General features: G+C 62.5%; 162 protein-coding genes and 2 pseudogenes (1 of these 164 cut by a window edge). 126 read left to right on the plus strand and 38 right to left on the minus strand.

Going from position 1 to position 176212, the window contains the following annotated elements:
* The 4 genes from AC1RMG_RS11445 to rluB form a co-directional block, all read left to right on the plus strand.
* On the plus strand, positions 1 to 275 hold the 3' end of the coding sequence (locus AC1RMG_RS11445; RefSeq protein WP_011059936.1) for a segregation and condensation protein A. 544 nt of this gene lie to the left of the window's left edge; 275 of the gene's 819 nt are visible here — the last part of the coding sequence; its start codon lies beyond the left edge, outside the window; it ends in the stop codon at positions 273 to 275.
* Positions 276 to 287: 12 nt separating this feature from the next.
* Positions 288 to 1301: an SMC-Scp complex subunit ScpB gene (gene scpB, locus AC1RMG_RS11450; protein WP_174395878.1), complete on the plus strand. Its 1014-nt coding sequence runs from the start codon at positions 288 to 290 to the stop codon at positions 1299 to 1301.
* A 77-nt stretch (positions 1302 to 1378) separates the two neighbouring features.
* Positions 1379 to 1570 (plus strand): DUF1289 domain-containing protein, encoded by a 192-nt coding sequence (locus AC1RMG_RS11455; RefSeq protein WP_053149705.1) that lies wholly within the window; start codon positions 1379 to 1381, stop codon positions 1568 to 1570.
* 145 nt (positions 1571 to 1715) lie between these two features.
* The gene (gene rluB / locus AC1RMG_RS11460; protein ID WP_041116636.1) at positions 1716 to 2906 is read left to right on the plus strand and encodes a 23S rRNA pseudouridine(2605) synthase RluB; all 1191 of its coding nucleotides are present in this window, start codon (positions 1716 to 1718) and stop codon (positions 2904 to 2906) included.
* A gap of 140 nt (positions 2907 to 3046) precedes the next feature.
* Here rluB and AC1RMG_RS11465 read toward each other — a convergent pair whose 3' ends face one another.
* Together AC1RMG_RS11465 and AC1RMG_RS11470 are read right to left on the minus strand one after the other, a co-directional pair.
* On the minus strand, positions 3047 to 4012 hold the full coding sequence (locus AC1RMG_RS11465; protein WP_015634612.1) for a CgnE/CgnB domain-containing protein: 966 nt from the start codon (positions 4010 to 4012) through the stop codon (positions 3047 to 3049).
* Positions 4013 to 4075: 63 nt separating this feature from the next.
* A complete protein-coding gene (locus AC1RMG_RS11470) occupies positions 4076 to 4213 on the minus strand; it encodes a hypothetical protein (protein ID WP_011059941.1) in 138 nt (45 codons plus the stop codon).
* A gap of 49 nt (positions 4214 to 4262) precedes the next feature.
* Here AC1RMG_RS11470 and AC1RMG_RS11475 point away from each other — a divergent pair, with 49 nt between their 5' ends.
* From AC1RMG_RS11475 to arfB, 3 genes are all read left to right on the plus strand, one after another.
* Positions 4263 to 4583 (plus strand): hypothetical protein, encoded by a 321-nt coding sequence (locus AC1RMG_RS11475; RefSeq protein WP_125062206.1) that lies wholly within the window; start codon positions 4263 to 4265, stop codon positions 4581 to 4583.
* Between the two features lie 651 nt (positions 4584 to 5234).
* Complete coding sequence (locus tag AC1RMG_RS11480) at positions 5235 to 6656, plus strand: amino acid permease (protein ID WP_011059942.1); 1422 nt, start codon at positions 5235 to 5237, stop codon at positions 6654 to 6656.
* Positions 6657 to 6860: 204 nt separating this feature from the next.
* Positions 6861 to 7274 carry an alternative ribosome rescue aminoacyl-tRNA hydrolase ArfB gene (gene arfB / locus AC1RMG_RS11485; protein ID WP_212806052.1) on the plus strand — a complete coding sequence of 138 codons (414 nt, stop codon included), beginning with the start codon at positions 6861 to 6863 and terminating at the stop codon, positions 7272 to 7274.
* Here the strand turns inward: arfB and AC1RMG_RS11490 are convergent.
* The 6 genes from AC1RMG_RS11490 to phhA all read right to left on the minus strand — a co-directional run bounded on the left by AC1RMG_RS11490 (position 7271) and on the right by phhA (position 11587).
* The gene (locus AC1RMG_RS11490) at positions 7271 to 8470 is read right to left on the minus strand and encodes an MFS transporter (RefSeq protein WP_011059944.1); all 1200 of its coding nucleotides are present in this window, start codon (positions 8468 to 8470) and stop codon (positions 7271 to 7273) included. The genes arfB and AC1RMG_RS11490 overlap by 4 nt on opposite strands.
* Before the next feature lie 116 nt (positions 8471 to 8586).
* Positions 8587 to 8769: a hypothetical protein gene (locus AC1RMG_RS11495; protein ID WP_011059945.1), complete on the minus strand. Its 183-nt coding sequence runs from the start codon at positions 8767 to 8769 to the stop codon at positions 8587 to 8589.
* Positions 8770 to 8852: 83 nt separating this feature from the next.
* Entirely contained in the window at positions 8853 to 8984 is a 132-nt protein-coding gene (locus tag AC1RMG_RS11500) for a hypothetical protein (RefSeq protein WP_015634613.1), read from the minus strand.
* A 194-nt stretch (positions 8985 to 9178) separates the two neighbouring features.
* The gene (locus AC1RMG_RS11505; protein ID WP_493169237.1) at positions 9179 to 10369 is read right to left on the minus strand and encodes an amino acid aminotransferase; all 1191 of its coding nucleotides are present in this window, start codon (positions 10367 to 10369) and stop codon (positions 9179 to 9181) included.
* Positions 10369 to 10725 (minus strand): 4a-hydroxytetrahydrobiopterin dehydratase, encoded by a 357-nt coding sequence (locus tag AC1RMG_RS11510; protein WP_007930096.1) that lies wholly within the window; start codon positions 10723 to 10725, stop codon positions 10369 to 10371. Before AC1RMG_RS11510 ends, AC1RMG_RS11505 begins: the two co-directional genes overlap by 1 nt.
* A 70-nt stretch (positions 10726 to 10795) precedes the next feature.
* A complete protein-coding gene (gene phhA, locus AC1RMG_RS11515; RefSeq protein ID WP_011059947.1) occupies positions 10796 to 11587 on the minus strand; it encodes a phenylalanine 4-monooxygenase in 792 nt (263 codons plus the stop codon).
* 307 nt (positions 11588 to 11894) lie between these two features.
* Between phhA and AC1RMG_RS11520 the strand changes: the two genes are divergently transcribed.
* From AC1RMG_RS11520 to AC1RMG_RS11825, 62 genes are all read left to right on the plus strand, one after another.
* Complete coding sequence (locus AC1RMG_RS11520) at positions 11895 to 13463, plus strand: sigma-54-dependent phenylalanine hydroxylase transcriptional regulator PhhR (protein ID WP_019092865.1); 1569 nt, start codon at positions 11895 to 11897, stop codon at positions 13461 to 13463.
* A 205-nt stretch (positions 13464 to 13668) separates the two neighbouring features.
* Positions 13669 to 14409 carry a flagellar basal-body rod protein FlgF gene (gene flgF, locus AC1RMG_RS11525; protein ID WP_011059949.1) on the plus strand — a complete coding sequence of 247 codons (741 nt, stop codon included), beginning with the start codon at positions 13669 to 13671 and terminating at the stop codon, positions 14407 to 14409.
* Positions 14410 to 14454: 45 nt separating this feature from the next.
* Complete coding sequence (gene flgG, locus AC1RMG_RS11530) at positions 14455 to 15240, plus strand: flagellar basal-body rod protein FlgG (RefSeq protein WP_125062204.1); 786 nt, start codon at positions 14455 to 14457, stop codon at positions 15238 to 15240.
* A gap of 61 nt (positions 15241 to 15301) precedes the next feature.
* Positions 15302 to 15997 (plus strand): flagellar basal body L-ring protein FlgH, encoded by a 696-nt coding sequence (gene flgH, locus AC1RMG_RS11535; RefSeq protein WP_011059951.1) that lies wholly within the window; start codon positions 15302 to 15304, stop codon positions 15995 to 15997.
* A 15-nt stretch (positions 15998 to 16012) separates the two neighbouring features.
* Positions 16013 to 17122, plus strand: coding sequence for a flagellar basal body P-ring protein FlgI (locus AC1RMG_RS11540; protein WP_011059952.1), 1110 nt, complete (start codon positions 16013 to 16015; stop codon positions 17120 to 17122).
* A gap of 10 nt (positions 17123 to 17132) precedes the next feature.
* Positions 17133 to 18395, plus strand: coding sequence for a flagellar assembly peptidoglycan hydrolase FlgJ (flgJ, locus tag AC1RMG_RS11545; RefSeq protein WP_011059953.1), 1263 nt, complete (start codon positions 17133 to 17135; stop codon positions 18393 to 18395).
* A gap of 10 nt (positions 18396 to 18405) precedes the next feature.
* Positions 18406 to 20457 (plus strand): flagellar hook-associated protein FlgK, encoded by a 2052-nt coding sequence (flgK, locus tag AC1RMG_RS11550; protein WP_041116648.1) that lies wholly within the window; start codon positions 18406 to 18408, stop codon positions 20455 to 20457.
* A gap of 13 nt (positions 20458 to 20470) precedes the next feature.
* Positions 20471 to 22039: a flagellar hook-associated protein 3 gene (locus tag AC1RMG_RS11555; protein ID WP_011059955.1), complete on the plus strand. Its 1569-nt coding sequence runs from the start codon at positions 20471 to 20473 to the stop codon at positions 22037 to 22039.
* A 121-nt stretch (positions 22040 to 22160) separates the two neighbouring features.
* Entirely contained in the window at positions 22161 to 25733 is a 3573-nt protein-coding gene (locus tag AC1RMG_RS11560; protein WP_493169240.1) for a glycosyltransferase, read from the plus strand.
* A 416-nt stretch (positions 25734 to 26149) separates the two neighbouring features.
* Positions 26150 to 29086, plus strand: a complete 2937-nt coding sequence (locus AC1RMG_RS11565) for a TIGR00180 family glycosyltransferase (protein ID WP_410036340.1) — start codon at positions 26150 to 26152, stop codon at positions 29084 to 29086.
* 489 nt (positions 29087 to 29575) lie between these two features.
* Entirely contained in the window at positions 29576 to 30502 is a 927-nt protein-coding gene (locus AC1RMG_RS11570) for a ketoacyl-ACP synthase III (protein WP_011059962.1), read from the plus strand.
* Between the two features lie 157 nt (positions 30503 to 30659).
* On the plus strand, positions 30660 to 31949 hold the full coding sequence (locus tag AC1RMG_RS11575) for a motility associated factor glycosyltransferase family protein (protein ID WP_125062201.1): 1290 nt from the start codon (positions 30660 to 30662) through the stop codon (positions 31947 to 31949).
* Positions 31946 to 32215 carry a hypothetical protein gene (locus AC1RMG_RS11580; protein ID WP_125062200.1) on the plus strand — a complete coding sequence of 90 codons (270 nt, stop codon included), beginning with the start codon at positions 31946 to 31948 and terminating at the stop codon, positions 32213 to 32215. Before AC1RMG_RS11575 ends, AC1RMG_RS11580 begins: the two co-directional genes overlap by 4 nt.
* A 236-nt stretch (positions 32216 to 32451) precedes the next feature.
* On the plus strand, positions 32452 to 33303 hold the full coding sequence (locus tag AC1RMG_RS11585) for a flagellin domain-containing protein (protein WP_011059965.1): 852 nt from the start codon (positions 32452 to 32454) through the stop codon (positions 33301 to 33303).
* A 73-nt stretch (positions 33304 to 33376) separates the two neighbouring features.
* Complete coding sequence (locus AC1RMG_RS11590) at positions 33377 to 33748, plus strand: flagellar protein FlaG (protein ID WP_015634628.1); 372 nt, start codon at positions 33377 to 33379, stop codon at positions 33746 to 33748.
* An 82-nt stretch (positions 33749 to 33830) separates the two neighbouring features.
* Complete coding sequence (gene fliD / locus AC1RMG_RS11595) at positions 33831 to 35285, plus strand: flagellar filament capping protein FliD (protein WP_401155417.1); 1455 nt, start codon at positions 33831 to 33833, stop codon at positions 35283 to 35285.
* Between the two features lie 128 nt (positions 35286 to 35413).
* The gene (fliS, locus tag AC1RMG_RS11600) at positions 35414 to 35809 is read left to right on the plus strand and encodes a flagellar export chaperone FliS (RefSeq protein ID WP_011059968.1); all 396 of its coding nucleotides are present in this window, start codon (positions 35414 to 35416) and stop codon (positions 35807 to 35809) included.
* An 11-nt stretch (positions 35810 to 35820) separates the two neighbouring features.
* Complete coding sequence (gene fliT / locus AC1RMG_RS11605) at positions 35821 to 36117, plus strand: flagellar protein FliT (RefSeq protein ID WP_011059969.1); 297 nt, start codon at positions 35821 to 35823, stop codon at positions 36115 to 36117.
* A 171-nt stretch (positions 36118 to 36288) separates the two neighbouring features.
* Positions 36289 to 37764 (plus strand): sigma-54 dependent transcriptional regulator, encoded by a 1476-nt coding sequence (locus AC1RMG_RS11610; protein WP_011059970.1) that lies wholly within the window; start codon positions 36289 to 36291, stop codon positions 37762 to 37764.
* Between the two features lie 128 nt (positions 37765 to 37892).
* Positions 37893 to 39086: a sensor histidine kinase gene (locus AC1RMG_RS11615; RefSeq protein WP_161467054.1), complete on the plus strand. Its 1194-nt coding sequence runs from the start codon at positions 37893 to 37895 to the stop codon at positions 39084 to 39086.
* Positions 39087 to 39091: 5 nt separating this feature from the next.
* The gene (locus AC1RMG_RS11620) at positions 39092 to 40498 is read left to right on the plus strand and encodes a sigma-54-dependent transcriptional regulator (protein ID WP_019095439.1); all 1407 of its coding nucleotides are present in this window, start codon (positions 39092 to 39094) and stop codon (positions 40496 to 40498) included.
* Between the two features lie 128 nt (positions 40499 to 40626).
* A complete protein-coding gene (gene fliE, locus AC1RMG_RS11625; protein WP_011059973.1) occupies positions 40627 to 40953 on the plus strand; it encodes a flagellar hook-basal body complex protein FliE in 327 nt (108 codons plus the stop codon).
* Between the two features lie 15 nt (positions 40954 to 40968).
* Complete coding sequence (fliF, locus tag AC1RMG_RS11630; protein ID WP_011059974.1) at positions 40969 to 42756, plus strand: flagellar basal-body MS-ring/collar protein FliF; 1788 nt, start codon at positions 40969 to 40971, stop codon at positions 42754 to 42756.
* The gene (gene fliG / locus AC1RMG_RS11635; protein WP_011059975.1) at positions 42749 to 43768 is read left to right on the plus strand and encodes a flagellar motor switch protein FliG; all 1020 of its coding nucleotides are present in this window, start codon (positions 42749 to 42751) and stop codon (positions 43766 to 43768) included. The genes fliF and fliG overlap by 8 nt, the downstream gene beginning before the upstream one ends.
* A gap of 9 nt (positions 43769 to 43777) precedes the next feature.
* The gene (gene fliH, locus AC1RMG_RS11640) at positions 43778 to 44623 is read left to right on the plus strand and encodes a flagellar assembly protein FliH (RefSeq protein WP_065363379.1); all 846 of its coding nucleotides are present in this window, start codon (positions 43778 to 43780) and stop codon (positions 44621 to 44623) included.
* Positions 44613 to 45971: a flagellar protein export ATPase FliI gene (gene fliI, locus AC1RMG_RS11645; RefSeq protein WP_015634633.1), complete on the plus strand. Its 1359-nt coding sequence runs from the start codon at positions 44613 to 44615 to the stop codon at positions 45969 to 45971. The genes fliH and fliI overlap by 11 nt, the downstream gene beginning before the upstream one ends.
* A gap of 6 nt (positions 45972 to 45977) precedes the next feature.
* Positions 45978 to 46427 (plus strand): flagellar export protein FliJ, encoded by a 450-nt coding sequence (gene fliJ / locus AC1RMG_RS11650; RefSeq protein ID WP_011059978.1) that lies wholly within the window; start codon positions 45978 to 45980, stop codon positions 46425 to 46427.
* Positions 46428 to 46514: 87 nt separating this feature from the next.
* Positions 46515 to 46820: an STAS domain-containing protein gene (locus AC1RMG_RS11655; protein ID WP_011059979.1), complete on the plus strand. Its 306-nt coding sequence runs from the start codon at positions 46515 to 46517 to the stop codon at positions 46818 to 46820.
* Positions 46821 to 46825: 5 nt separating this feature from the next.
* A complete protein-coding gene (locus tag AC1RMG_RS11660; RefSeq protein WP_493169245.1) occupies positions 46826 to 48532 on the plus strand; it encodes a SpoIIE family protein phosphatase in 1707 nt (568 codons plus the stop codon).
* 30 nt (positions 48533 to 48562) lie between these two features.
* Entirely contained in the window at positions 48563 to 48907 is a 345-nt protein-coding gene (locus tag AC1RMG_RS11665) for an Hpt domain-containing protein (protein WP_011059981.1), read from the plus strand.
* Positions 48908 to 49005: 98 nt separating this feature from the next.
* Entirely contained in the window at positions 49006 to 50409 is a 1404-nt protein-coding gene (locus AC1RMG_RS11670) for a flagellar hook-length control protein FliK (RefSeq protein ID WP_493169247.1), read from the plus strand.
* A 190-nt stretch (positions 50410 to 50599) separates the two neighbouring features.
* The gene (gene fliL, locus AC1RMG_RS11675; protein ID WP_011059983.1) at positions 50600 to 51100 is read left to right on the plus strand and encodes a flagellar basal body-associated protein FliL; all 501 of its coding nucleotides are present in this window, start codon (positions 50600 to 50602) and stop codon (positions 51098 to 51100) included.
* Between the two features lie 9 nt (positions 51101 to 51109).
* Entirely contained in the window at positions 51110 to 52078 is a 969-nt protein-coding gene (gene fliM, locus AC1RMG_RS11680) for a flagellar motor switch protein FliM (RefSeq protein WP_011059984.1), read from the plus strand.
* Between the two features lie 55 nt (positions 52079 to 52133).
* On the plus strand, positions 52134 to 52595 hold the full coding sequence (gene fliN / locus AC1RMG_RS11685) for a flagellar motor switch protein FliN (protein ID WP_011059985.1): 462 nt from the start codon (positions 52134 to 52136) through the stop codon (positions 52593 to 52595).
* The gene (gene fliO, locus AC1RMG_RS11690) at positions 52596 to 53039 is read left to right on the plus strand and encodes a flagellar biosynthetic protein FliO (protein ID WP_011059986.1); all 444 of its coding nucleotides are present in this window, start codon (positions 52596 to 52598) and stop codon (positions 53037 to 53039) included.
* Positions 53039 to 53788, plus strand: a complete 750-nt coding sequence (gene fliP / locus AC1RMG_RS11695; RefSeq protein WP_011059987.1) for a flagellar type III secretion system pore protein FliP — start codon at positions 53039 to 53041, stop codon at positions 53786 to 53788. Before fliO ends, fliP begins: the two co-directional genes overlap by 1 nt.
* Positions 53789 to 53812: 24 nt before the next feature.
* The gene (fliQ, locus tag AC1RMG_RS11700; RefSeq protein ID WP_011059988.1) at positions 53813 to 54082 is read left to right on the plus strand and encodes a flagellar biosynthesis protein FliQ; all 270 of its coding nucleotides are present in this window, start codon (positions 53813 to 53815) and stop codon (positions 54080 to 54082) included.
* A gap of 4 nt (positions 54083 to 54086) precedes the next feature.
* Entirely contained in the window at positions 54087 to 54869 is a 783-nt protein-coding gene (fliR, locus tag AC1RMG_RS11705; RefSeq protein WP_493169250.1) for a flagellar biosynthetic protein FliR, read from the plus strand.
* A 3-nt stretch (positions 54870 to 54872) separates the two neighbouring features.
* Positions 54873 to 56009, plus strand: coding sequence for a flagellar biosynthesis protein FlhB (gene flhB, locus AC1RMG_RS11710; protein ID WP_015634638.1), 1137 nt, complete (start codon positions 54873 to 54875; stop codon positions 56007 to 56009).
* A gap of 154 nt (positions 56010 to 56163) precedes the next feature.
* Positions 56164 to 57285: a DegT/DnrJ/EryC1/StrS family aminotransferase gene (locus tag AC1RMG_RS11715; protein ID WP_125062195.1), complete on the plus strand. Its 1122-nt coding sequence runs from the start codon at positions 56164 to 56166 to the stop codon at positions 57283 to 57285.
* Positions 57286 to 57367: 82 nt separating this feature from the next.
* Entirely contained in the window at positions 57368 to 57589 is a 222-nt protein-coding gene (locus AC1RMG_RS11720) for an acyl carrier protein (protein WP_072451678.1), read from the plus strand.
* 5 nt (positions 57590 to 57594) lie between these two features.
* Entirely contained in the window at positions 57595 to 58635 is a 1041-nt protein-coding gene (locus tag AC1RMG_RS11725; RefSeq protein WP_072451677.1) for a ketoacyl-ACP synthase III, read from the plus strand.
* A gap of 56 nt (positions 58636 to 58691) precedes the next feature.
* Positions 58692 to 59450, plus strand: a complete 759-nt coding sequence (locus tag AC1RMG_RS11730; protein WP_072451676.1) for an SDR family NAD(P)-dependent oxidoreductase — start codon at positions 58692 to 58694, stop codon at positions 59448 to 59450.
* A 17-nt stretch (positions 59451 to 59467) separates the two neighbouring features.
* Positions 59468 to 60106, plus strand: a complete 639-nt coding sequence (locus tag AC1RMG_RS11735) for an acetyltransferase (protein WP_072451675.1) — start codon at positions 59468 to 59470, stop codon at positions 60104 to 60106.
* A gap of 48 nt (positions 60107 to 60154) precedes the next feature.
* Positions 60155 to 61288: an aromatic ring-hydroxylating oxygenase subunit alpha gene (locus AC1RMG_RS11740; RefSeq protein ID WP_169893791.1), complete on the plus strand. Its 1134-nt coding sequence runs from the start codon at positions 60155 to 60157 to the stop codon at positions 61286 to 61288.
* A gap of 50 nt (positions 61289 to 61338) precedes the next feature.
* Positions 61339 to 61905: an LbetaH domain-containing protein gene (locus AC1RMG_RS11745; RefSeq protein WP_493169253.1), complete on the plus strand. Its 567-nt coding sequence runs from the start codon at positions 61339 to 61341 to the stop codon at positions 61903 to 61905.
* A gap of 58 nt (positions 61906 to 61963) precedes the next feature.
* A complete protein-coding gene (locus AC1RMG_RS11750; RefSeq protein ID WP_011059998.1) occupies positions 61964 to 63199 on the plus strand; it encodes an FkbM family methyltransferase in 1236 nt (411 codons plus the stop codon).
* Between the two features lie 100 nt (positions 63200 to 63299).
* Positions 63300 to 66818 carry a glycosyltransferase gene (locus AC1RMG_RS11755; RefSeq protein ID WP_493169255.1) on the plus strand — a complete coding sequence of 1173 codons (3519 nt, stop codon included), beginning with the start codon at positions 63300 to 63302 and terminating at the stop codon, positions 66816 to 66818.
* 144 nt (positions 66819 to 66962) lie between these two features.
* Positions 66963 to 69092: a flagellar biosynthesis protein FlhA gene (gene flhA, locus AC1RMG_RS11760; RefSeq protein WP_011060000.1), complete on the plus strand. Its 2130-nt coding sequence runs from the start codon at positions 66963 to 66965 to the stop codon at positions 69090 to 69092.
* A gap of 11 nt (positions 69093 to 69103) precedes the next feature.
* The gene (gene flhF, locus AC1RMG_RS11765) at positions 69104 to 70426 is read left to right on the plus strand and encodes a flagellar biosynthesis GTPase FlhF (RefSeq protein WP_011060001.1); all 1323 of its coding nucleotides are present in this window, start codon (positions 69104 to 69106) and stop codon (positions 70424 to 70426) included.
* 118 nt (positions 70427 to 70544) lie between these two features.
* Positions 70545 to 71375 (plus strand): flagellar synthesis regulator FleN, encoded by an 831-nt coding sequence (fleN, locus tag AC1RMG_RS11770; RefSeq protein WP_011060002.1) that lies wholly within the window; start codon positions 70545 to 70547, stop codon positions 71373 to 71375.
* On the plus strand, positions 71372 to 72112 hold the full coding sequence (fliA, locus tag AC1RMG_RS11775; protein ID WP_011060003.1) for an RNA polymerase sigma factor FliA: 741 nt from the start codon (positions 71372 to 71374) through the stop codon (positions 72110 to 72112). The genes fleN and fliA overlap by 4 nt, the downstream gene beginning before the upstream one ends.
* Before the next feature lie 165 nt (positions 72113 to 72277).
* Positions 72278 to 72649 carry a chemotaxis response regulator CheY gene (locus AC1RMG_RS11780; protein ID WP_003183998.1) on the plus strand — a complete coding sequence of 124 codons (372 nt, stop codon included), beginning with the start codon at positions 72278 to 72280 and terminating at the stop codon, positions 72647 to 72649.
* 30 nt (positions 72650 to 72679) lie between these two features.
* Positions 72680 to 73468 carry a protein phosphatase CheZ gene (locus AC1RMG_RS11785; RefSeq protein ID WP_011060004.1) on the plus strand — a complete coding sequence of 263 codons (789 nt, stop codon included), beginning with the start codon at positions 72680 to 72682 and terminating at the stop codon, positions 73466 to 73468.
* A 12-nt stretch (positions 73469 to 73480) separates the two neighbouring features.
* Positions 73481 to 75766, plus strand: a complete 2286-nt coding sequence (locus AC1RMG_RS11790) for a chemotaxis protein CheA (RefSeq protein ID WP_065363385.1) — start codon at positions 73481 to 73483, stop codon at positions 75764 to 75766.
* Between the two features lie 47 nt (positions 75767 to 75813).
* On the plus strand, positions 75814 to 76935 hold the full coding sequence (locus AC1RMG_RS11795; RefSeq protein ID WP_493169257.1) for a protein-glutamate methylesterase/protein-glutamine glutaminase: 1122 nt from the start codon (positions 75814 to 75816) through the stop codon (positions 76933 to 76935).
* Positions 76935 to 77675 (plus strand): flagellar motor protein, encoded by a 741-nt coding sequence (locus tag AC1RMG_RS11800; protein ID WP_011060007.1) that lies wholly within the window; start codon positions 76935 to 76937, stop codon positions 77673 to 77675. The genes AC1RMG_RS11795 and AC1RMG_RS11800 overlap by 1 nt, the downstream gene beginning before the upstream one ends.
* A 2-nt stretch (positions 77676 to 77677) precedes the next feature.
* Complete coding sequence (gene motD / locus AC1RMG_RS11805; RefSeq protein ID WP_011060008.1) at positions 77678 to 78562, plus strand: flagellar motor protein MotD; 885 nt, start codon at positions 77678 to 77680, stop codon at positions 78560 to 78562.
* Positions 78563 to 78612: 50 nt separating this feature from the next.
* Positions 78613 to 79401 (plus strand): ParA family protein, encoded by a 789-nt coding sequence (locus tag AC1RMG_RS11810; protein ID WP_011060009.1) that lies wholly within the window; start codon positions 78613 to 78615, stop codon positions 79399 to 79401.
* Positions 79402 to 79485: 84 nt separating this feature from the next.
* Positions 79486 to 80364, plus strand: a complete 879-nt coding sequence (locus AC1RMG_RS11815) for a chemotaxis protein CheW (RefSeq protein WP_320334658.1) — start codon at positions 79486 to 79488, stop codon at positions 80362 to 80364.
* 79 nt (positions 80365 to 80443) lie between these two features.
* On the plus strand, positions 80444 to 80926 hold the full coding sequence (locus tag AC1RMG_RS11820; protein WP_011060011.1) for a chemotaxis protein CheW: 483 nt from the start codon (positions 80444 to 80446) through the stop codon (positions 80924 to 80926).
* Positions 80927 to 81319, plus strand: a complete 393-nt coding sequence (locus AC1RMG_RS11825; protein ID WP_011060012.1) for a DUF2802 domain-containing protein — start codon at positions 80927 to 80929, stop codon at positions 81317 to 81319.
* 60 nt (positions 81320 to 81379) lie between these two features.
* On the opposite strand, the gene AC1RMG_RS11830 is transcribed toward AC1RMG_RS11825, so the two are convergent.
* On the minus strand, positions 81380 to 81709 hold the full coding sequence (locus tag AC1RMG_RS11830) for an EscU/YscU/HrcU family type III secretion system export apparatus switch protein (RefSeq protein WP_053156958.1): 330 nt from the start codon (positions 81707 to 81709) through the stop codon (positions 81380 to 81382).
* Entirely contained in the window at positions 81706 to 83289 is a 1584-nt protein-coding gene (gene fliK / locus AC1RMG_RS11835) for a flagellar hook-length control protein FliK (RefSeq protein ID WP_053156962.1), read from the minus strand. The genes AC1RMG_RS11830 and fliK overlap by 4 nt, the downstream gene beginning before the upstream one ends.
* 196 nt (positions 83290 to 83485) lie before the next feature.
* Here fliK and ccmA point away from each other — a divergent pair, with 196 nt between their 5' ends.
* From ccmA to AC1RMG_RS11890, 11 genes are all read left to right on the plus strand, one after another.
* Positions 83486 to 84121, plus strand: coding sequence for a cytochrome c biogenesis heme-transporting ATPase CcmA (gene ccmA / locus AC1RMG_RS11840; RefSeq protein ID WP_011060015.1), 636 nt, complete (start codon positions 83486 to 83488; stop codon positions 84119 to 84121).
* On the plus strand, positions 84118 to 84786 hold the full coding sequence (gene ccmB / locus AC1RMG_RS11845) for a heme exporter protein CcmB (protein WP_011060016.1): 669 nt from the start codon (positions 84118 to 84120) through the stop codon (positions 84784 to 84786). The genes ccmA and ccmB overlap by 4 nt, the downstream gene beginning before the upstream one ends.
* A gap of 90 nt (positions 84787 to 84876) precedes the next feature.
* Positions 84877 to 85632, plus strand: a complete 756-nt coding sequence (locus tag AC1RMG_RS11850; protein WP_011060017.1) for a heme ABC transporter permease — start codon at positions 84877 to 84879, stop codon at positions 85630 to 85632.
* Positions 85629 to 85805, plus strand: a complete 177-nt coding sequence (gene ccmD, locus AC1RMG_RS11855; protein ID WP_011060018.1) for a heme exporter protein CcmD — start codon at positions 85629 to 85631, stop codon at positions 85803 to 85805. Before AC1RMG_RS11850 ends, ccmD begins: the two co-directional genes overlap by 4 nt.
* Complete coding sequence (ccmE, locus tag AC1RMG_RS11860) at positions 85802 to 86257, plus strand: cytochrome c maturation protein CcmE (RefSeq protein WP_011060019.1); 456 nt, start codon at positions 85802 to 85804, stop codon at positions 86255 to 86257. Before ccmD ends, ccmE begins: the two co-directional genes overlap by 4 nt.
* 3 nt (positions 86258 to 86260) lie before the next feature.
* The gene (locus AC1RMG_RS11865; protein WP_493169261.1) at positions 86261 to 88249 is read left to right on the plus strand and encodes a heme lyase CcmF/NrfE family subunit; all 1989 of its coding nucleotides are present in this window, start codon (positions 86261 to 86263) and stop codon (positions 88247 to 88249) included.
* Complete coding sequence (locus tag AC1RMG_RS11870; protein ID WP_015634648.1) at positions 88246 to 88782, plus strand: DsbE family thiol:disulfide interchange protein; 537 nt, start codon at positions 88246 to 88248, stop codon at positions 88780 to 88782. The genes AC1RMG_RS11865 and AC1RMG_RS11870 overlap by 4 nt, the downstream gene beginning before the upstream one ends.
* The gene (locus tag AC1RMG_RS11875) at positions 88779 to 89249 is read left to right on the plus strand and encodes a cytochrome c-type biogenesis protein (protein ID WP_011060022.1); all 471 of its coding nucleotides are present in this window, start codon (positions 88779 to 88781) and stop codon (positions 89247 to 89249) included. Before AC1RMG_RS11870 ends, AC1RMG_RS11875 begins: the two co-directional genes overlap by 4 nt.
* Positions 89246 to 90457: a c-type cytochrome biogenesis protein CcmI gene (gene ccmI / locus AC1RMG_RS11880; protein ID WP_015634649.1), complete on the plus strand. Its 1212-nt coding sequence runs from the start codon at positions 89246 to 89248 to the stop codon at positions 90455 to 90457. Before AC1RMG_RS11875 ends, ccmI begins: the two co-directional genes overlap by 4 nt.
* Positions 90458 to 90471: 14 nt before the next feature.
* Positions 90472 to 90873, plus strand: coding sequence for a hypothetical protein (locus AC1RMG_RS11885; protein ID WP_493169263.1), 402 nt, complete (start codon positions 90472 to 90474; stop codon positions 90871 to 90873).
* 119 nt (positions 90874 to 90992) lie between these two features.
* Complete coding sequence (locus AC1RMG_RS11890) at positions 90993 to 92135, plus strand: hypothetical protein (RefSeq protein WP_493169265.1); 1143 nt, start codon at positions 90993 to 90995, stop codon at positions 92133 to 92135.
* Between the two features lie 70 nt (positions 92136 to 92205).
* On the opposite strand, the gene AC1RMG_RS11895 is transcribed toward AC1RMG_RS11890, so the two are convergent.
* On the minus strand, positions 92206 to 93414 hold the full coding sequence (locus AC1RMG_RS11895; protein WP_041116710.1) for an MFS transporter: 1209 nt from the start codon (positions 93412 to 93414) through the stop codon (positions 92206 to 92208).
* A gap of 245 nt (positions 93415 to 93659) precedes the next feature.
* On the opposite strand from AC1RMG_RS11895, the gene AC1RMG_RS11900 reads away from it, so the two are divergent.
* Positions 93660 to 94289 carry a hypothetical protein gene (locus AC1RMG_RS11900; protein ID WP_183000592.1) on the plus strand — a complete coding sequence of 210 codons (630 nt, stop codon included), beginning with the start codon at positions 93660 to 93662 and terminating at the stop codon, positions 94287 to 94289.
* 134 nt (positions 94290 to 94423) lie between these two features.
* Complete coding sequence (locus AC1RMG_RS11905) at positions 94424 to 94873, plus strand: RidA family protein (protein WP_011060027.1); 450 nt, start codon at positions 94424 to 94426, stop codon at positions 94871 to 94873.
* Between the two features lie 65 nt (positions 94874 to 94938).
* On the opposite strand, the gene AC1RMG_RS11910 is transcribed toward AC1RMG_RS11905, so the two are convergent.
* The 8 genes from AC1RMG_RS11910 to gcl all read right to left on the minus strand — a co-directional run bounded on the left by AC1RMG_RS11910 (position 94939) and on the right by gcl (position 104412).
* A complete protein-coding gene (locus tag AC1RMG_RS11910; protein ID WP_011060028.1) occupies positions 94939 to 95940 on the minus strand; it encodes a sulfate ABC transporter substrate-binding protein in 1002 nt (333 codons plus the stop codon).
* Between the two features lie 90 nt (positions 95941 to 96030).
* Complete coding sequence (locus tag AC1RMG_RS11915; RefSeq protein ID WP_015634655.1) at positions 96031 to 96855, minus strand: ion transporter; 825 nt, start codon at positions 96853 to 96855, stop codon at positions 96031 to 96033.
* A 21-nt stretch (positions 96856 to 96876) separates the two neighbouring features.
* Positions 96877 to 97797: an urea transporter gene (locus AC1RMG_RS11920; RefSeq protein ID WP_493169267.1), complete on the minus strand. Its 921-nt coding sequence runs from the start codon at positions 97795 to 97797 to the stop codon at positions 96877 to 96879.
* Between the two features lie 101 nt (positions 97798 to 97898).
* Entirely contained in the window at positions 97899 to 99314 is a 1416-nt protein-coding gene (pyk, locus tag AC1RMG_RS11925; RefSeq protein ID WP_015634657.1) for a pyruvate kinase, read from the minus strand.
* Positions 99304 to 100584 (minus strand): glycerate kinase type-2 family protein, encoded by a 1281-nt coding sequence (locus tag AC1RMG_RS11930; protein WP_011060032.1) that lies wholly within the window; start codon positions 100582 to 100584, stop codon positions 99304 to 99306. Before AC1RMG_RS11930 ends, pyk begins: the two co-directional genes overlap by 11 nt.
* A 153-nt stretch (positions 100585 to 100737) precedes the next feature.
* Complete coding sequence (locus AC1RMG_RS11935; RefSeq protein WP_011060033.1) at positions 100738 to 101631, minus strand: 2-hydroxy-3-oxopropionate reductase; 894 nt, start codon at positions 101629 to 101631, stop codon at positions 100738 to 100740.
* Between the two features lie 105 nt (positions 101632 to 101736).
* Positions 101737 to 102519 (minus strand): hydroxypyruvate isomerase, encoded by a 783-nt coding sequence (hyi, locus tag AC1RMG_RS11940; RefSeq protein ID WP_011060034.1) that lies wholly within the window; start codon positions 102517 to 102519, stop codon positions 101737 to 101739.
* A gap of 117 nt (positions 102520 to 102636) precedes the next feature.
* Positions 102637 to 104412 carry a glyoxylate carboligase gene (gcl, locus tag AC1RMG_RS11945; RefSeq protein WP_015634658.1) on the minus strand — a complete coding sequence of 592 codons (1776 nt, stop codon included), beginning with the start codon at positions 104410 to 104412 and terminating at the stop codon, positions 102637 to 102639.
* Positions 104413 to 104680: 268 nt separating this feature from the next.
* Between gcl and AC1RMG_RS11950 the strand changes: the two genes are divergently transcribed.
* On the plus strand, positions 104681 to 105121 hold the full coding sequence (locus AC1RMG_RS11950; protein ID WP_011060036.1) for a GlcG/HbpS family heme-binding protein: 441 nt from the start codon (positions 104681 to 104683) through the stop codon (positions 105119 to 105121).
* A gap of 131 nt (positions 105122 to 105252) precedes the next feature.
* Here AC1RMG_RS11950 and AC1RMG_RS11955 read toward each other — a convergent pair whose 3' ends face one another.
* Complete coding sequence (locus AC1RMG_RS11955; RefSeq protein ID WP_011060037.1) at positions 105253 to 105861, minus strand: TetR/AcrR family transcriptional regulator; 609 nt, start codon at positions 105859 to 105861, stop codon at positions 105253 to 105255.
* A 274-nt stretch (positions 105862 to 106135) separates the two neighbouring features.
* On the opposite strand from AC1RMG_RS11955, the gene AC1RMG_RS11960 reads away from it, so the two are divergent.
* The 5 genes from AC1RMG_RS11960 to AC1RMG_RS11980 all read left to right on the plus strand — a co-directional run bounded on the left by AC1RMG_RS11960 (position 106136) and on the right by AC1RMG_RS11980 (position 115946).
* Positions 106136 to 107266, plus strand: a complete 1131-nt coding sequence (locus AC1RMG_RS11960; protein ID WP_493169269.1) for an efflux RND transporter periplasmic adaptor subunit — start codon at positions 106136 to 106138, stop codon at positions 107264 to 107266.
* Positions 107267 to 107276: 10 nt separating this feature from the next.
* On the plus strand, positions 107277 to 110378 hold the full coding sequence (locus AC1RMG_RS11965; RefSeq protein WP_493169272.1) for an efflux RND transporter permease subunit: 3102 nt from the start codon (positions 107277 to 107279) through the stop codon (positions 110376 to 110378).
* On the plus strand, positions 110368 to 113493 hold the full coding sequence (locus AC1RMG_RS11970; protein ID WP_493169274.1) for an efflux RND transporter permease subunit: 3126 nt from the start codon (positions 110368 to 110370) through the stop codon (positions 113491 to 113493). Before AC1RMG_RS11965 ends, AC1RMG_RS11970 begins: the two co-directional genes overlap by 11 nt.
* Before the next feature lie 2 nt (positions 113494 to 113495).
* Positions 113496 to 114947 carry an efflux transporter outer membrane subunit gene (locus AC1RMG_RS11975; RefSeq protein ID WP_493169276.1) on the plus strand — a complete coding sequence of 484 codons (1452 nt, stop codon included), beginning with the start codon at positions 113496 to 113498 and terminating at the stop codon, positions 114945 to 114947.
* A gap of 75 nt (positions 114948 to 115022) precedes the next feature.
* Complete coding sequence (locus AC1RMG_RS11980; RefSeq protein WP_125062183.1) at positions 115023 to 115946, plus strand: DUF808 domain-containing protein; 924 nt, start codon at positions 115023 to 115025, stop codon at positions 115944 to 115946.
* A gap of 7 nt (positions 115947 to 115953) precedes the next feature.
* On the opposite strand, the gene AC1RMG_RS11985 is transcribed toward AC1RMG_RS11980, so the two are convergent.
* The 3 genes from AC1RMG_RS11985 to AC1RMG_RS11995 form a co-directional block, all read right to left on the minus strand.
* Positions 115954 to 117987 carry an FUSC family protein gene (locus tag AC1RMG_RS11985; protein WP_011060039.1) on the minus strand — a complete coding sequence of 678 codons (2034 nt, stop codon included), beginning with the start codon at positions 117985 to 117987 and terminating at the stop codon, positions 115954 to 115956.
* A gap of 141 nt (positions 117988 to 118128) precedes the next feature.
* Entirely contained in the window at positions 118129 to 118917 is a 789-nt protein-coding gene (locus tag AC1RMG_RS11990; protein ID WP_011060040.1) for an MlaA family lipoprotein, read from the minus strand.
* Positions 118910 to 120208, minus strand: coding sequence for a serine/threonine protein kinase (locus AC1RMG_RS11995; RefSeq protein ID WP_026020029.1), 1299 nt, complete (start codon positions 120206 to 120208; stop codon positions 118910 to 118912). Before AC1RMG_RS11995 ends, AC1RMG_RS11990 begins: the two co-directional genes overlap by 8 nt.
* 233 nt (positions 120209 to 120441) lie before the next feature.
* Here AC1RMG_RS11995 and AC1RMG_RS12000 point away from each other — a divergent pair, with 233 nt between their 5' ends.
* Entirely contained in the window at positions 120442 to 120807 is a 366-nt protein-coding gene (locus AC1RMG_RS12000) for a hypothetical protein (protein WP_493169279.1), read from the plus strand.
* 27 nt (positions 120808 to 120834) lie between these two features.
* Here the strand turns inward: AC1RMG_RS12000 and AC1RMG_RS12005 are convergent, their stop codons facing one another.
* Positions 120835 to 122388, minus strand: coding sequence for a glycoside hydrolase family 17 protein (locus tag AC1RMG_RS12005; protein WP_493169281.1), 1554 nt, complete (start codon positions 122386 to 122388; stop codon positions 120835 to 120837).
* Between the two features lie 330 nt (positions 122389 to 122718).
* On the opposite strand from AC1RMG_RS12005, the gene AC1RMG_RS12010 reads away from it, so the two are divergent.
* The 3 genes from AC1RMG_RS12010 to AC1RMG_RS12020 all read left to right on the plus strand — a co-directional run bounded on the left by AC1RMG_RS12010 (position 122719) and on the right by AC1RMG_RS12020 (position 125727).
* Positions 122719 to 123570 (plus strand): glycine betaine ABC transporter substrate-binding protein, encoded by an 852-nt coding sequence (locus AC1RMG_RS12010; protein WP_011060044.1) that lies wholly within the window; start codon positions 122719 to 122721, stop codon positions 123568 to 123570.
* A 190-nt stretch (positions 123571 to 123760) separates the two neighbouring features.
* Positions 123761 to 124072, plus strand: a complete 312-nt coding sequence (locus tag AC1RMG_RS12015; protein ID WP_493169283.1) for a DUF485 domain-containing protein — start codon at positions 123761 to 123763, stop codon at positions 124070 to 124072.
* Positions 124069 to 125727, plus strand: coding sequence for a cation acetate symporter (locus AC1RMG_RS12020; RefSeq protein ID WP_011060046.1), 1659 nt, complete (start codon positions 124069 to 124071; stop codon positions 125725 to 125727). Before AC1RMG_RS12015 ends, AC1RMG_RS12020 begins: the two co-directional genes overlap by 4 nt.
* 286 nt (positions 125728 to 126013) lie before the next feature.
* On the opposite strand, the gene gltA is transcribed toward AC1RMG_RS12020, so the two are convergent.
* Positions 126014 to 127303 (minus strand): citrate synthase, encoded by a 1290-nt coding sequence (gltA, locus tag AC1RMG_RS12025; protein WP_011060047.1) that lies wholly within the window; start codon positions 127301 to 127303, stop codon positions 126014 to 126016.
* Between the two features lie 350 nt (positions 127304 to 127653).
* On the opposite strand from gltA, the gene sdhC reads away from it, so the two are divergent.
* From sdhC to AC1RMG_RS12085, 12 genes are all read left to right on the plus strand, one after another.
* The gene (gene sdhC, locus AC1RMG_RS12030; protein ID WP_015634665.1) at positions 127654 to 128040 is read left to right on the plus strand and encodes a succinate dehydrogenase, cytochrome b556 subunit; all 387 of its coding nucleotides are present in this window, start codon (positions 127654 to 127656) and stop codon (positions 128038 to 128040) included.
* Complete coding sequence (sdhD, locus tag AC1RMG_RS12035) at positions 128034 to 128402, plus strand: succinate dehydrogenase, hydrophobic membrane anchor protein (RefSeq protein WP_011060049.1); 369 nt, start codon at positions 128034 to 128036, stop codon at positions 128400 to 128402. Before sdhC ends, sdhD begins: the two co-directional genes overlap by 7 nt.
* Positions 128403 to 128405: 3 nt before the next feature.
* Positions 128406 to 130178 (plus strand): succinate dehydrogenase flavoprotein subunit, encoded by a 1773-nt coding sequence (gene sdhA / locus AC1RMG_RS12040; RefSeq protein WP_011060050.1) that lies wholly within the window; start codon positions 128406 to 128408, stop codon positions 130176 to 130178.
* A 12-nt stretch (positions 130179 to 130190) separates the two neighbouring features.
* Entirely contained in the window at positions 130191 to 130895 is a 705-nt protein-coding gene (locus AC1RMG_RS12045) for a succinate dehydrogenase iron-sulfur subunit (RefSeq protein WP_011060051.1), read from the plus strand.
* Between the two features lie 263 nt (positions 130896 to 131158).
* Entirely contained in the window at positions 131159 to 133990 is a 2832-nt protein-coding gene (locus AC1RMG_RS12050; protein WP_011060052.1) for a 2-oxoglutarate dehydrogenase E1 component, read from the plus strand.
* A gap of 42 nt (positions 133991 to 134032) precedes the next feature.
* On the plus strand, positions 134033 to 135256 hold the full coding sequence (odhB, locus tag AC1RMG_RS12055; RefSeq protein WP_025128636.1) for a 2-oxoglutarate dehydrogenase complex dihydrolipoyllysine-residue succinyltransferase: 1224 nt from the start codon (positions 134033 to 134035) through the stop codon (positions 135254 to 135256).
* 100 nt (positions 135257 to 135356) lie between these two features.
* Positions 135357 to 136793 (plus strand): dihydrolipoyl dehydrogenase, encoded by a 1437-nt coding sequence (gene lpdA / locus AC1RMG_RS12060; RefSeq protein WP_011060054.1) that lies wholly within the window; start codon positions 135357 to 135359, stop codon positions 136791 to 136793.
* 230 nt (positions 136794 to 137023) lie between these two features.
* The gene (gene sucC / locus AC1RMG_RS12065; protein WP_009047768.1) at positions 137024 to 138190 is read left to right on the plus strand and encodes an ADP-forming succinate--CoA ligase subunit beta; all 1167 of its coding nucleotides are present in this window, start codon (positions 137024 to 137026) and stop codon (positions 138188 to 138190) included.
* Positions 138190 to 139071: a succinate--CoA ligase subunit alpha gene (sucD, locus tag AC1RMG_RS12070; protein WP_003223019.1), complete on the plus strand. Its 882-nt coding sequence runs from the start codon at positions 138190 to 138192 to the stop codon at positions 139069 to 139071. Before sucC ends, sucD begins: the two co-directional genes overlap by 1 nt.
* 328 nt (positions 139072 to 139399) lie before the next feature.
* Positions 139400 to 140713, plus strand: coding sequence for a branched-chain amino acid transport system II carrier protein (gene brnQ / locus AC1RMG_RS12075; protein WP_011060055.1), 1314 nt, complete (start codon positions 139400 to 139402; stop codon positions 140711 to 140713).
* Between the two features lie 176 nt (positions 140714 to 140889).
* Entirely contained in the window at positions 140890 to 141627 is a 738-nt protein-coding gene (locus tag AC1RMG_RS12080) for a DUF599 domain-containing protein (protein ID WP_011060056.1), read from the plus strand.
* 43 nt (positions 141628 to 141670) lie between these two features.
* Positions 141671 to 142144, plus strand: coding sequence for a hypothetical protein (locus tag AC1RMG_RS12085; protein WP_493169285.1), 474 nt, complete (start codon positions 141671 to 141673; stop codon positions 142142 to 142144).
* A gap of 117 nt (positions 142145 to 142261) precedes the next feature.
* Here AC1RMG_RS12085 and AC1RMG_RS12090 read toward each other — a convergent pair whose 3' ends face one another.
* The gene (locus AC1RMG_RS12090) at positions 142262 to 142513 is read right to left on the minus strand and encodes a hypothetical protein (protein ID WP_011060058.1); all 252 of its coding nucleotides are present in this window, start codon (positions 142511 to 142513) and stop codon (positions 142262 to 142264) included.
* A gap of 158 nt (positions 142514 to 142671) precedes the next feature.
* Here AC1RMG_RS12090 and AC1RMG_RS12095 point away from each other — a divergent pair, with 158 nt between their 5' ends.
* The 4 genes from AC1RMG_RS12095 to AC1RMG_RS12110 all read left to right on the plus strand — a co-directional run bounded on the left by AC1RMG_RS12095 (position 142672) and on the right by AC1RMG_RS12110 (position 146392).
* The gene (locus tag AC1RMG_RS12095; protein ID WP_015634669.1) at positions 142672 to 143148 is read left to right on the plus strand and encodes a PaaI family thioesterase; all 477 of its coding nucleotides are present in this window, start codon (positions 142672 to 142674) and stop codon (positions 143146 to 143148) included.
* Positions 143145 to 143597 carry a PaaI family thioesterase gene (locus AC1RMG_RS12100; protein WP_015634670.1) on the plus strand — a complete coding sequence of 151 codons (453 nt, stop codon included), beginning with the start codon at positions 143145 to 143147 and terminating at the stop codon, positions 143595 to 143597. Before AC1RMG_RS12095 ends, AC1RMG_RS12100 begins: the two co-directional genes overlap by 4 nt.
* A 90-nt stretch (positions 143598 to 143687) precedes the next feature.
* Positions 143688 to 145592: a molecular chaperone HtpG gene (htpG, locus tag AC1RMG_RS12105; RefSeq protein ID WP_011060059.1), complete on the plus strand. Its 1905-nt coding sequence runs from the start codon at positions 143688 to 143690 to the stop codon at positions 145590 to 145592.
* A 71-nt stretch (positions 145593 to 145663) separates the two neighbouring features.
* Positions 145664 to 146392, plus strand: a complete 729-nt coding sequence (locus AC1RMG_RS12110) for a dienelactone hydrolase family protein (RefSeq protein WP_311167760.1) — start codon at positions 145664 to 145666, stop codon at positions 146390 to 146392.
* Between the two features lie 103 nt (positions 146393 to 146495).
* Here the strand turns inward: AC1RMG_RS12110 and AC1RMG_RS12115 are convergent, their stop codons facing one another.
* A complete protein-coding gene (locus AC1RMG_RS12115; RefSeq protein WP_262213464.1) occupies positions 146496 to 147368 on the minus strand; it encodes a pirin family protein in 873 nt (290 codons plus the stop codon).
* A gap of 62 nt (positions 147369 to 147430) precedes the next feature.
* The gene (locus tag AC1RMG_RS12120; protein ID WP_011060062.1) at positions 147431 to 147847 is read right to left on the minus strand and encodes an OsmC family protein; all 417 of its coding nucleotides are present in this window, start codon (positions 147845 to 147847) and stop codon (positions 147431 to 147433) included.
* A gap of 191 nt (positions 147848 to 148038) precedes the next feature.
* Here AC1RMG_RS12120 and AC1RMG_RS12125 point away from each other — a divergent pair, with 191 nt between their 5' ends.
* From AC1RMG_RS12125 to AC1RMG_RS12140, 4 genes and pseudogenes are all read left to right on the plus strand, one after another.
* On the plus strand, positions 148039 to 149013 hold the full coding sequence (locus AC1RMG_RS12125) for an amidohydrolase family protein (protein WP_492576018.1): 975 nt from the start codon (positions 148039 to 148041) through the stop codon (positions 149011 to 149013).
* 72 nt (positions 149014 to 149085) lie between these two features.
* Positions 149086 to 149550 (plus strand): DUF3859 domain-containing protein, encoded by a 465-nt coding sequence (locus AC1RMG_RS12130; RefSeq protein ID WP_015634675.1) that lies wholly within the window; start codon positions 149086 to 149088, stop codon positions 149548 to 149550.
* A gap of 139 nt (positions 149551 to 149689) precedes the next feature.
* Positions 149690 to 150460: pseudogene (locus tag AC1RMG_RS12135) on the plus strand (MCP four helix bundle domain-containing protein); the annotation flags it as partial.
* A complete protein-coding gene (locus AC1RMG_RS12140) occupies positions 150452 to 151315 on the plus strand; it encodes a methyl-accepting chemotaxis protein (protein ID WP_407047244.1) in 864 nt (287 codons plus the stop codon). The pseudogene AC1RMG_RS12135 and the gene AC1RMG_RS12140, both read left to right, overlap by 9 nt.
* Positions 151316 to 151382: 67 nt before the next feature.
* Here AC1RMG_RS12140 and fabB read toward each other — a convergent pair whose 3' ends face one another.
* From fabB to AC1RMG_RS12165, 5 genes are all read right to left on the minus strand, one after another.
* Complete coding sequence (fabB, locus tag AC1RMG_RS12145) at positions 151383 to 152603, minus strand: beta-ketoacyl-ACP synthase I (protein WP_011060066.1); 1221 nt, start codon at positions 152601 to 152603, stop codon at positions 151383 to 151385.
* An 11-nt stretch (positions 152604 to 152614) separates the two neighbouring features.
* Positions 152615 to 153130: a 3-hydroxyacyl-[acyl-carrier-protein] dehydratase FabA gene (gene fabA / locus AC1RMG_RS12150; protein WP_011060067.1), complete on the minus strand. Its 516-nt coding sequence runs from the start codon at positions 153128 to 153130 to the stop codon at positions 152615 to 152617.
* A gap of 248 nt (positions 153131 to 153378) precedes the next feature.
* On the minus strand, positions 153379 to 155280 hold the full coding sequence (locus AC1RMG_RS12155) for an ATP-binding protein (protein ID WP_015634677.1): 1902 nt from the start codon (positions 155278 to 155280) through the stop codon (positions 153379 to 153381).
* A complete protein-coding gene (locus tag AC1RMG_RS12160; RefSeq protein WP_210692933.1) occupies positions 155277 to 156206 on the minus strand; it encodes an ABC transporter substrate-binding protein in 930 nt (309 codons plus the stop codon). The genes AC1RMG_RS12155 and AC1RMG_RS12160 overlap by 4 nt, the downstream gene beginning before the upstream one ends.
* Before the next feature lies 1 nt (position 156207).
* Entirely contained in the window at positions 156208 to 158331 is a 2124-nt protein-coding gene (locus AC1RMG_RS12165; protein ID WP_493169287.1) for a TonB-dependent receptor plug domain-containing protein, read from the minus strand.
* Positions 158332 to 158526: 195 nt separating this feature from the next.
* Between AC1RMG_RS12165 and AC1RMG_RS12170 the strand changes: the two genes are divergently transcribed.
* The 10 genes from AC1RMG_RS12170 (at position 158527) to AC1RMG_RS12215 (ending at position 167082) form a co-directional block, all read left to right on the plus strand.
* A complete protein-coding gene (locus AC1RMG_RS12170; protein WP_011060071.1) occupies positions 158527 to 159552 on the plus strand; it encodes an NAD(P)H-dependent glycerol-3-phosphate dehydrogenase in 1026 nt (341 codons plus the stop codon).
* Positions 159553 to 159570: 18 nt separating this feature from the next.
* Positions 159571 to 159918: a DUF4389 domain-containing protein gene (locus AC1RMG_RS12175; RefSeq protein ID WP_011060072.1), complete on the plus strand. Its 348-nt coding sequence runs from the start codon at positions 159571 to 159573 to the stop codon at positions 159916 to 159918.
* Positions 159915 to 160364, plus strand: coding sequence for a phosphohistidine phosphatase SixA (gene sixA, locus AC1RMG_RS12180; protein WP_011060073.1), 450 nt, complete (start codon positions 159915 to 159917; stop codon positions 160362 to 160364). Before AC1RMG_RS12175 ends, sixA begins: the two co-directional genes overlap by 4 nt.
* A gap of 171 nt (positions 160365 to 160535) precedes the next feature.
* On the plus strand, positions 160536 to 162203 hold the full coding sequence (locus AC1RMG_RS12185) for an AMP-binding protein (RefSeq protein WP_493169289.1): 1668 nt from the start codon (positions 160536 to 160538) through the stop codon (positions 162201 to 162203).
* 31 nt (positions 162204 to 162234) lie between these two features.
* Complete coding sequence (locus tag AC1RMG_RS12190; RefSeq protein WP_011060075.1) at positions 162235 to 162678, plus strand: hotdog fold thioesterase; 444 nt, start codon at positions 162235 to 162237, stop codon at positions 162676 to 162678.
* Positions 162679 to 162792: 114 nt separating this feature from the next.
* Positions 162793 to 163587 carry an alpha/beta fold hydrolase gene (locus AC1RMG_RS12195; RefSeq protein WP_011060076.1) on the plus strand — a complete coding sequence of 265 codons (795 nt, stop codon included), beginning with the start codon at positions 162793 to 162795 and terminating at the stop codon, positions 163585 to 163587.
* Entirely contained in the window at positions 163584 to 164438 is an 855-nt protein-coding gene (locus tag AC1RMG_RS12200) for an alpha/beta hydrolase (protein ID WP_152686045.1), read from the plus strand. Before AC1RMG_RS12195 ends, AC1RMG_RS12200 begins: the two co-directional genes overlap by 4 nt.
* 50 nt (positions 164439 to 164488) lie before the next feature.
* Positions 164489 to 165148 (plus strand): glutathione S-transferase family protein, encoded by a 660-nt coding sequence (locus AC1RMG_RS12205; RefSeq protein ID WP_194237966.1) that lies wholly within the window; start codon positions 164489 to 164491, stop codon positions 165146 to 165148.
* Between the two features lie 8 nt (positions 165149 to 165156).
* Positions 165157 to 165960 (plus strand): DUF4892 domain-containing protein, encoded by an 804-nt coding sequence (locus tag AC1RMG_RS12210; RefSeq protein WP_172621741.1) that lies wholly within the window; start codon positions 165157 to 165159, stop codon positions 165958 to 165960.
* 69 nt (positions 165961 to 166029) lie between these two features.
* Positions 166030 to 167082 carry an AI-2E family transporter gene (locus AC1RMG_RS12215; RefSeq protein WP_011060080.1) on the plus strand — a complete coding sequence of 351 codons (1053 nt, stop codon included), beginning with the start codon at positions 166030 to 166032 and terminating at the stop codon, positions 167080 to 167082.
* A 39-nt stretch (positions 167083 to 167121) separates the two neighbouring features.
* On the opposite strand, the gene xopAW is transcribed toward AC1RMG_RS12215, so the two are convergent.
* The 3 genes from xopAW to AC1RMG_RS12230 all read right to left on the minus strand — a co-directional run bounded on the left by xopAW (position 167122) and on the right by AC1RMG_RS12230 (position 169666).
* Positions 167122 to 167748, minus strand: a complete 627-nt coding sequence (gene xopAW, locus AC1RMG_RS12220) for a XopAW family type III secretion system calcium-binding effector (protein ID WP_493169292.1) — start codon at positions 167746 to 167748, stop codon at positions 167122 to 167124.
* Positions 167749 to 167861: 113 nt separating this feature from the next.
* Positions 167862 to 168902, minus strand: coding sequence for a sensor histidine kinase (locus AC1RMG_RS12225; RefSeq protein ID WP_019095148.1), 1041 nt, complete (start codon positions 168900 to 168902; stop codon positions 167862 to 167864).
* Positions 168902 to 169666, minus strand: a complete 765-nt coding sequence (locus AC1RMG_RS12230) for a response regulator (RefSeq protein WP_011060083.1) — start codon at positions 169664 to 169666, stop codon at positions 168902 to 168904. Before AC1RMG_RS12230 ends, AC1RMG_RS12225 begins: the two co-directional genes overlap by 1 nt.
* A gap of 317 nt (positions 169667 to 169983) precedes the next feature.
* Between AC1RMG_RS12230 and pyrF the strand changes: the two genes are divergently transcribed.
* A complete protein-coding gene (gene pyrF / locus AC1RMG_RS12235; protein WP_011060084.1) occupies positions 169984 to 170685 on the plus strand; it encodes an orotidine-5'-phosphate decarboxylase in 702 nt (233 codons plus the stop codon).
* Between the two features lie 105 nt (positions 170686 to 170790).
* Here pyrF and AC1RMG_RS12240 read toward each other — a convergent pair whose 3' ends face one another.
* Positions 170791 to 171795 (minus strand): NADP-dependent oxidoreductase, encoded by a 1005-nt coding sequence (locus tag AC1RMG_RS12240; RefSeq protein WP_493169294.1) that lies wholly within the window; start codon positions 171793 to 171795, stop codon positions 170791 to 170793.
* Between the two features lie 237 nt (positions 171796 to 172032).
* Here AC1RMG_RS12240 and AC1RMG_RS12245 point away from each other — a divergent pair, with 237 nt between their 5' ends.
* From AC1RMG_RS12245 to AC1RMG_RS12255, 3 genes and pseudogenes are all read left to right on the plus strand, one after another.
* A complete protein-coding gene (locus AC1RMG_RS12245) occupies positions 172033 to 172794 on the plus strand; it encodes an SDR family oxidoreductase (RefSeq protein ID WP_368994299.1) in 762 nt (253 codons plus the stop codon).
* Between the two features lie 1060 nt (positions 172795 to 173854).
* Positions 173855 to 174079, plus strand: a pseudogene (locus AC1RMG_RS12250) (HAMP domain-containing protein); the annotation flags it as partial.
* The gene (locus AC1RMG_RS12255) at positions 174077 to 174940 is read left to right on the plus strand and encodes a methyl-accepting chemotaxis protein (RefSeq protein ID WP_493169307.1); all 864 of its coding nucleotides are present in this window, start codon (positions 174077 to 174079) and stop codon (positions 174938 to 174940) included. The pseudogene AC1RMG_RS12250 and the gene AC1RMG_RS12255, both read left to right, overlap by 3 nt.
* Positions 174941 to 175003: 63 nt before the next feature.
* On the opposite strand, the gene AC1RMG_RS12260 is transcribed toward AC1RMG_RS12255, so the two are convergent.
* Positions 175004 to 175762 (minus strand): hypothetical protein, encoded by a 759-nt coding sequence (locus AC1RMG_RS12260; RefSeq protein WP_015634689.1) that lies wholly within the window; start codon positions 175760 to 175762, stop codon positions 175004 to 175006.
* Between the last annotated feature and the right edge of the window lie 450 nt (positions 175763 to 176212).

Genomic DNA, 176212 nt, shown 5'->3' on the forward strand with positions numbered 1-176212 from the left:
TGTCCATGGCCGAGGTGCTGCGCCGTGGCGACATGTTCGAGAGCCATCAGGTGAGCCGCGAGGCGCTGTCCACCCGCGAGCGCATGAGCGATGTGCTGGAGCGGCTCAAGGGCGGCGGTTTCGTGCCCTTTGTCGAGCTGTTCACCGCCGAGGAAGGGCGCCTGGGGGTGGTGGTGACCTTCATGGCGATCCTCGAACTGGTCAAGGAATCCCTGGTCGAGCTGGTGCAGAATGAGCCCTTTGCGGCCATCCACGTACGGGCGCGAGCCGAATAACGAGCTTAAATCATGAACCTGAATGAACCCCGCGAGCTGGCGCCCCTGCTCGAAGCCTTTCTGTTGGCCTCGGGAAAACCCCAGTCCCTGGAACGCCTGTTCGAGCTCTTCGAAGAAGCCGAGCGGCCGGACCCGGCGGTCTTCAAGAAAGCCCTGGCCCTGCTCGGCAAGTCCTGCGAAGGGCGGGCCTTCGAGCTCAAGGAAGTGGCCTCCGGCTATCGCCTGCAGATCCGCGAGAAGTTCGCGCCCTGGGTCGGCCGCCTGTGGGAAGAGCGCCCACAGCGTTACTCGCGCGCCATGCTGGAAACCATGGCCCTGATCGCCTATCGCCAACCCATCACCCGGGGCGAGATCGAGGACGTGCGTGGCGTGGCGGTCAACAGCCATATCGTCAAGACCTTGCTGGAACGTGAGTGGATCCGCGTGGTGGGGTATCGCGACGTACCGGGCAAGCCGGCGATGTTCGCCACCACCAAGGCGTTTCTCGATCACTTCAACCTGAAGAACCTCGACGACCTGCCGCCTTTGGCGGAACTGCGGGAGATCGAGGCCGAGCCGGTATTGGAATTCGACGACGCTCCGGTGCCCGAGCACCTGCAACAACTGGCCGATGCCAGCGCCGAGCCGGAGGAACCCAAGGAAGAAACCAGCTTCCATACCCTGCTGCTGGAGCTGGACTCCATGGAGGAGGGGATCAAGACCGACTTTGAAGACTTGCACCGTGATGGTGTGGTGGAACCGGAGCAGGGAGGAGTGCAAGAGCCCTTGCCGGATCTCCCGCAGGAGGAGGCCCGGACCGAATCTGAGTTCCTCGCCGATGAGCCCGATGAATTCCCGGTCGAACCCGAGGACCGGCCGCCGGTCGAAGCAGAGGATGATGTGCTGGGCGTGGCCGAGGCCCGGGCCAAGTTGCTCGCCGCAGTAGCCGCACTGGAGCCTGCTACGCCGCAGTTGAGCGAGGAAGAGGCCGAAGCCCTGGCCCTGGCCGAAGCCATCGAAAACGAACGCCGCCTGCTGGACGATTGACCTTGTAGTCGCTGGCCGGCTCGGCGCATGGCTGGCGGTTTTTTTTGCCGGCAAGCCGGCTCCTACAGAGGTGATGGATGAGTTCTGCCAAGGATCCCTGCATCAGCGTGTGCAAGTTCAGCGATGACATCTGCATCGGCTGCGGGCGCAGCAAGCGTGAGATCAAGACCTGGAAGAAGCTCGACAAGGCCGAGCGCCGTCAAGTGCTGGCTGAAGCCGCCATGCGCCTGCTGCAATTGCGCGCCACCGGCCGGCGGAAAAAGTCCTGAGGGGCGACTTATCAACTAGTCTGTGATGCGCAACCGCCGCCATGAGCGTATGATTCGCGACCCTTTGGCGATCCCTTCGCCACAGACCCTGTTTTCCACCCTTCAGGCCGCTCAAGCCTGAAGCGACACACCGGGAGGTGCCCAGATGAGCGATACCGATCAGAACGACCAGGAAATCCGTCCAGCCGGCGAAAAACTGCAGAAAGTCCTCGCCCGCATCGGCGTCGGCTCGCGCCGCGATGTCGAGTCCTGGATCAGCCAGGGCCGGATCAAGGTCAACGGCAAAGAGGCCACCCTGGGCCTGCGCGTCGACCTGCATGACGCCATTTCCATCGATGGCAAGGTGATCAAGCGCGAAGAGGCCGCCGAATCGGTGCGCCGCGTGATCATGTACAACAAGCCCGACGGCGAGATCTGCACCCGCGACGACCCGGAAGGCCGCCCGACCGTGTTCGACAAGCTGCCGCGTCCGCGCGAAGGCCGCTGGATCAACATTGGCCGCCTGGACATCAACACCACCGGTCTTTTGATGTTCACCACCGACGGTGAGCTGGCCAACCGCCTGATGCACCCTTCCTACGAGATGGACCGTGAGTACGCGGTGCGTGTGCGTGGCGAGGTCGACGACGAGATGATCGAGCGCCTCAAGGCCGGCGTCATGCTCGAAGACGGCCCGGCCAAGTTCACCGACATTCAGCAGGCGCCCGGTGGCGAAGGTTTCAACCACTGGTACCACTGCGTGGTGATGGAAGGTCGCAACCGTGAAGTGCGCCGCTTGTGGGAATCCCAGGGCCTGGTGGTCAGCCGCCTGAAGCGCGTGCGCTTCGGTCCGGTGTTCCTCAACTCCGACCTGCCCATGGGCCGCTGGCGCGAAATGAGCCAGTACGAAGTCGATGTGCTCAGCGCCGAAGTCGGCCTGACGCCGGTGGCCATGCCGCAGCTCAATGCCAAGTCCAAGGACAAGCTGGAGCGCATGCAGCGCAAATCCTCGCGTCCGGTGGGCAAGAGCGAGCGCGTGCGCACCCTGCGTCCGGCCAATGGCAGCGCTGCCACCCCGCGTGTTTCCCGTGAGCCGCAGATCGAAGGCGAGCGTCCTGGCCGCAAGCCGGCTGCCCGTCCGGATGGCGAGCGTGGCTCCCGTGCTCCGCGTCCGGCTACTGGCCGCGGCACTCCGGTGGCCGAACGCCCGGCGGACACCAAGCGTCCGGCCAAGCCGGCGCCCAAGTCCAAGCGCCCAAGCCTGGTGCTGGACAAGGACGCACCGTCCGGCAAGCGCCGTGGCGCCCCGGCCGGTTCCGGCCAGCGTCCCGGTTTTGGTCGCCGTAAGCCGGAGTGATTCCCGGCCTGCCGACAAAAACGTCAACCTCCGGGTTGGCGTTTTTTTTTGCCTGCAACTGCGCAGGAGCCGGCTTGCCGGCGAACCGGGCCGCCCGGCTTGCGCAGGCTGATAGCGGCCTTCGCTTGCCAGCTCCTACGCTAGAAGGCGAACTGGCCGTCGAACACAGGCTTGTTGTCCACCGCCAGCACTCCGGAACTGAAGATCAGGTCCAGGTGATGGCTGCCTTTGGCGCCGCCCCCCAGGCCCAGGTGCAGGCCGCAATGGCGCTCTTCGAAGCCGGAGTTGCGCCCGTAGAGGGACCTGATGCCCTCGTTGGTGCCGATTCCCAGTTCCTCTATGCGCCGGTTGGACGGGTTGGCATCCAGGTACTTGTTGAAGTCATTGGCCAGCCCCGGCACCTCGGTGGCCACCCGGCTGATGCTGGAGTTCTCGATCCACAGTTCCAGCGGTGCTTTCAGCACCCCGTACTTGCGGGCGAAAGGGATGGTGCTGAGGAAGGTGCCGAGAAACTTCACATGGCCGTTGATGGCATCGCTGTGGGTGGCGATTTCCCCCGGTGCCAGGTCGTAGTTGCCGACGCCGTTGATGTCGGTCCATTTCTTCACGCTGTTCAAGGGCGCTTCGAAATATGAGCCCTGAAGGTCGCTGAAGCTCAGGGTGGTGGCCTGGGACAGGCGGCGGATCAGAGTGGCGTTGAGGTCGGCAATGCGTTGCGGCTCGACGCTGAAGGTGTCGTAGAAGTACTCGCCGTAATCCTTGAACAGCAGGGATTTCTTCCAGTGCTCGGCCATCAGCCCATGCAGCGGCCGCAGGAACTCCGGGCCGTCGGGGCGTGGCTGGGGCAGAGTCGAGGAGTCGTAGAAGAAGATGTACAGGTCACAGTCGATGATGGCCTGGGCAAGGGTCGCCGCCGGCTCCTGGTCCAGGCGCAGGGCGCTGACCGTCAGTGGGGTGGCCTGGCGCGACTGTTCGAGGATGGCGCTGACCATGGCCTGGTACTCGGCGGTGTGGCCGATCACCACCCTGGAGGGCTGGGCGCCGCTCAAGGCCGGATGCCGCTCGAGGTAGTACAGGAAATGGCGGATGGCGCGGGTCTGGTCCATAAAACCTCCCTGGAGGACAAAGGTGACCGGCGCAGGCACCAGGCCTGCACCGGTCCGGGCGCCTTACATCGGCCACATGGCAGTGCCGAATGGCACCACCGCGTCAGCCTGCATCATTTCCACTGCTGCTTCATGGGTGGCGGCTTCGAACCAATCGTCCAGTTGCAGTTCGGTTTCCAGGTCTTGTTCCAGTGCTTGCATGGTGTCTCTCCTAGATACAGTGCGTGTAAGCAGTCCATTGGCGGAGCAGTTGAACAGCGGAGAACGGGAAGGTTGCTGGGCCGCTCATCCACTCCCGGAACTTGTCGGCTGGCTGAGCCGGCAAGTGGCTGGAAACCTAGTCCAGGGCATTTTGAAGTGCAAAAAAATAATTAGATTATTTTCTGCTGAACTTTATTTTCTATTTTTAGGTGAAATATTTATTCCCAGAAAACAAAAAGCTAAGGCTTTTCCGCTTGTCGGGCGGCGTGGGTGTCAATTTGCAGTCGGTTCGCCAGTTGATCTGGTTTGGCAATTTATCGTTACGACTCGTAAAGAAAAAATTACGAAATGCGCCGTGATCCGCCTGTAATCCGCGGCGATGGATGTGCTGTAAGGAAAAGCTGCCGGCAGTTGTTCGGGAAAGCCACCGCCGAGGCTCTAGCCCGCTTGTTCCGGGGCGCCAAGGCAGGTGAGATGCACACCTGCCTGCGTACAGGTGCATAACAAGAAGGAGGCGCAATGAACGCCGTAACCGATTTTCACCCACACCCTTCGATGGGCGATGGCCTTCGCTCATTCATCGACGACCCCACTCGGTCCGTCCACTTTCGCGCCGCCGATGCCGAGCATCGGGCTGGCCCCGCAGGATTCCGGTTACCGGCACGCTGAGAAAGCGGTGTCTGGCGGCAGGGAGTCAGGGGTGTACAATGCGCGGCGTTTTAACTGTGACCCAACTGCGTACCCGCGCATTTTGCGCCTGAAACGTGCTTTCCAGACCGCTTGCGAGGCGCTGAAGAGCTCGCTGCAAGGCCAATAAACTCAAGGTTATCCACCTTGTTCACTCCGCCGCGTCACGAGCGTGGTGGGTTCGATTTCGTCACAGATAAAAACAAACAGGTGACGCATGACCGTTAAAAGAACGCTGAACTTCTGGTGCCTGCGCTGGGGTTTGATCCGCGCCGCTTAAGCCTTTACCGGGCGGCAACGTCTGACACACATTACCTTGCGTGAGAGCCTTTTCATGAGTGGACAAAACTCGCATTCGGGCGAGCTGAAACGCGGCCTGAAGAATCGCCATATTCAACTGATCGCCCTGGGCGGCGCGATTGGTACCGGTTTGTTCCTGGGGTCGGCCGGGGTGCTCAAGTCCGCCGGCCCGTCGATGATCCTCGGTTATGCCATCTGCGGTTTCATCGCTTTCATGATCATGCGCCAGCTCGGCGAGATGATCGTCGAGGAGCCGGTGGCCGGCTCTTTCAGCCACTTTGCCCATAAATACTGGGGCGGCTTTGCCGGTTTCCTCTCGGGCTGGAACTGCTGGATCCTCTATATCCTGGTGGGCATGTCGGAGCTGACAGCGGTCGGCAAGTATGTGCACTACTGGTGGCCGGACGTCCCGACCTGGGCCTCGGCAGCCGTGTTCTTCGTCATGATCAACGCCATCAACCTGGCCAACGTCAAGGTCTTCGGCGAGGCCGAGTTCTGGTTCGCCATCATCAAGGTGGTCGCCATCGTCGGCATGATCGCCCTGGGCAGCTACCTGTTGGTCAGCGGCCACGGCGGCCCGCAGGCCTCGGTGAGCAACCTGTGGTCCCACGGAGGCTTCTTCCCCAATGGGGTCAGCGGCCTGGTGATGGCCATGGCAATCATCATGTTCTCCTTCGGCGGCCTGGAAATGCTCGGTTTCACTGCAGCGGAAGCCGACAAGCCGAAGACCGTGATCCCCAAGGCGATCAATCAGGTGATCTATCGCATCCTGATTTTCTACATCGGCGCCCTGGTGGTGCTGCTGTCGCTGACGCCGTGGGACACCCTGCTGGTGACCCTGAACGCTTCCGGCGATGCCTACAGCGGCAGCCCGTTCGTCCAGGTGTTCTCGATGCTGGGCAGCAACACCGCGGCGCACATCCTCAACTTCGTGGTCCTGACCGCGGCGCTGTCGGTGTACAACAGCGGCACCTATTGCAACAGCCGCATGCTCCTGGGCATGGCCGAGCAGGGCGATGCGCCCAAGGCCCTGGCCAAGATCGACAAGCGCGGCGTGCCGGTGATGTCGATCCTCGCTTCGGCGCTGGTGACCTTCGTCGCCGTGGTGCTCAACTACCTGATTCCGCAGCACGCCCTGGAGCTGCTGATGTCCCTGGTGGTGGCGACCCTGGTGATCAACTGGGCGATGATCAGCTACTCGCACTTCAAGTTCCGCCAGCACATGGAGCGTACCGGCCAGACCTCGCTGTTCAAGGCGCTGTGGTACCCCTACGGCAACTACGTCTGCCTGGCGTTCGTGGTGTTCATCCTGGGCATCATGCTGATGATCCCGGGCATCCAGATCTCGGTGTACGCGATCCCGGTGTGGGTGGTGTTCATGTGGGTCTGCTACTGCATCAAGAACAAGCGCAGTGCCCAGCACGCGCTGCAGGCAGCCAGTGCTTCGCTGAAGTAAGCGCGGCCCTGGCAACGACTAACCCGGCTCCGGCCGGGTTTTTCATGGCCGTGATTTTTGTCGGGGGCTGAGATCGCTTTCGCCGGCAAGCCGGCTCCTACGGTGTGCCTGCCCGCTGTAGGGGGCTGGCTTGCCAGCGAAGAGGCCCGCAAGAGCGTGGGGAATGGGGGTATCCTATGCGCCCTGAAGACGGATTCCTGTTCCATGCTGGTGATTTCCAACAACGTGCATCTGCCGGATGCCGAGATCGAGCTGACCGCCATCCGTGCCCAGGGCGCCGGTGGGCAGAACGTCAACAAGGTGTCCAGCGCGGTGCACCTGCGCTTCGACATTCCGGCTTCGTCCCTGCCTCCGTTCTACAAGGAGCGCCTGCTGGCGTTGCGCGACAGCCGCATCACCGGTGACGGCGTGATCATCCTCAAGGCCCAGCAGTACCGCACCCAGGAGCAGAACCGCGCCGATGCCCTGGAGCGCCTCACCGAGCTGATTCTCAGCGCCATCAAGGTGGAGAAGAAGCGCCGCCCGACCAAGCCGACCCTGGGTTCGAAGAAGCGCCGCCTGGAGACCAAGGCCAAGCGCGGCAGCATCAAGGCCGGGCGCGGCAAAGTGGACTTCTAGCGCGCCTCGCGTTCCTGGCGCAGCTTGGGCGCCTGGTGGTACAGGTACAGGCTCAGCACCAGGCCGGTGCAGGCAGCGATGGCGGCGAACAGGAAGATCGAGGCAAAGCCGAAACCGGCAGCAATCGCCCCCGCCAGCGGGCCGGTGATGCCCAGCGACAGGTCGATGAACAGCGAGTAGGCCCCCACTGCCGCGCCGCGGCTGGAGGCTGGCACCAGGTTCACCGCTTCCACCCCCAGGGCCGGGAATACCAGGGAGAAGCCGAAGCCGCTCAGGGCTGCGCCGGCCAGGGCCCAATTGGCATCCGGGGCCAGCCACAGCAGCAACAGGCCGAGGGTTTCCACCGACAGGCAGGCAATCGCCACGCGAAAGCCGCCGAGGCGGTTGATCAGGTTGCCGAACAGCAGTCGCGCGCCGATGAAGCTGGCGCCGAACAGGCTCAGGCACAGTACGGCGTTGTCCCAGTGCCGGGTGGCGTAGTACAGGGTGATGAAGGTGGCGATGGTGCCAAAGCCGATGGAGCCCAGGGCCAGGCCGCAGCCGTGGGGAAACACCTTGCCCAGCACGTGGATGAACGGCAAGCGCTCGCCGGCAACGATCGGCGCGGCGAGTTTCGGCCAGGCCAGCAGCAGGCCGAGCAGCGCCAGCAGGATAATGCTCGCTCCCATGCTCCACAGCCCCAGCCGGCTTACCAGCCACACCCCCAGCGGCGCGCCGATGGCCAGGGCGCCGTAGCTGGCGATGCCGTTCCAGGAAATTACCTTGGCGGTATTCTGCGCCCCGACCCGGCCGATGCCCCAGCCGATGGAGCCCGAGCCCACCAGGCTTTCCGCGCTGCCCAGGACCAGGCGGCCGATCAGCAGGCTGATCAGGCTCAGGGTCGGCAGGTTGTGCAGCCAGGCCGAAAGCAGCATGAACACCCCGCTCAAGCCGCAGCCGGCCAGGCCGTACATCACCGCGCGCTTGCTGCCCAGATTGTCGATGATGCGCCCGGCATAGGGCCGGCTGAGCAGGGTGGCCAGGTATTGCACGCTGATCACCAGGCCGGCGATCACCGCGCCAAAGCCCAGCTCGCTGTGCACGTAGCCCGGCAATACTGCCAGCGGAATGCCGATATTCAGGTAGCCGATAAAGGTGAACAGGACGATGGAGACGACGTGCAGCGTGACCGTCAAGGGGCGCTGGGTATCTGGCATGGGGATCGGACCACTGCGACAGCTCAATAGATAGGCTGCTTATGATACCGATGTGCAGGGAGGGGTTGTGGGGGAAATCGATGTGTTGTTCAGATTTTTACCTGGCCGGAGTCGGTTCAGGCGTCATTGTTGCCCAGCAACCGGGTGGTGACCAGGGCGGCCAGGGCATTTTCCTGGGTGCCGAAGCGGGCCAGCAGAGCGGCCTGTTTTTCTTCGCTGAGGCGATTCCACACGTCGATCATCTGTTCGGCAGTGCCGATCAGCACGCTGGCTTGGGTTTCGCTGAAGGATTCGGTCATGGTGCGGCGGGGCTCGGGAGGAGGGTTTCAGGCGGTGTGGAAAGCGCTTGAGTAGCGCTTTCCACACGGTCTGGTTACAGCTTTCAGTCTTCGCTGTCGGCCTTGCGGCTGTCGGCGGCTTCTTGCACTACAGGCTTGTCGGCACTGGCTTGTGGCGGAGTTGTCTGCTCAGTTTCGTGCAGGCTTGGGAAGGGGAGATTCGGGATCTCATGCATGTCGTTGCTCCTCGCAAAGTCTGTTTTTTAAATCGCTGGGTAGATCCGCGCTTTTAAAAAGCTTGGGCAGGATACAGCACTGGAAATGACAAAAAGATTTTTATCGCGCTTTTTGGGATGAAAGGGATTTCATCGAGTGGTGCGGCTTGCCGTCACAGGCAGCCAGAGGGCTGCCTGTGACGGTGCGCAAGTTGCTATACGACCCGGGCGATGGCTTCAGCCAGCAAGTCCAGGCGGCTGGCGTCGATCCCGGCCACGTTGGCGCGGCCGGAGCTGACCATGTACACGCTGTGGTGGTCACGCAGTTCCTGGACCTGGGCAGGGCTCAGGCCGGTGTAGGAGAACATTCCCCGTTGCACGCCGATATGCGCGAAACGTTCGGCCAGGCCGTAAGGCTGCAAGGCCTCCAGCAGGCCGGCGCGCAGTTGCGCGATCCGCAGGCGCATGGTTTCCACTTCGTCGGCCCAGAGGCTTTTCAGCTCCGGGTCGCCGAGGATGGTGGCGACCACCGCCGCGCCGTGATCCGGTGGCGTGGACCACAGGTTACGGGCGATATGGGCCAGTTGGCTGCGCACATCGAGCAGTTTCTCGGCGTCCTGGGTGCAGACGATCAAAGCGCCGGTCCGGTCGCGGTACAGGCCGAAGTTCTTCGAGCAGGAGCTGGTGATCAGCACTTCCGGCAGTTCGGCGGCGAACAGCCGCACTGCCCAGGCATCCTGCTCCAGGCCATCGCCGAAGCCCTGGTAGGCGAAGTCGATCAGCGGCAGCAGCTTGCGGCTGCGTACCACGTCCAGCACGCGTTGCCAGTCGGCGTGGCCGAGGTCGAAGCCGGTGGGGTTGTGGCAGCAGGCGTGCAGCAGCACCACGTCGCCCTCGGGCACCTGGTCCAGGGTCGCCAGCATGGCCTCGACGTCCAGGCGGTTGTCGCTGCCCACATAGGGGTAGTGACTGACCTTGACCCCGGCCGCGGCAAAGATGGTCTCGTGGATCGGCCAGGTCGGGTTGCTCAGCCACACGCCACGGCCCGGCAGGCAGTGGGCGATGAAGTCGGCACTCAGGCGCAGGGCGCCAGTGCCGCCCGGGGTTTGCGTGGCGCCGGCACGCTGGGTGGCGATCAGTTTCGAATCGCTGCCCAGTACCAGTTCATTGATCACCTTGCCGAAGGCCGTGTCGCCATGGCCGCCGATGTAGATCTTGGTGTCCTGGCTGTCCACCAGGCGCTGTTCGGCCAGCTTCACCGAGCGCGGGATCGGCGTCAGGCCCTGGGAGTCCTTGTAGACCCCCACGCCGAGGTCGAACTTGCGCGGGTTGGGATCGTTGGCGTAGGCCCCCATCAGGCCGAGAATCGGGTCGCCGGGAACCCGGCCGATGGCGTCGAAGTGCATTACTTGCGTCCTTCTGCGGTCTTGGCCACTTCATCGGTGCGGGCTGCCATGATGAAGTCGTTGCGGTGCAGGCCCTTGATCGAGTGGCTCCACCAGGTCACGGTGACCTTGCCCCACTCGGTGAGCAGGCCCGGGTGGTGGCCTTCGGCCTCGGAGATCTCGCCCATGGCGTTGGTGAAGGCCAGGGCAAATTTGAAGTTCTTGAACAGGAAGACTTTTTCCAGCTGCATCACGCCATCGCGAACTTCGATGTTCCAGTCAGGGATCTGCTTGATCAGTACCGGCAGTTCTTCGTCGCTGACTTGAGGAGCATCGGCACGGCAGGCTTCGCAATGGGCTTGGTTCAGAGCGGTCATGGTGGGTTCCCAGGATTCAATTCTTGTTGGAAGTTACTATCTTTCGCAGCGGCTCGCGAGTGCGGGCCGCTCAGGCCGCCTTGGGTTTTGGCGGAAACTTGGGGGCGTGCAGGCCCAGCTGCATGCCTTGGTGGACCAGGGCCATGATGTCTTCGTGGGCCAGGTCGAACAGGCGCTTGAGGTTGGGCAGGGTGAAATAGATCGGCTGCAGGATGTCGATGCGATACGGCGTGCGCATGGCTTCCAGCGGGTCGAAGGCCTGGTGTTCCGGCTCTTCGGACAAGCTGTACACGGTCTCCTTGGGCGAGGACAGGATGCCGCCGCCATAGATGCGCCGCCCGGCCGGGGTGTCCACCAGGCCGAACTCGATGGTCATCCAGTACAGGCGCGCCAGGTACACCCGCTCTTCCTTGGTGGCTTGCAGGCCGAGCTTGCCGTAGGTGTGGGTGAATTCGGCGAACCAGGGGTTGGTCAGCAGCGGGCAGTGGCCAAAGATCTCGTGGAAGATGTCCGGCTCTTGCAGGTAGTCGAGTTCTTCGCGGGTGCGAATGAAGGTCGCCACGGGAAAGCGCTTGCTGGCCAGCAGTTCGAAGAAAGTCTGGAAGGGGATCAGCGCTGGTACCCGGGCCACTTGCCAGCCGGTGGTTTCACCCAGGACCTTGTTGATTTCGCCCAGTTGCGGAATACGGTCGTGGGGCAAGCCGAGCTTGTCGATGCCGTCCAGGTACTCCTGGCACGCACGACCCTCGATCACTTTCAACTGGCGTGTGATCAGGGTGTTCCACACCGCGTGTTCTTCGGGTGGATAGTCGATAAAACCTTGCGCGTCGGGCTCGCGGGCCACGTACTGCGTCTGCTTCATGCTGCTCTCCTGCCAGGGGATGCGTTCTTGTTATGTGTGACCCCAGTGATACCCGAGGGTGCGACGCTTTGCAGCAGGTGGCCGGTGCGGGTAGAGGGCTGTCGTGCACCAATTTGTAAAGTAAACGTTACGAATCTGGCGGGGTCTCCACCCTGTGGTGGGTTTTCAGGTTTGAAAAAGCGGTTTGCTGTCACATAATCTTGACGACTATCTGCGCCATCCTGCAGAAAGTTTGTAAAGCCCGATGCCATAAGCGTCGGTTTTCGGCGCTTATGCCTTTCACTGTCAGTCCCAGGGCCTTCCTTCTATGCGTATCAAAGTTCACTGCCAGAATCGCATCGGCATCCTGCGCGACATTCTCAACCTGCTGGTGGAATACGGGATCAACGTGGCCCGTGGCGAGGTGGGGGGCGAGCATGGCAATGCCATCTATCTGCACTGCCCGAACCTGATCAACCTGCAATTCCAGGCGCTGCGCCCCAAGTTCGAGTCCATCGCCGGGGTGTTTGGCGTCAAGCGAGTCGGGTTGATGCCCAGCGAGCGCCGGCACATGGAGCTCAATGCGCTGTTGGGGGCTCTGGAGTTCCCGGTGCTGTCCATCGACATGGGCGGCTCCATCGTGGCGGCGAACCGGGCCGCAGCGCAGTTGCTGGGAGTGCGGGTGGACGAGGTGCCAGGCATTCCCCTGTCGCGCTACGCCGAAGACTTCGACCTGCCGGAACTGGTGCGGGCCAACCAGTCGCGGATCAACGGGTTGCGGGTCAAGGTCAGGGGCGATGTGTTCCTGGCGGACATCGCGCCGCTGCAATCGGAACATGACGACAGCGAAGCCATGGCCGGCGCGGTATTGACCTTGCACCGGGCGGATCGCGTTGGCGAGCGCATCTACAACGTGCGCAAGCAGGAGCTGCGGGGCTTCGACAGCATCTTCCAGAGTTCGAAAGTCATGGCGGCGGTGGTGCGTGAGGCGCGGCGCATGGCGCCGCTGGATGCGCCGCTTTTGATCGAGGGCGAGACCGGGACCGGCAAGGAGCTGCTGGCCCGTGCCTGTCACCTGGCCAGCCCGCGCGGGCAGTCGCCGCTGATGGCCCTGAACTGCGCCGGGTTGCCGGAGTCCATGGCCGAGACCGAGCTGTTCGGCTACGGCCCCGGCGCCTTCGAGGGGGCTCGGGCAGAGGGCAAGCTGGGGCTGCTGGAGCTGACCGCCGGTGGCACCCTGTTTCTCGACGGGGTAGGGGAGATGAGCCCGCGCTTGCAGGTCAAGCTGCTGCGCTTCCTGCAGGATGGCTGCTTCCGCCGGGTCGGCAGCGATGAAGAGGTGTACCTGGATGTGCGGGTGATCTGCGCGACCCAGGTGGATCTTTCCGAGTTGTGCGCCAGGGGCGAGTTCCGTCAGGACCTCTATCACCGGTTGAATGTGCTGTCCCTGCACATTCCGCCATTGCGCGAATGCCTCGACGGCCTGCCCCCCCTGGTGGAGCACTTTCTCGACCAGGCCAGCCGGCAGATCGGTTGCCCGTTGCCGCGTCTGGCGCCGGCTGCCATGGAACGCCTCAGTCACTACCACTGGCCAGGCAATGTGCGGCAACTGGAGAACGTGCTGTTTCAGGCGGTTTCCCTGTGCGATGGCGGTACGGTCAAGACCGAGCACATCCGGCTGCCGGACTATGGTGCGCGCCAGCCGCTTGGCGATTTCTCCCTGGAGGGTGGCCTGGAACAGATTGTCGGGCGCTTTGAAAAGGCCGTGCTCGAGAGTCTGTACGCCGAGCACCCCAGCAGCCGTCAGCTGGGCAAGCGGCTGGGGGTTTCCCACACCACCATCGCCAACAAACTGCGCGAATACGAGGTCGGCAAGAATGCCGGCGACAATCCCTAGGCTTGTATCCGGGCCGTTACTTGCCGGTAGCGGCATAAGACCGCCGTTTTTCCGTCTTCTGTCAGCGCTGTTTTTTCCTCTGTAATCAGGCAAAGCCTTGCCCCGCCTGGGGATCACCACTGCGTGAAAAAGTTGGTGCGCTTATTGCTTATGGCTTCGCAGTACAGCGGTGGGCGGCAAACGTCCGGCAGACAGAGGAAAGACTGTGGACAAGTACCTTTATGTGGCAATGACCGGCGCCAGCCAGAATGCACTGGCGCAAAAGGCTCATGCCAACAATCTGGCGAACATCTCTACCAATGGTTTTCAGCGCGACCTGGAGCAGGCCCGTGCGATGCCGGTATTTGGTGACAGCTTTCCGGCGCGCGCCTTTGCCATGAGCGAGCGCCCGGCAACGGATTTCAGTGCCGGCTCGATGGTGGAGACCGGTCGTGACCTGGACGTGGCCGTCAGCGGCAACGGCTGGATCGCCGTGCAGAGCCCCGACGGCAGCGAAAGCTATGTGCGTACCGGCAGTTTGAATGTCGACGCCCTGGGTGTGCTGCGCGCTGGCAACGGCATGCCGGTGATGGGCAATGGCGGCCCGATTGCCGTGCCACCCGAGCAGAAGATCGAAGTTGGCCAGGATGGCACCATCAGTATCCGTGCCATGGGCGAGGGCCCGCGGGTCATGGCCGAGGTCGACCGCATCAAGCTGGTCAACCCGGACATCAAGAACCTCACCAAAGGCCTGGACGGCTCGATCAAGACCAAGGACGGCCAGCCGGCACCCGCCGACGCCAACGTCCAGCTGGTCTCGGGTTTCCTTGAGTCGAGCAATGTCAATGCCGTGGAAGAGATGACCGCGGTGCTGGCCCTGTCCCGGCAGTTCGAATTGCACGTGAAAATGATGAACAGCGCCAAAGAAGACGACCAGGCCATGGCTCGGGTCTTGCAGATCAGCTAATTACCAGTATCTAGCGCCGTAAAACAGGCGCGAGAGGAGAAACCAATGCTTCCGGCTCTATGGGTTGCCAAAACCGGTCTGTCCGCCCAGGACACCAACCTGTCTGTCATTTCCAACAACCTGGCGAACGTCTCGACCACGGGCTTCAAACGTGATCGCGCCGAGTTCCAGGACCTGCTGTACCAGATCAAGCGCCAGCCGGGGGCCCAGTCCACCCAGGACAGCGAGCTGCCAACCGGCCTGCAGGTCGGTACCGGTGTGCGCATTGTCGGCACCCAGAAGAACTTCACCGCCGGCAGCCTGCAGACCACCGAGCAGCCTCTGGACCTGGCCATCAACGGCCGCGGTTTCTTCCAGATCCTGCAGCCTGATGGCACCACGGCCTATACCCGTGACGGTACCTTCCACCTGAACTCCGATGGCCAGATCGTCACCGCCAATGGTTTCGCCCTGGAGCCTGCGGTTGTCGTGCCCAACGATGCGCAGACCTTCACCGTAGGCCAGGACGGCACCGTGTCCATCACCATCGCCGGCAACCCGGCGTCCCAGGTGATCGGCAACCTGCAAACCGCCGACTTCATCAACCCGGCAGGCCTGCAGGCCCAGGGCAACAACCTGTTCCTGGAAACCGCCGCCAGTGGCGCGCCGCAGATCGGTACCCCGGGCCTCAACGGTTTCGGCACCACGCTGCAGAACACCCTGGAAGCCTCCAACGTCAGCACCGTTGAGGAGATGGTCAACATGATCACCACTCAGCGCGCTTACGAGATGAACTCCAAGGTGATCTCCACCGCGGACCAGATGCTCTCGTTCATTACGCAGAAGCTGTAATCAAGTCTTGAGGTCGCCACGGGTCTGAAGTGGCGCACCGGCAACATCGTGAGGAAGGGTCATGAATCGGTTTATTTGTGTTCTAGCGCTGAGTGGGAGTGCCGTGCTCGCGGGCTGTGTCGCCCCGCCGCCCAAGCCCAATGACCCTTACTACGCGCCGGTGCTGCCGCGTACGCCGCTGCCTTCCGCGTCCAACAACGGTTCGATCTACCAGGCCGGCTTCGAGCAGAACCTGTACAGCGACCGCAAGGCGTTCCGGGTCGGTGACATCATCACCATCACCCTGAACGAGCGGACCAACGCCAGCAAGGGTGCCAACTCGGCGCTGACCAAGACCAGTTCCAACAGCATTGGCCTGACCTCGCTGTTCGGTGCCGTGCCCAACACCAACAACCCGCTGGGCGACGGCGACCTGACCCTGAATGCCGGCTACAGCGGCAATCGCGCCACCAAGGGCGACAGCAAGGCGGCCCAGAGCAATAGCCTGACCGGTTCGATCACCGTGACCGTGGCCGACGTACTGCCCAACGGCATCATCGCGGTGCGCGGCGAGAAGTGGATGACCCTCAACACCGGCGATGAGCTGGTGCGGATTGCAGGCCTGGTACGGGCGGACGACATCGCCACCGACAACACCGTGTCCTCGACCCGGGTCGCGGATGCACGCATTACCTATTCGGGCACCGGCTCGTTTGCCGATGCCAACCAGCCTGGCTGGTTCGACCGTTTCTTCCTCAGCCCGCTGTTCCCTTTCTAGGTGATGAAAAGACTCATGCTCAATTTCAAGCACCTGATGGCGGCGGCGTTGTTGCTGTCCACTTCCCTTGGCGTCCAGGCCGAGCGGTTGAAGGACATCGCCAGCATTTCCGGCGTGCGTTCCAACCAATTGATCGGCTATGGCCTGGTGGTCGGGCTTAACGGTACCGGCGACCAGACTACCCAGACGCCGTTCACCCTGCAGACCTTCAACAACATGCTGTCGCAGTTCGGCATCAAGGTGCCGGCCGGCTCCGGCAACGTGCAGTTGAAGAACGTCGCGGCGGTGTCGGTGAGTGCCGATCTGCCGGCGTTCGCCAAGCCGGGCCAGCAGGTGGATATCACCGTGTCCTCCATTGGTAACTCAAAGAGCCTGCGCGGCGGCACCTTGCTGCTGACGCCGCTCAAGGGCATCGACGGCAACGTCTACGCCATCGCCCAGGGCAACCTGGTGGTGGGTGGTTTCGATGCCGAAGGACGCGACGGTTCGAAGATCACCGTCAACGTACCGTCGGCCGGACGGATTCCTGGTGGCGCCTCGGTCGAGCGTGCCGTGCCCAGTGGTTTCAACCAGGGCAACAGCCTGACTCTGAACCTCAACCGTTCGGATTTCACCACCGCCAAGCGCATCGTCGACAAGATCAACGACATGCTTGGCCCAGGCGTGGCCCAAGCCATCGACGGTGGCTCGATCCGGGTGACCGCGCCCCTGGACCCAAGCCAGCGTGTGGACTACCTGTCGATCCTGGAGAACCTGGAGATCGATCCGGGGCAGGCGGTGGCCAAGGTCATCATCAACTCCCGTACCGGCACCATCGTCATTGGCCAGAACGTCAAGGTCTCGCCGGCGGCGGTGACCCACGGCAGCCTGACCGTGACCATTACCGAAGACCCGATCGTCAGCCAGCCCGGCCCTCTGTCCAATGGCCAGACCGCGGTGGTGCCCCGCTCGCGGGTCAATGCTCAGCAGGAAGCCAAGCCGATGTTCAAGTTCGGCCCGGGCACCACTCTGGATGAGATCGTCCGGGCGGTGAACCAGGTGGGCGCGGCGCCAGGCGACTTGATGGCCATCCTCGAAGCCTTGAAACAGGCCGGCGCCTTGCAGGCCGACCTGATCGTGATTTGAGGTGAGCGCCATGGATATTCGTAAGAGCGGACTGATTGGCAGCGGCGATTCCGGGTCTTACTCCGACCTCAACCGCCTGCAGCAACTGAAGGTCGGCGACAAGGACGGCGAAGCCAACGTGCGCAAAGTGGCGCAGGAGTTCGAGTCGCTGTTTCTCAATGAAATGCTCAAGTCCATGCGCAAGGCCACTGACGTCATAGGCCAGGACAACCCGCTCAATACCCCGGCCGCCAAGCAGTACCAGGACATGTATGACCAGCAGTTGGCGGTGTCCCTGTCTCGCGAGGGTGGCGGTATCGGCCTGGCCAATGTGCTGATGCGCCAGATGATGAAGAACAAGCCGGCTCATCCGAATGCGGCCACCACGACTTTGCCGGCCGCGGCGCCGGTGGCGACTCCGACGCCGATCGCTGCCGGTACCACGGCCCAGGATGGTCCGTTGAGCCGGGTCAACGGCCAGCGCCCGATGTGGGCTTCGCGGGCCCACGATCCTTTGCGCACGAGCGTGGCGCATAACGACATGGTGCTGCTCAACCAGCGTCGTCTGTCCCTGCCCAGCAAGCTCACCGATCGCCTGTTGACCGGCATCGTGCCGTCGGCTGGTGCCGTCGAGGGCGGCGCACAGAACGCCGCGCCGACCCGCAACAGCCCGGCCGCCGATGCCGTGCTGCGGGGCGAGTGGCGGGTCAATCAGGGCTACGCCGCGTCCCAGGGCAAGATGCGGGTCTATGGCCGGGCCATGGCCCAGCCGCCGCTGGCGCCGGCCAAGCGTGCCTTCAGTTCCGCCGACGACTTCGTCGCCACCATGCTGCCGATGGCGCAGCAGGCGGCCCAGCGTATCGGGATCGATCCGCGCTACCTGGTGGCCCAGGCCGCCCTGGAAACCGGCTGGGGCAAATCGGTGATGCGCCAGCAGGATGGCAGCAGCAGCCACAACCTGTTCGGCATCAAGGCCGGCAGCAGTTGGCAGGGTGCACAGGCCCGGGCGATCACCAGCGAGTTCCGCAACGGGCAGATGGTCAAGGAGACGGCGGCGTTCCGTTCCTACGATTCCTATCAGGACAGCTTCCACGATCTGGTGACCTTGTTGCAGAGCAACAATCGCTATCAAGAAGTGCTGAAGGTGGCCGATAAACCAGAACAGTTTGTTCGCGAGTTGCAAAAAGCCGGGTATGCAACGGACCCGGATTACGCAAGCAAGATTTCGCAGATAGCCAAGCAGATGAAGAATTACCAGAACTACGCTGCGGCTGGCGTTTCCACGAATTTATAAGGTCTGAATCATGAGTTTGCTCAATATCGGGATGTCGGGGCTGGCCGCCAGCCAAACGTCGTTGATGACCACGGGTAACAACATTGCCAACGCCGACACCGCCGGGTACTCGCGTCAGCAGACCGTGCAGGGCACCAAGGCCTCCAGCCAGAATGGCAACGTCTTCATCGGCACCGGCACCACCCTGGCGGACGTGCGCCGGGTCTATAACAGCTTCCTCGATGCCCAGTTGCGCACCGCCACCTCGCTCAACAGCGATGCCGCGGCGTTCCAGGGGCAGATCAGCCCGATCGACCAATTGCTGTCGGACAGCGGCACCGGCATGACCGGCGCCCTGACCAAGTTCTTCGCCTCGGTGCAGAACCTCAACGCCAAGCCTACCGACGAGGCTTCCCGGCAGTTGCTGCTCAGCGACACCCAGGCCCTGAGCAACCGTTTCAACTCCGTATCCAGCCAGCTCAACCAGCAGAACACCAATATCAACGGCAACCTGGCGAACATGGCGGACCAGGTCAACAAGCTGGCCAACACCGTGGCCCAGCTCAACCAGAAGATTTCCGAGCTGTCGACCAACGGCAACGGCATGCCCAACGATCTGCTCGATGCGCGTAATGAAACCGTGCGCCAGCTTTCGACCTTCATCGGCGTGCAGGTCTCGGAGCGTGGCTCCAGCGTCGACCTGTACCTGGGCAGCGGCCAGCCGCTGGTCATGGGTAACTCGGCCAATACCCTGGAAGTGGTGCAGGGCAAGAACGACCCGAGCCGCTCCGCGCTGCAGTTGAACCGGGGCTCGAGCAGCATCGACATCACCAACCTCACCACCGGTGGCGAGATCGGCGGCCTGCTGCGCTACCGCAGCGAAGTGCTGGATCCGGCGATGAACGAGCTGGGCCGCGTAGCCCTCGTGGTCGCCGACCAGATGAACAGCCTGATGGCTCAGGGCATCGACAAGAACGGTGATTTCGGCGGCAACCTGTTCAACGACATCAACAGTGCCCGGATGATCAGCCAGCGCAGCATTGGCAGTGCCAGCAACAGTGCAGGCTCGGGCAACTTCGATGTCACCATCAAGGACACCGGCAAGCTGAGCACCAGCGACTACACCGTGACCTTCAGCAGTGCCACCGACTACAGCGTCAAGCGCTCCGATGGCACCGACATGGGCAGCTTCAGCACCACCACCAGCCCGGCACCGGTGATCGATGGCTTCTCGCTGAAACTCAATGGTACAGTCGGTGCCGGTGACAGCTTCAAGATCACCCCGACCCGCAATGCCGCTACCACCATCCAGACCGAAATGACCGACCCCAAGCGCCTGGCCCTCGCGGCTCCGCTGAAGGCCGAGCTGGCTGCCGGGCTCAAGAGCTCCCTGAGCATTTCCGCGCAGCCTTCCTTGAGCGTGCCGATCGACAACTACGACGCCGCAGCCAAGCTTGAGATGCAGACCGCAATCAAGAATTCGGGTCCGGTCAAAGTGGTGTTCAATGCGCCGGCAGGCGGCAGCCAGAGCTACGACTATTTCGATGCCAAGGGCAACAAGATGGGCAGCGGCTCCATCGTTCCCGGGCAGACCAACACCCTCAACCTGCAGATCAACATGCTGGATGCCAGCGGTGCGCCGATCACCGACGGCGGTACGCCACCGGTGACCAAGACGTTCGGCGTGCAGATGACCGTGGCCGGCGCTCCCGCCGCCGGCGACAGCATGAACATCTCGGTGAACGGCGCCGGCTCTTCGGACAACCGCAACGGCCTGGCGCTGGCCGGTTTGCAGAGCAAGCAGACAGTCGATACAGGTTCTGCCAGCAAAGGCATCACCCTGGTGGATGCCTACGGCAAGCTGATCGAGAACGTCGGCGCCAAGGCCAGTCAGGGCAGCCTCGACAGCGCCGCTACCGGCACCATCCTGGCTAACGCCAAGGGCGCCCGGGACTCGCTGTCCGGGGTCAACCTGGATGATGAGACCGGCAACCTGGTCAAGTTCCAGCAGTACTACACAGCGTCGTCGCAGATCATCAAGGCTGCGCAGGAAACCTTCAGCACGCTGATCAACAGCCTTTAAGGAGTCGTAGCCCATGCGCATTTCCACCTCCCAGTTTTACGAGTCCTCGGCTACCAACTACCAGAAGAACTTTTCCAAAGTGGTCCAGAGCAGCGAAGAGGCCAGCAGCCTGGTTCGCGTCAAGACCGCTGCCGACGATCCGGTAGGTGCCGCGCGCCTGCTGCAACTGGGCCAACAGGCTTCGTTGCTGGACCAGTACAAGACCAACACCAACTCGATCAAGGCCTCCCTGGGCCAGACCGAATCGGTGATGACCAGCATCAACAACGTGCTGGCCCGCGCCAAGGAACTGGCCTCCGGTGCCGGCAACGCCGGTTACACCGACGCCGACCGCCAGGCCAATGCTTCGGAACTGGGGCAGATCGAAGAGCAGTTGCTGAGCCTGATGAACTCCCAGGACGAAAACGGCAAGTACATCTTCGGTGGCTCCAAGGATGATGTTCCGCCGTTCAGCCGCAACTCCGATGGCACCTACAGCTACAACGGTGACCAGAGCAGCCTGCAACTGCCGGTCGGCGACACCATGATGATGGCCGCCAACAGCACCGGTTGGGACGTGTTCCAGCAGGCACTGAACACCAGCCGCAGCCAGGTCACCATGACCGCGCCAGCCGTGGATGACGGGCGGATTTCCCTGTCCAACGGCCAAGTGGCCAACAACGGTGCCTACAACAGCCAATTCCGCAGCGGCGAGCCTTACACCGTGTCCTTCGTGTCGGGCACCCAGCTGAAGATCGTCGACGGCAGTGGCAACGATGTGACGGCCGAGGCCAGCAAAGGCGGTGTTTTCGGCACTGCGCCGAACCAGACCGTGAGCTTTCGTGGGGTCGACCTGAGCCTGAACGTCAACCTCAAGTCCGGTGACGACGCCAACGCCGTGCTGCCGGGGCATACCTTCACCCTGGGCTCCAAGCCGGACACCTTCAACGTGGCGCGCTCTCCGGGCAACCCGAGCATGACTCAGGTCTCGAACACCAGCATTACCGATCCGGTGGCCTACAACTCCACCTTCCCCAGTGGTTCGGCGATCCTCAAGTTCACCAGCGCTACCAATTTCGATCTTTACGCTGCGCCACTGACCGCTGATAGCAAGCCGGTGTCCTCGGGCGTGGTCGGGCCGGGCAACGTCGCCACCGCGGCGGGCGTGAGCTTCACCCTGACCGGCGCGCCTTCTCCGGCGGCCAACGATCAGTTCAGTGTGTCGGTCAACACCCACGAGACCCAGAACATACTGGATACCGTGAGCCAGCTGAAAAACGCCTTGAACACGCCAACCGCCGGCAACACCCTGGCGACCCAGAAGCAACTGGCCGACCTCGCCTCGGGGATGGCCAACCTGGCCAGTGGCATCGACCAGCTGTCCATCGGTATCAGTTCGGTGGGTGGTCGTGGTTCGGCCCTGGACACCCAGACCGAAATCAACGAAAGCCTGGCAGCTGCCAACACCAAGACCCGCTCGGCCATCAGCGACTCCGATCCGGCCGAAGTGATGACCCGCCTGACCCTGCAACAGACCATGCTGCAAGCCTCGCAGCTGGCCTTCAGCAAGATTGCCCAACTGGGTCTGTTCAACAAGGTCTGAGTGCGTGGCGTTCGGGCTGGCGCCCGGACGCCGCGATCTTCGAGCAGCCAGCCGTCTTTTTTAAGCGGTCTTGCAGCCCTGGCATCACTGGCCAGGGCTCGCCGCTCGAGAGTTTCCCGCCGTGAGCCAAGCCCCTCTAGTCAGCATCGTCATTCCCGCCTTCAACCCACGCTTCTTCAGCCAGGCTCTGGAAAGTGCCTTGGCGCAGACCTATCAGCCACTGGAGATCGTTGTTTGCGACGACAGTCCCGGCGATGAAATCCAGCAGGTTGTACAAGGGCTGAGCGAGCCCGCACACCCGGTGCGTTACGTGCGCAACCCGCAGCCTCTGGGGTTGCAGAAAAACCTGTTGCGCTGCGTGAAAGAGGCCCGGGGCGAGCTGATCAAGGTGCTTTGCGACGATGACCGGCTGTTTGCGCCGAGCATCGCCCTGCAGGCGCAAGTGCTGATCGAGCACCCTGAGGTCAATCTGGTGTTCGCACTACGGGTGTTCAACGACGAAGGCAACTCCATTCTTCCGCCGCGGATTGAAAACTGCCGCTTTGCGCCGCTCGACGTGCTGCTCAAAGGCGATGACATGCTGGCGATCTTCGAGGGCACGCGGAAAAACTTCCTCGGCAACTTCAGTGCGGCACTGATGCGTCGAGCCGACGTGCTGGAGGTACTGCCAGCCCTGATCCACAAGGGCGCCGGTTTTGTCGCCTTGCTGGACCTGGCGCTGTTCATCTGCCTGATGCGCCGCGGCAATCTGGCGGCCCTGTCCACCGTGTTGAGTTGCGAGCGCCTGTATCAGGGGCGTTTCAGCCGCACGCCGCAAGTGCTCAAGGCCGTTGCCACCGAATGGGAATGGCTATTGCGGATGCTCTCCGAGCGTTCTGGCGAGTCGGCGCCCGCTGCGGGCTGGGTGCGTTACGTTGAACTGGCGCGAGCCGCCGAGCAGCCACGGCCATGGCGTGAGCTGGGGGTGCTCCATGTGCTCGGCAATCGCAGCGCCGTGGTCAACGGTCGGGTAGGGGGCGAGAGTCAAAGCTACGAGGAGTTCTACCAGCAATGGCTGGCGGCACGCTGCCTGTCGGCGGCGGAACAGCGGTTGCTGCCGCAGCGCATCGAAAGCTGGCCGCGGCGGGTGCGGATCGTGCCGATCGTCATGGACCTGACAGGTGATGGCGCCGCTCTCGAGCGGACCCTGGGCAGCCTGGCCGGCCAGTTGTACCCAGCCGAAACGATCGTGGTGTTGTCCACCGCTGTCGGTACAGCCGGGGAGGCTGTGCTGCGTCAACCCTTGCGGGCCGACTGGGCCGGGCAACTCAACGAACTGATCCCTCGCCTGGATACCTGTGACTGGTTCTATCTGTTGCAGTCGGGTGACCAACTGCGTGACACGGCATTGCTGGTGCTGGCCGAGCGGATCGCCAACACCCCGGCCATGCTCTGCGCCTACAGTGACGAAGGCGCATTGCTTGATGGTCAGTCAACCGAACCGGTGTTCAAGCCCGACTTCAACCTCGATTTGATGCGTGCCTACCCTTATGTCGGGCGCTCGCTGGCCTTTTCCCGAGAGCGTTTCCTGAGCGAGGGAGGCTTCGATTGCGCACGTGGCGAGCTGGCGCCCCAGGATCTGTTGTGGCGGCTGGTGGAAAATGTGGGCCCGCAAACCATCGAGCATATTGCCGATATCCAGATCGAGTCCGAGTTCCCGTTCGCAAAATGGCTGTCCCGGCCCCAGGTCATCGAAGCCAGTGAGGGGCTGGTCGCTGCGCACTTGCAGCGCATCGGCGTGCAGTGCCGGATCCGCCATGATGATTTGCCCTTGCTCAATCGCATCGACTATCAGCACGGTGCGCGGCCGCTGGTGTCGATCATCATCACCTGCGGGGATTCGCTGCCGGCCTTGCAGCGTTGCGTCGAAGGCCTGATTGAGCAGACCGCCTACAACCATTACGAGATCCTGCTGGTGGCTGCCGGCAGTCGCGACCCGGACATGGCTGACTGGCTGGCGGCCATGGGGCAGTTGGGGGGCAACATGCTGCGGGTCTTGCCTTATGCCGGCCCCGCCAACCAGGCGGCCTTGACCAACAGCATTGCGGCCCAGGCTCGCGGCGACTACCTGCTGTTGCTCAGCCACGACACACGGATCTGCACCAGCGACTGGCTGGACGAGCTGCTCAACCAGGCCCAGCGTCCGGAGGTGGCTGTCGTGGGGGCGCGCATCCTTGCTACCGATGGCTCCATCCTGCATGCCGGGCAGGTACTGGGCATGTCTGGGCCCGTGGGCTCGCCGTTCATCGGCGAGGCACTGGGTGCCCGTGGTTATATGCAGCGTCTGCAGGTGGTGCAGAACTGGAGTGCGGTCAGCCGCGACTGCCTGATGATCCGCAAGGACGTGTTCGACAGTCTGGGTGGGCTGGATGAACAGAGTTTCGGCGCTGACCTGGGTGAAGCCGACCTGTGCCTGCGCGTCGATCGCGATGGCTACCTGGTGGTCTGGACCCCCCACGCCACCCTGATGCTGGCCCCGGCGTTGGCGCCACCGCAGGCGCCTGAGCAGCAGCAGATGCAGGAGGCTGAACAGGAGCGCTTCTACCGTCAGTGGCTGCCGAAGATCGCTCGCGATCCAGCCTACAATCCGGCCCTGAGCCTGGGGTTCTCCAGTTTCAGCCTGGAACCCAGCCTGCGCAACAACTGGAACCCGTTCTGCTCACGAGCCTTGCCGCTGGTGCTCGGCTTGCCGGTCAACAGCAGCGCGGTCGGGCATTACCGGGTCACCGGGCCACTGCGCGAGCTGGAAGCTGCAGGCAGGGTCATCGCTCGGGTGGCATACGAATCTCCGACCACCGTGGAAATCGAGCGTTTGTCGCCCGATACCATCGTGCTCCAGGGGCGCTACAGCGACGGCGCGGCCAGCGACATTCTGCGAATGAAGAAGTACTCCAGTGCGTTGCGGGTCTTCGAACTCGATGATTACGTGGTCAGCGCGCCAAAGAAAAACAGCCATGCTCGCAACAAGCCGGCGAACATCGAGCAGATGCTGCGCGACGGCATTGCCCTGTGCGATCGGCTGGTGGTCACCACTCAGCCGCTGGCGGATGTCCTGTCGGACATGCACAGCGATATCAGGGTAGTACCCAATATGCTCGCCCCTGAACCCTGGGCGGGGCTGAGCAGCCGTCGCGGTACTTCCAGCAAGCCGCGGGTCGGCTGGGGTGGGGGCACCAGTCACACCGGGGACCTGGAGGTCATTGCCGATGTCGTGCGTGAACTGGCCTCTGAGGTGGAATGGGTGTTCTTCGGCATGTGCCCCGATGCCTTGCGCCCTTATGTGCACGAGTTCCATCCGGCGATCGGCTTGCAGGCTTACCCCCTCAAGCTCGCCAGCCTGAACCTTGACCTGGCTCTGGCACCTCTGGAGTTCCATATTTTCAATGACTGCAAGAGCAACCTGCGGTTGCTGGAGTACGGAGCCTGCGGCTACCCGGTCATTTGCACCGACACTGAGGCCTATCGTGGCTTCCTGCCGTGCACCAGGGTTCGCAGCAACACGACCGAAGAGTGGCTGCAGGCGATCCGCATGCACCTCGGCGACCCTGTTGCCAGCTACCGCATGGGAGATGAATTGCGCGAGGCGGTGCGGCGCGACTTCATGCTGGGCCCCGACAACCTGCAGCACTGGATGTGGGGCTGGTTGGCAGACTGAAGAAGCCGCTGCAAAAAAAAGCCACGCCTGCCAAGCGTGGCTTTTTTGTTTCTTGCGTGGCCTCTCGCAGTGGCGGGGGCTGCGCTCTACGCACCGATGGAACTGGCGCGTTTCCTGCAGCCTTGCTGGCAATTGTCATAAAACGAACGCTGTCGATGATCGGGTGTGTCTTCCGGCGCTCATGGGTGTAGCGCACGCGTGCGGGTAGCTTCCGGCTCGCCTGTTGTGGCCGGTGCCTGGAGTCAGGCGTAGCGTTGGCCAGGTGTTGAGCAGTTCTCAAGCCAATTCTTTGGCGCATCCAGGGGCGCAGTTGCGCTCGCGGGATGGATGAGCCGAGAGGGACATGCCGGGATCGGGTTCGTACAACATTAATGATTTGAGGTTCCAGGCGATCAGCCGGATGAGGGAATGGACAGATGTGGGTTCAAACAAAAGCAAACGAGGATGCAGCCCCGATGAGTGAGCGTTTCACTCTGGTGCTATTGACCCACGAGGCCAAGGCGCTGGCACAGCGAGCGCTGCGCTACTACAGCAGCTTTGCCTGTTCCATCCTGGTTCTGGATTCCTCGGAAAAGGCGGACGAGTCTCTGGCTCGCCAATTCCCGAAGGTGGATTACCGCCACGTGCCACAGTTTTCCCGGCAGGACCAGCAGGGCAAGCTGACTTACGGTGTGGGCCTGGTCGACACGCCCTACCTGGCGATTGCCAGCGACACCGACTTTTTGATCGCCGATGGGATTAGCGCCGCGCTTGCTTTCCTTGATGCCCACCCCGATTACGCGGTCTGCCATGGCTATGGCCTGATGTATTCGGCGCGGGTCCTGGAAACCAGCTATTACCTGCGCGATCGCAAGGGGCCCGAAGACTTCGCCGCCGCGAACGGGCGTGAGCGGATCATGAGTTTCATGGGGCATTACCTGAGCCCCTTCAATGCCGTGACCCGCACCGATGTGCTGCGCCAGTGGTACAGCCAGTTGCCACCTGCGGTGAGCGCCGAGTGGCTGGATATCGGTTACGCCTTCTTCCTGTTGGCCACTGCCAAGGCGCGGATCCTGCCGGTTCCGTTCATTGTTCGTGAGGCCAATAGGGAGGCCCTGGAGCGCACCGCCCGCATTCAGGCGTTGCTGAGCAGCAAGGATGCCGGCTCGTTGGCCCAGCATCAGCAATTTGCCGAGTTTCTTGCGACCCTGCCGCACAACTGCGAAGGCCCGGATGCGCAGCAGATGAAGCAGCTGGCGCTGGACAGCTTTGCCGCCTTGGCCGAGTGCCTTGAAAGTGGCCGTTCGCTCAAGGGTGTGATGATCTTTCGCTCCATCTGGAGCGAGGTCGGCAAGGACCCGGTGCGTGCTTTCGGCTCGGAGCAGTTTGTCGAAATGCCGTTCTACAACCAGCCGATGTTCGATCTGTTGACGCAGATCGAGTTTCTTGTGCATGCGATGCCTGCGGGGCGCCTGCAGCTCAATGAGCTGGAAGGGGTGCTGCTCAAGCAGGAGGAATTGCTGCGGGTGCACTCGAATGACACGGCGCGAACCCTTCGCAGCCGGCTGTGGGAAGCCATGGCGCTGAACCTGTTCAACTTCACCGTGGTCAAGCGCCTTGCCGAGTCGATGCGCGATACCGACGAAGTGGAGGTGTTCCGCGAACTGCAGGAGTGGGCAGCCCGCCTCAAGGCGCTGCCGGCCACCGATAGCAGCGCGTTGTTTGCCAATACCCAGTCCGGGCAGTTGTTCAGCTGGCTGGAAGGCCGTGGCCCGAAACCGGGTCAGTTCAAGTCGATCGCCCATCTGCTGGGAAGGCGCGCCGGTGGGCCGCAGTTTCAGATTCTGCTGCTCGACCTCGACGCCGACATGATCAAGTTGCAAGCCACTTTCGATTCCCTGATGGCCAACCACTGCAAGGCATTCAAGCTGGTGGTGCTGACCACCGGCGATCTGCCGGCGATGACCACGGCACAGGACACTGTGCACTTCGTCAAGGTCAGCCAGGGCAACTATATCGAGCGCCTGAATCAGCTGGTGGCGCAGTCCACAGCGCACTGGGTACTCCTGATGGAGGCGGGTGACCAGCTCACCGCAAGCGGGCTGCTGCGGGCAAGCCTGGAGTTGCTGGGCGCCGAAGGCATCAGGGCCGTGGCGATGGATGAGGTGCAGCGGCAAGCCGATGGCACCTTGCGTCACGTGTTCCGTCCCGGAGTCAATCTGGACCTGCTGCAAAGCGCCCCCAATCTGATGGCGCGCCATTGGCTGCTGCACCGTGAAGTGCTGGTGCAGGCAGGTGGGTTCAATCGCGAGTTTGCTCGGGCCGTCGAGCTGGATCTGGTTCTGCGCCTGATCGAAGACGGTGGTCTGGCCGGCCTGGCTCATCTCGCCGAGCCGCTGCTGATCTGCCGGGCTGCGCCAGCCGGGGAAAATGCCGAGGAGCGCCAGGTACTGAGCCGTCACCTGGCCAATCGTGGTTATCGGGCCCAGGTCAGTTCTGCCCAGCCAGGGACCTACCAGATCGACTATCAACATGCCGAGCGGCCGCTGGTTTCGATCATTCTGCCGAGCCAGGACAACTTCGCCGAGCTGCAACGCTGTCTGGTGAGTGTGCTGCAACGTACCCGCTACCAGCGTTACGAGGTGCTGATTGCCGAGAACCACAGCCAGAACGTCGAACTCGATAGCTGGCTGGCCAGCCTGGAACGCCAGGGGGAGCGGATCCGGGTGTTGCGCAGCGGCCAGCGGGTGAGCACTTCGGCACTGCACAATGCAGCCTGCGCTGAAGCCAAGGGGGAGTACCTGCTGCTGCTTTCGGCCGATGCCGAAGTGGTCAATGCCAACTGGATCGACAGCCTGCTCAACCAGGTACAGCGTCCGGAGATCGGGATTGTCGGCGCCAGGCTGGTGAATGAGCGCGGCATGACCACCCAGGCGGGCCTGATCCTCGGCCTCAATGGCCAGCTGGGCGCAGCCTTCGCCGGAGAGGCCAAGGATGCTCCGGGCTACATGAACAGCCTCTGGGTGGAGAAGAACTACTCGGCGGTATCCGGCGTCTGCCTGATGATCGCCAAGGCGTTGTTCGAGGCCGTAGGTGGTTTGGACGAGGAGCATTTCGACCAGGCCTTCGCCGATGTCGACCTGTGCCTGAAGGTGGCCGATGCCGGTTATCTCACCGTCCTGACTCCGCAAGCGCAGGTCATGCATCCCGGCACCCTGGCGCAAGATCCACAGGCCTTGGCAGCCCTGAAAGACAAATGGGCGGCGCGCTTTGCGCAGGATACGGCCTACAACCAGAACCTGGCGTTGACTGGCAAGGGCTTTGCCCTGGGGACCGCGAGCCGGGTGGACTGGCAGCAGTTGCTTGGCAACTGATCAATGCCGCAAGGAGTTCCAGCATGCTCAATAGACTATTGATGTTTTGCTGGTACTCCTTGGCGCGGTTATCGGTGAGTCGCTGATCATCTCCACTGGCGTTGCCGAGCAGCATGGAGGTGTTTGGGTTGCACGACAGGTTGGGCGCCTGAATCGGGTGCTGCTCAAAGGCAACGTACCTATCTCGTATTGCAGGCCCCTGGGTTGGGGCAGGCTTCCAAGCACTACAACGCGCTGGAATGGGCATTCGTCGAATAGGCCCTTGACTGGCAAATTCGCCACAATAGCGTGACCTGTGAGTCATAACGTGCATCTTCACTGTATTGTATCGCCCGGGAAGATGGCGCCAGCCCTGTGTGACAGGTCCAGTGATAGCCCTTGGTTCTTCCCGATACCGCCGTGTTTCGGCGCAAGTATCTGTGTTTTTTCGGCAGCCCCTGCTCGGTCATCGCGCGGGGGTATTGAGCTGTTTATTATTGGGAAGCCGTAATGATTGGCATAAAAAGCATTGCGAGCTACGTGCCTGTAGCCGGCGTGGACAATTACGCACAAGGTGCAAAATTCGCCAAGGATGAAGAGTTCATCCTGGGCAAGATCGGTTCGGCCTTCCTGCCGCGCAAAGACGCCGGGCAAGAAACCTCCGATCTGTGTGTCGAAGCAGTCAATGCATTGTTTGCCGCTAACCCGGAACTCAAGCGCGAAGCCATCGATGTGTTGATCGTGGTTACCCAGAACGGTGACGAAGAAGGTTTGCCTCACACCGCGGCGATCGTACAGGACAAGCTGGGCCTGCCCACCACCGTCGCGGCCTTTGATATTTCCCTGGGTTGCTCCGGGTACGTCTACGGCATCTATGCCATCAAGGGGTTCATGGAAGCTGCTGGCCTGAAGAATGGCCTGCTGGTCACCGCTGACCCTTACTCGAAGATTGTCGATCCCGAAGATCGCAATACCACCATGCTGTTCGGTGACGCCGCCACGGCCACCTGGCTGGGCGAGGACGCCACCTGGCAACTGGGCAAGGCCAAGTTCGGTACCGATGGCTCGGGGGCCCCGCACCTGAAGGTCACCGATGGTGTGTTCTTCATGAACGGCCGCCAGGTGTTCAACTTCGCTCTGCTGAAAGTGCCTGCACACCTGCACGAGTTGCTGGATGAGTCGGGGCTGAAGTCTGACGATATCGATGCCTTCTGCATTCACCAGGGCAGCGCGGCGATCGTCGATGCGGTGGCCCGGCGTTTCGAAGGCAACCCCGACAAGTTCATCAAGGACATGGTGGAGACCGGCAATACCGTGTCCTCCAGCATTCCACTGCTGCTGGAAAAGCACATGTTCGATTCCAGCTGGAAGCGCGTTGCCCTCAGTGGCTTCGGCGTTGGCCTGTCCTGGGGGTCGGCCATCATCTACCGCTCCTGACTTCCCCCTTTCGCGGTATGAGGGTGTCGCCAGCCTTTGGGTGGCGGCTGCGGTGCCTCGAAGCGCTGCGTGGCTGGTTCGCAAATGTCAACAGATCTTGGCGCTCAAGGTGTAATCTTGAGCGCTATTTTTTTGTACGAGTGATAAGCGAGGCAGCATGAGCGACAGCTTTGAACACAACGCCCGGGTGATTGGCGAGCGCTGGCCTGCGCTGCTGGCACGGGTGCGGGCTGAAGAGAGTGCTTCGTTGCAGGCCGATCTTCTGGAAGGCCTGGGGGCAACGCTGAGTATTGGTGGGGTCCAGTTGACCAGTCGTCACGACCGCGGCCACGAGGCGCGGGTCCAGGCTGCCAGCCTGCCTGAGGCGCCGGTGTTGCATCTATACGGCTGTGGCCTTGGAGATTTGCAACTGGAGCTGCTCCAGCGTCCGGGGTTGGTGCGCTTGTATGTGCATATCCTCAATGGCGCGCTGTTCAAGCTGGTGCTGCAATTGCTGGAGCAGCAGGCCTGGCTGGCTGATTCGCGTGTCGAGTTGTTGTATGCCGGCGATCTGCCGGAGATTGCGCTGCCATTCTTTGCCTTGCCAGCCGAACTAGTGTTGGCCGATGACTACAACGCAAAGATCCGCGACCGGCTGATCAGCGAGATGCACCTGTCGTTCAATAATCGCCGGTTCGCCCCGGATATTGCATCCATCGCCGAGCGTCTGGCGGCAATCGAGCCTTGGGTCGGGATGGATAAAGATGTCGCGGGCCTCTTCGAGAGTCACCCCGGGAGTGAGGTCTTTGTCATCGCCACGGGGCCAAGCCTCGAACAGCATTACGCAGCATTGCGCGCTGTGGCCGGGCAGCCGCAGCGGCCTTTGCTTATCTGTGTCGATACGGCTTATCAGCCACTGCTCAACGAGGGCATTCGCGTGGATCTGGTGGTAAGCATCGATCAGCGTATCTCTACGCGGCATTTGCCGGCTCAGGGTAGCGAAGGCACCACCCTGGTATATATGCCGCTAGCGGACCCCCAGGTCCTTGAAGGCTGGCTCGGGCCACGGTATGTGGCGTACTCCTCCAGCCCGGTGTTCCAGGCATTGCGCCAGCGCATACCTCGGGCACTGCTGCATGCCGGTGGCAGCGTGATTCACCCGGCTGTGGATCTGGCGGTGAAGATGGGGGGGCGACGAATCACTTTGTTTGGTGCGGATTTCGCGTTCCCCAGGAACCGTACCCATGCCGGCTGGCATGATGGCGATTTAGGGCCTCAGCTCGGTGCCGCCCGGCACTGGGTGCTCGATGGTCATGGTCAGCGAGTCAAGACTCAGCTCAACTTCCGCGGTTACCTGTGCGAACTGGAGCGCTACATCAGCAGTCAGCCTGAAGTGGCGTTTTTTAATACCAGCCGTGATGGCGCGATGATCCTCGGTACCACCTTTCACCCGGATTTTGCTCAATGAATCAGTTAGAGCCTGTGTTTTCCCGAGCCAGAGAAGTCGCCGATCTGTTTCGTCTGGGACGTGATGTCGAGGCGGTGGGTGTCATGGTTGAGCTGTTCGATCCCATCCAGTCGTTGGTGGATGGAGCTGCGCTGCCTGTCCAGCAGGATTGGGCGCAATTGCTGACTCTGATGCTGGCGTGCCAGGAAGGGCAGAACTGGTTGGGGTTGGCCGACTATCTGGAATACGAGCTGCTGGACTGGTTGCAGGCCGAGTTTGGTGGATGAGCGGTGCGGCAGGCTGGGCGAGGGTTTTTGGTGGGTATTTTCTGGCGTCAGTTTTTCGTTCGGTGTCGGCTTAACCCCTTGTTTTCCAAGGGATGGCCGGGTGATGGCAAATATTTTTGAAAAAGCCCTAAAGCAACTTGCATTACCGACGATAACTATTACGAAGGTTCTCTAGGCCATTACCCGGCGGTTGCCAGGGCCGGAAGCCGCAGTACCCAACCAACGAGGAATTCGTCATGGCTTTAACAGTAAACACTAACGTCACGTCGTTGAACGTTCAGAAAAACCTGAACCGCGCTTCCGACGCTCTGTCGACTTCGATGACTCGCCTGTCTTCCGGCCTGAAGATCAACAGCGCAAAAGACGACGCCGCCGGCCTGCAGATCGCTACCCGCATGACTTCGCAGATCCGTGGTCAGACCATGGCGATCAAAAACGCCAACGACGGTATCTCCATCGCCCAGACCGCTGAAGGCGCGATGCAAGAATCCACCAACATCCTGCAGCGTATGCGTGAACTGGCTGTTCAGTCGCGAAACGACTCCAACGGTACCCAAGACCGCGTTGCTCTGAACAAAGAATTTGCTCAGATGTCGGACGAGCTGACTCGTATCGCCAAGTCGACCAACCTGAACGGCAAGAACCTGATCGACGGTTCCGCTGGCACCATGACCTTCCAGGTTGGTTCCAACACCGGTTCCACCAACCAGATCACCATCACCCTGGACAGCGGCTTCGACGCTGCCACCCTGGGCGTTGACTCCGGCACCATCAACATCACCGGTAACGACAGCACCACTGCCGAGACCAACACCAAGGCCGCGATGGACGCCATCGACAAGGCTCTGGCTACCATCAACTCCAGCCGTGCGGACCTCGGTGCTGCCCAGAACCGTCTGACCAGCACCATCTCCAACCTGCAGAACATCAACGAAAACGCCAGTGCTGCACTGGGTCGCGTACAAGATACCGACTTCGCTGCTGAAACTGCCCAGCTGACCAAGCAGCAGACTCTGCAACAAGCTTCGACCGCAGTTCTGGCCCAGGCCAACCAACTGCCATCCGCTGTACTGAAACTGCTTCAGTAATAGCCGGCTAAGCTTTGGCGGGGGAGTGCGCTGGTCGTGCTCTCTCGCTTTTTTACTTTAAGAGGTGATGGACATGGATATGAGCGTGAAGCTGAACTTGTCTTATCCAGCGGCCAAGCCGGTGACGCCTGTCGCTGACAAGCCCGTGGAGAAGCCTCGAGAGGTCGTTCCTGCAGTTGCCAAAACCGCAGCTCAGGACAGTAAGAAAGAAGCTCGGACCGAGCAGGAAAAGTTGAAAATGGCTGTTCAGGAAATTGAAAAATTCGTCCAGTCGGTCAAGCGCAATCTAGAATTCTCGATCGACGAGCCTTCCGGAAAGGTCGTGGTCAAAGTCATTGCCAGTGATTCGGGTGAAGTGGTTCGCCAGATCCCCAATGAAGAAGTGCTGAAACTGGCCAATAGCTTGAATGATGCGAGTAGTCTGTTGTTCAGTGCCAAGGCCTGACAGCTGGCATGAAAATTGTTGCTGGTTACGTTTGAGCGCTGTTGTGGTCAAAAGACTGGCGGCACACTGAAGGGAGAGACACATGGCAAGTCCAATTCTACCGGGTACCGGCTTGGGTTCCGGCCTCGACACCGGTGCTATCGTCAAGGCGTTGGTAGCTGCTGACAAGGCGGCCAAGCAAGGTCAGATCGATCGCGCGACCACCACCAATAGCGCCAGCATTTCTGGTATCGGGACATTGCAGTCATTGTTGTCGACCTTCCAGAGCACGTTGTCGGTTGCTGGGCTGGGAAGCTCTGTGAATCCCGCCTTTGCCGGTTTCGCTGCGACCTCCAGCGACAGCAAGACCGTAGACGCCACCGCAGACAACTATGCGGTTGCCGGCAAATACTCGGTTACCGTCAAAAATCTTGCAACTTCGTCAAAAGTGGCCAGTGCGGCTTTTAGCGGAGGAAATACCAGTGCCATTCCGAGTGGTACGTTAAACATCACTCAAAATGGCATTAACTACCCGTTGACCGTCGGCGCCAATGCGACGCTGCAATCGGTGCGTGACTCGATCAACGCTGATTCGAAGATGAACATGGCCGGGCTCAGCGCGAACATCGTGACCGACTCGTTCGGTTCGCGACTGGTGATCGGCTCCGAAAAGACCGGTGCAGGCACCGATATTTCTGTCAGCGGTATTTCCGGTTTGGAGATCGATGGCACTCAGCCGATGTCGAGTGATACCAATCCGGCTTCCGCCGCCTCATCCGGCAATATCGGTGGGCTGGCCAAGGACGCGGTTTTCAGCGTCGACGGCATGCAACTGACCAGCAAGACCAATACAGTCACGCAGGCCATTTCCGGTCTTAAGCTCAATCTGGTTGCGCCAACCACCACGCCGATCACCGTGACAGTTGCCACAAACACTGAGGGTCTTAAGACCTCGATCCAGAAGTTTGTCGACGCCTATAACGCCGTGGCCAACGGCATTACTACGCTGACCAAGCCTTCCCTGGATGACAGTGGCAACCCGACCATCCCGGCACAGCTCACTGGTGACTCGCTGCCTCGTTCGATTCTGGCGGCTATTCGTGCACCACTGTCCGAAACGGGCGCCGGCGACAAGTTGACAGTGCTGGCGCAGTTGGGGATCACCACCAACCAGAAGACCGGTGCACTGGATTTCGACGACAAGAAATTCACGGCTGCCATGACAGACAAGAAGCTCGGTGGTGAAGTGCAGAAGCTGTTTACCGGTGATGGTACCAACCCGGGTCTGCTGGAACGCATGACTAACGCGATCAAGCCGTTTACCCAGGGTGTAGGTAGCATGACCGAGGGGATCCTGACCACTCGTACCAAGACCCTGGATATCACCAAGAAAAAGCTCAGCGATCAACAGGATGCCCTGGATCGCCGGGTAGCTACCCTGACAGCGGTGCTGACCAAGAAGTACAACGACATGGACACCCTGGTGGGCAAGCTGAAGGCCACCGCCAGTAACATCACGTCGATGTTTGAAGCCTTGACCGCACAGCAAAAAGGCTGATATTCACTCAGCGCCAAAAGCCCGGCAGCGTTTTTCAGCGCTCCGGGCTTTTGTATTTGGCCTAAAGTTTTTTGACGTTGCGTCGATATATTGCTTATACGAACCCTTGAGTTTTGAAGAGGTATTACATGAATCCGATGTTAGCCCTTCGGCAGTACCAGAAGATCGGTGCGCAGGCGCAGACCTCCGAAGCCAGTCCCCACCGTCTGGTGCAGATGCTGATGGAAGGCGGCCTGGATCGTATCGCTCAGGCCAAGGGGGCGATCGAGCGCAAGGATATCGCCAACAAAGGCATATTCATCAGCAAGGCCATCGGCATCATTGGTGGTCTGCGTGAAGGCCTGGACCTGGAAAACTCCCTGGATACCCTGGGGGATCTGGACAGTCTGTATACCTACATGATGAAGCGCCTGGCTGAAGCCAATATCAAGACCGATCCGAAGATTCTCGATGAGGTCGCCGATCTGCTGCGTACGGTCAAGGATGGCTGGGATGCCATTGCCGCACCGGGTCCGCAGTTTTAAGGAGGAACACCATGAGTGCTGTCCTGCAACGCATTGAAGAAACCCGTGAGGCGCTGGTCGGTGCCCTGGCCGAACGCAACTGGCAAGCCATTGGCGAGCTGGACCTGGCGTGCCGTTCATGCATGGAGGACGTGCTCAGCGAGGCTGAGGTCGACGAGGCGGCACTGCGCGACAATCTGGAGGAGTTGTTGGGGGTCTACCGGCAACTGCTTGAGGTGGCAACAGGGGAGCGCCAGGCGATAGTCGACGAGATGTCGCAGATCCAGCAAGCACAGAACGCGGCAAAGGTTTACCATTTGTTCGGTTGATGTTGAGTTAATCCCGAACACTGCGCGCCATAAATTTGACTGTGCACGCTTTTTTGACTTAACTAGTGGCTGTTTTCAGATTTCAGGCGTCTATAAGGCAGAAAATGCCTACAAGCGCGTCTAGCTTGCCCCTTATCTGGGCATTGAGTTGACTAGGGAAGTTGCTATTGCATGTGGCGTGAAACCAAAATTCTGCTGATCGATGACGATAGCGTGCGCCGCCGCGACCTGGCGGTGATTTTAAATTTTCTTGGCGAAGAAAATTTACCCTGCGGTAGCCATGACTGGCAGCAGGCTGTCGGCTCTTTGTCGTCAAGTCGCGAAGTAATTTGCGTCCTCATCGGGACCGTAAATGCTCCTGGTGCACTTCTGGGCCTGTTAAAGACACTCTCAACCTGGGATGAGTTCCTTCCGGTGCTGTTGATGGGCGAAAATTCTTCCATTGATCTGCCTGAAGACCAGCGTCGTCGTGTGCTTTCCACCCTGGAAATGCCTCCCAGCTACAGTAAATTGCTGGACTCCCTGCACCGGGCCCAGGTCTATCGTGAAATGTACGATCAGGCCCGTGAGCGCGGTCGTCACCGTGAACCCAATCTTTTCCGCAGCCTGGTAGGCACCAGTCGCGCCATCCAGCATGTGCGGCAGATGATGCAGCAGGTGGCGGATACCGACGCCAGTGTGCTGATCCTTGGCGAGTCGGGAACAGGCAAGGAAGTGGTAGCGCGCAACCTGCACTATCACTCCAAGCGGCGCGACGCGCCTTTCGTGCCGGTCAATTGCGGCGCCATTCCGGCAGAGCTGCTGGAAAGTGAGCTGTTTGGCCATGAAAAGGGCGCGTTCACCGGTGCTATCACCAGTCGTGCCGGACGTTTCGAGCTGGCTAATGGCGGCACCCTGTTCCTCGACGAAATCGGCGATATGCCACTGCCGATGCAGGTCAAGTTGTTGCGGGTGCTGCAGGAGCGCACGTTCGAGCGCGTGGGCAGCAACAAGACCCAGGGTGTTGATGTGCGAATCATCGCTGCCACCCATAAGAACCTGGAAAGCATGATCGAGGTAGGCAGCTTCCGTGAGGATCTGTACTACCGCCTCAACGTGTTCCCCATTGAAATGGCGCCGCTGCGTGAGCGAGTGGAAGACATTCCGCTGCTGATGAATGAGCTGATTTCGCGAATGGAGCACGAGAAGCGCGGTTCTATCCGCTTCAACTCTGCCGCCATCATGTCGCTGTGCCGGCATGGCTGGCCGGGTAACGTTCGTGAGCTGGCCAACCTGGTGGAACGCATGGCGATCATGCATCCCTATGGTGTGATTGGCGTCGTTGAGTTGCCGAAGAAGTTCCGCTATGTGGATGACGAAGACGAGCAGTTGGTGGACAGCCTGCGCAGCGATCTGGAAGAGCGCGTAGCGATCAACGGTCACGCGCCAGACTTCGCCGCCACGGCCATGCTGCCGCCGGAAGGCCTGGACCTGAAGGACTACCTCGGCAGCCTGGAGCAAGGGCTGATCCAGCAGGCGCTGGACGACGCCAATGGCATCGTGGCGCGGGCTGCAGAGCGTTTGCGCATCCGTCGCACCACCCTGGTGGAGAAGATGCGCAAGTACGGTATGAGCCGTCGTGAGGGTGATGAACAGGCGGATGATTGACGCCGGTTTTTCAAGTCTTTGAAAACTGGGTGGTTTTTTTTAGGCACGGGTATTGCTAAGTCTCTTGCAACGTTCCGTTTAACTGACGGTCAGCCACGCGAGAGTGCACGATGCCCCAAGCCGCCCAGATGTCTCCTGCCCCTGATGCACAGGGGCAATCGTCGTCCGTAGAGCAGGCAAGCCGGCTAGGTCTTGAGCAGGCCTTCGCCTTGTTCAACCAGATGTCGAGCCAACTTACTGACTCCTACAGCATGCTTGAGGCCCGGGTGACCGAGCTCAAGGGCGAGTTGGCGGTGGTCAGCGCCCAGCGCATGCAGGAGCTGGCGGAAAAGGAGCGTCTGGCCAATCGTCTGCAGAACCTGCTGGACCTGTTGCCGGGCGGGGTCATCGTGATTGATGGTCATGGCATCGTCACCGAGGCCAACCCGGCAGCCTGCGAGCTGCTGGGGCTGCCGCTGGAAGGGCAGTTGTGGCGCAACATCATCGCCCGCAGCTTTGCCCCTCGCGAAGACGATGGCCATGAAATTTCCCTGCGCGACGGTCGCCGCCTGTCGATTGCCACGCGCTCGCTGGATGCCGAGCCCGGGCAGTTGGTGCTGCTCAATGACTTGACTGAAACCCGTCATCTGCAAGACCAGTTGGCCCGTCATGAGCGTCTGTCCTCCCTGGGCAAGATGGTTGCCTCCCTGGCTCACCAGATCCGCACGCCGCTGTCGGCGGCCCTGCTGTACGCCAGCCATCTCACGGAGCAGGAACTGCCGGTCGCTACCCATCAGCGCTTTGCCGGGCGGCTCAAGGAGCGTTTGCACGAGCTGGAACATCAAGTGCGCGACATGCTGGTGTTCGCCCGTGGCGAATTGCCCCTGACCGATCGCCTGACGCCCAAGTCGCTGTTGCAGTCGTTGCAGGCCGCGGCCCTGACCCATGTGCAGGACGTTGCCGTGCGCTGGCAGTGCGATAGCCACCACGGTGAGTTGCTGTGCAATCGCGACACTCTGGTGGGCGCCTTGCTCAATCTGATCGAGAACGCGGTGCAGGCCAGTGCCGGCGCGGCGCGACTCAAGGTGCACCTGTACAGCCGCGGCGACACCTTGCGGCTGTGCATCAGTGACAGTGGCAGTGGTATCGACGCCGCGGTCCTGGAGCGCCTGGGAGAGCCGTTCTTCACCACCAAGGCCAATGGAACCGGGCTGGGCCTGACGGTGGTCAAGGCGGTAGCCCGTGCTCATCAGGGAGAATTGTCGCTGCGCTCGCGTCCTGGGCGCGGTACTTGTGCGCTGGTGACACTGCCTCTGTTCTCCAGCGTGCATGGAGTGGAGTGAAGGTAATGGCAATCAAGGTTCTACTGGTTGAAGACGACCGCGCATTGCGCGAGGCCCTGGCGGATACCCTGCTGCTGGCCGGTCATGACTACAAGGCTGTCGGCAGTGCTGAGGAAGCATTGGAAGCGGTGGCCTTCGAGCCCTTCAGCCTGGTGGTCAGCGACGTCAACATGCCGGGCATGGATGGTCATCAATTGCTTGGCCTGCTGCGAGCCCGCCAGCCACAACTGCCGGTGTTGCTGATGACTGCCCATGGCGCCGTCGAGCGTGCCGTGGACGCCATGCGCCAGGGGGCGGCCGATTATCTGGTCAAGCCTTTCGAGCCGCGGGCCCTGCTGGACCTGGTGGCGCGCCATGCCTTGGGCAGCCTGGGTGTTGGCGAGGATGAGGGGCCTGTGGCCTTCGAACCAGCCAGCGCTCAGTTGCTGGAGCTGGCGGCACGGGTGGCCCGCAGTGACTCCACGGTGCTGATTTCCGGTGAATCCGGCACTGGCAAGGAGGTGCTGGCGCGCTATATCCATCAGCATTCCCATCGAGTCAATCAGCCGTTTATCGCCATCAACTGCGCGGCCATCCCGGACAACATGCTCGAAGCCACTTTGTTCGGGCACGAAAAGGGCTCTTTCACAGGGGCCATCGCTGCCCAGCCCGGCAAGTTCGAGCAGGCCGATGGCGGCACCATCCTGCTGGACGAGATTTCCGAAATGCCTCTGGGCTTGCAGGCCAAGCTGCTGCGGGTCTTGCAGGAGCGCGAAGTGGAGCGGGTGGGTGCGCGCAAGCCGATCACCCTGGATATCCGCGTGGTCGCCACCACCAACCGCGATCTGGCGGGGGAGGTGGCGGCCGGCCGTTTCCGCGAGGACTTGTATTACCGTTTGTCGGTATTTCCTCTGGCCTGGAAGCCGTTGCGCGAGCGTACCGCCGATATCCTGCCGCTGGCCGAGCGCCTGCTGGCCAAGCACGTCAATAAAATGAAGCACGCGGCGGCCAGGCTATCGGCCAAGGCCCAGGAGTGCCTGCTGGCCTATCCATGGCCAGGCAACGTTAGAGAACTGGACAACGCATTGCAGCGCGCATTGATCCTGCAGCAGGGGGGCTTGATCCAGCCGGAAGATTTCTGTCTTGCCGGCCCTGTGGCTTGTGCTCCGCTGCCGGCGCTGGCGCCCGTGGTGCAGATGGCAGCGCGTGGCACGGCTGCCGAGGTGGAGGTGCCGGCTCAAGAATCCGGCGGCCTGGGCGATGACCTGCGGCGCCGGGAGTTTCAGATGATCATCGATACCCTGCGCTCCGAGCGCGGGCGACGCAAGGAGGCCGCGGAACGCCTGGGTATCAGCCCGCGGACCTTGCGCTACAAGTTGGCGCAGATGCGCGATGCTGGAATGGACGTCGAGGCCTATCTGTTCGCGACCTGATCTGTGAGAGGCAAGCCCGGGATGGGCTTTTGTCGATAAGGGCCATGGAGCTGGCACCCTTGTTGCTAACACCTCACTAACCGCTGAGTGAGCGTCAAAAAATTGCGGGTCGTCAGAGAGAGTAGACCATGAGCCAAGGTGTTGAATTTAATCGGTTGATGCTGGATATGCGTGCCATGCAGATGGACGCAATGTCGCAGCCTAAATCCGCCGCGGTGGCAGAAGTCAGCGGCAGCAGCTTTGCTGACATGCTTGGCCAGGCCGTGAACAAGGTCAATGACACTCAGCAGGCGTCCAATCAGCTGTCCAGTGCCTTTGAAATTGGCAAGAGCGGTGTCGATCTGACGGACGTGATGATTTCCTCGCAAAAGGCCAGCGTGTCTTTTCAAGCCTTGACCCAGGTTCGCAACAAGCTGGTTCAAGCGTATCAAGACATCATGCAGATGCCGGTTTAAGGACGAGATTGAGTCATGGCAGAAGCAGTCGCCGATAACGTACCGGCCAAGGCCGCCCCGATCGACGGTAAACCGCCGCTGTTCGGTTTGTCCTTCCTGGAAAACCTGTCCCAGATGACCATGCTGCGTCAGGTCGGCCTGTTGGTGGGCCTGGCCGCCAGCGTGGCGATTGGTTTTGCCGTGGTGCTGTGGTCCCAGCAACCCGATTACCGGCCGCTGTACGGCAGCCTGGCGGGTATGGACGCCAAGCAGGTCATGGATACCCTGGCCTCTGCCGACATTCCTTACACCGTAGAGCCCAATTCCGGCGCCTTGCTGGTCAAGGCCGATGACCTGTCCCGAGCCCGCCTGAAGCTGGCCGCGGCTGGCGTAGCGCCGGGTGACGGCAACGTCGGTTTCGAGATCCTCGATAAAGAGCAGGGCCTGGGTACCAGTCAGTTCATGGAAGCGACCCGTTACCGTCGCGGCCTGGAAGGCGAGCTGGCTCGCACCATCTCCAGCCTGAACAACGTCAAGGGCGCCCGGGTGCACCTGGCGATTCCCAAAAGCTCGGTGTTCGTGCGTGATGAACGCAAGCCCAGCGCCTCGGTCCTGGTAGAACTCTACTCCGGCCGTTCCCTGGAGCCCGGCCAGGTCATGGCCATCGTCAACCTGGTGGCGACCAGTGTTCCCGAGCTGAACAAGTCCCAGGTCACCGTGGTCGATCAGAAGGGCAACCTGTTGTCCGACCAGGCGGAAAACTCCGCACTGACCATGGCTGGCAAGCAGTTCGACTACAGCCGCCGCCTGGAAGGCATGCTGACCCAGCGGGTGCACAACATCCTGCAACCGGTGCTGGGCAACGATCGCTACAAGGCTGAAGTCTCGGCGGACGTCGATTTCAGTGCCGTGGAATCCACCTCCGAACAGTTCAACCCCGACCAGCCGGCCCTGCGCAGCGAGCAGTCGGTGAATGAGCAGCGCTCCAGCAGCAACGGCCCGCAAGGCGTGCCGGGTGCTCTGAGCAACCAGCCGCCAGCGCCGGCCTCTGCGCCACAAACCACCGGTGGCGCCACTGCCGCCGCCGGCATGGTGCAACCGGGCCAGCCACTGCTGGACGCCAACGGCCAACAGATCATGGACCCGGCCACCGGCCAGCCGATGCTGGCGCCGTACCCGTCGGACAAGCGTCAACAATCCACCAAGAACTTCGAGCTCGATCGCTCCATCAGCCATACTAAGCAGCAGCAGGGTCGCCTGAATCGTCTGTCGGTAGCGGTAGTGGTGGATGACCAGGTCAAGGTCAACCCGGCCAATGGCGAAACCAGCCGAGCGCCGTGGAGCGCCGACGAATTGGCGCGTTTCACCCGTCTGGTGCAGGACGCCGTGGGTTTCGATGCCAGCCGTGGCGACAGTGTCAGCGTGATCAACGTGCCGTTCTCCGCCGAACGCGGGGAAGTGATCGCCGATATTCCGTTCTACTCGCAGCCCTGGTTCTGGGACATCGTCAAGCAAGTGCTCGGCGTGCTGTTCATCCTGGTGCTGGTGTTCGGCGTGTTGCGTCCGGTGCTCAACAACATTACTGGCGGCGGCAAGAACAAAGAACTGGCAGGCCTGGGCAGTGACGTCGAACTGGGCGGCATGGGCGGCCTGGACGGTGAGTTGGGCAACGACCGCGTGAGCCTCGGCGGCCCGCAGAGCATTCTGCTGCCGAGCCCGAGCGAGGGTTATGACGCTCAGTTGAACGCAATCAAGAGTCTGGTGGCTGAAGACCCGGGTCGAGTGGCTCAGGTCGTGAAAGAGTGGATTAACGCAGATGAGTGATAACCGAGCCGCTACCGCCAAACTGACCCGGGTCGACAAAGCCGCGATCCTGCTGCTGTCCCTGGGTTCTACCGATGCTGCGCAAGTGTTGCGCCACATGGGCCCCAAAGAGGTCCAGCGGGTGGGCGTGGCCATGGCGCAGATGGGTAACGTGCACCGTGAGCAGGTCGAACAGGTGATGAGCGAGTTCGTCGACATTGTCGGCGACCAGACCAGCCTCGGCGTCGGTTCCGATGACTACGTGCGCAAGATGCTCACCCAGGCCCTGGGCGAAGACAAGGCCAACGGCCTGATCGACCGTATTCTGCTGGGTGGCAACACCAGCGGCCTGGACAGCCTGAAGTGGATGGAGCCGCGGGCCGTTGCCGACGTGATCCGCTACGAGCACCCGCAGATCCAGGCCATCGTGGTGGCCTACCTCGATCCTGACCAGGCCGGCGAAGTGCTCGGCAACTTCGACCACAAGGCGCGCCTGGACATCATCTTGCGGGTTTCCTCGCTCAACACCGTGCAACCCGCGGCGCTCAAGGAACTCAACCAGATTCTCGAGAAGCAGTTCTCCGGCAACTCCAACGCATCGCGGACCACCCTGGGTGGTATCAAGCGTGCAGCCGACATCATGAACTTCCTCGACAGCTCGATCGAAGGCCAGCTGATGGATTCGATCCGCGAAGTGGACGAAGACCTGTCGGGCCAGATCGAAGACCTGATGTTCGTCTTCAACAACCTCGCCGATGTCGACGATCGCGGCATCCAGGCGCTGCTGCGCGAAGTCTCTTCCGACGTGCTGGTGCTGGCTCTCAAGGGCTCGGACGAAGGGGTCAAGGAAAAGATCTTCAAGAACATGTCCAAGCGTGCGGCGGAACTGCTGCGCGACGACCTGGAAGCCAAGGGCCCGGTTCGCGTCAGCGATGTGGAAACCGCGCAGAAGGAAATCCTCACCATTGCCCGCCGTATGGCCGAAGCCGGAGAAATCGTTCTCGGCGGGAAGGGCGGCGAAGAAATGATCTAAGGTCGCTTTATGTCGTCCAGCAGTGATGAGTCCCAAAGCGAGCTGATTCGCGCCCGGGACGTCGAGGGTTTTGACGTCTGGGCGCTGCCCAGTTTCGATCCCGAGCCGCCCGAGCCTGAGCCCGAGCCGGAAGAGGTGCAGGAGGAGATCGAGGAAGTGCCGCTGGAGGAAGTCCAGCCGCTGACCCTTGAAGAGCTCGAGAGCATCCGCCAGGAAGCCTATAACGAAGGGTTCGCCACCGGCGAGAAAGAGGGCTTTCACAGCACCACCCTCAAAGTGCGCCAGGAAGCCGAAGTGGCACTGAGCGCCAAGTTGCAGGCGCTCGAGCAACTGATGGCCAACCTGTTCGAGCCCATTGCCGAGCAGGACACCCAGATTGAAAAGACCCTGGTGGAGCTGGTGCGGCATATCACCCGCCAGGTGATCCAGCGCGAGCTGGCGATGGACTCCACGCAGATCGAACATGTCATGCGCGAAGCGCTCAAGCTGCTGCCCCTGGGCGTCGGTAATGTGCGCCTGTACGTCAATCCGCAGGATTTCGAGCAGGTCAAAAGCCTGCGCGAGCGCCATGAGGAAAGCTGGCGCATCGTCGAGGACGAAGCGCTGCTGCCCGGCGGTTGCCGGGTCGAGACCGAGTACAGCCGTATCGACGCCAGCATGGAAACCCGGATCGCCCAGGCCATGGACCAGCTGTCCGACCAGTTGCACGAACAATCGCTGCATCCGGCAGCGGCGGACCTTGGCCTGGACCTGGGGCCGTTGACGCCGTCGGCGCCGCAGAGCGACATCGCCGACCCCGCTATGGACCCTGACGCCGCCGCGCACGAGCCAGCGGACCCTAGCAATGCGCCTTGAACGCACCAGCTTCGGCAAGCGCCTGGGGGGCTATGCCCAGGCCATCAGCCTGCCGGGCCAGCCAATCCTTGAGGGCCGCCTGCTGCGCATGGTCGGCCTGACACTGGAAGCCGAAGGCTTGCGCGCGGCCATGGGCACCCGGTGCATGGTGATCAACGATGACAGCTACCACCCGGTCAAGGTCGAAGCCGAGGTCATGGGGTTCTCCGGGAGCAAGGTATTCCTGATGCCGGTGGGCAGCGTGGCCGGGATTGCTCCGGGCGCGCGCGTGGTGCCCCTGGCCGACACCGGCCGTTTGCCCATGGGCATGAGCATGCTCGGGCGTGTGCTGGACGGCGCCGGCAGGGCGCTGGACGGCAAGGGCGCGATGCGTGCCGAAGACTGGGTGCCGATGGACGGCCCCACCATCAACCCGCTCAAGCGCGACCCCATCAGCCAGCCGCTGGATGTGGGTATTCGCAGCATCAACGGTTTATTGACGGTAGGTCGCGGTCAGCGTCTCGGCCTGTTCGCCGGTACCGGCGTGGGCAAGAGTGTGCTGCTGGGCATGATGACCCGGTTCACCGAGGCCGACATCATTGTGGTCGGGCTGATCGGCGAGCGGGGACGTGAGGTCAAGGAGTTCATCGAGCACATCCTGGGTGAGGAAGGCCTCAAGCGTTCGGTGGTGGTGGCCTCGCCAGCGGATGATGCTCCGCTGATGCGTCTGCGGGCGGCGATGTACTGCACGCGGATCGCCGAATATTTTCGCGACAAGGGCAAGAACGTCCTGTTGCTGATGGATTCCCTGACACGTTTCGCCCAGGCCCAGCGGGAAATCGCCCTGGCCATCGGCGAGCCGCCGGCCACCAAGGGTTATCCGCCTTCGGTGTTCGCCAAGCTGCCCAAACTGGTGGAGCGTGCCGGCAATGCCGAGGCCGGCGGCGGTTCGATCACCGCCTTCTACACGGTCTTGTCCGAAGGCGACGACCAGCAGGACCCGATCGCCGACTCGGCGCGGGGCGTGCTCGACGGGCATATCGTGCTGTCCAGGCGCCTGGCGGAAGAGGGGCACTACCCGGCCATCGACATCGAGGCTTCCATCAGTCGGGTCATGCCGGCGGTGATCAGCCCTGACAACATGGCGCGGGCGCAGTACTTCAAACAGCTGTGGTCGCGTTACCAGCAGGCCCGGGACCTGATCAGCGTCGGTGCCTATGTGGCCGGCGGCGACCGGGATACCGATACGGCCATTTCCCTGCATCCGGCCATGGTTGCGTACCTGCGCCAGGGGCTCAATGACAACATCAGCCTGGGCCATAGCCAGACCCACCTGGAAATGCTTTTCGCTCCGGCAGCGGGCGGGTAACCGGCCATGGCTGATAGCCGTGCCGCGCGCCTGGCGCCGGTGGTGGACATGGCAGAGAGTGCCGAGCGCACGGCCGCCCAGCGCCTGGAGTACTTTCACGGCCAGGTGCGTGTGGCCGAGAGCAAGCTGGGGGACCTGGAGCGTTTTCGTGGCGACTACCAGGAACAGTGGGTCGAGCGCGGCAAGTTGGGGGTCAGTGGCCACTGGCTGATGAACTACCAGTACTTTCTCAGCCAGCTGGATACCGCCGTCGGTCAGCAGCGACAGAGCCTGGCCTGGCACCAGAACAACCTCGATCGCGCCCGGGAAGCCTGGCAGCAGGCCTATGCCCGGGTCGAGGGGCTGCGCAAGCTGGTGCAGCGCTATATCGACGAGGCGCGGGCGCTTGAGGACAAGCGTGAGCAGAAGTTGCTGGATGAACTTTCCCAACGCTTGCCTCGTCAGAGCCCATACTGATGGTGCTCATTTGCCCCGTGCGGGTTGTCCCCCCGGCGAGTGGGTGCTAAACCTTTTAGACGTCGTCAATGACAAGGAAGCAGTCACATGTCGGTCGTTACAGAAATATCCCCGGACGGGCAAAAACTCACGATCTCCATCAGAGGCCGTTTCGATTTCGGACGCCACCAGGAGTTTCGCGAATCCTACGAGCGACTCAACCGGACACCGGAGTCCATCGTGGTGGACCTCAAGGAAGCCACCTATCTCGACAGTTCGGCCCTGGGCATGCTGCTGTTGCTGCGTGACCACGCCGGCGGCGACAACGCCGATGTCCGGGTAATCAACAGCAACTCGGATGTGCGCAAGATCCTCGCCATCTCCAACTTCGACAAGCTTTTCGACATCAGTTGACCGGTATGCGGTCGATGCTCGAGCCCCTGTGTGTGCTGATCGCCGAAGATGGCGCAGCGGACCGCATGCTGCTGTCCAGCATCATCCGGCGCCAGGGGCATCAGGTGCTGGCGGCAAGCAACGGCGCCGAGGCGGTGCAGCTGTTTCAGCAACAGCGCCCGCACATCGTGCTGATGGATGCATTGATGCCGGTGATGGACGGTTTTGAGGCTGCCCGGCGGATCAAGGCCCTGGCTGGCGAGACCCTGGTGCCGATCATCTTTCTCACCTCCTTGAGCGGCGGCGAGGCCCTGGCCCGCTGCCTGGAAGCGGGTGGCGACGACTTTCTAGCCAAGCCTTACAACCCGGTGGTGCTGGGGGCCAAGATCAACGCCATGGACCGCCTGCGCCGTCTGCAAGAGACCGTGCTGCACCAGCGTGACCAGATCACTCGCCACCACGACTACCTGCTCAACGAGCAGCGGGTGGCCAAGGCGGTGTTCGACAAGGTCGCCCATGCCGGCTGCCTGGATGCGCCGAATATCCGTTACCTGCAATCGCCCTATGCCCTGTTCAACGGCGACCTGTTGTTGGCGGCCTACACCCCGGCCGGAGACATGCACGTACTGCTGGGGGATTTCACCGGCCATGGGCTGCCTGCGGCGGTAGGCGCCATGCCGCTGGCAGAGGTGTTCTACGGCATGACCGCCAAGGGCTACGGCCTGCCGGAAACCCTGCGGGAGATGAATGCCAAGCTCAAGCGCATCCTGCCCGTGGACATGTTCTGCTGTGCCACCCTGCTGTGCCTGAGTTCCCAGCGGCGGGCGGTGGAGGTGTGGAACGGCGGCATGCCCGAAGGGTATCTGTATCGGCACGCCAGCGGCGCACGCACGCCGCTGGTGGCTCGCCACTTGCCCTTGGGTGTGTTGAGCGCCGAGGCCTTCGAGGACAGCACCGAAGTGTTTTCCATGGCGCCGGGAGACCGCGTCTTCCTGTTGTCGGATGGGGTGATCGATACCTGTAACACCGAGGAGCAACTGTTTGGCGTCGAGCGATTGCACCAGGTGTTTGCCGCCAATCGCCAGGAAGATCAGCTGTTCGAAGAGATCCGGCAGGCCCTGGAGCGCTTTGGCGGCAGTGCCCGGGATGATGTGAGCATGGTCGAGGTGGGGTTGCCGGAGTTTCCCCGGTTGGCGCCGCCGGCTCTGGTGTACTCCGACAGTGGCCAGTCCTGCCCGCTGGACTGGTCGGTGAGTTTCGAGTTTCGGGCTGCCACCCTCAAGCGTTTCAATCCCTTGCCCTATCTGCTGCAACTGTTGCTTGAGGTGCATGGCCTGCGCTCCCAGAGCGGGGCGCTGTACAGCGTTTTGGCAGAGCTCTACTCCAATGCCCTGGAACATGGCGTGCTCAAGCTCGACTCGCGGCTCAAGCGCGATGCCGAGGGGTTTACCCGCTATTACCGCGAACGCTCGACCCGGCTTGCGCAGTTGCAGGAGGGTTTTGTCCGGGTGCATCTGCAAGTGCAGCCCCTGGAAGCGGGAGGGCGCCTGGTGGTGCGCGTCGAGGACAGTGGCGAGGGCTTCGATGTGGCTGCGGTCCTGGCGCGGCCCAATGATATGGAGCGTCTGTCGGGGCGTGGCGTCAGTCTGATCCGGCAGATGAGCCGGCAGGCCGTGTGGGCGGATGATGGGCGCAGTGTCTGCGTGGAGTTTTCGTGGGAGTCTCTGGCATAATTCCCGGGTTCTTGATCAAGGAGTGAACAAGTGGCTGAGATTCATCTGGACCACACGGTGCTCAATGCTTTGCAAGAGGTCATGGAGGATGAATATCCCGTCCTGCTGGATACCTTCGTCTGCGATTCCGAGGAGCGTGTGCGGCTGCTGCATAAGTCCGAGGATACGATTTTGCTGGTAGCCACCGCCCACAGCCTCAAGGGCAGCAGCAGCAACATGGGCGCCACCCGCCTGGCCGAACTCTGTCATCAGCTGGAACTGCGGGCCGGGCAGTCGGCCGCAGATGGCATTCGACAATTGGTGGGGGAGATCGACGGCGAGTTCGCTATCGTTCGACGCTTGTGCGAGCAGGAGCTGCAGCGCTTTCATTGTTGAGAAACAGCTTTTTATCTGCGGATTGATAAAGCTGGCCCGGCCTTTGCAGTCAAGTCTTCCAACTGTACCTATGATCCCCGTGCAGCGGAGACTGTCCCATGGCTGTTACCCCTAATTCGCTTCTTCAGGCCACTGCCCAGGCCAGCGCTAAGTCCAAGACTCAAGCGGCACCTGTCAGCCCCCTGGCGAGCATTGCCGAGCCTGGGGACAAGGCTTCCAGCTTCGCGCAGCTCTACGCCAAGGAATCCCAGAACCAGCCGCAGGCCAAGCCTCCAAGCTTTGCCGACAACTCGCCCAAGCCGGTGCGCGACAAGGGAGCTGACAGTAGCCCGAAGAAGGATGTCAGCAAGGACTCTTCTGCCGCGCCGCAGCCAGCCGTTGCCGATAGCGGCAAATCCTTGCCTGCCGACAAGCCGGCCAGCAGCGACAGCAGCGACAGCAAAACAGCGCCCACTGATGCTGCGAAGCCGGCTGATACCGCACAAACCGACACCCCGCCCCCCAGCGATCCGATGCTGGATCCAAGCCTGGTACAGGTCGCGCCGCCACAGCCTGTGGTGCCGGCTGAACCGGCCCCGGCGACACCTGCGCCGCCTCAGGTCGAGGCGGCTCCCGTCGCCCCTGCGCCGGCCCTCGTTGCCGCAGTGGTGGCGCCACCCGTCGAGCCGGCCAAGCCTGAATTCGACCCCGAGGCTGATCCTCTGGATGCCTTACCTGCGGTGCGCCTGGCCATGGAGCAGGGCGGCCATGTGTCGGCGTCCAGCCAGAGCCAGCCGAAGGCCGCGCCAGGCAATGCCGGCAATGAAGGGCAGCTGGCCTCGGTGCAGAACTTCGCCAATGGCATGGCCGGCATGCTCGAGCAGCAGGCGGGCAAGAGCGGCACCGAGCAGGGCGGCGAAAAGGCCTTTAGCGGGTTGATCGCCGATGGCTTGAAGGGCCTCAAGGGGGCTTCCAGTGATACCCGGGTGGATGATTTCGCCAATCGCCTGGCGGCCTTGACCCAGGCCGCGACGCCCAAGACGGCCAACGCGGTGCCGGTCAACCAGCCGCTGGCCATGCACCAGAATGGCTGGACCGAAGAGGTGGTCAATCGGGTGATGTACCTGTCCAGCACCAACCTCAAGTCGGCAGACATCCAGTTGCAGCCGGCCGAGCTGGGGCGCCTGGACATTCGCGTGCACATGATTCCGGACCAGCAGACCCAGGTCACCTTCATGAGTGCCCATGCTGGCGTTCGCGAAGCCCTGGAAGGGCAGATGCACCGCATGCGCGACATGTTCAACCAGCAGGGCCTGGGGCAGGTGGACGTCAACGTCTCCGATCAGTCCCGTGGCTGGCAGGGCCAGGAGCAGGCGCAGCAGGAGCAGAATCGCCGCAGCGGTTCCAGCACCAGCGGCGGGCGCCTGGACAATGGCGATGATGAGTCGTCCCCGGCCGTGGCAGAAGTGCAGGCTCCGGTACAGACCGTGATCGGCAGCAGCGCCGTCGACTACTACGCCTGACCTGTGGCGGGGGTCGCTACCGGCCCCTGCACTGATCCTCGCGGTGTAACTGCAACAGCTTGCACCCCAGGTTTCCCTTCGCAGCATTGCCCTTCGCTGTTGATCCCTGCCTTTCTGACAAATCTGGCATAACACTTGCTCTTGCCTTGCCGTGCGACTGTGAACCCCCGATTAGTGACGGATTATTGGCATGGCGAAGAGCGAAGCAGCAGAAAAACCCACCGCAGGGAAAAGCAAACTCAAGCTTATCCTCTTGATTGTCCTGGCGTTGTTGCTGGCCATCGGCCTGTCGGTCGGCGCCACCTGGTACTTCATGCACAGTGCTCAGAGCAAGCCGGCCCCGGCTGCAGAGACCGCCAGCAACGTCAAGCCTGCGGCGATCTACGAGCCCATGGCCCCAGCCTTTGTTGCCAACTTCACGCAGAACGGCCGGCAGCGCTACATGCAGGTGAGCATTACCCTGCTGGCGCGCAATCAGGCCGACCTGGATGCGCTGAAAGTGCACATGCCGGTGATCCGCAACAACCTGGTCATGCTCTTCTCCGGGCAGAGTTTCGACACCCTGGCCACTCCGGTCGGCCAGGAAATGCTCCGCCAGAAGGCCACCGCCAGCGTTCAGGAAGTGGCGCAGAAAGAGGTGGGCAAAGTGGTGGTCGAGCAGTTGCTCTTTACTAACTTCGTACTGCAGTAGGAACACGACATGGCCGTGCAGGACCTGCTGTCCCAGGATGAGATCGATGCGCTGTTGCATGGCGTCGACGACGGTCTGGTACAGACCGAACACGCTGCCGAGCCCGGCAGTGTCAAAAGCTACGACCTGACCAGCCAGGATCGCATCGTCCGTGGACGCATGCCGACCCTGGAAATGATCAACGAGCGTTTCGCTCGCTATACCCGTATCAGCATGTTCAACATGCTGCGCCGTTCGGCTGACGTGGCAGTGGGTGGCGTGCAGGTAATGAAGTTCGGCGAGTATGTGCACTCGCTGTACGTACCCACCAGTCTGAACCTGGTGAAGATCAAGCCGCTGCGCGGCACCGCGCTGTTCATTCTTGACGCCAAGCTGGTGTTCAAGCTGGTGGACAACTTCTTCGGCGGCGATGGCCGCCACGCAAAGATCGAAGGGCGCGAATTCACCCCGACCGAACTGCGGGTGGTGCGCATGGTGCTGGAGCAGGCCTTCGTCGATCTCAAGGAGGCGTGGCAGGCGATCATGCCGGTCAACTTCGAGTACATAAACTCGGAAGTGAACCCGGCCATGGCCAACATCGTCGGTCCCAGCGAAGCCATTGTGGTGTCGACCTTCCACATCGAGCTCGATGGCGGTGGCGGCGATCTGCACGTGACCATGCCGTATTCGATGATCGAGCCGATCCGCGAAATGCTCGACGCCGGCTTTCAGTCCGACCTGGACGACCAGGACGAACGCTGGAGCAAGGCTCTGCGCGAGGACGTGCTGGATGTGGCCGTGCCGCTAAGCGCCACTGTCGCCCGTCGTCAGTTGCGCCTGCGGGACATCCTGCACATGCAGCCTGGCGATGTAATCCCGGTGGAACTGCCCGAAGACATGATCATGCGCGCCAATGGCGTGCCGTCGTTCAAGGTCAAGCTGGGTTCCCACAAGGGCAACCTGGCGCTGCAAGTGATCGAGCCGATCGAGCGCCGTTGAGCGGCGCTCCAACCTGTTTGCTGTTCAATGAATTTTTGCCCGTCGAGGACCCATGATGGCTGACGAAATTAACTCCCAGGACGACCAGGCGCTGGCCGACGAGTGGGCTGCTGCGCTGGAAGAAACCGGTGATGCCGGTCAGGCGGATATCGATGCCCTGCTGGCGGCGGACGCCGGCGCCGCGTCAAGTTCCGGGCGCTTGCAGATGGAAGAGTTCGGCAGCGTGCCGAAGAACCATGAGCCGGTCACCCTGGACGGCCCTAACCTGGACGTGATTCTGGATATCCCGGTATCGATCTCCATGGAAGTGGGCAGTACCGATATCAACATTCGCAACCTGCTGCAGCTCAACCAGGGCTCGGTGATCGAGCTCGATCGCCTGGCCGGCGAGCCGCTGGACGTGCTGGTCAACGGCACCCTGATCGCCCATGGCGAGGTGGTTGTGGTCAACGAAAAGTTCGGCATTCGCCTGACTGACGTGATCAGCCCCAGCGAACGCATCAAGAAGCTGCGCTAAGTGAACAAGCTGCTTGGCATTGCATTCGCGCTGCCCCTGAGCGCCCTGGCCGCGGAGCCGGCGGCCACCGCCGCGGTGGCTGCGGCTGCGCCCGTGACCGGCAGTGTCAGCGGCCAGTTGACCCAGTTGGTACTGGGCCTGCTGCTGGTGATCGGCGTGATCTTCTTCCTGGCCTGGCTGTTGCGCCGGGTGCAGCAGGCCGGTCCTGCCGGCAAGGGGCAGGTGATCGAACTGATCGGCTCCCGGGCTCTGGGCCCGCGCGATCGCCTGGTGCTGGTGCAGGTTGGCAACGAGCAGATCCTGCTGGGCCTGACCCCGGGCACCATCACCCCGTTGCATGTACTCAAGGAGCCGGTGCAGGTGCCCAGTGCCGAGCAGGCGACGCCCGAGTTCGCCCAGCGCCTGATGGAGCTGTTGGGCAAGGATCAGAAGGATAAGAAGTAATGCCGTTGCGCATCATCTTGACGTTGGCACTGATGCTGGCGGCGCCGCTGGCGTTGGCGGCGGACCCGTTGTCGATCCCGGCGATCACCCTTGGCACCAATGCCAGCGGCCAGCAGGAGTATTCGGTCAGCCTGCAGATCCTGCTGATCATGACGGCGCTGAGCTTCATTCCAGCGTTCGTCATGCTGATGACCAGCTTCACCCGGATCATCATCGTCTTCTCGATCCTGCGTCAGGCCCTGGGCCTGCAGCAGACCCCGTCGAACCAGATCCTTACCGGCATGGCGCTGTTTCTTACCATGTTCATCATGGCGCCGGTGTTCGACCGGGTGAACCAGGACGCCTTGCAGCCTTACCTGGCGGAAAAACTCACCGCCCAGGACGCCGTGGCCAAGGCTCAGGTGCCGATCAAGGACTTCATGCTGGCGCAGACCCGCAGCAGCGACCTGGAGCTGTTCATGCGCCTGTCCAAGCGCACCGACATCGCCAGCCCTGACCAGGCGCCGCTGACCATCCTGGTCCCGGCCTTCGTCACCTCCGAGCTCAAGACTGCGTTCCAGATCGGCTTCATGATCTTCATTCCGTTCCTGATCATCGACCTGGTGGTGGCCAGTGTGCTGATGGCCATGGGCATGATGATGCTCTCGCCCCTGATCATTTCCCTGCCGTTCAAGATCATGCTGTTCGTCCTCGTGGACGGTTGGGCGTTGATCATCGGTACCCTGGCGGGCAGTTTCGGTGGTGTTTAAAACCTTGTTTGCGGGTGATCGACAATGACTCCGGAAGTCGCGGTAGACCTGTTTCGTGAAGCGCTCTGGCTGACCACCATGATGGTGGCGGTGCTGGTGGTGCCCAGCTTGTTGGTGGGCCTGATGGTGGCCATGTTCCAGGCCGCCACCCAGATCAACGAACAGACCCTGAGCTTCCTGCCGCGCCTGCTGGTGATGCTGGTGACCCTGATTGTCGCCGGGCCCTGGCTGGTGCAAACCTTCATGGAATACATCCGTCAGTTGTACGGCAGTATTCCGCAGTTGATCGGCTGAGCCCATGTCCCTGCTGGCGTTGACCGACACCCAGATCAGTACCTGGGTGGCGAGCTTCATGTTGCCGCTGTTCCGGGTCACCTTGCTGCTGATGGTGATGCCGGTCTTCGGGACCACCCTGGTGCCGCGGCGGGTACGCTTGTACTTTGCCCTGGCGATCACCGTGGTGATAGCGCCGGGGCTGCCGCCCATGCCCGAAGTGCACGCCCTGGATCTCAGCGGCCTGTTGCTGGTCGCCGAACAGATCCTGATCGGCGCGGTACTGGGGTTTTCCCTGCAGCTGTTCTTCCAGGCTTTCGTGGTTGCCGGACAGATCGTGGCGATCCAGATGGGCATGGGGTTCGCTTCCATGGTCGACCCCACCAACGGTGTGTCAGTGGCGGTGATCGGGCAGTTCTTCACCATGCTGGTAACCCTGTTGTTCCTGGCCATGAACGGCCACCTGGTGGTGTTCGAGGTGCTTACGGAGAGCTTTACCACCCTGCCGGTGGGTGGCGGCCTGATGGTCAACCATTACTGGGAGCTGGCAGGCAAGCTCGGTTGGGTGCTGGGGGCGGCGCTGCTGCTGGTATTGCCGGCAATCACCGCGCTGCTGGTGGTGAACATCGCCTTTGGCGTCATGACTCGCGCGGCGCCGCAATTGAACATCTTCTCCATCGGCTTTCCCCTGACCCTGGTGCTGGGCATGGGCATCGTCTGGATCAGCCTGGCTGACATTCTCAATCAGTATCAACCGCTGGCCTCCGAGGCCCTGCAGTTCTTGCGCGAACTGGCGAGGGCACGCTGAGCCATGGCAGAGAGCGAGAGCGGTCAGGACAAGACAGAAGAGCCCACGGAGAAACGCAAAAAGGACTCCCGGGAAAAGGGCGAGATTGCCCGCTCCAAGGAGCTCAATACCCTGGCCATCATGCTGGCGGGGGCGGGTGGTCTGCTGGTCTATGGTGGTGGCCTGGCCCTGGACCTGCTGGAAATCATGCGCCTGAATTTCTCCCTGCCCCGTGAAGTGCTGCTCAGCCCCGGGGCCATGGGCCTGTACCTGCTGCATTCGGGCAAGATCGCCATCCTGGCGGTGCAGCCGGTACTGCTGACCCTGCTGCTGGCGGCGGTCATCGGCCCCATTTCCCTGGGCGGCTGGTTGTTCGCCGGCAAGAGCCTGGCGCCCAAGTTCAGCCGGATGAACCCGGCCAACGGCCTCAAGCGGATGTTTTCCCCCACGGCGTTGATCGAGCTGCTCAAGGCCCTGGCCAAGTTTGCCCTGGTGCTGTTCGTGGCGCTCTCGGTGCTCTCGGCAGATATCGACGACCTCTTGCGTATCGCCCATGAGCCCCTGGAGAAGGCGATCATCCACAGTATCCAGGTGGTGGGCTGGAGCACCTTGTGGATGGCCTGCGGGCTGATCCTGATTGCCGCAGTGGATGTGCCGGTGCAGCTGTACCAGGCCCACAAGAAGTTGCTGATGACCAAGCAGGAAGTGCGCGACGAGCACAAGGACCAGGAGGGGCGGCCTGAGGTCAAGCAGCGGATTCGCCAGTTGCAGCGCGAGATGTCCCAGCGGCGGATGATGGCGGCGATCCCGGAGGCCGATGTGGTCATCACCAACCCGACCCACTACGCCGTGGCGCTCAAATACGATGCCGAGAAGGGCGGGGCGCCGGTGCTGCTGGCCAAGGGTAGCGATTTCCTGGCCTTGCAGATTCGCGAGATCGCCGTGGCCCACGAAGTCATGTTGCTGGAGTCGCCGGCCCTGGCGCGTTCGATCTTCTATTCCACCGAGCTTGAAGAAGAGATTCCTGCCGGGCTTTACCTGGCGGTGGCCCAGGTACTGGCCTACGTCTATCAGATCCGCCAGCACCGCGCGGGCAAGGGCAAGCGCCCGGATCCGCTCAAGGACCTGCCGATTCCACCGGATCTGCAGCGCGACTCCTGAGGCGAGCGCCGCCAGGTTGTTGGCTGGATTATTGCTTGTGGGTAGCCAGTGTATGGAAATGGTTACTTTTTTGACTAGGCAGAATCAATCTGAAAAAAGCGGGTGGATTGACTTTGTTCTTTGGGATGTTCGAACTGCTCAGAACTGATAAGTCATGGAAAAAATAATTACAGTTACCAGTCCGCTACTGCCGCCGTTAGAGGAATTTGTTCCTTATCTGGAGCAGATCTGGAAAAACAAGCGCCTGACCAATTGCGGTCCCTTCCATCAAGAACTTGAGCAAGCACTGGCTCGTTACTTGGGGGTCGGGCATTTGTCGTTGTTTGCCAATGGAACATTGGCCCTGATTACCGCTTTACAAGCGCTGCATGTGAAGGGTGAAGTGATTACCACGCCTTATTCTTTTGTCGCTACGGCCCATGCCTTGGTGTGGAATCGCTTGACCCCGGTGTTTGTCGATATCGATCCACAGACCTTCAACATCGACCCTAAAAAGATAGAACAGGCCATTACGCCACAGACGACCGCCATCATGCCGGTGCACTGCTATGGCAATCCCTGTGATGTAGAGGCGATTCAGGCCATCGCCGATAAACATGGATTGAAAGTAATTTTTGACGGTGCCCACGCGTTTGGCGTGGAGGATGCCGGTGGCAGTGTACTGCGCCATGGCGACCTCAGTGTCCTGAGTCTGCATGCAACCAAGGTTTTCAATACCTTCGAGGGCGGTGCGATCATCAGCCCGGATGCACAGACAAAGTTGCATATCGATCAATTGAGGAATTTTGGTTTTGTGGATGAGGTCACGGTGGTGACCTGTGGCATCAACGGCAAGATGAGTGAAGTAAATGCTGCGTTCGGGCTCTTGCAGCTGCAGCATATCGACGCGGCCCTGGAACAGCGTAGAGCTATCGATTGTTTCTATCGCTCTGAATTGCGAACCATCAAAGGTATTAACCTGGACCCGGTACCGGCCGCTCTTGTCTCGAACTATGCCTACTTTCCGATTGCCATTGAGCCCGAATATGCGCTGAGCCGCGATCAACTCTATGGGTTGTTGCAGGAGCACAATATATTCGCGCGCCGTTATTTCTATCCCCTGATTACCCAGATGTCGGTGTATGAAGGTATGGAGGGACTTCATCGCCATGCTTTGCCAGTGGCCGAAGCATTGGCTGAAAAGGTTATCTGTCTGCCCATTTATCCAGGGTTGGAGCCAGAGGACCTGCAACGGATCGTTACTGTCATTCGCTCAGGAAACTCGGCGAATATATAACGTACTGGAGAGGGACTTTCGCCAAGAAGGCGAGTGTTTTGCGGAATTTTAAACCGCAGATTCTGATTATTAAGAGGCTGTTATGAGCAAAGAAGCATTTATCGAAAACTTTCTGTCTGCCACCGATTTTCAGGAGCCAGTTGAAGTCACCATGGAGACGGAGTTGCGCAATTTGCCAGAGTGGGATTCGCTCGCGGCATTGGGTGTGATTGTCATGTTTGATATTGAGTACAAGAAAGTGATCTCGGGCGACGACCTTGAAAAGGCTGTTACCGTTGGTGATCTTTACAACTTGGTAGGATAAGCCTCATGCCACTCGTTACGTTGAATTCCGTGCGCTTTGCCGGTATGGCAACTTGCGTTCCTAAACGAGTTGTTTCCAATCTGACTGATTGCAAGCCGCAGATTCGCCCAGAACGCGAAAGGCTGGTGCGCAATATCGGTATCGAGCTGCGAAGGCTGACGCAAGAGTGGCAGTGTTTTTCCGACCTGGCCTTCGATGCAGCCTCCAAGCTCATTGAAAGCCTGGAGTGGAAGCTCGAGGAAATCGACGCGCTGATCGTGGTTACCCAGTCCCCGGACTACCTGGCGCCTGCCACTGCGATCATTCTTCAGGATCGTCTGGGGTTGCCCCATACCACCCTGGCGTTCGACGTCAACCTCGGGTGTTCCGGCTATCCGTTCGGCCTGCATCTGCTCGGATCGCTGATCAGTGCCGGAGGTATCAAGAAAGGCTTGGTGCTGGTTGGGGACAGCGGTGCCCAGCTCAATGACCCGATCTTTTCGGATGCCGGCACCGCTACGGCGATGGAGTTCTGTGCGGATGCCCCGCCCATGTACTTCGACCTGAATAGCGATGGTAGCGGCCACAAAGCGATCATCCTTCCGGTTGGTGGGCATCGTGAGCCGGTAGGCATACAGCATCTGGTGCCATTCCGTGAGAATGAAAATGATCACTGGCATCGAGCTGTCGACTTGCAACTCGACGGTACTGCGGTGCTGAGCTTTTCCACTCAGCGGGTTCCACCGGCGGTAGAAAAATTGCTTGAATATGCCAATGTTTCAAAAGACGAAGTCGATTACTTCATCTTTCACCAGGCCAACCGCATGATCAACGAAACCATTCGTAGAAAGTTGGAACTTCCAGTCGAGAAAGTTCCTTCGACCTTGCGGGATTTTGGCAACACCAGCGGTGCTTCGCTGCCAGTCACCATGACTGCACGAATCAATAAACAGCTTGAAGAAGGAACTAAGCGTTTAGTGCTGTCAGGGTTTGGTATTGGCTTGTCATGGGGAACCTGCTTGGTGGATATCCAAGGGGCGAAGTTTCCTGATTTGATTGAGTCCTGATAGGGCCGGGAGGTCACTCCTCCCACTGACCGCAAATTTCTTCGGAGGGCAGCATAGTGGCTGATAACAGCTTTAATCCATTCAGTCTCAAGGGCAAGCGGGTCTTGGTGACCGGGGCCAGTTCGGGGATTGGACTCACAACGGCTTTGAATTGTGCTCGCATGGGCGCCGAGATTATTGCCACTGGGCGTGATAAGGAGCGCCTGACCAAGACGTTTGAAGAGTTGCAGAGCATTTCGAGTCTGGATCATAAAATGGTTGTAGCGGATCTTACCGTTGCGGCTGAGCGAGATGCTGTAATCGCTGCACTCGATTCGAAGATACACGGTTTGGTACATTCAGCAGGGATCTCCAGGCTGTCTCCAACTCGGATGATGACTGAGTCCCATCTTCAAGTGCTTCACCGAACCAATGTCGAAGCCCCTTTTCTGCTGACTCAAGGTGTTTTGAGACGCAATCTTGTTGCGGCTGATGGGGCTATTTTATTTATTGCATCCATTGCTGCACATAAAGGAGTGGCAGGGGTTGGCGGCTATTCCGGTACCAAGGCAGCATTGATTGCCATGGCGCGATGCCTTGCAACGGAAGTGGCTAAACATAGAATCCGGGTTAATTGTCTCTCGCCAGCATTGGTACATACGCCCTTGGTGGACGATGCTGAAAAGATGGTCTCCATGGATACGCTGGGCCAAGGGCAACTTCTGGGCTTTGGTATGCCGGATGATGTAGCCAATGCATGCATTTTCATGCTCTCCGATGCAAGCCGATGGATAACTGGCTCGACGCTTATCATGGACGGTGGGTTAACCATTTAACGAGCCATGGGGGCAATATGCGGCGAGTGATCATATTGGGGGCTGGCGGACTTGGGCGTCAGGTATTGGCTCGAATGGAGGCTGATGTAGCCTGTGGAGTTGATTGGATCATCGCCGGTTTTCTGGATGAGCGTGGGCCTGAGGTTGTAGCGGAGATTCTTAATTGTCCCTGGTTAGGGTATCCGGAGCATTTTCAACCACAGTCCGACGACTTGTTTATCGTTGCGATCGGAGATCCTGCGAGTAGAGAAAAACAGGTGAAACTGCTGCTCGGCAAAGGCGCGAAGTTCATTGACTATGGAAGACCTGGTTTCCTTGGTGTTAGAACAGCTTGGGGGCCAACGTTTTTCGGCTATGACGTAAGTTGCGGCGTTGATAGTCAGATCGGTAATTACTGCTTTATCGATCAAGACAGCATGATCGGTCACGACGTAGTGATTGGCGACTATGTACATATCGCTCCCCGTTGTTTGTTGGCTGGCTACGTCAAGGTGGGCAACGGTGTGGTGATCAACTCCGGGGCCATGCTGTCCCGCGGGGTCACTGTGGGTGATGGAGCGGTGATCGGCATGGGAGCCGTGGTCTTCAAGGATGTTCCTGCCGGTGCGACGGTGGTGGGCAACCCTGCTCGAGTCATTTTCACCAAGCAGGATTGAAGGCTGGGTATTCATCTCGCTGCTCGGTCTTTTTTGTGGATACGTTTTATGTCGCGTCATGCGTTGGATGCAAGCCATTACACCTCCCAGGAAACTCTTTCTCGCGAGCGTGCCCACTTGTTTGGCGCGTTGTGGACCTTCGTCGGGTTCACGTCGATGGTGCGCGAGCGCAATCAGTTCTTCACTCGCAAGGTGGCGGGTGTGCCGATCCTGGTTCAGAGAACCGAAGCCGGTATCCGGGCCTTTATCAATGAGTGCCCCCATCGGCTGTCGCCTATTCAGACCGAGAGTGCCGGCAAGCGCCCTATGGTCTGCCCTTACCATGCCTGGTCATTTGGTGCCGAGGGCGAGTTGCGTGGCATTCCCAATCATGGGCTTTACCAGTTCAGTGCCGCGGAGCGAGAAAAGATCTGCCTGAAGAAACTTCATCTGGAGGAAGTCGGCCAGTTGTTGTTTGTGAATTTTGCGCAGAGTCCCATTGCACTGAATGAGCAATTTACGGATGAGTTCATCGGGCAGTTGCAGGATGTGTCCTCTCATCTGGATTCGCAGATTATCTACAGTTGCCATCAGGTCCGGTATAACTGGAAGTTGAATATGGAGAACGTGAAAGACTATAACCACGTTCCTTTTATTCATCCGCAAACCTTCATGCCGGCCATGAATCAAATGGTCAAGGAGATCCCTGTAGTTGGCGATGACGGAGGATCGGAAGTTATCAGGCTGATTTCTGCTGCCGAATCTCCTGAACTTGACTCGCTGAGTTACAGCACCAAGGCTCTGATCAAGCCCTACGAGAACTGGTTTGCGCCGTTGTGCGAAAAATATGGCAGTGAACATGCCTACTACAACTGGTTCATTTATCCCAATGTCAACTTCTGTAGTGTCAAGGGTGATCACTTTCTACTTCAGCAGTACGATCCCGTATCCCCTGGGGTTACCGATTATCACCTGTGGATGATGACCGCCACACGCAAGGATGTCCGCACCGACTTTACTGCCTTGCTGGCAACTTTGATTCGTGGCGAGCGCAAGGTCATAGCCGAGGACACGGTTGTGCTCGAGCGTTTGCAGGATGGGTTCGGTGAGCACTCTCGGCGCTTCATGCACGGCGAGTATGAGGCGCATATCGTTCAACAGCATCTCTGGTATAGAACTCATGTTTTGGGAGAGCGCCCATGACTTCCCATATAGTGCTGGGAGAGGGCCTGGCCTTCGAACATGCCTGCCAGATGGCCACTGAGCTGGGCTTGCCCCATGTGCAGCACCGCCTGCATTCGGCTGATCGTTACAACTTTCAGCTGGATGAATTCATCGACCGGTATCCGGCGCAAGACTTCGAAGTGTTTGTGGCGCTGGATGAGCGTGCGGTCAACTATTCGCGATACAAGTTGATTGCCCAGGTTCGGTTGGCGGGGTATCGCCTGTTCAATCTGGTTTCGCCTCGATCCATTGTTGAAGAAAGCGCCGTTCTGCAAGGCAATGCCTATGTGGGTGCGGGCTGCAACCTGGCCTCCGGTGCGGTAGTGGGGCTGGGCTCCTGGCTTGATCGCCAGGTAACTCTGGATTGCTCCGTGCAGCTAGGGGCCTGTGTGACCTTGCAGGCGGGTGTGACCCTGGGGCGCGGTGTGGAAATCGGCAGGGGCACCACGCTCTCCGCTGGCAGCTTTGCGCTGGCGGGCACGAAAGTCGGTCGCCATTGCGAGTGGTTGTTGGGCGGGAAGTTGCCGGAAGTCCTTGCTGACAAGTCCTTTTATGATGCCCTGATGCCAGATGGCGCCAGAATCCTGAAAAACTGAATGTTAATTATCTTGCCGATTCGCTCAGGCAATTGGGCGGGCCGTTTCTGGAGTGGGTATGCCGAGTAATTATGCTGGTGTTAAAGGGCTGGAAGTGGCTGGTAACTATGAAAACCTGGTCACCATCTTTCAGCGGGCGGTCTCTGCGTATCAACATGATCCGCGCTTCTGTATTGCGCCTGAGGCCTGTCATGTCTACGACGCAAATGGGCGTGAAACAAAAGTCGTGCTGTTGGGAACGACCCAGTTCTCTCAACTCTTTATCAATGAAGCTGCCGGCAGAGTGCGGATTGTTGCCGTGGTCGACGACTTCAAGGCCGGCAAGATGGAAAGCTTTCATGGCGTTCCGGTGATCAGTTCGGATGCCTTCCTGAAGTTGGCCCGGGATACTGCGCTGATCAGTGTCAATGGCTGTCGGTATGATCACTCCCGGCGTTATTTCAAAAGCCTGGCGCTGCGCAACAACATCCCCATGCTCAACTTTGAGCAGGGCTTGCGGCTGCTTTCCATCAACCCGGCGAGCGACCATCGGATTGATGACTGGGGCAGCTACATTGTTGCTCACGCCCAGGAGTTGATCGCTCTCGGGCGGCGTCTGGACGATGACTATTCACGCTTCACCCTGTTCAGCGTTTTGCTCGGCCATTTGACGTGCGACCCCGAGTGGATACTCAACGCTGCCAAGCCCTACTTGACCCTGTATTTCCGTTCCGGCTTGTGGCTGCCTGATCAGAATGAGCGCTTCGCTGACTGTGGCGCCTCGATTGCCGAGTCCGCCAAGGCCTTTCTCGATGCGACCGACGGCCGCTTCCAGAAGATCTGGATGATCGAGCCGGATGAAGTCAATCGGGCCACCATTCAATCCTTCATCAGCGGTTACAACGGTACTCTCGCGCCTGCCCAGTCAGGTGCCATCGAGTTGCTGGGTTGTGCGTTGAGCAACGAAGACGGGCAGATGCCGTTCTTGCATGAGGGCGGGCACGGCGGTCACCTGTTATCTGCCGCTACTGCCCAGGCCATCTGCCGGGATGTCGATGTGCGCCGTCTGGATTCATTGCTTGATGACAGCCCGACGCTGATCAAGATGGACATCGAAGGGGCGGAATTGCAGGCCTTGCAAGGGGCCCGTGAGCACATCAGTCGTGGGCGCCCGAAAATGGCCATTTCGGCTTATCACCGGTCTGGCGATTTGCTGGATATCACCCGTTTTGTCGAAAGTGTGCGTGGCGACTACAAGATCGGCCTGCGCCACCACACCGAAGAGCGCTGGGATACCTGCCTGTACTTCTATTGATCTGCGTGCTGGCGCGCTGCATTGGCGCGCCATTTGATTGGGCCTGTGCCACTCGAGCGAAGGTGGCGGGCTATCGGCATTAACTAGCAAGAAGGTTTATATGAGCGCAAAGCCACTGGTCAGTGTGGTCATTCCTGCTTACAAGGCAACTTACTTTGAAGCGGCGCTGGCCAGTGTCTGTGCGCAGAGCTACGAGCATCTGGAGGTGGTGGTATGCGATGACTCGCGTACCGGGACCATCCGTGAGTGCACGGCTCGTTATCAGGAGTCCTGCTCTTTTCCGATTCGCTATGAGTTCAATGAGTCTCTGCGCGGCGAGCTCTTCAATGCCATTGAGTGCATAAAAGTCGCCAGTGGAAAGTACATCAAGTTCCTCCATGACGACGATGTATTGCACCCTGAATGTGTCGCGCAACTGGTGGCTGCGATGGAGTCAGATCCCTCTGTGGCCATGGCGTCTTCGCGTCGCCGCCTGATCGATTCCGACGGGGTCCCGCAACCGGATGCCCTGGCCACATCCCTGCCTTTCGCTACCGATGTGGTTATCGATGGCAAGGAGCTGACCAGCCTGCTGGCCGACCATAGCCTCAACTTCATCGGCGAGCCGAGTTGCGTGCTTTGTCGCCGAGAGGATCTGCTGGCGCTGGGGGATGGCCTTATGTCGCTCAATGGTTGCCTGATCTATTGGGTGGGCGACCTGGCGATGTATGTGAAGCTGCTGCAAAAGGGCAACCTGGCGTTGCTGAAGCAGCCGCTGACCGATTTCCGAGTGTCCCTGCAGCAGGGTAGTCAGCAGGGGCGCGACAAGCCGGGTATCGGTAACCAGGGGCACGCTGATTTCAAACGGACATTGCGCGAACTGGGCTGGCATCGAGGGGGGCTGGATAACCATCTGGTTTCGGTGCGTTCCCTGTATGGCGGCGACAGGTTCGAGCCGGTGGATATCCTGGCCGCTCTGCGACAGAGTTACGCCAAGGGCGTGGCCGACCGGCAGATCAACAGCTGGATCGAGCAGCGGGTGCCAAGCCCGACCCAGTTGCATTTGATGGAAGGCTATCTGCAGTCCGGCGGCGGTGCTCCTTCAATCGGCATCATCGTCCTTGATCTGGCCGCGGATGCCCAGGCGCTGGCGCGCACCCTGCATAGCCTGGCGGCGCAGCCGCAGGGGCTTGTGCAACTGAAAGTGACGGTACTGGGGCATGAGGCGCCGGGCTTGGTTGCCGGCGGCGCCGAGCTGCACTTCACACCGGTTCAGGCGAACTACGCAGAGCAGGTCAATCGTTTGCTGCAAGAAGATGCATGCGAATGGTGTGTGCTGGTCCGCGCTGGTGATGAGTTCACGCCAAGCGGCCTGTTGGTCGCCAGCCTGGAGTTGCTGCCGGATCCCGACTGCCGTGCAGTGTTCTGTGATGGCGTGCTGCGAGAAGCCAATGGCGACACGGGGGTCATGCTGCGCCCGGACTTCAACCTGGATTACCTGCTGAGTTTCCCGGGGGTGCTGGCGCGTCACTGGATCTTCAGGCGTCGGGTGCTGATCGAGGCGGGTGGTTTTGATGGTGCCTACGCGCGGGCCCTGGAGTTCGAGCTGATCCTGCGCCTGATCAATCAAGGTGGCATTGACGGTTTCGGGCATATCCCGGAATTGCTGCTGAGTTGTCCGCCCGTGGCCCTGGGTGAAAATGAAGATGAGCGCCGTGCGCTGGTCGAGCACCTGTCGCAGCGTGGCTATGCCAGCGCGCAGGTCGACAGCTCGCTTGCGGGACACTATCTGATCGACTACGGGCACCAGGCCCGCCCCCTGGTATCGATCGTGGTGGTGGTGAGTGACGACCTGGCGGCGGCGCAGCGCTGTATTTTCAGTGTCCTGGAGCACACCCGTTACCCTTTCTACGAGTTGCTGATCGTCGATAACGCCTGTCAGGCCGCAGAGGCAAGGCAGTGGTTGCAGGCTGTCGCGGAGCTGTCGGCTGAGCGTATCCGGGTAGTCAGCCTGCCTTATGCCGTGGATCGTTCCACCGCCAACAACCTGGGGGCGCAGCAGGCTTCTGGTGAATATCTGGTATTCCTGCGTGCGCTGACGGCGATCTTCGACGGTGGCTGGATTGATGCGCTGTTGAATCACGCGCTGCGCCAGGAGGTGGCGGTAGTGGGGGCCAAAGCGCTCTCCAGTGATGGCGAAGTGAGCCATGGCGGATTGATCCTGGGGCTGGCGGCCGGCGGGGCGGCAGCATTTGCCGGGCAGCAGGCCGACGCTGCCGGGTACATGAATGGCTTGCAGGTGGATCGCAATTGCAGTGCGGTCGCCGACATCTGCCTGATGGTACGTAAAGCCCTGTTTGATGGGGTGGGTGGCTGGGATGCCGAGCTGTTCCCTGAGGCGGGAGCGGATATTGACCTGTGCCTGCGCCTGGCGGGCCATGGTTATCTGACCGTGTGGACGCCGCGTGCGCGGGTCATGCACGGTATGCCGCCGGCCGCGTTTGCGCCGCGGGATGAAGATGCCTTGTCCCAGCGCTGGCTTTCGGTGCTGGCGCGGGACCCGGCCTACAACCTGAATTTTTCCCTGGGGCAGCCAAAGGGCTTCCAACTGGCCGAGCCGTCGTTAAGTTGGCGTCCGCTGATCTGGCGCCCGTTGCCAGTGGTGCTGGTGCATCCTTCGGATCGTTATGGCAGTGGTCACTATCGGGCCATTCGACCGATGGAGGAGCAGAGTTCGGCGGGCCTGATCGACGGGGTGCTGTCGATGGCGCTGTTATCGCCGGCCGAACTGGCGCGAGTGGCCCCGGATTCGATGGTTTTCCAGCGCCACATCGGCGAGGAGTCGCTCAGCGCCATGCGTCGTGCGCAAGCCTTCTCGCGCAGTTTCAAGGTCTTTGAGCTGAACGATCACCTGCCAAGCCTGGCTGTTGGGGAGGCTGCCCAGGGCATGACGCCTGGGGATATTTCCTACTATTTGCGCGAAGCCGTGGCCTGCGTCGATCGCCTGGTGGTGTCCACCGAAGCCCTGGCCGACGCTCTGCATGGCCTGCATCCGGATACCCGGGTCATCCACAGTCGTCTGGACCAGCAGGGCTGGGGGGCGTTGCCAAGCAGCCAGCGGTGTGCCGGCGACAAGCCCCGGGTAGGGTGGGCAGGCGCGGACTGGCAGCTGGCCAATCTTCAAGTGATCGGCGAGGTGGTGAAAGCCCTGGCGACGGAAGTCGACTGGGTGTTCATGGGGGCTTGTCCCGAGGAACTGCTGCCCTATGTCAAGGAAGTGCATCGTGGTGTGGAGATCAGCCTGTATCCGGCGGCGCTGGCCAGGCTGAATCTGGATCTGGCAGTAGCGCCCATGCAGCAGAGTCTGCTCAACGAGTGCAAGAGCAACCTGCGTCTCCTGGAGTATGGCGCCTGTGGTTATCCGGTCATCTGCAGTGATCTGGCGTGTTTCCGCGGTGATTTGCCGGTGACTCGGGTTGCCAATCACTTCCAGGACTGGAGGGCGGCCATCCGCATGCATCTGGATGATCCACAGGCCAATGCCCGGGCCGGGGATGCCCTGCGTGAAGTCGTCCGGCGCGACTGGATGCTGGACGCTAGCGCATTGATGGCGTGGCGTGCTGCCTGGCTGCCGGATTAATCACGGCCACTCTGAGGTTTCCGGCATTTTCGGCTCAATGCCGGCGCCATATTTCCTTTCGGTAAAAGTTGGAAGGTTTCTTGCAGTAGCAGCCCCGTGCCGCTTCAGGCGTCAAAAGTTTGCTTTACGGAACGGGGTAAATCGGTGGATCGCTCTCAGTTAATCAACACGGCTCGCAGCAACCTGGCTGACCTCGGTCGAGGCAATCTGGGTGTGCCGGTGCTGCTGTTGGTCATGCTGGCCATGATGATGTTGCCGGTCCCGGCGTTCCTGCTGGACGTGTTCTTCACGTTCAACATCGCTTTGTCGATCGTGGTTCTGCTGGTGTGCGTGTACGCCCTGCGGCCGCTGGACTTTGCCGTGTTCCCCACCATTCTGCTGGTGGCCACGCTGCTGCGCCTGGCGCTCAACGTGGCCTCGACCCGGGTGGTGATGCTCCATGGCCAGGAGGGCCACGCCGCTGCCGGTAAGGTGATCCAGGCCTTCGGTGAGGTGGTGATCGGCGGCAACTATGTGGTCGGTATCGTGGTCTTTGCGATCCTCATGATCATCAACTTCGTGGTGGTGACCAAGGGTGCCGGCCGTATTTCCGAGGTGAGCGCGCGCTTCACCCTGGACGCCATGCCCGGCAAGCAGATGGCCATCGATGCTGACTTGAACGCCGGCCTGATCGACCAGAACCAGGCCAAGCTGCGCCGTCTCGAAGTGGCCCAGGAGGCCGAGTTCTACGGTTCCATGGACGGTGCCAGCAAATTCGTGCGCGGTGACGCCATCGCCGGTTTGCTGATCCTGTTCATCAACCTGATCGGCGGCATGGCCGTCGGTATCTTCCAGCACAACATGAGCTTTGGCGATGCGGGCCGGGTATACGCCTTGCTGACCATCGGTGACGGTTTGGTGGCGCAATTGCCATCACTGTTGCTGTCCACTGCGGCGGCGATCATGGTGACCCGGGCTTCGGGTTCCGAAGACATGGGCAAGCAGATCAACCGCCAGATGTTCGCTTCGCCCAAGGCGCTGGCGGTGGCAGCCGGCCTGATGGCCGTGATGGGGCTGGTGCCGGGCATGCCGCACTTCTCCTTCCTCAGCCTGGCGGCCGTGGCCGGTGGCGCCGCTTACCTGGTCTGGAAAAAACAGAACCAGGTCAAGGTCAAGGCTCTGGAAGAGGTCCAGCGTCAACAGGACCTGCTGCCTTCCCCGGCCCGTGCCCTGGAAACCAAGGAGTTGGGTTGGGACGACGTGACGCCGATCGACATGATCGGCCTGGAAGTCGGTTACCGCCTGATTCCCCTGGTGGATCGCAACCAGGGCGGGCAATTGCTGGCGCGGATCAAGGGGGTGCGCAAGAAGCTCTCCCAGGACCTGGGCTTTCTCATGCCCACGGTGCATATCCGCGACAACCTGGACCTGGCGCCGAGCGCCTACCGCCTGACCCTGATGGGGGTGATCCTGGCCGAAGCGGAGATCTATCCGGATCGCGAGCTGGCGATCAACCCGGGGCAGGTCTATGGCACGCTCAACGGCATCTCCGCTCGGGACCCGGCCTTTGGTCTGGAAGCGGTGTGGATCGAAATCAGCCAACGGCCGCAGGCGCAGTCCCTGGGCTACACCGTGGTGGACGCCAGTACCGTGGTCGCCACCCACTTGAACCAGATTCTGTACAAGCACTCCAGCGAACTGATCGGCCACGAAGAGGTCCAGCAGTTGCTGCAAGTGTTGTCCAAGAGTTCGCCGAAGCTGGCCGAGGAATTGGTGCCGGGCGTGCTGTCGCTGTCGCAGTTGCTCAAGGTCCTGCAAGCGCTGCTGGCCGAGCAGGTGCCGGTACGCGACATCCGCAGCATTGCCGAAGCCATCGCCAACAATGCCGCCAAGAGTCAAGATACTGCCGCTTTGGTTGCCGCGGTACGCGTCGGATTGTCTCGTGCCATCGTCCAAAGCATTGTAGGCACTGAGTCTGAGCTGCCTGTGATCACCTTGGAGCCAAGGTTGGAACAAATTTTGCTCAGCAGTCTGCAGAAGGCAGGACAAGGCCAGGAAGAAGGCGTTCTGCTGGAGCCAAGCATGGCAGAGAAGCTGCAGCGTTCGCTGATCGATGCGGCGCAGCGTCAAGAGATGCAAGGTCAACCGGTGATTCTGTTGGTAGCGGGGCCGGTCCGCGCCATGCTCTCGCGGTTCGGCCGTCTCGCCGTCCCGGGTTTGCATGTGCTGGCGTACCAGGAAATTCCGGACAACAAGCAAGTGACCATCGTTGCGACAGTAGGGCCCAACGGCTGAGGTAGTGGGTTATGCAAGTTAAGCGTTTTTTCGCCGCCGATATGCGTCAGGCCATGAAACTGGTTCGTGATGAGTTGGGCGCTGAAGCCGCCATCATCGGCAACCGGCGGATCGCCGGCGGTGTCGAGCTGACGGCTGCGCTGGATTACAAGTTGTCGGCCTTGTCGCCACGGGTTCCGAACATGGAACTCGAGGACGAGCTGCGCAAGACCCAGTCGCGGATTGTCACCGCCCAGGCCGAACTGAGCCTGCGGGGCGAGGGCGACAGTGCCTCGATCACCAATCGCCAGCTGTTCGCCGGCCTGCCGTTGACCGCGGCCGAGCCCCTGATCGAGCCGACCCTGACCGAGCGTCCGCGCCCGGCGCCGGCTCCTGCAGCGCCACCTGCCGATACGCGGGCGCTGGACTCGATGCGTTTCGAGCTCAACGGTCTGCGCGAACTGCTGGAAGTGCAGCTCGGCTCCCTGGCCTGGAGCCAGTTGCAGGGCAGCCGTCCGGAGCAGGCCAACCTCTGGCGTCGCCTGCAGCGCATCGGCCTGTCGGGCCCGCTGGCCCGCGACCTGCTGGCACTGATTACCGAAATCAACGAACCCCGTCAGGCCTGGCGCATGTTGCTGGCGCACCTGGCGCGAATGATCCAGACCCCGGAAGTCGAGCCTCTGGAAGAGGGCGGTGTGATCGCCATGGTCGGCCCGGCCGGCATGGGCAAGACCACCACCCTGGCCAAGCTGGCGGCGCGCTACGTGCTCAAGTACGGGGCGCAGAACATTGCCCTGGTGAGCATGGACAGCTACCGCATCGGCGCCCAGGAGCAGCTCAAGACCCTGGGGCGCATCCTCAATGTGTCGGTGACCCATGTGGACCCGGGCCAGTCCCTGGCCCAGGCACTGGATCCGCTGCTGCGCAAGCGCGTGGTGCTGATCGATACCGCCGGCCTGCAGGCCAGCGATCCGGCGTTGCGCATGCAGCTGGAGAGCCTGGCCGGTCGTGGCATTCGTGCGAAGAACTATCTGGTACTGGCTACCACCAGCCAGAAACAGGTGCTGACCGCCGCCTACCACAGCTACAAACGCTGCGGCCTGGCCGGTTGCATCCTGACTAAACTTGATGAAACAGCCAGTCTTGGCGAAGTGCTGAGCCTGGCCATCAGTCATGAACTGCCGGTTGCCTATCTCACTGATGGTCCGCGGATTCCTGACGATCTGCACCTGCCTCGCCGGCATCAGCTGGTGAGTCGCGCGGTAAGCGTACAGATGCAGGAAGAACCCAGCGAGGAAGCCATGGCCGACATGTTCGCTGACCTTTACCACAGCCCGTCCAAACGGGTTGGCTGAGGTAATCATGAATAGATTGCAGTGTATCTACATCGATGGTCTGCCATGCATTGTTCCAATGGTGAACGCGCAGCCAGTTATGTGGCCCCGTCTAAGTAAGACAAGGTAAAGAAAGAACATGGGCAGCATGCATCCCGTACAGGTGATTGCGGTGACCGGCGGCAAAGGTGGCGTCGGCAAGACTAATGTGTCAGTGAACTTGTCCCTGGCTCTGGCTGAGCTCGGCCGGCGGGTCTTGCTGCTGGATGCCGACCTGGGACTGGCCAATGTCGATGTCCTGCTGGGCCTGACTCCGAAACATACCCTGGCCGACGTCATCGAGGGTCGTTGCGAACTGCGCGATGTGCTGCTCCAGGGCCCTGGAGGCATCCGCATCGTACCGGCCGCCTCGGGCACCCAGAGCATGGTGCACCTGAGCCCCGCGCAGCACGCTGGCCTGATCCAGGCCTTCAGCGATATCGGCGACAATCTCGATGTGCTGGTGATCGACACCGCTGCGGGTATTGGTGACTCGGTAGTCAGCTTTGTCCGCGCGGCCCAGGAAGTACTGCTGGTGGTGTGCGACGAGCCGACCTCGATCACGGACGCCTACGCGCTGATCAAGCTGCTCAACCGCGACTACGGCATGAACCGTTTCCGGGTCCTGGCCAACATGGCTCAGAGCCCTCAGGAAGGTCGCAACCTGTTTGCAAAATTGACCAAGGTCACGGATCGCTTCCTGGACGTGGCCTTACAATACGTCGGCGCAGTTCCCTACGACGAAAGCGTACGCAAGGCCGTGCAAAAGCAGCGTGCGGTCTATGAAGCCTTTCCTCGTTCGAAGTGTGCATTGGCGTTCAAGGCCATCGCGCAAAAAGTCGATACCTGGCCGTTGCCGGCGAACCCACGCGGGCATCTGGAGTTTTTTGTCGAGCGGCTAGTGCATCAAACAGCGGGACCGGTGCTATGACTGCCAGTGGCTACAACCTCTACAAGAAGTCGGCGCGTGACAGCCAGTACGAATTGATCGAGCGCTACGCGCCTCTGGTCAAGCGTATTGCCTATCACCTGCTGGCGCGGTTGCCGGCCAGTGTTCAGGTAGAAGACCTGATTCAGGCCGGGATGATCGGTTTGCTCGAAGTGTCGACCAAATACGACGCGAGCAAGGGGGCGAGTTTCGAAACCTACGCGGGTATCCGTATCCGTGGGGCGATGCTCGACGAGGTTCGTAAAGGCGACTGGGCACCGCGTTCGGTGCACCGTAATACGCGCATGGTCAGTGATGCGATTCGCGCAATTGAAGCTAAAACCGGTCGTGACGCTAAAGATCATGAAGTTGCGGCCGAACTTCAATTGAGTCTCGACGATTATTACGGGATTTTGAACGACACCTTGGGCAGCCGCCTGTTCAGTTTCGACGACCTGTTGCAGGACGGCGAGCATGAAGGGCTGCATGAGGATGGCGCCAGTGCTCATCTCGAGCCGTCACGGGACCTGGAGGATGAACGCTTCCAGGCCGCGTTGGCGGATGCGATTGCCAATTTGCCGGAGCGCGAGCGACTGGTGTTGGCGCTGTACTACGACGAAGAGCTGAACCTCAAGGAAATCGGTGAGGTCCTGGGGGTCAGCGAATCGCGGGTCAGCCAGTTACACAGCCAGTGCGCAGCCCGTTTGCGGGGGCGTTTGGGGGAGTGGCGAGCGCGCTGACAGGCAGTGTGGGGACACTGCGTTCAGGACCGGTGAAGCAAGCGCTGCACCGGTCTTGCAGTATGTGCTCCATGCAGTCGTTGTGTGTTATGCCGGATTGATTGAATGGCGCGTTCAGGTGCTGGATGCGTTTAAGACTGCTTGGAGGTCGAATTGGACAAGAACATGAAAATCCTCATCGTTGATGACTTTTCAACGATGCGGCGGATCATTAAGAACCTGTTGCGTGATCTGGGATTCACCAACACGGTCGAGGCCGACGATGGCACTACCGCCATTCCGGTACTCAACAGCGGGAGCATCGACTTTCTGGTAACGGACTGGAACATGCCGGGCATGACCGGTATCGACCTGCTGCGCCACGTGCGCGCCGATGAAAAACTCAAGCACCTGCCGGTATTGATGGTGACTGCTGAAGCCAAGCGCGAGCAGATCATCGAAGCTGCCCAGGCCGGCGTAAACGGCTATGTCGTCAAACCATTCACGGCTCAGGCGTTGAAAGAGAAGATCGAAAAAATCTTCGAACGCATCGGTTGAGACGCGTAGCCATTCCGCCACGGGGGAGCTATGGAGCATAACGAATCTTCACTGGGCGACTTTGAGTCGACCCTGAAAAAACATGCGCTGGAACTGGTCGAGAGCCTTGAAAAGGGCCGGTTCGGCGAAGCGGTGCAATTGATCCATGAGCTCAATCAGACCCGTGACCGCGGCCTGTACCAGGAAGTGGGCAAGCTCACCCGCGAGCTGCATAGCGCGATCGTCAATTTCCAGATTGACCCGCACATGCCGCAAGCCGAGGAAGTTTCACAGATCACGGATGCCACTGAGCGCCTGTCCTATGTGGTCCGGCTGACGGAAGCCGCAGCCAACCGCACCATGGACCTGGTGGAGAGCAGCACCCCGCTGGTCAACGGCCTGAGCACTGAAGCCCAGGCCTTGAGCGCAGACTGGGGGCGCTTCATGCGGCGCGAGGTCGGCGCTGAAGAGTTTCGCGAGCTGGCGCGCCGGGTCGACAGTTTCCTGACGCGCAGCGAACAGGAAACCCGTACCGTTTCCGGCCACCTCAACGACATTCTGCTGGCGCAGGATTACCAGGACCTGACCGGTCAGGTGATCAAGCGTGTGACCCAGTTGGTCACGGAAGTCGAAAGCAATCTGCTCAAACTCGTCTTGATGGCCAGCCAGGTCGATCGTTTCGCCGGTATCGAACATGACCGTGAATCGATCCTCGCTGAAAAAGATCCGCAAAAACATCTCGCCAAGGGTGAAGGTCCGCAGATTCATGCCGATAAACGGGAAGACGTTATGTCCGGTCAGGACGATGTAGACGATTTGCTTTCCAGCCTTGGATTCTAGGAGCACCCATTAATGAGCTTCGGCGCCGATGAAGAGATCCTTCAGGATTTCCTGGTTGAGGCCGGCGAGATTCTAGAGCAACTGTCCGAACAACTGGTCGAGCTGGAAAGCCGGCCGGATGATGCGGACTTGCTCAATGCAATTTTTCGCGGTTTTCACACTGTTAAAGGGGGCGCCGGCTTCCTCCAGCTCAATGAGCTGGTGGAGTGCTGCCACATCGCCGAGAACGTCTTCGACATCCTGCGCAAGGGTGAGCGGCGAGTCGACTCGGAACTGATGGACGTGGTGCTTGAAGCTCTGGACGCGGTGAACGGCATGTTCAGCCAGGTCCGTGAGCGCACCGAAATCACCGCTGCCACACCGGAGTTGCTGGCGGCCCTGGCGCGCCTGGCCGAACCTGCCGGTGCCGAGCCTGCAGCACCTGCTGTGGAAGAGGTGGTTGAGCCGGTTGCCGAGCCTGTGGCCGAAGAAAGCCCGGCAGGGGACATCACCGATAACGAATTCGAGCTGTTGCTCGACTCGCTGAATGCCGCCAAGGCCGAAGCCGAAGCAGCGCCTGCCGCCGCACCTGCGGCCCAGGGCGAGCCGGCCAGCGATGAAATCACCGACGCCGAGTTCGAATCCCTGCTCGATCAGTTGCACGGCAAGGGCCAGTTCGCCCCGGATGCCGTGGCACCGGCCGCGGCCAGTGCCACCAGTGGTGCGGCTGGCGCAGGTGATGAGATCACCGACGATGAATTCGAAGCATTGCTGGACCAGTTGCATGGCAAGGGCAACTTCGCCGTGGAGGCCCTGGATTCGGCCGTGGCGGCGGCGCCTGCCGCTCCTGCCGCAGCCGCACCAAGCGCAGCCGCAGCCGGCAGCGACCTGATCACCGATCACGAATTCGAATCCCTGCTGGATGAGTTGCACGGCAAGGGCAAATTCTCCGAAACCCCGGGTGCGGCCAAGCCAGCCGCGGCCACTGCGGCTCCGGCTGCGGCGGCCACTGCTGCCGTCGCCAAGCCGGCGGCGAAGAAGCCCGAGCCCAAGGCCGAGGCGCCGAAAGCTGCCGCTGCTCCTGCTGCGGCACCGGCACCGGCTCGCGCCGCCGCTGCGGCCCCGCCGGCGGAAAAGCCTGCCAGCGAAGCGGAAACCACGGTGCGTGTCGATACCGCGCGCCTGGACGAAATCATGAACATGGTGGGCGAGCTGGTGCTGGTGCGTAACCGCCTGGTGCGCCTGGGCCTCAACAGCGGCGACGAAGCCATGTCCAAGGCCGTGTCGAACCTCGACGTGGTGACTGCCGACCTGCAGACCGCGGTGATGAAGACCCGCATGCAGCCGATCAAGAAGGTCTTCGGGCGCTTCCCGCGCCTGGTTCGCGACCTGGCCCGGCAGCTCAAGAAAGAGATCAACCTGGAGCTGGTGGGGGAAGAAACCGACCTCGACAAGAACCTGGTAGAAGCCCTGGCCGACCCGCTGGTGCACTTGGTGCGCAACGCGGTGGACCACGGCATCGAATCGCCGGAAGAGCGCGAAGCCTCGGGCAAGTCCCGTGGCGGCAAGGTGGTACTGGCGGCGGAACAGGAAGGCGACCACATCCTGCTGTCGATCTCCGATGACGGCAAGGGCATGGACCCGAACGTGTTGCGCGCCATCGCCGTCAAGCGCGGCGTGATGGACAAGGACGCCGCCGACCGCCTGAGCGATACCGAGTGCTACAACCTGATCTTTGCCCCGGGCTTCTCCACCAAGACCGAGATTTCCGATGTGTCCGGTCGCGGTGTGGGCATGGACGTGGTGAAGACCAAGATTTCCCAGCTCAATGGTTCGATCAACATCTATTCGACCAAGGGCCAGGGCTCGAAGATCGTCATCAAGGTGCCGTTGACCCTGGCGATCATGCCGACACTGATGGTCATGCTCGGCAACCAGGCATTCGCTTTCCCGCTGGTCAACGTCAACGAGATCTTCCACCTCGACCTGTCGCGCACCAACGTGGTGGACGGCCAGGAAGTGGTGATCGTGCGCGACAAGGCGTTGCCCCTGTTCTACCTCAAACGCTGGCTGGTCAGTTCCGCCGCTCATGAAGAGCAGCGCGAGGGCCACGTAGTGATCCTTTCGGTGGGTACCCAGCGGATCGGCTTTGTCGTCGATCAACTGGTGGGCCAGGAAGAAGTGGTCATCAAGCCCTTGGGCAAAATGCTTCAGGGAACCCCGGGCATGTCCGGCGCCACCATTACCGGTGACGGCCGCATTGCTCTGATCCTCGATGTTCCGAGCATGCTCAAGCGTTACGCCGCACGGCGTATTTGATTCGGCGGGGAGGGGCGGTTGGCCTCGCCCCACCTAACGGAGTGTTTATGGCAGTCAAAGTCCTGGTGGTGGACGATTCGGGTTTTTTCCGCCGCCGCGTCTCGGAAATTCTTTCAGCGGATTCGAATATCCAGGTCGTCGGCACGGCGACCAATGGTAAAGAGGCGATCGATCAGGCCCTGGCGCTCAAGCCGGACGTGATCACCATGGACTACGAGATGCCGATGATGGATGGCATCACCGCAGTGCGGCACATCATGCAGCGCTGCCCGACGCCGGTCCTGATGTTCTCCTCCCTGACCCACGAAGGCGCCCGAGTTACCCTCGATGCGCTGGATGCCGGGGCGGTGGACTTTCTGCCGAAGAACTTCGAGGACATCTCGCGCAATCCCGAGAAGGTCAAGCAGTTGCTGTGCGAGAAGGTCCACAGTATTTCGCGCAGCAATCGGCGCTTCAGCAGCTACAGTGCTCCGGCACCGCAGCCGGCGAGTGCTCCGGCACCTGCTCCTTCGAGCTTCGCCAGTTCGCGCTCGCCAGCTCCCGCACCGACTCCGGCCCGCGCAGCGGCGCCGGCGGCCAGTGCGAATTCGCCGGCACCCAAGCGCAAGGCCTACAAGCTGGTGGCCATTGGTACGTCCACAGGCGGCCCGGTGGCGCTGCAGCGGGTCCTGACCCAGCTGCCGGCCAACTTCCCGGCCCCCATCGTCTTGATCCAGCATATGCCGGCGGCCTTCACCAAGGCCTTTGCCGAGCGTCTGGACAAGCTCTGCCGCATCAGCGTCAAGGAAGCCGAGGATGGCGACATCCTGCGTCCAGGCCTGGCGCTGCTGGCGCCTGGCGGCAAGCAGATGATGGTCGACGGTCGCGGTGCGGTGAAGATTCTCCCGGGCGATGAGCGCTTGAACTACAAGCCGTGCGTGGATATCACCTTCGGCTCTGCGGCCAAGTCCTACAGCGACAAAGTTCTGGCGGTGGTGCTCACCGGCATGGGCGCCGACGGTCGCGAAGGCGCGCGTCTGCTCAAGCAGGGCGGCAGTGCGGTCTGGGCCCAGGACGAGGCCAGCTGTGTGATCTATGGCATGCCAATGGCCATCGTCAAGGCCAACCTGGCGGATGCGGTGTACAGCCTGGACGACATCGGCCGGCACCTGGTCGAGGCCTGTCTCTGATGGATGTGCTCAGCCTTATCGGGATCATCATGGCGTTTGTCGCCATCATCGGTGGCAACTACCTTGAGGGGGGGCACCTGTCGGCCCTGGCCAACGGTCCGGCGGCACTGATCGTGCTCGGCGGGACCATCGGCGCGGCACTGCTGCAGTCGCCGCTGAGCGCCTTCAAGCGGGCCATGCAGATCCTTGCCTGGATCCTGTTCCCGCCCCGGGTCGATCTGCCGGGCGGCATCGACCGGGTGGTCAACTGGAGCCTCACCGCGCGCAAGGAAGGCCTGCTGGGCCTGGAAGGCGTGGCGGATGCCGAGCCTGACAGTTATGCGCGCAAGGGCTTGCAGTTGCTGGTGGACGGTGCCGAACCCGAAGCCATCCGCAGCATTCTCGAGGTGGATTTCTATACCCAGGAAAGTCGTGATATCGAGGCCGCCAAGGTGTTCGAGAGCATGGGCGGCTATGCGCCGACCATCGGCATCATCGGCGCGGTAATGGGGCTGATCCACGTGATGGGCAACCTGGCCGATCCATCCCAGCTGGGTAGCGGCATCGCCGTGGCCTTCGTCGCCACTATCTATGGGGTGGCCAGTGCCAACCTGGTGCTGCTGCCGATCGCCGCCAAGCTGAAATCCGTTGCCTTGCGCCAGTCGCGTTACCGGGAAATGCTCCTCGAAGGCATCCTGTCGATCGCCGAAGGCGAAAACCCCCGCTCCATCGAGCTGAAGCTGCAAGGCTTCATGGACTGATTATGGCCCGTCGTCGCCAGCAAGAAGAACACGTCAACCATGAGCGCTGGTTGGTTTCCTACGCCGACTTCATTACCTTGCTGTTCGCGTTTTTCGTGGTCATGTACTCGATTTCCTCGATCAACGAGGGCAAGTACAAGGTCATTTCCGAAGCCTTGATCGGGGTCTTCACCGACTCCGATCGTAGCCTCAAGCCGATTCCCATCGGCGACGAGCGTCCCAAGACCGTGACCCCGGCCAAGCCCCTGGTCAAGGACAGCGACCAGACCGACGCCGGCATCGCCGGGGCCAGTGACCCGCTGAAAAGCATCGCCGATGACATCAGCGCAGCCTTCGGCGACCTGATCAGCTCCAACCAGATGACCGTGCGCGGCAATGAACTGTGGGTGGAGATCGAGCTCAACTCCAGCCTGCTGTTCGGCAGTGGCGATGCCATGCCCAGCGACCAGGCGTTCACCATCATCGACAAGGTGGCGAAGATCCTCAAACCCTTCGACAACCCGATCCATGTCGAGGGCTTCACCGACAACCTGCCGATCCAGACCGCGCAGTACCCGACCAACTGGGAACTGTCCTCGGCCCGTTCGGCGAGCATCGTGCGCATGCTGGCGATGCAGGGGGTGAACCCGGCGCGCATGGCCTCGGTGGGCTACGGTGAGTTCCAGCCAGTGGCCAACAACGCCACCGCCGAAGGCCGGGCGCGCAATCGCCGGGTGGTGCTGGTGGTGTCGCGCAACCTGGATGTGCGCCGCAGCCTGACCGGTACCGGCACCGCCCATGCAACACCGGATGCGGCACTCAAGCGTGCTGGCACACAAACTGCACCAACCCCGGTCAAAACGCCGGTACAGGGAAGCGCCGTCAATTCTCCGTCACCTGCTTTATAACTTAGCGCTATGTCTCGCCCCGCTGTGGCCGGGCGGGAGGAACCAACCGAATGAGAGTCTGGGCAGTTGCCAATCAAAAGGGTGGTGTCGGTAAAACCACCAGTTCCATCGCTTTAGCCGGCTTGCTGGCCGAGGCGGGCAAGCGTGTGGTCGTGGTCGATCTCGACCCCCACGGCTCCATGACCAGCTACTTCGGCTATGACCCGGACAGCCTGGAGCACAGCAGCTACGACCTGTTCCTGCACAAGGGCAATGTGCCCCAGGACCTGCCGGGCCAGTTGTTGCTGGGCACCAGCCACGAGCGTATTTCGCTGTTGCCGTCCAGCACCGCGCTGGCCACCCTGGAGCGCCAGTCGCCGGGGCAGAGCGGCCTGGGCCTGGTGATCGCCAAGAGCCTGGCGCAGCTGTGGCAGGATTTCGACTATGCGGTGATCGACAGCCCCCCGTTGCTCGGGGTGCTGATGGTCAACGCCCTGGCGGCCAGCCAGCAGTTGGTGATCCCGGTGCAGACCGAGCACCTGGCGGTCAAGGGCCTGGAGCGCATGGTCAATACCCTGGCCATGGTCAATCGCTCGCGCAAGCAACCCTTGCCGTTCACTATCGTGCCGACCCTGTTCGACCGCCGTACCCAGGCCTCCCTGGGCACCCTGCGGGTACTGCGGGACAAGTTTCCCGAGGAGATCTGGCAAGGCTACATTCCGGTGGATACCCGCCTGCGCGACGCCAGCCGGGCCGGGGTCACCCCTTCGCAATTCGATGGCAAGAGCCGCGGCGTACTGGCCTACAAGGCCTTGCTCAAGCACTTGCTGGCCCAGCAGCTCGTGGCGCAGGTGGCTTGACGTGAAGCGTTATTCAAGTCGCCACGCCGCCCGGCCGATAACCCCTACAGGTCACTGTATCGGGGTTTTAGCGTGGGCATCCTCATGAACCGTCCTCTGGATGTAAAGAGCCGGCCGCAGTTGGCGCTGCAGTCGTACCTGGACGCTTTGCTGCAGGACGCCACCGACGAGGAGTTGCTGCCAGAGCCGCCGATCCCGGTGCCCGCCCCGGTAGTGGTCGAAGCCTCCAGTGAAGTGCTGGATGAATTCCAGGCCGCGGTACTGGAAGAGCAGGCCCGTGACGCCGAGCTCCAGCAGCACTCGGCGCCTGCGGTTGCTGCGCCAGAGCCTATTGCCACCCCGGTGCTGGAAGCGCCGGAGCCCATGCCAAGCACCCTCTCGCCCGTGGTGCCGATGCTCCAGGCCCTGGTGCCGCCCGTGGTGGAAGTGCACTTGCCGCCGAGCAATACGCCGCCTCCGGTCACCGGCAGCGATCGTCCCGCCTGGGCGGCAGAGCCGTTCGAGTGCCTGTTGTTCGATGTTGCGGGCCTGACCCTGGCGGTGCCCCTGGTATGCCTGGGCTCGATCTATTCCCTGGCCGGGCAGGAGCTGACGCCGCTGTTCGGCCAGCCGGAATGGTTCCTCGGTATCCTGCCGAGCCAGGCTGGCAACCTGAAGGTGCTGGATACCGCACGCTGGGTCATGCCGGATCGCTACCGCGACGATTTCCGCCAGGGCCTGCAGTACGTGATCTCGGTCCAGGGCTATGAGTGGGGGCTGGCGGTGCATCAGGTCAGCCGCTCGCTGCGCCTGGACCCCAATGAAATCAAGTGGCGCAGTCACCGTGGCCAACGCCCGTGGCTGGCCGGCACGGTGATTGAACATATGTGCGCCTTGCTCGATGTTGCCGAACTGGCGGAATTGATCGCCACCGGTGGCGCCAAGCAGATGGCGATCAGTCAAGCGGCCCACAAGCCGAAGTAAACCAACAACAGGCCGCGTCCGTCGGGCGTGGCCACACAGAACACACGCCGTTTTCAACGGTTATTTGAGGGGTCAGGGTATGAATAAGTCGTCGTCTGCACAGGGTTCCGAAGATCCGATCCTGCAATGGGTCACCTTCAAGCTGGATAACGAGTCCTACGGCATCAACGTGATGCGGGTCCAGGAAGTGCTGCGCTATACCGAGATCGCTCCGGTGCCGGGCGCACCCAGCTACGTGCTGGGGATCATCAACCTGCGCGGCAACGTGGTGACCGTGATCGATACCCGCCAGCGCTTCGGCCTGGTGCCGACCGAAGTCAACGACAACACCCGGATCGTCATCATCGAAGCCGACAAGCAAGTGGTCGGGATCATGGTGGACAGCGTCGCCGAAGTGGTTTACCTGCGCCAGTCGGAAGTCGAGACCGCGCCGAACGTCGGCAACGAAGAGTCGGCCAAGTTCATCCAGGGCGTGTGCAACAAGAACGGCGAACTGCTGATTCTGGTTGAGCTGGACAAGATGATGAGCGAAGAGGAATGGTCGGAACTGGAGAGTATCTGATTGATCCTCGAGGTAGCGGTAATTGTCCTGGCGATCCTCTGGGTCGCCACTCTGGCTCTGTTCCTGTCCTACACCCGCAACCAGCGGCAGATTGCTGCCCAGCAGGCTGAGGGTGACGCCGTGCGCGACCAGCGGATCAAGGAGCTGGCCAAGCGCGTCGACCATTACCAGAGCGGTACGGTGCGCATGGGCGAGGACCTGCACGAGTTGCGCGCTGTGGTAGCGCCTTTGCCGGACAAGCTGGCCCAGCTGGAGCAGCGTGACCCTTCCAGCCTGTCGTTCGCCCAGGCCGCGCGCCTGGTGGGCATGGGCGCCAGCGTCGATGAACTGACCCAGTCCTGCGGCCTCACCCAGGCCGAAGCGGAGCTGGTCAGCAAGCTGCACAAAGGCTGATGTAGCCGCGAACGCCCGCTGCAAAAAAGGCCCCTGGGGCCTTCATGCGGCCGGGCTGTATCAGTAATCGTCGCCGCGTTCGGTGATGTCCTTCTCCAGTTCCGCCCGTTGCGGATCATGCCCCGCCGGGAACTTGCCCTTGAGGTTCCAGGCGAAGGCGATGATCTCGGCGATGGTCCGGTACAGCTCCGGCGGAATGCTCTCGCCCAGCTCCAGTCGCGCCAGCAGCTTCACCAGCTCGGCGTTCTCGTAGATCGGGACTTCATAGTCCCGGGCAATCTTCAGGATGGCTTCGGCCAGTTCGTCATCGCCCTTGGCGGTGAGGGTCGGAGCCTGCTGGCCATCGTATTTGAGGGCGATGGCCTGGCGTGGTGGCGGAGAGTGCTTCATGCGGTTTCGTCCACCCAGCGTTGTTCCAATCGGGTTTGCGGGCCCTGGGGCGGAGTGCCGAGGTGGCAATCCAGGTCGCCGACATTCAGTCCCGAGGCCAGCAGGCGTTCGCGCAGGTTGCCCAGGTGGCTTTCAATCAGGCTCGCCGTGTAGGGGCGCTCGGCCCAGAGCTGGCTGGACAGCCGGCCCTGGATCAGCTGTGCCTGGACTTGCAGCGGGCCCAGAGGCTCCAGGTCGAAGGCCAGGTCGACCCGCCACAGGGCCTGCTTGGGCTCACGTTCCTCGCGTTTGTGTTCCGGCTCCGGTTCCGGCGCCTCTTCGCGCTGCAGCTTGACCTGCAAGGGCACGATGTCCTGCAGGTTGCGCATGGGGATTTCCAACTGCCAGGTACTCAACAGCCGGCCATCGTCGGTCAGGCCGCTTTGCTCCAGGCTCGACAATTGATGGCTCTGCAAGCGCGATACGGCCGCGGCGGCCAGGCGCAGCAGTTGTTCCAGGTCACCTTCGCCTTCCAGGCTCTGCAGCAACCGTTCCGGCAATGGAAAGCCGGTGGGCGAAGCCTTGGCGCTGACCTGGCCGAGGGTACCCAGGGCGCTGCGCACGAAGCTGGGCAGCGACTGGGCCAGGGTGTTGGCGGCCAGGATGGCGTTGAAGCTGGTGGAGGAGGGCAGGCCCGGGGTCAGCTGGGCGATCAGGCGCAACAGGTCGGCCTTCATGTCCGGCACCTGCCCCGGGTTGGCCCCGGCCAGCAGCCGGGCTTCCAGGAACAGGCCGCTGCCCAGCAAGGCCTGGGCCACGCCGCGCGGGTTGCTCAGTTGCTGCACGTCGGGCAGGCCGGCCAGCAGGCGCTCGACGGCGGCGCGCAGGTCGGTGGAGGTGGTCGAGGGGTCACTGTCGGCGGGCAGGTTCTGCAGGGCGTTGATCAAGCTACTGAGGGAGCCCTGGCGGCTTTGCTGGCTGGCCAGTTGGGCGGCGATGGCCAATTGCTCCTGACGGCTGCTCAGGGGGACGAAATTCAGGGTCTGGGCATCCGAGACCAGGGCGCTGAGCAGGCTGCCGATGCGCAGCGGCTGCGGGCTTTCGATGCTCAGGGTGGCGCCGCTCTGTGCGGTGTTGAGCAGGCTCACCAGGGAGCGATAGATCGCCGGCTGGCTGGTGCCCTGAGGCAGCATCTGGCTGGTCAGCACCTTGGCCTGGATCAGGGTGCCGGGGGGCAGTTGGCTGGTGTCCAGGCGGGTCAGGGCGGCGACACTGGAGGCGATGGCCTGTTGCACGGTGATCGCCAGGTTGCCCGCCGAGGGTTGGGTGACCGCCAGGCTGGTGCCCTGGGGCAGGGGTTGATTGCTGGTGGCCTGCAAAGTGGTTTGCCGGCCGTTGTCCAGGGTCACTTTGAGCAGCAACTGGAACGTCTGGTCGGTCTGCTTGAGCGACAGCACTTCGGCCTTGGCGCTCTGGCCGGCGGCAATCAGGCCCTCCAGGGGCGGCACCAGCTTCAGCAGTTCCCCGCTGATCGCCTGGGGGCGCGAGGCGCCGGGCGCGGGCACCTGGGGCGCAGGCAGGATGTTCATTTCGCCTGTCATTCGGACACAACCTGTGGAAATTAGCCCTCATAAGCGTAGGGCTTCGCATGTATAATGCCGCCCGTCTTTGGGGGAGTGGTGAAAACATTGCAATTGTTTGACGCAGCTCTCTAGAACAGGCCGCCAATGCATTTATCCTGCATCTCTTTAACGGCCGCTCCGTTGCCGACTTGAACCTGTAAAGGCCCGCTATCCCTTGACCAGCCCTCTTCTCGAAGCCGTAGCACTCGCCTGTGAGCGCGATTGGCGGATGCTATTTGAACACCTCGAGTTGCGTCTGACGGGCGGCGACATGGTGCAGATCAGCGGCCCCAACGGCAGCGGCAAGACCAGCCTGCTGCGCCTGCTGGCCGGGTTGATGCAGCCCACCAGCGGCCAGGTGCTGCTCAATGGCCAGCCATTGCACGCCCAGCGCGCGGAACTGGCCCGCAACCTGTTGTGGATCGGCCATGCCGCCGGCATCAAGGAGCTGTTGAGCCCCGAGGAGAACCTCAGCTGGCTCTGTGCCCTGCACCAGCCTGCCCGGCGCGAGGCGATCTGGCAGGCCCTGGCGGCGGTCGGCCTGCGCGGTTTCGAGGATGTGCCGTGCCATACCCTTTCCGCCGGCCAGCAGCGCCGCGTGGCCTTGGCGCGCCTGTACCTGGACAGCCCGCCGTTGTGGATACTCGACGAACCCTTCACCGCCCTCGACAAGCAAGGCGTGGCCCAGCTCGAAGAACACCTGGCGGGCCATTGCGAGCGCGGCGGCATGGTGGTCCTGACCACCCACCACAGCCTGGCCCGCATGCCTTCCGGCTACCGTGACATTGACCTGGGACGGTGGGCCGCATGAGTGTGTTTGCCCTGTTGGTGGCCCGTGAAGCGCGCCTGTTGTGCCGGCGCCCGGCGGAACTGGCCAACCCCTTGGTATTTTTCGCAATCGTTGTCGCACTGTTCCCCCTGGCCGTGGGACCTGAGACACAATTGTTGCAAACCTTGTCTCCGGGGCTGGTCTGGGTAGCGGCCCTATTGTCCGTCCTGCTCTCGCTGGACGGGCTTTTTCGCAGTGATTTCGAGGATGGATCCCTGGAGCAGTGGGTCCTTTCGCCGCACCCCCTGGCTCTTCTGGTTCTGGCCAAGGTACTGGCACACTGGGTGTTTTCCGGGTTGGCACTGGTCTTGCTCGCGCCCTTGCTGGCGGTGATGCTGGGGCTGCCTGCCGCCTGTCTGCCGGTGCTGCTGATGTCCCTGCTGCTGGGGACCCCGGTGCTCAGCCTGCTGGGCGCAGTAGGCGCGGCATTGACGGTAGGGCTCAAGCGTGGCGGCCTGCTGCTGGCGCTGCTGATCCTGCCGTTGTACATCCCGGTACTGATTCTCGGCAGTGGCGCCCTGCAGGCGGCATTGCAGGGCATGCCGGCAACCGGTTACCTGCTCTGGCTTGGGAGCCTGACCGCCCTGGCAGTAACCTTGACACCCTTTGCAATAGCGGCTGGCCTGAAGATCAGCGTCGGCGAATAATAATGAGGTCTGATCATTTTTTGATCACTTCTTTCTGAGAAAAGACCCAGGCTTTTCGACCACGAAAAGCACCCGTGATGGAAATAGTGAATGAACTGGACTTGGTTTCATAAGCTCGGCTCGCCTAAATGGTTTTACGGCATCAGTGGCAAGCTGCTGCCCTGGCTGAGTGTTGCCGCCGTGTTGCTGATCGGCATCGGCGTGGTCTGGGGCCTGGCCTTTGCGCCACCGGATTACCAGCAAGGCAACAGTTTCCGCATCATCTACATCCATGTGCCGATGGCGATGCTGGCCCAGTCCTGCTACGTCATGCTGGCCGTGTGCGGTGTGGTCGGGCTGGTGTGGAAAATGAAACTGGCCGATGTCGCCCTGCAATGCGCGGCGCCCATCGGGCACTCGATCACTTTCCTGGCCCTGGTGACCGGGGCTATCTGGGGCAAGCCGACCTGGGGTTCCTGGTGGGTCTGGGATGCCCGACTAACGTCGATGCTGATCCTGCTGTTTCTGTACGCAGGTCTGATTGCGCTCAATGCCGCCATCAGCAATCGTGACAGCGCCGCCAAGGCCTGTGCGGTGCTGGCGATTGTCGGCGTGGTGAATATCCCGATCATCAAATACTCGGTGGAATGGTGGAACACCCTCCACCAGGGCGCGACCTTCACCCTGACCGAAAAGCCTGCCATGCCGGTGGAAATGTGGCTGCCGCTGCTGCTGACCTCGTTGGGTTTCTACTGTTTCTTTGGTGTGCTGCTGTTGCTGCGCATGCGCCTTGAGGTGCTCAAGCGTGAAGCCCGGACCAGTTGGGTCAAGGCCGAAGTCCAACGCAGCCTGGAGGCCGCCCGATGAGCTTTGCATCCTTCAGCGATTTTCTCGCCATGGGCCATCACGGCCTCTACGTCTGGTCGGCCTATGGCATTTGCCTGGTGGTCCTGGCTCGTGAGCTGGTGGCGCCGATCCTGGCGCGCAAGCGCTATCTGCAACAAGAGGCGCGTCGTCTGCGCCGGGAGAACGGTAAGTGAATCCGCTGCGTAAAAAACGTCTTTTGATCATCCTGGCGATTCTGGTCGGTGTCGGCATTGCCGTTGGCCTGGCCCTCAGCGCGCTGAAGGAAAACATCAACCTGTTCTACACCCCGACCCAGATCGCCAATGGCGAAGCCCCGCTGGACACGCGGATCCGCGCCGGCGGCATGGTCCAGGCCGGTTCCCTGCAGCGTTCCGCCGACTCCCTGGACGTGAAATTCGTGGTCACCGACTTCAACAAGTCGGTGACCATCACCTACCGCGGCATCCTTCCGGACCTGTTCCGCGAAGGGCAGGGCATCGTTGCCCTGGGCAAGCTCAACGCCGATGGCGTGGTGGTGGCCGATGAAGTGCTGGCCAAGCACGACGAGAAGTACATGCCGCCGGAAGTCACCAAGGCCCTGAAAGACAGCGGCCAGTCGGCACCGACACCAGCGAAAGAGGGTTAAGCCATGAGTTCCGCACTGTTCGTTCCCGAACTCGGTCACCTGGCGATGATCCTCGCCCTGTGCTTCGCCCTGGTCCAGGCCGTGGTGCCGCTGCTGGGGGCCTGGCGCGGTGATCGCCTGTGGATGAGCCTGGCCCAGCCGGCTGCCTGGGGCCAGTTCGCCTTCCTGGCGTTCGCCTTCGGCTGCCTGACCTACGCTTTCATGAGCGACGATTTCTCGGTGGCCTATGTCGCCAGCAACTCCAACAGCGCCTTGCCCTGGTACTACAAGTTCAGTGCCGTGTGGGGGGCTCACGAAGGCTCGCTGCTGCTCTGGGCACTGATCCTCGGTGGCTGGACCTTCGCCGTGTCGGTGTTCTCGCGCCAGTTGCCCCAGGTGATGCTGGCCCGGGTGCTGGCGGTGATGGGCATGATCAGCACCGGCTTCCTGCTGTTCCTGATCATGACCTCCAACCCGTTTTCGCGGATCCTGCCCCAAGTGCCGGCCGATGGTCGCGACCTCAACCCGCTGTTGCAGGACATTGGCCTGATCGTTCACCCGCCGATGCTCTATATGGGCTATGTGGGTTTTTCGGTGGCCTTCGCCTTCGCCATCGCCGCTTTGCTCGGCGGTCGCCTGGACGCCGCCTGGGCTCGCTGGTCGCGTCCCTGGACCATCGTGGCCTGGGCCTTCCTCGGCATCGGCATCACCCTGGGCTCCTGGTGGGCCTACTACGAGTTGGGCTGGGGTGGCTGGTGGTTCTGGGACCCGGTGGAAAACGCCTCGTTCATGCCCTGGCTGGTGGGCACGGCGCTGATCCACTCCCTGGCGGTCACCGAAAAGCGCGGGGTGTTCAAGAGCTGGACCGTGCTGCTGGCGATTGCCGCCTTTTCCCTGAGCCTGCTGGGGACTTTCCTGGTGCGTTCCGGCGTCCTGACTTCGGTGCATGCCTTCGCCTCCGACCCTGAGCGCGGCGTGTTCATCCTGATTTTCCTGCTGTTCGTGGTGGGGGGGGCGCTGACCCTGTTCGCCCTGCGCGCGCCGGTGGTCAAGAGCCAGGTGGGCTTCAACCTCTGGTCGCGGGAAACCCTGCTGCTGGGCAACAACCTGGTGCTGGTGGTGGCGGCCTCGATGATTCTCCTCGGCACCCTGTACCCGCTGGTGCTGGACGCCCTGACCGGCGCCAAGCTGTCGGTGGGCCCGCCGTACTTCAACGCGCTGTTCATTCCGCTGATGGCCCTGCTGATGGTGGTGATGGCGGTGGGCGTGCTGGTGCGCTGGAAAGACACCCCGGTGAAATGGCTGGTGGGCATGCTCGGCCCGGTACTGCTGGGTAGCGTGGCCCTGGCCGTGGTTGCGGGCATCGCCTATGGCGACTTCAACTGGGCCGTGCTGGCGACCTTCCTGCTGGCGGCCTGGGTGCTGCTGGCCGGGGCTCGCGACATCGTCGACAAGACCCGGCACAAGGGCCTGATCAAGGGCCTGCCGAGCCTGACCCGCAGCTACTGGGGCATGCAGCTGGCGCACCTGGGCATCGCGGTCTGCGCCCTGGGCGTGGTGCTGTCGAGCCAGAACAGCGCCGAGCGCGATCTGCGCCTGGCGCCGGGTGAATCCATGGAACTGGCCGGCTATCACTTCATCTTCGAGGGCGCCAAGCACTTCGAAGGGCCGAACTTCACTTCCGACAAGGGCACCGTCCGCGTGGTGCGCAACGGCAAGGAAGTGGCGGTGCTGCATCCGGAGAAGCGCCTGTATACCGTGCAGAGTTCGATGATGACCGAGGCCGGGATCGATGCCGGCTTCACCCGCGACCTGTATGTGGCCCTTGGCGAGCCCCTGGGCGATGGCGCCTGGGCGGTGCGGGTACACGTCAAGCCGTTCGTGCGCTGGATCTGGTTCGGCGGCCTGCTCACCGGTTTCGGTGGCTTGCTGGCGGCCCTGGACCGGCGCTACCGGGTCAAGGTTAAAAGCCGCGTGCGCGAAGCGCTGGGCATGACAGGAGCTACGGCATGAGACGCTGGATGATGATGCTGCCCCTGGCGGTGTTCCTGGTGGTGGCAGTGTTTCTCTATCGCGGGTTGTACCTGGACCCGGCCGAACTGCCGTCGGCGATGATCGGCAAGCCGTTCCCGGAGTTCTCCCTGCCGTCGGTGCAGGGCGACAAGACCCTGACCCGCGCCGACCTGCTGGGCAAGCCGGCGCTGGTCAACGTCTGGGGCACCTGGTGCATTTCCTGCCGGGTCGAGCACCCGGTACTGAACAAGCTGGCCGAGAGGGGCGTGGTGATCTACGGCATCAACTACAAGGACGTCAACGCCGATGCCCTGAAGTGGCTGGCCGAATTCCACAATCCCTACCTGCTGGACGTGCGTGACGAGGAGGGCTCCCTGGGCCTGAACCTGGGCGTCTACGGCGCTCCGGAAACCTTTTTCATCGACGCCAAGGGCATCATCCGCGACAAGTACGTCGGGGTGATCGACGAAGTGGTGTGGCGCGAGCAACTGGCCGCCAAGTACCAGGCCCTGGTCGACGAGGCCAAGCCATGAAGCGCTGGTTAGCCGCCGCCATCCTGGGCCTGGGCATCGCCGGCATGGCCCATGCCGCCATCGACACCTACCAGTTCGCCAACGACACCGATCGCGAACGGTTCCACGAGCTGACCAAGGAACTGCGCTGCCCCAAGTGCCAGAACCAGGACATCGCCGATTCCAACGCGCCGATTGCTGCCGACCTGCGCAAAGAGATTTTCCGCATGCTCGGCGAGGGCAAGGACAACCAGCAGATCATCGACTTCATGGTCGATCGCTACGGTGACTTCGTGCGCTACCGGCCGGCCCTGACCGGCAAGACTGCCTTGCTCTGGTTCGGCCCCGCCGGGTTGCTGCTGGGCGGGCTGGTGATCATTGTCGTGATTGTCCGGCGTCGGCGCGTGCAGCGCAGCGACAGCCCGAACACGCTTTCCGTCGAAGAGCGTCAGCGCCTCGACCAACTGCTGGATAAAAACCACCCATGATTGATTTCTGGCTTGCGGCAGGCCTGCTGCTCCTGATTGCCCTGAGTTTCCTGTTGATCCCGGTATTGCGTGAGCGTCGCGCTCAGCGTGAAGAGGATCGTACCGCGCTGAACGTGGCGCTTTATGAAGAGCGCGTGGCCGAACTGCACAGCCAGCAGCAGGAAGGCGTGCTCAGTGCCGAACAGATGGACAGTGGCCGTGCCGAAGCCGCGCGCGAACTGCTGGCCGATACCGAAGGCAGCGCTAACGTGCGCACTTCGCGCCTGGGCAAGCCGCTGCCGTTGCTGGCCGCGCTGCTGGTGCCGGTACTGGGCCTGGGCCTGTACCTGCATTTTGGTGCCAGCGACAAGGTCGAGCTGACCCGGGAGTTCGCCCAGGCGCCACAGTCCATGGAGGAAATGACCCGGCGCCTGGAGCGTGCGGTAGCGGCCCAGCCGGATTCCGCCGAAGGCCTGTACTTCCTCGGCCGAACCTACATGGCCCAGGACCGGCCGGCGGACGCGGCGAAGATCTTCGAACGCACCGTGGCCCTGGCCGGGCGCCAGCCCGAGCTGCTGGGGCAATGGGCCCAGGCGCAGTACTTTGCCGACAACAAGCAATGGTCGGACAAGGTCCAGGGCCTGACCGACGAAGCCCTGAAAGCCGACCCCAATGAAGTCACCAGCCTCGGGCTGCTGGGGATCGCCGCCTTCGAAGGCGGGCGTTTCCAGGAAGCCATCGACTACTGGAAGCGCCTGCAGGCGCAACTGCCGCCGGACGACAACTCCCGCGCCGCGTTGCAGGGCGGTATCGACCGCGCCAGCGAGAAGCTGGTGGCCAGTGGCGGCAAGGTTGCCAGCGAACCTGCGGCCAAGGCTCAGGCCAAGGGCGCGGTGCTCAAGGTCAGGGTCGACCTGGCGGCCGAGCTCAAGGCCAAGGTCCAGCCGGGCGACAGCGTGTTCATCTTCGCTCGTGCCACCCAGGGCCCACCCGCGCCGCTGGCGGCCAAGCGCCTGACCGTGGCCGACTTGCCGGCCACGGTCGAGCTGGCGGATGCCGACGCGATGATGCCGCAGTTGAAACTGTCGAACTTCCCTGAAGTCCAACTGGTTGCGCGCGTGTCCCGCGCCGGCCAGCCGACGGCCGGCGAGTGGGTCGGGCGCAGCCAGCCTCTGGCCAGCAGCACCACCGCTGCCCAGCAGCTGACCATCGACAGCCCGGATCAATAATCAGAGAAGCCGCCATGACCGCCATCGCTCGTATCACCCTGTTATCACTGGTCCTGGGGTTGAGCGCATGTACGGTCCATCGGCCGGTGCCCACCAGCTCCGAGCCGATCCCGCCGGCAGGGCCGAGCACACGCCCGGCCCCGTCCACGGCGCCGGGTACGCCCAGCGCGCCGATCCCCGCCGCCAAGCCCCTGCCACGCACCTCCGCCAGCTTCGCGCCGCCACCGGGCGGGCACAGCCATTGGGATGCGCGGTTGGGGGTCTATGTGCTGGATGACCAGAGCAACACCTTCTACCGCCAGCGCACCTACTACCGCTGGAACAATGGCTGGAGCCGCTCCATCAGCCCTGACGGGCCCTGGGAAGACACCGATATCCATGGTGTGCCCGCCGGGCTTGGTCGCCAGTTCCTGTAACCCTGTCCGATAAGCGCAGAGGCGCAGGCCAGAGCCTGCGCCCGGGCTGGATTATTTAAGCCTCGGGATGCCTGGCCGATACAGCGGGGTGTTCCCGAGTATCAGCCGTTGAGCGCCCGATGAAGAATGACCTGAACAAACCCTATTTCACGCCGATGGTGTTCTGGCTTGCGCTGATCTGTGTGCTGTTGCTGGTGTATGGCTTTGGCCCGACCGAGGTGCCGGAGCTGATCTACCTGTCGCTGGAGCCGGTGTGCCTGCTGCTGGCATTCGTCTTCATGTACTACTTCTTCTGCTGGAGCCTGATCTCGGTCTTTCGCTTGGGCGAGATCGGCTGGAAGCGCGTGGACTACGCCTGGCTGCTGCTGGCGTCCCTGGCCCTGATCAGCGCCACCCAGGCGGTGCGCGTGGACTGGTTCCAGACCGACTACCAATTGGCGCAGCAGGCCCAGGCCGGGCTGCAGCGGCGTGTGGCCACGGAGATTGAGGACATGCTGGGCGCGGAGCACTGCAAGGCGGCCATCGCTCGCTACGAGCCCCAGGATGCGGCCCAGGTCAGCAGCCTGTGCGAGCGTTTTGCAGCGCTGGAGCGCACCGCGGACGGGCGCCTTTCGGTCTTGGCAGAGGTCAAGGTGCAGCAGGCGCTGGAGGATATCCGCGGCGAATACACGGCGGCTCCCATCCGCCAATGGCTGCAGGGCTTGAGTGAAAGCATCAAGGAACTGGAGCAGCAGCGGGCCGAGGTGCGGCGCCTGTACGGGTTGGTAACGGTCAGCGCTACCGAGAGGCTCTACAGCTACTTCGTGCCCTTGCTGCTGGTGATCGCCCTGGCATTGCGCGCCTCCAAGGTCACCGGCGAAGTGCTGCTCAAGGCACCACGACGGCGCAAGCTGTGGCTGATCATCAACCGCCGCGTGGTCATCGATGGCCTGGGTTTTGCCCGTGGCGCCCGGGCTCGGCTGGATGAAGCCCTGGGCAATTGGCGGGTAGCCCGTTGGGGCGTGGTGCACCTGGGCTGCGACTTCATCGGCGCCCCCGGCCCCCAGGACACCCCGGTCCCGGTCACCCCGGGCTTCTATGAAAGTGAATTCCAGCTGGCCAGCCTGGCCGACTTCGACAGCAGCGAGTTCGTCGAATGGGCCGCGACCCAGACCATCGACACTCTGTACCTGGTGGGGGAAACCGATGCCGGCCTGATCGGGCGCCTGCGGCTCTGGGGGGCGGCGGCCAATATCGAAGTCCTGGTACGCGAACGCATCTGAGGCGCTCGCTCCTGTTCAGCTTGCCTGCCCGGGCAACTCCGGGCAGGGGCAAGGGCGCCGCGCCTTTTCCTCAGGCCCGGGCCGGGCGGCGGTTGTCCCGCACCAGCAGGAAACGCATCAAGGCCAGCAGCGGGAAGGCGCTGCCCACCAGCACGATGCCCAGCCAGCCGCCATGCTCGTACACCGCACTGGCAATCGAGGAGCCAAAGGCACCGCCGATGAAGATGCTGGTCATGTACAGCGCATTCAGGCGGCTGCGGCTGTGGGCGTCGAGGGCGTACACGGCGCGCTGGCCGAGCACCATGTTCATCTGCACGCAGAAATCCAGGACCACCCCGGTCACGGCCATGCCGATCACGCTGTAGGCCGGATGCACCAGGCTGGGGATGAAGCTCAGGGCCGCCAGCAGCATGGCCAGCAGTGAGGCGATGCGGGTATGGCCGGCATCTGCCAGGCGCCCGCTGATGGGCGCGGCGATGGCGCCGATGGCGCCCACCAGGGCAAAGATCGCGATCTGGCTTTGGCTCAGGCCGTGCTGGCGCGCCAGCTCCAGCGGTGCGGCGGTCCAGAACAGGCTGAAGGTGGCGAACAGGCAACCCTGGTAGAAGGCGCGCTGGCGCAGTACCGGTTGCTGGCGCAGCAAGTTGCCCAGGGAATGCAGCAGTTGGCCATAGGTGGCGCTGTGGGCCGGCTGGCGCTTGGGAATGGTGAGCATCAGCACCAGGCTGATGGCCGCCATCAGCAGCGCCGCGGCGATGAACATCGCCCGCCAGCCGAAGTGGTCGGCCACCACGCTGGACACCGGCCGGGCCAGGAGAATCCCCAGCAGCAGGCCGCCCATGATCCCGCCCACCACCCGGCCCCGGGTTTCCTCGGGGGCCAGGTGCGCGGCCAGGGGAATCAGGATCTGCACCGACACCGAACTGAAGCCGATCAACAGCGACACCAGGAGAAAGGCATTGGGCTGCTGGATAAAGGCCGCGCCCAGCAGGCTGGCAATCGCCACCAGGGTGGTGCAGATCATCAGCCGGCGGTTTTCCAGCAAATCGCCCAGGGGCACCAGGAAGAACAGGCCCAGGGCGTAGCCGATCTGGGTCAGCGACACGATCAGGCTGGCCAGGGCGCTGGACAGGCCGAGGTCCGGGGCAATCAGCTCGATGATCGGTTGTGCGTAGTAGATGTTGGCGACTATGGCCCCGCAGCAGAAGGCGAACAGCAGCACCATGCCTCGGGTCATTGTCGCGCTGCCGGTGGGCAGAGCCTGGGTCGTGGAATTCATTGGCGATCTCTGGGGCAAGCGCAAGGAGCGAGGTCGGCAAGACCCCGTGGCAAAGCGATGGAGCGGGCCGGGTGGCAAAGGTCAGCGATCGAATGATGAAGGCCCGTTGAGTACCGGGGCGTGTCGCTGTCGAGGGGCGATGATACATTTACTTACATCCTGTTCGATAGCATGCTCATGCTCCCCCGGGGCCTTGCAGTCGACTGACGGGCTCTGTGCACCCATTGCCTTGAGGAATCCGTTCCATGAATCGGTCTTTGCCTGGTTTGTTGTGCAACCTTCAATGCCTGGCCCTGGCGTTCCTGCTGGGCAGCGCCGCGGCCCTGGCCCAGGACGCGCCGGGCATGCGCATTGGCGTACGTGGGGAGATCACCGGGGTCGGCGGCGACGTGGTGCGGGTGCACGTCAACAGTGGGGAGAATGTCAGCGTCGAGCTGACGCCCCAGACCCAGGTGCGTGCCGTGACCCTGGCCAATATCGAGGACATCAAGCCCGGCAGCTACATCGGCTCGGCGGCCATGCCCATGGCCGACGGCACCCTCAAGGCGCTGGAAGTGCATGTGTTTCCACCGCAGTTGGCCGGTACGGGTGATGGCCACCGGCCTTTCGACTTGGCTAAGGGCAGCAGCATGACCAACGGCAGCGTCGGTGACCTGGTGGTGAGCAATGGCCGTACCCTGACCGTCAACTACAAGGGCGGCCAGCAGAAGATCCTGGTGCCGGACGATGTGCCCATCGTCAACCTGACTCCCGGCGACCGCAGCCTGCTCAAGGTCGGGGTCAAGGTGGTGATGTTCGTTACCCAGAGCGATGACGGCAAACTCACCGCGCAGTCGATCTCCGCGGGCAAGGATGGGGTCGCACCGCCGATGTAGGCCGCTGCTGCACGGGTTTGCCACCAGGCGGGTGGGGGCTTGCATTGCCAAATGTTGCTGCGCGCGGGTTGCAGTGGAAGTCGGCAAAGGCTTGGTTTACGGTTTCCGGTCGTTCAATGCGCCGGGAGTGCCTTATGGAAAAGTCGACGTTCAACCCAGCCAGTGTGTTCAATTCCCTGCAATACGGTTTCAGCCAGGCGGTGGAGGTGCGCGGTGGGCGGCGCCTGCTGCTTTCCGGCCAGGTGGGTGTGGATGAGCAGGAGCGCACCGTGGGCCCGGGCCTGCGGGAGCAGACCGAGCAGGCCTTCGACAATATCGCCCGGGTCCTGGCCGAGGCGGGTGGCCGGCTGGCGGATGTGGTGATGCTGCGGATCTACATCGCCGAAGCGGCCCGCAACCAGCAGGAACACATCAGCGCAGTCTTGCTCGAACGCTTTGCTAGCCAGCCGCCGGCGTCTTCATGGATCATCGTCAGCGGGCTGTCGCTGCCAGAGTGGCTGATCGAAGTCGAGGCGGAGGCGGTGCTGGAGGAGCGCCATCAGGTCGCCGAAGCGGCGCTGTTCACTCCGGCGCGAGCCCTCTGAGCGCCATCCCTGGGGCATAAAAAAAGCGACCCCGGAGGTCGCTTTTTTCATTCACCCGTTAGGGGTCACTTGGCGTTGGTGTAGATCTGGTCGAAGATCCCGCCGTCGTTGAAGTGGGTCTTCTGCACGCTGCGCCAGTCGCCGAAGGTCTTCTCCACCGAGAGGAAGTCGACTTTCGGGAAGCGATCGGTGTACTTGGCCAGCACTTTCGGGTCCCGTGGGCGCAGGTAGTTGTTGGCGGCGATTTCCTGGCCTTCCGGCGACCACAGGTACTTGAGGTATTCCTCGGCGGCGGCGCGGGTGCCTTTCTTCTCTACCACCTTGTCCACCACCGATACCGGCGGCTCGGCTTCGGCGGACACACTCGGGTAGATCACCTCGAACTGGTCGCGACCGAATTCGCGGGCGATCATCTCCGCTTCGTTCTCGAAGGTCACCAGCACGTCGCCGATCTGGTTGGTCATGAAGGTGGTGGTGGCGGCGCGGCCACCCGTGTCGAGCACCGGCGCCTGCTTGAACAGCTTGCCGACGAAGTCCTTGGCCTTGTTCTCATCGCCGCCGTTCTTGAGCACATAGCCCCAGGCCGAGAGGTAGGTGTAGCGGCCGTTACCCGAGGTCTTGGGGTTGGGCACTATCACCTGCACGCCGTCCTTGAGCAGGTCCGGCCAGTCCTTCAGGGCCTTGGGGTTGCCCTTGCGCACGATGAACACGGTGGCCGAGGTGAACGGCGCGCTGTTGTTCGGCAGGCGGGTCACCCAGTTGTCCGGCACCAGCTTGCCGTTGTCCGCCAGGGCGTTGATGTCGGTGGCCATGTTCATGGTGATGACATCCGCCGGCAGGCCGTCGATTACCGAGCGCGCCTGTTTGCTGGAGCCGCCGAAGGACATCTGCAGGGTGATGTTCTCGTTGTGCTCGGCTTTCCAGTGTTTCTGGAAGGCGGCGTTGTAGTCCTTGTAGAAGTCGCGCATCACGTCGTAGGAAACGTTGAGCAGGGTCGGTGCGGCCTGGGCGACGCTGCCCAGGGCCAGGCCGGCGGCCAGTAGCGAGGCGCTGAAGAGTTTTTTCACTGCACATTCCTTTTGTTCGAGAGTGAAGGCAATTTGCCGCCGACTATAGCCGGGGCGCTATATCTCTTTAAAGATTAAAAAGTACTTTGCTTATTCCAGTTTCCTGAATAGCGCATTGCCGCAGCGGGAACAGAAGGCCGCGGCGGGTTCGTGGGTGTTCTTGCGGCACACCGGGCAGTCGTGCTTGAGCTGCTCGCCGCGCATGGCGCTGGCCAGTTCCGCGGTGAAGATCCCGGTGGGCACGGCGATGATCGAGTAACCGGTGATCATCACCATGGACGAGATCACCTGGCCGATCACGGTCTTGGGCACGATGTCGCCGTAGCCCACGGTGGTCAGGGTGACGATGGCCCAGTAGATGCCCTTGGGAATGCTGGTGAAACCGTGCTCCGGGCCTTCGACCACGTACATCAGGGTGCCGAACACCGTGACCAGGGTGCAGACGCTGAGCAGGAACACCAGGATCTTCTGCTTGCTGCCGCGCAGGGCGTCCAGCAGGTAGTGGGCCTGCTTGAGGTAGGGCGCCAGCTTGAGCACGCGAAAGATCCGCAGCATGCGGATGATGCGGATGATCAGCAGGTATTGGGCGTCGCTGTAATACAGGGCGAGGATCCCCGGAACGATCGCCAGCAGGTCCACCAGGCCATAGAAGCTGAAGGCATAGCGCAGCGGCCGGGGGGAGCAGTACAGGCGCAGCCCGTACTCGATGGCGAAGATCAGGGTGAAACCCCATTCGATGTAGGCCAGGACGTTGGCGTAGTTGCGATGGACCTCGTCGATGCTGTCGAGGATCACGATCACCAGGCTGGCGAGGATGATCAGCAGCAGGGTGCTGTCAAAGCGCCTCCCCGCCACCGTATCGGTCTGGAAGATCATTACGTAGAGGCGCTGCCGCCAGTTGTCGCTGTTGCCCATGGAAATCGCCTGAATCGAAAGTCAGCGAAGCCTAGGGGGATTTGCCGGGGGAACGCAAGGCGCGTCGCCCCGCACGTTGCGGCCCAACATCCGGTCGACGGTGTGCACCAGCCAGCAGGCCAGGACAAAGGGTGCGGTCAGGGGCGCAAGACCCAGGGCGACCAGCCCCGGGCTGATCAGCAGTGCCAGCAGCATCCCCAGCAGCGGCCGCCAGGGGTGCCGGGCCTGCTGGCCCAGGGCCAGGGCGACCAGGGCGCAGTTGTAGCCGCCCAGGCCCTGCAGGGCCTGGGCATGCTCTTGCTGCAGCAGGGCAAAGAGCAGGCCGCAGGCGGAGCCGAACAGGGCCCAGGCTGCCGCGCGGCGGCTGGCCAGCAGCAGGCCGAGCAGAATCAGCAGGCCGGCCAGGGGCTGGCCGAGGAACATGATCTGCCCCAGGCCCTGGAACAGCCCACCCAGCAGGTTCGCCAGGGACAGCCCGGGCACGCCCTGGGTGGCCGCGGGCAGCGGCTCGATCAGGCTCAGCAGCAGCCAGCCGAGGCCGACGAAGGGTGCAGTGTAGGCCGGCAGGCTGGCGGGGTTGCGGGCACGTTTGAGCCATTGCTGGGTAATGATCGCGCTGAGGCCGCCGGCGGCGATGATCAGCGGCGGCAGCAATACCGACCAGGGCAGGTACAGGCCCAGCAGCAGGCCCAGCAATACGCCGTTGTAGCTGAACAGCCCGGCCTGGCGGTCGGCCTTGGCGTACCCCCGGCGTTGCGCGGTCAGCAGCCCGGCCAGGGCTCCCAGCAGGGCAGCGCCGAGCAGTGCCGGGGCACTGACCAGGATCGCCAGCAGGCACAGCAGGCCGCACAGCGGATGGCGCTGGAGAAAGATCTGACTGAAGCCGTTAAGCAGGGCAGTGGCCCAGTCGGGGCAGAAGGCATTGAAAGACTGTGAAGGCATGATGCAAATCAGTGGGGCGGCCCCTGGGCGAGGGTTGCGCCGACAGCCCAGGCCTCCTCTGCGGGAGGCTCTGGCCGGTCAGCGGCGCCATGGGCTGCGGGTCAGAGAAGGGTTTCGACGCGCAACGAATTGGTGGTGCCCGGCTGGCCGAACGGCACACCGGTGGTGATCACCACGGTGTCGCCGCGCTTGGCCAGGCCCTGGGCCTGGGCGATTTCCAGGGCCGTGGCACACACCTCGTCGACCTGGCGCAGCCGGTCGTTGACCACCGAATGCACGCCCCAGGCCACTGTCAGGCGGCGAGCAGTGGCAAGGTTCGGCGTCAGGTTGAGGATCGGCACCGAAGGCCGCTCGCGGGCGGCGCGCAGGGTCGAACTGCCGGATTCGCTGTAGTTCACCAGCACCGCCACCGGCAGGATGCTGCACACCCGGCGGATCGCACAGCTGATGGCGTCCGAGACCGTGGCCTCGGCCTGGGGCCGGCTGACGTCCAGTTGGGTCTGGTAGTCCGGGCCGGTTTCCACCTGGCGGATGATCTTGCTCATCATCTGCACGGCCTCCAGCGGGTATTCGCCGGAAGCGGTTTCCGCCGACAGCATCACGGCGTCCGCACCCTCGGCCACGGCGTTGGCGACGTCGGTGACCTCGGCCCGGGTCGGCGCAGGGGAGAAACGCATGGATTCGAGCATTTGGGTGGCCACCACCACCGGCTTGCCCAGCTGGCGGCAGGTGCTGATGATGTTTTTCTGGATCTGCGGCACGCTTTCTGCCGGTACTTCTACCCCCAGGTCGCCCCTGGCCACCATGATCGCGTCGCTCAGCTCGGCGATTTCCCGCAGTTGGGTGACGGCCGAAGGCTTCTCGATCTTGGCCATCAGGTAGGCCTTGTCGCCGATCAGCGCACGGGCTTCACGGATGTCTTCCGGGCGCTGCACGAAGGACAGGGCCACCCAGTCCACCCCCAGTTCCAGGCCGAAGCTCAGGTCGCGACGGTCCTTGGCCGTCAGCGGGCTGAGGTCGAGCACCGCCTGGGGCACGTTGACCCCCTTGCGGTCCGACAGCTCACCGCCATTGAGCACGGTGGTCTCGATGGCGTCGGCGTGCTTGGCGATCACCCGCAGGCGCAGCTTGCCGTCGTCCAGCAGCAGGTCCATGCCCGGCTCCAGGGCGGCGATGATCTCCGGGTGCGGCAGGCTGACCCGCTGGGCGTTGCCCGGGGTCGCGTCGAGGTCCAGGCGCAGGGCCTGGCCGCGCACCAGTTGCACCTTGCCCTCGGCGAAGGTGCCGACCCGCAGCTTCGGCCCTTGCAGATCCATGAGGATGCCCAGGGGGTAGTTCAGTTCGCGCTCTACCTGGCGGATCCATTCGTAGCGCTGGGCGTGGTCGGCATGGGCGCCGTGGCTGAAATTGAGCCGGAAGATGTTCACCCCGGCTTGCACCAGCTCACGGATGTCCTCGATGCCGTCGATGGCCGGGCCCAGGGTGGCGAGGATTTTGACCTTCTTGTCAGGCGTCATGTTTGGGGTTCTCGAGAATCAGGATGGCGCGGAAGTCGTTGACGTTGGTGCGGGTCGGCTCGGTGACGATCAGGTCCCCCAGCGCCGCGAAGTAGCCATAGCCGTTGTTGTTGTCCAGCTCGTCGCTGGCGCTCAGGCCCAGGGCCGCGGCGCGGGCGTAGCTGTCCGGGGTCATGATGGCCCCGGCATTGTCCTCGGAACCGTCGATGCCGTCAGTGTCGCCGGCCAGGGCATAGATGCCCGGGTAGCCCTTGAGGCTGTCGGTGAGGCTCAGGAGGAACTCCGCGTTGCGCCCGCCACGGCCATTGCCGCGCACGGTGACCGTGGTTTCACCGCCGGAGAGGATCACGCAGGGCGCCGCCAGGGGCTGGCCGTGCAGGGCGACCTGGCGGGCGATGCCGGCGTGGACCTTGGCCACCTCCCGGGATTCGCCCTCCAGGTCGCCGAGGATCAGTGGGCTGAAGCCGGCCTGGCGAGCCTTCACGGCCGCCGCCTCAAGGGACTGCTGGGGCCGGGCGATCAGCTGGAAGTGGCTGCGCGCCAGGCACGGGTCACCGGGCTTGACGGTTTCCGACTCGGGGCTCTGCAGCCAGCTGCGGACCGCGGCCGGTACGTCGATGCCATAGCGCTTGAGAATCGCCAGGGCCTCGGCCGAGGTGCTGGGGTCGGCCACGGTGGGGCCGGAGGCGATGACCGTGGCCAGGTCGCCGGGTACATCGGAAATCGCATAGGTGTAGACCGTGGCCGGCCAGCAGGCCTTGGCCAGGCGTCCACCCTTGATCGCCGAGAGGTGCTTGCGCACGCAGTTCATCTCGCCGATGGTGGCGCCGGATTTGAGCAGGGCCTTGTTGATGGCCTGCTTGTCCGCCAGGGTGATGCCGGCGGCTGGCAGGGCCAGCAGCGCCGAACCGCCACCGGACAGCAGGAAGATCACCCGATCCTGTTCCGACAGGTTGCTGACCAGTTCCAGCACGCGCTTGGCCACGGCCAGGCCGGCGGCGTCGGGTACCGGGTGGGCGGCTTCGACCACTTCGATCTTGGTGCAGGGGGCGCCGTGGCCGTAGCGGGTGACCACCAGCCCGGAGACTTCGCCCTGCCAGCTGCGCTCGACCACCTGGGCCATGGCCGCGGCGGCCTTGCCGGCGCCGATGACGATGACGCGGCCGCTGCGGTCGCTGGGGAGATGGGCTTGCAGAACCTGTTGCGGGTGGGCGGCGTCGATGGCTGTGGCGAACAGCTCACGGAGGAATTTTTGCGGATCGACCGACATGGCGGGCTCCCGGATTTCTTGTTATGGGGGGCTTGAAACGGGTGTAGCCGCCACCTCAGGCGGCGGCAAGGTCAGCAGGGCCTGTCCCTGGCCCGCCGTGAGGCGTTTCCTGCGAACCTTGGCGCAGCCTGCGGCAGCGGCTACGGATGCTGCTTATTTCTTCTCGCGGATCGAGAAGTTGGCCATGTGTTCCAGGCCCTTGATCAGGGCGGAGTGGTCCCAGTTGGCGCCACCGATGGCGGTGCAGGTGCTGAACACTTGCTGGGTGTTGGCGGTGTTGGGCAGGTTGATGCCCAGCTCGCGGGCACCGCTCAGGGCCAGGTTCAGGTCCTTCTGGTGCAGGTTGATGCGGAAGCCCGGGTCGAAGGTGCCCTTGATCATCCGCTCGCCGTGCACTTCGAGGATCTTCGAGGAAGCGAAGCCACCCATCAGTGCTTCACGCACCTTGGCCGGGTCGGCGCCGTTCTTCGAGGCGAACAGCAGGGCTTCGGCCACGGCCTGGATGTTCAGGGCGACGATGATCTGGTTGGCCACCTTGGCAGTCTGGCCGTCACCGTTGCCACCCACCAGGGTGATGTTTTTGCCCATGCTCTGGAACAGCGGCAGGGCACGTTCGAAGGCCTGGCTGTCGCCACCGACCATGATGCTCAGGGTGGCGGCCTTGGCCCCGACTTCACCGCCGGACACCGGGGCGTCCAGGTACTGGGCGCCGGTTTCGTTGATCTTGGCGGCGAAGGCCTTGGTAGCGGTGGGCGAGATCGAGCTCATGTCGATGACGATCTTGCCCTTGCCGATCCCGGCGGCCACGCCGTCGGCACGCAGCAGCACGTCTTCGACCTGGGGGGTATCGGGGACCATGATGATGACGAACTCGGCTTCCTGGGCGACGTCCCGGGGCGAGGCCAGGGCGATGGCGCCGGCGGCGATCAGGTCGGCCGGAGCCTTGCCGTGGTGTTCCGAGAGCAGCAGGCTGTGACCGGCCTTCTGCAGGTTGGCGGCCATTGGGTGGCCCATGATGCCGGTGCCGATAAATCCGATTTTAGCCATGATAAAAATCCTCTATTCAACGGGACCTTGTGGGCGCTGGCTGGCCAGCGAAGGCGGTCTTGCGGGCCTCTTCGCCGGCAAGCCGGCTCCTACGCAGGTACAGGTTCAGATTGCGTTGTGGGTTTTCAGCCAGCCAAGGCCGGCTTCAGTGGTGGTCAGCGGCTTGTACTCGCAACCGACCCAGCCCTGGTAGCCGATGCGGTCCAGGTGCTCGAAGAGGAAGCGGTAGTTGATCTCGCCGGTGCCCGGCTCGTTGCGCCCGGGGTTGTCCGCCAGCTGGATGTGGTTGATCTGGCCCAGGTGGTTGGCCATGGTCCGCGCCAGGTCTCCCTCCATGATCTGCATGTGGTAGATGTCGTACTGCAGGTACAGGTTGTCGCTGCCCACCTGCTCGCGAATCGACAGCGCCTGGGCGGTATTGTTGAGGTAGAAGCCGGGAATGTCGCGGGTGTTGATGGCTTCCATCACCAGCTTGATGCCCACGGCCTGGAGCTTGTCGGCGGCGTACTTGAGGTTGGCGACCAAGGTCTTTTCCACCAGGGCTTCATCGGCGCCCTGTGGGCGGATGCCTGCCAGGCAGTTGATCTGGGTATTGCCCAGGACCTGGGCGTAGGCAATGGCCAGGTCGACCCCGGCGCGGAACTCCTCGACCCGGTCGGGCAGGCAGGCGATACCGCGTTCACCCTTGGCCCAGTCGCCGGCCGGCAGGTTGAACAGCACCTGGCTCAGGCCGTGGGCGTCAAGTTGCGCCTTGATTTCGGCAGAGCTGAATTCGTAGGGGAACAGATATTCGACGCCGCTGAAGCCGGCATCGGCGGCCGCCTTGAAGCGGGCGAGGAAGTCCTGTTCGGTGAACAGCATGGACAGGTTGGCAGCAAAGCGCGGCATGGTGGTCTCCTGTGGTTCGGTCAAGCCTGGGGCTGGCGCCAGGGGGCGGGCGGCCCGGGCGCTACCTCTGGCGGGAGGGGGCGCCCGGGGCCCGGCCGGTGCCAGCGGCCAGGGGTATCAGTCGAGCAGGGAAATCGCGGTAGGGGCGTCGTTGCCCACCAGCGCCAGGTCTTCGAACTCGTTGACTGCGTTGATTTCGGTGCCCATGGAAATGTTAGTCACGCGCTCCAGGATGATTTCCACCACCACCGGCACCTTGAAGGTCTGGAGCATTTCCTGGGCCTGGCGCAGGGCCGGCTGGATGTCCTTGGGTTCGAACACCCGCAGGGCCTTGCAACCCAGGCCTTCGGCAACGGCCACGTGGTCGACGCCATAGCCGTTGAGTTCCGGCGCGTTGAGGTTGTCGAAGGACAGCTGCACGCAGTAGTCCATGTCGAAACCGCGCTGGGCCTGGCGGATCAGCCCCAGGTAGGAGTTGTTCACCACCACGTGGATGTACGGCAGGTTGAACTGCGCGCCCACCGCCAGTTCTTCGATCATGAACTGGAAGTCGTAGTCGCCGGACAGCGCCACCACCTGGCGGTTCGGGTCGGCCTTGACCACGCCCAGGGCAGCGGGGATGGTCCAGCCCAACGGGCCGGCCTGGCCGCAGTTGATCCAGTGGCGTGGCTTGTAGACGTGGAGGAACTGCGCGCCGGCAATCTGCGACAGGCCGATGGTGCTGACGTAGCAGGTGTCCTTGCCGAATACCTGGTTCATTTCTTCGTACACGCGTTGCGGCTTGACCGGCACGTTGTCGAAGTGGGTCTTGCGGTGCAGGCTGGCCTTGCGCTGCTGGCAGTCATGCAGCCAGGCGCTGCGATCCTTGAGCTTGCCGGCGGTCTGCCATTCGCGGGCCACCTCCAGCAATACGGTCAGGGCGCTGCCAGCATCGGAAACGATGCCCAGGTCCGGGGTGAAGACACGGCCGATCTGGGTCGGTTCGATGTCCACGTGGATGAACTTGCGGCCTTCGGTGTAGACGTCCACCGAACCGGTGTGGCGGTTGGCCCAGCGGTTGCCGATGCCCAGCACGGTGTCGGACTTGAGCAGGGTGGCATTGCCGTAGCGATGGGAGGTCTGCAGGCCGACCATGCCCACCATCTGTGGGTGATCGTCAGGGATGGTGCCCCAGCCCATCAGGGTCGGGATCACCGGAATGCCGGTCAGTTCGGCGAACTCTACCAGCAGCTCGCTGGCGTCGGCGTTGATCACGCCGCCACCGGCCACCAGCAATGGACGTTCGGCCTGGTCCAGCAGGGCCAGAACCTTTTCCGCCTGCAGGCGGGTCGCCGCCGGCTTGGCCAGGGGCAGGGGCTGGTAGGCGTCGATGTCGAATTCGATTTCCGCCATCTGCACGTCGAACGGCAGGTCGATCAGCACCGGGCCGGGACGGCCGGAGCGCATTTCATAAAAGGCTTTCTGGAAGGCGTAGGGCACCTGGCCCGGTTCCAGCACGGTGGTGGCCCATTTGGTCACCGGCTTGACGATGCTGGTGATGTCCACGGCCTGGAAGTCTTCCTTGTGCAGGCGGGCGCGGGGGGCCTGACCGGTGATGCAGAGAATCGGGATGGAGTCGGCCGAGGCGCTGTACAGGCCGGTGACCATGTCGGTGCCGGCGGGGCCGGAAGTGCCGATGCATACGCCGATGTTACCGGCCTTGGTGCGGGTGTAGCCCTCGGCCATGTGCGAGGCGCCTTCGACGTGGCGAGCGAGCACGTGATCGATGCCACCGACCTTCTGCAGCGCGGAATACAGCGGGTTGATGGCGGCACCCGGGATGCCAAAAGCGGTATCGACCCCTTCACGGCGCATCACCAGAACGGCGGCTTCGATTGCTCTCATTTTGCTCATGGTTTTGTGCCTCTTGCGTTTTGTAATTGTATACAAGTGGTTTTGCGCAAAGTGTATTCACGGCGGATGGCGCAGGTCAATCCATTTTCTTGAGCGGCAGCGGCTTTCATCAAAGCCCCGATAAACCGGCGTCCTTTTGTCGCAGGGGCTGCCTTTCGCGAATTATTGTATACAAAAAATAAATTCATTGTGTTCTATTTGTTGTATCGGACTTCTCCTACAAGAAGCTTCCCCAGGCTTTCTCAATAACAAGATAAGGACGGCACCCATGAGCGCTTTAACCTTGAAAGTCGCAGTCAACCTGGCCAACCAGGCCATCAACGCGGGGCGCAAGATCAATGCGGCGCCGCTGACCATCGCGGTGCTGGATGCCGGCGGGCACCTGGTGACCCTGCAACGGGAGGACGGCGCTAGCCTGCTGCGCCCGCAGATCGCCATCGGCAAGGCCTGGGGGGCGGTGGCCCTGGGCAAGGGCTCGCGCCTGCTGGCCCTGGACGCGCAGCAGCGCCCGGCCTTCATCGGCGCATTGAACGGTCTGGGGCAGGGCAGCGTGGTACCTGCGCCGGGGGGGGTGTTGATTCGGGATCAGGCAGGGGCAGTGATTGGGGCGATCGGCATCAGTGGCGATACCTCGGACATCGATGAGCAGTGCGCCATCAGCGCGATCGAAGCCCAGGGCCTGGCGGCGGACGCTGGCGTCAGCGCATAGCCCTCGACCTCGCGGGCCCGGCCTGTAGCCACTGCCGAGCCCGCGAGGCTGCGAAAAGCCGCGCAGGATCTTGATTGAAACTATTGCGCCCTTGCGGGCCGGGAAACAAACCAGAAAGTACCGAAACGCTATCAGCGATCCAGTTCACAGCCCTTGAGCACCAACCGGATGATGGTCTGCGCCGCAGCTTCGTAGTCGTCCTCGTCGAGCTTGGTCTTGCCGGTGACCACCGAGATCTGCCAGTCGAAGTCGGCGTAGGTCTGGGTCGCGGCCCAGATGCTGAACATCAGGTGGTTGGGGTCGAGCGGGGCGATCAGGCCGCGATCGATCCAGGTCTGGATGCACTCGATGTTGTGCTTGGCCTGGGCGTTGAGCTGTTCTACCTGCTCCGGGCTCAGGTGCGGCGCGCCATGCATGATCTCGCTGGCAAAGACCTTGGAAGCGAAGGGCAGGTCGCGGGAGATGCGGATCTTCGAGCGGATGTAGCCGCTGAGCACTTCGCTGGGCACGCCATCGGCATTGAACGGGGTGGAGGCCTGGAGGATGGGTTCGATGATGCTTTCCAGCACCTCGCGATAGAGGTTTTCCTTGGACTTGAAGTAGTAGTAGACGTTGGGTTTGGGCAACCCGGCCTTGGCGGCGATGTCGCTGGTCTTGGTCGCCGCAAAGCCCTTGTCGGCAAACTCTTCACTGGCGGCCCGCAGGATCAGTTCTTTATTGCGCTCGCGGATGGTGCTCATAAACCAGGGGATTCCTTGCCTGTTCGGGCGGTTGCGCATGGTAGCACCGGCCTTGTACGAGGCTCAAGAATGCCGGCTCGGGCCCGGTTTTCCTGCACTTGGGCGGATTTGCCTGTCCCGTGGCTGAACGAAAATACGCATCGGCGGGCGCCCCAGAGGGCGGCTGCTAGAGTTCAGGGCAGTGCTTGGCTCGCCGGCCTGTGATCAGCCTGTGGTGGGGCGTTCATCGCGCTGCGCAACCGGGTCCGGACCCGCCTGAATCGGATGCTCGCTCGTGGACAAAGGCAGACGCGGCAAAGTTTCTCTGTGGCTCATCCTCTTGGCACTGGCAGCTCTGGCCCTGGGGCTGTGGTTCTACCTGTCCGGCCCGCGGCACCCGGTCAAGCCGGCACCCGTGGGGGAGCCGGTGGTGGCGGTGGCGGTGCAGTTGCAGGATGTGCCGGTCTACATCGATGCCCTGGGCACGGTGACGCCGACCCGCAGCGTGACGGTGATCACCCAGGTGGACGGGATTCTTTCCAGCGTCGAGTTCAAGGAAGGCCAGCCTGTGCGCAAGGGCCAGGTCATCGCGCGGATCGATGATCGCGCGCTCAAGGCGCAGTTGGCCCAGGCCCGGGGCGTGCTGGCCCATGATCAGGCGGTGCTGGACAACGCCCGGCGCGACCTGGCCCGCTACCGCGAACTGATCAAGGCCGGTTCGGTCAGCCAGCAGACCCTCGACACCCAGGTTTCCACGGTGCAGCAACAGGCCGGCACCGTGGCTGCCGACCAGGGCAGCGTGCAGAACCTGGAAGTGCAGTTGAGCTACTGCACCATCATCTCGCCGGTGGACGGCGTGGTCGGGCTGCGCCTGGTGGACCCGGGCAACTACGTGACCACCGCCAGCACCACCGGGATCGTGGTGATCACCCAGATGGAGCCGGCCGAGGTGGTGTTCGCGGTGCCCGAGGATGACCTGGGGGCGATCAGCCAGGCCATGGCCAAGGGGCCAGTGCCGGTACTCGCCTATGACCGCAACAAGCACAACCTGCTGGCCAGCGGCAGCCTGCTGGCGCTGGACAATCAGGTCAACACCAGTACCGGGACCATCAACGTCAAGGCTCGCTTCGAGGGGGCGGGCAAGGCCCTGTTTCCCAATCAGTTCGTCAACGCCAGGCTCAGGGCCGACACCCTGACGCAGGTGCCGGTGGTGCCCACCCGGGCCATTCAGCATGGCAGCAAGGGCGACTTCGTGTTCGTCGTTGAGGGCAGCACCAAGGCCAGCCTGCGCAACATCAAGAGCGGGCCGGCCAGCGGCGAGGTCACGGCGGTGCTGGACGCCGGGGTCAAGGCTGGCGAGCAGGTGATTACCGAGGGCGCGGACAAGCTGGACAACGGCTCGGCCATCAAAGTCGTGGCTCAATAGGCCGGCGCCGATGAACGTCTCGCGCCCCTTTATCGAACGACCGGTGGCCACCACCTTGTTGATGGTGGCGGTGCTGTTGCTGGGCCTGCTGGGCTATCACCTGCTGTCGGTCTCGGCCCTGCCGGAAGTCGATTACCCCACCATCCAGGTCTACACCCAGTACCCGGGGGCCAGCCCGGAGGTGATCAGTTCGTCGATCACCGCACCCCTGGAGCGCCAGCTGGGGGAGATGCCGGGGCTCAAGTCCATGAGTTCCACCAGCTCCAACGGTGCTTCGGTGCTCACCTTGCAATTCGACCTGGCGCTGTCCCTGGATGTGGCCGAGCAGGAGGTGCAGGCGTCGATCAACGCCGCGGGCACCTTCCTGCCGAGCAACCTGCCTTACCCGCCGGTGTACAGCAAGGTCAACCCGGCGGACGCGCCGGTGCTGACCCTGTCCCTGACCTCCGACGTGCTGCCCCTGACCAAGGTCGAGGACCTGGCCGACACCCGCCTGGCGCAGAAGATCTCGCAGATCTCCGGGGTCGGCCTGGTGACCATCAGCGGCGGCCAGCGCCCGGCGGTGCGGGTCGAGGCCAATACCTCGGCGCTGAACAACCTGGACCTGTCCCTGGATGACCTGCGCACGGCCCTGGGCACCGCCAACGTCAACCAGGCCAAGGGCAATATCGACGGGCGCTACCAGGCCTATTCCATCGGTGCCAACGACCAGTTGCAGTCGGCGCAGGAGTACCGCGACCTGGTGATCGCCTACAAGAACGGCGCGCCGATTCGCCTGGCGCAGATCGCCAGTTCCGTGCAGGGCCCGGAAAACCCGCATCAGGCCGCCTGGACCAACAGCACGCCATCCATCGTTCTGAACATCCAGCGCCAGCCCGGGGCCAACGTCATCGACGTGGTGGACCGGGTCCAGCAACTCTTGCCCAAGCTGCGGGCCAGCCTGCCGGGCACCCTCAAGGTCGAGGTGCTCACCGACCGGACCCAGACCATCCGCGCTTCGGTCACCGACGTGCAGTTCGAACTGGCGGTGGCGGTGCTGCTGGTGGTGCTGGTGATCTTCCTGTTCCTGCGCAACGTCGCGGCCACCCTGATTCCTGCGGTGACCGTGCCCCTGACCCTGGTGGGCACCCTGGCGGTGGCCTATGCGCTGGGCTTTTCCCTGAACAACCTGACCCTGATGGCCCTGACCATCGCCATCGGTTTCGTGGTGGACGATGCCATCGTCATGATCGAGAACATCACCCGCTACATCGAGGCGGGCGAGCCACCCTTGCAGGCAGCGCTCAAGGGCGCGGAGCAGATCGGCTTCACCATCATCTCGCTGTCGGTGGCGCTGATCGCGGTGATGATCCCGCTGCTGTTCATGGGCGATGTGGTGGGCCGGCTGTTTCGCGAGTTCGCCATGACCGTGGCGGTGACCATCGTGATCTCGGCGCTGATCTCCCTGACCCTGACGCCAATGATGTGCGCGCGCATGCTCAAGAGTCGCCACCAGGAGCGCCGCGCGGATTTCTTCGACCGTATCAACCGGCATTATGTGCGCGGCCTGGACTGGGTGCTGGCCCACCGCACCCTGACCCTGCTGTCGGTGATGCTCACGGCGGTGCTGACCCTGGCGACCCTGATGATCATGCCCAAGGGCTTTTTCCCCGAGCAGGACACCGGGCTGATCCAGGGCATCTCCCAGGCGGCGCCGAGTATTTCCTTCCAGCAGATGCAGGAACAGCAGCAACGCCTGGCGGCGCGTATTCTCAAGGATCCGGCGGTAGAGAGCCTGTCGTCCTTCGTCGGCATCGACCAGACCAACCCCACCCTCAACCAGGGCAACCTGCTGATCAACCTCAAGCCCCACGGGCAGCGCGACAGCAGCGCGGTGGTGATCCGCCGGCTGGCCGATGCCAACGCCGATGACGCCGGGATACGCCTGTACCTGCACGGGGTCCAGGACCTGACCCTGGATGCCACGGTGTCTACCACCAGCTACCGCCTGGGCCTGCAGGCCACCGACCCGGACCTGCTGGAGCTGTGGACCGGCAAGATGCTGGCGGCGCTGAAGCAGGATCCGATGTTCACCGATGTGCAGAGCCAGGCGATGCAGTTCGGCAACCAGATCCAGCTGAACTTCGACCGCGCCACCGCCTCGCGCCTGGGCATCACTCCCCAGGCCATCGACGATGTGCTCTACGACGCCTTTGGCCAGCGCCAGGTGTCGACCATCTATACCCAGCTCAACCAGTATCACGTGGTCATGGCCACCGACCGGCCACCGCGTAATCTGGCGGACCTGCTCACCGGGCTCTACGTGAACATCCCCGGCGGCGGGGTGGCGCCGCTGTCCAGCATGGCCACCCAGCAGGTGCAGCGGGCGCCGCTGACCATCAACCGCCTGGGGCAGTTTCCCTATGCCGATGTCTCGTTCAACCTCGCCCCCGGGCAGAGCCTGGGAGCGGCGGTGACCCGGCTGCAACAGATCGAGGCCCGGGTCGGCCTGCCGGCCTCGGTGCAGGCGTCGCTGGAAGGGGCGGCGGCGACCTTCGAGGCTTCGCTGTCGAACCAGGTGTTCCTGGTGCTGGCGGCGATCGTGGTGGTGTACCTGATGCTGGGGGTTCTCTACGAGAGTTTCGTGCACCCGGTGACCATTCTCTCGACCCTGCTCTCGGCGGCCCTGGGCGCCTTGCTGGCGCTGCTGATCACCGGGACCCAGTTCGACATCATCGGCCTGATCGGCATCGTGCTGCTGATCGGCATCGTCATGAAGAACGGCATCATGATGGTGGACTTCGCCCTTGAGCTGGCGCGCAAGGGCGGCCTGACGCCACTGGCGGCGATCCGCCAGGCGGCGGAGCTGCGTTTTCGGCCGATCCTGATGACCAGCATGGCCTCGCTGTTCGGCGCGGTGCCCCTGGCCCTGGGCACCGGCATCGGCTCGGAACTGCGCCACCCGCTGGGTATCGCGATCATCGGCGGCCTGTTGCTCAGCCAGTTGCTGACGCTGTTTTCCACCCCGGTGATCTTCCTCGCCATGCACGGCCTGGGCGAGCGGCTGGCAGGGCGCCGCAGTGGCAGGGAGGGCGACGGGGAAGGGCCGCAGGGGATCGGCGATGAACCTTAGCGCGCCGTTCATCCAGCGCCCCATCGCCACCACGTTGCTCGCCGCCGGACTGGCGCTGTTCGGCATCCTGGCCTTCAAACTGCTGCCGGTGGCGCCACTGCCGGAGGTGGACTTTCCCACCATCAGCGTGCGTGCCTCTCTGCCGGGGGCCGACCCGCACACCGTCGCCAGCTCGGTGGCCACGCCCCTGGAACGGCAGTTCGGGCAAATCGCCGGGGTTACCCAGATGACCTCGTCGAGCACCCTGGGGGCGACCCGGATCAACCTGCAATTGGACCTCAACCGTGACATCGACGGTGCCGCCCGGGACGTGCAGGCAGCGATCAACGCTGCGCGTACCAACCTGCCCAGTGACCTCTCCGGCAACCCCACTTACCGCAAGGTCAACCCGGCCGACTCGCCGATCCTGATCATCAGCCTGACCTCCGATAGCGCCTCGCCGGGGCAGATGTACGACGTGGCCTCGACCTTGCTGGAGCAGCGGCTGTTGCAGACCACCGGAGTCGGCGATGTGACTGTCGGCGGAGGCGCCCTGCCGGCGGTGCGGGTCGAGCTCAACCCGGACCGGCTCAATCACTACGGGGTCAGCCTGGAGCAGGTGCGCCAGGTGATCGCCGCAGCCAACGTCAACCTGCCCAAGGGCTCGATCATCCTCGGCCAGCAGAACCATGTGCTCGGCGCCAACGACCAGCTGTACCAGAGCGCCGACTACGCCGACCTGGTGGTCAAGCAGAACAACGGCAGCCTGGTGCGCATCGCCGACCTGGGCTACGTCCACGAGGACGTCGAGGACCTGCGCAACTTCGGCCTGTTCAACGGCAAGCCGGCGGTGCTGCTGGTGATCTTCAAGCAGCCGGGGGCCAACGTCATCGACACCGTGGATGCGGTAAAGGCCGAGCTGCCGTTTCTCCAGGAGTCGATCCCGGCCTCGATCCGCCTGAATATCCTGATGGACCGCACCACCACCATCCGTGCCTCGCTGCGGGACGTGGAACTGAGCCTGATCGCCTCGATCGTGCTGGTGACCCTGGTGACCTTCGCTTTCTTCCGCGACTGGCGCAGCACCCTGGTGCCGGCCATCGTCGTGCCGCTGTCGCTGCTGGGCACCTTTGGCGCCATGTATTTTCTGGGCTACAGCCTGAACAACCTGTCACTGATGGCCCTGACCATTTCCACCGGGTTCGTGGTGGATGACGCCATCGTCGTGGTGGAAAACATCATGCGCCACCTGGAGCGGGGCGAATCGCGGCTGCAGGCAGCGCTGGCCGGGGCCCGGGAAGTGGGCTTCACCGTGCTCAGCATCAGCGTGTCGCTGGTGGCGGTGTTCATTCCGCTGCTGTTGATGGGGGGCATCGTCGGGCGTCTGTTCCGCGAGTTCTCGGTGTCGCTGTCGGTGTCCATCGGCATCTCGATGCTGATCTCGCTGACGGTGACGCCGATGCTCTCCAGCGTGCTGCTGCGCACCCGGCAGAAGGCACCCGAAGGCGCCGAGACCGTGGATTCGCCGGTGCACCGCTTCTATGACCGGACCCTGGGCTGGGTCATCGGCCATTCACGGCTGATGGGCCTGGTGACGGTGCTGGTGATCCTGCTCGCCGGTGTGCTCTACGTGCTGGTACCCAAGGGGTTCTTTCCCCAGGAGGACACCGGACGCTTGTCCGGCAGCATCCTGGCGGCCCAGAGCATTTCCTACGACGCCATGCAGAAGGATTTCATGGAGATCAACCGCAAGGTCATGCAGAACCCCAATATCGACACGGTCGGCGGCTTTGTCGGGGGTGGGGGCGGCGGTGGCGGGGCGATCAACAGTGCGCAACTGTTCATTGCCCTCAAGCCCCTGAACCAGCGCCACGACAGCGCCGACCAGGTGATCGCGCAGATCCGTCGGACCCTGGGCGACATGCCCGGTACCCGGCTGTACCTGCAATCGGTACAGGACATCACCGTGGGCGGACGCCAGAGCGGCGCGCAGTACCAATACACCCTGACCGCCGATGACCAGGCCGACCTCGATGAATGGGTGCCCAAGGTGGTAGCGGTGCTGCGCGGCTTGCCCCAGCTCAAGGATCTGAATACCGACCAGCAGGACAACAGCCTGCTGGCCAATGTCCAGGTCAACCGCGACACCGCGGCGCGCCTGGGCGTAAGCATGGCGGCCATCGACCAGACGCTGTACGACGCCTTCGGCCAGCGCCAGGTATCGACCCTGTACCGGGCAGCCAACCAATACCATGTGGTGATGGAGATCGCTCCGCAGTACTGGACCGATCCTTCGACCCTGAACTCGATCTACTTGCCCACCGGGGCGGTGGCCAGCGGCAAGGGCGGCGCGGCAAGCCCGGATCTGGCGGCCAAGGCGCAACAGACCTTGATTCCGCTGTCGTCGGTGGCCCAGCTGTCGGTGCAGCGCACGGCCATTGCCATCAGCCACCAGGGCACATTTCCGGCTGTGACCGCTTCGTTCAACCTGGCGCCGGGGGTGTCCATCGGCCAGGCCACGGCCCTGGTGGACCAGGCCGTGGCGCAGTTGCGCATGCCGGCCAGCGTGGTCGGGCAGTTTGCCGGCACGGCCCAGGTGTTCCAGTCCTCGGTAGCCAGCGAGCCCTTGCTGATCATTGCCGCGCTGGTCTCGGTGTACCTCGTGCTGGGCATTCTCTACGAGAACCTGATGCACCCGCTGACCATCCTCTCGACCCTGCCTTCGGCCGGGGTCGGGGCACTGATCGCCTTGCTGCTGACCGGCACCGAGCTGTCGATCATTGCCCTGGTGGGGGTGATCCTGCTGATCGGTATCGTCAAGAAAAACGCCATCATGATGATCGACTTTGCCATCACCGAGGCCAGGGAGCAGGGGCTCAGTGCCCAGGACGCGATCCGCCGGGCCTGCCTGATCCGCTTCCGGCCGATCATGATGACCACCCTGGCGGCGATACTCGGCGCCTTGCCATTGGTGCTCGGCAGTGGTTACGGCTCGGAGCTGCGCCGCCCGCTGGGGATCTCGATCATCGGCGGCCTGCTGCTCAGCCAGGTGCTGACGCTGTATACCACCCCCGTTATCTACCTGTGGCTCGACCGGGCGTCCCAACGCCTGCGCCGGGTGGTCAAGGAGGCATGACTATGCGTGGCCAACCTGTACCGGGGCGTCTGGCCGTGGCACTGCTGTGTGTGTTGCTTGGCGGCTGCATGGTCGGGCCGGACTATCAGAAGCCCGAGATGCCGTTGCCCATGGCCTTCAAGGAAGGCGGGCAGTGGCAGCGCGCCGTAGCCAACCCCCAGGGTGCCCTGGACAGCCAGTGGTGGCTGGCGTATCAGGACCCGGTGCTCAACGATCTGGTCCGGCGCTCGGCCAGCGCCAACCAGTCGATCGTCGCTGCCGAGGCGGCCTATCGCCAGGCACAGGCCCAGGTGGCGTCGAGCCGCTCGGGGCTGTTTCCCACGGTTAGCGCCGGGCTTTCCGGTTCGCGGGGTGTGGGCGGCACCAGCGCCGGTAGCGGTTCGAGTACCGGCACCAGCAGTTCCGGCGGCGTCGAGCAGAGTGTCAGCGCGACCCTGGGGGCCAGCTGGGAACCGGACCTGTGGGGCCAGGTGCGCCGCGGCATCGAGTCGAGCCAGGCCCTGGCCCAGTCTTCCGATGCGCTGCTGGCTGGGGTACGGCTGTCCATCAGCGCCAGTGTGGCGAGCAACTACCTGAGCCTGCGTCAGCTGGATATGGACATCCGCCTGCTCCAGGAGCAGCAGCGGATCACCCAGCGCCTGCAGGACATGACCCAGGCCGCCTACGTCCAGGGCACGGCCTCCAACGATCAGTTGCTGCTGATCCAGGATCAGTTGAGCAGTGTAGTGGCGGCCCTGCAGACGGCGCAGATCTCCCGCGAGCAGTTCGAGCATGCCCTGGCGGTGCTGCTGGGCGTGGCTCCGGCCCAGTTCAGCCTGGCGCCGCAGGCCGACTACCGCTTCAATGCGCCGCAGCCGCCGCTGAGCCTGCCTTCGACCCTGCTGCTGCGCCGCCCCGACGTGGTCTCGGCGGAGCGCACCGCGGCGGCGGCCAATGCGCGGATCGGTGTGGCCGAGGCGGCATTCTTCCCGACCCTGGACCTGACCGCCGAAGTGGGCTTTCGCGGCAGCGCCCTGGGCGGGCTGTTCTCGGTACCGAACCGGATCTGGACCCTGGGCCCGGCGCTGGCCGGAACCCTGTTCGACGGCGGCGCCCGTGAAGCGGCGGTGCAGCAGGCCCGGGCCAGCTATGACCAGGACGTGGCCAACTACCGCGGCACGGTGCTTGGCGCCCTGCAGAACGTCGAGGACCAGTTGTCCTCGGTCAATCACCTGCAGCGCCAGGTGCAGACCTACCAGCAGATGTACCAGCGCAACCAGCTACTGTTCGGCAGCCAGCAAGCCCAACTGCGGGCCGGCACCGTCAGCGAGCAGAACGTGCTGACCCAGCAACTGGTGCTGCTGCAGGCCGAGCAGAGCCTGCGCGATTCCCAGGGCCAGCTGAGCCTGGGCAGCGTGGCCCTGTTCCAGAGCCTGGGCGGCGGCTGGCACGAGCCGGGCGCGAGCCTGCCCTGACACGCGGGATCTCGCGTGGCACAAGCCCGGCACGCTATGCTGCGCGCCTTATTTCCATGCAGGGAAGCCAGGTTCATGGCCGGAAGCAGTTTGCTGGTATTGATCGATGACATCGCCGCGGTACTCGATGACGTGGCCTTGATGACCAAGATGGCGGCGAAGAAGACCGCCGGTGTGCTGGGCGACGACCTCGCGCTCAATGCCCAGCAGGTCTCCGGGGTCCGCGCCGAGCGGGAAATCCCGGTGGTCTGGGCGGTGGCCAAGGGGTCGTTTCGCAACAAGCTGATCCTGGTGCCGGCGGCGCTGGCCATCAGCGCCCTGGCGCCGTGGCTGGTGACCCCGCTGCTGATGCTGGGTGGCGCCTACCTGTGTTTCGAGGGCTTCGAGAAGCTGGCGCACAAATACCTGCACCACGCCGAAGTGGCGGCCGAACATACCCAGACCCTGCAAGCCCTGGCCGACCCCCAGGTGGATCTGGTGGCTTTCGAGAGGGACAAGATCAAGGGGGCGGTGCGCACCGATTTCATCCTTTCCGCGGAAATCATCGCCATCACCCTGGGTACCGTGGCGGGGGCCTCCCTGACCCAGCAGGTGGTGGTGCTCTCGGGTATCGCCATTGTCATGACCGTCGGCGTCTACGGCCTGGTGGCCGGTATCGTCAAGCTCGATGACCTGGGGCTGTGGCTGGTGCACAAGCCCGCCGCCCTGGCCAAACGCATCGGTGGGGCGATCCTGCGGGCAGCGCCGCTGATGATGAAGAGCCTGTCGGTGATCGGTACGGCGGCGATGTTCATGGTCGGCGGCGGCATCCTGACCCACGGTGTGCCCGCCGTGCACCACCTGATAGAAGGGCTGGCCGAGCGCAGCGCCGGGATCATAGGCCCGGTATCGGCGTTGATGCCGACCCTGCTCAATGCCGTGGCCGGGATCATTGCCGGTGCCGTGGTGCTGCTGGCGGTCACCCTGGCGGGCAAGGCCTGGCGCGCACTGCGCGGCTGACGGGCGCTCAGCCCGCTGCCGGCACCGGGGTCGGCAGCGCGGCCGCTTGTTGCTGCCGGCACCAGCGGCGCCAGGTGAACTGCAGTTGCAGGATCGCCGCCCGGGCCATCTCCCGGGCTTGCAGGGGCAGGTCGCGGTCGCCATCCAGGGCCTTGAGCAGGGCCGCCGAGACCGCATCCAGCTGTTCGCTGCGGTTGGCGCTGGGGCCGCCGTGCCTGAGCAGCGTCGCCAGGTGCGCGAGATAATGCTCGCGTTCCGTGGCCAGGGTGCCCCGGGCCGGGTCCAGGCAACTGCGCAATTGCAGCAGCTCATCTCCCAGGTCCAGCCCCAGCAGGCCGTTGTCCCAGTGACTGCGGCGGTTCTCGGGCTGCATCTGCCAATACCGCGACACCCGGATCAGCCGATCGGCCATGCGCCCGCCGAACCAGCTTTCGGCCTGCTCCGGCGGGCGTGAGGTGAGCTGCGCCAGATCGAACAGCGAAGCCTTGAACATCCGCCGGTAGTGCTGCTCGCCCGGGTTGAGGCTGACCAGGCGCAGCACCACCACGGCGATGCCGACACCGATCAGGGTGGCCATGGCCTTGTTCAGGAACGCCCCGAGGTCGTAGCTCATCAGGTTGCTGGGGCCGACGTTGTTGACGAAAAAGATGCAGAACGCCGAGGCGACGGGCGCGAGCTTCGGTCGGCTCATGCACAGCGAAGCGCAGAACAGCGGCACTGCCAGCCCCAGGCACAGCAGGGGAAAACCGTCCCAGCCCGGCAGCAGGCCAAGGCCGACGAAGGCCGCCACGGGAATGGACAGGGCAATGCCCTTGAAGAAATTCAGGCAGGACGCGGCAGGGTTCTCACGCCCGGCGAACAGGCTCAGCACCACGCCACAGATGGAGACGGCCCCCAGCCCCGAGGGCCAGGCGGACAGCAGCCAGAAGCCGGCGACGGCGAGAAAGGCCAGGGCGCTGCGCAAGCCTCCCAGCACCCCTTGCTGGATATCCCGGTGCCAGGACAGGGCGCCGGGAGCGCCGGGCGGGACCCGGCCCTGTTCCACGGCGCTGACACTCAGGGCGCTCTGTTCCACCCGCTCCAGTACCTGGGCCAGTTGCACCAGGCACAGATGGCCTTCGGCGGACAGCGAAGGGTCCTGCAGTGCCTGTTGCAGGCGCTGTAGCAAGGGTGGCAGGGCGGCGTCATGTTCGGCCTGCAGGGCCTGGATGGTCTCACCGAGCAAGGGTTGGAGTTGCTGCGCGGTGGCGGCGTCGAGCATCTGCCGTTGCCGCGCCACGCCGCGGGCGGACCGGAGCAAGCCCAGCAGGTCGCGGCTCAGCACCCGCAGCGCCTGGGAGCGACGGCGCCCCTGCGGGCCTTCGAACCAGGCGTGATCGCGTTGGGCATCCACGGTGACGATACGCCCCAGGGCTTCCAGCAGCCCCTTGCGCTGGTCTTCCCCCAGCAGCTCGGAGGCTGCGGCCTGGCGCCCGGCCAGCCAGGCGGCGCGGCCCTGGACCGCCAGCGCCTGTTCCACCCGGCGCGGCCAGAGCAGTTGGCTGGCCACGGCGGCGCAGATGATCCCCAGGCCGATTTCCGAACAGCGCGCCACTGCCTGGTCGAACACCTGCAAGGGCGCTGCGGTGGCGGGCAGGGCGATGATGGCAGTGGTGTAGCCCGCCAGTACGAAACCGTAGGCTGCGTGGTTGCGCAGCAGCGAGGCGCCGGTGGTACAGAAGGCCAGCCACAGGGCCATGGCCAGCAGGAACAGCAGGGGCGCCTGGCCCAGGGTAGCGATCAGCAATATCGACACCACGGCCCCCACCAGGGTGCCCAGCAGGCGGTAGGCGCCCTTGGCCAGGACCATGCCGCTGCTGGACTGGCTGACGATGAACACCGTGGTCAGGGCCCATTGCGGTTGCTCGAAATCCAGGCGGAACGCCAGGTACAGGGCCAGGCCGCCGGCAATCAGGTTGCGCGCGGCGAACAGCAGGTCGGCAGGGGCAGGGGCGAAGAGGGCTTGCCAGATATCGGCGCGGAAAAAGGTCGGCAGTTTCATCTTTCAGACACATCGATAGCTAGCTAATGATTGGCATCGTATCGATTTTGCCAGGGTGTGCCAATCGGCTTTTCAACGAGCGGGGGAGCAAGGGGCTTTGACGGGCGCGGACGCCCCGCCGGATGGCGGGGCGAGGCAGGGTTACTCGGCGATCTGCAGCTTGCGTGACTCGGTGTAGACGTAGCGCACTTTCTCGTATTCGAACGGCGAGTTCAGCTGGCCATAGCGGAAGCTGGTCTGGTAGCGCTTGTCGACCCCGCGCAGGACCCAGATTTCCGGGTGATTGCTGCTGGCTTCCGAAACATTGAGGAAGTTGATCGCCGATTCGGCGGTGTAGTCCACCGCCAGCCCGGCGGTATCACGCAGGTTCGACGGGCCGAGGATCGGCAGCACCAGGTACGCGCCGCCGGGTACGCCGTAGAAGCCCAGGGTCTGGCCGAAGTCTTCGCTCTGGCGCGGCAGGCCCATCTTGGTAGCCGGGTCCCACAGGCCGGCCACGCCGATGGTGGTGTTGAGCAGCAGGCGCGCGGTGGTTTCCATGGAGCGCTGGCCCTTGAACTGCAGCAGGCTGTTGAACAGGTTGGGCACATCGCCCAGGTTGTTGAAGAAGTTGCTGACCCCGGTGCGCAGGAAGCTCGGCGTCACGTAGCGGTACCCGTCCACCACCGGCAGGAACACCCATTGGTCGAAGCGGTAGTTGAAGTGGTAGACCCGGCGGTTCCACGACTCCAGCGGGTCGTAGATATTCAGGGCGTTCAAGGTCGAGCGCTCGAACTCGCGCTGGTCCAGCCCCGGGTTGAACTTGAGCTTCTTCAACGGCTCGGTGAAGCCATCGGGGTCGGGGGTGACGGGAATGTTGGCCTTGCTGTTGTCGGCTTGGGCATAGCCTGCGCAGAGCAACGCAGCGATAAGCAGGAGATGTTTAGCCACGGAAGAACTCCAGCATGGCGTCGCTGTTGACGCGGTAGTTGAGGTTGCCGCAGTGGCCGCCATGGGGGTAGACGGTCAGGCGGTCACCAAAGGTTTTACGCAGGAAACCCAGGTCGCCGGGGCCGAGGATCACGTCGTCGGCGTTGTGCATCACGGCGATCTTCGGGCTGGCCTTGAGGTAGTCCTGCAGGGCGTAGAGGCTGACCTGGTCGATCAGTTGCAGCAGGCTGCCGCCATCGGTGCGGGCGCGCCACATGGGGATCACCTGCTCGGTCAGGTAGCAGTCGAAGTCGCATTGCAGGGCACGCTTGAGAAACGGCGTGAGGCTGGTGCCTTCGCGGATCGGGTATTTGGGCGGGGTGATCAGGCCACGGCGGTTGATCAGGTCCGAGGTGAAGGCAATGTCCGCCGCCGAGAAACGGAAGGAGGTGCCGATCAGCATCGCCATCTGCTCGTTGGTCAGGTGCTGCTTGGATTGCTGGAAGTCGTAGAGCAGGGCGTCGTTGAGGTCGATATAGCCCTTCTGCTGGAAGTAGCGGGTCAGCTTGCCCAGCACCAGTTCGTAGAAGGTAGTGCTGTTGTTGATGCCCTTGACCTCGGTCTGCACCAGCTTGTCGAGGTTGGTGATCGAGGTATAGAGATTGACCGGCGGGTTGAGCAGCAGGACCTTCTTGAAATTGAAGCTGCGCCGGGTTTCATCCAGCTTGCTGACGAAGGCCGCATCCAGCGCGCCAAGACTGTAGCCGGTGAGGTAGAACTCGGTGATCGGCAGCTTGGGATTCTGCGCCCGTACGGCCTGCATCACCCGGTACATGTCCTCGGCGTCTTCCTGGGTCACGCCCGGGGTGGCAAAGCGCGAAGCGGCGCTGATGAAGTCGAAGCTGGTGGGCGAGGACAGCTGCACCACGTGGTAGCCGGCTTTGTAGTAGAGCTTCTTCAGGTACTCGTTGAGGCTGCTGTCATAGCGCGCCCCGGTGCCGGCGATCAGGAAGATCAGCGGCGCGGCGTGGTCCTGGGTGGCAATGCGGTAGGTGAGTTTCTTCACCGCCCAGAAGTTGTCCGGGAGGATGAATTCCCGTTCCGGACGCAGCGTCAGGCTGTGGTCAGACTGGCGGATGTCATCGTTGGAGGGCAGTTCCGGGCGCAACTCCGGAGGCGTGGTGGCGATGGTGGCTTCGAAGGGGTTGGTCAACGGGTAGCCATAGGTGGCCGGGTCGACGTCGACCGCCAGCGCGGACGCACTCAGGATAAGGCCGCCAAACAGGGCAGCGAAGCGCAAGGAACGAAGCATGACTGTATCCCTAGAAGAAGGTACCGAATGAGGTTCGCAGGCTATGACCACCGCGCTGCTGCCGAAGTGCCATGGTTGGGCACAAATAACGCCTGCGACAGGCTTATTGGGAAGTGATAGTAGCCGGACGATACACTTTGCCGCCATTTGCATGACAGATATCTGCGCCTGGCGCTTGCCAAGCGTTCGCGGGGGATTATGCTGGGCGCCGTTTTGACTGTTCGGAGTGTTTCATGTCCCGCCGCCTTCCCCTGATTCTGCTGCTCGTGGTCCTGCCGCTGTGGCTGGCCGCCAGTTATGGCCTGCGCTACGGCTTCATGGAGGATGCGCGCTGGGTGGGTGCCTGTGTCGACGCCGCCAGCCGCTGGGAGTGCGGGCTGCGCTCCAGCCTGGGTTGGATGATTCACTTCAAGGTGCTGGGCTGGAGCGCGGTGGCCGTGGCGCTCCTGGGTTTTGTCATGCCCGGGCGTGCCGGTTGGGGGCTGGGCGTACTGGCGTTGCTGATCGGCATCCCGGCCCTGGCCCTGTACAACACCACCCTGGCGGTATTTGCCGTGGTGATTGCCGGCTTGCGCCTGGTGCGCGCCAGCAAGCCATAGCCGCAGCAGCGGCCATGGCCTATGGCCTCAGGCCCTGCGGGCCCGCAGGTTGCGCCAAAGCGCCGCTACCATCAGCAGGCTGACCAGGGCCCAGCCCCAGGCCTGCTGGTTGGCCAGACCTTCCTGATACAACTGCGGGGCAATGCCGGCACCGACGATAAAGGTCAGCAGGGCAATCTCCCGGCGCGGCACTCGCACCGGGCGGCACAGGTAGACCAGTGCCGGCAGTAGCAGGGCCGCGCTGGGGAAGCTGCGGTAGCGCGGATCGAACACCAGCTCCAGCATCATCACCGCCGCGGCGAAGCCTGCGGCCGTCAGCAGCCAACCGGCCCGTTTCTCCAGTGCATCGAAGGCTTTCAGGCGCCAGCCCTGGCGAGGGCTCAGGGCCAGGGCGGCGTGGGCCAGCACCAGCAGGTTGAGCCCCAGCAGCAACGCGGCCCAGCACCATTCACCGGCGAAACGGCTGGTTGCCCGCGCCAGTTCTCCCCAGGTTCCGATGCTGCAAGCGGCCACTGCGCCCAACAGGGGCAGCAGCAGGGCGGCGCGGTGGTCGCGGGGCCGGCCGCCGAGCACCAGGGTGCCGAGCAGTATCAGGCCGCCGACGCCCAGCCACAGCGGCCAGTACGGCAGGTTGGACACCGGGCCGGCGAGGATGCCCTTGTCCTGGCGATCAGCATCGAACAGCCCCCAGTAGCCACCGACGGCACCTTCGCTGGCGCGCTTCCAGGGCTGGTCGAAGGCTTCGATCAGGTTGTAGTGCCAGCCATTGTGTTCCGCCAGGGCGACGAAGCCGCGGATGAACTTGGCCTCGTTGACCCGGCTGGGCAGCGCGGTTTCTCGCTGCCGGCCTTCACTGGGCCAGCCGGTCTCGCCAATCAGTACGTCCTTGGGGGCGAAGCGGTTGCCGAACACCTGGCGCACCTCGGCCACGTGGTTCAAGGCAGCGTCGATGTTCGACGGATCATCTTCCCAGTACGGCAGCAGGTGGATGGTGAGGAAATCCACCGCCGGGGCGATTTCCGGGTGCTTGAGCCAGAACTCCCAGACATCGGCGTAGGTCACCGGCTGCTTGACCCCGGCCTTGACCTTGAGGATCAGCCGCGCTAATTGCGCGCCGGTGACCTCCTTGCGCAGCAGTGCTTCGTTACCGACGATCACCGCACTGACCACGTCCGGGTTGGCGTTGGCCGAGGCGATCAGCAGGTCGACCTCCTTCTCGGTGTCCACCGGGTTGCTGTTGACCCAGGCGCCGATCATCAGCTTCAGGCCGTGCTTGCGCGCCAGGTCAGGCAGGGCTTCCAGGCCGGTCATGGAATAGGTACGGATGCATTCGAAACGGGTCGCCAGCAGGGCCAGGTCGGCGTCCATGCGCTGCGGGCGCAGCTTGAACGGCTGGTCGAAGGGCGACTGGTCCTTGTCGAACGGAGTGTAGGAAGCGCACTGCAGCTTGTGGCTGGCGCTGGCGACATCCGGCAGGTGCACCGGCCGGCCAAGGCCGTACCAATAACCGCAGACGGCCAGCAGCCCGAGCAGGCAGGCGAACAGATAGGGCAGGGCGGGGAAACGAGGGGTGGCGGGCATGATCGGGCCGTCGTGGAACAAAGCCGGGCATCTTACCCGTATTTGTCCGCAGCTTGGTGGGCTGCATGATTTTGACATGCAAAGTTCGGGCGGACCCACTGCCCGGGAGAGGCCGGCCGTTGGTTACTGGCTATCTGATGTCGCTGCTGGCTGCCTTGAGGTCGTAGACAGAGCAGGTCGCGGAACAGGGCGGGTTGATGATCCAGGCATCAGTACTCCGCTGATGATCGAACGCGTTCGCGGTGAGGCGTGATGGGGGCGCTGAGCACCATAACCATACGTTGACGTGCCTGGCAGCCGCCCGGCACTGCACTTTTCGGGGAAGTAACGATGAAGATGCGACGACTCTTAGGCGCAGGTGCCGCACTGGTACTTGCCATCAGCTCCACTCTGGCCAGTGCCGACAGCAAGACCCTGAGCATCGGCTATGTCGACGGCTGGTCCGACAGCGTGGCGACGACCCATGTGGCGGCGGAAGTGATCAAGCAGAAGCTCGGTTATGACGTCAAGCTGCAAGCGGTGGCGACCGGGATCATGTGGCAGGGCGTAGCCACCGGCAAGCTCGACGCCATGCTTTCGGCCTGGCTGCCGGTGACCCATGGCGAGTACTGGGCCAAGAACAAGGACAAGGTGGTGGACTACGGCCCCAACTTCAAGGACGCCAAGATCGGCCTGATCGTGCCGGAGTACGTCAAGGCCAAGTCCATCGAGGACCTCAAGACCGATACCACGTTCAAGAACAAGATCGTCGGCATCGACGCCGGCTCGGGGGTGATGCTCAAGACCGACCAGGCGATCAAGGACTACGGCCTGGACTACAAGCTGCAGGCCAGTTCCGGGGCGGCAATGATCGCCGAGCTGACCCGCGCCGAAGAAAAACAGGATTCCATCGCCGTGACCGGCTGGGTGCCGCACTGGATGTTCGCCAAGTGGAAACTGCGCTTCCTCGAAGACCCGAAGGGCGTGTACGGCGCTGCTGAAACCGTCAACAGCATCGGCAGCAAGGGCCTGGAGAAGAAGGCGCCGGAAGTGGCGGCCTTCCTGAAGAAATTCCAGTGGGCCTCGAAAGATGAAATCGGTGAGGTCATGCTGGCCATTCAAGAGGGTGCAAAACCCGATGTGGCGGCCAAGGATTGGGTGAGCAAGCACCCGGAAAGGGTTGCCGAGTGGACTGCTAAATAAGCACAACGCGTCTAGATCAGGGGTCTTGAGGCCGCGCACTGGAAACAGTGGGCGGCCTTGTCATTTATTGAAGAAAAAACCGGCGCCAACGCTAATGTCGTTCTAATACTAAGGTCGTCTGGAACCTGCTCCATAGCCGCATAGAGTGGATTAGGTTCCACCTAAAATCTGTGCTGCGAGGATAAAAACAATGAACGACAGCATTTACCTCTCGATTCAAAACAGCCCGCGTTTCAAGGAGCTGGTCAGCAAACGAGAGCGGTTCGCCTGGATTCTCTCGGCGATCATGCTTGGGCTTTACTCGGCTTTCATCCTGTTGATCGCCTATGGTCCCCAGATCCTGGGCACCAAACTCAGTCCTACCTCATCCATCACCTGGGGCATTCCCATCGGTGTCGGCTTGATTCTCTCGGCCTTCATCCTGACGGCCATCTATGTGCGACGCGCCAACGGCGAATTCGACGAGTTGAACAATGCGATCCTGAAGGAGGCTCAGCAATGATCCGACGTCTATTCGCAGCACTCGGTCTTGCCGCCTTCGCTCCCGCCCTCTGGGCTGCAGACGCCTTGACGGGCGAAGTCCACAAGCAACCACTCAACGTATCGGCGATCGTGATGTTCGTGGTCTTCGTCGGTGCCACCCTGTGCATCACCTACTGGGCCTCCAAGCGCAACAAGTCGGCTGCCGACTATTACGCGGCGGGCGGCAAGATCACCGGCTTCCAGAACGGCCTGGCGATCGCTGGCGACTACATGTCCGCGGCGTCCTTCCTGGGGATTTCCGCCCTGGTGTTCACTTCCGGCTATGACGGCCTGATCTACTCCATCGGCTTCCTGGTGGGCTGGCCGATCATTCTGTTCCTGATCGCCGAGCGCCTGCGCAACCTGGGCAAGTACACCTTTGCCGACGTGGCGTCCTACCGCCTCGGGCAGACCCAGATCCGCACCCTGTCGGCCTGTGGCTCGCTGGTGGTAGTGGCGTTCTACCTGATCGCGCAGATGGTGGGTGCCGGCAAGCTGATCCAGCTGCTGTTCGGCCTCGACTACCATGTGGCGGTGATCCTGGTGGGCATCCTGATGTGCCTGTACGTGCTGTTCGGCGGCATGCTGGCCACGACCTGGGTGCAGATCATCAAGGCGGTGCTGTTGCTCTCCGGCGCGTCCTTCATGGCACTGATGGTGATGAAGCACGTCAACTTCGACTTCAACACCCTGTTCTCCGAAGCGATCAAGGTTCACCCCAAGGGTGAAGCGATCATGAGCCCCGGCGGCCTGGTGAAAGACCCGATCTCGGCGTTCTCCTTAGGCCTCGCGCTGATGTTCGGTACCGCTGGCCTGCCCCACATCCTGATGCGCTTCTTTACCGTCAGCGATGCCAAGGAAGCTCGCAAGAGCGTGCTCTATGCCACTGGCTTCATCGGCTACTTCTACATCCTGACCTTCATCATCGGCTTCGGCGCGATCCTGCTGGTAAGCACCAACCCGGACTTCAAGGATGCCGCAGGCGCCTTGCTGGGCGGCAACAACATGGCGGCGGTGCACCTGGCCAACGCAGTGGGCGGCAGCGTGTTCCTCGGCTTCATTTCGGCCGTGGCCTTCGCCACCATCCTGGCGGTCGTTGCAGGCCTGACCCTGGCTGGCGCCTCGGCGGTGTCCCATGACCTGTATGCCAGCGTGATCAAGAAGGGCAAGGCCAACGAGAAGGACGAGATCCGCGTTTCCAAGATCACCACCGTGGCATTGGGCGTACTAGCCATCGGCCTGGGCATTCTCTTTGAAAGCCAGAACATCGCGTTCATGGTCGGCCTGGCGTTCTCCATTGCCGCCAGCTGCAACTTCCCGGTACTGCTGCTTTCCATGTACTGGAAGAAGCTCACCACCCGTGGCGCCATGATTGGCGGCTGGATGGGCCTGGTGAGTGCCGTGGCGCTGATGATCCTCGGCCCGACCATCTGGGTGCAGATCCTGCATCACGAGAAGGCGATCTTCCCGTACGAATACCCGGCGCTGTTCTCGATGATCATCGCCTTCATCGGTATCTGGTTCTTCTCCATCACCGACAAGTCGACCGCGGCGGTCAACGAGCGGGCGCTGTTCTTCCCGCAGTTCGTGCGTTCGCAGACCGGCCTGGGTGCCAGTGGGGCGGTGTCGCACTAAGCGAGATGAATGTATCGGCTTCTATATAGAAGCTGCGTAATGGCGAAATGCCCCGATCGAGAGACCGGGGCATTTTTCTGTCCGCTCGCCCTGCCCGGAGCCCCCCGACTGCAGGTGCAGGAGCATAGGCGCTGGCTTGCCAGCGCAAGCGTATGTGAGGAGCAGGGCTCTTCGCCGGCAGGCCGGATCCTGCGGGTTGGGGGGGGGCGAGGGGAGGGCAGAAACAAATACGACCTCTGTTAGAGGCCGTATCCGGTGCAGCTAAGACGTTTGCGCAAGGCAGGTCTTATTTGCGGTCTTCCAGTTTGGTGATGTCACGCGACTCGTAGCCGGTGTACAGCTGGCGTGGACGGCCGATCTTGTACGGGCTGGAGAGCATTTCCTTCCAGTGCGAGATCCAGCCGACGGTCCGCGCCAGGGCGAAGATCACGGTGAACATGCTGGTTGGAATGCCGATCGCCTTGAGGATGATCCCCGAGTAGAAGTCGACGTTCGGGTACAGCGAGCGCTCGATGAAGTATGGGTCGGTCAGGGCGATCTCTTCCAGGCGCATGGCCAGTTCGAGTTGCGGATCGTTGTTGATGCCCAGTTCCTTGAGTACTTCGTCGCAGGTCTGTTTCATCACGGTGGCGCGCGGGTCGCGGTTCTTGTACACGCGGTGACCGAAGCCCATGAGCTTGAACGGGTCGTTCTTGTCCTTGGCCTTGGCGATGAACTTGTCGATGTTCGAGACATCGCCAATTTCGTCGAGCATGGTCAGTACCGCTTCGTTGGCACCGCCGTGGGCCGGGCCCCAGAGTGCAGCGATACCGGCAGCGATACAGGCGAAAGGGTTGGCACCCGAGGAGCCCGCCAAGCGCACGGTGGACGTCGAGGCGTTCTGTTCGTGGTCGGCATGGAGGATGAAGATCCGGTCCATTGCCTTGGCCAGTACCGGGCTGATCGGTTTGATCTCGCACGGGGTGTTGAACATCATGTGCAGGAAGTTTTCCGCGTACGACAGGTCGTTGCGCGGGTACATCATCGGCTGGCCCATGGAGTACTTGTAGACCATCGCTGCCAGGGTCGGCATCTTGGCCACCAGGCGCACGGCGGAGATTTCGCGGTGCTGCGGGTTATTGATGTCCAGGGAGTCGTGGTAGAACGCCGACAGGGCACCGACTACGCCGCACATCACCGCCATCGGGTGGGCGTCGCGACGGAAACCGTTGAAGAAGCTCTTGAGCTGTTCGTGAACCATGGTGTGGTTCTTCACGGTGCTGACGAACTGGGCCTTCTGTTCGGCGGTGGGCAATTCACCGTTGAGCAGCAGGTAGCAGGTTTCCAGGTAGTCCGATTTCTCGGCCAGTTGTTCGATCGGGTAGCCGCGATGCAGCAGAATGCCGTTGTCGCCGTCGATGTAGGTGATTTTCGACTCGCAGGAGGCGGTCGACATGAAACCCGGGTCAAAAGTGAAGCGGCCCGTGGCCGTCAGACCCCGAACATCGATTACATCGGGACCAACGGTGCCGGTTAAAATGGGCAGCTCGACGGGGGCTGCGCCCTCGATGATCAACTGCGCTTTTTTGTCAGCCATGTGGCCTCCTATTTATGCTTGAAATCATCAGACAGACCCCCCACGCAGGGCCCGCACCACTATAGTGAGATAAATCCGAATGTCAATTTGCCTAAAGTCTTGTCCCAGAAGGCTTTGGGAGGGATTTTTTCGCGAAATTCAGCGCCATTTACGCCTTTTATAACGCTAACGCAATCAGCTATTAGGGGAAGGTCTTTGCGTTGTCATTAGTAGCCTAACTGTCTATACTCGGCCACCGACCTCCGTAGGCTTCTGGGCCCGCTTTGCTGGGGGTCGCACTCCCTGGGTAGTGGTTGCCTGACCAGTGCACTCCCCAACAACTTTGCCCTGATTGTTAGGGGCTCTTCAGTGTGAAAAAAGCCGTGAATAGCCAACGACCTGTAAACCTAGACCTAAGGACCATCAAACTCCCCATCACCGGCGTTACGTCGTTTCTCCACCGTGTTTCCGGCATCATCCTCTTCCTGGGCATCGGCATCATGCTTTATGCATTGAGCAAATCCCTGGGCTCCGAGGAAGGCTATGCCGAGGTGAAGGCGTGCTTGACCAGTCCGCTGGCCAAATTCGTTGCATGGGGCCTCCTGTCCGCCTTGCTGTATCACTTGGTGGCCGGTGTACGCCATCTGATTATGGACATGGGCATCGGTGAGACGCTGGAAGGCGGCAAGCTGGGCTCGAAAATCGTTATCGCCGTATCCGTGGTGGTAATCGTTCTGGCGGGAGTTTGGATATGGTAACCAGCGTTACGAACCTGTCGCGTTCGGGCCTTTATGACTGGATGGCACAGCGTGTGTCTGCGGTCGTTCTCGCGGCTTATTTCATTTTCCTGATCGGATACCTCGTAGCGAATCCGGGCATTGACTACACCCAGTGGCATGGCCTGTTCGCAAACAACTGGATGCGTATCTTCAGTCTGCTGGCCATGGTGGCCCTGGGCGCTCACGCCTGGGTCGGCATGTGGACCATCTCGACTGACTACCTGACGCCGATGGCGCTGGGCAAGTCGGCCACAGCAGTACGTTTCCTTTTCCAGGCAGTATGCGGCGTCGCGATGTTCGCTTACTTCGTCTGGGGTGTGCAGATTCTCTGGGGTATCTGATTCATGGCTAACATTCCAACCATTTCATTCGACGCCATCATCATTGGCGGCGGCGGCGCCGGCATGCGTGCCGCACTGCAGCTGGCCCAGGGCGGCCACAAGACTGCGGTGATCACCAAGGTGTTCCCGACCCGTTCGCACACTGTGTCTGCCCAGGGCGGCATCACTTGCGCGATCGCCTCGGCGGACCCGAACGATGACTGGCGCTGGCACATGTACGATACCGTCAAGGGTTCCGACTACATCGGTGACCAGGACGCTATCGAATACATGTGTCAGGAAGGCCCGGCTGCGGTCTTCGAACTGGACCACATGGGTCTGCCGTTCTCCCGTACCGAAACCGGTCGTATCTACCAGCGTCCCTTCGGCGGTCAGTCCAAGGACTACGGCAAGGGCGGCCAGGCTGCTCGTACCTGCGCAGCGTCCGACCGTACCGGTCACGCACTGCTGCACACCCTTTATCAGGGCAACCTGAAAGCCGGCACCACCTTCCTCAACGAGTGGTACGCGGTCGATCTGGTGAAGAACCAGGACGGCGCCTTTGTCGGCGTGATCGCTATCTGCATCGAAACCGGCGAAACCACCTACATCCGCTCCAAGGCCACCGTTCTGGCCACCGGCGGTGCAGGTCGTATCTACGCCTCCACCACCAACGCCCTGATCAACACCGGTGACGGCGTTGGTATGGCGCTGCGTGCTGGCGTTCCGGTGCAAGACATCGAAATGTGGCAGTTCCACCCGACCGGCATTGCCGGCGCCGGTGTACTGGTAACCGAAGGTTGCCGTGGTGAGGGTGGTTACCTGATCAACAAGCATGGCGAGCGTTTCATGGAGCGTTATGCTCCTAACGCCAAAGACCTGGCTGGCCGCGACGTTGTTGCGCGCTCCATGGTCAAGGAAATCATCGCCGGCAACGGCTGTGGCCCGAACGGCGACCACGTGATGCTCAAGCTCGACCACCTGGGCGAGGAAGTGCTGCACAGCCGCCTGCCAGGTATCTGCGAGCTGTCCAAGACGTTTGCGCACGTTGACCCGGTGGTTGCTCCGGTTCCGGTCGTTCCAACCTGCCACTACATGATGGGCGGCGTTGCCACCAACATTCATGGCCAGGCCATCACACAGAACGCCGCTGGCGAAGACACCATCATCCCTGGCCTGTTCGCAGTGGGTGAAGTGGCTTGCGTATCGGTACACGGCGCCAACCGTCTGGGCGGCAACTCGCTGCTGGACCTGGTGGTGTTCGGCCGTGCAGCCGGTCTGCACCTGGAAAAAGCGCTGACCGACGGTATCGAATACCGCGACGCCAGCGACACCGACGTCGACGTTGCCCTGAACCGCCTGGCCAAGCTCAACGAGCGCACCACCGGTGAAGACGTTGCAACCCTGCGTCGCGAGCTGCAGAACTGCATGCAGAACTACTTCGGTGTATTCCGTACCGGCGAATACATGCAGAAGGGTATCGCCCAGCTGGCTGACCTGCGCGAGCGTATCGCCAACGTCAAGATCAACGACAAGTCTCAAGCTTTCAACACTGCGCGTATCGAAGCACTTGAGCTGCAGAACCTGCTGGAAGTGGCCGAAGCCACTGCCATCGCTGCCGAAGTGCGCAAAGAGTCCCGCGGCGCTCACGCCCGTGAAGACTTCGAAGACCGTGACGACGAAAACTGGCTGTGCCACACCCTGTACTTCCCGGGTGAGAAGCGCGTTGCCAAGCGTGCGGTCAACTTCTCGCCGAAGACTGTTCCGACTTTCGAACCAAAAGTCCGGACTTACTAAAGGGTGATCGATATGTTGCAAGTTGAAGTTTATCGTTACAACCCTGACACCGACTCGGCTCCGAAAACCCAGGTTTTCCAGGTAGACACCGGTGGCAAGGACTTGATGGTGCTGGACGTGCTGGCCTTGATCAAAGAGCAGGACGAAGGTTTTTCCTACCGTCGTTCCTGCCGTGAAGGCGTTTGCGGTTCCGATGGCATGAACATCAACGGCAAGAACGGTCTGGCGTGCATCACGCCGCTGTCTGCCGTGGTCAAGAAGAACAAGCTGGTTGTTCGCCCGCTGCCAGGTCTGCCGGTTATCCGTGACCTGGTCGTCGATATGAGCATCTTCTACAAGCAATACGAGAAGGTGAAGCCATTCCTGCAGAACGATACGCCGGCTCCGGCCATCGAACGTCTGCAGTCCCCGGAAGAGCGCGAGAAGCTCGACGGTCTGTACGAGTGCATCCTGTGCGCTTGCTGCTCGACCTCTTGCCCGTCCTTCTGGTGGAACCCGGACAAGTTCCTGGGTCCAGCTGCCCTGCTGCAAGCCTACCGCTTCCTGGCAGACAGCCGTGACACCAAGACGTCCGAGCGTCTGGCTTCCCTGGACGACCCGTTCAGCGTATTCCGCTGCCGGGGCATCATGAACTGCGTCAACGTTTGTCCGAAGGGCCTGAACCCGACTAAGGCCATCGGTCACATTCGTAACATGCTGCTGCAGAGTGGCGTGTGATTCAGCTGTTGTACCCGTAGGACCGCTGTACCCGTAAAAGCCACGGCGCGGGCTTCAACCCGCGTCATGGCTCTAACCTGAGCAGCAGCTCACAAAGTGGCTGCTCTATATTTTGAAGAAATGAGACAAGCAGGGGCATCCGGGCTGGTACCCGGACTATCAGCGTGATCCTAAGTGGCTTGTTTTGGTCGCTGCATTCGGACTTCTGCAAGCTTGCTCGGTGTCGTCGCCGGTGGTGTTCCCCTAACCGAGGGTGACCAAGCATGCAAGAAAGCGTGATGCAGCGCATGTGGAACAGCGCCTACCTATCCGGTAGTAACGCTGCCTATGTGGAAGAGCTCTACGAGCTCTACCTGCACGACCCTAACGCTGTGCCAGAAGAGTGGCGCACTTACTTTCAGAAGTTGCCTACCGACGGCAGCACTGCCATCGATGTTTCGCACTCGACAATCCGCGATCATTTCGTCTTGCTGGCAAAGAACCAGCGCCGCGCCCAACCGGTATCCGCCGGTAGCGTGAGCAGTGAGCACGAGAAGAAGCAAGTTGAAGTGCTGCGATTGATCCAGGCCTATCGGATGCGTGGCCACCAGGCAGCCCAGCTGGACCCGCTGGGGCTGTGGCAGCGTCCTGCACCTGCAGACCTGTCGATCAATCATTACGGCTTGACCAATGCCGATCTTGATACGACCTTCCGTGCCGGCGACCTGTTCATCGGCAAAGAGGAAGCGAGCCTACGCGAAATTCACGAAGCGTTGCAGCAGACATATTGCCGCACCATTGGCGCTGAATTCACGCACATCACCGATTCCGAGCAGCGTCAGTGGTTCCAGCAGCGTCTGGAAAGCGTACGCGGCCGTCCGACCTATTCCGCCGACATCAAGAGCCACCTGCTCGAGCGCGTCACTGCGGCTGAAGGCCTGGAAAAATACCTGGGTACCAAATACCCGGGCACCAAGCGTTTCGGTCTGGAAGGCGGCGAGAGCCTGATTCCGATGCTCGACGAGCTGATCCAGCGTTCCGGTTCCTACGGCACCAAGGAAGTGGTTATCGGCATGGCCCACCGTGGCCGTCTGAACGTGCTGGTCAACACCTTCGGCAAGAACCCGCGCGAGCTGTTCGACGAGTTCGAAGGCAAGAAGAAGGTCGAGCTGGGTTCCGGTGACGTTAAATACCACCAGGGCTTCTCGTCCAACGTCATGACCACCGGTGGCGAAGTTCACCTGGCGATGGCGTTCAACCCGTCCCACCTGGAAATCGTTTCTCCAGTGGTCGAAGGTTCGGTGCGCGCTCGTCAGGACCGTCGCAACGACCAGACTGGCGACAAGGTTCTGCCGATCTCGATCCACGGTGACGCGGCGTTCGCCGGCCAGGGCGTGGTGATGGAAACCTTCCAGATGTCCCAGACCCGCGGTTTCCGTACCGGCGGCACTGTGCACATCGTGATCAACAACCAGGTCGGTTTCACCATCAGCAACCCGCTGGACTCGCGCTCCACCGAGTACGCCACCGACGTTGCGAAGATGATCCAGGCACCGATCCTCCATGTGAATGGTGATGATCCGGAAGCCGTGTTGTTCGTGACCCAGCTGGCCATCGACTACCGCATGCAGTACAAGCGCGACGTGGTGATCGACCTGGTCTGCTACCGTCGTCGCGGCCACAACGAGGCCGACGAGCCAAGCGGCACCCAGCCACTGATGTATCAGCAGATCGCCAAGCAGCGCACCACCCGTGAACTGTATGCCGATCGCCTGACCCAGGGCGGTGTGCTCGACGCAGAGCGTGTTCAGGCGAAAGTCGACGAATACCGCAACGCGCTGGACAACGGTCTGCACGTGGTCAAGAGCCTGGTCAAGGAGCCGAACAAAGAGCTGTTCGTGGACTGGCGTCCGTACCTGGGCCATACCTGGACCGCGCGTCACGACACCACCTTCGACCTCAAGACTCTTCAGGAACTGTCCGCCAAGCTGCTGGAGCTGCCGGAAGGCTTCGTGGTTCAGCGTCAGGTCGCGAAGATCTACGAAGACCGTCAGAAGATGCAAGCCGGCGGCCTGCCGATCAACTGGGGTTACGCTGAAACCATGGCGTACGCGACCCTGGCGTTCGAAGGTCACCCGATTCGCATGACCGGCCAGGACATCGGCCGCGGCACCTTCTCGCACCGCCATGCGGTGTTGCACAACCAGAAGGACGCCGGCACCTACATCCCGTTGCAGCACCTGTACGAAGGCCAGCCACGTTTCGACCTGTACGATTCGTTCCTGTCCGAAGAAGCCGTACTGGCGTTCGAATACGGCTACTCCACCACCACGCCTAACGCGCTGGTGATCTGGGAAGCCCAGTTCGGCGACTTCGCCAACGGTGCACAAGTAGTGATCGACCAGTTCATCACCAGCGGCGAGCACAAGTGGGGCCGTCTCTGCGGTCTGACCATGCTGCTGCCACACGGTTATGAAGGTCAGGGTCCCGAGCACTCCTCGGCTCGTCTGGAGCGTTACCTGCAGCTGTGCGCCGAGCACAACATCCAGGTATGCGTACCGACCACGCCGGCTCAGATCTACCACTTGCTGCGTCGCCAGGTGATTCGTCCGCTGCGCAAGCCGCTGGTCGTGCTGACACCGAAATCCCTGCTGCGTCATAAACTGGCCATCTCGACCCTGGAAGATCTGGCGGAAGGTTCGTTCCAGACCGTTATCCCGGAAATCGATGCCCAGGATCCAAAAGACGTGGGTCGCATCATTCTGTGTAGCGGCAAGGTCTACTACGACCTGTTGGAAAAACGCCGTGCCGAAGGTCGTGACGACATCGCCATCGTGCGTATCGAGCAGCTGTACCCATTCCCTGAGGACGACCTGATCGAAGTCCTGGCTCCGTACAAAAACGTCAAACACATCGTTTGGTGTCAGGAAGAGCCGATGAACCAGGGTGCCTGGTACTGCAGCCAGCATCACATGCGTCGCATCATCAGCGGTCACAACAAGTCGCTCGTACTCGAGTACGCGGGCCGTGACGCTTCTGCTGCTCCAGCTTGTGGTTATGCATCGATGCACGCTGAGCAGCAGGAAAAACTGCTGCAAGATGCCTTTACTGTTTAACGCCTTCGCGCACCTGAAACCGAATTTAAGGAACCACAGATAATGGCTATCGAGATCAAAGCCCCCACTTTCCCGGAATCGGTTGCCGATGGCACCGTTGCCACCTGGCACAAGCAACCGGGCGACGCCGTCAAGCGTGACGAGCTGATCGTTGACATCGAGACCGACAAGGTCGTGCTGGAAGTTCTGGCCACCGCTGACGGCGTGCTGGGCGCTATCGTCAAGAACGAAGGCGACACCGTTCTGTCCGACGAAGTCCTGGGCTCCATCGTTGAAGGCGGCGCTGCTGCCGCTGCTCCTGCTGCCGCCGCCGCTCCGGCCGCTGCCGCTGCTGCCCCGGCTGCTGCCGATGGCGAAGACGATCCAATCGCTGCTCCTGCCGCGCGCAAGCTGGCTGAAGAAAACGGTATCAACATCGCTTCCGTTGCCGGTACCGGCAAAGGCGGCCGTGTGACCAAGGAAGACGTGGTCGCTGCTGTTGCCGCGAAGAAAGCCGCTCCGGCTGCCGCGCCTGCCAAGGCTCCGGCTCCTGCCGCTGCTGCTCCGGTCTTCGCTGCCGGTGATCGCGTCGAGAAGCGCGTGCCTATGACCCGCCTGCGTGCCAAGGTTGCCGAGCGTCTGGTTGAAGCCCAGTCGAACATGGCGATGCTGACCACCTTCAACGAAGTCGACATGACTGAAGTCATGGCCCTGCGTTCGAAGTACAAGGACCTGTTCGAGAAGTCCCACAATGGCGTACGCCTGGGCTTCATGTCGTTCTTCGTCAAGGCCGCCACCGAAGCCCTGAAGCGCTTCCCGGCTGTCAACGCCTCGATCGACGGTTCCGACATCGTCTACCACGGCTATGCCGACATCGGTGTTGCGGTCTCCAGCGACCGTGGCCTGGTGGTTCCGGTTCTGCGTAACGCCGAACTGATGAGCCTGGCCGAAATCGAAGGCGGCATCGCCACCTTCGGCAAGAAGGCCCGTGACGGCAAGCTGTCGATGGAAGAGATGACCGGTGGTACTTTCACCATCACCAACGGTGGTACTTTCGGTTCGATGATGTCGACCCCGATCGTCAACCCGCCACAAGCCGCGATCCTGGGCATGCACAACATTCTGCAGCGTCCTATGGCGATCAACGGTCAAGTGGTCATCCGTCCGATGATGTACCTGGCGCTGTCCTACGATCACCGCCTGATCGACGGTAAAGAAGCCGTGACGTTCCTGGTGACCATCAAGAACCTGCTGGAAGACCCGGCTCGTCTGCTCCTGGACATCTAAAAAGCAGCTGCATGCTGCAAGCGGGAAGCTTCGCGCCCCAGGGCAAGAGGCTTCAAGCTTGCGGCTGCAGCTTCTAGCTTGCCGTTAAAAGGAACCTTTTATGACTCAGAAATTCGACGTGGTAGTGATTGGCGCGGGCCCAGGCGGTTATGTCGCCGCAATCAAGGCCGCACAACTCGGTTTCACCACCGCTTGCATCGAGAAGTACACCGATAAAGAGGGCAAGCTGGCCCTCGGTGGTACTTGCCTGAACGTCGGTTGCATTCCTTCCAAGGCGCTGCTGGACAGCTCCTGGAAATTCCACGAAGCCCAGGACGGTTTTGCCATCCACGGTATCAACCACGCTGGCGTGACCATGGACGTACCAGCCATGGTGGGTCGCAAGGCCAACATCGTCAAAGGCCTGACCAGCGGTGTTGCCACCCTGTTCAAAGCCAATGGCGTCACTTCGATCCAGGGCCACGGCAAACTGCTGGCCGGCAAGAAAGTCGAAGTCACCAAGCCTGACGGTTCGGTTGAAGTGATCGAAGCCGAAAACGTGATCCTGGCTCCAGGCTCGCGTCCGATCGACATTCCACCGGCTCCGGTCGACCAGAATGTGATCGTCGATTCCACCGGCGCTCTGGAATTCCAATCCGTACCAAAACGCCTGGGCGTGATCGGCGCTGGCGTCATTGGCCTGGAACTGGGTTCGGTATGGTCGCGCCTGGGGGCGCAAGTGACTGTCCTGGAAGCCCTGGACACCTTCCTGATGGCAGCCGACACCGCTGTTTCCAAGGAAGCGCTGAAAACCCTGACCAAGCAAGGCCTGGACATCAAGCTGGGCGCTCGCGTGACCGGCTCCAAGGTCAACGGCGAAGAAGTCGTGGTCACCTACACCGATGCCAATGGCGAGCAGACCATCACTTTCGACAAGCTGATCGTTGCCGTTGGTCGCCGCCCGGTGACCACCGACCTGCTGGCCGCCGATTGCGGCGTGACCCTCGACGAGCGCGGTTTCGTGCACGTTGACGATCATTGCGCTACCACCGTACCGGGCGTCTACGCCATCGGTGACGTGGTGCGCGGCATGATGCTGGCTCACAAGGCCTCGGAAGAGGGCATCATGGTTGCCGAGCGCATCAAGGGCCACAAAGCCCAGATGAACTATGACCTGATCCCTTCGGTTATCTATACTCACCCGGAAATTGCATGGGTCGGTAAAACCGAGCAGGCCTTGAAAGCTGAAGGCGTTGAAGTTAACGTCGGCACCTTTCCGTTTGCCGCCAGCGGCCGTGCCATGGCAGCCAACGACACCGGTGGTTTCGTCAAAGTCATCGCCGATGCCAAGACTGACCGCGTATTGGGCGTCCACGTGATTGGCCCAAGCGCTGCGGAACTGGTTCAGCAAGGTGCGATCGGCATGGAATTCGGCACCAGCGCCGAAGACCTGGGCATGATGGTTTTCTCCCATCCGACCCTGTCCGAAGCCCTGCACGAAGCAGCTCTGGCTGTGAATGGCACTGCCATCCACATTGCCAACCGCAAGAAACGCTAAGCAATAATAAGAAACCACGGCGGTTGGCCCGTCGTGAGCCTTGTGCGCAAGACTCACCGCGGAATATCCGCTGGACTCGACCTCTCAGGGTAGCGCCACACACTGGACCGGGGCCCAGGCTCCGGGTTCAGGTGTGGCGCTGGTTTTGAGAGTAGCGGTCACAGGTGGTGCGGCACTCAATCTTGAGCGCAGCGCCGAATGCGCAGTACCTAACGAAGACGGTAAAAAGCATGAATCTTCACGAGTATCAGGGTAAGCAGCTGTTCGCTGAATACGGCCTGCCAGTATCCAAAGGCTACGCGGTAGACACCCCGGAAGAAGCAGCAGAAGCTTGCGACAAAATCGGCGGCTCCGAGTGGGTTGTCAAAGCCCAGGTTCACGCCGGTGGTCGCGGTAAAGCGGGCGGCGTTAAGCTGGTTCGCAGCAAAGAAGACGCTAAGGCATTCGCTCAGCAGTGGTTGGGCAAGCGTCTGGTGACCTATCAGACTGACGCCAATGGCCAGCCTGTCACCAAGATCCTGGTTGAATCGTGCACTGATATCGCTAAAGAGCTGTACCTGGGCGCTGTCGTTGACCGTTCGAGCCGTCGCATCGTGTTCATGGCTTCCACCGAAGGTGGCGTGGACATCGAGAAAATCGCTCACGACACTCCAGAAAAAATTCTCAAGGCCACTATCGATCCACTGGTTGGCGCTCAGCCATTCCAGGGTCGCGAGCTGGCTTTCCAACTGGGTCTGGAAGGCAAGCAAGTTGCCCAGTTCGCCAAGATCTTCGTAGGTCTGGCCAAACTGTTCCAGGATCACGATCTGGCCCTGCTGGAAGTGAACCCGCTGGTGATCAAGGCCGACGGCGATCTGCACTGCCTGGACGCGAAGATCAACATCGACGCCAACGCCATGTACCGTCAGCCTAAGCTGAAAACCTTCCACGATCCGTCCCAGGACGATCCGCGCGAAGCCCACGCTGCCAAGTTCGAACTGAACTACGTAGCCCTGGAAGGCAACATCGGCTGCATGGTCAACGGTGCCGGCCTGGCCATGGGTACCATGGACATCGTCAACCTGCACGGCGGCAAGCCAGCCAACTTCCTCGACGTAGGTGGTGGTGCTACCAAAGAGCGCGTGACCGAAGCCTTCAAGATCATCCTGTCCGACACCAACGTCGCTGCAGTACTGGTCAACATCTTCGGCGGCATCGTTCGCTGCGACATGATTGCCGAAGGCATCATCGGCGCCGTGAAAGAAGTCGGCGTGAAAATCCCGGTTGTTGTTCGCCTTGAAGGCAACAACGCTGAACTGGGCGCTAAAGTACTGGCAGAAAGCGGCTTGAACATCATCGCTGCTACCAGCCTGACCGACGCTGCTCAACAAGTTGTCAAAGCTGCGGAGGGCAAATAATGAGCGTCCTGATCAATAAAGACACCAAAGTTATCTGCCAGGGCATTACCGGTTCGCAAGGTAGTTTCCACACCCAGCAAGCCATCGAGTACGGCACCAAGATGGTTGGCGGCGTAACTCCTGGCAAAGGCGGCACCGAGCACCTGGGCCTGCCAGTGTTCAACACCGTGAAAGACGCTGTAGCTGCCACTGGCGCTACCGCCAGCGTGATCTACGTTCCAGCTCCTTTCTGCAAGGACTCGATCCTGGAAGCGGCCTTCGGCGGCATCAAGCTGATCGTCTGCATCACCGAAGGCATTCCTACCCTGGACATGCTGGACGCCAAGGTTAAGTGCGACGAGCTGGGTGTGACCCTGATCGGCCCTAACTGCCCAGGCGTGATCACCCCAGGCGAATGCAAGATCGGCATCATGCCAGGTCACATTCACTTGCCAGGCAAGGTCGGTATCGTTTCCCGTTCCGGCACCCTGACCTACGAAGCTGTTAAGCAGACTACTGACGCCGGTTTCGGTCAGTCCACCTGTGTCGGCATCGGTGGTGACCCGATCCCGGGTTCGAACTTCATCGACATCCTGAAGCTGTTCCAGGAAGACCCGAAGACCGAAGCGATCGTGATGATCGGTGAGATCGGCGGTTCGGCTGAAGAAGAAGCGGCTGCCTACATCAAGGCTCACGTGACCAAGCCGGTTGTTTCCTACATCGCTGGTGTGACTGCTCCTCCGGGCAAGCGCATGGGCCATGCTGGCGCAATCATCTCTGGCGGCAAAGGCACTGCAGACGAGAAATTCGCTGCTCTGCAAGACGCAGGCGTGAAAACCGTGCGTTCGCTGGCAGACATCGGCAAGGCCCTGGCCGAGCTGACCGGTTGGGCTGTCAAGTAAGCCTCGCGCTTAGCTGACGCTTCAACCACAAAGGCCACCTTCGGGTGGCCTTTGTGCTTTCTGCCGTAGGAGACCTGCGTCCTGCACAGAGCCTGGGGGAAATATAATTTCAAAAATGCGACATCATTCTGTCGCATATCGGATAGTTCGCCCTGGAACAGTGCGCTTGTCTTACCGATTCTGTAATCTAGCCGCCTCTTTTTGCGTCTGCTGCCCACAAGGTCGCTGCGCGCTAAACGGGTCAGTCTTATACGGATTGACAGCATTTCCCTCACCCATAAGGGAAATCCCTCTCTAAATTCCGATTCAGTAGTGTGGTATTTCCTTAATGAAAGTGTTGAAAGGCCAGGACATCCTGGCACTCGGCTTTATGACTTTTGCCCTGTTCGTCGGGGCCGGCAACATCATTTTCCCGCCTATCGTCGGCCTGCAGTCCGGACCCCATGTCTGGATGGCGGCGCTGGGCTTCCTGATCACCGCGGTCGGTCTGCCGGTGATCACCGTGGTTGCCCTGGCCAAGGTCGGCGGCGCCATGGACGCGCTGAGCACGCCTATCGGCAAGCTGGCCGGTGGCCTGCTGGCAGCGGTCTGCTACCTGGCGGTAGGCCCGCTGTTCGCCACGCCACGTACCGCTACCGTGTCCTTTGAAGTGGGCCTGGCGCCGTTGACCGGCGAAAGCCCGCTGGCCCTGTTCCTCTACAGTTCGGTGTACTTCCTGCTGGTGTTCTTCATCTCCCTGTATCCGGGCCGGCTGCTGGACACCGTCGGACGCTTCCTGGCGCCGCTGAAGATCATCGCCCTGGCTGTGCTGGGCATTGCGGCCTTTGCCTTGCCCGCCGGCGACATCGGCACCGCCACTCCCGAGTACGTTGCAGCACCGTTCTCCCAGGGCTTCATCAATGGTTACCTGACCATGGATACCCTGGGCGCGCTGGTGTTCGGCATCGTCATCGTCAATGCCATCCGTTCCCGCGGGGTCGAGTCGCCTCGGCTCATTACCCGTTATGCCGTGATCGCCGGCCTGATCGCCGGGGTCGGCCTGGCGCTGGTCTACGTCAGCCTGTTCCGCCTGGGCTCGGGCAGCCATGAAGTGGCCGCCGGTGCCAGCAACGGCGCCGCGGTATTGCACGCCTATGTGCAGCACACCTTCGGTTCCCTGGGCAGCGGTTTCCTCGCGGTGCTGATCTCCCTGGCCTGCCTGGTGACCGCCGTGGGCCTGACCTGTGCCTGCGCCGAGTACTTCAGCCGTGTCCTGCCGCTGTCCTACAAGACGCTGGTGGTGATCCTCGCGGCGTTCTCGCTGCTGGTATCGAACCTGGGCCTGACCAAGCTGATCGCGTTCTCGATCCCGGTGCTGACCGCGATTTACCCGCCGTGCATCGCCCTGGTGGCCCTGAGCTTCTGCAAGGACTTCTGGCAGGACCAGCGCCGTATCGTCGGCCCGGTGATGCTGGTGTCCTTCGTGTTCGGCCTGATCGATGCCCTCAAGGGCGCGGGCCTGGCCGGCTGGATGCCAACCCAGCTGTCGCACTTGCCGCTGAGCGAGCAGGGCCTGGCGTGGCTGGTGCCGTCGGTGATCGTGCTGGTGGTGGCAGTGATCTGCGATCGCCTGCTGGGCAAGCGCAGCGAAGCCCTGGCCTGACCTGAAGTTGATGGCCCGGGGTCGCCACAAGCGGCCCCCGAGCCCCCTAAAAAATGCCCCGCATCGATGGATGCGGGGCATTTTTTATGGGCGTACAGCGGTGTCTTTTTCCCCTGCGGGGCGTCGAAGCAGTGCCCTTTGCTTTTGTCTTCTGCCAACGCCTTACAGGAATTTGCATGTCGTTCGTTCAAGCCAACCTGATCCACCTACTGGCCGCCCTGTGGTTCGTCGTCTGCTGGGGTGGCTATACCCGCTACGCCAGTTGGAAGGGAAGGGACACCGCGTGCCTGGCCAGCGTCCTGCACCTGTATCGCGAGGACTGGATGCGCCGCATGCTGCTGCGGGACAACCGCATCGCCGATGCCAGCGTGATCGGCAACCTGGAGCGCAATGCCTCGTTCTTCGCCTCCAGTACCCTGATCATCCTGGCGGGCATTCTCACCGTGCTGGGCGCATCGGAGCGTGCAGTGTCGCTGTTGGCGGACATTCCCATGGTCCAGCAGGCGTCCCAGGGCATGTCGGAAATCAAGCTGCTGTGCCTGGCGCTGGTGTTCGTCTATGCCTTCTTTACCTTCAGCTGGTGCATGCGCCAGTACAACTTCGCCGCAGTGCTGGTGGGGTCGGCGCCAATGATCGGCGAGCGTCATGTTTCCGAGCAGGAGCGCAAGGCTTTTGCATCGCGAGCGGCTCGGGTAATTTCCATGGCGGCCAACCAGTTCAACTTCGGATTGCGTTCCTATTACTTCGGCATGACCATGCTGGCCTGGTTCGTCAGCCCCTGGTTATTCATGCTGATGAGCGCGGGTGTGGTGTTTGTCCTGTATCGGCGGGAGTTCCACTCCGATGTACTTGAAGTCATGGTCTATACACCGACAGAACAACCTGTGGTCGATAGCCCCAAAGATGCAGCCTGAGCGTTGATGGCTGATCGATTGAACGGTTGAAAGGAGTTGGCCAATGAGCAGTTCGCGTGCCCTGAAGTACCTGTGCCTGGGGTTCTTCCTGTTGTCGGGCTGCAGGGTGCAAACCCTGTATCTGAATGGCGAAGCCCGGGGCAGGGTGGTAGATGCATTGAGCGGCATGCCGATCGCCGGGGCCAAGGGCGCCTTGTGTGGCGCACAGTTCCTGACGGCCGATGACGGGAGCTTCAAGGTCGAAGCGGCAACTGACTGGGAATGGGTCATGTTGCTGGCCGGGCGTTCGCCGCAGGACATCCCGCACCCTTGTTTCATGAGTATCGCGGCAGCGGATTACCAGACCCGCCAATGGCTGGCGCCTGTTACCGCCCACTACGACTTTCCCATCAGGTTGCTGCCCATTTCCAGCCCCTTGCACTATGCACTGGAGTCCCCGGGCAATGAGTCGGTGCCAATGCAGCCGTTGCAGGCAGAGCCCCACCAGGACGAATTGTTCCTGGGGGCAGGCGGCTGATCTTCAACGCTTAGTTGCTTGCCCGGCAACTAAGCACTGTTGTATTGAGCGACTGTTTTACGAGCAAGAAAAAGCCCGCACTTGGCGGGCTTTGTTCTTTGTTGCGCTAAAACCGACTTAGTTGGTTTTAGGAGCTGCTTCCTTGGCGCTTTCTTCAGCAGCAGCCTTGTTGGATTCAGCCTGATCTTTGGCTGCTTCGGCGTTTTCTTTTGCCGCGTCGTTCACTTTATCCTGAGCTTCGTTCATTTTCTGTTGGGCTTGCTCAGCATGTTGATTGGCATCTTGAGCTTTGTCCTCGGATTTTTTGTCGCAGGCAGCCAGACCGAGGGAAGCGGTCAGCATCAGGGCAATAGCTAAAGTCTTACGCATGGGGTGTTTCTCCTTAGTGAAGATATCTACTGGCCTTTCGATCATGGCCTTGTGATTTAAGTTCCTTGAGACTCACAGATATATTAAGTAGTCATTTCATGGAACTTTTGCCTGCTTCATTCAACGCACATTCCCGAAAATAAAAAGAGATAAATCCCATGGCGCAAAACCCTATTTCTGAGCGTGCGGCGCGCTTTCTTTCCGCCTTGCGCCACTGCCAGGTGCTGGGCATCCGGGTACATAGCGCCTCTGAAGAGGGCCTGACCCTGACCTTGCCCTACAGTCCGCAGATTGTCGGTGACCCGCAAACCGGGATCATTCATGGCGGTGCCCTGACCACGCTGATGGACAGCGCCTGTGGCATGGCCACGCTTTGCGTGCTGCCGGAGTTCGAAGTGTGTCCGACCCTGGACCTGCGCATAGACTATATGCATCCGGCGGTCCCTCATCATGACGTGCACGGCTTTGCCCAGTGTTACCGGGTCACCACCGATGTGATCTTTACCCGCGGCTTTGCCTATCAGGATGATCCCGAGCGTCCCGTGGCTCATGTCGTCGGCACTTTCATGCGCATGGGCCGGGGGCTCAAGGGCAGCCGCGGGCTGGCCAGCTCGATCAAGGGGGAGCGGGCATGAGCACGGACCTTCGAGCACTCCTGGAGCAGGCTCGCCAGCAGGGCGATTACACCGCGTTGCTGGAGCAGATCCCCTACGCGAAGCTGATTGGCATCGAGTGCACGCAACTGGGAGATGAACTGCTGTTTCGCCTGCCGGCCAACAAGGACAATATCGGCAACCCTCTGCTTCCAGCCCTGCACGGTGGAGTGATCGCCGGTTTCATGGAACTGGCGGCCGCCTTGCATTTGCTGATTCTCACCGGCTCGCCCGGGGTGCCGAAAATCATCGACTTTTCCCTCGACTACCTGCGCGCCGGGCAGTTTCGCGACACCTTTGCCCGCTGCCAGGTATGCCGGCAGGGCAGGAGGGTGGCCAATGTCGCCATCACCGCCTGGCAGAGCACTGCCGAGGAGTCGATTGCCACCGCTCGCGCACATTTCAAGATCGAAGAGAGCACCGGCCCTTGAAATCCAGCGAGCGACCCCCACTTTCATGTCATCCCGCCGCCCTCCGCTCCCGGAACGCGGCCAATGCCATCTGATTGGAGTTTGATGACCATGAGTGTGGAAACTCAAAAGGAAACCCTGGGCTTCCAGACCGAGGTGAAGCAACTGCTGCACCTCATGATCCATTCGCTGTATTCCAACAAGGAAATCTTCCTTCGCGAATTGATCTCGAACGCCTCTGACGCCGTCGACAAATTGCGCTTCGAAGCCCTGTCCAAGCCCGAGTTGCTGGAAGGTGGCGCCGAACTGAAAATCCGTGTGAGCTTCGACAAGGACGCGAAAACCGTCACCCTCGAAGACAACGGTATCGGCATGAGCCGAGAAGATGTGATCACCCACCTGGGGACCATCGCCAAGTCCGGCACTGCCGATTTCATGAAGAACCTCACCGGCGACCAGAAGAAGGACTCGCACCTGATCGGTCAGTTCGGCGTGGGTTTCTACTCCGCCTTTATCGTGGCCGACCAGGTTGAAGTGTTCAGCCGCCGTGCCGGTCTGCCCGCCAGCGAAGGCGTGCACTGGTCGTCCAAGGGCGAAGGCGAGTTCGAAGTTGCGACCATCGACAAGGCCGAGCGCGGTACCCGCATCGTTCTGCACCTGAAGTCCGGTGAAGACGAGTTCGCCGATGGCTGGCGCCTGCGCAACATCATCAAGAAGTATTCCGACCACATCGCGCTGCCGATCGAGCTGCCCAAAGAAGCCGCTGCCGCTGAAGGCGAAGAGAAACCTGCGCTGGAGTGGGAAACCGTCAACCGCGCCAGTGCCCTGTGGACCCGCCCGCGTACCGAGATCAAGGACGAGGAATACCAGGAGTTCTACAAGCACATCGCCCATGACTTCGAGAACCCGCTGAGCTGGAGCCACAACAAGGTCGAAGGCAAGCTGGAGTACAGCTCGCTGCTCTACGTACCGGCTCGCGCGCCGTTCGACCTGTACCAGCGTGAAGCGCCCAAGGGCCTCAAGCTCTACGTGCAGCGCGTGTTCGTCATGGATCAGGCCGAGTCGTTCCTGCCGCTGTACCTGCGCTTCATCAAGGGTGTGGTGGATTCCAACGACCTGTCGCTGAACGTCTCGCGGGAAATCCTGCAGAAAGACCCGATCATCGACTCGATGAAGTCGGCGCTGACCAAGCGTGTCCTCGACATGCTGGAGAAACTGGCGAAGAACGAACCCGAGCAATACAAGGGCTTCTGGAAGAACTTCGGCCAGGTGATGAAGGAAGGCCCGGCCGAGGACTTCGCCAACAAGGAGAAGATCGCCGGCCTGCTGCGCTTCGCCTCCACCCAGGGCGACGACGGCGAGCAGAATGTCTCCTTGGCCGACTACCTGGCTCGCGCCAAGGAAGGCCAGGACAAGATCTACTTCCTCACCGGCGAATCCTACGCCCAGGTGAAGAACAGCCCGCACCTGGAAGTCTTCCGCAAGAAAGGCATCGAAGTGCTGCTGCTCACCGACCGTATCGACGAGTGGCTGATGAGCTACCTCAACGAGTTCGACGGCAAGAGCTTTGTCGACGTGGCGCGCGGCGACCTGGACCTGGGCAACCTCGACTCCGAAGAGGACAAGAAGGCTGCCGAGGAAGTCGCCAAGACCAAGGAAGGCCTGGTTGAGCGGATCAAGACCGCCCTGGGCGAGAGTGTCAGCGAAGTGCGGGTTTCCCACCGCCTGACCGACTCGCCGGCGATCCTGGCCATTGGCGAGCAGGACCTGGGGCTGCAAATGCGTCAGATCCTTGAAGCCAGCGGGCAGAAGGTTCCGGATTCCAAGCCGATCTTCGAGTTCAACCCGACTCACCCGCTGATCGAGAAACTCGACGGCGAGCAGAGCGAAGAGCGCTTTGGCGACCTGTCGCACATTCTCTTCGATCAGGCGGCCCTGGCGGCCGGTGACAGCTTGAAGGATCCGGCGGCCTATGTGCGCCGGCTGAACAAGCTGCTGGTGGAGCTGTCGGTTTAACCACGTTGCAAGAAAAACCCGCTTCGGCGGGTTTTTTCATTCTGGTGTCCCCCTACTGGAGAAGATGAGTCATGAGTCAAATCACAGTGCGTTCCGTGGTCTATCAGATCGATGGCCAGCCCTATGAAGGCCGCCTGGCCTTCGATGCCGCCCATAAAGCTGCGCGTCCGGGGTTGCTGATGGCGCCGAACTGGATGGGTGTCAGCGCCGGCGCGGAGAAGATCGCCGAGGCGGTGGCGGCCAAGGGTTATGTGGTGCTGATCGCCGATCTGTATGGCCAGTCGCTGCGCCCCGGCGATGCGAGCCAGGCCGGTGCCGCGATGATGCCGCTCAAGGATGACCGGGCGTTGTTGCGCAAGCGCATGCAGGCGGCCTTTGCGGCCTTGCAGAGCCAGGGCGAAGCCGCGGTGGACACCTCCAGGCTGGCCACCTTCGGCTTCTGCTTTGGCGGCTGCTGCGCCCTGGAACTGGCCCGCAGTGGCGCGCCGGTGAAGGCGGCGGTGTCGTTCCACGGCACCCTGGACACCCCCAACCCTGCCGATGCCAACAACATCAAGGGTTCGGTACTGGTACTGCACGGCGCGGCGGACCCGTTCGTGGCCAAGGAGCAACTGCCGGCCTTCGAAGCGGAAATGGACGCCGCGGGAGTGGACTGGCAACTGGTCAGCTACGGTGGCGCGGTGCATTCCTTCACCGACACCCACGCCAACCTGCCGGGCAAGATGATGTACGACGCCAAGACCTCGGCCCGGTCCTTCGCCACCATGCATTACCTGCTGGACGAAGTCTTTAGCGGCTGACCCACCGCCCCTGATCCCGTAGGAGCTGGCTTGCCAGCGAAGGCGTCAGTGAGAGCAACGCCAGACTCACGGGCCTGTTCGCCGGCAAACCGGCCCCTACCGATCAGTGGCGGGCGGGTGGCAATTCGATGCGCTCGCTTTCTCCCGGCACCTGCGGCCAGTCCCCGGCGGCCCAGCGTCTGCGAGCTTCATCGATCAACAGTGGATCGCTGGCGACGAAGTTCCAGTTGATCCGCCGCGGGCCGTCCAGGGCGGCGCCGCCGATCAGCACCGCGTGGCAATCGCTCTCGGCGAACAGCGTGGCGTTCTCCCCCTCTGGCAATACCACCAGCGAGTGCACGGGTAATGGCTCGCCGTCCAGTTGTGCCTCGCCCTCCAGTACATACAGCGCACGCTGTTGATGCTCGGTGGGAATCAGCAGGCTGGTGGCGGTCTGCAGCCGCAGCTCGGCATACAGGGTGGGGGAGAGCACCGGCACCGGCGACTCCAGGCAGAAACCGCTGCCGGCAATCATCCGAATGCTCACCCCCAGGTTGTCGCTCACCGGCAGGCTGCTGGCCGGGTGATGGCTGTAGTGCCCCGGGCCCTGCTCCTGTTCTTTGGGCGAGGCCAGCCAGACCTGCAGGCCGTGCATGGCAGACCCCTGGGCCTGCAAGAGTGCTGGCGTGCGCTCGACATGGGCGATGGCGCTGCCGGCGGTCATCCAGCTGACGTCCCCGGCGCCCACGATCTGGTCGGAGCCCAGGCTGTCCTTGTGCTGGATCTGCCCGGCGAACAGGTAGGTCAGGGTGGAGAGGCCGATATGCGGATGCTGGCGGATATTCATGCCCTTGCCCGGCGGGTAGCGGGTTTCCAGCATGTGGTCGAAGAACACGAAAGGCCCGACACTGCGGCACTGGGCCGAAGGCAGGGGGCGCAGGATGGGTTGGCCTTCAACGTCCTCGGCACGGGGACGGATCACGAGGGGGGAGTTCATGGCGGATTCCAGGCTGATCGGGTTATGCCCGGGAGCATAACCCGCTTGTGCCCGCCTTGCCGCTACTGGCTGAAGGCGCCTTCGGAGAGGTGGGTCTCGATGCTGACTTCGCTGGTGGTCATCAGCTTGTGGATCGGGCAACGGTCGGCCACCCGGTGCAGCTCATCACGCTGGGCGTCGGTGAGCACGCCCTTGAGGGTCAGCTTCACATGCAGGGCGTACTTGCCCTTCTGCTCTTCGCTGTTGTCGTGCTTGATCTCCACGGTGACCCCGGTCAGCGGGATGTTCTTCTTCTGCGCGTAGAGCTTGAGGGTCAGGGCCTTGCAGGCGCCCAGGGCGGCATCGAAGTAGTCATGGGGCTCGGGGGCGGTGCCTTCGCCACCGGCGGACTTGGGCAGGTCGGTGAACAACTGGTGGTCGTCGACCTGGATGCTGTGGCGGAAACCTTCGCTGGACTCGGTATTGACGGTGATGGTCATGGCAAACCTCAGGCAGTGATGAATAAGGATCAGGCTGTAAGGGTGCTGAAGTTATAGAGCATATCGAAGCGCGGGCGTTCCCCTTTTTCTGAACCTGCGGCTCGGCGTCGCGGTCTATCCTGCTTCGATCCATGGGAGGCGGCCCGGTGCACTGGAACCCTGTTCAAGCAAGCTGTTTGTGGGCGCTGCTGATGCTGCCGCTGGCGGTGGCCCAGGCGCGTGAATATGTGTACAGCGACGCGCACCTGCATTACGTGGACTTCTTCCAGGAAACCGCGGGCATGGAAGCCTTGCTCAAGGCCATGGATGACAACCGCATCGAGCAGGTGATGATTGCCGGGATTCCGGTGGCCAAGAAATGGCACGAGGATGAGCCCAAGCGCCCGCGCTACTACGCCGGGGACGATGCCGCGGCCTACTGGTACAGCGCCACCGACGTGCTGGTGGCCGCCGCGGTGAAAAAGCTGCCGGCCGAGCAGCGCCGGCGCTTTCATCCGTTCCTTTCGGGGTTCAACCCCAACGACAAGAACTCCGCGGCGCATATCCAGCGCATGCTCGATCTCGACCCGGGGCTGTGGCAGGGCATCGGCGAGGTCTTCACCCGGCACGACGATCTCACCGCGCTGACCGCCGGCGACACGCCGCGGGCCAATAACGAGGCGATGACCAAGGTCTATCACCTGGCGGCCGAGAACGACCTGCCGGTCATGCTGCACTCCAACATCACCTCCAAGCGCGAGCGCAATCCGCTGTACCTGGCGGAAATCGAAGAGCCGCTGCGCAATCACCCCCATACGCGTTTTATCTGGGCCCATGCCGGCACCAGTGCCGAGATCCATCGTCACCAGACCCGGCTGGAGTTCCTGCTGCCGACCCTGACGCGGCTGCTGGAGAGCTACCCCAACCTCTACATCGACCTGTCCTGGAGCCTGCTCACGCCCTATCTGCTGGATAAGCAGGGCAACCCCGACCCGGCCTGGCTGCAGCTGGTGGAGCGCTTCCCGGAGCGCTTCATGCTGGGTTCGGACGTTGTCGGGCGCTTCAACAAACTGGGGAGCGAGCTGCGGGGGTTCGATGGCTTTCTTGACGCCTTGCCGCAGGAGGTGGCACGAAAGGTGGCCCATGACAATTTCCTCGCCATCCTTCCCGCCAACCATCGTCCCTAGCAGGCGCCAGACTGTCATCAGCCTGTCATGCCTGCTTCATAAGCTCGCGCCATCTCAATCAAGGAGCGCGATATGCACCTCACTCGTTTAAGCGCACTGGCGGCGCTGATGATCTTCAGTGGCCTGGCCAGCGCCGAAGTCCGTGTCGAAGGGCCGGTGGAATACGGCGTGTTCGAAGGTCCCAAGGCCGAGCTGCAATCGGGGGAGCGGGTGCTGCGCCGCAGCAACGAGAAGATCCAGCAGACCTCCGTGGTGCCCGCCAGGCTGGGGACCAAGTTCGGCATGCGTTACCAGTTGCTGGGCAAGGTGGCCGAAGATCAGCCCCTGACTCTTCTTTACCTGACGCCGGGCATCCGTACGCCGGACGGGGTACGCCATGACAAGTTCGAAATCACTCAGAAACTGGTGCCCAACGCTCCCCAGGATGTGATGGCCTATGAGTTCACCGAAAGCCATGAGGTGGTCCCGGGCGAGTGGCGTTTCATGGTCTTCCAGGGCGACCGATTGTTGGCAGAACAGCGATTTTCTGTGCGCTGAATCGTTTTACGCCCAAGTATTGGAGTGCTAGGGCGTTTTGATATCACGTTTTTGTCTTACGCAATTTTCCAATGGCCCGATACCGTCTAAGAGCACCCTGCTGCAAGTTCTTGCAGCGCTCTAGGAAGGAGCCAGAGGAATGAGTCTTAGAAGTCTGAACATTGCGTTACGGGCGAGCCTGGGTTTCGGCTTGCTGGCGCTGATGGTGTTTGCCCTGGGGGCATTCGCCTTGATGCAGATGGGCAATATGCGCCAGCAGTCCGATGAAGTGGAAAGCAATTGGCTGCCCAGCGTGATGTCCGTAGGGGAAATGAACCAGGACCTGCTGCGCATTCGCGCCCTGACCCTGCGGTTGTTGATCAATCGCGACCCGCAGGCGATCACCCAGAACGAAAACAAGATCAACGAGATCAAGAGTGTCCTGGGGGTTGCCCAGAGCCGCTACGAATCCTTGATCCTCCTGCCCCAGGAGCGGGTCCTGTTCGATCGCTTCAAGACCATCGAAAAACAGTACCTGCAACGCCAGGAACGGGTCATGCAGCTCTCCAGCCAGAACCAGCTGGAGGAAGCGGTCAAGGTGGTCAATGGCGAAATGAACCAGCTGGCCGATGAGATGGCCGCGACCCTGCACGAGCTGGTGGAGCTGAACAAGCAAAGCGCGACCCATGCCACCGATATGGCCCAGGCGGTGTTCAGCAAGTCGCGGGTATGGGTGATCGGCATGATTGCCCTGGCGGCGCTGGTGACCATCGGCCTGGCCCTGTTGTTGACCCGCAGTATCGTCCTGCCTCTGGCGCAGTCGGTGAATGTGGCCGAAGTGGTGGCCGGCGGCGATCTGACCGGCACTATCACGGTGACCGGCAGGGACGAGCCGGCGCGCCTGCTGCACGCGCTCAAGGCCATGCAGCACAGCCTGCGGGAAACCATCCGGCGCATCTCCGATTCATCCAGCCAGCTGGCCTCGGCCTCGGAAGAGCTCAGTTGTGTCACCGAGGATGCGACCCGTGGCCTGCATCAGCAGAGCCTGGAGATCGAACAGGCGGCCACGGCGGTAAACCAGATGACCGCAGCGGTGGAGGAGGTGGCCAGTAACGCAGTGGCCACGTCCGAGGCCTCGCGGGAGTCCGACCGCATCGCCCAGCACGGGCGCGAGCAGGTGCACCAGACGGTGCTCTCGATTGAGTCGCTGGCGCAGGACGTGACGGCCAATGCCAGCCAGGTGGAGGATCTGGCGCAGAAGGTCTATGGCATCAGCAAGGTACTGGAGGTGATCCGTTCCATTGCCGAGCAGACCAACCTGCTGGCGTTGAACGCGGCCATCGAGGCGGCACGGGCCGGGGATGCGGGACGCGGGTTCGCAGTGGTGGCCGATGAAGTCCGGGCCCTGGCTCATCGGACCCAGCAGTCGACCCAGGAAATCGAGCAGATGATCGGTGGTATCCAGCAGGGCACCGACCAGGCCGTCAGTTCCATGCAGCAGAGCAACAGCCGCGCCCATTCGACCCTGGAGGTGGCCAAGGCGGCAGGGCAGGCGCTGGAGGAAATCGCATCGGCCTTCACCCAGATCAATGAGCGCAACATCGTCATTGCCAGCGCCTCGGAGCAGCAGGCGGCGGTGGCGCGGGAGGTGGACCGCAACCTGATGAACATCCGCGACCTGGCCTTGCAGACCTCCGCCGGGGCCAATCAGACCAGTGCGGCCAGCCAGGAGTTGTCGCGCCTGGCGGTGGACCTGAACAGCATGGTGGCGCGTTTTTCGGTCTGAGCCTTCTGGCAGGCGAAAAAAAGCCCCGAACCGGTCGGGGCTTTTTCATTCGGCGAAGCGGCGGGGCTTACTTGCCCTGCCAGCGCTTCAGGACCAGGGTGGCGTTGGTGCCACCGAAGCCGAAGCTGTTGCTCATCACGGTGTTGATGGTGGCGTCTTCGCGGGTCTTGGTCAGGATCGGCATATCGGCCACTTCCGGATCCAGCTCGTCGATGTTGGCCGAACCGGCCATGAAGTTGCCTTCCATCATCAGCATGCAGTAGATCGCTTCGTGAACGCCGGCAGCGCCCAGGGAGTGACCCGACAGGCTCTTGGTGGAGCTGATGGCCGGGGCCTTGTCGCCGAACACTTCACGCACGCCCTTCATTTCCGCGACGTCGCCGACCGGGGTCGAAGTGCCGTGGGTGTTCAGGTAGTCGATAGGGGTGTCGACAGTGGACATGGCCATTTCCATGCAGCGGATTGCACCTTCGCCGCTTGGAGCCACCATGTCGTAGCCATCGGAAGTGGCGCCGTAGCCGACGATTTCCGCGTAGATCTTGGCGCCACGGGCCAGAGCGTGTTCCAGCTCCTCGACCACCACCATGCCGCCACCGCCGGCGATGACGAAACCGTCACGCTTGGCGTCGTAGGCGCGGGAGGCCTTTTCCGGGGTTTCGTTGTACTGGGTGGACAGGGCACCCATGGCGTCGAACAGGAACGACTGGGTCCAATGCTCTTCTTCACCGCCACCGGCGAAGACGATGTCCTGCTTGCCCATCTGGATCTGTTCCATGGCGGTACCGATGCAGTGAGCACTGGTGGCGCAGGCAGAGGCGATGGAGTAGTTCAGGCCCTTGATCTTGAACGGGGTGGCCAGGCAGGCGGAAACGGTGCTGCTCATGGTCCGCGTAACGCGGTATGGGCCAACGCGCTTGACGCCTTTCTCGCGCAGGATGTCCAGCGCTTCCATCTGGTTCAGGGTCGAGGCGCCGCCGGAGCCGGCGATCAGGCCGGTGCGCGGGTTGGACACTTGTTCTTCGCTCAGGCCGGAGTCGGCGATGGCGTCTTTCATGGCCAGGTAGGCGTAAGCCGCCGCGTGGCCGACGAAGCGATAGATCTTGCGGTCGATCAGCTCTTCGAGGTTCAGGTCAATGGAGCCGGAAACCTGGCTACGCAGACCCATTTCGGCATATTCCGGGTTGAAGCGGATGCCAGGGCGACTTGCACGCAGGTTAGCGGAGACGGTCTCTTTGTCATTGCCCAGGCACGAAACAATGCCAAGACCTGTGATAACGACGCGGCGCATGCGGATAACCCTTAGAAGTTGTCAGTTGAAGTAAACACGCCGACCCGGAGGCCTTCGGCGGTATAGATTTCGCGGCCGTCAACGCTGACCGAACCATCGGCGATGGCCATGTTCAGCTTGCCCTTGAGCACGCGCTTGATGTGAATGTTATAGGTGACTTTCTTGGCGGTCGGCAGGACCTGGCCGAAGAATTTCACTTCCCCCGAACCCAGGGCACGACCGCGGCCCGGCAAGCCCTGCCAGCCGAGGAAGAAGCCCACCAGTTGCCACATGGCATCCAGGCCCAGGCAGCCTGGCATCACCGGGTCGCCTTCGAAGTGGCAAGCGAAGAACCACAGGTCTGGAGTGATATCCAGCTCAGCGACCAACTCACCTTTACCGTACTTGCCACCCTCTTCGCTGATATGGGTGATGCGATCCACCATCAGCATGTTGGGGGCGGGCAGTTGCGCGTTACCTGGGCCGAACAGCTCACCGCGACTGCAGCGCAGCAGGTCTTCCCGAGTAAAGGCGTTTTGTTTGGTCATGCGAGCTCCTCAATAGTCCCGTGCGGCAGGGTTGGGCAAATCTTCCCGGCCGATCGAAGCGTTCATGCCTCGAGCCGGCAGCCTACTCATAGACTATTGCGTTGTAGTGAAAGTCACAGCGCAAAGGGCATGAATGTACACTTGTGCACTGAAATTTTTTTTGAGGGCCTTTTCAGGGCCCCGTCGGGTGCCTAAGACTGCCGCACTTTCGCCCATGACGCCAGTCGTAGCTGTTGGAAAATAGCCGGTTATTGCACCCAACGTTGGAGAATTTGCTGCAGATCCGCGCGCTTGAAAGGCTTGGCCAGGTAGTCGTTCATGCCCGCTGCAAGGCAGGCTTCACGGTCGCCCTGCAAGGCGTTGGCGGTCAGGGCGATGATCGGTAAATCGGCACAACCGGGCAGTTGGCGGATCTGCCGGGTGGCCTCATAGCCGTCGACCAGCGGCAGTCGGCAATCCATCAGAATCGCCTCGAAGATCAGGCTTTCGGCACTGCGGACCGCCTGGGCGCCGTCGGTGACGATGCTCACGGTGAACCCCAGGCTGCGCAGCATGGCCTGGATCACGGTCTGGTTCACCGGGTTGTCTTCCACCAGCAGCACGTTGCGGCCTTCACCGGAGTGCTGATTGCTGCTCACCCGCGGGGCCAGTACCGGCAGGCTCTGCTGGAACAGCGCCAGGGGGATTTCCAGGGTGAACACCGAGCCTCGGCCTTCCTCGCTCTGGGCCCGCAGGGTGCCACCCATGCGCTCGGCCAGGGTGCGGGCGATGGGCAGGCCCAGGCCGGTGCCGCCATAGCGACGGGAAATCGAACTGTCGGCCTGCTGGAAGGCGTCGAACATCAGCTCCAGGCTGGCCGGGCTGATGCCGATACCGCTGTCGCGCACTGCGCAGGTGAACCACAGCAGTTCGTGATCCAGGGCCTGCCACTGGGGCTCGATGGTGATGCTGCCCTGCTCGGTGAATTTCAGGGCGTTGCCGATCAGGTTGACCAGGATCTGCCGGATTCGCGTCGGGTCGCCCTTGACCTGCAGCGACTCCATGCCCGGCGGCAGCCGCAGTTGCAAGTCCAGGCCGCGTTGCAGGGCGCTGTGCTGGAAGGCCTGGGCCGAGCTGGTGATCAGTTCGGCAAGATTGAACGGGATGTGCTCCAGTTCCAGGGCCGAGCGTTCGATGCGGGAGAAGTCGAGGATGTCGTTGATCACCTTCAGCAGGTGTTCGGTGGATTCCGACGCCAGCGCCGCGTACTCGCTCTGTTCCTGGGTCATCTGGGTGGTTTCCAGCAGTTGCAGCATGCCCAGTACACCGTTCATCGGTGTGCGCAGCTCGTGGCTCATCATCGCCAGGAAATCCGACTTGGCCTTGTTCGCCCGTTCCGCCTCTTCCCGGGTCTGGATCAACTGGGACATGGCCTGGTGCTGCTCGCGGCTGGCCAGTTCCAGGCCGGCGGCGAGGTTGTTGATGTGCCGGGCCAGGTTGCCCAGCTCGCCATCGTCGACGATCGGCAGCGGGGTCTTGAAATCCCCTTCCTGGATTGCCTTCACCGCATCGCCCATGGCGCGGATCGGCTGTGCCAGGCCGGCCGCCAGGCGCCGGGCCAGGAGGAAGGTGAAGAGCAGGGCGAACAGCGCGAGGATGGCGGCCTTGAGGAGGATTTCCTGCTGGCGCTGGCTGAAGGCGTCGTTGGACATGCCGACGATCACCCGGCCCAGGTAACCATCGCCCTGGGCAGCCACGCTGGCCGGGTCGTTCTGCAGAAAGTCGTTGTGCACCTGGATGCGCTGCAGGCGTACCGGGGCCTGGAATACCTTGATCTGCTGCGCGTGGTTGTGGCTGGCCGAGGGCTGTTCCACGTACACCAGGATGTTGTTGGCGCTGTCCTGCACCTCCAGGAAGTGCACGTGGGGCGTGGCCAGGGTTGCCTGCAGCAGGCTCTCCAGGCCCTCGTTGTTGCCGGAGATCACCCCGTACTCGGTGGCTGGCGCCAGTTGATTGGCGATCAGTTGCCCGGTGTGGTTGAGCTCCTGGCGCAAGTCCTGGATACGCACGAAGGTAAAAAAGCTGATCAGTAGCAGGGTCAGGAGCAGGGCCGGGCCCAGGCTGATGAGCTGAGTGCGGGTCTGGATATCCCATCGGCGACGCAATGTCATGGGTGCTTCTCTCCTTCACTCAACTGGCGCGCAACGGCCTGCGGGTCGATTTCCTCGATGCCCAGCGAGCGTGCCACCTGTGGGTTGCTCAGTACTTTGAAAGCCGTCGGGTATAGCGCACGGGGCCAGCGAGCCGGCGGTTGGTCGAGCAGGCTGTCCAGGGTCTGCAGCCAGTCCTGCTGGTCGCTGTAGGTGCTGGCCAGGCTGCCGGCCCGGACGAAGCCGGCATTGGGGCCGATCAGCGCCTGTTGCCGGGCGTAGCTGCTCAGTAGCAGGTTCTTCACGGTTTTCGGGTTGTACAGCTTCGGATCATCCAGGCCCAGCAGCACTTCGCTGTTGCGCAGCAGGTTCTGCAGCGGGCGGCTGTCGCTGGTGCTGTCCCAGGGTTCGGCGATGATTTCCATGTTCAGGGTTTGCGCGGCCAGGTGCAGCTCCTTGAGCAGGAACTGACTGTCGGCGCTGTACAGCACCCCCACCCGGCGCACCTGCGGCAGAACACTGCGGATCAGGCGTAACTGGCGCTCCAGGGGCGGATCGCTCCACAGCAGGCTCAACCGTGGATGAGGGCTTTGCGCCAGGCGCTGTTGGGCCTGCAGGCGGCTGATGCGCAGGACCAGGGTCGGCGGGCCCAAGGGATCTTGCAGGCGCCAGTCGAGGCTTTGCGGGTCCAGCAGGATCAGGCGCGTGCTGCCGGGCAACTGGCCCGGCGGCGGCAGTTGGGCCAGGGGGACGAAGCGCACCTGGTCCCGGGGGCGCTGGGCGGCCAGTTCTTCGGTGAAGGTGCGCACGCTGCTGTTGTCGTCGCTGGCGGTGAGCAGCACATCGGCCGCCCACAACGGGCTGCCCAGCAGCATGCCCAGTAGCAGCAGGCACAGGCACAGGCGACGATGTATGCGCAGGGCCTTCCAGGGCCGACAGTGGCCCATGTCAGAACTCGAGCTCCGCGCTGAAGTAGGCCACGTGGCGCGAGTCGTAGAGATTGTCGGCGAAGGTGGTGGGCTGGTGGTCGAGCCGTTGCTGCAGGGTGCCGGCCAGTTCCAGGCTGGTCTTGCTGCCCAGGGCCAGGCGCTTGGCGATGCGGGTGTCGACCCGTTCGAATCGGTAGCCGTTGAGGGCGCTGTCGCCATAGTAGAAGAGCGCGCTGGACCAGCCCTGGCCCCAATTGCGCAGCCAGCCGGCGGAGCCGCTGTTGCTGGCGGTCAGGCGCTGGTCCAGGCGGTTGCTGGCCTGGGCATGGACGTAGGCGTAGGTCAGGCGCAGGCGGTCGGCGCGGCTCAGTTGCCAGTCCAATTGGCTCTCGGTACCGGCGAAGCGCGAGGCGTTGCTGTTGCTGGCGATGTACTGATTGTTGCGCAGCGGCTCGCTAATCATCCCGGTGATTTCGTCATAGAACAGCTTGATGTCGAGGTTCAGCGCCTGGTCGACGAAGTAACCGTTGTAGCCCAGTTCCCGGGAACGCATGTGCTCCTGGTCGAGGTTGCCGGGGCCACGGGTCTTGACGAAGTACTGGGCGCTGTTCTGGCCGTAGACCGGGGTACTCAGGCCGGTGACCCGGTAGCTCCAGTTGACGTTGTTCTCGAACATGTCCGGGGAGCGGATGGCTTCCGAATACACCGCCCGCAAGCCGTGGCGCGGGTTGATCAGGTAGTTGACCGCGATCCTCGGGGTCAGGGAGTTGCCGGTCAGCTGGGTGTCTTCGTACATAGCCCCGCCCTGGATCAGCCAATGTTCGCTGGCCCGCCACTCCAGCTGGCCGAACAGGCGCCAGGTGGTGTCGTCGAGGGTGCCGTTGAAGTAGGTTTCGGAGTCGGCCCGGTCGTAACGATAGTTCATGCCGCTGACCAGCCGCAGGTTGTCGCTGAGGCTCAGGGTGTCCTGCAGCTCCAGGTCGTAGCGGGTTTCCCGAGAGCTCTGGTCGATGTTGCCGCAGACGGGATTTTGGCCACCGGCGTTCCATTGATCGATGATTTGGCTTGCCAGTGCCCGTTCCGCTGCTGTTCCCGACGGCGCGCCGCTCAAGTTACTTGGCATGTTCCTCGCCAGGCGCTCGGCGTAATACGGGTTGAGTTGCCACAGACGTGTCAGTTCAGGGCTGAAGGAAACTGCGGCGTCACAGGCCCTCCACGTCTGCTGGCGGTCCCAGTGTTGGGCCGAGCCCTGTATATAAAGGCTGTGTTGTGGATTGATATCCAGATTCCAGCGCAGAGATCCTGCGTAGTCCTTGGCAACAACGTCAGAGTTATAGCCCTTCTCGGCATAGTCTTTAAATACTGGCTGATAGGTATAGGGCCGCTGGTTGGCGCCTTCCTTGGCATTCAACTGCCAGTCGATGCTCTGCTGTTCATTGAGCATCTGGCTCACGGACAGACTGAAGCGGTTCAAGCGCTTGCTGTCGCGGTAGTCGGCCCCCAGGCGATTCTTGTCGAAGCCATCATCTTCCTGCCCCGACAGCGACAGGCGCAGGTCGCCGGTTTCCCAGCCGGTACCCTGGCTGGCGTACCAGTCGCTGATGCCGCGCTGGCCCCGGGTCAGCTTGACCCGCGTGCCATGGCTGTTGGCCGGGGCGCGGGTGATGATGTTGACCACCGCCATCAGCGCGTTGGCGCCGTAGCTGACGGTATTGGGGCCGCGAAACACCTCGATGCGCTCGATGTCTTCCATGGCCACCGGGATATCGCTCCAGTCCACTGTCGCCAGGCCGGCGCGATACACCGAACGCCCGTCGATCAGTACTTGCATGCGCCGGGCTTCGCTGGCGTTGGTGCCGTGGTAGTTGACTGTGGCCTGGTTGCCGCTGATGGCGCCGACCATCATCCCCGGCACCAGGCGCAGCAGTTCGCTGATGTCCCGGGCGCCGCTGGCCTTGATCAACTCGTTGTCGAGCACCGTCATGCTGCCGGGAACCGCGGCAGGTGACTGTTTCAGGCGGGTGGCGGTGAGGACCTCGGGCAGGGCGGTGCCGTCCAGGAACAGATCGTCGGCCAGCACCGAGTGGCCGAACAGCATGCCCAGCAGCAGCGATAGACGAAGAGGTGAGGGGCCAGCGGACACGACACAGCCTTGAATCTTGATGGAAGGCGCGCATGTTAACCGAGATAGTCGAGTTTTCCAGTCGATAAGCCCGACATTCCCCGAATGACTCCACGTGTTCCCGACAGGTTGCCTGAATGGCCCCTGGGGCTGGTGGTGAGAAAACCGCCCCGTATAATGCCGCCATCGCCACTGCTATGGATTAACGGATTGCATATGACACAACAGCGCCCTATTGCGGTCCTGGGAGGCGGAAGTTTTGGTACCGCCGTGGCCAATCTGCTGGCCGAGAACGGTCATCGGGTGCGGCAGTGGATGCGCGACCCCGAGCAGGCCGAGGCCATTCGGGTCAACCGCGAGAATCCGCGCTACCTCAAGGGCATCAAGATTCATCCGGCGGTGGAGCCGGTCACCGACCTGCTGGCCACCCTCAATGACAGTGACCTGTGCTTTGTCGCCTTGCCCTCCAGCGCCCTGCGCTCGGTGCTGGCGCCCCACGCCGAGCTGCTCCGCGGCAAGCTGCTGGTCAGCCTGACCAAGGGCATCGAGGCCCAGACCTTCAAGCTGATGAGCGAGATCCTCCAGGACATCGCCCCGCAAGCGCGCATCGGCGTACTTTCCGGCCCCAACCTGGCTCGGGAAGTGGCCGAGCACGCCCTGACCGCCACCGTGGTCGCCAGTGAAGACGAAGAGCTCTGTCAGCGGGTCCAGGCCGCGCTGCACGGCCGCACCTTCCGTGTGTATGCCAGTGCCGACCGCTTCGGTGTGGAACTGGGCGGGGCGCTGAAGAACGTCTACGCGATCATCGCCGGCATGGCGGTGGCCCTGGGCATGGGGGAAAACACCAAGAGCATGCTGATTACCCGGGCGCTGGCGGAAATGACCCGCTTTGCCGTGAGCCAGGGCGCCAACCCCATGACCTTCCTCGGCCTGGCCGGTGTCGGCGACCTGATCGTCACCTGTTCCTCGCCCAAGAGCCGCAACTACCAGGTGGGCTTTGCCCTGGGCCAGGGCCTGAGCCTGGAAGAGGCGGTGACCCGCCTGGGTGAGGTGGCGGAGGGCGTCAACACCCTCAAGGTGCTCAAGGTCAAGGCTCAGGAGCTGGGGGTCTACATGCCGCTGGTGGCCGGCCTGCACGCGATCCTGTTCGAAGGGCGTACGCTGAACCAGGTAATCGAGCTCTTGATGCGCGGCGAGCCGAAAACCGACGTCGACTTTATCTCCACCAGCGGATTCAACTGAGCAGCACAGGAGCCAGACATGAACGATACGAATTCCGAAGCCAAATACGAGTCCATCCTCCTGCGGGTGCTGTGGATGCTGATATTCGTGCTGGTGTGGCAGGTGGCGCAGTTTCTCCTGGGCGCGCTGGTGCTGGTGCAGTTGATCTATCGCCTGATCTACGGCGCGCCGAATGCCGGCCTGATGAACTTCGGCGATAGCCTGAGCCAGTTCCTGGCGCAGATCGGCCGTTTCGGCAGCTTCCATACCGAACAGAAACCCTGGCCGTTCGCCGATTGGCCCGCTCCCCGGGCGCCTGAAGGCGAAGCTCCCCATAGCGTGCCGCCAGCGCCTCACCCGGTGCGTGACGAGGAGCCCAAGCTGTGAAGCTGTGGGTGCTGCGTCACGGCCAGGCCGAGTCCCATGCGCCGACCGATGCCCAGCGCAACCTCACGGCCCACGGTCGCGAGGAAGTGCTGGGCAGCGCCGCGCACCTGATCGGCCAGCCCATCGCCGCGATCCTCGCCAGCCCTTATGTACGTGCCCAGCAGACTGCACAGCTGGTGCGCGAGGCCCTGGGGTTCGAAGGCGAGATCCGCACCGTGCCCTGGCTCACCCCCGAGGCCAACCCGCTGCAGGTGCTGGAGCAACTGGACAGTGCCGACAACCTGCTGCTGGTCAGCCATCAACCCCTGGTGGGCAACCTGATCGGCCTGTTGCAGCACGGCCACCTGCGTGATCCGCAGCCGATGAACACCGCCAGCCTGGCGGAGCTCGAAGGCGACTGGCCCCTGGCGGGGCTGATGACCTTGAATGCCGTGACACACCCTTGATGGACGCGGCGGCAGGGCATGCCCGGGCCGCCGTTGTTGTCTCGAACCCACCGATCCCCGGTTGCGATCCGCTACATTTCTTAACTTGCAGCGCTCCTTTGTGCGTGGAATAGTCCACCAAGCAAGTGCTTGGTTGGTGTCGCGAACAGAATAAGAACAAAGGAGCGAGTCATGTCTGCTGCTTTTCGTTTGCCCCTGCAAGTGTTCTACGAGCGCGAGGCTCGTCATCCCCAGCAGCGCTTTCTGGTCCAGCCCAGTGCCGGCGGGCAGGTGCAGGAACTGAGCTGGTTCGAGGTGGGCCAGCAGGCCCGGCGTGCCGCCCAATGGCTGCGCGAGCGCCAGCTGCCTTCCGGCAGCCACATTGCAATCATTGGCAAGAACTCCGCGCACTGGGTCATTGCCGACCTGGCGATCTGGATCGCCGGGCATGTCTCGGTGCCGTTGTATCCCAATCTCACGGCCGAGTCGGTAGCCCAGGTGCTGGAGCATTCCGAGTCGGCCCTGGCCTTTATCGGCAAGCTGGACGACTGGCCGCAAATGGCGCTCGGGATCAAGGCCGGGCTGCCCACCATCCGCTTGCCCCTGGCCCCCGAAGGCCCTTTCGATTTCAGTTGGGAGGACCTGCAACGCTGTCCGCCGATCGAGGATAGCCCGAGCCCTGCGGCCGATCAGCTGGCCACCATCATCTATACCTCCGGCACCACTGGGCTGCCCAAGGGTGTGATGCACAGTTTCGGCAACCTGGGCTTTGCCGCCAGCCATGGTGTGCAGATGTTCGGCCTGGGCCCCGAGGACCGGCTGCTGTCCTACCTGCCCCTGTGCCACGTGGCCGAGCGCATGTTTGTCGAGATGGCGGCGATCTATACCGGGCAGACGGTGTTCTTTGCCGAAAGCCTGGATACCTTCCTCGCCGACCTGCAGCGAGCCCGGCCCACTGCGCTGTTTGGCGTGCCGCGGATCTGGACCAAGTTCCAGATGGGGGTCTACAGCAAGGTGCCGGCCAAGCGCCTGGATTTTCTCCTGGGCCTGCCCTTTATCGGCAAGCGTGTCGGCCACAAGGTGCTGAGCGGGCTCGGGCTGGACGCGTTGCGGGTGGCGCTGTCGGGAGCGGCACCGGTGCCCCAGACCCTGTTGCACTGGTATCGACGCCTCGGGCTGGACGTGTTGGAGGTGTACGGCATGACCGAGAGCTGCGGCTACTCCCATATCGGCCGCTCCGGTGAGCATGTGCCCGGCTGGATTGGCCGGCCCTGCCCGGAAGTCGAGGTGCACATCGACGAGGCGGGGGAGGTTCAGGTACGCAGCGGAGCCACTATGCTGGGCTATTTCAAGGACCCGCAGAAGACCGCCGAAACCGTTACCGAGGATGGTTTCCTGCGCACCGGCGACAAGGGGGAGCAGGATGCCGCCGGCAACCTGCGCCTGACCGGCCGGCTCAAGGAGATCTTCAAGACCAGCAAGGGCAAGTACGTGGCCCCGGCGCCCATCGAGAACCGCCTGGCGGTGCATGCCCATATCGAGCAGGTGTGCGTGGTGGGCGACGGGCTGATTGCCCCCCTGGGCCTGTGCGTGCTTTCGGCTGCGGGCGTGCAGGCCGCCGCCGGCAGTGCCCGGGAAGGCTTGCACAGCAGCCTGGAAAGCCTGCTGGCCCAGGTCAATGGCAGCCTGGACAAGCACGAGCGGCTGCATCGGCTGGTGGTGGTCAAGGACAGTTGGGCGGTGGAAAACGGCTTTCTCACTCCAACCCTGAAGATCAAGCGCAATGTGATCGAAGCTACCTATGGCGGCAGTTTTCAAGCCTGGAGCGAGCGCAGCGAAGCCGTGCTGTGGCAGGATTGACCGACAATAACCACCCATAAGGGAAGCGGCGATGAGTCTATGGCGTACCACTCCGAACATCGAGCAACTGAACGCGATCCAGAAGAACACCATCGGCGAAGTGCTGGATATTCGCTTCGAGTCCTATGACGAGCAGTCACTGACCGCGAGCATGGTCATCGACCATCGCACCCACCAGCCCTACGGGCTGCTGCACGGCGGGGCCTCGGTGGTGCTGGCGGAAACCGTCGGCTCCATGGCCAGCTACCTGTGCATCGACGCCAGCAAGTTCTACTGCGTGGGGCTGGAGATCAATGCCAATCACCTGCGGGGCTTGCGCACCGGGCGGGTCACGGCGGTGGCCAAGGCCATTCATATCGGGCGCACCACCCATGTCTGGGACATCCGCCTGAGCAGTGATGAAGGCAAGGCCAGTTGTGTCTCGCGCCTGACCATGGCGGTGGTGCCCCTCGGGCAGAACCCGCCGGCGCAATGACGCAACGCGCCATAGGCTGAGCCTGGGTGTCAGCATTCCTGTCCGTTACGGTCATTGCCCTGGTGCAAGGGCCTGCGGACAATCGGTGTTCGTTTGGTGGATGGATAGGTCGGTATGTCGCAACAGGTGTTTTTCGCTCACGCCAATGGGTTTCCCTCCGGCACGTACGGCAAGTTGTTTGCTGCCCTGGCGCCGGAATTCGAGGTGGCTCATCTGCAGCAGCATGCCCACGACCCGCGCTTTCCGGTGGACGACAACTGGCGCAGCCTGGTGGATGAACTGATCCATCACCTGCAACAGCAGGCCCAGCCGGTCTGGGGCGTGGGGCATTCGCTGGGTGGTGTGCTGCACCTGCACGCGGCCCTGCGCTGCCCGGAGCTGTATCGGGGGGTGGTGATGCTCGATTCGCCGGTGCTGACCCGGGCCGACCAATGGGTGATCCGCGCCGCCAAGCGCCTGGGCTTCATCGACCGGCTGACTCCGGCCGGGCGCACCCTGGGGCGTCGCGAAGAGTTTGCCGACATCGAGGCCGCCCGCAGTTACTTCTCCCGCAAGACGCTGTTCCGGGCCTTCGATCCCGATTGCCTGGATGCTTACCTGCAGCACGGCCTGCAGCAGGTGGGGGATCGCTTGCGCCTGCGTTTTGACCCGGCCACGGAAATCAGCATCTACCGCGGCGTGCCTCATACCAGCCCGGGCAGTGCGCGCCAGCTCAAGGTACCGCTGGCGGTGGTGCGCGGACAGCAGAGCCGGGTGGTGATGCGCCATCACACCAGTGCCGTCGGGCGCATGCCCCTGGGCGAGTCGCTGACCATGCCCGGTGGCCACATGTTTCCCCTTGAGCGCCCCCAGGACACCGCGGCGCTGCTCAAGGAGCTGTTCACACGCTGGCAACGGAGCCCTGCATGAGCCACGCCGTCGAAGAAGTCCGCCTGAACCTGCCGCACATCGAACTGGCGGCCCATCTGTTCGGGCCCGAGGACGGTCTGCCGGTCATCGCCCTGCATGGCTGGCTGGATAACGCCAACAGCTTTGCCCGGCTGGCGCCCAAGCTCGCCGGCCTGCGCATCGTTGCCCTGGACCTGGCCGGCCACGGTCATTCCGGGCATCGCCCGGCGGGGGCCGGCTATGCCCTGTGGGACTACGTCTATGACGTGCTGCAAGCCGCCGAGCAACTGGGCTGGAAGCGCTTTGCCCTGATGGGCCATTCCCTGGGGGCGATCGTCTCGCTGGTGCTGTCGGCGGCGATGCCGGAGCGGGTCAGCCACCTGGCCCTGATCGATGGGGTGATCCCGCCGACGGCCAATGGCGAGGACGCCGCCGAGCGCCTGGGCATGGCGTTGCAGGCACAGCTGAATCTGCAGAACAAGAGCAAGCCGGTGTACGCCACCCTGGAGCGGGCCATCGAGGCGCGCATGAAGGGCCTGGTGGCGGTTAGCCGCGAGGCGGCCGAACTGCTGGCCCAGCGCGGCCTGATGCCGGTGCCCGGGGGCTATACCTGGCGCAGCGACAGCCGCCTGACCCTGGCTTCGCCGCTGCGCCTGACAGAGGAGCAGGCCATGTCCTTTGTTCAGCGGGTCGCCTGCCCGACGCAACTGGTGGTGGCGGCCGATGGCATGCTGGCCAAGCACCAGGCCTTGTTGCAGCGTCTACCCTTCAGCGTTGAGCAGTTGCCCGGCGGGCATCACCTGCACCTCAACGACGAGGCGGGTGCCAGCTTTGTCGCAGACTGTTTCAATCGGTTTTTCGCCGTTCCTTGACTTGACGGGATCAACTGTCGAGGCTGGGCGGGTTGAAATGGGAGACAACCATGATAGATCTGTACACCGCTGCGACCCCCAATGGTCACAAGGTTTCCATCCTGCTTGAGGAACTCGGCCTGCCCTATGAGGTGCACGCCTTGAGTTTCGACAAGAAGGAGCAAAAGGCCCCAGCGTTCCTGAAGATCAATCCCAATGGGCGTATTCCGGCCATCGTCGATCGCGACAATGGCGATTTTCCGGTGTTCGAGTCCGGCGCGATCCTGGTGTACCTGGCCGAACGCACTGGCCAGTTGTTGCCGGCCGATTCCAAGGGCCGTTCGCTGGTCATGCAATGGCTGATGTTCCAGATGGGCGGGGTCGGGCCCATGCAGGGCCAGGCCAATGTGTTCTTCCGCTATTTCCCGGAGAAGCTGCAGGGCGCCATCGACCGTTATCAGCACGAGACCCGGCGCCTGTACGAAGTGCTCGACAGCCGCCTGCAACAGGCCGAGTACCTGGCCGGCGACTACAGCATTGCCGACATCGCCACCTTCCCCTGGGTGCGCGGCCATGAATGGTCCGGGGTTTCGGTGCAGGGCCTGCCGGCGTTGCAACGCTGGATGGCGGCCCTGGAGGCCCGTCCTGCGGTGCAGCGAGGCTTGCAGGTTCCACAACGCAGCGACGATGCCAGCGTCGTCAAGGGCGCCCAGGCCATGCTTATCCGATGAGAGTTTCCATGCGTTCAATCAGTGTTCTGGGCCTGTCCCTGGCAAGTACCCTGGTGCTTGCCGCCGATCTGCCGGGCAGCCACGACCTGCCCCTGGTCCCCCGTCTGACCGATGCACAGATCGTCGACTACCGCCCCGAAGTGGAGCAGGAGCGCGTCTACCCCCTGGGTTCGATCCGCCGTATCAGCGGCCAGTTGCGTTTCGATGGCCAGGTCAATGCCCGCGGTAAGCTCACCGCCATCACTTACCAGTTGCCCGCCGAGCGCACATCCAACGAAGCCTTCACCCTGGCCAGGGAGGCGCTGCAAAAGCAGGGCGCCGAGCTGCTGTTCTGGTGCCAGGCCCGCGATTGCGGTGAAAGCAGCCTGTGGGCCAACGAAGTATTCGGCAACGCCAAGCTGTTTGGCGCCGATGAACAGCAGGCCTACCTGCTGCTGCGGCTGGCGGCGCCCCAGGACAACTCCCTGGTAGCCCTGTACAGCATCACCCGGGGTAACCGACGGGCCTACCTGCATGTGGAGCAGTTCGACGCCAGCGCGCCGCTGGGGGACCTGCTACCCACTTCGGCCACCCTGCTGCGCCAGCTCAAGGACACCGGCAAGCTGGACCTGCCGAAACTCGCCGAGCCCCAGCCCACCTGGCTCAACCTGCTGTCCCGCGGGCTGAACCTGGACACCACCATGCGCATCAGCCTGTCCGGCAAGCAGGCCGAAGCCTGGCGCCAGGCGCTGATTGGCCAGGGCGTGCTGGCCTCGCGGATGGAAACCGGTAACACCGACGCAGCAGGCCTGCATTTCGAACTACTGCGTTAAGCTGTTTCAGGCAGCCCGCGCTCGCGGGTTCGCCTACTCTTCACTGGTTCTTCTTGCGCGAGACATTTCATGCCCAATAACGATCGCCTGCTGGTGCAGATCCTGCTCCTGGTGTTGTTCGGTGCCAGCTTCTGGGTCATGGCGCCTTTCTGGTCAGCGCTGTTCTGGGGCGCCGTGCTGGCGTTTGCCAGCTGGCCGCTGATGCGCCTGCTGACCCGCTGGCTCAATGGCCGAGAATCCCTGGCAGCGGCCCTGCTGACCCTGGGCTGGATGGTGCTGGTGGCCGCGCCGCTGGTCTGGCTCGGCCTCAACCTGGCGGACCATGTGCGCGATGCCACGGCCTTCATCAAGGACGTGCAGGTCGACGGCCTGCCCGCCGCTCCAGAGTGGCTCGGCAACCTGCCATTGGTGGGCGAGCGCCTGGTGGGCTTGTGGAACAGCATCGACCAGCAGGGCGCGGCCCTGATGCTGGCGGTCAAACCCTATCTGGGGCAGGTGGGCAACTGGCTGCTGGCTCGCAGCGCGCAGATCGGCGGCGGCATTCTGGAACTGACCCTGAGCATCGTCTTCGTGTTTTTCTTCTACCGCGATGGCCCGCGCCTGGCGCTGTTCGTGCACAAGTTGCTGGAGCGCCTGATCGGCGAGCGCGCCGGCTACTACATCGACCTGGTGGCTGGCACCGTGCAACGGGTAGTCAACGGGGTGATCGGCACCGCGGCGGCCCAGGGCCTGCTGGCGCTGATCGGCTTCCTGATTGCCGGAGTGCCCGGGGCGCTGGTGCTGGGGATCGTCACCTTCCTGCTCAGCCTGATTCCCATGGGCCCGCCCCTGGTATGGATCCCGGCTACCGCCTGGCTGGCCTGGAAAGGCGAATATGGCATGGCGGTGTTCCTGGGGATCTGGGGCACTTTCATCATCAGCGGCGTGGACAACGTGCTCAAACCGTACCTGATCAGCCGCGGCGGCAACCTGCCGCTGGTGATCGTGCTGCTGGGAGTGTTCGGTGGCCTGATCGCCTTCGGCTTTATCGGCCTGTTCATCGGCCCGACGCTGCTGGCGGTGGCCTACAGCCTGTTGCTGGACTGGAGCGCCAGCCAGGCCCGGGCCCAGGAGCCGCGCTGAACCACCGATTGCCGCTCCCCCCGGGAGCGGCAATGGACGTCAGGCAGCGACGTTGACGCTGCCGCCGAGGCTGCTGCTGGTGTCCAACTGATACTGCTTGCTCAAGCTGGCGATCATCTTGCCCAGAGCTTCGGCGAGGTTGGCCTGCGGGTCCTGGGGGGCGCTGTCCTGGTTGCTTCCGGCCTGCAACGCGGCCTTGAGCTCATCGCTACTGATGCCGCCACTGCTGTCGCTGTCGAGAATCTTCAGCAGAGCCGAGCTGGTGTCGCTGCTGGTGGAGCTGTTGCCCGAGGCTTGCAGGGCAGTGCTCAGTTCGTCACTGCTGATGACTCCGTCGCCATCGCTGTCCAGGGCGCCGAGCAGGGCATCCGCCAGGTGGGTATCGGGGGCGCGGTCCTTGGGCGGGGGAGGGGCCATGGCGGCCATTTCATCGCTGCTCAAGCTACCGCTGCCGTCACGGTCCAGGTCGCCGAAATTCTTGCTCAGGCTGACCAGGATGCCGTTGTCGCTTTTCTGCGACAGGGCGTTTTTCAGCTCGTCCTGATCCACCGCGCCATCACCGTTGCTGTCGAGCTTGGCGAACAGCTCCTTGTGCAATTGCTGGCCACGGCTGGTGCTGCTGGAGCTGTAATAGCTCGAATAGTTGCTGCTGAGGCTATCGATCATGGGGCTCACTCCCTGCGGATGAATTGAACCGGTGGGGGGCACCGGCCCAAGCAGCCTCAGGGGGGGAGTTGTCCTGGGTATTGGCGGTTTGTACCTGCCGCCACACAAGGCGCTCAAGGCCTGGGTAGACGCAATACCGCGGTCAGGCCGCCGCCGGGGGTTTCTTCGAGGATCAGTTGGCCGCCCAGGCGCTCCGCCGCTTCACGGGCGATGGTCATGCCCAGGCCGACGCCGCCGGAGTTGCGGTTGCGCGAGCCTTCCAGGCGAAAGAATGGCTCGAACACCGCTTCACGCTTGTCGGCGGCAATCCCCGGGCCGTGGTCGATGACCCGGATCAGCAGTTGCCCGCGGTCGTCCTCCAGGGCCAGGGTTGCCTGGCCGGCGTAGCGCAGGGCGTTGTCCAGCAGGTTGTTGAGGCATGACTGCAACGCCATGGGTTGCACCAGCAGCGGCGCGCAATGGCCCTGGGCCTGAGCGTCGGCGCCCTGGTCCTGGGCGTTCTCGCACAGCGACTCCACCAGGGCCTGCACGTCCATCCATTGCTCGGCCTCGCTGGTGCGTTGTTCGTGCAGGTAGCTGAGGGTGGCGTCGAGCATCTTGATCATGTCGTCCAGGTCCTGGCGCATCTGCCCTTGCAGCTTGCTGTCCTCGATCTGCTCCAGGCGCAGTTTCAGCCTTGATAACGGGGTGCGCAGGTCGTGGGAGACGGCACCGAGCATGCGCCCGCGTTGCTGCACCTGCTCGCGGATGCGCTTCTGCATCTGGTTGAAGGTGCTGGCCGCTTGCCGGGCTTCCCTTGGGCCCACCTCTTCCAGGGGCGGGCTGTCGAGGTCTTCGCTCAAACGCTCGGCGGCGGCGCTCAGGCGCTGGATCGGCCGCGACAACAGCTTGGCGCCGTACCAGGCAGCGATGATCAGGGAGATGAACTGGAACGTCAGGGGCACCAGCGGGCCGCCGAACCAGGGCCGTGGCGGGCGCCTTGGATAAGGGGGCGGCGGCTGGCCATTGATCAACTGCGCCGAATCGGGAGGGGGCGGCGGCGGGGGCGGGCCGTAGTGGTGAAACCAGAAGAACGCCAGCAGGTGGGCGAGGACGATCGCGATCAGCAAGACGCCGAACAGGCGGCCGAACAGCGTATCGAACCGCCCGCGCATCAGCCGATGTCCCGGGCGTCGAACAGGTAGCCTTCACCGCGCACGGTCTTGATCAGTTGCGGCGACTTCGGATCGTCGCCGAGCTTTTGCCGCAGGCGCGAGACCAGCAGGTCGATGCTGCGATCAAAGGCCTCGATGGATCGGCCGCGGGCGGCGTCCAGCAATTGTTCGCGGCTCAGTACCCGGCGCGGGCGCTCGATGAACACCCAGAGCAGGCGGAACTCGGCGTTGGACAGCGGCACCACCAGGCCATCGGCGGAAATCAGTTGGCGCAGCACGCTGTTCAGGCGCCAGTTGTCGAAGCGGATATTGGCCCGCTGCTCGCTGCGATCGTCGCGCACCCGGCGCAGGATGGTCTGGATCCGGGCCACCAGTTCCCGTGGCTCGAAAGGCTTGGCCATGTAGTCGTCGGCCCCCAGCTCCAGGCCGATGATGCGATCGGTGGGCTCGCAGCGGGCGGTGAGCATGAGGATCGGGATGTCCGATTCGGTACGCAGCCAGCGGCACAGGGACAGGCCGTCTTCGCCGGGCAGCATCAGGTCCAGCACCACCACGTCGAAGTGCTCGGCCTGCAGGGCCTGGCGCATCGCCGCGCCGTCGGTGACGCCGCTGGCGTGAATGTTGAAACGCGCCAGGTAGTCGATCAGCAACTCGCGGATCGGCACGTCGTCGTCGACGATCAGGGCCCGGGTGTTCCAGCGTTTGTCGTCGCCACTGACCAATGCTTTGGCGTCTTCGTTGAGAGGGGCTGAAGTGTTCTGCATGGGTGCGGTCGTCTGCCAGGTAGGCTGCCGGCGCCTGAGGGCGACGGCGGGGTTGTGGCTTCAGCATAGGCGTCCGGCCCGGGGGCTGGAAGTGCTGTTCGAAGGTGTTGCGGCTGGCGAGGGTAGCGCCGGGGATTGTTGCCGACGTGTCGTCAGTGTATCGAGGTTGATACAAATGCCGTGGCGTGGGGGAGCGATTGCCGGGGCAATCGGCCTTCTTGCGCACCGTTGAGGAGGATTTACCTCTGATCGGGTCCCGGAGCGGCGCGGCTTGCGCTACAATCCGCGCCGATTTCGACTTGCCTGAGAGCCCCTTCATGTCCGCCTGCCAGACTCCTATCATCGTCGCCCTGGATTTCCCCACCCGTGACGCCGCACTGAAACTGGCCGATCAACTGGACCCCAAACTGTGCCGGGTCAAGGTCGGCAAGGAGCTGTTCACCAGCTGCGCCGCCGAGATTGTCGGGACCCTGCGGGACAAGGGTTTCGAAGTGTTCCTGGACCTGAAGTTCCACGATATTCCCAACACCACCGCCATGGCGGTCAAGGCCGCCGCGGAAATGGGCGTGTGGATGGTCAATGTGCACTGCTCCGGCGGCCTGCGCATGATGGCTGCCTGCCGCGAAGTGCTGGACCAGCGCAGCGGCCCCAAGCCGTTGCTGATCGGCGTCACCGTGCTTACCAGCATGGAGCGTGAAGACCTTGCCGGTATCGGCCTGGACATCGAGCCCCAGGAGCAGGTGCTGCGCCTGGCTGCCCTGGCGCAGAAAGCCGGCATGGACGGCCTGGTGTGCTCGGCCCTGGAAGCCCAGGCCCTGAAGAGCGCCCATCCGTCCCTGCAACTGGTGACCCCGGGGATTCGCCCGGCGGGCAGCGCCCAGGACGACCAGCGGCGGATCCTCACCCCGCGCCAGGCCCTGGATGCCGGCTCCGATTACCTGGTGATCGGTCGCCCCATCAGCCAGGCGGCAGATCCGGCCAAGGCCCTGGCCGACGTCGTGGCCGAACTGGCCCTGTAACACGCTTCCTCTTGTAGGAGCCGGCTTGCCGGCGATAGCGGTTTTGCGGTTGGCGGCCCTTTCCGGCCGCCGTTGCGGATCGCCGACAAGCCGGCTCCTACGGATTCAGACTTTCAGTATCAGCTTGCCGAAGTTCTCGCCGCTGAACAGCTTGCCCAGGGTTTCCGGGAAGGTTTCCAGGCCCTCGACAATGTCCTCCTTGCTCTTGAGCTGTCCCTTGGCCATCCAGCCGGCCATTTCCTGCCCGGCTTCGGCGAACTGCGCGGCATAGTCCATCACCACGAACCCCTCCATGCGCGCCCGGTTGACCAGCAGCGACAGGTAGTTGGCCGGCCCCTTGACCGCCTCCTTGTTGTTGTACTGGCTGATGGCGCCGCAGATCACCACCCGCGCCTTGACGTTCAGGCGGCTGAGCACGGCATCGAGGATGTCGCCGCCGACGTTGTCGAAATACACATCGACGCCTTTGGGGCACTCGCGCTTGAGGCCGGCGTGGACGTCTTCGTTCTTGTAGTCGATGGCGCCGTCAAAACCCAGCTCGTCGATGAGGAACCGGCACTTGTCCTGGCCGCCGGCAATCCCCACCACGCGGCAGCCCTTGATCCTGGCGATCTGCCCGGCAATGCTGCCCACCGCGCCAGCGGCCCCGGACAGCACCACGGTGTCGCCGGCCTTGGGTGCGCCCACGTCCAGCAGGGCGAAGTAGGCGGTCATGCCCGTCATGCCCAGGACTGACAGGTAGAGCGGCAGCGGGGCCAGCTTGGGGTCGACCTTGTAGAAGCCCCGGGGCTCGCCGAGGAAGTAGTCCTGCACGCCGAGTGCACCATTGACGTAGTCGCCCACCGCGAAACCGGGGTGGCTGGAGGCGATCACCTGGCCCACGCCCAGGGCGCGCATGACCTCGCCGATGGCCACCGGGGCAATGTAGGATTTGCCCTCGTTCATCCAGCCGCGCATGGCCGGGTCCAGGGACAGGTACTGGTTCTGCACCAGGATCTGCCCGGCGGCGGGCTCGCCAACTGCCACCTGCTGGTAGGTGAAGGTATCGCGGGTGGCCGGTCCGATGGGGCGTTTGGCGAGCAGGAACTGGCGATTGGTCAGGGCGGTCATGGCAGGCACTCGTGGGATGAATGAACCTTTAGTTGATAGCCCCTTGGCCTCGGTGCCGCAAGGTTTGCCGCTGCAGCGAATGGAGGCCAATCGATCGCCCTGATAAAGCCCCCGGCAGATTCATCACCAGAATGCATGAGCATCCAACCGGGCTTTTGATAGTGCTGACGCCACCAGCCCCGGCTGTGGCTAGATTGGGCCGGGTAGCTGACCCGCATTCGATCGAGGATTCCTGCAATGAACATGATGTTTTCCGGCCAGGTGGCCCTGGTGACCGGCGCGGCCAATGGTATCGGCCGGGCCACCGCCCAGGCATTTGCCGCACAAGGCTTGAAGGTGGTGGTGGCGGACCTGGACACGGCGGGGGGCGAGGGCACCGTGGCGCTGATCCGCGAGGCCGGTGGCGAGGCGCTGTTCGTGCCGTGCAACGTTACCCTGGAGGCTGATGTGCAAAGCCTCATGGCCCGCACCATCGAAGCCTATGGGCGCCTGGATTACGCCTTCAACAATGCCGGTATCGAGATCGAAAAGGGCCGCCTTGCGGAGGGCTCCATGGATGAGTTCGACGCCATCATGGGGGTCAACGTCAAAGGGGTCTGGCTGTGCATGAAGTACCAGTTGCCGCTGCTGCTGGCCCAGGGCGGTGGGGCGATCGTCAACACCGCCTCGGTGGCGGGCCTGGGCGCGGCGCCGAAGATGAGCATCTATGCGGCCTCCAAGCATGCGGTGATCGGCCTGACCAAGTCGGCGGCCATCGAATATGCGAAGAAGAAAATCCGCGTGAACGCGGTATGCCCGGCGGTGATCGACACCGACATGTTCCGCCGTGCCTACGAGGCGGACCCGAAGAAGGCCGAGTTCGCCGCGGCCATGCACCCGGTGGGGCGCATCGGCAAGGTCGAGGAGATCGCCAGTGCGGTGCTCTACCTGTGCAGCGATGGCGCGGCCTTTACCACCGGCCATGCACTGGCGGTCGACGGCGGGGCCACCGCGATCTGATGCCGATGGCCGGGGCCCGATGGAATCGACCTCCAGTGTCCTGAAAACGACCTCGGCGTAGCTTTTTGCCATTATTCCGATGTCAGAGACTTGTGCGCCGGTGCATGCCGTTGCGACCCTTCGCCAAGACAAGATGGCCCTATTGCCATTGGGGATTGGAAGGGGACTGCGCACCATGACTTCGGCCGCAAGTGGACGTTTTGCCAACCTGGGCATGGCAAAGAAACTGGGCATCGGGTTTGCCCTGGTGTTGCTCCTAACCGCTCTGGTGGCGGGGATCGGTGTCTGGTCCCTGCAGACCATCAGCCAGCGCTTCGATGGCCTCAAGCAGATGTCCCAGCTCAATAGCGGCGTGCTCAAGGTGCGGCTGCAGGAGCAGGACTACGCCCTGCATGGCGACAGCAAGACCGTGGACAGCCTGCATGAAAGCCTGGAAGGCCTGCAGGCCCTGGCCCAGCAGCTCAAGGTGCGGTCGGCGGCCAACCAGACCGCGATGGGCGATGTGGAGCTGGCGCTGGCGGACTATCGCAAGGCCTTCGACGAGTTCGTCGAGCTGACCCAGGCCAAGGACCTGGCCCTGGAAATGGCCAGTTGGTCGGTGTCCAGCGTGGCCAATAACCTGGACGTGCTGCAGGCCGGGCTGGCGGATGACGGTGCCTATACGCTCAAGGAATCCCAGGGCAAGGACGGTGCCGAATTCATCGAGCAGGCCAATCAGATCAGCCAGGTTTCACGCCTGATGCTGCAGGCCATGAATGAGGCCCGGTTGCGCCTGGATCAGAACCGCAAGGGCGGCGACCAGGAGCCCGCCGAGCAGGGCAAGATCGAGCAGGCCGATCAGGCCCTGGCCCAGGCCGAGCAGTTGAAGGCCACGGTCAAGGATGCGGGCTATCAGACGGTGCTCAACGAAGTCTCGGGGCACATCGGCAACTTCAGCGAGAAGCTCAACGAGTACACCGGGTTGCTGGCCCAGGAGAAGCAGGTCTATCAGCAGTTGCATGAGCGCGCCGCCCAGGTGATGGCGCGGGTTGATCAGGCGTACGGGGCGCAAGAGCATTCGATGCTGGGGGAACTGGACAAGAACTCCCTGCTGATCATCGGCTCCTCGGCCCTGGCGCTGTTGGTGGGGCTGTTGGCGGCCTTGAGCGTCACCCGCCTGATCGTGCGCCCGTTGCGCAGTGTGATGCACGTGGCTCAGCAGATTGCCGCCGGTGATCTGACCGCGACCGTGGAGGTGACCCGACGTGACGAGATCGGTCAGTTGATGCAGGCCATGCAGCAGATGGGCAGAGGCCTGAGCGGCATTGTCAGTGGCCTGCAGGCGGGGATCGAGCAACTGGCCAGTTCGGCTCAGTCGCTGTCCACGGTGACCGAGCAGACCAACCTGGAAGTCAGCACCCAGAAGGAAGAAACCGAGCAAGTGGCCACGGCCATGAATCAGATGACCGCCACGGTGCACGATGTGGCGCGCAATGCCGAGGAGGCCGCCCAAGCCGCCCAGGCGGCGGACGACAAGGTCGAAAGTGGCCAGCAAGTGGTGCGCCAGAGCATGCAGCGCATCGAGCAACTGGCGGATTCCGCCAGCCGTGCCAGCAGTGGTATCGAGAGCCTGAGCGCGGAAATCGACAACATCGGTAGCGTGCTGGATGTGATCAAGAGCGTGGCCGAGCAGACCAACCTGCTGGCCCTCAACGCCGCTATCGAAGCCGCCAGGGCCGGGGAGCAGGGCCGGGGGTTTGCGGTGGTGGCCGATGAAGTGCGGGCCCTGGCGAAACGCACGCAGCAGTCCACCGAAGAGATCGCCCGGTTGGTGACGGCTCTGCACGCGGCGGCCGACTCCTCGGTGCGGCAGATCCAGAGCAGTGGCGAGCTGGTGAAGCTGGCGGTCAGCGATGCCCTGCAGACCGAAAGCGCCCTGGGCAGCATTGCCGCGGCGGTGTCATTGATCCAGCAGATGAACCAGCAGATCGCCGCTGCGGCCGAGCAGCAGAGTTCGGTGGCCGAAGAGATCAACCGCAGTGTCACCAGCATTCGCGCCAGTGCCGATCAGTCGTCCCTGGCGATGCAGGGCAACGCCGCGTCGAGCATCGAGCTGGCGCAGTTGGGCGTGGAACTGAAGGGGATGGTGGGGCATTTTCGCTTGTAGCGGCGGGGAGGGCGCAGCGTTCTAAAACCCTTGCCCGGGTGTTCCGGGCAAGGGTTTTTTCTGTCAGTCGTAGATGGCTTTCTTTTTCCAGTCGGCGTCGGCTTCCACGGTCTTGAGGCCCTGGGTCAGCTGGTTGTCTTCGTCCGGGGCAGGTTCCAGGGTCGACAGCACCATGGCATTGGCCCGGGCCAGGAGTTTGTCCAGGTATTCCAGTTGCTCCTTGTAGACCGCCGGGTCCGGCTGCTTGCGCAGGTACTGCACGCCACGCTCGAAGGCCAGCCGGGCCTGGCCCGGCTGGTTCTGCTGCAGGGCGTACTGGCCCAGGTTGTTGAAGAACTCGATATGCAGCAGCACCAGGATGTGGCGGATCTCCTTGATCCAGCGCTTGGCTTCGTTGGGCTGCAGGAAACCGTCGTGGGCGGCGCGAGTGACCTGGCCGTGCATGGCCTCCAGCAGGAAGCGCACGTCCTTGGCCTTGGCTTCGGTCTGGATCGGTGCCGGTGGGTTGTTCACCGGGATCGACTCGCCCTGGCCCACCAGGGTATTGAGCTCAGCCAGGCGTGCCTTGAGGGCGCTGTCGGTTTTATCGAGGTTGAGCATGCGCTGAACGACGTTCAGCTCCAGGCGCGTCAGCAGCAGCTTGAGGGCCGGTGACATGAACTGGCCGGGGAAGGTTTCGGTGATCTCGCCGCAACGACGCAGGCGATCATTGAGTTCGACCTTGGTGCGGGCTTTTTCCAGTTTGTTGTTTTCCACCACATGGTTCATGTAGCCAATGGCGATCAATAGTGCGATCCCGGCTATTACCAGCAGGGTGATCATGAGTGGTGTCACCGTTAAAACCTCGTTATGGGATTCGCGTGCGAGTGTAGTGGCTTGGCATTTAGACGCATAGCGCCGCTCGACGAGCCGGGCATGGATTGTGCTGCTTATATAGGTGGCATTTGCCTCGGGGGATCCAAGGGTTCAAATTGCCATCACCGGCTGTGGAGGACTATAACGCCTTGTCGAGTGCCAGAATATAGGCGTCAAAGCGCGGACGGCAGAAAACCCTGAAGCGGGCCTAAAACAGCTCCGAAGTCATTGATTTAAATAAAATTATATCTGGGGGTTGACGGCCTCCCAAAGCATCCATAGAATGCGCGCCACTTTCAACGGAAAGCAAATAGCAAAACGTTGAAGGAAGTGAATGCTGTAGCGTGTCCCCTTCGTCTAGTGGCCTAGGACACCGCCCTTTCACGGCGGTAACAGGGGTTCGAGTCCCCTAGGGGA

It is taken from the genome of Pseudomonas sp. GW822-FHT04H02, from assembly GCF_058800645.1.

Coding starts and splice junctions, on each gene's coding strand:
- flgG (WP_125062204.1), top strand. CDS start 14,455: ATGCTTCCGGCTCTATGGGTTGCCAAAACCGGTCTGTCCGCCCAGGAC.
- AC1RMG_RS11655 (WP_011059979.1), top strand. CDS start 46,515: ATGTCGGTCGTTACAGAAATATCCCCGGACGGGCAAAAACTCACGATC.
- fliH (WP_065363379.1), top strand. CDS start 43,778: ATGTCGTCCAGCAGTGATGAGTCCCAAAGCGAGCTGATTCGCGCCCGG.
- AC1RMG_RS11510 (WP_007930096.1), bottom strand. CDS start 10,725: ATGACCGCTCTGAACCAAGCCCATTGCGAAGCCTGCCGTGCCGATGCT.
- AC1RMG_RS11750 (WP_011059998.1), top strand. CDS start 61,964: ATGCCGAGTAATTATGCTGGTGTTAAAGGGCTGGAAGTGGCTGGTAAC.
- phhA (WP_011059947.1), bottom strand. CDS start 11,587: ATGAAGCAGACGCAGTACGTGGCCCGCGAGCCCGACGCGCAAGGTTTT.
- AC1RMG_RS11995 (WP_026020029.1), bottom strand. CDS start 120,208: ATGCTTCGTTCCTTGCGCTTCGCTGCCCTGTTTGGCGGCCTTATCCTG.
- AC1RMG_RS12255 (WP_493169307.1), top strand. CDS start 174,077: ATGGGCAGAGGCCTGAGCGGCATTGTCAGTGGCCTGCAGGCGGGGATC.
- AC1RMG_RS11495 (WP_011059945.1), bottom strand. CDS start 8,769: ATGACCGAATCCTTCAGCGAAACCCAAGCCAGCGTGCTGATCGGCACT.
- fliS (WP_011059968.1), top strand. CDS start 35,414: ATGAATCCGATGTTAGCCCTTCGGCAGTACCAGAAGATCGGTGCGCAG.
- fliD (WP_401155417.1), top strand. CDS start 33,831: ATGGCAAGTCCAATTCTACCGGGTACCGGCTTGGGTTCCGGCCTCGAC.
- AC1RMG_RS11830 (WP_053156958.1), bottom strand. CDS start 81,709: ATGAAGCACTCTCCGCCACCACGCCAGGCCATCGCCCTCAAATACGAT.
- AC1RMG_RS12170 (WP_011060071.1), top strand. CDS start 158,527: ATGACACAACAGCGCCCTATTGCGGTCCTGGGAGGCGGAAGTTTTGGT.
- AC1RMG_RS11520 (WP_019092865.1), top strand. CDS start 11,895: ATGCGTATCAAAGTTCACTGCCAGAATCGCATCGGCATCCTGCGCGAC.
- AC1RMG_RS12205 (WP_194237966.1), top strand. CDS start 164,489: ATGATAGATCTGTACACCGCTGCGACCCCCAATGGTCACAAGGTTTCC.
- AC1RMG_RS11670 (WP_493169247.1), top strand. CDS start 49,006: ATGGCTGTTACCCCTAATTCGCTTCTTCAGGCCACTGCCCAGGCCAGC.
- AC1RMG_RS11905 (WP_011060027.1), top strand. CDS start 94,424: ATGGAAAAGTCGACGTTCAACCCAGCCAGTGTGTTCAATTCCCTGCAA.
- AC1RMG_RS12010 (WP_011060044.1), top strand. CDS start 122,719: ATGAAGATGCGACGACTCTTAGGCGCAGGTGCCGCACTGGTACTTGCC.
- fliP (WP_011059987.1), top strand. CDS start 53,039: ATGCCGTTGCGCATCATCTTGACGTTGGCACTGATGCTGGCGGCGCCG.
- AC1RMG_RS11575 (WP_125062201.1), top strand. CDS start 30,660: ATGAGCGACAGCTTTGAACACAACGCCCGGGTGATTGGCGAGCGCTGG.
- fliN (WP_011059985.1), top strand. CDS start 52,134: ATGGCTGACGAAATTAACTCCCAGGACGACCAGGCGCTGGCCGACGAG.
- motD (WP_011060008.1), top strand. CDS start 77,678: ATGGCCCGTCGTCGCCAGCAAGAAGAACACGTCAACCATGAGCGCTGG.
- AC1RMG_RS11900 (WP_183000592.1), top strand. CDS start 93,660: ATGAATCGGTCTTTGCCTGGTTTGTTGTGCAACCTTCAATGCCTGGCC.
- fliQ (WP_011059988.1), top strand. CDS start 53,813: ATGACTCCGGAAGTCGCGGTAGACCTGTTTCGTGAAGCGCTCTGGCTG.
- xopAW (WP_493169292.1), bottom strand. CDS start 167,748: ATGATCGATAGCCTCAGCAGCAACTATTCGAGCTATTACAGCTCCAGC.
- ccmD (WP_011060018.1), top strand. CDS start 85,629: ATGAGCTTTGCATCCTTCAGCGATTTTCTCGCCATGGGCCATCACGGC.
- AC1RMG_RS11920 (WP_493169267.1), bottom strand. CDS start 97,797: ATGCCTTCACAGTCTTTCAATGCCTTCTGCCCCGACTGGGCCACTGCC.
- fliJ (WP_011059978.1), top strand. CDS start 45,978: ATGGCTGATAGCCGTGCCGCGCGCCTGGCGCCGGTGGTGGACATGGCA.
- AC1RMG_RS11755 (WP_493169255.1), top strand. CDS start 63,300: ATGAGCGCAAAGCCACTGGTCAGTGTGGTCATTCCTGCTTACAAGGCA.
- AC1RMG_RS11470 (WP_011059941.1), bottom strand. CDS start 4,213: ATGCAAGCACTGGAACAAGACCTGGAAACCGAACTGCAACTGGACGAT.
- AC1RMG_RS11970 (WP_493169274.1), top strand. CDS start 110,368: ATGAACCTTAGCGCGCCGTTCATCCAGCGCCCCATCGCCACCACGTTG.
- fliM (WP_011059984.1), top strand. CDS start 51,110: ATGGCCGTGCAGGACCTGCTGTCCCAGGATGAGATCGATGCGCTGTTG.
- AC1RMG_RS12210 (WP_172621741.1), top strand. CDS start 165,157: ATGCGTTCAATCAGTGTTCTGGGCCTGTCCCTGGCAAGTACCCTGGTG.
- fliT (WP_011059969.1), top strand. CDS start 35,821: ATGAGTGCTGTCCTGCAACGCATTGAAGAAACCCGTGAGGCGCTGGTC.
- AC1RMG_RS11915 (WP_015634655.1), bottom strand. CDS start 96,855: ATGGGCAACAGCGACAACTGGCGGCAGCGCCTCTACGTAATGATCTTC.
- AC1RMG_RS11790 (WP_065363385.1), top strand. CDS start 73,481: ATGAGCTTCGGCGCCGATGAAGAGATCCTTCAGGATTTCCTGGTTGAG.
- AC1RMG_RS12200 (WP_152686045.1), top strand. CDS start 163,584: ATGAGCCACGCCGTCGAAGAAGTCCGCCTGAACCTGCCGCACATCGAA.
- AC1RMG_RS11715 (WP_125062195.1), top strand. CDS start 56,164: ATGGAAAAAATAATTACAGTTACCAGTCCGCTACTGCCGCCGTTAGAG.
- pyk (WP_015634657.1), bottom strand. CDS start 99,314: ATGACGCCTGACAAGAAGGTCAAAATCCTCGCCACCCTGGGCCCGGCC.
- AC1RMG_RS11720 (WP_072451678.1), top strand. CDS start 57,368: ATGAGCAAAGAAGCATTTATCGAAAACTTTCTGTCTGCCACCGATTTT.
- AC1RMG_RS12140 (WP_407047244.1), top strand. CDS start 150,452: ATGCAGCACAGCCTGCGGGAAACCATCCGGCGCATCTCCGATTCATCC.
- fliE (WP_011059973.1), top strand. CDS start 40,627: ATGAGCCAAGGTGTTGAATTTAATCGGTTGATGCTGGATATGCGTGCC.
- AC1RMG_RS12015 (WP_493169283.1), top strand. CDS start 123,761: ATGAACGACAGCATTTACCTCTCGATTCAAAACAGCCCGCGTTTCAAG.
- AC1RMG_RS11795 (WP_493169257.1), top strand. CDS start 75,814: ATGGCAGTCAAAGTCCTGGTGGTGGACGATTCGGGTTTTTTCCGCCGC.
- fabB (WP_011060066.1), bottom strand. CDS start 152,603: ATGCGCCGCGTCGTTATCACAGGTCTTGGCATTGTTTCGTGCCTGGGC.
- fabA (WP_011060067.1), bottom strand. CDS start 153,130: ATGACCAAACAAAACGCCTTTACTCGGGAAGACCTGCTGCGCTGCAGT.
- AC1RMG_RS11500 (WP_015634613.1), bottom strand. CDS start 8,984: ATGCATGAGATCCCGAATCTCCCCTTCCCAAGCCTGCACGAAACTGAG.
- htpG (WP_011060059.1), top strand. CDS start 143,688: ATGAGTGTGGAAACTCAAAAGGAAACCCTGGGCTTCCAGACCGAGGTG.
- hyi (WP_011060034.1), bottom strand. CDS start 102,519: ATGCCGCGCTTTGCTGCCAACCTGTCCATGCTGTTCACCGAACAGGAC.
- AC1RMG_RS11610 (WP_011059970.1), top strand. CDS start 36,289: ATGTGGCGTGAAACCAAAATTCTGCTGATCGATGACGATAGCGTGCGC.
- AC1RMG_RS12000 (WP_493169279.1), top strand. CDS start 120,442: ATGTCCCGCCGCCTTCCCCTGATTCTGCTGCTCGTGGTCCTGCCGCTG.
- AC1RMG_RS12050 (WP_011060052.1), top strand. CDS start 131,159: ATGCAAGAAAGCGTGATGCAGCGCATGTGGAACAGCGCCTACCTATCC.
- AC1RMG_RS11565 (WP_410036340.1), top strand. CDS start 26,150: ATGTGGGTTCAAACAAAAGCAAACGAGGATGCAGCCCCGATGAGTGAG.
- AC1RMG_RS11785 (WP_011060004.1), top strand. CDS start 72,680: ATGGAGCATAACGAATCTTCACTGGGCGACTTTGAGTCGACCCTGAAA.
- arfB (WP_212806052.1), top strand. CDS start 6,861: ATGCTGGTGATTTCCAACAACGTGCATCTGCCGGATGCCGAGATCGAG.
- AC1RMG_RS11540 (WP_011059952.1), top strand. CDS start 16,013: ATGCTCAATTTCAAGCACCTGATGGCGGCGGCGTTGTTGCTGTCCACT.
- AC1RMG_RS11735 (WP_072451675.1), top strand. CDS start 59,468: ATGCGGCGAGTGATCATATTGGGGGCTGGCGGACTTGGGCGTCAGGTA.
- AC1RMG_RS11555 (WP_011059955.1), top strand. CDS start 20,471: ATGCGCATTTCCACCTCCCAGTTTTACGAGTCCTCGGCTACCAACTAC.
- AC1RMG_RS11865 (WP_493169261.1), top strand. CDS start 86,261: ATGAGTTCCGCACTGTTCGTTCCCGAACTCGGTCACCTGGCGATGATC.
- gltA (WP_011060047.1), bottom strand. CDS start 127,303: ATGGCTGACAAAAAAGCGCAGTTGATCATCGAGGGCGCAGCCCCCGTC.
- rluB (WP_041116636.1), top strand. CDS start 1,716: ATGAGCGATACCGATCAGAACGACCAGGAAATCCGTCCAGCCGGCGAA.
- AC1RMG_RS12095 (WP_015634669.1), top strand. CDS start 142,672: ATGGCGCAAAACCCTATTTCTGAGCGTGCGGCGCGCTTTCTTTCCGCC.
- brnQ (WP_011060055.1), top strand. CDS start 139,400: ATGAAAGTGTTGAAAGGCCAGGACATCCTGGCACTCGGCTTTATGACT.
- fliI (WP_015634633.1), top strand. CDS start 44,613: ATGCGCCTTGAACGCACCAGCTTCGGCAAGCGCCTGGGGGGCTATGCC.
- scpB (WP_174395878.1), top strand. CDS start 288: ATGAACCTGAATGAACCCCGCGAGCTGGCGCCCCTGCTCGAAGCCTTT.
- AC1RMG_RS11895 (WP_041116710.1), bottom strand. CDS start 93,414: ATGAATTCCACGACCCAGGCTCTGCCCACCGGCAGCGCGACAATGACC.
- AC1RMG_RS11465 (WP_015634612.1), bottom strand. CDS start 4,012: ATGGACCAGACCCGCGCCATCCGCCATTTCCTGTACTACCTCGAGCGG.
- AC1RMG_RS11800 (WP_011060007.1), top strand. CDS start 76,935: ATGGATGTGCTCAGCCTTATCGGGATCATCATGGCGTTTGTCGCCATC.
- AC1RMG_RS11620 (WP_019095439.1), top strand. CDS start 39,092: ATGGCAATCAAGGTTCTACTGGTTGAAGACGACCGCGCATTGCGCGAG.
- AC1RMG_RS12190 (WP_011060075.1), top strand. CDS start 162,235: ATGAGTCTATGGCGTACCACTCCGAACATCGAGCAACTGAACGCGATC.
- AC1RMG_RS11935 (WP_011060033.1), bottom strand. CDS start 101,631: ATGGCTAAAATCGGATTTATCGGCACCGGCATCATGGGCCACCCAATG.
- fliK (WP_053156962.1), bottom strand. CDS start 83,289: ATGACAGGCGAAATGAACATCCTGCCTGCGCCCCAGGTGCCCGCGCCC.
- AC1RMG_RS11745 (WP_493169253.1), top strand. CDS start 61,339: ATGGCCACTGAGCTGGGCTTGCCCCATGTGCAGCACCGCCTGCATTCG.
- AC1RMG_RS12195 (WP_011060076.1), top strand. CDS start 162,793: ATGTCGCAACAGGTGTTTTTCGCTCACGCCAATGGGTTTCCCTCCGGC.
- AC1RMG_RS11950 (WP_011060036.1), top strand. CDS start 104,681: ATGAGCGCTTTAACCTTGAAAGTCGCAGTCAACCTGGCCAACCAGGCC.
- sucC (WP_009047768.1), top strand. CDS start 137,024: ATGAATCTTCACGAGTATCAGGGTAAGCAGCTGTTCGCTGAATACGGC.
- flgJ (WP_011059953.1), top strand. CDS start 17,133: ATGGATATTCGTAAGAGCGGACTGATTGGCAGCGGCGATTCCGGGTCT.
- AC1RMG_RS11815 (WP_320334658.1), top strand. CDS start 79,486: ATGAACCGTCCTCTGGATGTAAAGAGCCGGCCGCAGTTGGCGCTGCAG.
- AC1RMG_RS11870 (WP_015634648.1), top strand. CDS start 88,246: ATGAGACGCTGGATGATGATGCTGCCCCTGGCGGTGTTCCTGGTGGTG.
- AC1RMG_RS12110 (WP_311167760.1), top strand. CDS start 145,664: ATGAGTCAAATCACAGTGCGTTCCGTGGTCTATCAGATCGATGGCCAG.
- AC1RMG_RS12185 (WP_493169289.1), top strand. CDS start 160,536: ATGTCTGCTGCTTTTCGTTTGCCCCTGCAAGTGTTCTACGAGCGCGAG.
- AC1RMG_RS11480 (WP_011059942.1), top strand. CDS start 5,235: ATGAGTGGACAAAACTCGCATTCGGGCGAGCTGAAACGCGGCCTGAAG.
- AC1RMG_RS12120 (WP_011060062.1), bottom strand. CDS start 147,847: ATGACCATCACCGTCAATACCGAGTCCAGCGAAGGTTTCCGCCACAGC.
- AC1RMG_RS12020 (WP_011060046.1), top strand. CDS start 124,069: ATGATCCGACGTCTATTCGCAGCACTCGGTCTTGCCGCCTTCGCTCCC.
- fliG (WP_011059975.1), top strand. CDS start 42,749: ATGAGTGATAACCGAGCCGCTACCGCCAAACTGACCCGGGTCGACAAA.
- flgK (WP_041116648.1), top strand. CDS start 18,406: ATGAGTTTGCTCAATATCGGGATGTCGGGGCTGGCCGCCAGCCAAACG.
- AC1RMG_RS11590 (WP_015634628.1), top strand. CDS start 33,377: ATGGATATGAGCGTGAAGCTGAACTTGTCTTATCCAGCGGCCAAGCCG.
- AC1RMG_RS11570 (WP_011059962.1), top strand. CDS start 29,576: ATGATTGGCATAAAAAGCATTGCGAGCTACGTGCCTGTAGCCGGCGTG.
- AC1RMG_RS11455 (WP_053149705.1), top strand. CDS start 1,379: ATGAGTTCTGCCAAGGATCCCTGCATCAGCGTGTGCAAGTTCAGCGAT.
- ccmI (WP_015634649.1), top strand. CDS start 89,246: ATGATTGATTTCTGGCTTGCGGCAGGCCTGCTGCTCCTGATTGCCCTG.
- AC1RMG_RS11490 (WP_011059944.1), bottom strand. CDS start 8,470: ATGCCAGATACCCAGCGCCCCTTGACGGTCACGCTGCACGTCGTCTCC.
- AC1RMG_RS12045 (WP_011060051.1), top strand. CDS start 130,191: ATGTTGCAAGTTGAAGTTTATCGTTACAACCCTGACACCGACTCGGCT.
- lpdA (WP_011060054.1), top strand. CDS start 135,357: ATGACTCAGAAATTCGACGTGGTAGTGATTGGCGCGGGCCCAGGCGGT.
- AC1RMG_RS12100 (WP_015634670.1), top strand. CDS start 143,145: ATGAGCACGGACCTTCGAGCACTCCTGGAGCAGGCTCGCCAGCAGGGC.
- AC1RMG_RS11810 (WP_011060009.1), top strand. CDS start 78,613: ATGAGAGTCTGGGCAGTTGCCAATCAAAAGGGTGGTGTCGGTAAAACC.
- AC1RMG_RS11885 (WP_493169263.1), top strand. CDS start 90,472: ATGACCGCCATCGCTCGTATCACCCTGTTATCACTGGTCCTGGGGTTG.
- AC1RMG_RS11850 (WP_011060017.1), top strand. CDS start 84,877: ATGAACTGGACTTGGTTTCATAAGCTCGGCTCGCCTAAATGGTTTTAC.
- AC1RMG_RS11890 (WP_493169265.1), top strand. CDS start 90,993: ATGAAGAATGACCTGAACAAACCCTATTTCACGCCGATGGTGTTCTGG.
- AC1RMG_RS12215 (WP_011060080.1), top strand. CDS start 166,030: ATGCCCAATAACGATCGCCTGCTGGTGCAGATCCTGCTCCTGGTGTTG.
- AC1RMG_RS12230 (WP_011060083.1), bottom strand. CDS start 169,666: ATGCAGAACACTTCAGCCCCTCTCAACGAAGACGCCAAAGCATTGGTC.
- fliL (WP_011059983.1), top strand. CDS start 50,600: ATGGCGAAGAGCGAAGCAGCAGAAAAACCCACCGCAGGGAAAAGCAAA.
- AC1RMG_RS12090 (WP_011060058.1), bottom strand. CDS start 142,513: ATGCGTAAGACTTTAGCTATTGCCCTGATGCTGACCGCTTCCCTCGGT.
- fliF (WP_011059974.1), top strand. CDS start 40,969: ATGGCAGAAGCAGTCGCCGATAACGTACCGGCCAAGGCCGCCCCGATC.
- AC1RMG_RS12175 (WP_011060072.1), top strand. CDS start 159,571: ATGAACGATACGAATTCCGAAGCCAAATACGAGTCCATCCTCCTGCGG.
- AC1RMG_RS11975 (WP_493169276.1), top strand. CDS start 113,496: ATGCGTGGCCAACCTGTACCGGGGCGTCTGGCCGTGGCACTGCTGTGT.
- odhB (WP_025128636.1), top strand. CDS start 134,033: ATGGCTATCGAGATCAAAGCCCCCACTTTCCCGGAATCGGTTGCCGAT.
- fleN (WP_011060002.1), top strand. CDS start 70,545: ATGGGCAGCATGCATCCCGTACAGGTGATTGCGGTGACCGGCGGCAAA.
- fliR (WP_493169250.1), top strand. CDS start 54,087: ATGTCCCTGCTGGCGTTGACCGACACCCAGATCAGTACCTGGGTGGCG.
- AC1RMG_RS12245 (WP_368994299.1), top strand. CDS start 172,033: ATGAACATGATGTTTTCCGGCCAGGTGGCCCTGGTGACCGGCGCGGCC.
- AC1RMG_RS11980 (WP_125062183.1), top strand. CDS start 115,023: ATGGCCGGAAGCAGTTTGCTGGTATTGATCGATGACATCGCCGCGGTA.
- gcl (WP_015634658.1), bottom strand. CDS start 104,412: ATGAGCAAAATGAGAGCAATCGAAGCCGCCGTTCTGGTGATGCGCCGT.
- AC1RMG_RS11875 (WP_011060022.1), top strand. CDS start 88,779: ATGAAGCGCTGGTTAGCCGCCGCCATCCTGGGCCTGGGCATCGCCGGC.
- sucD (WP_003223019.1), top strand. CDS start 138,190: ATGAGCGTCCTGATCAATAAAGACACCAAAGTTATCTGCCAGGGCATT.
- AC1RMG_RS11820 (WP_011060011.1), top strand. CDS start 80,444: ATGAATAAGTCGTCGTCTGCACAGGGTTCCGAAGATCCGATCCTGCAA.
- AC1RMG_RS11660 (WP_493169245.1), top strand. CDS start 46,826: ATGCGGTCGATGCTCGAGCCCCTGTGTGTGCTGATCGCCGAAGATGGC.
- AC1RMG_RS11985 (WP_011060039.1), bottom strand. CDS start 117,987: ATGAAACTGCCGACCTTTTTCCGCGCCGATATCTGGCAAGCCCTCTTC.
- AC1RMG_RS12130 (WP_015634675.1), top strand. CDS start 149,086: ATGCACCTCACTCGTTTAAGCGCACTGGCGGCGCTGATGATCTTCAGT.
- AC1RMG_RS12160 (WP_210692933.1), bottom strand. CDS start 156,206: ATGGGCCACTGTCGGCCCTGGAAGGCCCTGCGCATACATCGTCGCCTG.
- ccmB (WP_011060016.1), top strand. CDS start 84,118: ATGAGTGTGTTTGCCCTGTTGGTGGCCCGTGAAGCGCGCCTGTTGTGC.
- AC1RMG_RS11780 (WP_003183998.1), top strand. CDS start 72,278: ATGAAAATCCTCATCGTTGATGACTTTTCAACGATGCGGCGGATCATT.
- AC1RMG_RS11505 (WP_493169237.1), bottom strand. CDS start 10,369: ATGCACTTCGACGCCATCGGCCGGGTTCCCGGCGACCCGATTCTCGGC.
- AC1RMG_RS12005 (WP_493169281.1), bottom strand. CDS start 122,388: ATGCCCGCCACCCCTCGTTTCCCCGCCCTGCCCTATCTGTTCGCCTGC.
- sdhA (WP_011060050.1), top strand. CDS start 128,406: ATGGCTAACATTCCAACCATTTCATTCGACGCCATCATCATTGGCGGC.
- AC1RMG_RS12125 (WP_492576018.1), top strand. CDS start 148,039: ATGCTGCCGCTGGCGGTGGCCCAGGCGCGTGAATATGTGTACAGCGAC.
- flhB (WP_015634638.1), top strand. CDS start 54,873: ATGGCAGAGAGCGAGAGCGGTCAGGACAAGACAGAAGAGCCCACGGAG.
- flgH (WP_011059951.1), top strand. CDS start 15,302: ATGAATCGGTTTATTTGTGTTCTAGCGCTGAGTGGGAGTGCCGTGCTC.
- pyrF (WP_011060084.1), top strand. CDS start 169,984: ATGTCCGCCTGCCAGACTCCTATCATCGTCGCCCTGGATTTCCCCACC.
- fliA (WP_011060003.1), top strand. CDS start 71,372: ATGACTGCCAGTGGCTACAACCTCTACAAGAAGTCGGCGCGTGACAGC.
- AC1RMG_RS11930 (WP_011060032.1), bottom strand. CDS start 100,584: ATGTCGGTCGATCCGCAAAAATTCCTCCGTGAGCTGTTCGCCACAGCC.
- AC1RMG_RS11965 (WP_493169272.1), top strand. CDS start 107,277: ATGAACGTCTCGCGCCCCTTTATCGAACGACCGGTGGCCACCACCTTG.
- AC1RMG_RS11725 (WP_072451677.1), top strand. CDS start 57,595: ATGCCACTCGTTACGTTGAATTCCGTGCGCTTTGCCGGTATGGCAACT.
- AC1RMG_RS12115 (WP_262213464.1), bottom strand. CDS start 147,368: ATGAACTCCCCCCTCGTGATCCGTCCCCGTGCCGAGGACGTTGAAGGC.
- AC1RMG_RS12260 (WP_015634689.1), bottom strand. CDS start 175,762: ATGATCACCCTGCTGGTAATAGCCGGGATCGCACTATTGATCGCCATT.
- AC1RMG_RS11955 (WP_011060037.1), bottom strand. CDS start 105,861: ATGAGCACCATCCGCGAGCGCAATAAAGAACTGATCCTGCGGGCCGCC.
- AC1RMG_RS11580 (WP_125062200.1), top strand. CDS start 31,946: ATGAATCAGTTAGAGCCTGTGTTTTCCCGAGCCAGAGAAGTCGCCGAT.
- sdhD (WP_011060049.1), top strand. CDS start 128,034: ATGGTAACCAGCGTTACGAACCTGTCGCGTTCGGGCCTTTATGACTGG.
- AC1RMG_RS11615 (WP_161467054.1), top strand. CDS start 37,893: ATGTCTCCTGCCCCTGATGCACAGGGGCAATCGTCGTCCGTAGAGCAG.
- AC1RMG_RS11585 (WP_011059965.1), top strand. CDS start 32,452: ATGGCTTTAACAGTAAACACTAACGTCACGTCGTTGAACGTTCAGAAA.
- flhF (WP_011060001.1), top strand. CDS start 69,104: ATGCAAGTTAAGCGTTTTTTCGCCGCCGATATGCGTCAGGCCATGAAA.
- AC1RMG_RS12155 (WP_015634677.1), bottom strand. CDS start 155,280: ATGACATTGCGTCGCCGATGGGATATCCAGACCCGCACTCAGCTCATC.
- AC1RMG_RS11740 (WP_169893791.1), top strand. CDS start 60,155: ATGTCGCGTCATGCGTTGGATGCAAGCCATTACACCTCCCAGGAAACT.
- AC1RMG_RS12085 (WP_493169285.1), top strand. CDS start 141,671: ATGAGCAGTTCGCGTGCCCTGAAGTACCTGTGCCTGGGGTTCTTCCTG.
- AC1RMG_RS12240 (WP_493169294.1), bottom strand. CDS start 171,795: ATGACCGCCCTGACCAATCGCCAGTTCCTGCTCGCCAAACGCCCCATC.
- AC1RMG_RS12080 (WP_011060056.1), top strand. CDS start 140,890: ATGTCGTTCGTTCAAGCCAACCTGATCCACCTACTGGCCGCCCTGTGG.
- AC1RMG_RS12225 (WP_019095148.1), bottom strand. CDS start 168,902: ATGCGCGGGCGGTTCGATACGCTGTTCGGCCGCCTGTTCGGCGTCTTG.